This is a genomic window from Paenibacillus macerans, assembly GCF_900454495.1.
Lineage (GTDB): Bacteria > Bacillota > Bacilli > Paenibacillales > Paenibacillaceae > Fontibacillus > Fontibacillus macerans.
Genome location: NZ_UGSI01000002.1, coordinates 1022183 through 1252868, shown reverse-complemented (window position 1 = coordinate 1252868; position 230686 = coordinate 1022183). Strand labels below are relative to the sequence as shown.

200 protein-coding genes, 29 tRNA genes, 6 rRNA genes, 6 pseudogenes and 1 riboswitch (2 of these 242 cut by a window edge) are annotated in these 230686 nt (G+C 52.9%); of the genes and pseudogenes, 59 read left to right on the top strand and 182 right to left on the bottom strand.

Annotation, left to right across the window (positions count from 1 at the left end):
- The 10 genes from zwf to DYE26_RS28745 all read right to left on the bottom strand — a co-directional run.
- Positions 1 to 319: the 5' end (the start) of a glucose-6-phosphate dehydrogenase gene (gene zwf, locus DYE26_RS28790; protein WP_036619795.1), read on the bottom strand. 1238 nt of this gene lie to the left of the window's left edge; the window shows 319 of its 1557 coding nt (coding positions 1-319); its start codon is at positions 317 to 319; its stop codon lies beyond the left edge, outside the window.
- Between the two features lie 253 nt (positions 320 to 572).
- Positions 573 to 1379: a spermidine synthase gene (locus DYE26_RS28785; protein WP_082207677.1), complete on the bottom strand. Its 807-nt coding sequence runs from the start codon at positions 1377 to 1379 to the stop codon at positions 573 to 575.
- A gap of 102 nt (positions 1380 to 1481) precedes the next feature.
- Positions 1482 to 2516, bottom strand: a complete 1035-nt coding sequence (locus DYE26_RS28780) for a hypothetical protein (protein WP_036619794.1) — start codon at positions 2514 to 2516, stop codon at positions 1482 to 1484.
- Positions 2517 to 3225: 709 nt separating this feature from the next.
- Complete coding sequence (locus DYE26_RS28775) at positions 3226 to 3882, bottom strand: response regulator transcription factor (RefSeq protein WP_036619793.1); 657 nt, start codon at positions 3880 to 3882, stop codon at positions 3226 to 3228.
- Positions 3866 to 4939, bottom strand: a complete 1074-nt coding sequence (locus DYE26_RS28770) for a sensor histidine kinase (RefSeq protein WP_036619792.1) — start codon at positions 4937 to 4939, stop codon at positions 3866 to 3868. The genes DYE26_RS28775 and DYE26_RS28770 overlap by 17 nt, the downstream gene beginning before the upstream one ends.
- Before the next feature lie 19 nt (positions 4940 to 4958).
- Positions 4959 to 5609 (bottom strand): cell wall-active antibiotics response protein LiaF, encoded by a 651-nt coding sequence (gene liaF, locus DYE26_RS28765; RefSeq protein ID WP_036619790.1) that lies wholly within the window; start codon positions 5607 to 5609, stop codon positions 4959 to 4961.
- Positions 5610 to 5720: 111 nt separating this feature from the next.
- A complete protein-coding gene (locus DYE26_RS28760) occupies positions 5721 to 6422 on the bottom strand; it encodes a PspA/IM30 family protein (protein ID WP_036619788.1) in 702 nt (233 codons plus the stop codon).
- A gap of 3 nt (positions 6423 to 6425) precedes the next feature.
- Complete coding sequence (locus tag DYE26_RS28755; RefSeq protein ID WP_036619786.1) at positions 6426 to 6920, bottom strand: PspC domain-containing protein; 495 nt, start codon at positions 6918 to 6920, stop codon at positions 6426 to 6428.
- A gap of 4 nt (positions 6921 to 6924) precedes the next feature.
- A complete protein-coding gene (locus DYE26_RS28750) occupies positions 6925 to 7599 on the bottom strand; it encodes a PspA/IM30 family protein (RefSeq protein WP_036619785.1) in 675 nt (224 codons plus the stop codon).
- 64 nt (positions 7600 to 7663) lie between these two features.
- Positions 7664 to 7981 carry a hypothetical protein gene (locus DYE26_RS28745; RefSeq protein WP_036619784.1) on the bottom strand — a complete coding sequence of 106 codons (318 nt, stop codon included), beginning with the start codon at positions 7979 to 7981 and terminating at the stop codon, positions 7664 to 7666.
- A gap of 353 nt (positions 7982 to 8334) precedes the next feature.
- On the opposite strand from DYE26_RS28745, the gene DYE26_RS28740 reads away from it, so the two are divergent.
- From DYE26_RS28740 to DYE26_RS28725, 4 genes are all read left to right on the top strand, one after another.
- Positions 8335 to 9618 (top strand): ArsB/NhaD family transporter, encoded by a 1284-nt coding sequence (locus DYE26_RS28740; protein ID WP_036619783.1) that lies wholly within the window; start codon positions 8335 to 8337, stop codon positions 9616 to 9618.
- An 81-nt stretch (positions 9619 to 9699) separates the two neighbouring features.
- The gene (locus tag DYE26_RS28735; RefSeq protein ID WP_036619781.1) at positions 9700 to 10059 is read left to right on the top strand and encodes a hypothetical protein; all 360 of its coding nucleotides are present in this window, start codon (positions 9700 to 9702) and stop codon (positions 10057 to 10059) included.
- A gap of 114 nt (positions 10060 to 10173) precedes the next feature.
- Positions 10174 to 10668: a cation:proton antiporter regulatory subunit gene (locus DYE26_RS28730; RefSeq protein WP_036619779.1), complete on the top strand. Its 495-nt coding sequence runs from the start codon at positions 10174 to 10176 to the stop codon at positions 10666 to 10668.
- A 90-nt stretch (positions 10669 to 10758) separates the two neighbouring features.
- Positions 10759 to 11595 (top strand): YitT family protein, encoded by an 837-nt coding sequence (locus DYE26_RS28725; RefSeq protein ID WP_051985263.1) that lies wholly within the window; start codon positions 10759 to 10761, stop codon positions 11593 to 11595.
- Positions 11596 to 11656: 61 nt separating this feature from the next.
- On the opposite strand, the gene DYE26_RS28720 is transcribed toward DYE26_RS28725, so the two are convergent.
- Complete coding sequence (locus tag DYE26_RS28720) at positions 11657 to 12550, bottom strand: LysR substrate-binding domain-containing protein (RefSeq protein WP_036619777.1); 894 nt, start codon at positions 12548 to 12550, stop codon at positions 11657 to 11659.
- A 201-nt stretch (positions 12551 to 12751) separates the two neighbouring features.
- On the opposite strand from DYE26_RS28720, the gene DYE26_RS28715 reads away from it, so the two are divergent.
- Genes DYE26_RS28715 through DYE26_RS28700 form a run of 4 tightly spaced genes read left to right on the top strand, consistent with a single transcriptional unit; the run spans position 12752 to position 17523 of the window.
- A complete protein-coding gene (locus DYE26_RS28715) occupies positions 12752 to 13897 on the top strand; it encodes an extracellular solute-binding protein (RefSeq protein ID WP_036619776.1) in 1146 nt (381 codons plus the stop codon).
- 7 nt (positions 13898 to 13904) lie between these two features.
- Positions 13905 to 15587, top strand: coding sequence for an ABC transporter permease (locus DYE26_RS28710; protein WP_036619775.1), 1683 nt, complete (start codon positions 13905 to 13907; stop codon positions 15585 to 15587).
- A complete protein-coding gene (locus tag DYE26_RS28705) occupies positions 15584 to 16864 on the top strand; it encodes an ABC transporter ATP-binding protein (protein WP_051985262.1) in 1281 nt (426 codons plus the stop codon). The genes DYE26_RS28710 and DYE26_RS28705 overlap by 4 nt, the downstream gene beginning before the upstream one ends.
- Entirely contained in the window at positions 16861 to 17523 is a 663-nt protein-coding gene (locus DYE26_RS28700) for a metallophosphoesterase (RefSeq protein WP_036619773.1), read from the top strand. Before DYE26_RS28705 ends, DYE26_RS28700 begins: the two co-directional genes overlap by 4 nt.
- Positions 17524 to 17736: 213 nt before the next feature.
- Here DYE26_RS28700 and DYE26_RS28695 read toward each other — a convergent pair whose 3' ends face one another.
- The 7 genes from DYE26_RS28695 to DYE26_RS28665 all read right to left on the bottom strand — a co-directional run bounded on the left by DYE26_RS28695 (position 17737) and on the right by DYE26_RS28665 (position 30642).
- A complete protein-coding gene (locus DYE26_RS28695; RefSeq protein WP_082207676.1) occupies positions 17737 to 19821 on the bottom strand; it encodes a glutaminase family protein in 2085 nt (694 codons plus the stop codon).
- Between the two features lie 62 nt (positions 19822 to 19883).
- Complete coding sequence (locus DYE26_RS28690) at positions 19884 to 22358, bottom strand: hypothetical protein (protein WP_240534097.1); 2475 nt, start codon at positions 22356 to 22358, stop codon at positions 19884 to 19886.
- Between the two features lie 35 nt (positions 22359 to 22393).
- A complete protein-coding gene (locus tag DYE26_RS28685; RefSeq protein ID WP_036619771.1) occupies positions 22394 to 25612 on the bottom strand; it encodes an alpha-mannosidase in 3219 nt (1072 codons plus the stop codon).
- An 87-nt stretch (positions 25613 to 25699) separates the two neighbouring features.
- Complete coding sequence (locus tag DYE26_RS28680; protein ID WP_036619770.1) at positions 25700 to 27172, bottom strand: extracellular solute-binding protein; 1473 nt, start codon at positions 27170 to 27172, stop codon at positions 25700 to 25702.
- Positions 27173 to 27244: 72 nt separating this feature from the next.
- The gene (locus DYE26_RS28675; protein ID WP_036619768.1) at positions 27245 to 28168 is read right to left on the bottom strand and encodes a carbohydrate ABC transporter permease; all 924 of its coding nucleotides are present in this window, start codon (positions 28166 to 28168) and stop codon (positions 27245 to 27247) included.
- Positions 28140 to 29141 (bottom strand): carbohydrate ABC transporter permease, encoded by a 1002-nt coding sequence (locus DYE26_RS28670; protein ID WP_051985261.1) that lies wholly within the window; start codon positions 29139 to 29141, stop codon positions 28140 to 28142. The genes DYE26_RS28675 and DYE26_RS28670 overlap by 29 nt, the downstream gene beginning before the upstream one ends.
- A gap of 202 nt (positions 29142 to 29343) precedes the next feature.
- Positions 29344 to 30642: a GntR family transcriptional regulator gene (locus DYE26_RS28665; RefSeq protein ID WP_036619765.1), complete on the bottom strand. Its 1299-nt coding sequence runs from the start codon at positions 30640 to 30642 to the stop codon at positions 29344 to 29346.
- Positions 30643 to 30817: 175 nt separating this feature from the next.
- On the opposite strand from DYE26_RS28665, the gene DYE26_RS28660 reads away from it, so the two are divergent.
- The 9 genes from DYE26_RS28660 to DYE26_RS28620 all read left to right on the top strand — a co-directional run bounded on the left by DYE26_RS28660 (position 30818) and on the right by DYE26_RS28620 (position 41157).
- Positions 30818 to 31411 (top strand): glycerol-3-phosphate responsive antiterminator, encoded by a 594-nt coding sequence (locus DYE26_RS28660; protein WP_036619763.1) that lies wholly within the window; start codon positions 30818 to 30820, stop codon positions 31409 to 31411.
- A 145-nt stretch (positions 31412 to 31556) separates the two neighbouring features.
- Complete coding sequence (locus DYE26_RS28655) at positions 31557 to 32942, top strand: alkaline phosphatase family protein (protein WP_036619760.1); 1386 nt, start codon at positions 31557 to 31559, stop codon at positions 32940 to 32942.
- Entirely contained in the window at positions 32908 to 33837 is a 930-nt protein-coding gene (locus tag DYE26_RS28650; RefSeq protein WP_051985260.1) for a carbohydrate ABC transporter permease, read from the top strand. The genes DYE26_RS28655 and DYE26_RS28650 overlap by 35 nt, the downstream gene beginning before the upstream one ends.
- A 33-nt stretch (positions 33838 to 33870) precedes the next feature.
- Complete coding sequence (locus tag DYE26_RS28645; RefSeq protein ID WP_036619759.1) at positions 33871 to 34698, top strand: carbohydrate ABC transporter permease; 828 nt, start codon at positions 33871 to 33873, stop codon at positions 34696 to 34698.
- Between the two features lie 35 nt (positions 34699 to 34733).
- Positions 34734 to 36035 (top strand): ABC transporter substrate-binding protein, encoded by a 1302-nt coding sequence (locus tag DYE26_RS28640; protein WP_115311348.1) that lies wholly within the window; start codon positions 34734 to 34736, stop codon positions 36033 to 36035.
- A gap of 18 nt (positions 36036 to 36053) precedes the next feature.
- Entirely contained in the window at positions 36054 to 36890 is an 837-nt protein-coding gene (locus DYE26_RS28635) for an HAD-IIA family hydrolase (RefSeq protein WP_036619758.1), read from the top strand.
- A gap of 225 nt (positions 36891 to 37115) precedes the next feature.
- Positions 37116 to 39221, top strand: coding sequence for a GxGYxYP domain-containing protein (locus tag DYE26_RS28630; RefSeq protein WP_051985259.1), 2106 nt, complete (start codon positions 37116 to 37118; stop codon positions 39219 to 39221).
- A 164-nt stretch (positions 39222 to 39385) separates the two neighbouring features.
- Positions 39386 to 40246 carry an AraC family ligand binding domain-containing protein gene (locus tag DYE26_RS28625; protein WP_051985258.1) on the top strand — a complete coding sequence of 287 codons (861 nt, stop codon included), beginning with the start codon at positions 39386 to 39388 and terminating at the stop codon, positions 40244 to 40246.
- A gap of 14 nt (positions 40247 to 40260) precedes the next feature.
- The gene (locus DYE26_RS28620; RefSeq protein ID WP_371861020.1) at positions 40261 to 41157 is read left to right on the top strand and encodes a DMT family transporter; all 897 of its coding nucleotides are present in this window, start codon (positions 40261 to 40263) and stop codon (positions 41155 to 41157) included.
- Between the two features lie 94 nt (positions 41158 to 41251).
- Here DYE26_RS28620 and DYE26_RS28615 read toward each other — a convergent pair whose 3' ends face one another.
- The 24 genes from DYE26_RS28615 to DYE26_RS28500 all read right to left on the bottom strand — a co-directional run bounded on the left by DYE26_RS28615 (position 41252) and on the right by DYE26_RS28500 (position 51049).
- Positions 41252 to 41572, bottom strand: coding sequence for a dihydrofolate reductase family protein (locus DYE26_RS28615; RefSeq protein WP_051985257.1), 321 nt, complete (start codon positions 41570 to 41572; stop codon positions 41252 to 41254).
- 354 nt (positions 41573 to 41926) lie between these two features.
- Complete coding sequence (locus DYE26_RS28610) at positions 41927 to 42253, bottom strand: ArsR/SmtB family transcription factor (protein ID WP_082207673.1); 327 nt, start codon at positions 42251 to 42253, stop codon at positions 41927 to 41929.
- Positions 42254 to 42536: 283 nt separating this feature from the next.
- Positions 42537 to 42616: transfer RNA gene (locus tag DYE26_RS28605), tRNA-Leu, on the bottom strand.
- Between the two features lie 21 nt (positions 42617 to 42637).
- Positions 42638 to 42723, bottom strand: a tRNA-Leu gene (locus DYE26_RS28600).
- Between the two features lie 11 nt (positions 42724 to 42734).
- A tRNA-Cys gene (locus DYE26_RS28595) sits at positions 42735 to 42808 on the bottom strand.
- An 11-nt stretch (positions 42809 to 42819) separates the two neighbouring features.
- Positions 42820 to 42894 (bottom strand) — tRNA-Gly (locus DYE26_RS28590).
- A gap of 7 nt (positions 42895 to 42901) precedes the next feature.
- Positions 42902 to 42976 (bottom strand) — tRNA-Gln (locus DYE26_RS28585).
- A 14-nt stretch (positions 42977 to 42990) separates the two neighbouring features.
- Positions 42991 to 43066, bottom strand: a tRNA-His gene (locus tag DYE26_RS28580).
- Between the two features lie 22 nt (positions 43067 to 43088).
- A tRNA-Trp gene (locus DYE26_RS28575) sits at positions 43089 to 43162 on the bottom strand.
- Between the two features lie 12 nt (positions 43163 to 43174).
- Positions 43175 to 43260, bottom strand: a tRNA-Tyr gene (locus tag DYE26_RS28570).
- 3 nt (positions 43261 to 43263) lie between these two features.
- Positions 43264 to 43339 (bottom strand) — tRNA-Thr (locus tag DYE26_RS28565).
- Between the two features lie 20 nt (positions 43340 to 43359).
- Positions 43360 to 43435: transfer RNA gene (locus DYE26_RS28560), tRNA-Phe, on the bottom strand.
- A gap of 17 nt (positions 43436 to 43452) precedes the next feature.
- Positions 43453 to 43529 (bottom strand) — tRNA-Asp (locus DYE26_RS28555).
- A gap of 73 nt (positions 43530 to 43602) precedes the next feature.
- Positions 43603 to 43676: transfer RNA gene (locus tag DYE26_RS28550), tRNA-Met, on the bottom strand.
- 15 nt (positions 43677 to 43691) lie between these two features.
- Positions 43692 to 43767 (bottom strand) — tRNA-Val (locus DYE26_RS28545).
- Between the two features lie 115 nt (positions 43768 to 43882).
- Positions 43883 to 43954, bottom strand: a tRNA-Glu gene (locus DYE26_RS28540).
- Between the two features lie 74 nt (positions 43955 to 44028).
- Positions 44029 to 44120: transfer RNA gene (locus tag DYE26_RS28535), tRNA-Ser, on the bottom strand.
- A 72-nt stretch (positions 44121 to 44192) separates the two neighbouring features.
- A tRNA-Asn gene (locus DYE26_RS28530) sits at positions 44193 to 44265 on the bottom strand.
- Positions 44266 to 44474: 209 nt separating this feature from the next.
- Positions 44475 to 47533 (bottom strand): 23S ribosomal RNA (locus tag DYE26_RS28525).
- Positions 47534 to 47742: 209 nt separating this feature from the next.
- Positions 47743 to 47818: transfer RNA gene (locus DYE26_RS28520), tRNA-Ala, on the bottom strand.
- Positions 47819 to 47915: 97 nt separating this feature from the next.
- Positions 47916 to 47992 (bottom strand) — tRNA-Ile (locus tag DYE26_RS28515).
- A 37-nt stretch (positions 47993 to 48029) separates the two neighbouring features.
- Positions 48030 to 48146: ribosomal RNA gene (gene rrf, locus DYE26_RS28510) — 5S ribosomal RNA — on the bottom strand.
- 103 nt (positions 48147 to 48249) lie between these two features.
- Positions 48250 to 49811, bottom strand: a 16S ribosomal RNA gene (locus DYE26_RS28505).
- Together the 16S, 23S and 5S rRNA genes with 18 tRNA genes alongside form the textbook arrangement of a ribosomal RNA operon.
- A 359-nt stretch (positions 49812 to 50170) precedes the next feature.
- Positions 50171 to 51049 carry a nucleotidyltransferase-like protein gene (locus tag DYE26_RS28500; RefSeq protein WP_051985256.1) on the bottom strand — a complete coding sequence of 293 codons (879 nt, stop codon included), beginning with the start codon at positions 51047 to 51049 and terminating at the stop codon, positions 50171 to 50173.
- Between the two features lie 162 nt (positions 51050 to 51211).
- On the opposite strand from DYE26_RS28500, the gene DYE26_RS28495 reads away from it, so the two are divergent.
- Entirely contained in the window at positions 51212 to 51592 is a 381-nt protein-coding gene (locus DYE26_RS28495; RefSeq protein WP_036619754.1) for a DUF2614 family zinc ribbon-containing protein, read from the top strand.
- A gap of 57 nt (positions 51593 to 51649) precedes the next feature.
- On the opposite strand, the gene DYE26_RS28490 is transcribed toward DYE26_RS28495, so the two are convergent.
- From DYE26_RS28490 to uptA, 11 genes are all read right to left on the bottom strand, one after another.
- Complete coding sequence (locus tag DYE26_RS28490; RefSeq protein ID WP_036619753.1) at positions 51650 to 53377, bottom strand: glycosyl hydrolase family 18 protein; 1728 nt, start codon at positions 53375 to 53377, stop codon at positions 51650 to 51652.
- A gap of 114 nt (positions 53378 to 53491) precedes the next feature.
- Complete coding sequence (gene perR / locus DYE26_RS28485; protein WP_036619751.1) at positions 53492 to 53920, bottom strand: peroxide-responsive transcriptional repressor PerR; 429 nt, start codon at positions 53918 to 53920, stop codon at positions 53492 to 53494.
- A gap of 144 nt (positions 53921 to 54064) precedes the next feature.
- Complete coding sequence (locus tag DYE26_RS28480; protein ID WP_051985255.1) at positions 54065 to 55888, bottom strand: DUF4097 family beta strand repeat-containing protein; 1824 nt, start codon at positions 55886 to 55888, stop codon at positions 54065 to 54067.
- Between the two features lie 247 nt (positions 55889 to 56135).
- Positions 56136 to 56594 (bottom strand): GNAT family N-acetyltransferase, encoded by a 459-nt coding sequence (locus DYE26_RS28475; protein ID WP_036627535.1) that lies wholly within the window; start codon positions 56592 to 56594, stop codon positions 56136 to 56138.
- Between the two features lie 76 nt (positions 56595 to 56670).
- Positions 56671 to 58110 carry an Asp-tRNA(Asn)/Glu-tRNA(Gln) amidotransferase subunit GatB gene (gatB, locus tag DYE26_RS28470; protein WP_036619748.1) on the bottom strand — a complete coding sequence of 480 codons (1440 nt, stop codon included), beginning with the start codon at positions 58108 to 58110 and terminating at the stop codon, positions 56671 to 56673.
- Between the two features lie 42 nt (positions 58111 to 58152).
- Entirely contained in the window at positions 58153 to 59607 is a 1455-nt protein-coding gene (gene gatA, locus DYE26_RS28465; RefSeq protein WP_036619746.1) for an Asp-tRNA(Asn)/Glu-tRNA(Gln) amidotransferase subunit GatA, read from the bottom strand.
- A gap of 78 nt (positions 59608 to 59685) precedes the next feature.
- Complete coding sequence (gene gatC / locus DYE26_RS28460; protein WP_036619745.1) at positions 59686 to 59973, bottom strand: Asp-tRNA(Asn)/Glu-tRNA(Gln) amidotransferase subunit GatC; 288 nt, start codon at positions 59971 to 59973, stop codon at positions 59686 to 59688.
- A gap of 373 nt (positions 59974 to 60346) precedes the next feature.
- Positions 60347 to 60730 carry a hypothetical protein gene (locus DYE26_RS28455; RefSeq protein ID WP_036619744.1) on the bottom strand — a complete coding sequence of 128 codons (384 nt, stop codon included), beginning with the start codon at positions 60728 to 60730 and terminating at the stop codon, positions 60347 to 60349.
- Positions 60731 to 60812: 82 nt separating this feature from the next.
- Complete coding sequence (locus DYE26_RS28450; RefSeq protein WP_036619743.1) at positions 60813 to 61490, bottom strand: MgtC/SapB family protein; 678 nt, start codon at positions 61488 to 61490, stop codon at positions 60813 to 60815.
- Positions 61491 to 62066: 576 nt separating this feature from the next.
- Positions 62067 to 62693, bottom strand: coding sequence for an MBL fold metallo-hydrolase (locus tag DYE26_RS28445; RefSeq protein WP_036619742.1), 627 nt, complete (start codon positions 62691 to 62693; stop codon positions 62067 to 62069).
- Between the two features lie 80 nt (positions 62694 to 62773).
- Positions 62774 to 63385, bottom strand: a complete 612-nt coding sequence (uptA, locus tag DYE26_RS28440; protein ID WP_036619741.1) for an undecaprenyl phosphate transporter UptA — start codon at positions 63383 to 63385, stop codon at positions 62774 to 62776.
- A 175-nt stretch (positions 63386 to 63560) separates the two neighbouring features.
- On the opposite strand from uptA, the gene DYE26_RS28435 reads away from it, so the two are divergent.
- Positions 63561 to 63875, top strand: a complete 315-nt coding sequence (locus DYE26_RS28435) for a hypothetical protein (protein WP_036619740.1) — start codon at positions 63561 to 63563, stop codon at positions 63873 to 63875.
- Positions 63876 to 63941: 66 nt separating this feature from the next.
- On the opposite strand, the gene DYE26_RS28430 is transcribed toward DYE26_RS28435, so the two are convergent.
- From DYE26_RS28430 to yyaC, 5 genes are all read right to left on the bottom strand, one after another.
- Positions 63942 to 66614 carry an O-antigen ligase family protein gene (locus DYE26_RS28430; RefSeq protein WP_115311346.1) on the bottom strand — a complete coding sequence of 891 codons (2673 nt, stop codon included), beginning with the start codon at positions 66612 to 66614 and terminating at the stop codon, positions 63942 to 63944.
- Positions 66615 to 67313: 699 nt separating this feature from the next.
- The gene (locus DYE26_RS28425; protein ID WP_115311345.1) at positions 67314 to 68501 is read right to left on the bottom strand and encodes a class I SAM-dependent methyltransferase; all 1188 of its coding nucleotides are present in this window, start codon (positions 68499 to 68501) and stop codon (positions 67314 to 67316) included.
- Between the two features lie 82 nt (positions 68502 to 68583).
- Positions 68584 to 69231 carry a DUF6483 family protein gene (locus DYE26_RS28420; protein ID WP_036619736.1) on the bottom strand — a complete coding sequence of 216 codons (648 nt, stop codon included), beginning with the start codon at positions 69229 to 69231 and terminating at the stop codon, positions 68584 to 68586.
- A gap of 52 nt (positions 69232 to 69283) precedes the next feature.
- Positions 69284 to 70081, bottom strand: a complete 798-nt coding sequence (locus DYE26_RS28415; RefSeq protein ID WP_036619734.1) for an alpha/beta fold hydrolase — start codon at positions 70079 to 70081, stop codon at positions 69284 to 69286.
- Positions 70082 to 70106: 25 nt separating this feature from the next.
- Positions 70107 to 70637 carry a spore protease YyaC gene (gene yyaC / locus DYE26_RS28410; protein ID WP_036619732.1) on the bottom strand — a complete coding sequence of 177 codons (531 nt, stop codon included), beginning with the start codon at positions 70635 to 70637 and terminating at the stop codon, positions 70107 to 70109.
- A 157-nt stretch (positions 70638 to 70794) separates the two neighbouring features.
- On the opposite strand from yyaC, the gene DYE26_RS28405 reads away from it, so the two are divergent.
- Positions 70795 to 71022, top strand: a complete 228-nt coding sequence (locus tag DYE26_RS28405) for a DUF1128 family protein (RefSeq protein WP_036619730.1) — start codon at positions 70795 to 70797, stop codon at positions 71020 to 71022.
- 435 nt (positions 71023 to 71457) lie between these two features.
- On the opposite strand, the gene DYE26_RS28400 is transcribed toward DYE26_RS28405, so the two are convergent.
- Positions 71458 to 72465 carry an asparaginase gene (locus tag DYE26_RS28400; protein ID WP_036619727.1) on the bottom strand — a complete coding sequence of 336 codons (1008 nt, stop codon included), beginning with the start codon at positions 72463 to 72465 and terminating at the stop codon, positions 71458 to 71460.
- A gap of 210 nt (positions 72466 to 72675) precedes the next feature.
- Between DYE26_RS28400 and DYE26_RS28395 the strand changes: the two genes are divergently transcribed.
- Positions 72676 to 72891 carry a hypothetical protein gene (locus DYE26_RS28395; protein WP_115311344.1) on the top strand — a complete coding sequence of 72 codons (216 nt, stop codon included), beginning with the start codon at positions 72676 to 72678 and terminating at the stop codon, positions 72889 to 72891.
- A 76-nt stretch (positions 72892 to 72967) separates the two neighbouring features.
- Here DYE26_RS28395 and DYE26_RS28390 read toward each other — a convergent pair whose 3' ends face one another.
- The 7 genes from DYE26_RS28390 to DYE26_RS28360 all read right to left on the bottom strand — a co-directional run bounded on the left by DYE26_RS28390 (position 72968) and on the right by DYE26_RS28360 (position 79327).
- Complete coding sequence (locus tag DYE26_RS28390) at positions 72968 to 73741, bottom strand: sigma-70 family RNA polymerase sigma factor (RefSeq protein ID WP_036619724.1); 774 nt, start codon at positions 73739 to 73741, stop codon at positions 72968 to 72970.
- Complete coding sequence (rsbW, locus tag DYE26_RS28385) at positions 73738 to 74190, bottom strand: anti-sigma B factor RsbW (RefSeq protein ID WP_036619722.1); 453 nt, start codon at positions 74188 to 74190, stop codon at positions 73738 to 73740. The genes DYE26_RS28390 and rsbW overlap by 4 nt, the downstream gene beginning before the upstream one ends.
- 215 nt (positions 74191 to 74405) lie before the next feature.
- Positions 74406 to 74729 (bottom strand): STAS domain-containing protein, encoded by a 324-nt coding sequence (locus DYE26_RS28380; RefSeq protein ID WP_036619720.1) that lies wholly within the window; start codon positions 74727 to 74729, stop codon positions 74406 to 74408.
- 84 nt (positions 74730 to 74813) lie between these two features.
- Positions 74814 to 75968, bottom strand: a complete 1155-nt coding sequence (locus DYE26_RS28375) for a SpoIIE family protein phosphatase (protein WP_036619719.1) — start codon at positions 75966 to 75968, stop codon at positions 74814 to 74816.
- A gap of 110 nt (positions 75969 to 76078) precedes the next feature.
- Positions 76079 to 76669, bottom strand: a complete 591-nt coding sequence (locus DYE26_RS28370; protein ID WP_051985254.1) for a DUF948 domain-containing protein — start codon at positions 76667 to 76669, stop codon at positions 76079 to 76081.
- Positions 76670 to 76846: 177 nt separating this feature from the next.
- A complete protein-coding gene (locus DYE26_RS28365; RefSeq protein WP_036619717.1) occupies positions 76847 to 77635 on the bottom strand; it encodes a C40 family peptidase in 789 nt (262 codons plus the stop codon).
- 819 nt (positions 77636 to 78454) lie between these two features.
- Positions 78455 to 79327, bottom strand: a complete 873-nt coding sequence (locus DYE26_RS28360) for a cation diffusion facilitator family transporter (protein ID WP_172531742.1) — start codon at positions 79325 to 79327, stop codon at positions 78455 to 78457.
- A gap of 204 nt (positions 79328 to 79531) precedes the next feature.
- On the opposite strand from DYE26_RS28360, the gene DYE26_RS28355 reads away from it, so the two are divergent.
- Positions 79532 to 79720 carry a hypothetical protein gene (locus tag DYE26_RS28355; protein ID WP_036619715.1) on the top strand — a complete coding sequence of 63 codons (189 nt, stop codon included), beginning with the start codon at positions 79532 to 79534 and terminating at the stop codon, positions 79718 to 79720.
- Between the two features lie 802 nt (positions 79721 to 80522).
- On the opposite strand, the gene DYE26_RS28350 is transcribed toward DYE26_RS28355, so the two are convergent.
- From DYE26_RS28350 to DYE26_RS28340, 3 genes are all read right to left on the bottom strand, one after another.
- Positions 80523 to 82154 carry an ABC-F family ATP-binding cassette domain-containing protein gene (locus tag DYE26_RS28350; RefSeq protein ID WP_036619714.1) on the bottom strand — a complete coding sequence of 544 codons (1632 nt, stop codon included), beginning with the start codon at positions 82152 to 82154 and terminating at the stop codon, positions 80523 to 80525.
- Positions 82155 to 82334: 180 nt separating this feature from the next.
- Complete coding sequence (locus tag DYE26_RS28345) at positions 82335 to 84410, bottom strand: amylo-alpha-1,6-glucosidase (RefSeq protein WP_036619712.1); 2076 nt, start codon at positions 84408 to 84410, stop codon at positions 82335 to 82337.
- A gap of 59 nt (positions 84411 to 84469) precedes the next feature.
- Positions 84470 to 85180: a helix-turn-helix domain-containing protein gene (locus DYE26_RS28340; protein ID WP_082208013.1), complete on the bottom strand. Its 711-nt coding sequence runs from the start codon at positions 85178 to 85180 to the stop codon at positions 84470 to 84472.
- Between the two features lie 119 nt (positions 85181 to 85299).
- Between DYE26_RS28340 and DYE26_RS28335 the strand changes: the two genes are divergently transcribed.
- On the top strand, positions 85300 to 87597 hold the full coding sequence (locus DYE26_RS28335) for a glycoside hydrolase family 65 protein (RefSeq protein WP_036619710.1): 2298 nt from the start codon (positions 85300 to 85302) through the stop codon (positions 87595 to 87597).
- Positions 87598 to 87749: 152 nt separating this feature from the next.
- Positions 87750 to 88427 carry a beta-phosphoglucomutase gene (gene pgmB / locus DYE26_RS28330; protein WP_036619709.1) on the top strand — a complete coding sequence of 226 codons (678 nt, stop codon included), beginning with the start codon at positions 87750 to 87752 and terminating at the stop codon, positions 88425 to 88427.
- Positions 88428 to 89179: 752 nt separating this feature from the next.
- Here the strand turns inward: pgmB and DYE26_RS28325 are convergent.
- Complete coding sequence (locus tag DYE26_RS28325; RefSeq protein ID WP_036619708.1) at positions 89180 to 90256, bottom strand: MBL fold metallo-hydrolase; 1077 nt, start codon at positions 90254 to 90256, stop codon at positions 89180 to 89182.
- 446 nt (positions 90257 to 90702) lie between these two features.
- On the opposite strand from DYE26_RS28325, the gene DYE26_RS28320 reads away from it, so the two are divergent.
- On the top strand, positions 90703 to 91851 hold the full coding sequence (locus tag DYE26_RS28320) for a virulence factor (RefSeq protein WP_036619707.1): 1149 nt from the start codon (positions 90703 to 90705) through the stop codon (positions 91849 to 91851).
- Between the two features lie 127 nt (positions 91852 to 91978).
- Positions 91979 to 92179: riboswitch (Lysine riboswitch) on the top strand.
- A gap of 143 nt (positions 92180 to 92322) precedes the next feature.
- A complete protein-coding gene (locus tag DYE26_RS28315) occupies positions 92323 to 93786 on the top strand; it encodes an amino acid permease (protein ID WP_036619706.1) in 1464 nt (487 codons plus the stop codon).
- Positions 93787 to 93855: 69 nt separating this feature from the next.
- Here DYE26_RS28315 and DYE26_RS28310 read toward each other — a convergent pair whose 3' ends face one another.
- On the bottom strand, positions 93856 to 94980 hold the full coding sequence (locus DYE26_RS28310; protein ID WP_051985252.1) for a transglutaminase domain-containing protein: 1125 nt from the start codon (positions 94978 to 94980) through the stop codon (positions 93856 to 93858).
- A gap of 293 nt (positions 94981 to 95273) precedes the next feature.
- Between DYE26_RS28310 and DYE26_RS28305 the strand changes: the two genes are divergently transcribed.
- A complete protein-coding gene (locus tag DYE26_RS28305; RefSeq protein WP_036619705.1) occupies positions 95274 to 95471 on the top strand; it encodes a hypothetical protein in 198 nt (65 codons plus the stop codon).
- A gap of 88 nt (positions 95472 to 95559) precedes the next feature.
- Here DYE26_RS28305 and DYE26_RS28300 read toward each other — a convergent pair whose 3' ends face one another.
- The 3 genes from DYE26_RS28300 to DYE26_RS28290 form a co-directional block, all read right to left on the bottom strand.
- The gene (locus DYE26_RS28300) at positions 95560 to 95796 is read right to left on the bottom strand and encodes a glutaredoxin family protein (RefSeq protein WP_036619702.1); all 237 of its coding nucleotides are present in this window, start codon (positions 95794 to 95796) and stop codon (positions 95560 to 95562) included.
- Between the two features lie 48 nt (positions 95797 to 95844).
- On the bottom strand, positions 95845 to 96795 hold the full coding sequence (trxB, locus tag DYE26_RS28295) for a thioredoxin-disulfide reductase (RefSeq protein ID WP_036619700.1): 951 nt from the start codon (positions 96793 to 96795) through the stop codon (positions 95845 to 95847).
- A gap of 426 nt (positions 96796 to 97221) precedes the next feature.
- Positions 97222 to 99159 (bottom strand): heavy metal translocating P-type ATPase, encoded by a 1938-nt coding sequence (locus DYE26_RS28290; protein WP_036627530.1) that lies wholly within the window; start codon positions 99157 to 99159, stop codon positions 97222 to 97224.
- Positions 99160 to 99490: 331 nt separating this feature from the next.
- On the opposite strand from DYE26_RS28290, the gene DYE26_RS28285 reads away from it, so the two are divergent.
- Genes DYE26_RS28285 through DYE26_RS28275 form a run of 3 tightly spaced genes read left to right on the top strand, consistent with a single transcriptional unit; the run spans position 99491 to position 101431 of the window.
- Positions 99491 to 99823 (top strand): PadR family transcriptional regulator, encoded by a 333-nt coding sequence (locus DYE26_RS28285; protein ID WP_036619698.1) that lies wholly within the window; start codon positions 99491 to 99493, stop codon positions 99821 to 99823.
- Positions 99810 to 100364 carry an HAAS signaling domain-containing protein gene (locus DYE26_RS28280; protein ID WP_063836298.1) on the top strand — a complete coding sequence of 185 codons (555 nt, stop codon included), beginning with the start codon at positions 99810 to 99812 and terminating at the stop codon, positions 100362 to 100364. Before DYE26_RS28285 ends, DYE26_RS28280 begins: the two co-directional genes overlap by 14 nt.
- On the top strand, positions 100361 to 101431 hold the full coding sequence (locus tag DYE26_RS28275; protein ID WP_036619696.1) for a DUF4097 family beta strand repeat-containing protein: 1071 nt from the start codon (positions 100361 to 100363) through the stop codon (positions 101429 to 101431). Before DYE26_RS28280 ends, DYE26_RS28275 begins: the two co-directional genes overlap by 4 nt.
- A gap of 330 nt (positions 101432 to 101761) precedes the next feature.
- Here DYE26_RS28275 and DYE26_RS28270 read toward each other — a convergent pair whose 3' ends face one another.
- The 11 genes from DYE26_RS28270 to DYE26_RS28215 all read right to left on the bottom strand — a co-directional run bounded on the left by DYE26_RS28270 (position 101762) and on the right by DYE26_RS28215 (position 112725).
- Entirely contained in the window at positions 101762 to 103159 is a 1398-nt protein-coding gene (locus DYE26_RS28270) for a WD40 repeat domain-containing protein (protein ID WP_036619694.1), read from the bottom strand.
- A 678-nt stretch (positions 103160 to 103837) separates the two neighbouring features.
- Complete coding sequence (locus DYE26_RS28265) at positions 103838 to 105130, bottom strand: homocysteine synthase (RefSeq protein ID WP_036619692.1); 1293 nt, start codon at positions 105128 to 105130, stop codon at positions 103838 to 103840.
- 124 nt (positions 105131 to 105254) lie between these two features.
- Positions 105255 to 106103 (bottom strand): ATP-binding cassette domain-containing protein, encoded by an 849-nt coding sequence (locus DYE26_RS28260; protein ID WP_036619691.1) that lies wholly within the window; start codon positions 106101 to 106103, stop codon positions 105255 to 105257.
- A complete protein-coding gene (locus DYE26_RS28255; protein ID WP_036619690.1) occupies positions 106090 to 106953 on the bottom strand; it encodes a membrane protein in 864 nt (287 codons plus the stop codon). Before DYE26_RS28255 ends, DYE26_RS28260 begins: the two co-directional genes overlap by 14 nt.
- Complete coding sequence (locus tag DYE26_RS28250; RefSeq protein WP_082207670.1) at positions 106937 to 107557, bottom strand: RNA polymerase sigma factor; 621 nt, start codon at positions 107555 to 107557, stop codon at positions 106937 to 106939. Before DYE26_RS28250 ends, DYE26_RS28255 begins: the two co-directional genes overlap by 17 nt.
- Position 107558: 1 nt before the next feature.
- Positions 107559 to 109760 carry an ABC transporter permease/M1 family aminopeptidase gene (locus DYE26_RS28245; RefSeq protein WP_036619689.1) on the bottom strand — a complete coding sequence of 734 codons (2202 nt, stop codon included), beginning with the start codon at positions 109758 to 109760 and terminating at the stop codon, positions 107559 to 107561.
- On the bottom strand, positions 109757 to 110644 hold the full coding sequence (locus tag DYE26_RS28240; protein ID WP_036619688.1) for an ABC transporter ATP-binding protein: 888 nt from the start codon (positions 110642 to 110644) through the stop codon (positions 109757 to 109759). Before DYE26_RS28240 ends, DYE26_RS28245 begins: the two co-directional genes overlap by 4 nt.
- A 279-nt stretch (positions 110645 to 110923) precedes the next feature.
- On the bottom strand, positions 110924 to 111574 hold the full coding sequence (deoC, locus tag DYE26_RS28230; RefSeq protein ID WP_036619686.1) for a deoxyribose-phosphate aldolase: 651 nt from the start codon (positions 111572 to 111574) through the stop codon (positions 110924 to 110926).
- A 49-nt stretch (positions 111575 to 111623) separates the two neighbouring features.
- Entirely contained in the window at positions 111624 to 112205 is a 582-nt protein-coding gene (gene def, locus DYE26_RS28225; RefSeq protein WP_036619685.1) for a peptide deformylase, read from the bottom strand.
- Positions 112198 to 112389: a helix-turn-helix transcriptional regulator gene (locus DYE26_RS28220; RefSeq protein WP_036619684.1), complete on the bottom strand. Its 192-nt coding sequence runs from the start codon at positions 112387 to 112389 to the stop codon at positions 112198 to 112200. The genes def and DYE26_RS28220 overlap by 8 nt, the downstream gene beginning before the upstream one ends.
- A gap of 69 nt (positions 112390 to 112458) precedes the next feature.
- The gene (locus DYE26_RS28215) at positions 112459 to 112725 is read right to left on the bottom strand and encodes a YqkE family protein (RefSeq protein ID WP_036619683.1); all 267 of its coding nucleotides are present in this window, start codon (positions 112723 to 112725) and stop codon (positions 112459 to 112461) included.
- Between the two features lie 816 nt (positions 112726 to 113541).
- Between DYE26_RS28215 and DYE26_RS33210 the strand changes: the two genes are divergently transcribed.
- Positions 113542 to 113724, top strand: a complete 183-nt coding sequence (locus DYE26_RS33210) for a hypothetical protein (RefSeq protein ID WP_127463452.1) — start codon at positions 113542 to 113544, stop codon at positions 113722 to 113724.
- A 26-nt stretch (positions 113725 to 113750) separates the two neighbouring features.
- Here the strand turns inward: DYE26_RS33210 and DYE26_RS28210 are convergent, their stop codons facing one another.
- The gene (locus DYE26_RS28210; protein ID WP_036619682.1) at positions 113751 to 114329 is read right to left on the bottom strand and encodes a TetR/AcrR family transcriptional regulator; all 579 of its coding nucleotides are present in this window, start codon (positions 114327 to 114329) and stop codon (positions 113751 to 113753) included.
- Between the two features lie 4 nt (positions 114330 to 114333).
- A complete protein-coding gene (locus DYE26_RS28205) occupies positions 114334 to 115071 on the bottom strand; it encodes an MBL fold metallo-hydrolase (protein WP_051985250.1) in 738 nt (245 codons plus the stop codon).
- A 180-nt stretch (positions 115072 to 115251) separates the two neighbouring features.
- On the opposite strand from DYE26_RS28205, the gene DYE26_RS28200 reads away from it, so the two are divergent.
- Positions 115252 to 115884 carry a LysE family transporter gene (locus DYE26_RS28200; protein WP_036619681.1) on the top strand — a complete coding sequence of 211 codons (633 nt, stop codon included), beginning with the start codon at positions 115252 to 115254 and terminating at the stop codon, positions 115882 to 115884.
- A gap of 37 nt (positions 115885 to 115921) precedes the next feature.
- Here the strand turns inward: DYE26_RS28200 and DYE26_RS28195 are convergent, their stop codons facing one another.
- Complete coding sequence (locus DYE26_RS28195; RefSeq protein ID WP_036619680.1) at positions 115922 to 116638, bottom strand: hypothetical protein; 717 nt, start codon at positions 116636 to 116638, stop codon at positions 115922 to 115924.
- Between the two features lie 107 nt (positions 116639 to 116745).
- On the opposite strand from DYE26_RS28195, the gene DYE26_RS28190 reads away from it, so the two are divergent.
- A complete protein-coding gene (locus DYE26_RS28190; protein ID WP_036619679.1) occupies positions 116746 to 117021 on the top strand; it encodes a hypothetical protein in 276 nt (91 codons plus the stop codon).
- A 284-nt stretch (positions 117022 to 117305) separates the two neighbouring features.
- On the opposite strand, the gene DYE26_RS28185 is transcribed toward DYE26_RS28190, so the two are convergent.
- On the bottom strand, positions 117306 to 118691 hold the full coding sequence (locus tag DYE26_RS28185) for an amino acid permease (protein WP_036619678.1): 1386 nt from the start codon (positions 118689 to 118691) through the stop codon (positions 117306 to 117308).
- A gap of 150 nt (positions 118692 to 118841) precedes the next feature.
- Here DYE26_RS28185 and DYE26_RS28180 point away from each other — a divergent pair, with 150 nt between their 5' ends.
- On the top strand, positions 118842 to 119168 hold the full coding sequence (locus tag DYE26_RS28180; protein ID WP_036619677.1) for a hypothetical protein: 327 nt from the start codon (positions 118842 to 118844) through the stop codon (positions 119166 to 119168).
- A 367-nt stretch (positions 119169 to 119535) separates the two neighbouring features.
- Here the strand turns inward: DYE26_RS28180 and DYE26_RS28170 are convergent, their stop codons facing one another.
- Positions 119536 to 120993: a SulP family inorganic anion transporter gene (locus DYE26_RS28170; protein WP_036619676.1), complete on the bottom strand. Its 1458-nt coding sequence runs from the start codon at positions 120991 to 120993 to the stop codon at positions 119536 to 119538.
- A gap of 301 nt (positions 120994 to 121294) precedes the next feature.
- On the opposite strand from DYE26_RS28170, the gene DYE26_RS28165 reads away from it, so the two are divergent.
- The gene (locus tag DYE26_RS28165) at positions 121295 to 122551 is read left to right on the top strand and encodes an MFS transporter (protein WP_036619675.1); all 1257 of its coding nucleotides are present in this window, start codon (positions 121295 to 121297) and stop codon (positions 122549 to 122551) included.
- A 123-nt stretch (positions 122552 to 122674) separates the two neighbouring features.
- Here the strand turns inward: DYE26_RS28165 and DYE26_RS28160 are convergent, their stop codons facing one another.
- Entirely contained in the window at positions 122675 to 123607 is a 933-nt protein-coding gene (locus DYE26_RS28160; protein WP_036619674.1) for a manganese-dependent inorganic pyrophosphatase, read from the bottom strand.
- Between the two features lie 337 nt (positions 123608 to 123944).
- On the opposite strand from DYE26_RS28160, the gene DYE26_RS28155 reads away from it, so the two are divergent.
- Entirely contained in the window at positions 123945 to 124631 is a 687-nt protein-coding gene (locus DYE26_RS28155) for a response regulator transcription factor (protein ID WP_036627522.1), read from the top strand.
- A 33-nt stretch (positions 124632 to 124664) separates the two neighbouring features.
- Positions 124665 to 126224: a HAMP domain-containing sensor histidine kinase gene (locus tag DYE26_RS28150; RefSeq protein ID WP_036627520.1), complete on the top strand. Its 1560-nt coding sequence runs from the start codon at positions 124665 to 124667 to the stop codon at positions 126222 to 126224.
- A gap of 708 nt (positions 126225 to 126932) precedes the next feature.
- Here DYE26_RS28150 and DYE26_RS28145 read toward each other — a convergent pair.
- Both DYE26_RS28145 and hflX read right to left on the bottom strand, forming a co-directional pair.
- Positions 126933 to 127403 (bottom strand): GNAT family N-acetyltransferase, encoded by a 471-nt coding sequence (locus DYE26_RS28145; RefSeq protein ID WP_036619673.1) that lies wholly within the window; start codon positions 127401 to 127403, stop codon positions 126933 to 126935.
- Between the two features lie 48 nt (positions 127404 to 127451).
- Positions 127452 to 128729 (bottom strand): GTPase HflX, encoded by a 1278-nt coding sequence (gene hflX / locus DYE26_RS28140; RefSeq protein ID WP_036619672.1) that lies wholly within the window; start codon positions 128727 to 128729, stop codon positions 127452 to 127454.
- Between the two features lie 481 nt (positions 128730 to 129210).
- Here hflX and DYE26_RS28135 point away from each other — a divergent pair, with 481 nt between their 5' ends.
- Positions 129211 to 129672 (top strand): DUF2500 domain-containing protein, encoded by a 462-nt coding sequence (locus DYE26_RS28135; protein ID WP_051985249.1) that lies wholly within the window; start codon positions 129211 to 129213, stop codon positions 129670 to 129672.
- A gap of 595 nt (positions 129673 to 130267) precedes the next feature.
- Here the strand turns inward: DYE26_RS28135 and DYE26_RS28130 are convergent.
- Positions 130268 to 131170 carry an SDR family oxidoreductase gene (locus DYE26_RS28130; protein WP_240534096.1) on the bottom strand — a complete coding sequence of 301 codons (903 nt, stop codon included), beginning with the start codon at positions 131168 to 131170 and terminating at the stop codon, positions 130268 to 130270.
- Positions 131171 to 131423: 253 nt separating this feature from the next.
- On the opposite strand from DYE26_RS28130, the gene DYE26_RS28125 reads away from it, so the two are divergent.
- On the top strand, positions 131424 to 132392 hold the full coding sequence (locus DYE26_RS28125; protein WP_036619670.1) for a helix-turn-helix transcriptional regulator: 969 nt from the start codon (positions 131424 to 131426) through the stop codon (positions 132390 to 132392).
- Positions 132393 to 132420: 28 nt separating this feature from the next.
- Here DYE26_RS28125 and DYE26_RS28120 read toward each other — a convergent pair whose 3' ends face one another.
- From DYE26_RS28120 to DYE26_RS28100, 5 genes are all read right to left on the bottom strand, one after another.
- Positions 132421 to 133299 (bottom strand): MBL fold metallo-hydrolase, encoded by an 879-nt coding sequence (locus DYE26_RS28120; RefSeq protein WP_036619668.1) that lies wholly within the window; start codon positions 133297 to 133299, stop codon positions 132421 to 132423.
- A gap of 18 nt (positions 133300 to 133317) precedes the next feature.
- A complete protein-coding gene (locus tag DYE26_RS28115; RefSeq protein ID WP_036619665.1) occupies positions 133318 to 135078 on the bottom strand; it encodes a glycoside hydrolase family 2 protein in 1761 nt (586 codons plus the stop codon).
- A gap of 39 nt (positions 135079 to 135117) precedes the next feature.
- The gene (locus DYE26_RS28110; RefSeq protein ID WP_036619663.1) at positions 135118 to 135924 is read right to left on the bottom strand and encodes a carbohydrate ABC transporter permease; all 807 of its coding nucleotides are present in this window, start codon (positions 135922 to 135924) and stop codon (positions 135118 to 135120) included.
- Position 135925: 1 nt separating this feature from the next.
- Positions 135926 to 136813, bottom strand: coding sequence for a carbohydrate ABC transporter permease (locus DYE26_RS28105; RefSeq protein WP_036627517.1), 888 nt, complete (start codon positions 136811 to 136813; stop codon positions 135926 to 135928).
- Positions 136814 to 136892: 79 nt separating this feature from the next.
- Positions 136893 to 138233, bottom strand: a complete 1341-nt coding sequence (locus tag DYE26_RS28100; RefSeq protein WP_036619661.1) for an ABC transporter substrate-binding protein — start codon at positions 138231 to 138233, stop codon at positions 136893 to 136895.
- 261 nt (positions 138234 to 138494) lie between these two features.
- On the opposite strand from DYE26_RS28100, the gene DYE26_RS33670 reads away from it, so the two are divergent.
- Complete coding sequence (locus DYE26_RS33670) at positions 138495 to 138671, top strand: hypothetical protein (RefSeq protein WP_164815268.1); 177 nt, start codon at positions 138495 to 138497, stop codon at positions 138669 to 138671.
- A gap of 393 nt (positions 138672 to 139064) precedes the next feature.
- Here the strand turns inward: DYE26_RS33670 and DYE26_RS28095 are convergent, their stop codons facing one another.
- The 7 genes from DYE26_RS28095 to DYE26_RS28065 form a co-directional block, all read right to left on the bottom strand.
- Positions 139065 to 140003 carry an ArsR/SmtB family transcription factor gene (locus DYE26_RS28095; RefSeq protein ID WP_036619658.1) on the bottom strand — a complete coding sequence of 313 codons (939 nt, stop codon included), beginning with the start codon at positions 140001 to 140003 and terminating at the stop codon, positions 139065 to 139067.
- A gap of 436 nt (positions 140004 to 140439) precedes the next feature.
- Positions 140440 to 141405, bottom strand: a complete 966-nt coding sequence (locus DYE26_RS28090) for a glycoside hydrolase family 43 protein (protein WP_036619655.1) — start codon at positions 141403 to 141405, stop codon at positions 140440 to 140442.
- Positions 141406 to 141602: 197 nt separating this feature from the next.
- Positions 141603 to 143381 carry a glycoside hydrolase family 2 protein gene (locus DYE26_RS28085; RefSeq protein ID WP_036619653.1) on the bottom strand — a complete coding sequence of 593 codons (1779 nt, stop codon included), beginning with the start codon at positions 143379 to 143381 and terminating at the stop codon, positions 141603 to 141605.
- Positions 143378 to 145153 (bottom strand): glycoside hydrolase family 2 protein, encoded by a 1776-nt coding sequence (locus tag DYE26_RS28080; protein ID WP_036619651.1) that lies wholly within the window; start codon positions 145151 to 145153, stop codon positions 143378 to 143380. Before DYE26_RS28080 ends, DYE26_RS28085 begins: the two co-directional genes overlap by 4 nt.
- A gap of 21 nt (positions 145154 to 145174) precedes the next feature.
- Positions 145175 to 146596 (bottom strand): ABC transporter substrate-binding protein, encoded by a 1422-nt coding sequence (locus DYE26_RS28075; protein WP_036619649.1) that lies wholly within the window; start codon positions 146594 to 146596, stop codon positions 145175 to 145177.
- Between the two features lie 40 nt (positions 146597 to 146636).
- Positions 146637 to 147470 carry a carbohydrate ABC transporter permease gene (locus tag DYE26_RS28070; RefSeq protein WP_036619647.1) on the bottom strand — a complete coding sequence of 278 codons (834 nt, stop codon included), beginning with the start codon at positions 147468 to 147470 and terminating at the stop codon, positions 146637 to 146639.
- A gap of 14 nt (positions 147471 to 147484) precedes the next feature.
- Entirely contained in the window at positions 147485 to 148393 is a 909-nt protein-coding gene (locus DYE26_RS28065) for a carbohydrate ABC transporter permease (RefSeq protein ID WP_036619645.1), read from the bottom strand.
- Positions 148394 to 148743: 350 nt separating this feature from the next.
- Between DYE26_RS28065 and DYE26_RS28060 the strand changes: the two genes are divergently transcribed.
- On the top strand, positions 148744 to 149814 hold the full coding sequence (locus tag DYE26_RS28060) for a GntR family transcriptional regulator (protein WP_036619643.1): 1071 nt from the start codon (positions 148744 to 148746) through the stop codon (positions 149812 to 149814).
- Positions 149815 to 149877: 63 nt separating this feature from the next.
- On the opposite strand, the gene DYE26_RS28055 is transcribed toward DYE26_RS28060, so the two are convergent.
- Together DYE26_RS28055 and DYE26_RS28050 are read right to left on the bottom strand one after the other, a co-directional pair.
- Positions 149878 to 150471 (bottom strand): TVP38/TMEM64 family protein, encoded by a 594-nt coding sequence (locus DYE26_RS28055; RefSeq protein ID WP_036627516.1) that lies wholly within the window; start codon positions 150469 to 150471, stop codon positions 149878 to 149880.
- A gap of 681 nt (positions 150472 to 151152) precedes the next feature.
- Complete coding sequence (locus DYE26_RS28050) at positions 151153 to 152067, bottom strand: transposase (protein WP_115311342.1); 915 nt, start codon at positions 152065 to 152067, stop codon at positions 151153 to 151155.
- A 420-nt stretch (positions 152068 to 152487) separates the two neighbouring features.
- On the opposite strand from DYE26_RS28050, the pseudogene DYE26_RS34995 reads away from it, so the two are divergent.
- A pseudogene (locus DYE26_RS34995) lies at positions 152488 to 152693 on the top strand (IS4 family transposase); the annotation flags it as partial.
- 34 nt (positions 152694 to 152727) lie between these two features.
- Here the strand turns inward: DYE26_RS34995 and DYE26_RS28040 are convergent.
- The 3 genes from DYE26_RS28040 to DYE26_RS28030 form a co-directional block, all read right to left on the bottom strand.
- Positions 152728 to 154041, bottom strand: a complete 1314-nt coding sequence (locus DYE26_RS28040) for an MFS transporter (RefSeq protein ID WP_051985248.1) — start codon at positions 154039 to 154041, stop codon at positions 152728 to 152730.
- A gap of 148 nt (positions 154042 to 154189) precedes the next feature.
- Positions 154190 to 154411: a hypothetical protein gene (locus DYE26_RS28035; protein ID WP_082207667.1), complete on the bottom strand. Its 222-nt coding sequence runs from the start codon at positions 154409 to 154411 to the stop codon at positions 154190 to 154192.
- Entirely contained in the window at positions 154408 to 155349 is a 942-nt protein-coding gene (locus DYE26_RS28030) for a winged helix-turn-helix domain-containing protein (RefSeq protein ID WP_082207666.1), read from the bottom strand. Before DYE26_RS28030 ends, DYE26_RS28035 begins: the two co-directional genes overlap by 4 nt.
- 422 nt (positions 155350 to 155771) lie before the next feature.
- Between DYE26_RS28030 and DYE26_RS28025 the strand changes: the two genes are divergently transcribed.
- The gene (locus DYE26_RS28025; protein ID WP_115311341.1) at positions 155772 to 156968 is read left to right on the top strand and encodes an IS4 family transposase; all 1197 of its coding nucleotides are present in this window, start codon (positions 155772 to 155774) and stop codon (positions 156966 to 156968) included.
- Positions 156969 to 157348: 380 nt separating this feature from the next.
- Here the strand turns inward: DYE26_RS28025 and DYE26_RS33665 are convergent, their stop codons facing one another.
- The gene (locus DYE26_RS33665) at positions 157349 to 157522 is read right to left on the bottom strand and encodes a hypothetical protein (RefSeq protein WP_164815316.1); all 174 of its coding nucleotides are present in this window, start codon (positions 157520 to 157522) and stop codon (positions 157349 to 157351) included.
- 440 nt (positions 157523 to 157962) lie between these two features.
- On the opposite strand from DYE26_RS33665, the gene DYE26_RS33765 reads away from it, so the two are divergent.
- Positions 157963 to 158181: a hypothetical protein gene (locus DYE26_RS33765; protein WP_174719618.1), complete on the top strand. Its 219-nt coding sequence runs from the start codon at positions 157963 to 157965 to the stop codon at positions 158179 to 158181.
- Positions 158182 to 158464: 283 nt separating this feature from the next.
- Here the strand turns inward: DYE26_RS33765 and DYE26_RS28015 are convergent.
- The 4 genes and pseudogenes from DYE26_RS28015 to DYE26_RS28005 all read right to left on the bottom strand — a co-directional run.
- Positions 158465 to 159091 (bottom strand): annotated as a pseudogene (locus DYE26_RS28015) (DUF1861 family protein); the annotation flags it as partial.
- Positions 159092 to 159096: 5 nt separating this feature from the next.
- Positions 159097 to 159864 carry a glycoside hydrolase family 130 protein gene (locus DYE26_RS33955; protein WP_164815315.1) on the bottom strand — a complete coding sequence of 256 codons (768 nt, stop codon included), beginning with the start codon at positions 159862 to 159864 and terminating at the stop codon, positions 159097 to 159099.
- Positions 159861 to 160841, bottom strand: a complete 981-nt coding sequence (locus tag DYE26_RS33660) for a carbohydrate ABC transporter permease (RefSeq protein WP_082207663.1) — start codon at positions 160839 to 160841, stop codon at positions 159861 to 159863. Before DYE26_RS33660 ends, DYE26_RS33955 begins: the two co-directional genes overlap by 4 nt.
- An 18-nt stretch (positions 160842 to 160859) precedes the next feature.
- A complete protein-coding gene (locus DYE26_RS28005) occupies positions 160860 to 161555 on the bottom strand; it encodes a carbohydrate ABC transporter permease (RefSeq protein ID WP_240534094.1) in 696 nt (231 codons plus the stop codon).
- Positions 161556 to 161674: 119 nt separating this feature from the next.
- On the opposite strand from DYE26_RS28005, the pseudogene DYE26_RS28000 reads away from it, so the two are divergent.
- A pseudogene (locus DYE26_RS28000) lies at positions 161675 to 161905 on the top strand (substrate-binding domain-containing protein); the annotation flags it as partial.
- A gap of 182 nt (positions 161906 to 162087) precedes the next feature.
- On the top strand, positions 162088 to 164121 hold the full coding sequence (locus DYE26_RS27995; RefSeq protein ID WP_051985247.1) for a hypothetical protein: 2034 nt from the start codon (positions 162088 to 162090) through the stop codon (positions 164119 to 164121).
- A gap of 415 nt (positions 164122 to 164536) precedes the next feature.
- On the opposite strand, the gene DYE26_RS27990 is transcribed toward DYE26_RS27995, so the two are convergent.
- A complete protein-coding gene (locus DYE26_RS27990; protein WP_036619630.1) occupies positions 164537 to 165280 on the bottom strand; it encodes an NADPH-dependent oxidoreductase in 744 nt (247 codons plus the stop codon).
- A 124-nt stretch (positions 165281 to 165404) separates the two neighbouring features.
- Here DYE26_RS27990 and DYE26_RS27985 point away from each other — a divergent pair, with 124 nt between their 5' ends.
- Positions 165405 to 165893, top strand: a complete 489-nt coding sequence (locus DYE26_RS27985) for a MarR family transcriptional regulator (protein WP_082207661.1) — start codon at positions 165405 to 165407, stop codon at positions 165891 to 165893.
- A gap of 68 nt (positions 165894 to 165961) precedes the next feature.
- On the opposite strand, the gene DYE26_RS27980 is transcribed toward DYE26_RS27985, so the two are convergent.
- The gene (locus DYE26_RS27980; RefSeq protein ID WP_036619624.1) at positions 165962 to 166642 is read right to left on the bottom strand and encodes a DUF554 domain-containing protein; all 681 of its coding nucleotides are present in this window, start codon (positions 166640 to 166642) and stop codon (positions 165962 to 165964) included.
- Positions 166643 to 167211: 569 nt separating this feature from the next.
- On the opposite strand from DYE26_RS27980, the gene DYE26_RS27975 reads away from it, so the two are divergent.
- Positions 167212 to 168114: a transposase gene (locus DYE26_RS27975; protein ID WP_115311340.1), complete on the top strand. Its 903-nt coding sequence runs from the start codon at positions 167212 to 167214 to the stop codon at positions 168112 to 168114.
- 549 nt (positions 168115 to 168663) lie between these two features.
- On the opposite strand, the gene DYE26_RS27970 is transcribed toward DYE26_RS27975, so the two are convergent.
- Positions 168664 to 169044 carry a DUF805 domain-containing protein gene (locus tag DYE26_RS27970; RefSeq protein WP_036619622.1) on the bottom strand — a complete coding sequence of 127 codons (381 nt, stop codon included), beginning with the start codon at positions 169042 to 169044 and terminating at the stop codon, positions 168664 to 168666.
- Positions 169045 to 169414: 370 nt separating this feature from the next.
- Here DYE26_RS27970 and DYE26_RS27965 point away from each other — a divergent pair, with 370 nt between their 5' ends.
- Positions 169415 to 170311 carry a LysR family transcriptional regulator gene (locus DYE26_RS27965; protein ID WP_036627501.1) on the top strand — a complete coding sequence of 299 codons (897 nt, stop codon included), beginning with the start codon at positions 169415 to 169417 and terminating at the stop codon, positions 170309 to 170311.
- 130 nt (positions 170312 to 170441) lie between these two features.
- On the opposite strand, the gene DYE26_RS27960 is transcribed toward DYE26_RS27965, so the two are convergent.
- Positions 170442 to 170963: a TetR/AcrR family transcriptional regulator gene (locus DYE26_RS27960; protein WP_036619620.1), complete on the bottom strand. Its 522-nt coding sequence runs from the start codon at positions 170961 to 170963 to the stop codon at positions 170442 to 170444.
- Positions 170964 to 171082: 119 nt separating this feature from the next.
- On the opposite strand from DYE26_RS27960, the gene DYE26_RS27955 reads away from it, so the two are divergent.
- The 5 genes from DYE26_RS27955 to DYE26_RS27935 all read left to right on the top strand — a co-directional run bounded on the left by DYE26_RS27955 (position 171083) and on the right by DYE26_RS27935 (position 175708).
- On the top strand, positions 171083 to 171535 hold the full coding sequence (locus DYE26_RS27955) for a MarR family winged helix-turn-helix transcriptional regulator (protein WP_082207660.1): 453 nt from the start codon (positions 171083 to 171085) through the stop codon (positions 171533 to 171535).
- A 61-nt stretch (positions 171536 to 171596) separates the two neighbouring features.
- On the top strand, positions 171597 to 172694 hold the full coding sequence (locus DYE26_RS27950) for a saccharopine dehydrogenase family protein (RefSeq protein WP_051985245.1): 1098 nt from the start codon (positions 171597 to 171599) through the stop codon (positions 172692 to 172694).
- On the top strand, positions 172691 to 174073 hold the full coding sequence (locus DYE26_RS27945) for an MFS transporter (RefSeq protein WP_036619618.1): 1383 nt from the start codon (positions 172691 to 172693) through the stop codon (positions 174071 to 174073). The genes DYE26_RS27950 and DYE26_RS27945 overlap by 4 nt, the downstream gene beginning before the upstream one ends.
- Positions 174074 to 174163: 90 nt before the next feature.
- Complete coding sequence (locus tag DYE26_RS27940) at positions 174164 to 174493, top strand: ArsR/SmtB family transcription factor (RefSeq protein WP_036619616.1); 330 nt, start codon at positions 174164 to 174166, stop codon at positions 174491 to 174493.
- A gap of 105 nt (positions 174494 to 174598) precedes the next feature.
- Positions 174599 to 175708, top strand: coding sequence for an NADH:flavin oxidoreductase (locus DYE26_RS27935; protein ID WP_036619614.1), 1110 nt, complete (start codon positions 174599 to 174601; stop codon positions 175706 to 175708).
- Between the two features lie 171 nt (positions 175709 to 175879).
- Here DYE26_RS27935 and DYE26_RS27930 read toward each other — a convergent pair whose 3' ends face one another.
- From DYE26_RS27930 to DYE26_RS27915, 4 genes and pseudogenes are all read right to left on the bottom strand, one after another.
- Positions 175880 to 176326, bottom strand: a complete 447-nt coding sequence (locus DYE26_RS27930) for an acetyltransferase (protein WP_036619612.1) — start codon at positions 176324 to 176326, stop codon at positions 175880 to 175882.
- 687 nt (positions 176327 to 177013) lie between these two features.
- Positions 177014 to 177448, bottom strand: coding sequence for an SRPBCC family protein (locus DYE26_RS27925; RefSeq protein WP_036619609.1), 435 nt, complete (start codon positions 177446 to 177448; stop codon positions 177014 to 177016).
- A 236-nt stretch (positions 177449 to 177684) separates the two neighbouring features.
- Positions 177685 to 177858, bottom strand: a pseudogene (locus tag DYE26_RS27920) (MFS transporter); the annotation flags it as partial.
- A 161-nt stretch (positions 177859 to 178019) separates the two neighbouring features.
- Positions 178020 to 178433, bottom strand: coding sequence for a MerR family transcriptional regulator (locus DYE26_RS27915; protein WP_036619606.1), 414 nt, complete (start codon positions 178431 to 178433; stop codon positions 178020 to 178022).
- 157 nt (positions 178434 to 178590) lie between these two features.
- Between DYE26_RS27915 and DYE26_RS27910 the strand changes: the two genes are divergently transcribed.
- Both DYE26_RS27910 and DYE26_RS27905 read left to right on the top strand, forming a co-directional pair.
- The gene (locus tag DYE26_RS27910; protein WP_036619604.1) at positions 178591 to 179631 is read left to right on the top strand and encodes an NAD(P)-dependent alcohol dehydrogenase; all 1041 of its coding nucleotides are present in this window, start codon (positions 178591 to 178593) and stop codon (positions 179629 to 179631) included.
- A gap of 234 nt (positions 179632 to 179865) precedes the next feature.
- Positions 179866 to 182457 (top strand): glycosyl hydrolase, encoded by a 2592-nt coding sequence (locus DYE26_RS27905; protein WP_036619602.1) that lies wholly within the window; start codon positions 179866 to 179868, stop codon positions 182455 to 182457.
- Positions 182458 to 182503: 46 nt separating this feature from the next.
- Here the strand turns inward: DYE26_RS27905 and DYE26_RS34990 are convergent.
- The 9 genes and pseudogenes from DYE26_RS34990 to DYE26_RS27860 form a co-directional block, all read right to left on the bottom strand.
- Positions 182504 to 182632 (bottom strand): annotated as a pseudogene (locus tag DYE26_RS34990) (PTS glucose transporter subunit IIA); the annotation flags it as partial.
- A 417-nt stretch (positions 182633 to 183049) separates the two neighbouring features.
- Entirely contained in the window at positions 183050 to 184864 is a 1815-nt protein-coding gene (locus DYE26_RS27890) for an ABC transporter ATP-binding protein (protein ID WP_115311338.1), read from the bottom strand.
- A gap of 16 nt (positions 184865 to 184880) precedes the next feature.
- Positions 184881 to 186041 carry an ABC transporter permease subunit gene (locus tag DYE26_RS27885; RefSeq protein WP_036619599.1) on the bottom strand — a complete coding sequence of 387 codons (1161 nt, stop codon included), beginning with the start codon at positions 186039 to 186041 and terminating at the stop codon, positions 184881 to 184883.
- Positions 186042 to 186043: 2 nt separating this feature from the next.
- Positions 186044 to 187222 carry an ABC transporter permease subunit gene (locus DYE26_RS27880; protein WP_036619597.1) on the bottom strand — a complete coding sequence of 393 codons (1179 nt, stop codon included), beginning with the start codon at positions 187220 to 187222 and terminating at the stop codon, positions 186044 to 186046.
- Positions 187219 to 188103, bottom strand: a complete 885-nt coding sequence (locus tag DYE26_RS27875; RefSeq protein WP_036619595.1) for an ABC transporter ATP-binding protein — start codon at positions 188101 to 188103, stop codon at positions 187219 to 187221. The genes DYE26_RS27880 and DYE26_RS27875 overlap by 4 nt, the downstream gene beginning before the upstream one ends.
- A gap of 18 nt (positions 188104 to 188121) precedes the next feature.
- Positions 188122 to 188565 (bottom strand): hypothetical protein, encoded by a 444-nt coding sequence (locus DYE26_RS27870; protein WP_036619593.1) that lies wholly within the window; start codon positions 188563 to 188565, stop codon positions 188122 to 188124.
- Complete coding sequence (locus DYE26_RS27865; protein WP_036619592.1) at positions 188562 to 189398, bottom strand: insulinase family protein; 837 nt, start codon at positions 189396 to 189398, stop codon at positions 188562 to 188564. The genes DYE26_RS27870 and DYE26_RS27865 overlap by 4 nt, the downstream gene beginning before the upstream one ends.
- 74 nt (positions 189399 to 189472) lie before the next feature.
- Complete coding sequence (locus DYE26_RS33205) at positions 189473 to 189688, bottom strand: hypothetical protein (protein ID WP_127463451.1); 216 nt, start codon at positions 189686 to 189688, stop codon at positions 189473 to 189475.
- 87 nt (positions 189689 to 189775) lie between these two features.
- Complete coding sequence (locus tag DYE26_RS27860) at positions 189776 to 191356, bottom strand: radical SAM/SPASM domain-containing protein (protein ID WP_036619591.1); 1581 nt, start codon at positions 191354 to 191356, stop codon at positions 189776 to 189778.
- A gap of 287 nt (positions 191357 to 191643) precedes the next feature.
- Here DYE26_RS27860 and DYE26_RS27855 point away from each other — a divergent pair, with 287 nt between their 5' ends.
- Entirely contained in the window at positions 191644 to 192366 is a 723-nt protein-coding gene (locus tag DYE26_RS27855; RefSeq protein WP_036619589.1) for a LytR/AlgR family response regulator transcription factor, read from the top strand.
- A 296-nt stretch (positions 192367 to 192662) separates the two neighbouring features.
- On the opposite strand, the gene DYE26_RS27850 is transcribed toward DYE26_RS27855, so the two are convergent.
- The 30 genes and pseudogenes from DYE26_RS27850 to DYE26_RS27705 form a co-directional block, all read right to left on the bottom strand.
- Positions 192663 to 193079, bottom strand: a complete 417-nt coding sequence (locus DYE26_RS27850) for a nucleoside 2-deoxyribosyltransferase (protein WP_036619587.1) — start codon at positions 193077 to 193079, stop codon at positions 192663 to 192665.
- Positions 193080 to 193163: 84 nt separating this feature from the next.
- A pseudogene (locus DYE26_RS27845) lies at positions 193164 to 193989 on the bottom strand (purine-nucleoside phosphorylase).
- A 41-nt stretch (positions 193990 to 194030) separates the two neighbouring features.
- Positions 194031 to 194447, bottom strand: a complete 417-nt coding sequence (locus DYE26_RS27840) for a hypothetical protein (RefSeq protein ID WP_051985244.1) — start codon at positions 194445 to 194447, stop codon at positions 194031 to 194033.
- A 140-nt stretch (positions 194448 to 194587) separates the two neighbouring features.
- The gene (locus DYE26_RS34985; RefSeq protein WP_164815264.1) at positions 194588 to 194710 is read right to left on the bottom strand and encodes an S-layer homology domain-containing protein; all 123 of its coding nucleotides are present in this window, start codon (positions 194708 to 194710) and stop codon (positions 194588 to 194590) included.
- Positions 194692 to 195069, bottom strand: coding sequence for a carbohydrate ABC transporter permease (locus DYE26_RS27830; RefSeq protein ID WP_240534211.1), 378 nt, complete (start codon positions 195067 to 195069; stop codon positions 194692 to 194694). Before DYE26_RS27830 ends, DYE26_RS34985 begins: the two co-directional genes overlap by 19 nt.
- Positions 195070 to 195119: 50 nt before the next feature.
- Positions 195120 to 195392 carry an ABC transporter permease family protein gene (locus tag DYE26_RS27825; protein WP_172531735.1) on the bottom strand — a complete coding sequence of 91 codons (273 nt, stop codon included), beginning with the start codon at positions 195390 to 195392 and terminating at the stop codon, positions 195120 to 195122.
- Between the two features lie 3 nt (positions 195393 to 195395).
- Positions 195396 to 196331, bottom strand: coding sequence for a carbohydrate ABC transporter permease (locus tag DYE26_RS27820; RefSeq protein ID WP_036619585.1), 936 nt, complete (start codon positions 196329 to 196331; stop codon positions 195396 to 195398).
- A 531-nt stretch (positions 196332 to 196862) separates the two neighbouring features.
- Positions 196863 to 198695: a glutamine--fructose-6-phosphate transaminase (isomerizing) gene (gene glmS / locus DYE26_RS27815; RefSeq protein ID WP_036619583.1), complete on the bottom strand. Its 1833-nt coding sequence runs from the start codon at positions 198693 to 198695 to the stop codon at positions 196863 to 196865.
- Positions 198696 to 199429: 734 nt separating this feature from the next.
- Entirely contained in the window at positions 199430 to 200770 is a 1341-nt protein-coding gene (glmM, locus tag DYE26_RS27810; RefSeq protein ID WP_036619582.1) for a phosphoglucosamine mutase, read from the bottom strand.
- 108 nt (positions 200771 to 200878) lie between these two features.
- Positions 200879 to 202309 carry a CdaR family protein gene (locus tag DYE26_RS27805; RefSeq protein ID WP_036619581.1) on the bottom strand — a complete coding sequence of 477 codons (1431 nt, stop codon included), beginning with the start codon at positions 202307 to 202309 and terminating at the stop codon, positions 200879 to 200881.
- Positions 202302 to 203132 carry a diadenylate cyclase CdaA gene (cdaA, locus tag DYE26_RS27800; RefSeq protein ID WP_155621536.1) on the bottom strand — a complete coding sequence of 277 codons (831 nt, stop codon included), beginning with the start codon at positions 203130 to 203132 and terminating at the stop codon, positions 202302 to 202304. The genes DYE26_RS27805 and cdaA overlap by 8 nt, the downstream gene beginning before the upstream one ends.
- 256 nt (positions 203133 to 203388) lie before the next feature.
- Positions 203389 to 204006, bottom strand: a complete 618-nt coding sequence (locus DYE26_RS27795) for a zf-HC2 domain-containing protein (protein ID WP_036619579.1) — start codon at positions 204004 to 204006, stop codon at positions 203389 to 203391.
- A gap of 141 nt (positions 204007 to 204147) precedes the next feature.
- Entirely contained in the window at positions 204148 to 204741 is a 594-nt protein-coding gene (sigW, locus tag DYE26_RS27790) for an RNA polymerase sigma factor SigW (RefSeq protein ID WP_036619577.1), read from the bottom strand.
- Between the two features lie 142 nt (positions 204742 to 204883).
- Positions 204884 to 207679 carry a phosphoenolpyruvate carboxylase gene (gene ppc / locus DYE26_RS27785; RefSeq protein ID WP_036619575.1) on the bottom strand — a complete coding sequence of 932 codons (2796 nt, stop codon included), beginning with the start codon at positions 207677 to 207679 and terminating at the stop codon, positions 204884 to 204886.
- Between the two features lie 506 nt (positions 207680 to 208185).
- Positions 208186 to 208259, bottom strand: a tRNA-Gly gene (locus tag DYE26_RS27780).
- A 19-nt stretch (positions 208260 to 208278) separates the two neighbouring features.
- Positions 208279 to 208355, bottom strand: a tRNA-Pro gene (locus DYE26_RS27775).
- Positions 208356 to 208400: 45 nt separating this feature from the next.
- A tRNA-Arg gene (locus DYE26_RS27770) sits at positions 208401 to 208477 on the bottom strand.
- A 6-nt stretch (positions 208478 to 208483) separates the two neighbouring features.
- Positions 208484 to 208558 (bottom strand) — tRNA-Gly (locus DYE26_RS27765).
- A 6-nt stretch (positions 208559 to 208564) separates the two neighbouring features.
- A tRNA-Leu gene (locus tag DYE26_RS27760) sits at positions 208565 to 208648 on the bottom strand.
- Between the two features lie 34 nt (positions 208649 to 208682).
- Positions 208683 to 208758 (bottom strand) — tRNA-Lys (locus tag DYE26_RS27755).
- A gap of 10 nt (positions 208759 to 208768) precedes the next feature.
- Positions 208769 to 208843, bottom strand: a tRNA-Gln gene (locus DYE26_RS27750).
- A 7-nt stretch (positions 208844 to 208850) separates the two neighbouring features.
- Positions 208851 to 208926, bottom strand: a tRNA-Val gene (locus DYE26_RS27745).
- A 129-nt stretch (positions 208927 to 209055) separates the two neighbouring features.
- Positions 209056 to 209127, bottom strand: a tRNA-Glu gene (locus tag DYE26_RS27740).
- A gap of 10 nt (positions 209128 to 209137) precedes the next feature.
- Positions 209138 to 209210, bottom strand: a tRNA-Thr gene (locus DYE26_RS27735).
- A gap of 3 nt (positions 209211 to 209213) precedes the next feature.
- Positions 209214 to 209289: transfer RNA gene (locus DYE26_RS27730), tRNA-Asn, on the bottom strand.
- A 5-nt stretch (positions 209290 to 209294) separates the two neighbouring features.
- Positions 209295 to 209411: ribosomal RNA gene (rrf, locus tag DYE26_RS27725) — 5S ribosomal RNA — on the bottom strand.
- 196 nt (positions 209412 to 209607) lie between these two features.
- A 23S ribosomal RNA gene (locus tag DYE26_RS27720) occupies positions 209608 to 212536 on the bottom strand.
- 305 nt (positions 212537 to 212841) lie between these two features.
- A 16S ribosomal RNA gene (locus tag DYE26_RS27715) occupies positions 212842 to 214395 on the bottom strand.
- Positions 214396 to 214719: 324 nt separating this feature from the next.
- Positions 214720 to 214950, bottom strand: coding sequence for a hypothetical protein (locus DYE26_RS27710; protein WP_036619573.1), 231 nt, complete (start codon positions 214948 to 214950; stop codon positions 214720 to 214722).
- Positions 214951 to 215104: 154 nt separating this feature from the next.
- Positions 215105 to 215722 carry a stage II sporulation protein M gene (locus DYE26_RS27705; RefSeq protein ID WP_036619571.1) on the bottom strand — a complete coding sequence of 206 codons (618 nt, stop codon included), beginning with the start codon at positions 215720 to 215722 and terminating at the stop codon, positions 215105 to 215107.
- 118 nt (positions 215723 to 215840) lie between these two features.
- Here DYE26_RS27705 and pdaB point away from each other — a divergent pair, with 118 nt between their 5' ends.
- Positions 215841 to 216650, top strand: a complete 810-nt coding sequence (pdaB, locus tag DYE26_RS27700; RefSeq protein WP_036619569.1) for a polysaccharide deacetylase family sporulation protein PdaB — start codon at positions 215841 to 215843, stop codon at positions 216648 to 216650.
- Positions 216651 to 216724: 74 nt separating this feature from the next.
- Here pdaB and DYE26_RS27695 read toward each other — a convergent pair whose 3' ends face one another.
- Positions 216725 to 217309 (bottom strand): KinB-signaling pathway activation protein, encoded by a 585-nt coding sequence (locus tag DYE26_RS27695; protein ID WP_036619568.1) that lies wholly within the window; start codon positions 217307 to 217309, stop codon positions 216725 to 216727.
- A 140-nt stretch (positions 217310 to 217449) separates the two neighbouring features.
- Between DYE26_RS27695 and gerD the strand changes: the two genes are divergently transcribed.
- Positions 217450 to 218247: a spore germination lipoprotein GerD gene (gerD, locus tag DYE26_RS27690; RefSeq protein ID WP_036619566.1), complete on the top strand. Its 798-nt coding sequence runs from the start codon at positions 217450 to 217452 to the stop codon at positions 218245 to 218247.
- 35 nt (positions 218248 to 218282) lie between these two features.
- Here gerD and DYE26_RS27685 read toward each other — a convergent pair whose 3' ends face one another.
- From DYE26_RS27685 to secY, 18 genes are all read right to left on the bottom strand, one after another.
- Positions 218283 to 219395, bottom strand: coding sequence for an Mrp/NBP35 family ATP-binding protein (locus DYE26_RS27685; RefSeq protein ID WP_036619564.1), 1113 nt, complete (start codon positions 219393 to 219395; stop codon positions 218283 to 218285).
- Positions 219396 to 219454: 59 nt separating this feature from the next.
- On the bottom strand, positions 219455 to 220225 hold the full coding sequence (cwlD, locus tag DYE26_RS27680; protein WP_036619562.1) for an N-acetylmuramoyl-L-alanine amidase CwlD: 771 nt from the start codon (positions 220223 to 220225) through the stop codon (positions 219455 to 219457).
- Positions 220226 to 220295: 70 nt separating this feature from the next.
- A complete protein-coding gene (sat, locus tag DYE26_RS27675; RefSeq protein WP_036619561.1) occupies positions 220296 to 221465 on the bottom strand; it encodes a sulfate adenylyltransferase in 1170 nt (389 codons plus the stop codon).
- Between the two features lie 49 nt (positions 221466 to 221514).
- Positions 221515 to 222207, bottom strand: coding sequence for a phosphoadenylyl-sulfate reductase (locus DYE26_RS27670; RefSeq protein WP_036619559.1), 693 nt, complete (start codon positions 222205 to 222207; stop codon positions 221515 to 221517).
- A 270-nt stretch (positions 222208 to 222477) separates the two neighbouring features.
- Positions 222478 to 222870 carry a 30S ribosomal protein S9 gene (gene rpsI, locus DYE26_RS27665; protein WP_036619558.1) on the bottom strand — a complete coding sequence of 131 codons (393 nt, stop codon included), beginning with the start codon at positions 222868 to 222870 and terminating at the stop codon, positions 222478 to 222480.
- A gap of 20 nt (positions 222871 to 222890) precedes the next feature.
- The gene (rplM, locus tag DYE26_RS27660; RefSeq protein ID WP_036619556.1) at positions 222891 to 223328 is read right to left on the bottom strand and encodes a 50S ribosomal protein L13; all 438 of its coding nucleotides are present in this window, start codon (positions 223326 to 223328) and stop codon (positions 222891 to 222893) included.
- A 260-nt stretch (positions 223329 to 223588) separates the two neighbouring features.
- Positions 223589 to 223924 carry a TFIIB-type zinc ribbon-containing protein gene (locus tag DYE26_RS27655; protein WP_036619554.1) on the bottom strand — a complete coding sequence of 112 codons (336 nt, stop codon included), beginning with the start codon at positions 223922 to 223924 and terminating at the stop codon, positions 223589 to 223591.
- 71 nt (positions 223925 to 223995) lie between these two features.
- A complete protein-coding gene (gene truA / locus DYE26_RS27650; RefSeq protein WP_036619553.1) occupies positions 223996 to 224781 on the bottom strand; it encodes a tRNA pseudouridine(38-40) synthase TruA in 786 nt (261 codons plus the stop codon).
- Between the two features lie 320 nt (positions 224782 to 225101).
- Positions 225102 to 225467, bottom strand: a complete 366-nt coding sequence (gene rplQ / locus DYE26_RS27640) for a 50S ribosomal protein L17 (protein WP_036619550.1) — start codon at positions 225465 to 225467, stop codon at positions 225102 to 225104.
- A 35-nt stretch (positions 225468 to 225502) separates the two neighbouring features.
- Positions 225503 to 226447, bottom strand: a complete 945-nt coding sequence (locus tag DYE26_RS27635) for a DNA-directed RNA polymerase subunit alpha (protein ID WP_036619549.1) — start codon at positions 226445 to 226447, stop codon at positions 225503 to 225505.
- Positions 226448 to 226576: 129 nt separating this feature from the next.
- On the bottom strand, positions 226577 to 226972 hold the full coding sequence (rpsK, locus tag DYE26_RS27630) for a 30S ribosomal protein S11 (RefSeq protein ID WP_036619547.1): 396 nt from the start codon (positions 226970 to 226972) through the stop codon (positions 226577 to 226579).
- Between the two features lie 19 nt (positions 226973 to 226991).
- On the bottom strand, positions 226992 to 227360 hold the full coding sequence (gene rpsM / locus DYE26_RS27625) for a 30S ribosomal protein S13 (RefSeq protein ID WP_016310723.1): 369 nt from the start codon (positions 227358 to 227360) through the stop codon (positions 226992 to 226994).
- 21 nt (positions 227361 to 227381) lie between these two features.
- Positions 227382 to 227495, bottom strand: coding sequence for a 50S ribosomal protein L36 (rpmJ, locus tag DYE26_RS27620; RefSeq protein ID WP_003333770.1), 114 nt, complete (start codon positions 227493 to 227495; stop codon positions 227382 to 227384).
- A gap of 189 nt (positions 227496 to 227684) precedes the next feature.
- Positions 227685 to 227900 carry a translation initiation factor IF-1 gene (gene infA / locus DYE26_RS27615; protein ID WP_018753971.1) on the bottom strand — a complete coding sequence of 72 codons (216 nt, stop codon included), beginning with the start codon at positions 227898 to 227900 and terminating at the stop codon, positions 227685 to 227687.
- Between the two features lie 2 nt (positions 227901 to 227902).
- On the bottom strand, positions 227903 to 228217 hold the full coding sequence (locus DYE26_RS27610; protein WP_036619545.1) for a KOW domain-containing RNA-binding protein: 315 nt from the start codon (positions 228215 to 228217) through the stop codon (positions 227903 to 227905).
- A gap of 3 nt (positions 228218 to 228220) precedes the next feature.
- A complete protein-coding gene (gene map, locus DYE26_RS27605; RefSeq protein WP_036619543.1) occupies positions 228221 to 228973 on the bottom strand; it encodes a type I methionyl aminopeptidase in 753 nt (250 codons plus the stop codon).
- Positions 228974 to 228978: 5 nt separating this feature from the next.
- Entirely contained in the window at positions 228979 to 229623 is a 645-nt protein-coding gene (locus DYE26_RS27600; protein WP_036619541.1) for an adenylate kinase, read from the bottom strand.
- Positions 229624 to 229717: 94 nt separating this feature from the next.
- On the bottom strand, positions 229718 to 230686 hold the 3' portion of the coding sequence (gene secY / locus DYE26_RS27595) for a preprotein translocase subunit SecY (RefSeq protein WP_036619539.1). It continues 330 nt past the right edge of the window; 969 of the gene's 1299 nt are visible here — the last part of the coding sequence; its start codon lies beyond the right edge, outside the window; it ends in the stop codon at positions 229718 to 229720.

Genomic DNA, 230686 nt, shown 5'->3' with positions numbered 1-230686 from the left:
CGTGGTAGCCGTCCACGTTGTTGATGTCCAGCGATTTATACGCAAAATGATCGGCAAACCGCGCCCACTGCTCGGTGTCTTCGATCTTGTAACGGCAGAACTCCTGGATCGAAGCGTGCAGGTCTTCGCGGAACTCCTCCGGTGAACGCGGACGCCGGGCGACGCCGATCACGGCAAAATCCTCGGCGAGCCGGCCTTCGCGATACAGCGAATAAATCGCCGGGAACAGCTTGCGGCGCGCCAAGTCGCCGGTTGCCCCGAAAATAAAAAATACCGCCCCAGGTGCCTGAGGTGATTGTTGATGTTGATTTTCAGCCATGGCTCCTCATTCTTTCTATGTAATATAGTGTATGTTTATTCAATTCCCAATCAAGGATATCTCTTTACAAGGCATCACGAGATGTGATGCTATTTTAGCACATTCGGCAAAATGTTGCCATCACCTTAATCTCAAAAAGCTTCAAAAGTTGTTAAGTTTTCAGAAAACTTCATCTAATTTTTATCTAATTTTCATTTATCCATTGTAACTGCCCTATAACATATCCGATACCGTAACCGATTATGATAACCGATTACCAGCTTCGATCCTCAATGATATAACCTTCTTGAAGCTCGATCTCATCAAACCCGGCCAGATAGCGGCGGTCATAACCTATCGGCTGGCAGCTGGCCGCAATGACCATGTTCCGCTTAGCATGAGTATGCTCCGCCGGCAGAGAAAAAACTCGGACATAAGCAAAATATTCCCGCAGCGTCGCCGCGATCGCCGCCGTCAGTTCATCGCGTTTCCCTCTGCCAAACACGTTAAGCAGAACGATTCCCTCGGGGCGAAGCTTCTCCGCCAACAGCCTGAAAAACGGCGAGGAAATAAGATGCCGCGGCGTCCCTTTTTCCGTAAAAGCGTCAATAATCATTCCGTCAAAACCGGCGGCCTGCTGCTCCTCCAAAATCCGCCGCCCGTCACCGATCCGCACGGAACTCCCGGCATATCCAAAATGGCTGCGGCTTATGGCGACAACGCGCTCATCGATCTCCGCGACGAGCAGCTGCTTGCCCGCTGCCTCCAAATGCGCCGCCAATGTCCCCGCACCGAGGCCGATCATAAACACTTTGTCGCAATCCGGCACATTATGCTCCAGCAAATGAAGCATCGCCCGCGGATATTCTAGTATGATCCGTTCCGGCCGATTTATATCCATCGCCCCCTGCACAGCCCCGTCGCCAAACTGCAGCACCCGAAAGCGCCCCCGCTCACCATACAGCTCCGCCGTTTCATAAACTGAAATATCGCCCGGAATGTCGGCCGGGAAATGACTAGATTCACTTTCCCGCTGAACCAGTTTCGAGTTGTCTGTATGCTTGCCGCTTAGTTCTTTCATGATCCTTTGCCCCTCTATATTTGAAAAAGAACCCGCCTTAACAACGGATTCCAGCCATCTAAGTTGTTTTATACTCAATCACCAATGCGGGCCTATCCGCCGTTAATACTCCACCGTCAACAACGGCGACCCGACCGCAATCTCGTCCATGCCCGTGTCCGCATTGCGGTGGACGGCCAACTGCAGCGCAACCTGGCGTTTGCCGCTTTGCGCCGTAATCGGAAACCCCGGCACAGCGTAAGATTGGCTTGCCGTCAGCTCGTCTTCAAAGCCTTCCACGCGTTCCAGCTTCTGGCCCAACTCATCCTCGATCTGCTGTTCCAATCCCGCAAGTACCGCGGAAACGGTCCGCCCCGCCGGTGCAGGTGCAGGTTCGCTTGGCGCATCCTGCGGCGAATCGCTCGTTACGCCCGGCGGGGAATTGCCCGATACGCCCGGTGGGGAATTGCCCATTGCGCCCGACGGCAAATCGTCCATTACCTCCGGCGGAGACTCGCTTGCCGCACCCAGCTTCGATTCGCTCGATTCGTTCTCTGCCTGCTCCCTCTCTGCCGGTTCGCTTTCCGTCCTTGTACTCGCACCCGCCCTTGCCAGGCCGATGCCCTGAACGGCCGCGTTCCAAGCGATTTGCACGCCTTCATCGGCCAGGGATTCGCCGGCAAGCTGCTGAACGTCCAGCATACGCTCCGCGCTCCCCGCCGTGCCGCCGGCGCCTTCAAGCCGCAGCACGACGTAATACTGCCCCTCGCTCTGCGCCGTAACATCCAGCGTCAGGCGAACGCCTTCGCTGGAACCGTTCGCTTTGTATACGCTATGACCCTGAACATTTTCCGTCTGAGGTTCGGAAAGGCCCAGCCGAGTGGCCAGCGCGCCGGCCGCTTCCTCCTCCGCAAGCTGCGTCTTCCACTTTCCCTGCCACTTGACCGTAACCAGGTAAGGGTCCGGCGTCAACGCCGTCCCGATCGCAAGCAGCTTCTCCAATTGCCCGCCTGCGGCTTCCAGCGAATCGCCGGCAGACACCGGATCACCTACTCCGGCCAAATCGGATTGTTCGTTTTTAAACCGCTGTAATCCAAGCAGCAGCAGCGCGCAAACGATAACGACCAGGCTATAGCTCCACAACTTGCGGTTCTGCATCATTTTCGCCTCCCTAGCCATCGAATGGCACACACATTTCTAGTAATATACAGATTCGCCAGCCCTCAGCCGTTTATCCTGCCATACCCTGTCCTCTTTTTTCTAGCGGACCCAGATGACGCTATTTGCTTAATTCCCCACTATCGTTGCATTAAATCTGACAAGATACATTTTCTAGCCACACCATTATTCTAACGGTTGCCACAAGCGTTATTTGTGCCAAAAACGTTGATTTCAAATTGTAACGGTTGCCATAACGCTTATTTCACTGAAATCCGTCTTAGTTTGCTTAGATTCAGGCAAATAACGACGCTTACAACCGTTAGAAATTAGAAAAGGTCTTTTTTCGGAAAATAGCCGCTGCTGCAACCGTTAAATTTCCAGGTAGCTTTTTTGGGAAATCTTTAGCAAAAGTTAATGCAACGCTAGTGTTATTTCCCGACTATTTCCCGCTCTAAAGGACTCCACAGCCGTTTTATTAGACAATAAGGTCCCCTGGTTCCGTTAGCCGGGCATTGCACCGTGTTGCAGCATTATATGGTACAACACCCGTGGATACAACACCCGTGGTACAGCATTGCATATTGCATTATTTCAGTATTACAGTACAGTATTACGAACTGTAATAGCACGGCGTATTGCAGCATTGTGTTCCCCCATCGGCCAGATCGATCCCCGGCAAACCGCAAAAACGGCCCGGCGAAGTCCATCACTCCGCCAAGCCGTTTTTGTATGCGTAAATGGCCGCTTGGGTGCGGTCCTCGACCCCCAGCTTCGCCAATATGTTCGTCACGTGGAATTTCACCGTTTTGACGCCGATGATCAGCTCGTCGGCGATATCCTGGTTGGATTTGCCCTGGGCCAGCAGACGCAGCACGTCCATCTCCCGCTCGGTCAGTTCCTCGTGGGCCGGCGCCTCCACCTTGGGCTGGCGGAACCGGTTCATCATTTTCGAGGCCACTTGCGATTCGAGCACGGATTGGCCGCGGGCCGCGGCGCGGATCGCTTCGGCGATTTCGGACGCGCGCGACGTTTTAAGCAGATAGCTGAACGCTCCCGCCTCGATCACCGGATACATCTTCTCGTCGTCAAGGTAGCTGGTCAGCACGATCACCTTGCATTCCGGGTGCATTTTCAGCAGTTCCCGGGTCGCCTCGATGCCGTCCATCCCTTCCATGACCAAATCCATCAGCACGACGTCAGGCTTGTACTCCTGCGCCAGCCGGATGCCTTCTTCCCCGCTGCTCGCCTCTCCGACGACCTCAATCCCTTCTTCGGTTCCCAGCACCGCCGCCAGGCCGATTCTCACCATCTCGTGATCGTCGACCAGCAGCACTTTGATTTCCTGTTCATTGTCCAGCTCCATCGCTGTCCGTCCCCCCGCTTTCTTCATGGATTAAAGGTATCGTGATCTCAATCCGCGTTCCTTTGCCGGGCGCGGTGATGAACTGAATCGAGCCGCCGACCTCGTGCACGCGCTCCTGCATCGTCGACAAACCGTACGAAGCCTGCTTTTTGCCGTCCATTTGGAAACCGACCCCGTTGTCCCGCAAAGTCACCTTAACCGCCTCGCCCCGCCGGTGAATCCGAATCTCCATCTTATCCGCTTTGGCATGGCGGAGCGTATTGGACATGGCCTCCTGGATGATCCGGAACAAGTGGTTTTCGATCCCTTTCCCCAGGTTCAGATCTTCGTCCATTTCCAGAGTCAGGTCCATCGGCACCTTTGTTTTCAGCTCCCGCACAAGGTCGCGCAAACCTTGGGACAACTCCTTGCCCTCCAAATAAACCGGGCGCAAATGCAGCAGCAGCGCGCGCATCTCGGATTGGGCCACGGAGGCCATCTCCTCGATCAGTTCCACCTGGCGCTGCGCCTTGTCGAAATCCTTCTCCAGCGTCCGGCTCACGGCCGTGGCGGTCATCGATATGGCGAACAGCTGCTGGGACACCGCGTCATGCAGCTCCCGCGCCAGCCGCTGCCGCTCCTCGACAATCGCCGACACCCGCGCCTGCTCGGCGAGCTGGGCGTTATGCGTCGACAACCGCTGCAGGGAAGACACCTGCTCTTCCCAACGTTTGCCGATACGCTCCAGCTGTTCCCCCAGCCTGCCTATTTCATCCTCGCCCAGCCGGGGAACCATGCCGACCTGGCTGCCCTTTTCCCATTGCAGCAGCGCGTCGCGCAGCTCATCGATCTTCCGCTTCGGCCGGTACCCCTGAAAGAAGCCATAGGCGGCACCGATCACGACCAGCAGCGAGAACAGCGTGAGGCCCGCCCGGATTCCCGTCGGCCAGGACGCTTGCGGCCTGAAATATCCGTATGTATACAGCACGTAAAAAGTGGCTGCCACAATAATAACGGACAGGAGAATTCCTCCGCGCATGCCGCGGGACACCATATTGCTCGGTTTTCTTTTTCTCATGCGGGGCGATCCTCCTGTCTCAAGTTAACCGTATATCAACGTCTCCTACAAGGTAGGAAATCATAATTTTCACTTTTTGTTCGCGGGCGTCGTAATTCGGCGACTTCCAGTACAGCCGATTCAACATCCCCGTCTCTTTGTCCGGACCAAAGTCGATTTGTCCGAACAGGACAAACGCTTCGATTTCGACGCCGTAATCTTCCGGCACCACCAGGTCCACGTCGCCGACGATCCCCTGGAACATCAAAATATTGCTTTGTCCCTCCACGATGGCGAGCGACAAGTCGATATCCAGCTCCCCGAGCACATGCCACATGCTGGTGTTCCGCAAACTCCAAGGATCGCGGTCCCAATGAACGCTGGACGTAATGTTTTGCTTTTGCACGTAATTGCCCTGGGGCTGGGTTTTGCGGATTTTGGCATAATAGAAGCCGAGCGAAATCATCAGAATCGCCAGAACCAGCATAAAATTGTCCAGCAGGATGATGCCGCCGCCGATCGCCAGGAATATATACCCCGTCTTCACTCGTTCACCACGGCGCACTGAATAAATCCCAAAGACCAAAAAGAAGAGGGCGGCGATGGTAAAAAAGCTCAGCCACTTTCCAAATATCAGCAGAACCCCAAGTCCAATAAGTCCGATGGCCAAGAACCTTTTCCGCTTTTCCATGCCGCACCTCCTTCGCAGGTTCAGAGAATCGGAAAAGCCATAACGGCATGAATCCGTGCCGTATGGCTTTACCATGACTTAGCATACCACAAGTCCCAAACGACGTGTAGCTTATTCCTTATTTTCCTCCGGTTTTGCGAGGCCATTCAATTTGGCTTTCAGCGCATCAAGCTGGGCATCGACCTTCAGCTGTTTTTCGGCATCGGCCGGGTTGATGTACGTAGAAGGCGTTGTTCCCCGGTAGGCGACGCCGGCTACTTCGGCCTCCGCTTCCATCTGCATGATCTTCTCCTCCATACGGTGGAAGCCAAGCGAGGCATTGCCGCTTTCGATCGAATGCAGGGTGCTGATTTGCGACATCTGCTTTCTGGCCTTGGCCATTTGCGCGCGGCTGACCAGCTCGTTGCGTTTGTTGCGCAGCTTGTAGAATTCATCCTTCATATCGTGCAATTGCTGTTTCAGTTCAGCGGCATGCGCTTCAGCCCCCGCGTGCAGCTCGGCGAATTCGGTCTGCTTTTGATCGTAATGGATTTTCTCCTCCAGCATTTTGCGGGCCACTTCCTCTTGGCCGTTGCGGAGGGCCAGTTCAGCCTGCGCTTCGCGCTGGGCGGAAATGCGCGCGGCCTCATCCAAACGCTGTTTCATTCTGCGCTCGTTGGCCATCTGCTTCGCCACCGTCACCTCGGCGTCGCGGATTTCCGCCTCCATATCGCGCAAGTATTGGTTGAGCATCACAATCGGATCTTCTACCTTATCGAGCAAATCGTTAACCGACGCTTTCGTGATATCTTTAATTCTTTTAAATACTCCCATGTTTTACACTTCTCCCTTCTCGTAGTTGGAGAGCTTTTTGCGCAGCTCTTCCAGTTCTTTTTGCATCGCTTTCTTCTCGATATCTTCCATCATCGAATCCAGGTTAGACGCCCCGCCGGCCGAAAAGCCCGCCCCCGGCGCTCCCGAACCGTACTGCGGCGGCCGGTTGCCGTAGGGGCCTCCGTTTCCTCCGCCATAGGGAGGACGGTCATGGAAACGCGGATCTCTAAAATCATCGGGACGTCTGGGGCCGTAAGACGGTCCGAACCCTCCGCCCGGCCATCCGCCGTTATAATACGGATCGTACGGTGCATAAGGCTCTTTGGAAACAACCAGCGCCGCGATAAAATAGATGAATACCGTCGTTCCGCCCGTAATCGGAATACTGATCAGCATCAGCAGACGAAGCACCCAGGAACTGACGCCCAAATACTCGCCGAGCCCGCCGAGCAAACCGCTGATCCAACGGTCTCTTCTGGAACGGTACAATTTGTTCATAGCCTTACTCTCCTTTTGGCTTATTCAGCTTCTGCTTCAATCGGGAGAGCTCCTGTTCCAGAGTCGACTGAATCATGGACCCGGCCTGGTTGGCAAAATCCTCGCCGGCTTTGCGCAGCTCGCGAAGGCTGCGGGCCTCCCATTCCATATCGGAAACCCGGTCCTCCAAACGGTTGAACATTTTCGGCACATCCGCCGCGCCGTACCCGCTCATCCGCTGGTTCATCCGCTGCTGCAAACGGAGCGTCTCCATTCTGGCAAAATAATACTGGCGTTTGCTGTAAACAACCTGATATTCGGTTTTCAGCTCATGAAGTTGGCTTTCCAGCTCCTGCAGCGACTCCAGGCTTTGCGTATACAAATCGGAATACTGTTCGATCTTCTCCTCATACAGCAGTTTCTCCTGAAGCGCCAGCTTGGCCAGGTGCTCCTCCCCTGCTTTAAGGGCGAGCAGCGCCTGTTCCTCGCGCTTGTCACGCATCACCTTCGCCTGATCCACCTGCTGCTTGAGCTGTTTGGCGTGTCCGGAGTATTGATAATGCAGCTTCTCCGCCTCGGCGATTTCCTGGCGGGTTTCAATCAGAAACTGGTCGATCAACCGCACCGGATCTTGAGATTGCTCCAATCTTTCGTTTAATGTGGCTACCGTGATATCCCGTACCCGACGAAATACACTCATGCTTGCCTTCCCTCCTAACCTTTCGGTTCATCCGTTTTTCAAGTGACAATGCTTATTCCCTGTATCAGTAACCCCTTCTTCCCCGCAAGGAGGAAATGCCGTATACGATTAATCCGATGCCGAGCACCGGGACGATCAACCAAGCCAGCTTGGAGATCAGGGAAATGACGCCGATGATCAGTACGATCCATCCGAAAAACGCGTTCCCTTGGCGGATGCCGTAAATCCCAAGCCCTACCATCAGCGCCGCGATCACAAGCCCGAAAAGGCTGCCCAGAACGGGAGTCAGGAATCCGAAAATTTGCGGAAGCTTCCCAAGCAAGATCAGAACCCCCAGGGCAATCAGTAAAAGTGCGAAACCGTTCGGTCGATTTGTTCTCATTTGATTATCACCGCCTCTCATTTGATCAACCTTATGTCTCTATTCTAGGAGGAACCGGGGTTTTTCAAAACGGACCGGGGACGGTTTTTCATCCTGGACCTAAGTCGAGGTAGGCTTCGGCCTATAGGGCAGAAAGCGGCCCGGCAAACGGCGGCGGTTTTGTCTTTACAATTCAAAAGGCAGATAATATAATGGAAAAGCACAACTATACAAAAGAAAATGACAGTTATCGGAGGAGCCTGCCACGTTGCGGCTCTTTTTGCCTTTTTTCGGACCTGTAAGGCATAATTCGGCCCCTGCATGGAAATCTAAGGGTATCTCGGATCATGGCAAACTGTCTGGGAGGGGTTTTTATGGAGCAACAAGCCATCTGGGCGATCGGCATCTTTTTGCTGACGTACGCACTCATTATTTCGGAAAAAATCCATCGGACCTTGCTGGCCATGGCCGGTGCGGTCCTGATGATCACGCTCGGCATCGTCGATCAGGAATCGGCGGTTCATCACATCGACTTCAACACGCTGGGACTGCTCATCGGCATGATGATCATCGTGAACACGACTGCGGAAACGGGGCTTTTCAAATATATCGGCATCTGGACGGCCCGCAAGGCCAAAGGGAACCCGGTTACGATCCTGTGGCTGCTCGCTTTGATCACGGCGATCGGCTCCGCGTTTCTCGACAACGTGACGACCATCATTCTGATGGTTCCGGTCGCCTTCAGCATTACCCGCCAGCTGAAGGTCAAGGCGTTTCCTTATGTGTTTTCGCTGGTCATCGCCTCGAATATCGGCGGCACGGCCACCCTGATCGGAGATCCGCCGAACATTATGATTGGCAGCGCCGTGAAAGAGCTGACCTTCACCGCTTTCCTGCAAAACCTGGCACCGATCGCGATTTTGATCATGGCCGTGACGCTGCCGATCTTCATCCTAATGTTCCGCAAAAGTCTGCAAACGGCGCCGGAACATCAACAGAGCATTATGAACATCAGCCTGCACGGCCTGATCACGGATCAAAAGCTGCTCGTCAAATGCCTCGTCGTCTTGGGGTTAACCCTGCTGGGGTTCTTTACGCATCAGACGTTTCATCTGGAATCGGCCACGGTGGCCCTAGCCGGCGCGTTCCTGCTGCTGTTGATCACCGGAGAGCACGTGATGGAACGGGCGTTCCAAACCGTAGAATGGCCGACGATCTTTTTCTTTATCGGACTGTTCGTGCTTGTGGGGGGGCTGATCGATACCGGCACCATCAAACGGCTTGCGGAATGGGCCATAGGTCTGACCGGAGGGGATACGCTGCTGACGTCCATGCTGATTCTCTGGCTTAGCGCTGCCGCTTCCTCGTTCCTCGACAACATTCCGTTTGTCGCCACGATGATTCCGATGATCCAGGATATGGGGAGCATGGGTATCGCCAACCTGGAGCCGCTCTGGTGGAGTTTGGCGCTGGGCGCCTGCCTGGGCGGCAACGGCACGCTGATCGGCGCCAGCGCGAACCTCATCGCGGCCGGCATGTCCGCCAAGGAGGGCGAACCGATTACGTTTATGAAATTTTTGAAATACGGTTTTCCGCTTATGATTTTATCGGTGGCGCTTTCCGCCGCATATGTGCTGATCCGTTACTTCCTGATCTAAAACGGGCTGTTTCCTTTCATTAAATACGCTTTATATGCTATCCTTAAAATAATCCATTTTGCACGAAGAGGAGGGGGCATCATGAAAACGCGGATCGATGGGCTGGGCAAACTTGCGGTTTCCCCGCTGCTTCTGTTCTCGTTGTTGTTGACCTTATTCCTCCCTTCCTTCTCCTGGGCTCCGGTCGTTCCGGAGGCCACGGAAAGGGAGGCGTTTGAAACGGATTACCACAATTCTCACAAAACACCTTTGCGTCTCAACGCTTCCTCGCCTTACGGCAAGCTTTTCATCGACAGAACCGCGCAGAGTTTCTTCAAAGTGCCTGCCGAAGCGGTGCTGGTATTGATCGCCGCCTGGGTTCAATTCCGCCCGTTGTTTTGCCTGTTTTTGAAACGGCTGCTGCTAATGCCCATTAAATTCACAAGTATGTTTACGGCTTGACATTTTTTTCGGTTTTACAAAGTCCTTAAGCCGGTCCAAACGGCCCGCAGCTTCAGGCTTGTTTTGCAATACCCAAAATCAGAAAGCGACCATAAAACTGGAGGCTTGACTCAAATGAATCTCAAAGAAACAATTCTCCCGGGAATCGGTAAAAAATTTGCGATCCAAACCCGTAGCGGTGAAAAACTGACCATTATTATCCATGACGATGGCCGGCGCGAGCTTTATCATTTTGACAATGACGATCCCGATACCAGCATCTCTAAGGTTTCGCTCGACGACGACGAAGCGAGATACGTGTCATCCATCATCGGAGGGGTAACGTACCAGCCGACGGCGCTGGAAAATATCGAAGTGGCCCTGGGCGATCTCATCATTGAATGGTACAAACTCGAACCCCACTATAAAGCGATCGGCAAAACGATCGGCGAACTGCGGATCCGGCAGCGCTCCGGGGCGACCATTATCGCGGTGATCGAGAAAAACCATACGAAACACGTCAACCCCGGCGCCGATTTGCTTCTGACCGCGGAAGCGATGGTTGTCGTTCTCGGCGAACGGCTGCACCAACAGCAAATTAAACAGATTCTATTGAGTGGAAGCAGTTGAATTAAATCATATTGTCAACTGCCTAATAACTTCGGACCGCCACCACCCTAAGACCGTATAAAAATACGCTAGTCGAAAGGAGGGGCTCATTTGAAACAAAAGGGCAGCGTCGGCTCCCCTATGAACATCGTGCGGCATCAGAGCCATGCGGCAATACGCTGTTTGGGCGTGATCGCCGGAGCCTTGCTCGCTTCCATCGGGCTGGAATTATTCCTGATGCCCCATGGCATTGTCGTGGGCGGAATGACCGGATTGTCCGCTTTATTTGCTTTCAAAACGGAAATGAGGTTGGGATTGTTTCTTTTCTTGTTTAACGTCCCTTTTCTGCTGCTTCAACGTAACAGAATCGACTTCACGTTCGGAATTTTCACCGTGTTGGGCCTGCTCGTTTTCTCGCTGGGAACGGTCATACTGCACCCTTACCCGTCCCTGACCGGCGAACAGCTTCCTGCCGCACTGCTCGGCGGGCTGTCGCTCGGCATGGGCATCGGCCTGGCGCTTCGTTTCGGCGGCGCCCTGGATACCGCGGAACAGGCCGCAGAGTTTATGCGCTTTGGAATAATATCGCCGGAATGGATCATTCTGATCTTCAATTGTACGATCCTGATTGCAGCCGGCTTCCATTTTGGTTTCAATCAGGCGATCTATTCCGTGATCGCATATATACTCGCCTTTGAGGCCGTAAAGATACCGGTTCAAGGCTTTAGATTCACCTATACCGTCCTGATCCAAACCCGGAATTACCGGGAAATTCAGGCGGATTTGCAGCGGTATTTAAACCTCAGCGCCGCCTTTCGGACCTTCTCTGCGGACAACGGGGAAGAACACGGCATACTTGAGTGCGAATGCAATCGCCTGGAGCTTTTCCGTTTAAGGGCGATCGTCAGGGACCACGATGCGGACGGTAAAATTACGTTTCGCTTCTGACGCCTTATACGGCTGCAATAGCCCCTCCTCTTTGCAGAGGAGGGGCTATCCTTTTTTTCGATCAATGCTTCGGCAGCTGCTCCAGAAGATATTCGTTAAATTTGCGGACGCTGGGGGACAGCGATTTTTCTTCCCGGTACACAAGGCATATCCGCCGGCTGTTGCTGTACCCCGGCAGATCGCGGCGGATCAGCTCGCCGGACGCGGTTTCCCGCACCACGCTCCGCCGGGGCAGCACGGCGATCCCGATGTTGCATTTCACCGCTTCCTTCATCGTTTCGATCGCTCCGAGCTCCATCACCGCATGGAAACGAAGGCCGATCCCCGCCGCCCAAGCTTCGGTTAGCCGGCGGGAAGTCGATCCCGGTTCGTGCAGCAAAAACGTCTCCAGCCGCAGATCGCGGGCCGTCAGTCCCGTTTGATTGGCGAGCGGGTGCGCCGGCGCAAGCACCAACTGCAGCTCATCGGCGACAAGCGGGACGATTATCATGTCCTGCGGGTCCGTATCCGGCAAGGAGACGATCGCCGCGTCGACTTCGTAATTGCGCAGCATCGCCAGCACGGTGTCGGCTTTTTTGACCGACAGCAGCAGCCTGACGTCCGGGTGAAGCTTCTGAAATCCCGCGAAGTAAGGAGGCAGGAAATAGGTGGCCGGCGTATAACTCGCCCCGAGCCGCAGCTTGCCTCCCCTTCCTTCCCGATGTTCGGCGGCGCGCTCCTCCATCTCTGCGGTCAGGGCCACGATGCGCCGCACATAAGGCAGCAGATCGGCGGCAGCCTCGCTCGGACGCAGCTTGCGGGCCGACTTGCGGGTCAGTTCCAGGCCGAGCTCCTCCTCCAGCTTCCGCAAATGAAAGCTTACCGTCGGCTGCTTTAACCCTAACTTTTCCGCCGCCTCCCGCAGCGTTTTTCCCGAGCCGATCTCCTGCAGCACTTTTAACTGTTGAATGTTCATGTCGCGATTCCCCCTTCTGAACAGAAATATAGATTAAATCTATACTAATATCAATATATATAAACATTATTTAACATAAATTGTACGCTGCGTTAACATGTTGCTGATTGTTGGTTGTTAAATTTGAAGCAGCGAGGAGGCCGAAGGGCAAGTGCGTCAATGGCCCCGACGTGAAATATACGCCTTGAAGGGAGTATGAAGATGAAAAATAAACGAAATCGGGGAATCGGTTTACTGTTGTTGACGCTGCTGTTGTCGCTGGCGTTGACCGCCTGCGGAGGAGCGGGCGGAAACGGAAGCGGCGGCGCGCAAAATACGGCCGGTGGCGCCGGTGCGGAAGCCGCCGGAAATGGATCGGGAGCCGCGCAAGGCGCAGACGGCGGCAACGCCGGTTCCACTGAAGAACCTGTCAAGGACGAAGGAACGCTTACCGTCTACTTGAACGATTTTGACGATATTATCGCCGAAATGTTTGAGAAGAGCACCCGGTACAAGGTGAATCTCGTCACCGGGAACGGGGCGGAAATCATGTCGCGCATCGAGGCGGAGAAAGGCAATCCGCATTGGGACGTCGTTTGGGCGGACATGATGCCGTCGATCAACGGGCTCGGCCAGCAGGGGCAGCTGCTTACGGGCTGGACGCCCGACAACGCCGCCAACTTGACGGAAACCTACCGCGGCTACGTGCCTGAAAACAAAGCTTACTACCCGACGGGCGCCCACGCAGCCGGGGTGATCGTGTACAACAAAAACAGCTTTACGGAAGACCTGGCCCCAAAATCATGGGCGGACTTCGCCAAACCGGAATATAAGGACATCATCGCCACGGCGGACCCGGCGATCGCCGCTCCGGCCTATCCGTTCGTCGCCCGTTTCTTTGAGCAGGAAGGCATGGACGGGGGGAAGGCGTTTTTTGACTCCTGGTTTAACAACGGCCTTCGCGTATATCCGAAAAATCCGCAGGTCGTACAAGCCCTGACTGCGGGCGAAGTGAAAATCGCCGCCCTGCAGGAATCGAACGCCTACAGCATGTTGGCCTCCGGCGAGCCGATCGGCATCGTCTGGCCGGAAGAAGGCGCGCCGGCATCCGTGCGGGTGGCCGCGATTCAGAAGGATACAAAAAACCTGAACGCCGCCAAAGCATTCATCGAGTTTTTGCTCGATCCGAAAACGCAGCAGGAACTGGTCGACCGCGGCGATGAAGCTTATTTCGAGCCGTCCGCCGCAGGGGCCAAACCGAAGGAAGACCGCGATCCAAACGCCAAGCTGGTCGCCACCGACGCCGTCTGGGCCGCGGAGCATGAGGCGGAAATCAAACAATGGTTCGCCGATAAAGCGGTAAAATAACCGGCCTATGCTGCGACAAACGCAAGACCGTCTCGGGTGGTCCGTCAGCCTGATCCTGTTCGTGCTCGTGTTGTATCCCCTGCTGGCCGTGTTCATCCAGGTGCTGCTGCCCGGCGTGTTTTTCGGCAACTGGGAACGGGGGGAGCTCAGCCTGCTGCTGGAAATCTTCCGCCGCCCGTTATGGCAAAAATCATTGGAAAATTCGGTCGTTCTCGCCGGCGGAACGACCGTTCTGGCTACGCTGCTCGGCGGGGGACTGGCGATGGTCCGCTCCAGCCGGCAGTTCCCGACCGCCCGGCTGCTGGACGCCGCGGTCTGGATTTTGCTGATCATGCCCTCCTTCATTTTGGCCCAGGGCTGGGTGATGTTTTCGGCGGGCGGCGGCCTGGCCGCGAAGCTGCTGGGCTGGACCTGGATCACCCCGGCGGTGTTTCAGCCGGCCGGCCTGATCGCGGTTATGACGCTCAGCAAATTTCCGCTCGCTTATTTAAGCGTGCGCTCGGCGATGGAGTGGAAGGTGGAGCAGCTGGCGGAGGCGGCGAGGCTCAGCGGCGCCTCCCCGTGGCGGGTATGGCGCACGATTCAGGCCCCGCTGCTGCTCCCGGCCTTCCTCGCCGGAGCGGCGCTCGTGTTTATGGACACGGTCGGCGATTTCGGGCTTCCGGCTTCGATCGCGGCCGTGTACCGGTTCCCGACGCTGCCTTATTCGATCTACTCGGCGCTGTATACGTCGCCGATCCGTTTTGACATGGCCGGGGTGTTGTCCTTTTACCTCGTGCTGCTGATCGGCGCGGCGATGATGGTGCAGTTTTACGCGCTGCGCCGCTCCAGATTCGACTTCTTGTCGGCCCGCGCCGTGCCTGCGGTGCCGAAACCGGCCGGGCGCCTCAAATGGCCGTTCGCCGCGTTGAATCTGGCCTTTTTGCTGGTTGTCATCGGCATTCCGATCGGTTCCAATGTACTGCTGTCCTTTTTAAAAACGCAGACCGGCGGGCTGCAGCCCGGGAACCTGACTCTGGAGCACTACCGCTCCCTGTTTCACAGCGGCTCCGAACTGCTCGTCGGACTTGAGCGTTCGCTTGCGATCGCGCTGCTTGCCGCCGCGCTTGGCCTGCTGATCGGCTTGATGGCGGCTTACGTGCTGAACTATTCCCAGTTCCGCCTCAAACGCGGCATTGAGGTTTTATCGCTTGTCACGCTCGCCGTGCCCGGCGTCGTACTGGGGATCGGGTACATCTTCGTGTGGAACCAACGCTGGCTGGACAAGATCGGGCTGCTGCTTTACGGCAAACCGTCCATTCTCGTGCTGGCGGCGATCGCCGGGGCGATCCCGGTCATCACGAGAGTGCTGATCGGGGCGATGGCCAAGGTGCCGGGCAGCCTGCTGCATGCCGCTCAGTTGAACGGGGACACCTGGCTGGGCCGGATCCGCCGCGTGCTGGCTCCGCTGATCCACGGTGCGTTGCTGTCCGCCGGACTGGCCGCGTTCGGGTCCGGCGTGTTCGATTTGGCGGTCAACTCGATTTTGTTCCCGCCGAATTTCATCACGTTTCCGGTATCCGTCAACAAAGCTTTTGAAGACATGAAGTTCGGATACGCCTCGGCCGCCACCGTTTTTGGCGGAACCGTTGTCGTCCTGATTATTCTGCTGCTGGAAGTGCTTCTGCGGCGCAAGGAGGTTAAGTCATGACTACTAGAGTGACAACTGCGGGCGCGTCCACAATCGGCATGCCCGCGACGGGCACGTTCTCGGCCGGCATGTCCTCGGCTGGAACGTTCTCAGCCGGAACTTTTTCGACCGAAACTCCCTCGGCCGGCACGTTGCTGGAAATTCGCGGGCTGACGAAACGGTACGGTTCGTTTCAGGCGCTCGGCGGCGTCTCTTTCGATATGAAGGAAGGCGAAATTATCAGTGTGCTGGGCCCCTCCGGGTGCGGAAAGTCGACGCTGCTGCAGCTGATCGCCGGATTGTCCCGCCCCGATGACGGGGAAATCCGCCTGAAGGGCGAAACGATCGCTTCTCCCGGCGGGATGGTCCCGCCCGAGAGACGAAACGTCAACATGGTGTTTCAGGATTACGCCCTCTGGCCGCATATGAACGTGTTCGACAATGTGGCCTACGGGCTGAGGAAGCTGGGGCGCGAGGAAAAGGCCGCGCGGGTCGGCGAGCTGCTGGAACTGCTGCATCTGGGCGGTCTGGAGCGCCGCTTGCCTCCGCAGCTGTCGGGCGGACAACAGCAGCGCGTGGCCATCGCCCGCGCCCTGGCCACCCGTCCAAAGCTGATTTTGCTGGACGAGCCCTTATCCAATCTCGACATGCGCCTGCGCATCGAAATGCGCGCGGAGATGGCCTATTTGTTCCGCAAGCTGGGCATGAGCGTTTTCCATGTCACGCACGACCCGGAGGAAGCTTTTTCGATGGCCGACAGGCTGCTCATTTTGCGCGGCGGCGCTATCGACCAGATCGGAACGCCGCAGGAGTGCTTTACCCGCCCGGCCAGCCCGTGGGTCGCCTCCCTGCTCGGCGCCATCAACCGCCTGCCCGGGCTGCTGGAGCGAAGCGGCGGGTACGCGATCCGCATCGGCGGCGCGGGGAGCGGGAATGACGTTCCCCGCCCGGAAGGTGCAACCCGTATCGAAGGCGCCGCGGGGCCGGAGTGCTCCGGTCTGCCGGACGGCGCCGCAGCCGAGCTGCTGTTCCGGCCGGAGCAATTGCGGCTGATCGAAGGCGGCGTTGCCGCGGAGGGCCGGGAAGGAGAAAACCTTCTGCCCGTAAACGTGGTTCACTGCACCTTCGAAGGGACACGCTGGCGGGTCATGGCCGAAACGGACACAGGACACAAGCTGTACGTGCTAAGCGCGTCGCCGCTTCCGGTGAACACCCGGCACACCGTCATGCTGCCCAAGGCAAACGCGTATATTTATGCTGCGCGTCAAAACGAAGAACGAAAGGTTACGGCAAAATGAACCCACTCACCCATCGATCGCGCTTGCTGGCGATCTCCGACATTCACGGCCACGGGGAGGGACTGAAGCTGCTGCTGGCCGCTTCCGCTTACGATGCCCGGCGGGATCGCCTGATTCTGCTGGGCGATTACATTAACGCGGACCCGGATACCTGGGGAACGCTGGAGCAGATTCAGCAGCTCGACTTGGACGGGGCGACGGCTCTGCTCGGGAATTTGGAAATGAACCTGTTGAAACAGGCCGGCCCAATTCCCGAGGCGCTTGTCCCGCATGCCCGGCTGGATTGGTTAAGCGGGCTGCCTTTTTATATGACCGTAGGCCCTTGGCTGTTCGTGCACGCAGGTATCCGTCCGGGACGCTCCCTGGAACGCCAATCCCCCGAAGACCTTACCGGGATTCGCGAAGACTTTTGGAACGGTGCGCCGGACTGCGGATACACCGTCGTATTCGGCCACACGCCGACCTATAAACTGGGCGCCAAACCCGGCGCGATCTGGCAGGCCGCCGGACGCCTCGGCATCGACACCGGGGCCAAACACGGCGAGCGGCTGACCCTGCTTGACCTCACCGGCGGCACGGCCTATTCCTGCTCAACCGCGCAGACCAGCCTGTACGGCGATCTCCGGATCGAGGCGGTATCCCTGCCGGCGTGCCATTAGGGGGAGGTACGCCACCATTCAAGGCTCATTGGAAAAATTCCAATCGATCGGCGGTAATCGAACGGAATTTTGAGCTCTCATTGGCAAAAAACCAATAGATTTCACTCAAATCGCCCGTTTGGGGCCCCGCCGACCCCAATCTATTGGAAATATCCAATCTAGCAGCTGTATTTACCATTAGATTTCCAATTCTATTGGATATTTCCAATCAGGCTATTGGGTCACTTGAGAAACGGCCGAACCTAAGCCTTTCTCCTGCAGCAGCTTGATAAACATCCCGCCGACCACACTGCGGTGCTGAAAGTTCATCTGCCGGGCCGTCCGGGTGTCATACCAATCCGAAAAGGGCACGCGATCGCGCGTTTCGTTCAGGAAATCCCAAAGCGGCTCGATCAACCGGAGGAAATCGTCCCGGTTCTCCGCCAGCGAGGCGGCCCAAACGAGCCAATCGGCCTTCGTGTAATGCTCGCGGCTATCCAGCGGCACGCCGTACCGGTCCCCCTGCGACACATACCAGGCCGCTTCCCGCCGGACGATCTCCTCGTCAAATAAGCGGGTGCCAAACAAAAAGTCCCAGATCAAATTGTATTTCAGGCTCCACGTGCCCTCTTGGCCAAACGCCAGCACGGTATGGCTGCGAGCTCCGCTGTCTCCATTTTTTCCGCCGCTCCGCTCCTCGGCCAGTTCCGCCCAGCGTACGGCCATCTCTTTGACCGCGGCCTTATAGCGCTCTGCTTCTTCCGGCTGGTCAAGCAGACCGAGCAGCAGCGAATAGCCGGCCACCCCCATGACCGCCTTCGCCGAAAGATTGGCGTTGCGGGCCAAATGCCCGGCAAAATCATCCGTGCAAAGCTGGTTTTCCGGGTCCAGCCCATGTTCCAGCAAATAGTCCGCCCACCCTTTCAACAGCTCCCGATGCTTCCGCACGAACTCCATGTTCCGGTCGGCCAAGCTGACCGCGGCGGCCATGATGAGCATGTTGCCGCATTCCTCGACCGGCATTTGTCCGTCCAGGGCGTTTCCCCCGTACACCTGGCCGTTCGCCAGCGGGTACTGTCCGACGTCATGCGGCGCGAAATCAAACGGCCAAGCTTCACTTGCCGCATATCGGAAAATCGGCCGCATCATTCCCCGCACGAGTTCAGGCCGGTACAGCAAAAACAGCGGGATCGAAGGATAACTTACGTCCACCGTCGCGATGCAGCCGTTGCTGAAACATTCCTTGGACATGAAAAGCAACTCGCCTTCCGGGCCTGTGACCAGTTTGTGCGCGGCGATGGCCTGGCGGTAGGACAAAGCCAGAATGTCGGCGTATTTATCACCGCCGGCGGCAGTCGCGTCCGCCCGGAGCTGCCGGTCGAATGAGCCGCAGCGTTCCATGATTTCGGCATACTCCCGGTACGCCTCCGCCAGCATCGCCGGAGCGGTTTGGCCGTCTTTTTTCCAATAAGCCTCCAGCTTCTGGCCGAAATATTCGATCGCGTAAACATCGTCGTAAGCGAGCACGATCAAATTCGTCTTCTCCGCTTCGGCTACTTCCCCGCAGTCCCACAAGCAGGCCATGACGAACTGACTGTCCCTCACCGGCTGCGGCTGGGGCATTCGCGACAGGTTCTTTCCGATGCCGCCGGGCTCCAGCTCCGCTTCCCCGGTTCTCGCAAATGCCTTGCGGACAGCGGCGGTGTCCATAAAGGTGCGGGTATCGGCTCCTTCTCTCGCCGCCAAATAAAAGTAGCCCCAATCGATCCGCCGGTCGTCTCCTGAAGCGTTCAGGCAGTTCTGCTCGGCATGGCCGGCCTGCAGCAGCGTCAAGCCGTCCGTTTTTTCCTGCCGCCACACGATGCTTTGATCGCTGGTGTTTACGCACCATTCCCCGGTCGCGTCAAAATAGATCCGCACGGAATGCGGCCGGCCGTCCACGGAACATACGCGGAAATGCACGTAGGAAGCGGGCCGCGACAGCAGCTCAAGATCATCCAAAAGCAGCGGGCTCGTAAATTTCACCTCAAGCCGGACTCCCGCCGCCTCAAAACGATAAATGCTGGAGAGCGGAGTCACTTCAAGCCCGGTTTGCGGGATCGCCTCCGGCTCAGTGTAGTAGTTTTCCGCGTTTGGCTCAAGCAGCCCGGCGAAGCGCCAGGGGACGCCGTCGATCCGGATGATTCCGGTAAGCGCGTTTCGTTTGCCGGTCCAGTGCCGCGTAAAATCATCGGTGAGACGGTCCGCCATCGACCATACGCTGAAGTAAGGATCGATCGTCACCAATGGAACGGCCGGCGGGCGTAAAACGTTATTCATAGTCATCTGCCTCCCTGCGTAGAATCCGTTTTTTAGAGGTAGTTCAAAAAGGCCGCTTTTGATCACTCACTTTTATGGATTGTAATGCGTGTTTTCTCTTCGCCGTGCTCATAACGCACCAGGAGCGTTTGGGACGCCGTATCCCAATCGAAGGGAAGCCGGATGCCGGCTTGCGCCGGCGCTTGATCTCCGCCGCCCCCCGCCTGCATGGTCACCGCCGCAGGTTTCACTTTGCAGCGAACGCGGGCCACAGCTTGCAGCGGCCGCGGCCCCCGGACCGTAAACGAAATCGTCCGGCCGTCTTCGGTGTAATCTTCAATCCGCGAGGAAGCGGCGATTACTCCGCAACGCGGCGTTCCTGCTTCGCTGCTTGGCGCGCGTGCTCCGTCAGCCGGGTTTACCGCCTCGTTAGCCGTCGCTCCCTCCCCGCCGTCCGGCACTCTCGCTTTGCCGATCGGCAACCTCGTTTCGCTGATCGGCAACCTCAATTCACCGATCGACACCCCCCTTTCACTGATCGGCGCCCCCGCATATTCCAAATCGTATAGCAGCGCCTGTTTCCCCGGTGGTACGATAACTCGATCCGCGATGCGCAGCCCCGAATCCAGCAAATCCACAAACCGCCCTTTCAGCTCCAGCGGCGAATCGCTCACGGATTCAGTCATTACGGATGCGATCACGTACGGACCGCGGCGGATTTTAAAATAATTCGCCGATTCCCAGCGAACCCTGGACTCGCCGCCATCCAGAGCCGCGAGCGCCTCCCTCACGGCACGCCGCAGCTGTTCCGCCCCTTCGGCGCTTTCCGCAAACCGCTCCGGACGCACGCGCAAATAGGAAACGCAGCCTTCCCCAACCGGCGTCAGCCCTTCCGGCGCATCGGCGGGCAGGCCGAGGCATTCGAACAGATGCTCGCGCGGGGAAGCATATTTCCGCTCGCCGCGGTTCCACCATTCCCGCACCCGATAGTACGGATCGCTGTCGTCGCCGACGTAGACGAGCGCCCCGCCTTCCCGAACCCACTGCGCCAGCGCGCTGTGCAAATCCGGATACTCCGGCTTCATAAACTCGTAGCTTAGCACCAGCAGCCGATACCCGTCCAGATACCCCGGAAACCGCCGGACGTTGTCGAGCTGCACCGGCCTTACCGGCAGTCCGTGCTTGACCAGCGGCAGCGTCAGGCCGTAAAAAGCGGAGAAGTTGAGCAGCTCCACCGCGTCCTCGTCGGTCAGCTCCACTTCGTTGGTCCCGTCGTATTTCATCAGGAATCCGGCCGTTTTCACGCCGATGCGCTTGCGCTGATACATGGCCGAATCCGCCAGCAAAACGCCGGCCAAGACGCCGGGTCCGTCCACCTCTACATCGGCCTGCTCCATGTCGCGCAGCGTATGCATCGCCGTAAGCAGCACCGTGGCATAGTCGCGCGGAATCCCCTCTTTCCCGCTGCCGTCTTCGGAAGGATAACGCCCCTCGAAAACGCGCTTTGGCCAAGGAGCCGCCTCATAGCGCGACACCTCCGGATGAAGCAGCGACGCGGTCAGCGTTTTGATGTAATTTTCACGGTAATCGGCCCAGGTCCGCTTCGGATCGTCCTCAATCGGATCGTGCAAAAACCACATGCGGCGGTCCGTTCCCCGAACAAGCTCCTGCATGATGCCGTACTCCAGAAACGCCGTCTCAAATGTGCGTTCCGCCCGCTTTCCCTCGTACACGTTGGCCGTGCGGGAGGTTCCCGTCCAAATCTGGGCGATATAGCCGTTGATCGAGGGCAGATCCAGCAGCTTCGATTCCGGGCTGACGATGCGCCACTGCGCATAGTTGATCAGGCTGTGCGTCGGCACGAAAAACCGCAGCGGCCGGTTGCAGCGAACGAGCGAATATTCCTTGAGCGCCGAGCAGATCCGGTCCAGACAGCGGGCGTACAAATACGCCTTCAGCTTGGAGGCGCGGTACTGCGCGTCCTCCGACGCATGCGGAGCGATCCACGGCTCGTTGTAAAAGTTTTGCCACTCCCGCTTAAACGCCTCGGAGTAGCCGCCTTCGACCCAAAATTCCGGTTCCTCCAGATGGATTGCGTCCACCCCGGCATCAACGGCCGGGCGAATTCGGCCGGCCAGGAAATCGGCATAGGCGATCGTCGGCACCATGTAAGGGATGTCGGCCGAAGTGCCGTGGATGATCGTTTCGCCGTCCTCGTATTTTTGCGCTTCATCCCAATGGGACCGCCCGTCGACCTTGCCGTTCAAATAATCCTGATAGCCGCCCCACGACACGCCGGTCATCAAATGCACCCGGTAGCCCCGGTCCGCCCATTCGCGAATCCGCCGCGGCGTCGATTCATCGATCCCGTAGACCATGACAAAGTCCGTCTGGAGATCGTAGGAGGGACCGTACGAACTCCCCTCCTGAAACCCGGTGCGCTCCTCCTCACGCCCTCGGGTGTTCGCCAGCCGTTCCTCCTCGCGGCCCCGGGCGTGCACTAGCCGTTCTTCCTCAAGCCCTTGCGTCCGCGGTTCTTCCCGTCCCTGTCTCTGCATTCACCGCTCCTCCTTCGCTCCTCTTTTAACGCCCGTTATAAACGGACGCGGATCGTTTTGATTTCAAAAGGAGTAAATTGCAGGTTAATATGACTTTCCCCCTCCGCCAGCAAGCGGAGCGGATTTTCCAGAAAGTCGGCCTCTTCAATAGCGGAGCACTCGAACCCAAACGCCAGCCCGGCCCGCGCTCCGGCTCCGGCCGTCTCGTACAAGCGGACGATCAAATGGTCGCTGTCTTCCGCTTTTTTGACGGCTTCCACCATCACGTTCGGGTGATCGATTTGCACAAATTGCCGCAGCCGGACCAGTTCGCCATTGATCTTGCCACCGTGCGCGCCGACGATCTTGCCTTCATGCTCGCCAATGATCTTGCCGTCATGCTCGCCAACGATCTTGCCGTCGTGCCCGCCGGCGGTCTTATCGGCGTGCTTGCCGACGGTCTCGCCACCGGTGTTGCCGGCATTTCCAGCGCCGGTCCGGACACCGCTCTCCCCAGCATTCTCCCCGTCCACAACCGTCCCCGGCCCCACCACCGTTAGCGGAACATTCAGTTCATATCCTTTACGGTAGACGCCCGCCTCGATAAAATCGCCCGTATGCGGATAAAGGGCATACGTAAACTTGTGGTGCGCCCGGTCCGCCGCCGGGTCCGGATATCCCGGGCTGCGCAGCAGGTTCAGGTCGATCACGTTTCCGTCCACGCTGTGCCCGTATTTGCTGTCGTTCAGCAGCGCCACGCCGTAATCGGGCTGCGACAGATCGATGTAGTGGTGGGCGCAAATTTCGTCCCGGGCAAACTCAATCCGGTTGTTCCGGGTCGTCGGCCGCTTGATGACGCCGAATTGAATCTCACAGTTCACCTGTTCGCTGGCGACGTTTACCGCAAACGCCACCCGCAGCATTTTCCCTGACTCCCGCCAAGCGCACTCCGTTTCAAATTGCAGCGTATCGCCGCCTTGAAACAGGCTGATTTTCTGCGTTAGCACGGAGTCTCCGAACCGGTATTCCTGCTCGATGACCGCCTTCGGCCCTTGCACGTAAGCCGACGCCTTAACGAGCTCCATCGCCCCTGCGACCGTGTCACGGTAATCGCGCGGGAAATCCCAGGCATCGCCGTCATCATGATACACCGTAAACACGTTGGCCTTGGCGCCATCCGGAAACACCTCCCGCGCGGCCGCCTTATCGTACAGTGAAGCGATGCTGCCGTCTTCATGGAAGCGGACCGCCAGCCGGCCGTTTTCCAGCCGCCGCTCCTCGGCTACGAGCACTTCGCCCCCCGCCCCCGGTTCCGGGCGAACCTCAAGCATTTCCGAACTCGCCTCCCGCAATGGCCGCCAGCCCATCCCCGGCACGCTCACAAAATGCCACCGGCCGCCGTATTCCACCCATTCCCGCCGCTCCCACGGCAGCGAATTAAACAACACCGGCTCATTCGCCAACCCTGCCAAAACGGCAACCCTGCCGTACGTTTCCTCGATCATCGGCCGAACCTCGCCAAACAGCGTCTCATAACGCGCCAAAGACTCGTCGTAAACTCTCGTGATCGAAGACCCCGGCAAAATATCATGGAACTGGTACAGCAGCACTTCCTTCCAAATCGCCTCCAGCCGTCCCGCCGGATACGCCCCGCCGCCCAGCGCCCACAGCAGCGAAGCCGCAAACTCCAGCTCGCGCAGCGCTTTCTCCAGCTTGCGGTTGTACCATTTGTTCCGGGCCTGCGTCGTCAGCGTCCCCTGATGTTTTTCCAGGTACAATTCGCCGCGGTAGGTGTGGAAACGTGCAGCCTCCTGCTCCAGCCGGCGGAAGAACGCGAGCGCAGGCTCCTGAACGACCGGCGGCAGGCCGAGCAGGTTCTTCTCCCGCGCCAGCCGCTCCAGATGCTCCTCGCCCGGGCCGCCGCCCCCGTCGCCGATCCCGAACAGCATCAGCGCGTGCCCGGATACGTTCCGGTCGAGGTAGCTCCGCTCAATTTTCGCCAGCGACCGCGGCGCGGCCGGGCTGTTGTACGTATCCTCCGGCGGAAGATGCGTCAGCACCTTCGTCCCGTCAATTCCCTCCCACATAAAACTGTGATGCGGATGCGTGTTGTACGTGCTCCAAGACAATTTTTGCGTCATCATGTAATCGACACCGGATTTCTTCAGCAGCTGCGGCAGACTTCCCGTATAGCCGAACACGTCGGGCAGCCACAGCACCTTCATCTCCTGGCCGAACTCCTCGCGGAAAAACCGTTTTCCGTACAGGATTTGCCGCACCAGCGCCTCACCCCCGGAAATATTCGTGTCCGGCTCGACCCACATCGCTCCCTGGGCCTCCCAGCGGCCTTCCCGCACGCGCTCCTTCACCCGCTCGTACAGCTGCGGATAATGCTCCTTCATCCACTGGTACAGCTGGGGCTGGCTGGCGCCAAACACATAGTCCGGGTATTTTTCCATATTGCGCAGCGCCGTCGAAAACGTCCGCGCGCCTTTGCGGATCGTTTCCCGGATCGGCCACAGCCAGGCCAGATCGATATGCGCGTGCCCGATCGCGCTGACTGTCAATACGGGATCGCCGCCCCGCATCGCCAGCTCGCCGGATACCCGCTCCTTCGCCAGGCGCACCGTCTCGTCGTTGATTTCGGCCAGCAGGTTCGCCGCATCGTATACGGCTTGAAGCACCCGCGCTTTTCTCGCGCTCGTTTCCGGCAATTGCTCGGCCAGTTCGATCAGCACCTCCAGGTCGTAATACAAACTCCGGGCTTCCTCGTTGCAGACGGCGATGCAAGCTTCCTGCAACGTACCGCTCCGAAACTCTCCGAACAGGTCGTTGCAGCCGCCGTCGCCCCACAAATCGATCGTTTCCCCGCCTTTAGCCGCGGGACTGACGTCCACCACCCGCTTGCCGGGACGCCCCAAGCTGTAGTCGAACCCGGAACTGACGTTCGTTAATCCCTGATAAGGAACTCCCTTCTTATCCACCAAGCATAGCTCTCCGCTAATGTCGATCAGCAGCACCACCTTACTGCCGGCAAGCGTCTTCGGTACCTCCCCGCGAAAATGAAACCAGGCGCAATCCCACAGTTCTCCCCATTTGCCGCCGGTCTTGAGCTCCGTCTGCTTTCCGCTTTTCCGCTCCGCGTAAGGGACCGGCTCCCGCGTGACCCAAGCCGTCACGGCCAAGGTTTCCACAGGACGATATATGTAGCTCTCCAGCTTGGTAAGCCGCTGTTTGGCCTTTTGCGTCATGATCTGATTTGTTTCATACGGCATGCTGCATCACTCTCTCCTTTAAATTTACAAAAGAAGAGGACTGGCCTCTTGCAGTCCTCCTATCCGCCTATCCGCCTAACCGCCGTTTTACTTCGTAACCGCCTCCGCTTTTTTCTGCGCTTCGTCCAAAATCGCCTTGATGTCCCCGTTTGTCATCAGCGATTTGGTGACCGCGTCGCCGAACATTTGCCACACCTTCGAATCTTCCTTCGCGAACGTCGGCAGCCCCTGCACATTGCCGGACATGGCCAGATAATGCTGGTACATCTCCGGATGGGCGGACTTGTAGCCTTCCGATTCGGCGATCGATTTCAGCACCGGCGAGCGGACTCCGGTATCGGCGATCAGCTGTTGAATTCCCCCGCTGTACATCGCGCGGATGTATTCGAACGCCGCCTCTTTGTTTTTCGCGTCTTTAGGCACCGCGTGGAACGCCGCGCCGATCGTAATGTTGCCGGGCTGGCCGTCCGGCGACAGCGGAATTTGCGCCATCCCGTAGTCGATGCCGATCTGCGCGCTTTCGATCGCGCGCCAGGGTCCATCGATCAGGTAGGCGATCTGGCCTTTCTTGAAGGCGTCAAAATAGGTGCCTTCGTTCGTATTGACCATCAGCCCGGCCGGATGGCCCGCATTCAGCCGCTTCAGGAACTGCACCGTTTCTACGTTGGCGTCCGAGTTGAACACCGGCTGGCCCCGATCGTCGGCAAAACCGCCGCCGTTAATGACAAGCAGCGTGCCGTACCGCAAATATCCGCCCGCGTTCGGCCCGGCGTACACCCCGCCCCCGTAAAACTTGCCGCCCCCGGCTTCCGTCACCTTCTGCACATTGGCGGCAAACTCCTCCCAGGTCGCCGGCGCTTGGTTCGGATCGAGGCCGGCCTCCTGCACCAGCTTCTTGTTCCAAAACAAGCTGCTGACGCCCGGTTGGGAAGCGAAGCCGTAAATTTTCCCGTCGTATTCCATCGGCTTCCAAGCCGCCGGGGCGGTTTTTTCGCGAATCTCCTTGGCCATCTCCTCCGGGAACGGCTCCAGCAGGCCCTGCTGGGCAAAGCCCGGCATTTGCGTTTCGCCGACGATGATGTCGGGCATGTTTTTCGCCAGGAACCCGGCCGTTTGTTTCTGGATCAGTGGCTCGCCCCAGCCCCAATCCTCCGTTTTGGCGGTAATGTTCTTGCTCTTGAGCTTATCGATGATGATCGATTGGTAGTAATACGGGAATACGCCGGCTTTTTTCAAAGGTTGGCCGGGAGTATACGAGAAGTCCTCCTCCGCAATGCGCGGATTTTGCGTTTCATCCTTAATGAGGGACTGCTTCTTTTTCTCCAGCAAATCGTTCAGCACCCCAACGCCGATACCGACCGCACCTTCATTGAGTACAGTGATCGTCGTGCCGCCCGCCGTTTCCGACGTGTTTGCGCCACCGCCTTCCGATTGGGCCGTGCCGGGTTCGCCCGTCCCCGCGTTGCCTCCGGCCGTCCCGCTCCCCCCTGACGAACAAGCCGCCAAACCGATGGATAACATAAGCGTAAGCGCGATGGCGCTCATCTTTTTAAGCCGCATTCGTACCCCTCCATTTATTAAGAAATCATGTGTATCGATATACACTCCAAAAAGCAGACAGGCCGCATGTACCTACCCTTTGATCCCCGTGTTGGCCAACCCCTGGACGATGTACTTCTGGAAGAAGGCAAAAATCAGCAGCGCGGGCAGCGTAATGCCAAGGCTCAGCGTGATGATCATCGGGTAGTTGATTACCGCGCCCGGACTGGCCCCGACGGAGGACAATCTCGTAATCGCCGCCGGAAGCGTTTGCAAATGGTCGCTGGTCGTATAGAAAAACGGTGTAATGAAATCGTTCCACGTACCGAGTGCCGTCGTAATAGCGATAAAAGCCATAATAGGAAGCTGCAGCGGGAATAGGATTTGAAAAATCAGGCGGACCGTCCCGGCGCCGTCGACGATCGCCGCTTCATCGATTTCCAACGGAACTTTTTCGAGCGATTGCTTGACCAAAAACGTGCCCATAATGTTGATGGCGGGCCCGCCGATCAAATAAATCCACCACGAGTCCAAAATGCCGGTTCCTCCGGTGAAAATATGGTTGCCCCCGGCAAAAGGAAAGCGGGCAAATTCCAGGTACGTCGGAATGATCGCCAGCGTGCCCGGGATCATCTGCGTCGCCAGCAGGATTAGAAACAGCGTATCCCTTCCTTTAAACCGGAGCCGCGCAAATACATAACCGGCCAAAAAAGAAGTCAGAATCGCCCAAAACGTGTTGTAGGCCGTGCGGATGATTGAGTTTTTCAAATAGGTGGTGACGGCGGCGTCGGTCGATCCGACGATCAGAGCCTTGAAATTTTCCAGCGTCGGCGCTTTTGGAATCGGGAATATGCCCAGCACCGTGGAGGTAAACTCCGTTTTCGTGAAAAATCCGGCGAGCACCATGAAAATCAGCGGATAAAGCAAAATCAGGCCGATGCCGAGCAATAGGATATGGCCTAACAGGTATACGGGCTTCCATTGCTTTTTAAACTTCGCGCTTAACGTTTCCGGCATGGTTTCCCGCCCCCTTTTTAACCGGTTTGATCGGAATCGTCGTCCGTTTGTCCGTACGGGTTGACCAGTTGTAATACAGCACGGTGATGACGATCACGATGACCGCCATAATCAAAGACGAAGCGCCGGCCATGCCCAAATTGAAGTCCCAGAAACCGTCGCGGTAAATGCGGAAAACGAGCACTTCGGTTTGTCCGTACGGCCCCCCGTTCGTAATGAACAGCACCTGTTCGTAGATTTGAATCGCCGCGATCAGATTGGTGATCACGATATAGGTCGCGATCGGCTTCAGGCCGGGGAGTGTGACATATCGCAGCTTCCCCCAGCGTCCCGCCCCGTCGATCTCCGCCGCCTCGTACAGCGACACGTCGACCGATTGGAGCCCGGCGAGCCAGATGAGCGCCGCTCCTCCGACGCCTTTCCAGACGGAATAAACGACGATCCAGAAAATGCCCCAGGACACGGAATACTGCCATACGACCGGTTCCTTGCCCAGCGCTTTCAGCAAATTGTTGATGACCCCGTTATTCGAATCCAAAAAAATGTTGAATACCTGCGTCGTCGCTACAGTCGCCGTAACGGCGGGAATATACCAAATCGAGCGGTAAAAGCCTTTGCCCATGAGCGGCATATTCATCAGCAGCGCGGCCCCAAAACCCGCCGCCAGCGTAATGACCGTGACCAGTCCGCCCAGCCACACCGACCTCCACAAAGCTCCGGTATAAACCGGGTTGTTAAAGAAGCTAATGAAATTATCGAACCCGATGAATTTCGGCGAGGACGCCAGACCAATCCATTCAAAAAAACCGAGCCCAAAGCCGAACAACGTCGGAAAACCGGAGACTATTAGCCAAAACAAAAACATCGGCACAAGGATGACCGCAGCGATCCAAGCATCCTTATGCCTGCCGAATACCTGCCGACGCCCCCGCCGGAAAGAAGGACTTCCCCCCCGTTCTGCCGTTTTTTCCATACCTGCTTCTGACCTCCTTACCCCAATTCCACCTGCACGTATGCGCTTACATCTGACTAGTCGTTTGTGTTATTAAATATATTTTACTATGTCATTTATGTCAAGATATTAGATATATCATTTATCGCTAATTTTCGCGTAAAAAAAGACGCCTGCAATGGTGATTCATGCAGACGCCCGGATTCTTTGCAGGCTGCTTGGATTATCGCTTCTCGTGGATCAACGGGCCGGTGGACTGGCTTTCAATCAGTTTCGGCTGCAAAATGACCTTGGCATAACCCGGCTCTTTATTGTCGGAATTTTCGAAAATTTGCAGCAAAATGTTGGCGGCCGCCTCCCCCATGTCGACTTCGGATTGGGAAATATGCGAAAAGTATCCCCACTCATGCAGGCCCGGCGAAGGATCGTCAAAGGTAAGAATCGACACGTCCTCCGGAACTTGAAGGCCGAGTTCTTTGCAAATCGAATAAATATGCAGCCCCAGCCGTCCGTTCAGCGTAATGTAGGCCGTGGCGATCCGGTTTTTGATAAACCGGTACAGGGGATGCGTTTTGTCGATGCCGCTGTAGTCGACGTTGAAATCGGTCAGAATAAGCGCCGGATTAATCATCGCCTCTTTTTGCTTCAAAGCCTCCATATAGCCGTTAATCCGGTCCTCGACCGTAATTGTCGGCAGCGGCGAATCGGAGCAGATGGCGATATCGCGGTGCCCGAGGCTCCACAAATAATCGACGGCGAGCTGCCCGCCGATCAGGCCGTCGCTGCGCGCCACATTCGTGGCGATCCCCGGCAAATACCGGTCGAGCAGCACAAACGGGAAACCGCTGAGCTTCAACGCCAGGATTTCCTCATTGTACGTCTCCGCGTCACATGGGAAAATGATCAGCCCCGCCGCCCCTTTGCGGAGCAGGTCTTGAATCGCCTCTTTTTCCCGTTCGATCGAGTTGTACGTCAGCACGATGTGCAGGCTGTACCCGCTGTTTTCGATGACGTTGTTGATGCCCTGGATCAGGCGGATGCCAAAATAGTCGACGAGAAGCGGCATGACAAGGCCGATCGTCTTTCTTCCTTCGCCTCCAGGCGGCGCGGTATCCGGGGGATAGGGCATTTTGTCCGCCCCTGTGGCCGCCGCTGCGGTCACCGGGCTCGTATTTGCCGCACCGCCCATACCGCTCGTACCGCTCGTACCGCTCGTACCGCCGACGCTGCCTCCGCCGTTCTCCGTGCGCATCCCCGAACCCGATTCATGGACATGGGAGCCGCCCATCAGCTCCTTAATGTTCTCGCCGACGAAGCTCCCCCTGCCCGGGATGCGATAAATCCATCCGTCCTTGGCCAGCTGCGTCAGCGCGTTGGCGACGGTGATCCGGCTGACGTCAAACTGCTCCATCAGCTCTTTTTCGGAGGGGATTTTTTCGTTTTCCCGCAGTTCGCCTCTCAAAATCTGATTTTTGAAATGCTCTTGAATCTGCATATATAACGGTTTTCGCTCGTTTTGCATGCTTGGATTCTCCTATTTTTTTCTCTTTTTACATTTACGATATATCATTTATGTCATTTAGTCAATTGATACTGGCGAGACGCTCTTTACAATACTTGTACATCTTTTTAATTCAGCGTTTACATTCAGTCGTTACAATGAATACAGGAACGGGAAGGAAAGGAATTCGACTTCTATGTCTTTACTGCACAAGATTGGCAACAACCCTATCATCGCTGCGGTACGCAAGCCGGAGGATATCGAACTGGCGCTGGACAGCCGGGTGGAAAATATTTTCTTCATGGGCGGAACAATAAAGGAAGTCATCCGCGGCGTCCGCCTGACGAAGGAAAGGGACAAGGGTGCCTTTATCCATCTCGATTTGATTAAAGGGCTATCAAGCACCGACAAGGAAAGTGTGGATTTCATTTCGGATTACGTCGGCGCAGACGGAATCATCACACCCAAAAGCCATTTGATCAAGGAAGCAAAACGGGCGGGTCTATACGCGATTCTTCACCTGTTTGTGCTTGATTCTCAGGTTTTGAAGAATGGGCTAAGTTTGGCTCAAAGCATTCAACCGGATGGCATTGATCTCATGCCGGGAGTTATTGCAAAAATCATTCATACTTTCTCCGAGACGCTGACGGATACCCCGATTATCGCAAGCGGTTTGATTCATACAAAAAAAGAAGCGAATGAAAGCTTGTATGCCGGTGCGACATCGCTGGCAACCAGCGATACAGAGCTTTGGAACCTGACGTTTCAAGACCTGCACTACACTGTTTAAGAACGTAACAATTTAATAAATCCAGTTTCGAGTGAAGAATGAGAGAAAGCTCCAAACATTGAACAGGGTTTTGTACCCTTTGTTTATTGTTGGGTGCTTTCTCTTTTCTTATATATAACAACATGCATAAGGAGGAATGAATCTGATGACGCGATTATCCAATTGCAATGAACGTTTTGTACTTGTTATTAGCATTGACGGCATGGCCAATTCCTATTTGCATGATCCGTATGTCCGCATGCCTACTTTACGTCGGATTATTCGTGAAGGCGTATCAGCGGCCGGCATGGAGAGTGTATTTCCGACGGCGACTTGGGCGATTCATGCCAGCATGGTTACCGGGACATATCCTCGAAAGCAAGGCGTGCTCGGAAACTGGGTGATAGACCGCCCGAATCGCCGGGTGGGCGAGCATTTCGCCGACCGCACCTGGAACAAAACGGAGGTACTGCGCAGAGAAACCTGGTATGACGCTGCAAAGCGAATGGGCTGGACTACCGCATCCATCTGTTGGCCGGTTACACGCGGAGCAGAAACGATCGATTTCAATATCCCTGAATTTTTCGAGCAGGAATTGTTCGAGACCTGCTGTACGGCCTCGCTTTGGAAGGAGTTGAAAGCAGCCGGATTGCCGGTGGAGTGTTATGGTGACTGGAGCAAGGATCATGCCCGCGGACCCATGCAGGACTGGCTGACGACTGAAATCGCCAAATACTTGATCGATCGCCACAGCCCAAACTTGATCCAGATGCACTATTTACTGCCGGACAGCATGCAACACGATTACGGCGTTCGTTCCAAAGAAGCTTACTGGTCGCTTGAATATGTAGATGAGCGAATCGGCGAGGTGTTGAAGGCATTAGATGAGAAGGGAATCTTGCACCAAACCGACGTTTTCATCGTATCCGACCATGGATTCGTCAACACTGCCAAGACGTTCTATCCGAACAGGCTGTTCAAACAGAAGGGCTGGCTGAATACCGGGGCGAAGGATAGCCAGGTGATCGCTGTATCCAATGGAGGATCGGGATATGTATATGTGCTGGAGAACGAACCTGCCCGAAAAACCCAACTCATTGACGAGGTTCGCCGCGTTCTTGCAGAAAGCGAGGGAGTTGGCCGGCTGTTTGAACGGGAAGATTTCCCTTCCCTCGGTCTTCCGGCTGAAGGCGAGTTGGATGATCACAGCCCGGACTTTGCCTTCGAGGCCGAGCTGGACTGCTTTGTCCATTTCGACTACAACGGAGACTCCGACCACCGTGGAGATGGAATTGTCGAATACACAACCAAATTTAAAGGGATGCACGGCTATCTGCCGCAGCATGAACAATTGAAAGCCGTGTTTACGGCTGCGGGCCCCTCGATCCGTTCCGGTTTGACTTTGCCGGAAATTCGTATCGTGGACATCGCCCCAACCATTGCCCGGCTTCTCCGTACAGAGCTTGCGGATACGGATGGTTGCGCGTTGGATGATATTTGGAAGGAGGAATTAAAGCTTGGAATCATCGGTGCCGTTTGCCAACAAGCCTAGCAAGGCTTCGGTTCGCGTACGCAGCAAGCTGCTTCAGTCATGGGTGCCTTTCGCTTTTTTGCTGCCGGCGCTTGGCCTCTATGTCGTATTTTTCATCTACCCGTTTATCTTCGCCTTTATTTTGAGCTTTCAAAAGTGGAACCTGATTAGCCCTAACAAGGAATTCGTCGGACTTGACAACTATAGGCGCCTCTTGCACGATGAGGTATTCTGGATTTCACTCAAAAACTCAGCCCTCTATGTATTGTTAACGGTACCTTTTGCCATGGGGATTGGACTTGCGCTTGCATTGGCCGTGGAAAGCTTGTGGAGAGGCAAGCGGCTGTATCGGATGATCTTCTTCCTGCCGGTTGTCTCCTCTATTAGCATCATCAGTATCGTATGGAGCTTGATGTACAATGAGCAAGTCGGCGCCATCAACGTGCTGCTCAGGATGTTCGGCATTCAGGGCCCCAATTGGATGAACGATCCGGCGACGGCGCTTTGGTCTCTTGCGATTGTCGGAATCTGGAAGGGATTCGGCTACAATATGGTGCTCTATATTTCCGGACTCAAGTCCGTAGACCGCACTCTTTACGAAGCGGCTTCCATGGACGGTGCGGGGCGCTGGAAACAGTTCCGCCATGTAACTCTGCCTATGCTGTCGCCGGTTACCTTCTTCATTCTTGTCATGAGCATCATTTCGTCATTCCAAGTCTTCACGACGATCCAAATTATGACACGCGGCGGTCCTAACAATGCAACCAATGTGTTGGTATATCAGATTTATCAAGAAGCCTTCCAATTTTTCAACATCGGGGTGGCCTCGGCTTCTTCCACCATTCTACTTCTGCTTGTCGGTACTCTTACGGTCATTCAGCTTCGCTTGTCGCGAAAAACGGTCCACTACCAGTAAAACGTTTGTTTTTAAATAAAGGAGGATTGTGGAATGAACCATACCTTGCGTTTGGTGGAAGAAGGGTTTAAGCATCTTTTTCTGATTGTCGTTGCACTAATCAGCTTAATTCCGATTATTTGGATGCTGGCCACTTCGTTTAAGGCGCCGGAGGAGGTGTTCAGCGGCCATTTATTCTGGGCGAACCAGTTTAATGTGAACGGCTATCTGCGTGTGCTGCGGGAAATCCCTATCGGACTTTGGGCGTGGAACAGCGCGGTTACCGCCAGCTTGCAGACGCTGGGACAGCTTATCGTAGGCGTAGCGGCCGCTTTTGCCTTCGCCCGATATCGCTTCCCCGGCCGGGATGCCCTGTTTTTCTTCGTGCTTATTACGATGATGATTCCGCATCAGGTTACGATGGTGCCGACTTACATGATCGTCAACGAGTTGGAATGGCTAAACAGCTTTGCAGGCGTGATCGTGCCGCATCTTGCCAGCGGCTATGCCATTTTCCTGCTCCGTCAATCGTTCATGACAGTTCCGTATGAGCTGGGGGAGGCCGCTGTTATTGACGGATGCACTCCGCTTGGAATGATGTGGCACGTGTATTTGCGCCTGTCGGTGACCGTGATCAGTGCACTGGCGGTTATTCTTTTCGTAGGCAACTGGAATGAATACAATTGGCCCTTGCTTGTGCTCACCGACAAAATGATGCAGACACTCCCGATTGCTTTCGTGCAGTTTCGAGAAGAAGAAGCTCTCGAATGGGTGCCGACAATGGCTGTTGCAACCTTGTCCATGCTGCCGATCCTGTTTCTGTATCTTGCAGCGCAGAAAAATTTTATCCAAGGCTTTATGAATAGCGGGTTGAAAGGCTAGTCTCATTTTTTCCAAATCCAGGGAGGAAAATAAAAATGACAACATTGAAAAAGCAATGGATTATTTGTTTGTTCGCAGTGATCATGCTATTGTCCGCCTGCGGCGAAGCGGGAACGGGACAACCCTTAAGCGGTGAACAAGACGATTCCGAAGCGTCCAACGAGGTTGTGGAAATCGAATTTTTGCATATGCATGCCGGCGACATCATCGACAAGATGGTAGAAGAATATCACAAAAGTCAGAATAAGGTTAGGGTCAAACCGGTATTTGTACAGGGTAATTACGAAGGCATCATTGAAAAAATTCAGACGCAAGCAGCGGCCAAGCAGCTTCCCGACGTATTCACGAACGGATTCGTGTATACCCGTTTCGCTTTGGACACACTGCCGGTCGTTCCCGCTTCCTCCTTTGTCGAGAAGGACAAAAACGATTTGTCCGACTTTTTTCCAACGATGCTGAATTTGGGCAAGGGCGATGATGGCAAGCAGTACGCCATGCCTTTTGCCGTGAGCACGCCGATTCTGTTTTACAATGCCGATCATTTCAAAGAGGCCGGACTCGATCCCGAGAATCCGCCAAAAACGTGGCAGGATGTTCGCGATGCCGCGAAGAAGCTGACGGTAAACGGACGATACGGTGTCTACTTCGATTATAATATTACCGGCAACTGGATCTATCAAGCGATGACAGAAACAGCCGGCGGCCAAATGATGTCCAAAGATTTGAAAACCGTCGGGTTCGACTCTGACGCCGGCCGCAAGGCGCTGGAGTATTGGGTTGATTTGGTGAATACGGATAAATCTATGCCGGTCTTGGATACCCAGCAAGCGAATCAAAGCTTTCAATCCGGCAACATTTCCATGTATGTGTCCACGACGGCATATCTCGCAAGCTTTCGCGAGCAATCGCAATTTGACATCCGCACGGCGACCTTCCCTTCACTGGACGGCAAACGCGTTGTTCCTGCGGGTGGAAATAACCTTGTCATCTTGGCGCAAGATCCGAAAAAGCAGGAAGCGGCCTGGGATTTTGTGAAATTCGCGACTTCCCCCAAAGCGACTTCGATGATCGCACAGGGCTTCGGCTACATGGTAACGCGCAATAGCGCACTGGAAGATCAGCAGCTGATGGGCCATTTCCTGCAAGAAAACCCGGCAGCCAAAGTGACCTATGAGCAAATCGAAGATATGGTGCCTTGGTATAATTTCCCGGGATCATCGGGCTCGAAAGTGTACAAAATTGTCCAGGATAACATTCAGGCCGCGCTGCTGCAGCAAAAATCAGTAGACCAGGCCGTCAAAGACGCAGCGACTCAGTCAAATGCTTTGCTGAACTAGAAGCGGAGGAGATTGGTTTTGGAGCAGGGCTTTCTTTTTCACACCAAAGTATGCTTTTTCGATCTGGATGGCTGCGTTTACCATGGCGATCGGCTATCTCAAGGGATTGTCCCGCTGCTCCATCAGCTGCGGCAGAGGGGCATCTCCTATGCGTTCTTGACAAACAATTCCCGTTTGAACGGATTAGAAATTAAGGAGCGACTGGCGGTCATGGGGATGGATGTCCTCCCTGACTCTATCTTCACAGTAACGGATATCGCCGGAACGTACATCAAAGAAAAGTATGGAAATGTCTCTGTGAAAACCATTGGAAGCGCGAGTCTGGCACGCAGTGTTGAACAAGCAGGGCATCGAACGGTGTCCTGGAACGATGCGGGGGCCGATGTTGTGGTCATTGGCCGGGATACCGAGTTCCACTATGGGAAGCTTCAACAAATCGCAGCGGATATTATGCAAGGAGCGTGTCTGATCGCCACGAACGGGGATCTTTACCATCCCGGAGTATCGGGGGAACGAATTCCCGAGACCGGCTCGCTGTTGGCCGCTATTGAGGCTGTAACCGGCGTCACGGTGGAGTGCATCGGTAAACCGGAGCCATATATGTTTCATTACGGAATGAAGCAATGCGGTGTCTCTCCCGAGAACTGCGTTATGGTCGGCGATAATTTGGATACCGATATATTGGGCAGCATCCGGGCAGGTTTGAAATCCGTATGGATAACAAATTGCAGTGTAGATAATCCTTACACCCCCTCTAGTGAACGGATAACGGGAATCCATCCCGATATCGTCGTAAACAGCATGGAGGAGCTTTACCGGATTGTCGCCGCCGAAACGTTAACGGTTAAAGAGTAAGCCGAGCTAACGAAAAGAACATCGGGGAACGTCGCATGAGGTGCCAGTTAAGCCCTGGATCGTCTGTGAACGTTCCCCTTTTATTTGCTTGGCAAATAATATTAGACATATTTAATATATTGTTCAGGTGTTATCGTTTGATTTGCGAACAAGCCGAAGAAGGAGGGAAGGAGCGGCCGGCCGCCAACGATGGCTCCACATTATGAGGATCCGAGGTGAACGAGCTTGATTCGAAAGCTGTCGATGACTTGTATCGTATTGCTATGCACGTTGTCCTTAACCCTAGGCACCACCTCAACGAACGCACAATCCTCAGCGCAGCCGCAAAAAAACACCATCAGCTGGCCCAAATCGCAAGCGCTTCCAACCTTTGCGAAGGCAAAGCGGCTCGATGTCGCTGACGTGTACCAGATCCCCGGCGACATCCGGTTGCTGCTGGCCACTTTGCAAGGGGTCGTTAACCGCACGGAACCGAGGATTTACCTGCTGGAGAACCAGGAAGAAGGCAAGCTGACCTGGCTGAACGATCTTCAGGTCCCCTATACCCTGCACGACGATTACTGGAAGCTTGTTCGGAAATACAAAAACGAAATAACAGGCATGATCATCTACGACCCTAAACTGCCCGACTCGATTAACGTTGCCACAACCTTGGCCGGGATGAAGGACGCCGTCGTCGCCAGCCCCGAGCTAGCGGAGCTGCTTAAGGCGGCCCCTTATAACTTGAAGGTGGCCGACGATCTTCGCGGCAAATTCAAGGACCGTATGGATGCCTATACATGGCAATACGAAAATTTATGGAGCAAAACGACGCACCGCATGCTGATCGGGCTCAGCCCAAACACCTCGATCAGCATCCCGCCGGGGCTGCCCGAATCGTTTGAAGTGATCGCGGAGGAGGCCGAGCAGATCCGCGACGCCAGCAACAAAGGAACGTATGATTTGGATTTATCGGGATTTTTGGGGGATGAATCGGTTTATCTGCGTTTCGATGACGCCTTTCCCCAGGACGGCTGGGGTTCTGCCGTTCACGAGGTTGTCGTTAAAGCGGACGGAGAGATGATCGCGCAGTTCATTCCGGGCACGCCGGAGGAAGAGCCGTTCCTGTTCGACCGGCAGGACTCGCAGGTTTCCGCCGGAGACGGCGGGCACCGTTTTGCCGATAACGGGCGTTATTTCGTCTACCGCTTTACTCCCCCGGAGGGCACGCGCGAGTTGACCGCCTCCGTCGTCATGTGGAACCAGTACAAAGTGTCGGCCGGGAACGTTGATCCGCCGTCCTCCGAGCAGAAGGAGCCTTACGGCTACCTGCGCGACTATGCCGTTGCCAATAAGGCGATGGTGTTCTGGCTCGAAGTGAACGATCCGCAGCAGAGAGCGCTGTTTGAGCGAATTCTGTCCGAGGTCGAGCCGGGCACGCCTTACTTGGGCTGGTTCAGCAACGATGTTGCCGGCGAATTCAGCTCCGTGGAAGTAACGTCGAATTATGGGGTTTACGTGCTGGCCGCCGACTGGTTCAGCAATCTGACCGTTTTTTCCGGCACCAAAGTCCAACCGGTCAAAGCGAAAGCTCCCCGGGCGCCCAAGCTGGAGAACAAAATCTACGTCACCTATACGTTCAGCGAGGGCGACAACTTCCAGTACAACCAGCACAAGATGCGGAATCTGTGGGACGATCCGGCCCGCGGCGAGGTGCCGATCAACTGGACTTCGAGCCCGCTGCTGTATGATGCGGCGCCGGCGATGCTGAACTATTACCGGAAAACAGCGACGGAGAACGACCTGATTATCGCCGGGCCTTCCGGCGCAGGCTACTTTTATCCGGAAGCCTGGCCGGAATCGACCTTCGCCGATTATTTGAAGCGGTCCTACAAGTATCTGCAAAAAACCGGCATGGGCCTGCCTTACGTGCTGAACCGGATTGACGGCGAAAACGTCCCTTTAGGCGAATCCTACGCCCGCGCCTACGAGCGCTATTACAAAGCGCCCGGCCTGTTCCTGAGCTGGGAAGATCGCCACGGCGTCGAGATCTTAAACGATTCGCTGCCGGTGTCGACGATCCAGGGCATCAGCACGGTCCAGGACGGCCTGCGCAGCCTGGAGGAGGCCAAGGCCGGCTGGGACGGCGAATCCCCGCTGTTCGTCTCCCTGGGCCTGCTCGCCTGGAGCATGACGCCGTCGGACGTCGTCCGGATGAGCGAAGCGCTGGGGCCGGAATATGAAGCCGTCCGCGGCGATCATTACTTCTCGCTGATCCGCGAAGCGTATGATCTGCCCGCCAAGCCACGGGTGTTGGAAAGCGAAAGCTTGCAAATGGAAGCAAGCGAATAACATAAACCAACATGGAGATAGCAAGGCCCTTTCTCTTCCTGCTCGTATGGGATGAAGAAAGGGCTTTTCTTAGCGGGGCTGTTGCAGCAATATCATACAAGAATCGTTTCAATTCATGTATTATAATGACAACATCATTCGTAAAGAGAGAAGGTGCAACATAGTTGACACGCAATGTGCGCGAAATCAGGACGGTTGTTTTCGATCCTGATTTAAACGTGGAAGCTTACCGCTTTGTGGGAATAATGCAGAAATTTCCTAACCATTTTCACGATTATTACGTTATCGGCTTTATAGAACAGGGCAAACGTCTGCTCTCGTGCAATCGGAAGGAGTATATCATCAATAGCGGGGATGTCGTTATTTTTAACCTTCGCGAACCCCACGCCTGCGAACAGGTCGACGGAAGATCGCTGGACTACCGTTGCATTAATATTGATCCGGAAGTCATGCGCCAGTACGTGCAGGAAATTACGGGAACGGCCTACTTGCCCCGCTTTTCCCAAACGGTTCTTTATCGCAGCGAACTTGCCGGATACCTGCACGATTTGCACCAACTGTTAATGGAAGGGGAGACGGGTTTTCATAAAGAAGAAATGCTCCTGCTTCTGATCGAGCAACTGCTTCGGGATAACTCGGACGCCACGCCCCGTTTGTCCGCCAATGAACCGAGTGCCGAAATCAGAACGGTATGCGAATATATGGAGTCTCACTTCCCTGAAAACATCACGCTAAATCGGCTCAGTGAACTGACCGGACTAAGCAAATACCATTTGCTGCGATCTTTTACCAAACAAAAAGGGATTTCCCCATACAGCTACCTGGAGACGATTCGCATCAACCAGGCAAAACGGCTGTTGGAGCGGGGAGTATCTCCGATGGAAGCTGCCTTGAAATGCGGTTTTAGCGACCAGAGCCATTTCACTAAATTCTTTAAACGGCTGATCGGTTTGACGCCCAAGCAGTATATGCGTATCTTCGACAACGAAACCGCACCGCAGCAGGCAAAGGATGTTCCGGTATGAGGAGTCAGCGTAAGATGACGTTCGGACATCTCCTGTCGGCAGCAACGATCATCATTTGGGGGACCACCTTTGTCTCCACTAAAATCTTGCTGACCGACTTTCTTCCCATAGAGATTCTTTTTTTCCGCTTTACCCTTGGATTCGTCTTTCTCCTCCTGCTCTACCCGTATCCCGTCAAAAGCAAGTCTTGGAGCGAGGAACTGCTGTTCGTTGCGGCTGGACTTTGCGGCGTAACATTATATTTCCTTCTGGAAAACGTCGCATTGACCTATACGCTGGCCGCCAATGTCGGCGTCATCGTATCGATCGTACCTTTTTTTACGGCGGTATTGGCTCACTTTTTGTTAAAAGACGAACCCTTAACCGGGCCATTTATAGCGGGTTTCGGCATTGCCCTGACGGGGATCGCATTCATCATGTTCAACGGCCGTTTCCTGCTGCAGGTACATCCGATCGGCGACCTTTTGGCTCTGCTCGCTTCGGCGGTCTGGGCGGTGTATTCAGTCATCATGCGGAAAATCAGCGAATTGAAGCACCCCACAATCGGCGCCACGCGTAAAGTTTTTTTCTACGGCCTGCTATTTATGCTGCCCTTGCTGAGACCGTTCGAATTCAAGTTTGGGATGCAGCGTTTTCTGGATCTGTCGATACTTGCCAACTTTCTATTCTTGGGTCTGGGGGCATCCGCTTTGTGCTTCGTCACCTGGAACTTGGCGGTCGGCATTCTTGGGGCGGTGAAAACGAGCGTATACATTTATATCGTTCCCGTGATCACCGTGGCAGCTTCAGCGCTTTTTTTACACGAAGAAATCACCTGGGCCACGATCATCGGAACTTTGCTGGCCTTGGTTGGCTCCTATATTTCGGAGCGGAAACCGGCGCCCAAACTGAATGAATGCAATCGGACTTAATCAGGCATGCCACAAATAATACAGGCTTATCTTTTAGCGATAAGCCTGTGAAGTTTCAATCGAACTTGATATTATTTTTGATAATGCAATCCGATTACAGCGCTTCCAGTTCCCGGGCGAGCGTTTCCTCGTCTGTGACCAGGATTTGCTCCGAGTTTCTCCATACTAAATCCACATCGGAATGAGAGATGACCACTTTGGGAATTTCGTTCATCCGCCGCGCTATCGCCCGTTCCAGATCATTGGACGAATTTTCCGCCTGCTGCCAATACTCGGCCAGTGAGGCGTAACTATTTTTCCCCACCATGATTGTGTCTACCGTATTGTAATACTCCAAATAATCCTCTAAAATCTCTTCGCTCAGCATCATCCACAGGTGTTCATCCGATACCACGCTATCCAGCGACAGCTGCATAGTTAAAATGATCTTCCCGATCTCTTGCGATCAACTCCCCAACTTAAAGTAATATCTGCGGAATACTATATCATCTCTCTCGTTCGAGCGTTTCTCACAAATTGCTGACTTGGGGCGTTCATTGGTGCGGAACGATGAGCCGCAGTAACATGCCGACCTGTGGAATGCGGTAACCTCCGGCTTGCTGGATATTTAAAACCATCAATCCGTTTAAGAACCGACAAATAGCAGGAAATCAGCTCATCAAGCTCGTCCGCCGCAACTTACAGTAACTTTCAGTGTTTGTCAACTTCTAATCTTAAAGGAAAACTGGCCGCAAAGGGAACGCCCCTAATGCCGCCAGTTCTGCTCTTACTAATGTTTATTATTGGGATTCATCAAATCTTGAAGGTAAGCATCCAAGCGATCGAACCTCTCGTTCCATATATGACGATAGGAATCCAGCCATTCGTCCATTTCCTGAAAAGGCTCCGGCCGCAGCTGATAAATCCGGCGATTCGCGTCTGCCTGCATATCCACGATTCCTGCATCAAGAAGCACGCGGAGATGCTTGGATACTTGAGGCTGCCGCAGCTGAAGGCGATCGGTTATTCCCCCGACAGTAAGGGGGCCTTCACGCAGTAATTCAACAATGTGTAAACGGTTAGATTCGGCAAGTGCGCTTAATACCGCTGTGTCCATATGATTCTATTTCCCATACAGCACGTTTCTTTTCTTAAAATAAAAGGTGGTCATTTCTCTAGTTATCACCGACTCGGGCTTCTTTCAAGACCCGAAATCGCACTGTATGGCTACCTCCTAACTCCAATATTTTATTGCATCAGTCGCTTAAAATATACATAAAACAGAATATTCCTGTCAAGGAATGGACGCTCATTGGAGGCTTTAGCTTTATGCTGTGAATGTCTCGATATGCAAAAAGTCCTCAGGATGAATCTCCAGAGGACTTCCAATACGTTATTGATGCCGGTGAGAGGACTCGAACCTCCACGGTTTCCCTCACGATTTTGAGTCGCGCGCGTCTGCCAATTCCGCCACACCGGCAAATATAAAATATATACAAAGTGCGGAAGACCAGACTTGAACTGGTACGGTAGTCACCTACCGCAGGATTTTAAGTCCTGTGCGTCTGCCGATTCCGCCACTCCCGCAAATAAAAATATGGAGGCGCCACCCAGATTCGAACTGGGGATAAAGCTTTTGCAGAGCTGTGCCTTACCACTTGGCTATGGCGCCAAAGATAAAAATGGAGCGGACGACGGGAATCGAACCCGCGACCCTCGCCTTGGCAAGGCGATGCTCTACCGCTGAGCCACGTCCGCTTATAAATGGCTGGGGATATAGGATTCGAACCTATGCATGACGGAGTCAAAGTCCGTTGCCTTACCGCTTGGCTAATCCCCAATAAAGTTGAAATATGGGGCGATCGATGGGGATCGAACCCACGAATGCCGGAGCCACAATCCGGTGCGTTAACCACTTCGCCACGACCGCCATATTATTCAAGTTTCAAAACTGGCAGGGGCAGCAGGAATTGAACCCACACTAACGGTTTTGGAGACCGCTGTTCTACCTTTAAACTATGCCCCTATTAGATAAAACTGGTGGAGGCTGATGGATTCGAACCACCGAACTCGTCAGAGAACAGATTTACAGTCTGCTGCGTTTGGCCACTTCGCTAAGCCTCCACGTGGTGCCGGCGAGAGGACTTGAACCCCCAACCTACTGATTACAAGTCAGTTGCTCTACCAATTGAGCTACACCGGCTTTTAATTTTTGTTTTTTAATGGTGGCTCGGGACGGAATCGAACCGCCGACACGAGGATTTTCAGTCCTCTGCTCTACCGACTGAGCTACCGAGCCTTGCAATTAGTTATAAATGGCGGAGCCGACGGGATTCGAACCCGCGGTCTCCTGCGTGACAGGCAGGCATGTTAGGCCTCTACACCACGGCTCCACACTGATAAATTGCCAACTCCACAAACCGATTCGAGCAAGCCTAAGCTCCTCATTACTAATTATGGAGTTAATTGCGGGGGCAGGATTTGAACCTGCGGCCTTCGGGTTATGAGCCCGACGAGCTACCGGGCTGCTCCACCCCGCGTCGTTATATACAATATGGTGGAGGCTGAGGGGATCGAACCCCCGACCCTCTGCTTGTAAGGCAGATGCTCTCCCAGCTGAGCTAAGCCTCCATGGAAAAGACAAATCTTATTGTACCAGATAACATAGCAACAAATCAAGTACTTCTGTAAATAAACCTCTTCCCAAGGGGTTCTTAACCCCATTTGAAACATATTAAGAAAGCAATGACCCGTAGGGGATTCGAACCCCTGTTACCTCCGTGAAAGGGAGGTGTCTTAACCCCTTGACCAACGGGCCGTATGATTTATGCCGGGCCCCCGAAAAGTAATCGGAAACTCCATCATAGCCATAACTTCACTTTTTGGGTGTTATGGCGGAGAGAGAGGGATTCGAACCCTCGAGACGCTTGTGACGCCTACACGATTTCCAATCGTGCTCCTTCGGCCAACTCGGACACCTCTCCACGTGTTTTTGGGCCCCCAGAAAGTAATCGGTATAAGTTTAGAAGCAAACCCACACTTTCTGGGGACTATGACTCCCCGAACAGGACTCGAACCTGTGACAACTCGATTAACAGTCGAGTGCTCTACCGACTGAGCTATCAGGGAACATTAATTAAGTTTTCAAGGCGTTAATCCTTGAAAACTGGATACGAAACTTGATTTGCGTGTTAGCCCCTATTCAGTTCCCGGGGTCCCCGAAAAGTAATCGGAATTACCTACGAAGCCTCGCGTCACTTTTTGGGGTATATTTTTGGGCCCCGCCAAAGTACTCGGACTCAGCTTCGAAGCTTCACGTCACTTTGGTGGGTAGAGTTTTGGATAAGCCCTCGACCGATTAGTACCTGTCAGCTCCATGCATTGCTGCACTTCCACCTCAGGCCTATCAACCTCGTCGTCTTCAAGGGGTCTTACTAATTGGGAAATCTCATCTTGAGGGGGGCTTCACGCTTAGATGCTTTCAGCGCTTATCCCGTCCGCACTTAGCTACCCAGCTGTGCTCCTGGCGGAACAACTGGTACACCAGCGGTGCGTCCATCCCGGTCCTCTCGTACTAAGGACAGCTCCTCTCAAATTTCCTGCGCCCACGACAGATAGGGACCGAACTGTCTCACGACGTTCTGAACCCAGCTCGCGTACCGCTTTAATGGGCGAACAGCCCAACCCTTGGGACCTACTTCAGCCCCAGGATGCGATGAGCCGACATCGAGGTGCCAAACCTCCCCGTCGATGTGGACTCTTGGGGGAGATAAGCCTGTTATCCCCAGGGTAGCTTTTATCCGTTGAGCGATGGCCCTTCCATGCGGTACCACCGGATCACTAAGCCCGACTTTCGTCCCTGCTCGACTTGTCAGTCTCGCAGTCAAGCTCCCTTTTGCCTTTGCACTCTGCGAATGATTTCCAACCATTCTGAGGGAACCTTGGGGCGCCTCCGTTACTCTTTAGGAGGCGACCGCCCCAGTCAAACTGCCCGCCTGACACGGTCCCCGTACCGGATCACGGTACCGGGTTAGAACTCCGATACGATCAGGGTGGTATCCCAACGGCGCCTCCATGGAAGCTTGCGCTCCCACTTCTTAGGCTCCCACCTATCCTGTACAAATCGTATCAAAGTCCAATATCAAGCTGCAGTAAAGCTCCATGGGGTCTTTCCGTCTTGTCGCGGGTAACCTGCATCTTCACAGGTATTAAAATTTCACCGGATCTCTCGTTGAGACAGCGCCCAAGTCGTTACGCCATTCGTGCGGGTCAGAATTTACCTGACAAGGAATTTCGCTACCTTAGGACCGTTATAGTTACGGCCGCCGTTTACTGGGGCTTCGGTTCACAGCTTCGGATTACTCCTAACCGCTCCCCTTAACCTTCCAGCACCGGGCAGGCGTCAGCCCGTATACTTCGCCTTGCGGCTTCGCACAGACCTGTGTTTTTGCTAAACAGTCGCTTGGGCCTTTTCACTGCGGCCCCCTCGGGCTATAAACCCTACCGGGGCACCCCTTCTCCCGAAGTTACGGGGTCATTTTGCCGAGTTCCTTAACGAGAGTTCTTCCGCGCGCCTTAGAATTCTCTTCTCGCCTACCTGTGTCGGTTTGCGGTACGGGCACCTTCTCCTGGCTAGAGGCTTTTCTCGGCAGTGTGAGATCATGACCTTCGGTACTGTAAATTTTCCCTCCCCATCACAGCCCAGCCTTACGGTGTGCGGATTTGCCTACACACCAGCCTCACTGCTTGGACGGGGCATTCCATCGCCCCGCGTCACTACCCTCCTGCGTCACCCCATCGCTCATAGCGGATTACGGTGGTACAGGAATTTCAACCTGTTGTCCTTCGACTACGCCTTTCGGCCTCGCCTTAGGTCCCGACTTACCCTGAGCGGACGAACCTTCCTCAGGAACCCTTAGGCTTTCGGCGGATCAGATTCTCACTGATCTTTTCGTTACTCATACCGGCATTCTCACTTGTGTACTCTCCAGCGCTCCTTACGGTACACCTTCAACGCATACACAACGCTCCCCTACCCCCGAATCGACTTCACTCCTGCTTCGAAGTCCTGTGTTTAACCCCGAGGTGCATTTGGCCGAAACCTTTGAACAATATTCATCGGTTGCTTTCGGCAAAAATGTACCTGGTTATCACCGCCTCAAAGAAGCAGTGAAGTCGATTCAAGCCATAGCTTCGGTGGTGTGTTTAGCCCCGTTACATTTTCGGCGCAGAGTCACTCGACCAGTGAGCTATTACGCACTCTTTAAATGGTGGCTGCTTCTAAGCCAACATCCTGGTTGTCTGTGCAACTCCACATCCTTTCCCACTTAACACACACTTGGGGACCTTAGCTGATGGTCTGGGCTGTTTCCCTTTTGACAATGGATCTTAGCACTCACTGTCTGACTCCCGGCGAATCAGTCTATGGCATTCGGAGTTTGACTGAGCTTGGTAACCCTTGCGGGCCCCGCACCCAATCAGTGCTCTACCTCCACGACTGTCACACCGAGGCTAGCCCTAAAGCTATTTCGGGGAGAACCAGCTATCTCCGAGTTCGATTGGAATTTCTCCGCTACCCCCACCTCATCCCCGCACTTTTCAACGTACGTGGGTTCGGGCCTCCAGTGCGTGTTACCGCACCTTCACCCTGGACAGGGGTAGATCACACGGTTTCGGGTCTACGCCTGCAAACTAAATTCGCCCTATTCAGACTCGCTTTCGCTGCGGCTCCGCTTTCTCAGCTTAACCTTGCTTGCAAACGTAACTCGCCGGTTCATTCTACAAAAGGCACGCCATCACCCATATAGAGGGCTCTGACTTCTTGTAAGCACACGGTTTCAGGTTCTCTTTCACTCCCCTTCCGGGGTGCTTTTCACCTTTCCCTCACGGTACTGCTTCACTATCGGTCGCTAGGGAGTATTTAGCCTTACCAGATGGTCCTGGCAGATTCATACGGGGTTTCACGTGCCCCGCACTACTCGGGATCCGTCTCGGAGGGCGGAGACTTTCGATTACAGGGCTTTTACCTTCTCTGGCCGGCCTTTCCAGACCTGTTCGTCTAACCTCCGCCTTTGTAACTCCATGTGAGACGTCCCACAACCCCGAAGAGCAAGCTCTTCGGTTTAGGCTAATCCGCGTTCGCTCGCCGCTACTGACGGAATCACTTTTGTTTTCTCTTCCTCAGGGTACTTAGATGTTTCAGTTCCCCTGGTATGCCTCTTCACCACCTATGGATTCAGTGATGAGTGACTAGGTATTACCCTAGCCGGGTTTCCCCATTCGGACATCCCCGGATCGATGCTTGCTTACAGCTCCCCGAGGCAGTTTCGTTGTTCGCCACGTCCTTCTTCGGCTCCTAGCGCCTAGGCATCCTCCGTGTGCTCTTAGTAGCTTAACCATGATTTTTCCCGAAGAAAAAATATCAAACCACTAATATCTTCACTTGTGTTGACACAAGTTCAGCTAAAAGGATTGTTCTAAAACGCAAATTTCGTTTCGTTATCCAGTTTTCAAGGATCAAGTTTCTTCGCCGTTTTACCGGCGGAAGAATATCTTATCATCTCCTGCCTTACCGTTCAACCGGTAAGTGTTGGAAACAATAAAGTATGGTGGAGCCAAGGAGGATCGAACTCCTGACCTCCTGCTTGCAAGGCAGGCGCTCTCCCAGCTGAGCTATGGCCCCATAGATTTATCCCAAAATTAACACCTGCTGTGAAGGCGATTCCGAATGAATTATCGGCGACTTCTACCAAAAAATGCAGCACATGTTATGGGATTTATGGTGGGCCCTAGTGGACTCGAACCACCGACCTCACCCTTATCAGGGGTGCGCTCTAACCAACTGAGCTAAGGGCCCATAACAATATTTATTTATGCACCCAAAAATGGGCTGCGCTTGGCGACGTCCTACTCTCCCAGGACCCTTCGGTCCAAGTACCATCGGCGCTGGAGGGCTTAACGGTCGTGTTCGGGATGGGTACGCGTGGAACCCCTCCGCCATCATCACCAAACGCATGAGAGTTTGAACTCTCAAAACTGACCAACGAGTGAGTAAGTTCGCTAACCTAAGTTAGCTATTTGAATGCTTCCATCGCAGGAAGCGATTCTCCATAGAAAGGAGGTGATCCAGCCGCACCTTCCGATACGGCTACCTTGTTACGACTTCACCCCAATCATCTACCCCACCTTCGGCGGCTGGCCCCTTGCGGTTACCTCACCGACTTCGGGTGTTGTAAACTCTCGTGGTGTGACGGGCGGTGTGTACAAGACCCGGGAACGTATTCACCGCGGCATGCTGATCCGCGATTACTAGCAATTCCGACTTCATGCAGGCGAGTTGCAGCCTGCAATCCGAACTGAGACCGGCTTTTCTAGGATTCGCTCCATCTCACGACTTCGCTTCCCGTTGTACCGGCCATTGTAGTACGTGTGTAGCCCAGGTCATAAGGGGCATGATGATTTGACGTCATCCCCACCTTCCTCCGGTTTGTCACCGGCAGTCACTCTAGAGTGCCCACCATTACATGCTGGCAACTAAAGTCAAGGGTTGCGCTCGTTGCGGGACTTAACCCAACATCTCACGACACGAGCTGACGACAACCATGCACCACCTGTCTCCTCTGTCCCGAAGGAAAGCCATATCTCTACAGCGGTCAGAGGGATGTCAAGACCTGGTAAGGTTCTTCGCGTTGCTTCGAATTAAACCACATACTCCACTGCTTGTGCGGGTCCCCGTCAATTCCTTTGAGTTTCAGCCTTGCGGCCGTACTCCCCAGGCGGAGTGCTTAATGTGTTTACTTCGGCACCAAGGGTATCGAAACCCCTAACACCTAGCACTCATCGTTTACGGCGTGGACTACCAGGGTATCTAATCCTGTTTGCTCCCCACGCTTTCGCGCCTCAGCGTCAGTTACAGCCCAGAGAGTCGCCTTCGCCACTGGTGTTCCTCCACATCTCTACGCATTTCACCGCTACACGTGGAATTCCACTCTCCTCTTCTGCACTCAAGCCATCCAGTTTCCAGTGCGACCCGGAGTTGAGCCCCAGGATTATACACCAGACTTAAACAGCCGCCTGCGCTTTACGCCCAATAATTCCGGACAACGCTTGCCCCCTACGTATTACCGCGGCTGCTGGCACGTAGTTAGCCGGGGCTTTCTTCTCAGGTACCGTCACTCTCCTGGCAGTTACTCCAGAAGACGTTCTTCCCTGGCAACAGAGCTTTACGATCCGAAAACCTTCATCACTCACGCGGCGTTGCTCCGTCAGACTTTCGTCCATTGCGGAAGATTCCCTACTGCTGCCTCCCGTAGGAGTCTGGGCCGTGTCTCAGTCCCAGTGTGGCCGTTCACCCTCTCAGGTCGGCTACGCATCGTCGCCTTGGTGAGCCGTTACCCCACCAACTAGCTAATGCGCCGCAGGCCCATCCGTAAGTGACAGCCCTGAATAAATTCAGAACCGCCTTTCCCAAGCCTCCCATGCGGAAGACTTGATTATCCGGTATTAGCTACCGTTTCCGGTAGTTATCCCGGTCTTACGGGCAGGTTGCCTACGTGTTACTCACCCGTCCGCCGCTAACCGTCAGGAGTGCAAGCACTCCATCAGGTCCGCTCGACTTGCATGTATTAGGCACGCCGCCAGCGTTCGTCCTGAGCCAGGATCAAACTCTCCAATAAAGGTTGTTTGACTTGCTCATTTAGAAAAACTGACGAGAATTTTAATTCTCATTTAATACTCACTCGTTGTTCAGTTTTCAAAGATCAAACCATTCATGATGATATTCAATTCGGCATAACGCCGAGCTCAATCTCATCTTATTTTGTCGCTAATTTCATTTCAGCAGCGACCTTTTTAATATATCACATCAGCCTTTATTAAGTCAAGAAGTTTTTTTAAAGAAATCTTCGGCATAATGCCGATTGACGCTTCAAAACTTCGTTGCCTTTTTAAGGGCGAGATATAATGTATCACAGATTCAAGCCAGGAGTCAACCCCCTAAGTTGCAGGAATTATATAGGAACTTCAAACGGCCTTTTTAAACCCAATACCGCAATTCGCGTTGTTCCCCTTTGCTTTCTTTTTGGGTCTTGGCGGACTCCTTTATCAGCCCCCTATACACCAATCTTCGAAGCACGAGGGGAAGTTCGTCCTTCACATGAACAAGTTCGGGAAGCTGCATCAGTTCCTGAATGCTCCAGGCTTCCTTGCGGCTGCCTAATATGCGCAAGAGCGGCGAACAGCAGCTTTCCATTTTGCTTGTCAAAGAGAACTCGCAAGCTAGCAGAACGAGTTGGATGCGCTGCTCCAGCGTCTCCGAATTATCCGTCAGCTCGTCGAACAATTTGTAAACGACCGAGTTTAAGGACCGCACCTGTTCCCACACCCGGCTCTCCGGCAGTATCCCCTGCTCGATCAGCTCGATCCGGGCATAATGCTTGAGCGCCTGCAGCACGCTGTAATACGCATCCAGCAAGTCCTGGGCCGCGGTGAGCTTCTTGGCTTCGCTGTACATCATAAGGAATTTCGCGAACTCTTTCAATTTGCGCTTTTCCCTAATGCCGTCTTCAAACTGATTGATATATGAACGGAAAGCCGCCAATTCCCCGGCAATGTCCCAAATAATCTCCCCATGCAAAAAGGATTTGACCAGTTCCCGGTTATCTCCGGCAATGACCCAATCTTCAATGTCGCCGCAATCGAGATGCAAAAGCTGATAATGAGCGTCACCGCTTAGGCAATGCTCGACCCGAATCCCTCGCTCCTCCAATCCATGATGCACCACCAGGATCAGAAACTCGAAATCGTGCAGCAGCGTGTCGTGAGAACTTCCGTTGTCCTGGCGGTATCCGATCGCTCCGATCGCCTGACGGCCGGCCTTCTCTTCGTCCATTATCGAAAAAATGGTTGGTTCCACGAATAGCCTCCCACCTTGGCGTATTCCTGCCAATTCGTTATAATATAGTTCTACGCCTAGTTAAAGTTTCCTTCTTGCATTTTTTTGGCTGGCGAAGGTTTTGGACAGGAGCGCGCCGGACACAGATACCGGAGCAGTTTATAAGGAATCGAGGTTTGCCCGATGTTTTTTAAATCAAGTAAAATCAATGAATTCCGGCTTTGGGGTTTGCTGCTGACCATGCTTGGCATGGGTTTGATGGTGCTTGGGACCGCGGGGATCGTATTTTGGGGACAATCCGGCAAAATCGTCGCCGGCATCGGCCTGGTCATCGGGTTAATTTCGATGCTGGGCAGCCTGGCGGTCTATTTTTGGGCCGGCATGCTGTCGACCTCGGCCGTTCAACTGGAATGTCCGGAATGCCATAAATTAACCAAAATGCTCGGGAAAACCGACCGCTGTATGTTCTGCAAAACGATGCTTACCCTTGACCCGGCCAAGGCCAATATCACGGCGGACCAACTTGAGCAGCAAGGAACCGCCACTACGGCCAAAAACGGATAGAATTAAGTGCAAAAAAGCGGATCGCCCCCCCCAAGCGATCCGCTTTTTTGCTATAAACTATTCTATGATTCCACTAAGCACATCCCAGGCCTCATCCGAAGCAAAACTTCGGTTCCAGGCGGCGATGCCCGCCAGATCAAGCGATTTGGCCAGCTCCACGCGCCGGGCCAGAGACGTTGCATCCTCCAGCCATATTCGGTGCAGACCTTCCTTATCGCTGTACTCCACATAATTCTGCCCGGTTTCTTCGGCCAGACGAGGCTTCAGCTTCTTTTCGGCGATAATTTCCTGAGCCCGCTTCATGCCGATCGCTTTCGAGCTGACTTCCGTTTTGCCGTCTTTTTCGGTTTCCGTCCAGATCCGCGTATAGAGCGGAACGCCGAGGATCAGCTTCTCTGGAGGAACACCATCCTCCTGCAAAATCCGGGTCGCGGAGGATTCGGCCCACGGGAGCGAAGCAACCGAGCCGGAAACCGGGCTGGCCGCCCAATGCTCGTCATAAGCCATTAATATCATATAGTCCACGGCTTCCCCAAGCTTCGCGCGGTCCAGAAAAGCAGACCACATCTCGCTGTTCGATTTCGGGGTGACGTCGATCGAGACGATCAGTCCCTGCTCCTCGGCGAGCGGGCGCAGCTCGCGAACGAATTGGATCAGATTTTCCTTGTCCTCGGTATATACGTTTTCATAGTCGATATTAATTCCGTCCAGATCGTAAATTTGGGCGTAATGAAGCATTTGCAAAATGGTCGTCAGCCGCCGGTCGAAATTCGCCAGCGCTTCCGTCGTCCGGTCCGGATCAAAGCTGTTGCTGAACAGCCCCCACACCTGCATCCCTTGGGCATGAGCCCATTTCACATACGCGATGTCGGCCTTGCTTTGCACATTCCCTTCATTGTCCGCCAGCGAAAACCAGGTCGGGCTCACCACATTCACGCCCGGCAGCTTGCCGATGGAGGCGGGATTGGGTGCGACTTGATATACGGCCTCCCAGGTCATGCTGATCTTCTTGGACATGCGCTTTTGCTTGTCCGCAGAGAGCTCCAGCTTCAGTTCCGGAACCGTCCTCTTCTCCCCGACGAGCACGTTCTTATGGCGTACATATCCCGTATAGCCGTTGTTCATCTGGACATAATACCAATCATCGGCCGACTGCAGGATGCGCAGCTCGGTATCCGGCTTCATATCCGCCAGGATCGGCTGGTGAATGTTCGGCCCCGTGCGCAGCGGCACCGTGGCATCCTTGTCCCGCGATGACGTCTGCACGCTGGCCTGCTGCACGCTCTCCCCCGCTTTGGCCAGCAAGACGGCTCCCGATTCCGGGTCTTCCTGCACTTCGGCTCCGTAAATCTCCGCAAGCAGATGAGCCGGCAGGTACAGAACCCCGTCCTTCTCCTCCGGAGCAAACAGCAGCTCCGTCGGCTTGTTGTTGATTTTGGCGATCTTTTCATTCGCCTTAAGGAAAACCAGCTTCCGCGGCGTGGTCAGAATAACGGATTTCGTCCCCTCTTCATACCTAACATTCGGATCAATGGCCGATTGAATGACAGGGAGCGGCAGCTTCAAACCGTCCCCCTCACCCAAGGCCGAACCGTCCAACAGCTCCCCGCCGAGGAATATCGGTTTCTCCACCTTCCCGTACCATTCCGGGTTGACATGGCTGCGGTTAGGCAGCAATGCCGTAGCCGCCCAATAGATGCCTGCAATCACAATTACAAGTCCAAAGCACCATTTCAGCTTGCCGCCGCGTCTTTTTCTGCGATAAGTGCTTTTCCTGCTCCTCAATGCCCTACCTCCGCATACTAGATTTCCCCGCTGCTTGCTAAAAATAAAAACGTGAAGAATTCCCCAAGGAATCCCGCACGTTATACAAAACCCGCAGGCAAACAACTCGCTATATCAATGTTCCATCCGGCATTCGCTGCAAACACCGTACAGCTCCAGCCGATGGCCGCGGATTTGAAACCCGGTCGCTTCCTCCGCTTTGCGCTCCACATCCTCCAGCGAAGGGTAGCTGAAATCCTTGATTTTGCCGCATCGTTCGCAAATCACATGGTAATGGTCGGATACATCGGCATCAAAGCGGCTCGAATTGTCACCATAGGTCAGCTCGCGGACCATACCTGCTTCCATTAACATTTTCAAATTATTATATACCGTCGCCACGCTCATGTTCGGAAAACGGGGTTCCAAGGAGCGGTAGATTTCATCCGCAGTAGGATGGCTCAGCGATTCCATAAGATAAGTGAGTATGGCGTGACGCTGCGGCGTAATGCGGACACCGTTATTTTTCAGCTGCTCCAAAGCATGCTGTACGCGCGTTGTCAATAGGTCCACCGCCTTTAAATAAGCTCATTCCAGATCAAGCAACTTTCCAAGAATCTGTAATTTTATTGTACGTTTAGGATAAAACTTTTGTCAACGCAGTATAAACCAGGCCTTCCCGAACAAAAGAACTATTTTGCAAAATCTTCAGTTCCGGTTCACGATCAAATTGCTGTTCCCATCGACTTTCACCCGGTATTTGCCGGTGCCGACGGCTCCTTTAATTTCCTTATCCTCTACGGTAAACGGCATTTCGGTAAAAATATCCCCATATCCGCTGGAACCTTCCAAAGTGTAGTCGCCAACCTCCGGAAGATCGAAGCGTATTTCCCCGACCGCGCTGTACACGTCCCAGTCTCCCCCCACCGACGAGGAAGAAATATGCACTTTGCCGTTCAAGGATTCGGCCTGAAGCTCGGACGGCACGCCGTCCACGCGAATATTCCCGTTTTTCGTGTTCGTTTTAATCGCGTCCTGCGCCTCCGTCAGCGTAATATCGCCAACGAGGGTGGACAAGGAAGCTTTTCCGGTAATTCCTCTGCCCTTGACATTCCCTCCTTGGGTGTCAACCTGGGCGTCGCCGAAAATCCGGTACAGTTCAATATCGCCGTTCAGCGTTTTCGCCGAGACATCGCCGATGACGTCCCACAGGCGCAAATCCCCGTTTCCGGTCTGCAGCTTGACCTGCTTCATGGCCTGAACCCCCGTCAGCGTAATGCCGCCGCTGGAGGTGGAAATATCCAAATCCAAAAAGCGGTTTTCCGGCAGCACGACGGTCAGATCCACGCGCGGGTGGCGCCGGCCGCTCTCCCCGTACGCCTTGTCCTGCACGGAGAGCCCCAGCGTGCTCCCTTCATTCGCGGCAACGGACGTCCCGGCGGCGATTTTCCGGGCATCCTCCGTTCCCAGTTGATCCACCCAAACCGTATATTTGACGATGACATTTTCAATGCTCGCCTTTTTCACTTCGATATCCCCGTTGATTCCGTCGATCGCGATTTTGCCGGTATCCAGGTCGATCGGGATTTCAAGCTCCGGCTTCTCGACCCGGTAGCCCTCCTGAGCGCTGTATTCCGTCCCGGCCGCCGTCAAATCGAGGCTTACCCGGTTCCAGAGGTGCATGTATTGATCCTGCTGGGTCACGGCAAACACGGAAAAAGAAATAAACATGGAGAGCAACAGCCCCTGGGCATCCACCCGCAGCAGGCGCTGCGGACGGAGCTTTTTCCGAAAGTTCCAGACCAGGGTCAAAATATGCTCCAGCCCCCAAAACACGAACAGGAGCGGCCACCACTTGCGAAGGAGCAGCATATCGTCCAGGCCGGTAAACTTGTCGAGCAGCAAAAGAACGGCAACCGACAGGAGCAGCGCAGCAGCCGTCAAACGCCCCGAACGCCAATAACGGCGCCGCCCTTCGCGGACCATCATAATCAGCGCCGTCATGATCAAAGCGGCCGCTACGATATACTCCGCGCCGTATTGAATCAAATCCTGCAGCCAAACCGGCTTTTGCCGGAGCAAAAACATCAGGGTGCCTCCGCCAACCAGCAGGATGCTTGCGCGAATCCCCTGGCCCAGCCCCGAGCCCGGGTTCCGGCCCGCTTCCGGCGGCCGCTCCCCGTGCGCTTCCGGCTCTCTTCTCATACGGGCGTTCAGCGCGTCGGTGGATTGAAGCACGTCATAAATGCTGTAAAAATAAGCGGCCGGAATCAGCAATCCCAGCAACACAAGCAGCGGTACGTTAATCGCCATCCGCACGGAAGAAAAGTAAATCAGTGCGGACGCGTCGATAAGCACAAAATAAATAAAAGCGATAGCCCGGAAAAACAGGCGCAAATACAAATGGCCCAAACCCGGAAACAGAGCGGACAGCAAACAGGCGATCGCTTTGCGTTTACGCTGCCGCGGCTTGTAGCCTTTTGTCCGCTCAGGCCCGGCCGGCGGCTGCATCGGCATCATATCCGGCGTCATCTCTCCCTCCCCCTTTCTATGAGCCTGTCATATCCGTACGGGAGTACCCTTATCTTTTAATAATAACCGATATCGCCTCCGCCTGTAACATGGGATGAAATGGGCCCGCCCGAAAAGAACCCGCGGAAAAGGCGGAGAAAAAGAAAAAGCGCCGGGTGCCAGAAGCCGCTTTAGCTCCTGTCACCCGCGCTTTGACGAGGTTCCGGCAATCCCCATGCCACAGGATATTTAATTAGCCGTAACCCATTTATCTTTCCAAACGGAATAGCGTCAGTTCCACGCCGGCGGCGGAGCGGACCGTTTCGCCCGGCACAAAGCCGCAGCGGCGGTATAGAGCGACCGCCGGGGCGTTTTGCGAGCTGGCCGCCACCGTAAACCGCTTCGCTTCCGGATGGTTGTCAAGGACGTACCGCACCAGGGAGGAGCCGATGCCCTGCCGCAAGCGTTCGGGGTGCACCATCAGGCGGGTGATATCCAATGTGCCGGGAGCTTCGCTGCGAACGGCGGCGGCCCCCAGCAGCTCCCCGTCTTCCGACAGCACGCCGTAATAAGCATCCCCGCTGCTCCGGATCGAATCGAACGTATCCGGCAGGGGCGGAGCCTCCGCAAGCCCTACGGCTCTGGTCTCCAGCCTGTAGGCTTGATGCTGCAGGCTCCAGATTTGCTCCACGATATCGGCTTCCTCCAGCGGCAATCTCGCGATCATCGAATTTCCCCCCCAGCCGTGCGGTTCCGGACTCAGCTTGCTTCGCTCGCCGCCGGCCGCCCGCAATCCGGCTTGCTTATCCTTTCAGCGCTTCCACCAGCAGCTTGTTGACAAGCCCCGGGTTCGCTTTCCCTTTGCTTTGCTTCATCACCTGGCCGACCAGGAAGCCGATCGCCTTCTCCTTGCCCGCCTTGTAGTCTTCGACGGAAGCCGGATTGGCCGCGATCACCTCGTCCACGATCGCCTTGATCGCGCCTTCGTCGCTGATTTGCACAAGGCCCTGCTCCTCGACGATCTGCTGCGGCAGCTTGCCGCTTTGCAGCATTTCCTTGAATACGGTTTTGGCGATCTTCGAGCTGATCGTGCCTTTTTCCAGCAGCCCGATCATTTCGCCAAGCCCTTGCCCTGTCAATTTCACATCAGCCAGCTCCAGGCCGTTGGTGTTCAAAAAGCCGAGCAAATCGCCCATGATCCAGTTGGATACCGCTTTGGCGTCCTTCGTATATTCCAGGCTGTTCTCGAACAGATCGGCCAGCGCCTTGGAAGACGTGATGACGCCGGCGTCATATTCCGGCAGCCCGTATTCCGCAGTGTACCGCGCCTTCCGCGCATCGGGCAGCTCGGGAATCGAGGCGCGGATCCGGTCCTTCCAGGCTTGGTCGATATGCAAAGTCACGAGATCCGGGTCCGGGAAGTAACGATAGTCATGCGCCTCCTCTTTGCCGCGCATCGAAAATGTCTTGGCTTGGGACTCGTCCCAACGGCGCGTTTCCTGTACGACTTCTCCGCCCTCGTCCAAGATCTCGGCCTGGCGAAGCTGCTCGTATTCCAGCCCGCGGACCACGCCGCGGAACGAGTTCATGTTTTTGAGTTCGGCCCGGGTGCCGAACTCCTGCTGCCCGTGCGGACGCAAGCTGATGTTGGCGTCGCAGCGCATCGAGCCTTCTTCCATCTTCACGTCGGACACTTCGCAATACAGCATGATCGCCCGCAGCTTCTCCAGATAAGCTCTGGCTTCCTCCGGCGAGGAAATGTCCGGCTCGGACACGATTTCAATCAGCGGCGTACCGACGCGGTTAAAGTCGACCAGCGAGGCGAACCCGCCGTCAACATGCGTCAGCTTGCCGGCATCCTCCTCCAGGTGCAAGCGGGTAATGCCGATCCGTTTCGTCCGCCCGTCCACTTCGATATCGATATATCCGTTCAAGCCGATCGGCTGATCGTATTGCGAAATTTGATAAGCTTTCGGCGAGTCGGGGTAGAAGTAATTTTTGCGGTCGAATTTGCTTACATCGCCGATTTCGCAGTTCAGCGCCATCGCCGCCTTCATCGCGTAGTCGACGGCCTGGCGGTTCAGCACGGGCAGAACGCCGGGATGCCCGAGACATACCGGGCAGGTATGCGTGTTCGGCGGTGCGCCGAACTCGGTGGAACAGCCGCAGAAAATTTTCGTTTTCGTATGCAGCTCCACGTGCACCTCCAGCCCGATCACCGTTTCATAATTGGATATTGACATGGCCTGTCCTCCTGCAAACTTTGAATGAATTCTATGGGGATCTTACAACGCCGGACGCTTCAGATGATGATCCGTATTCGCTTCGAACGCGTGGGCCACGCGCAGGATCGCGCTCTCGTCAAAAGGCTTGCCGATGATCTGAAGGCCAACCGGCATTCCCTCGGCAAAACCGCACGGCACGCTCAGCGCAGGAACGCCGGCCAAGCTGACCGGAATCGTCAAAATGTCGTTCAAATACATCGTCAGCGGGTCGTCGACCTGCGAGCCCAACGGGAAGGCCGTCGTCGGCGCCGTCGGGCCGATAATGACGTCGTATTTCGCAAAGGTCTGGTCGAAGTCCTGTTTGATCAGCGTTCTGACCTTCTGGGCCTTCAAGTAGTAGGCATCGTAGTAACCCGAACTGAGCGCGTAAGTCCCCAGCATGATGCGGCGCTTCACTTCCGCACCAAAGCCCTGGCTGCGCGAGTCGTAATAGAGATCGAGCAGGCTTCCGGCATGGTCCGCGCGCACGCCGTAACGGACGCCGTCAAACCGCGAAAGGTTGGACGACGCTTCGGAGGACGCGAGCAGATAGTAAGCCGCCACGGCGTATTCGGTATGCGGCAGCGAAACTTCTTCCCACACGGCGCCAAGGCTTTCCAGCACGCGCAGAGCTTCCAGCACCGCGGCTTTGACCTGCGGGTCGACGCCTTCCAGGTATTCCTTTGGCACGGCGATTTTCAGCCCGGAAATTTCCCCGGTCAGCGCCGACAGGTAATCCGGAACTTCGACATCCGCCGAAGTGGAGTCCTTGGGGTCGTGTCCGGCGATCGCCTGCAGCACGTAAGCGGCATCCTCGACATTTTTCGTAATCGGACCGATTTGATCCAGCGAGGAGGCAAAAGCCACCAGCCCGTATCTCGATACGCGGCCGTAAGTCGGCTTCAGGCCGACGACGCCGCAGTACGAAGCCGGCTGGCGGATCGAACCGCCGGTATCGGAACCCAGCGCAAAAAACGCTTCCCCGGCCGCCACCGCCGCCGCCGATCCGCCGCTTGAACCGCCGGGAACGCGGCTTAAATCCCACGGATTGCGCACGGGATGGAAGCTAGAGTTCTCGTTCGAGCCGCCCATGGCGAATTCGTCCATGTTCAGTTTCCCGATCGTCACCGCTTCCGCTTGCTTCAGCTTCGTGACCACCGTTGCATCGTAGATCGGATTGTAGTTCTTCAAAAACTGGCTGCCGCATGTTGTTAGCAGCCCTTCCGTCACCATGTTGTCCTTGATGCCGATCGGCAAACCGAACAGCAGTCCCCGTTGCCCCCCGGAAGCCAGCTTATCGTCAAGCCGCGAGGCCTCGGCCCGGGCTCCTTCTTCGTTCAGCGTCAAAAACGCCCCGATCTTCTCGTCGCGTTCCCGAATTTTGGCGAAGGCTTCGCCGACCAAATCGGATACGGACAGCTCCTTGTTGTGCAGTTGATTATGTATCTCCTGCAAACGCAAATCAAACAGCGCCAAGCTTATTTCCTCCTTCAATTTTCACGTTTCAGCTAAATGTCGCCCAAATGAATGCCGGTCCGAATGCAGGACCTATTCCTATTCCAGCACGGCCGGAACTTTAAACTGCCCGTCCTCTTCGTCCGGCGCGTTAAGGAATACTTTCTCCGGCGGCAGGCTCTCTTTGACCACGTCCTCCCGCATGACGTTGCTGAGATGCAGCACATGCGTCGTCGGCTCGATTTGATCGGTGTCCAGCTCGTTTAACTTCTCGGCATATTGTAAAATAGCGTTCAATTGTTCCGTGAACATTTCCCGCTCCTCGTCGGTCAAATGCAAGCGGGCCAGCTTGGCCACATGTTCAACGTCTTTCATCTGGATACTCACTTTGTTGCCCTCCTTTATTCAAGCCAGGAAAACCTGATTGCTCCATTCTACCATGTCCATACAATTGATTTAAATTATATTGTAGAATCCCCCTCAATTCAATCCGTTACATATTCGCGGGCCATCCCGCTCCAACCCCAAAAATAGTTCAATATGCATTATTTAAAAGTCCATTCAATTTTACTATGATATTTGGGTACTGGATGATCATGGCAATCAAGTCGGTGACAACGCGGGCTACATGGTCCCGCTTATCGCTTCGTATTATAAATAAGCAAACACCTCCGCTCCCCATTTAGCTTCAAAAGGGACGGAGGTGTTTTTTCGAATTGGACTGCGTTGGACAGAAAAAGAGCCGGCAAACGCCGGCTCTTTATATCCATGCCCGCAAATTCACCTGCTTGATGAATTCCGCCTGGGACATTACTTCCTTTGTTGATTCGTTCTGCTCGCCTGCATCGTTGCTTTCGCCGTTCATGATTTGCCGGAAAAGCTTCTCGTTGTGCGTAGCCAAAGCGTAATCGATCAGTGCTTCCTGTGTTCTGCGCTCTACTTCCTGCTCAATCAGCCGTTCTTCGGATTCTATATCGCTCTGCGGAACGAAGTAATTCCGCCCCGTCTTAGGAGATCTGATGACATAGTCAAAAGCGTTATCCGGATTGCGGTCATAAGCAATTACGTAGCCATATTCCCCAACAGGAAGATTCTGCTCAAAGGCATCGCCGACGATCACAATTTTCTCTCCCAAATGAAGCATCGTCTACCTCCCTGATTCATTCAATAATAAGTTATTTTATTATCCTACTAAAAAAATGAAAGATAGGCAACCTCACAGCATGTTACTCTACTTTCATCCGTTTAATATCTTCATTCATGGACGACAGCAAGGTTTCCAAATTCGCCCCCGACTTAAATTGCACCGTCAGTTCCAGCTCGATTTCCTCATCCCGGCACTCCGCTTCAAAGCCGAGCACGGAAACATGCAGTTCCTCCAGCCGATCCAGAAAACGGTCGATGATCCCTTCCTCCCGCTTCAGCACAAGGGTAACCGTATCGGTCTTGGGAGAGGTCAGCCAGCTATAGCGGCCGTGCAGGATGATTTGCCCAAGCAGCAGGAGGAGCGTTACAGCGATCCCGATAAAATACATCCCCGCTCCAACCGCCATGCCGATTCCCGCCGTCGCCCAAATGCCCGCCGCCGTGGTTAAACCTTTAACCGTCTGCTTCTGCATAAATATCATGCCGGCGCCAAGAAATCCGACCCCGCTGACGACGCCGGCCGCGATCCGCGACGGGTCCAGGGACAGATTGCTCCAGCCGATCTGATCCTGAAAGCCGTATTTCGAAATGATGATCATCAGCGCCGCTCCAGCCGCTACGACATAGTGGGTCCTAACGCCCGCCTCCTTCATGCGGTTCTTGCGTTCAAACCCGATCAGGACGCCGCATATCCCTGCGATCAGGACGCGCAATAACAGCTCGATATCCACATTAGAGGTCCTCCGGTTTGCAGTCATTTATCCTTATTTTAACAAAATCGAAACGGCAAAAGAAAGCGGCGAACATAATGATTGGCAAAAAAACACAAAAAAGAACGCAAACCGGGACTATTCCACAGCTTGCGTGCTTCGCAAAAGTTACAATGTTTTAATTAAGTACATCCTACCAAAGCTATGTACTTTTGTCCACTATTTTTGCACTTTTTCATGAAATTTGTTGTAATTTCGCCGTTGACGGGGGAAGCCCGCGAAATGCAAAAGTGCAGGCGGTTTTTGTCGAACCTCCTCTAAACCGGCGCTTCAAATGTCAAAATGCAGTTCGTGTCCGGGCAAAAGCTACTTTTTTGTCGTACTATCCGAAATGAGATGCACTTTTGCACTTCAACCGCCTAAAATGAGGATTTGCCGAAAAATAGAATGCACTTTTGCAGCTGATCCCGCCGGGTCGTCCTTCTTAAACCATTCTATTTCCGTTAAATAGGGGTAACGCGGCATCATCTGCTCGGCGACGATCAGGTTGCGGCGCGAACCCCGGTACAGCGAAGGTTTGGCTTCCTTGAAAATACGTCGATAGACGTTTTTCTCACACAATTTTCAGGAAACGTAAGGATTGTTGGCCCGTTCGAAACCGATCGCCGTTTTGGGGCCATGCCCCGGGTAAACCTTAACTTCATCCGGCATCCGGAACAGCTTGCCGCGGATCGAATTGTACAAATCCGCTTCCCGGCCGCCCGGCAAATCGGTCCGCCCGACGCTTAAACGAAACAGCACGTCTCCGGAAAACAGCTCGTCCCCGCACAAAAAACTAACGCTGCCCGGCGAATGTCCCGGCGTATGATAGACGGTAAATTCGCGCCCGATCAGCCGGAGCTTCTGCCCCTCGGCCAGATCGTATTCGGCCGGATCGGTCGAAATCGGCGGCGACACCTCCGGCCACATGAGCGAGCCGTTCAGCTTCGGCGTGGTCAGCCATTCGCTCTCGAGCGGGTGGACGTATACCGGGCATTTTTTCAGCTTGCGGATTTCGTCGACCCCGCCGATATGGTCAAAATGCGCGTGCGTCAGCAAAATCGCTTCGATCTCCAGCCCTTCGACGGCGCGCAGCAGCGGGCCCGGGTTCATGCCCGGGTCGATCACGATCGCCCGCTTCTCATCGTCGCCCCGGACCAGGTAAGCGTTCGTTTGCAGCGGCCCCAACGTAAATGTTTCTATTTTCAGCATACCTTCCGCCTTCTTCCTTTGTTCTCGGTTAGTTCTCGGTTAGTTCTCGGTACCTTTGCGCCTCTAACGCGCCCGCAGCGTTATTTCGCCGCTTTTTTCCTGTTGCTGAACATTTTAACGACCACGTACACGATCAGCAAGGCCAAAGCGCAAAGCAAAATCGGCATGATGTAAGGACCGGCCTTCTCATCGACATGCTGCCATTGTTCGCCGAGCAGCATCCCCAAATACACGAACAGGATCGACCAGGGAATCACCGCCAGCGTGGTCAGCAGCAAAAACTTGCCGACAGGCATTTTGGCCATCCCGGCCGGAATCGAAATCGCATGCCGCGCCACCGGGATAAACCGGGCGGTAAAAATGACGCCTGACCCGTATTTCAAAAACCAGGCTTCGGACACGTCGATATGTTTTTTCTTAATCAAAATGTACTTCCCGTACTTTTCCAAAATCGGTCTGCCGCCGTAACGGCCGATCCAGTAAATGAACAACTGGGCGATAACGCCGCCGACAACGCCGAAAAACACCGCCCCCACGAAATTAATGCTGCCCATATGCACCAAATATCCGCCGTAAGCCAGCACGATTTCGCTGGGAATGATCTCGATCATCAAACCGAGCATAATGCCGAAGTACCCCAATTGCTGAACCCAATCCAATAGTGTGCTGATTAGATTTGATATCCACTCCACCGTTTCGTCCTCTTTCCTCGTCGCTTCTTGTTTTCTTGTCCGCCCTGCAAAAATATCCCTATGATCAAAGTCTATTCTATCATAGCGGGGGACATGCATTCTACTTCGGCTTAGGAGCAAAGCGAACTTAGGCGGGAGCGGGTGCATATGTTGGTGAAAAAGGAGGTCTCGCAATATGGCAGGCAACTTCTCCGCAAAACATCAGGAGTCCCTCCCCAGTCCGCGCAAAATCCGCCGGAGCTGCAACAATGAGCTGTACCGCGCCATAAAAAGGCTTGGCGTATATATTCCCGAAAACCTGATTCGGGAGGGCGAAACGCTGTATTACAAAAAAGTGATCGGCAACCTGCTTTGGATCCACGAAAACCACAGCAACCGGAAAGTGCTCGCCGACTGGTGGGATCGGGAGGTCAGCGGGGAATTGGCGGAACTGTGGCGGATCGACCGGGAAAAGCTGGCCGCGGCGTTCCGGGCGGCCTTTGGAGGTTAAGCGAACGCGCTGCGCGGCGGGCAAACTTGCGGTAAGAGACGCCGCCGGGCAACCGTTCAGCTCGGGCTAATTCAGCCGCGCCTGGGAGGAAGCGGCGGAATCGGCCATGTGCCGCAGCGCTTCGCCCAGAATGACGGCTTCGGCGGTCAGGCGAAATCGCCGGTCGTTTCGCTGCACGGACGTTCTGACCGAGTCGGCCAGTTCAGCGTAGCGGGCGTAGGTCCGCGCTCCCGCCGCGGCGGCCGCCTTGGCTTGCTCCGGCCGCCCCTGCTCCGACAGGCGCCGGGCCAGCTGCTCCAAGCCGCGCAAAGCGGCGGTTTGGAGATGCGGATCGAACCGGTCCAGTTCAAGCGCCCGGTTCATGGCGGGGACGGCGCCAAGGTCTCCCTGGCGGGCCAAAGCGCCGCCCAGCGCCAGCCATAAAGCGGGATCGGCCGCATCGTAAGCGAGCCCGGCGCGCAGAATGGCCGCCGCCTCGGGCGGAGCGGACAAGCCGGCCAGCGCCAGCCGCGCCGGTGTCCGGTACGGCCAGCAGGCCAACGACCGTTTGAGCAGTGCGGCCTGACGGTTCCGGGCAGCATTCGCATCATCCGCAGCATCCGCAGAAGAAACGACAATGGAGACGGATGTGCCGGAAAGGCCGGAATTTCCTTGCGTTTTTGCCGCAGCTTGTGATTGTGTCGACGCAGAGGGTGAGTTCCGGCCCGCCGCTTCCTCCAAGGACAAAGCTGAGCGGTACAGCCGAAGGCTCTCCGCCTGCAGAAAGCCGGCCGTACTTGCCGCAAGCAGCAGTACGCAGAGCACAAAGCCGGAAACGGCGCGCATAAGCCGCGGCAATTTCTCCGCTGTGCGCGCGTTCGGCGTCACATCCGGCTCGCGCTTTTTATTTCGGACCTTAGCGTGCCCTCCCAAAGTCCGGATCTGCCCCAAAACCTCAGTCTGCGGATTGGGCTCGCGCTCCTTCCCGGGCTCCGTTTGGGCTGCGCCTCCCGCTTTCGCCATGCCGATCATCGCGATGATGAGCAGCCAAACGATGCCGTAGCTCATATCAAAATCGACGGCGCTATGCAGCAGCAGCGCCGCAAAGGGCGGAAGCAAGGGGCTTCTCGCCCGGAACAGGCGGACTGCGGCCGCGCCAAGCCAGAGCACCATGACGGCGAGGCCCAGCAAGCCAAGATCGAGGGCGATGTCCAGGTAGCCGCTGTGCGCTTCATTGCCGACGTAAGGATGGCTTTGCACGCTGCGGAACGCCTGGCGCCAGGCATCGCCGCCCTGGCCGAGCCACGGCGACTGCCGCAGCAGCAACGCGGCGTCGCCGTACATCGCGGCGCGGGCGAACCACGTTTCCGGGCGGAACAGCCGCCCCGGGAAACCGGCGGCCGCCAGCGCCGCTAGCGGCGCCGCGAGCAGCAGCGCGGCTCCGCCGCAGGCGGCGGCGCGGCGCAGGGCTCCGCTGCGGGGCAGGGCGGCGGAGCGGCGCGGGCACGGCGCAGGCCGCAGAGGCGGCGCCTGCGGGGCGCGAGCGCCGGGGCGGCCGCGCGCGGCGCAAAGCAGCGCGCGCCCGAGCGGCGCGGTCCGCCGCGGGCTAAAGCGGCCGGCAGGGCTGCCGCTTCGCGTGGCGCCGCTGCTGCGGTGGCCGCGCGGGCGCCGCCAGAGGCGCGAGCCCGAGCCGGCCGCACCCGAGCCGCGTGCAGCGGCGTCCGGGCCGCCGGGCCCGCTGCGGCGCGGCTCTGCGGCGGCGCGGAGCCCTGCGACGCCTACATTGGCGGCGCCCACGCGGGCGGAGCTGCTGCTGCGCACCTCGCGCCAGCGGGCGGCCAGCCCCGCCAGCAGCAGCTCCGCCGCCAGCACCGCGGCCAGCGCCAGCAGCCCCGGCAGCGGCGCCGGGGCCAGCTGCGCGGCGGCAAGCTGGCGGGCGAGCACGGCTCCGGCAGCAACGATAACGCCGCTGTGGAGCACGTAGCGCCGCCGTGCGGGCCCGCGCAGCAAGGCACAACCCGCCGCCCAGCCGATAAGCAGGGCCGCGAAAGCCCCGCGCGACTCGCTGAGCAGCAGGCAGAGCGCGTAAAGCAGCGCCCATGCGGCCGCCCGGTATCCGCGCCAACGGCGCTCCCGGCTGAAATCCACCGCGCTCCAGCCGGCCAGCCTGACCAGGCGCTCCAGCAAAAACGCGGCCATGACCGCGCCGTAGGCGTTCGGATATTGCAGCAAGCCGCCAAGTCTCGCCCCCGCCGCGGCGATCTCCCGGTCGGCGGTCCGCAAAACAGCTCCCGGCAGCGGCAGCAAGCCGTATACGGCCGCAAGCCCCGTTACGGCCAGCAGCCCCCCGACCGCCAGCCAGCCTGTTTCCAACAAGCGCCTGCCGCCCTTCTCTCCCGCCGCCAAGTAAACAGCAACGCCAACAACGCCGTAAAAAGCCCAGCCCAAAACGGCCTCAAATGTTGCTTGAACCGACAAGGCTTTGGCGGCAAGCAAGGTTAATCCGTACAGCGCAGCCAGAACAAACGGACCCGCAAGCAGCCAGCCGTCCAAAGGGCTTTCGCGAAGCAAGCGCCGCCGCTCTGATTTTCTCCATCTTAAAACCCACCCCCCGGCCATCGCGGCCGAAACCGCCAGCCATCCCGAAACGAGCAGCAGGGCGGGTTCCGTATCCATAAAAAACAACCCGTTCAGCCCGCAAAGCGCCAGGCCCGTCCCGCAAACCGCGGCTGCCGGCACAGATGACCCGAATCCACTCATTCCTGCCCTCCCCTTCTAACATTTTCCAACAGCATGTTTCCGCACGGCATCCTTCGCCCACACCTACAGTCATTGTCCATTCCGTCCATGCGTATTCTTAATTTCATTGATTTGGTAATGTTAGATACTTGTTGCATAATGAGGCTGCTAAATGCGGGTTTCATGGTTGAATAGAGTAATGTGCTTCTGCTCATGATGCGGAATGGAATTGGAATGAAAGCAACACGGTTTGCCATATTGTGGGGGGAGTAAAGCGATTTTGCCCGTAAATCGAGAGGGAGCCTAGGGAGTAGCGATGTTTACGAGCGAATACGAGCCCGAGCGAATATAAGCACGAGCAAATATGAAAGAATAGTCAATGAAATGCAAAAGTGCAGGCCATTTAATGAAAAAGGCTCCGGCAATAGAGGTTCAGATGCAAAAGTGCAGTTCATTTCCGCTATACAACCATTTTTTACCACATCCATCTAAAACAACTGCATATTTGCATTTCAATGGCCTTGAACGGGCCAGATACGGAAAATAAGAGGCACTTTTGCAGTTGGCAGCTAAAGCTTGGAGCCATAGCCGAGCCGAGACCGCTAAAATCTCCGCAACCCGCAAGGTGATGATTTAAAAGAAAAAAGGAGCCATGAAGCAGCTCCCCTATTAGCCCTACCTAATATTTATCCATACTATCAACAACTTACCCGGCCAGAATTAGCGCTCCCTTTGAACCTCCACCCCCGGCAGCAGATCCTGGCACGCCCGCTCCAGATAAGGAGAGGCGCTCAAAAAATCGCGGAAAGCGGCATACTCTTGCCACAGCTTGTCCGTATTCCCGCCCGGCGATTTGACGGCCCGGATCAGGATGTTTTTCGGCGTATGCTCCATGTCGATAAATTCCAGCAGCTGCGTCTTGTAGCCCATGACGTCGAGCAGCTTGGCGCGGATCGCGTCCGTGGCAAGCGCCGAAAAACGCTCCTTCAGGATGCCGTGTCCAAGCAGCGGTTCCAACACGGGGCTGTCCACTTGGTTATACAGCTCGTGCTGGCAGCAGGGGACCGACAAAATGACCGCAGCGTTCCAGCGGACCGCTTTCTCCAGCGCCGCGTCGGTAGCCGTATCGCACGCATGCAGCGTGACGACCATATCCACTTCGCTTAATTCATCGTAATCGGCAATATCGCCGACGAGGAACCGCAAATCGTCATAGTTCAGCTTGCGGGCGAGCGCCCCGCAATGCTCGATGACGTCCGCCTTCAGGTCGAGCCCGACGATTTTCAGTTTCCGCTGCTGCTGCACCGCCAAATAATGATACAACGCAAACGTCAGGTACGATTTACCGCAGCCGAAATCGATGATCGTCAGCGGGCGGCCTTGCGGCAGATGGGGGAGCACGTCCTGCACCATTTCGAGGAAACGGTTGATCTGCCTGAACTTGTCGTATTTTTTGGCCAGCACTTTGCCTTCAGCGTTCATGATGCCCAGCTCGACCAGAAATGGCACCGGCGTTCCCTCTTCAAGCACGTATTGTTTGCGGCGGTTATGCGTCAGCGTACCCAATGGCTTGCGGGAAGGGGCCTTTTTCAGAATGTTCACTTTGAATTTCTTGCTGATGAGCACCTGATAGTCGGCCTCCGCCGTACAAAGCAATCCTTGCCGGAACGTTTCCCCAAACAATTTCATCAGCTCGTCCGCAAACGATTCGGCCGGAATATTCCGGTGGGTCACTTTATTCGGATAGTGATAAGCAAACTGATAATGCAGACGCCCCTTCAATTCCACGGGCTTGATCTGCACTTTGCTGTATTCGGTTTCGCCCGGTTTGCGGCGCCCGCTGATCGTCGCCGTAATCAGGCTGCCCTGCCCGGCCAGTTGGCCCGCGAGATTCTGCAGTGATTCCATATTTGATGCCAGCTGCCTTTCTGACTTAGTTATTCTTATTTATTTCCGGAATAGCGGCCGTCCGCTTCAAACGCGGGCCCCGCTAAAAACGGCTTTCCAATTCCGCAAGCCCTTCCCGGACCTCGTCCGGCGGCAGCCCGCCCGCCTCCAGGCGTTCCGGCGGAAGCTGCAGCAGCCGTTGATAGAAAGCGATTCCTTCGTCTTTGGAAAGTTCGCCATCCTCCAACAGCCGGAACAAGACGTTTTCGGCCTGGTCGAAACGGCCCTCCTGTTCTTCGTAACGGAAGACCAGAACGCCGGTTTCGGCGGGGAGACGGTACTCTTTTAACAGCGGCCTTAGCTCGGCGATTTTATTCTCCCAGTCCCATAATGAACGATCCGCGCCGCTAAGCGCGGACGTCAAATACAGATGCAGCGATTTCATCCAGCGCGAAATCCCTTCGTCCCGCTCCCCGGAGGAGATGAGCAAATCGCCTTCTTCCTTAAGCAGCCGGGCAAGACTCTGCAGCTTATCGGCTTCAATCTCTCCGCCGGTCCGGAACATTTGCACGATATCCTTGGCCGCCAAGGTTCCTAGCAGCTGTGAATTCAGGCGAAACTGCCTTTTGTACAGTTCGTCCAGCTCGGTCCGGGCCTCCACCGTCTTTTTCTCCTGTTTAAGCGCAAATACTTTTCCCAAAATCTCCGTCATATCCTCGATCATGCGAACCAGGTAATCTCTCCGCAGCATGTCTCTCCATTCCTTTCCGGCGGCCTTAAGGCAGCGCAGCGCGGTCTTCCGCTTATTTCCCGCCGTAAACTTGCCGCAGGAAATCGGCGATGACCGTGTGAAGCTGCTCCGGCGCCTCATACATACTCATATGGCCGGCCCCCGGGATGACCGCTTTGGTTACGTGCGGGCCTTCCGCCGTAAATAACCGCGCCGGCGGAACGACCGTATCGTTTTCGCCGGCCACCAGCAGCAGCGGGAGCGATGTATCGGCCATCACGTCCCGGCGGTCGGGGCGTTCCCGCATCGCCAGGGCGGCTCCGGCCGCGCCCTGCGGCGGCGTACGGTAGCCGATCTCCTTCGCCCGATTCACGTCGGACGGAGACTTGGCCGCCGTTTCCGCGGCAAACAGGCCCGGAACGAGCCCGTCCGCAAACGCGGTCATCCCTTCGGCGCGGATGAGCGACACCGCCTGCAGCCGTTTCTCCTTGGCTTCCTCGCTGTCCGGGAATCCCGTGGAATGAATCAGCCCGAATCCATCGAGCCGCGAAGCGTAACGCTCCGCGAGAGACAGCGTTACGTACCCGCCCATGGAATGCCCGAGCAGCGTATACTTCGGAATGCCGAGCGCCTCCATGAGTCCGGCGACGTCATCGGCCATCTGATCGATGGAATAAGCCCCCAGCGGGGCATCCGTGAAGCCGTGTCCCCTCAGATCCGGGGCAATCACTTGATATTGTAAGGCAAGCAGCGGCTGAACCTTCTCCCAGTATGCGGAACTGCCGCAAAATCCGTGCAGCAGCACTACCGTTTCGCCTTGTCCCTGCCGCTCATAGGCGATCGTAAATCCGTTAACCGTTATCTTGTCCATGACGCTACCTTCTTTCTTCTTGGTTTTATTTTCCAAAAGACACAGCCGCCGCGGCTGCGATTTCATCGGCCATTTGCAACACTTTGTACAGCGAGGTCATCTGCAGCGTCCAGTAGGGCTTGGGCCCCTTCACATTGACGACGGCGGCTACGCTGTAATGCCCGGCCGCAGGCAAGCTGCTTCCCACCGATTGCGCCGGCTGCAGCGGCTGTTCCGAAACGAGGTAATAACCTACCGATCCCGGAGCCCCCAGACAGGCGTCGATGGCCACGACGATATTTTCCGGCGGTATGGCGGCCATGCGTGCCTGCAGATTCCCCGCGTCGCAAGGCTCCCGGAGCGTGCCGACGACTTCCTTTATTCCCCGCTCCGCCAGCTTCGTGCCGACGAGCGGGCCCAACGCGTCACCCGTAGACCGGTCTGTGCCGATGCACAGAAATGTGATCGTTTTCCCTTGATGCCTGGTATAAATTTTTTGAAAAAAAGAGTCCAGTTCGCCGCCGCCTAGCTTGGTTGGCTCCAAACCGGCCTGCGGCCATCCCTTCCAAACCTCCACGTTCCCCTGCTCGCCCCCTCCCGTATATATGTACCCTGATTGTAACGCATTGCGCCGGATCACCGCAAAGGTTCATGAATTTTACCCCGGCATGATACAATAGCTCATAGAGGTCGTGTATCATACGAACTACGAAAGTTATGGAAGGATGAAGAAGATGGATTTGTCCATAAAAAGCCAGGCTAATGTTGAATTTATGATTGAGGCGATCAAAACGAAGCTGAAAATGGCCTCGGGAGCGGCCATGTCGGCTTCGGCGTTCAGCGTGGAGCAATACGACGACATCCGCGACGTCTACGATATCGTGATGAGCAAGGAGCGCCTCAGCATTTCCGAGGTCGAAGCGCTCGCCCAGGAGTTGGGCCGGCTCCGCAGCAAGGCCTAGCGGAAGGTTCCCAGCAATAGCGCGAACAATAACGTGAACGTTGGTGACAGCAGGCCGGACCACATGGACGCCCCAAGGCTAAGGGACCCAAACGACCCTATTTGCCCGAAAAAACACAGTTTTCACTTCCAGCAACGGACAGGGGAGCCCCTATTTGCGCAAAAAAACCGAAAACGGACACATTCACGCCGAATAAGGCCCGTGGTGTCCGTTACATTTTGAAAACGGTGGATTTTACCGAAATAGCGACGCTGGAGTCCGTTAGGGCTGCAGGCTGGCCGGCCGTTGGCTACATCGGCTTGACGGCTAAAGGCACCTGTACAAGTTAGTTCGTCAGTCCGTTCGTTTGTCCGTTCGTCCGGTTTGTTCGTTCGGCGTGTTTGTTCGTTTATTCGTTCGGCCGTTCTGCCGGCTCTCCCGCCTGGTAGGCGGGTGTCAAACCGGATTCCCCAACGAAAAGGCCGTCTCCGCATGACCGACCTCCCAGCCTTCATCATTTTTGATCGCAGACGGAAAGGCGCTCCGCAGCTTGCGGAGCGTTTCTTCGTTGCCGTAACCGAGCTGTTCCAGAATGGCCGTAACGATCAGGCCCCATTCCTCCTCCGAACCGTCCAATACCTTAAACGCAACGCCAAGCCGCTCTTTGCGCAAAGCGAAGGCATACACGCCTTTAAAGCCGCCTTTGGCGACGATATTCGGATCCGCCAGCAAAATTGAATCGATCCGCCCCGAACCGGCCACCAGCTGAGGATGCCGGTTCATGGCGGAGGCGATGAACGCGGCGGCCTTCGCCGTTTTTGGATCGTCAATCAATTCCGGGCGGGCCAGCTTAACGTAGGCGGCCGCCAACGCGGACAGCGGCAGCGCGAAAACGGGAAAACCGCAGCCGTCCGTGCCGAGCGAGATGTCGTCCTGCGCGCAGCCGGCGAGCTCCGCCAGCGTTGCCAGAATCTCTTTCTGCACCGGATGCTCCGGCCGATTGTAGCCGTCCAGGGGATAGCCTTTCAGCTTGCAGTAGGCCAACACGCCCAAATGCTTGCCCGCGCAGTTATGGTATAACCGTCTCCGATTCCCGCCTTGGCGCAGCACCCGTTCCCTGGCGTGTTCATCCAGCGGCAGGCTTGGCGCGCATACCAAAGCTTCTTCCTTAAGCCCGGTTTTGTCCAGCAGCCGCTCCAGCGTTCCGACATGCGCCGCTTCGGCCCGGTGGGACGCGGCCATGATCGCGGCCTCCGCATCGCCGAGGCCAAACGCCTCTACGATGCCCGCCCGTATTCCCGGAATCGCCTGAATCGGTTTGGCCGCCGACCGGGTGAATATAAGCTGATGAGGATTCCCAGCCCGTTTCACCACCTCGCCCCGGCCATTCACGATGCATATATGTCCAAAGTGGGTGCATTCCAAAAGGCCCCCTCGGTATTCGTTCACCAGTACTGTTTCCATACGGCTCGTTCTCCCCTTATAATCCGGATTCCATCACTACAGTATAGTATAGTGTTACCATAAAGGCTATAGATCCTTCTAAATATAAGTTGCCTGACGAATGTGCGGTTAAGGGCGTCCTTGTGACATGTATATAGTACATGTGATTTGTGAAATCGGCGCAAACTACTTGTCATGACCCCATACTCAGTCAGAGGAGGCAAATCGGCCATGAAACCTGAAGACAAGCAGGAGCAATACGTCAGCAAGCAAATTAAGGACGCCGCTTCCGGTGAATTTCCCGGCCACAAGGATATTTCCGAGGCCGAAAACGGCTCGATGGTCAACGATATGGAGGATTTGATCCAGCTCGGCGAGGACATGAAGCAGCTGGAAAAAGGCCGTGAAGATGCGAATGACGGATTTAAGCCCGATCCCCTGCAGTAGTGGAATAAAAAAGCCAAAAACGCCGCCTTCCTACCGGAAGGCAGCGCGGATTCTCGTAGGTTAGTATGTCAGGTTGTTAATGCGCGTTCATTTGGTCCATAATTTGTTTGAGCTTCTCCGTCGCCCGTTTCTGGATGCGGGAAACGCTCATCTGGGACATGCCCAGCTTGCGGGCGATCGTTCTTTGCGACTGCCCCTCCTGAAAAGCAAGCAGCAGCACCTGCTGTTCCTGCATTTTCAAAAACGAAAGCGCCTGCTGCAAATCCATCCTTTTCTCCAATGCTTCATAGTCATTCGTTTCCGAGCTAAGCAGTTCTCCCAGCGTTGCTGCGCTTTCCTCCTGGGAAAGCGGCGAATCCAGAGACACATAATGATAGCATTCGCGTCCGGCAAGCACTTCGACCGTTTCCTCCACCGACAGCTCCAAATATTCGGCGATATCTTTGACGTTGGGCGAACGTTCGAGCTTTACGGTCAACTCGTCGATGGCCTGCTGCACAAGCGCGCCTTTTTCCTTGATTCTGCGCGGCACCTGGATATACCAGGACTTGTCCCGCAAATAATTTTTCATGTGCCCAATCATGCTTTTCATCGCATAAGGCTCAAACGGAATGCCGAGGCTGGTGTCATACTGCTGAAGCAGCCGGATCAGAGCCATTTCTCCCACCTGATACAGGTCTTCATACAAATCGGGCCGGTTCCGGGCAATTTTGCTGGCGGCCGTTTTGACCATGGGATCGTATTTCCGGATCAATTCCGTCGCGACTTCATTGTCCTTCGTTTCTTGATAAACTCTGATCAGACAAACCGCTGCTTGCCACGACTCATGGGGAGTCTGCTTTTCGGTCATACTTTCTCCTCGCTCTTTTGGAGCCGGCGCAGCATCGTCACCTTCGTTCCGTGTCCGACTTCGTTTTCCACAACGACATCATCCATCAGCGCTTGCATCAAATAGAAGCCCAATCCGCCAACCGTCACCTCGCTCAGTTTTTTATCGTGCAAACTGGCGCGCTTTTCCGGCTTGTCCCACGGTTCAAAGCTCTCCCCTTCATCTCTGACCGTAATCGACAAAGCATCGGCCAAAACTTCGAACGTGACTTCCATCATACCCGCCCTCTGCTTGTAGGCGTAAAGCACGGAATTGTTACAGGCTTCGGATACGGCTACTTTCATGTCTTCAATTTCTTCGTACGAAAAACCCATTTTCGAGGCTACACCATACAAATTTAACCTGACAATATCCACGTACTCCGCGGTTGCCGGCAAATTGATGACGATTCTTTCTATTCCCTCTATCATGATACTCGATCCTTTCCTTAATAGGTAGTTCAAAAAGTCCGCTTTTGATCAAGAAGCAGATCATGAAGTGATTCGACGTCGAATCTTGAATTCAGCAGGGCCTTCCGGTGCTCACGTACCTAAAACGTACGTTCCGCTCCTCACTCCCTAGCTTCATTCAGCCTTCTCGGTGCTGAAAACCCGACTTTTTGAACTCTCACTTAATGGGAATTCTCCTATTCCGCAAAAAATTTGGCAATCCCGGTCAATTCAAACAGCTTGTGAATATGATCGGGGATTTCTCTGACGAAAAATCGGCCGGGCATCCCTTGTCTTGCCTTCAAAATGGACAGCAGAATCCCAATCCCGGTACTGTCGATATATTTTAGCTCCTTCAAATTAATGATCAGGTCCTCATCTTCGTTTCCTACCAAAGGTTCCAGCACTTTACGCAGGTCGGGAGCCACGGACAAATCCAGCTCTCCGCGCAAAACCACGGTGCGCACCCCGTTTTCAAATTGCGGCGTTGCGGAAAACTTTTCACTTTTTCTCGTATTCATCGCTACTCTCTCCTGAAATAAGTTTCTTACTACAAGATAACCCAGCATGTCCGAAGCTGAAACAAAAAAAGCCGCTCTCCTGTGTCATTTCAAATAGATCCAAACGAGGCATTTATCGTCTTCCCGCTCGCGCGGCAGACCTTCGTCAAAAAACATCCGGTTCATCTCCTCCCGGTTGAAGCGGTGGCCGCTGCCCTTCAGCGAATGTTCGAGCCATGCCTGGCGCTCCTCCAAAGTGCCCCTTTGCGCGTCGGTCAGACCGTCCGTATAAAGCGCGATATGCCCGCCTTCCTCGTAATAGAGCGTTTGAGGATACACCTCCATTTCGTCAAACAACCCGACCGGCGGACCGATCCGGTCCATCTTGACGAGCGATCCGTCATGCTTGTAGAACAGCGCCGGCGGATGCCCCGCGTTCACGTAGTCGATTTTTTTCCGCCGCGTGTCCACGACAAGATAAATCGCCGTAAAATAATATTGAATCAGCTTGCTTACGATATGTAATTGATTAAATTGCCGGTTTAATTCCTGAATGACTTTTTCCGGCTCGACAAAATTATGAACGGTGTCTTTCATGACCGAGGAGATAAACATGCAGAACAACGACGAGGAAATGCCATGCCCCATCATGTCGAGCAAAATAACGCCGTACCTGCCTTCGCCAAGCGAATACCAGGCATACAAATCCCCGGCCAATTCATTGGAAGGTTTATAGATGGCATCGATTTCAACATGCTGATCGTGGATCGGGGTGCTGAGCACCGCATTCTGTACGAGCGCCGCCAGCTTCAGTTCCTCCTGGATCCGCTGGTCCCGGTTCCTGTGCCAGTCTTTTTCCAGCTTCAGCCGCAGCGCCGTACGGATTCGGGCCATCAGCTCCACTTTGTTAATGGGTTTGGTGACGAAATCATTCGCCCCCGCATCCAGCGCTTCCGCCAGCTTGTTCGAATCGCCGATGGCCGTTACCATGATGATCGGTATCTCTTTCAAATGCTCGGACCGCTGCAGCAGCCGGCAGGCCTCAAGCCCGTCCATATCGGGCATCATCATATCCAGCAAAATCAAATCGATATCGGACGGCCCGCACTCCTCGATCCGCTCCAGACTTCGCACTCCCAAACGTTCAAACATCTCCTTCGTAGAGGAAACGGACACGGTGTTGCGGTATTTCTCTTTTTTCAGAATTTCCCGAATGATAATGATGTTGGTCGGGTTGTCGTCGACGATTAAAATTCTCATATATATCTCCCTTAAAATAAAGCGAACTATAGTGCGCACTACTCGTTTACATTACCCGCTTGGCTGCGGGGTGAAACCGAAAAAAACTTCCGGAAGCCGTTTCCGCCAGGTTAACTCCGGTATTTCCGCCATATCTCGGCGGCAAGATCCGCCCATTTGACCCAGCCTGCTTCGGAGCCGTCATCCGTTCCCTTTTCGCTCATGGACGGATCGGCCTGGCCTAATGCCCGATCGTTTGCTGAACCGGTTGCCGGACTGGCCGCTGAAGCATCCCCCGCTCTCCGCTGCTCCGGTTCCGCCGCTTTGGCGCTGGAAGCCGCGGCCGCCGAAGCTTTGGCCGTTTTGGAACGGCTCCGAAGGAGGCCGGCCAGCGCCGCGGACACCTGTTTGGCCGTCAGCGCCGTTTCACCCCATGCTTCGCCGGCCAGGTGAACCGCTTCCAGGACCGGTTCCAGCAGCTTCAGCTGGCGCTGCGCATCGGCGGCGAGATCATTCGCCTGATGCACAAGGCGTTTGACGTCCGAACTTAGATCGGCAACCGTGTTTTGCATAACGTTTAGCGTTTCTGCCGCCTGCCGCATCGAGCGTTCCGCCGCCCTCAAGACTCTCGCCAAAAAAACCGCAACCACCGCAAATACCGCCGCAATGCACGCCACACTGATTTCCCAAATCATATCCGTTTCCCTCGCTTTCGTTCCCATGATCGAAATCCCCCCGCGGGTCCGGGCCATCATGCCATGCCATAATTCAATCTATGTGCCGCCGGCGATTCTCATGTGAAGGCAGGCTCGTATGGTGCCGAAAAACGAATCGGCCCTTTCCGAGAAAGGGCCGAGAAAACAATATATATGAATTCGGGGAGGCGGCCTAAAGCCGGCTTATTTCAGGACGCTTCCGCCAAACATAAAGCGGTGCACCCACGCCCCGTCAAGCTGGTCTACCTTCACCCCGCCCGATTTGGTCGAATAGGTGTGAAGCAATTGTCCATTGCCGAGATACATCGCCACATGCGTTATCCGCTGGCTCTGCTTGTCGATGCCCGCGTAGTCCGAAGCCTTCGAACCTCTATAGCTTATAAAGAAAACGAGATCGCCCCGCTTCAGGCTGCCGATGTCATAAACGGCCGTGCCGTTGTCCTTGATCCAGGCCCCCTGTTTGCGCGAATCGGACGGCAGAGTAATGCCAAGCGCCTCTTTATAGGCTTGTCTGACGAAATCGGAGCAGTCAAACGTCGTCGTCGTATTCCGGTTCGAACCGAACTCGTAAGGGGTGCCGAGATACTTCATCCCCGTTTGAATCACCTGCTCGATTTGCCGGCTTACGCTCCCCGAAGTCTCAGGCTTTGGCGCCGGAGCGGAAGAGCCGGAAGAAACCGTAATGTATTTCGGGTTTGCGCTGACATAACCGACCGTTCCGCCTTGCGTTTTCACCTTATAGAAGTACTTGGTGCTTCGGTCCAAAACGGTGACCTGGGAGCCTTTTTTCACCAGGCCGATCACCTTTCCGGAAAGAGAAGGTTTGGTGCGCAGATTCACCCCGCTGTTGATATGTCCTTTGGCGACCGATCCAGCGGTTGCCGCCGCGGATGCGGACGCTTGATCCGGTAACGCTGTATAGGAAGATAGTAAAATGGCGCTCAATAAAGCAATGGTGACGCTTCGTTTCATAGGTTTTGTGCCTCCTTGTGTAATTCTTGCTGTCTCTAGTTTTCGTTCAATTCTCCTTTCTTTTGGACTTGTCCCCATTATATCCCTTGTCGAAAGATGTCTAAATCGGTCGATTCTCGCATTATAGGAAAGCGTATTCAAAGACATATTTCCCAAATGATCCTTCAAGAAAAGAGGAACATGTCCTATTTATTCCGCGTTCCAGCCAACGGATGTGAAGCCGCCAACAATCTCGCAGATCGTTGGGGGCGTTGACTTGCGGAGGGTTTTATTGTGAAATTGAAGATACATCATGGGTAAATTTGGATCAATTCCCAAAAGACCTATGCTTTAGGACGTTTGTTGGGAGTCCACGGAAGCGGGTTCATCCCTATTTGCTAAAAATCCGGAACGCTTGAGAACCGCGATCTGCGAATACCAAGGAAGTGCATCCCCCCACGACATGCAAAAGGGCATGCGGTTTTTGCCGGAACTTCCCGAAAACGGTTCGCCAAATGCAAAAGCCGAAAGGGCAGCTCATTTCCGGTCAAGACCCCCTTTTAATCGAAACGCCCCCAACTCAGATGCACTTTTACATTTCAATCGCTCTAGAATAGAAATCCAGTAAAAAAGAAATGCACTTTTGCATTTGATCCAGCAAGCTGATAAGAAGTTCTATCGGCGCGCTGCCTCCAAAAAAAACAGCCGGTACAGGTTCTCGCATGGTGATTGCCATACAAAAACTGTCCCGGCTGTTCTTCTAAATTGACGGCCATCCCTTGATGAGGCGACCGCTTGTCCGCATGAACAAGAATATCTATTTACGGCGGCTCAAGCCGCTTAGGCCGTTCCCTTCGGCTCCACATGCACATGGACATGCATCACGTTTTGGATCCGCCGCATCCGCTCCTCCACGCGGTCGCTGATTTCATGGCTTTCAATCACCGTCAGATGAGGTTCCACCTCAATGACGACGTCCACGAGCACATGGTTGCCGTGCACGCGGGCTTTTAAGTCTTTAATCCCTTCTACTCCGGGGATTCGCGAGATAGAACTGCGCAAATCGCGCAATTCTTTTTCGTCAAAACCGTCCGTCAAATTGTGAGTGGAATCGCGAAAAATATCCCAGGCCGTTTTGCAAATCAATATACCGACGGCGATAGCCGCAACGGTGTCCAGCCAAGGCAGCCCGAATTGGGCCCCGAAAATGCCGACGGCCGCCCCTACGCTGACCAGAGCGTCGGACAAATTGTCCTTGGCCGCCGCCATCAGCGCCTGATTGTTGATCTGCCTGGCCAACCGGCGGTTGAACCAATAGACGCCGCCCATCGCGGCGGCGCAGACCAGGGAGATCAGCGCCGAGCGCACATCCGGCTCTGTTTGTTCGCCGGCCGCCAGGGCGCGGACCGCGTCGACGATCACCTGAATGCCGACCATGGCCATAATAAAAGAAGCGACCAGCGCGGCGATCGTTTCGGCCCGGAAATGGCCGTAAGCGTGATCGGAATCCGGCGGTTTTTGCGAAATTTTAAGCCCGATCAGCACGGCCACCGACGCCACGATGTCCGTCAAGTTATTAAACCCGTCGGCAAGCAGCGCGCTTGAGGCAAAATAAAAACCGCTGATTAGTTTAAAGGCGGACAGCACCAAATAAGCGGCAATGCTGACCCAAGCCCCGCGTTCCCCTTTTCGAATATCTTCATATATATCCACCAAGTCCCGCACCTCCAGACCTCTCCCGAACCAGTCAGGAATTAAAACGTTTAATCATCGTAACAAATACCCCCCGTGTGAGTCCAGAGAAACAGTGTTGGCCGAGGCAAAAGCGCTCCAGCCTCCATTATTCCCGTTGTACACGCTTTTAAAAACGTATAGAATAGGGACAGCCCCTTTCCTAATTTCGAGGAGATGATCACCATGACCGAAAATAATGAACCGCGCAAAATCGATTTGGCCGAAGCGATGCGGCAAAAGCTGGCCCAGAAAAAACAGCAGCAGCAAGCCGCAGGCAAGCCGGGAATGAAGGATGGCTTTCAAACCAAAACGCTGAAAAGCCAAAACAACAAAAAACCCAACAACCAGCGCCGCCGTACGGGCGGCTCGTAGGGTGGTCCTCCGTACGGCAGCTCTTGCGGCGGCTCGCGTAGGGCGGTCCGTACGGCGGCTCGTAGGGCGACCCTTCCGGCAGGTCGTAGAACGCCGTAGGGCGGACCGTCCGGCGGGTTCGCAGGGTGGTTGGTAAGGCGGCGCTTAGGGCAATTCGCCCGGCAAAAAGTTGCCGCAGCGCATAAAGGCACGGGAAGCCCGTGCCTTTATGCATGCCGTTTCCTGGCGCGGGCTGCCATGCCAGGTTGCGGTTGCCCGCGGATGTCCGCCGGGCGCCGCGCTGGAATGCCGATGCCACGATTCCGGCTATCCGGGTGCCAGCCTCCCAGCCCAGCGGGCGCGGGCTGCCGGCCTTAGTTAGGCCGGGTTTGGCCCGCTAACCCGCGCAAAATTTTGCCGCCCGCCTCAACCCCACTGAGATAGCGGACATTTTTGCCGCTATTTTTCAAATCCTCGGCCAATCCCCGGCAATAGAGGACATTTTGGTCCTTATTTCTCCTTTACCTCCAAAAAAACTGCCTTTTACCAGGTACGCCCCAAAAATAACGTCATAAAATGCCTTTATTTTGCCCAGCACCCATCATTCAGCCGAAATAAGTACCTTTTTTGCCGCTATCTCTCTGCACGCTTCGCCCAGCCAATAAACCAGTAACCAGTAACCAGCAATCAGCAATCAGCAATCAACAACTAGCAACCAACAACCAGCAGCCAATCCCGCCCTTTCTGCTATCCTGGGCAAAAAAGCCGCATAGGCGTCCGGCGGACCCCCATGCGGCTTGAATGACTCAACTAGTTCTCCGGTTTAAGCATTAACCTCTTCCGGATACATCGATTTGCGCAGGTTTTGGATTTCTTCGCTTTCCAGATATTCATCGTACGTCATGACGCGGTCGATGATGCCGTTTGGCGTAATTTCGATGATGCGGTTGGCGATCGTCTGGATAAACTGGTGGTCATGCGACGTAAACAAAATCGTCCCGTCGAAATCGATCAGCCCGTTGTTGAGCGCGGTGATCGACTCCAGGTCGAGGTGGTTGGTCGGCTCGTCGAACAGCAGCACGTTGGCGCCGTTCAGCATCATTTTCGCCAGCATGCAGCGGACCTTTTCGCCCCCGGACAGTACGCTCGCCTTCTTCAGCGCTTCTTCGCCCGAGAACAGCATCCGGCCCAGGAAGCCGCGCAGGAACGTTTCGTCCTGATCTTTCGAATATTGGCGCAGCCATTCCACCAGATTGAGCTCCACCCCGTCGAAATAATCCGAGTTGTCTTTCGGGAAATACGCCTGCGAAGTCGTTACGCCCCAGCTATACTCCCCGCCGTCCGCTTCCAGTTCGCCCATGAGGATCTGGAACAGCGTCGTTTTCGGCAGGCCGTTCGGACCTACAAAAGCGATCTTGTCGCCTTTGTTCACGACGAAGCTGACGTTATCCAGCGCTTTTTCGCCTTCCACCGTTTTCGTCAGCCCGTCGACCGTCAGCAGCTGCTTGCCCGCTTCCCGCTCCGCTTTAAAGTGCAGGAACGGATATTTCCGGTTGGACGGACGGATGTCCTCCAGCGTGATTTTGTCCAGCTGCTTCTTCCGCGAAGTCGCCTGCTTCGATTTCGAAGCGTTGGCGGAGAAGCGCTGAATAAACGCCTGCAGCTCTTTGATTTTCTCTTCCTTCTTCTTGTTGGCGTCCCGCTGCATCTGCAGCGCCAACTGGCTCGATTCGTACCAGAAATCGTAGTTGCCGACGTACAGCTGGATTTTGCCGAAATCGATATCCGCGATATGCGTGCACACCTTGTTCAGGAAGTGGCGGTCGTGGGATACGACGATAACGGTGCCTTCATAGTCCATCAGGAAGTTTTCCAGCCACTGGATCGATTCGAGGTCCAGGTGGTTCGTCGGTTCGTCGAGCAGCAGATTGTTCGGCCGGCCGAACAAAGCTTGGGCCAGCAATACGCGAACCTTCTCGTTGCCGCTCAGCTCGGCCATTTTCTTATCGTGCAGCTCGCGCGGAATGCCGAGGCCGATCAGCAGCGCGGCGGCGTCCGGCTCGGCGTCCCAGCCGTTCAGCTCGGCGAACTCGCCTTCCAATTCACCGGCCCGCAAACCGTCTTCCTCGGTGAAATCCGGTTTGGCGTAAAGGGCGTCCTTCTCTTTCATGATCGAATAGAGTCGCGTATGGCCCATAATAACCGTCTCCAGCACCGGATACTCGTCATACTCGAAATGGTTCTGCTTGAGCACGGCAAGTCTTTCCCCCGGCGTCATAAACACTTCGCCCTGGTTCGGTTCGATCTCCCCGGACAAAATTTTCAGGAACGTCGATTTCCCCGCCCCGTTCGCGCCGATGAGTCCATAGCAGTTGCCTGGCGTAAATTTTATATTTACATCTTCGAAAAGTGCCCGTTTTCCGTAGCGGAGCGTTACACCGTTAGTACTAATCATGTTAGGCATTACCATCCTTTATTGTTAATCACTACTGGCTTTAGATTATATCATAGATTCGTACATAAATTGAACCTTGGCCGCGATTTACCCGGGATTGGCAACAATTTCGCGCAAAAAACAACCCTATTCCCTCCTTTTCGGGAACAGGGTTGTCCGCATTTTGATAGACTTCAAGCATCATAATCCGGCGACGGCAAATCCGGTCGTGTTTTCCGCAATTTCGGTCCGGAACGTAACGCCGTCTTCGTTCCGCGATACGTTCACGGACAGATGTCCGTTTCCAATGGAGATGCGCCGCACCCGCAACGTGTTCATACCATCCGGCAGGAACGGCGACAGCCGGATCTCCTTCCGCAGCGCGTCCGGGTACAAACCGAGCATCACCTGCAGGAATGCAAGCGAAGTTCCGGCAGCCCAGGCCTGCGGGGAACAGGTCGTCGGGTACGGAACCGGATACCCCAGCTCGGAATCGTGGCCGCAGAACAGCTCGGGGAACCGTTGATATTCGAAGTACCGGGAAGCCTTCAATAAACCTTCGATCACCTGCTGCGCCTGGGCTTTGAAGCCCATTTTGCCTAGGCCGAGCAAAATCATCGCATTGTCGTGCGGCCAGACGCTGCCGTTATGATAGCTCATCGGATAGTAGCCGGCCGCATCCGTACTCATCGTACGGATACCGTAGCCGTTATACATATCCCGGCGCAGCAGCCGCTCCGCCTGGGCCTTGGCCCGGGAGCCGTCCGGCAAACCGCTCATAAACAAATGCCCCGGGTTCGAAGTCACGCTGCGCACCTGCCGCAGCTCTTTATCAAGAGCGATCGCGTAGCTTTGCTCGTCATCCATCCAGAAGGCCGACTCGAACCGCTCCTTTAACGCCTCGGCTTCCTCGGCCAGCCTGCGGGCCGCCTCCGGCTCGCCCATCAGCTCGAACAAGGGAGCGAGCGACCGCTTCGCCTGGTAGACGTAGCCCTGCACCTCCGCTAAAGCGATCGGCGATGCCGCGTACGTTCCGTTCTCGTGGATGACGGAGTTGGCCGAATCCTTCCACCCTTGGTTCGGGAAGCCTTTTTCCGCCTCCTGCTTGTACGCCATAAAACCGGAGCCCGCTTGCAGCGACGCGTCGATATATTCCAGGGCGCGCAGGATGTTCGGTCTGAGCTCCTTGACTAGCGAAAGGTCGCCCGTCCAGCGGTAATATTCGCCGATCAGGACCAGGAACAGCGGCGTGGAGTCGATCGTCCCGTAATAAGGCGAAAACGGCGATTGCTTCGTCGTGACCAGTTCCCCAAAGCGGATCTCGTGCATGATTTTGCCGGGCTGCTCGTCGCGCCAAGGATCGCTTTTCTCCCCTTGGTAAGCCGCCAGCGTGCGCAGCGTCCCGGATGCATGGCGCGGGTTCGCCGGGAGCATAAACAGCGAAGTGATCAGGCTGTCCCGGCCAAACGGAACGGCAAACCACGGCAGTCCGGCCACGGTCGTTTCGCCGAAGCCGATATCGGCCGTCAGCATGCGCAAATCCTGCAAGCCCCGCTGGTACAGGCCGTTAAATACCGGGAAATCCGATTCCACGCGGGCGTTGTCTTCATACCACCGCTCGTAAGATTGCTCCAGCTTCCGCAGCCCTTCCTCAAAGCCGAGCAACTTGCCCTCAGGATGCCGCTTGGACACCGGCGCAATAAAAAACGTGATTTCGCGTTCCTCTTTCGGCTTAAGGGATAGGGGAAACGATACCGTCCCATCCCGATGAACCGCTCCGCCCTGCGCGTCCCAGGTAATCCGGGCTTGTCTCCGTTCCCGGTCGGCGCCGACGTAACCAAGCATGATTTCCCCATCGCCGATGACCGGCTCCTCCATAAAGCCGACTTCCCCGCCACGGTATTTCCGCACCAGGAACATGTCCTGGAAATCAGCGCCAAAGGCGACGGACAGACCGAACCGGCTGTCATGCACAAAATAATTCGTAATCGCAATACGAACATATAAAATGCCGTCATAGATAAAGCAGTCGCGTTTAACCTCAATAGCCCCTTCATCCTTAACGTCCTTCATCAGCCGGAAGTTGGCCACATAGCTTTTGTCCCCGGCGGACGACAGCACCGCCGGCTTTTCTCCGTCAATGCGCAGCTCCATACGGCTCAAAAAGCGCGTATCCTGCGAATACAAGCCGTGCCCCTGTTCATTGCCGGGGGCGATGTCGCCGCTTAAATCCGTCAGCAGAAACAGATCTCCTTCTTTAATGACGCGATATTCCATAACCATCCCCCATCATCACATTAGGTTTATTTTGAAAGTATAACCATGGGCTTTGCCTTTCACCCCTGCTCGGATAACCCGGCCCCGGCCCGGCTTGTCCTGAACTGCCTGGGAGTGACTCCCGTAAATTTTTTGAACAGCTGCGTATAATAACTTTGGCTGCAAAATTTGAATGTAAAGGCGATTTCCGAGATCGGGCGGTTCGTATAGAGCAGCATATGCTTCGACTCCTCGATCTTCCGGCTGTTGACGTAATGGGTCAGGGACATGCCGGTCTCGCGCCCGAAGCGGTCCGACAAATAGCTGGGGTGTACGTTTAAATGGGCCGCGATTTGGGGCAGCGCTAGATCCTCAAAGATATTTTGCCGGATATAGTAAATCGCCAGGTTGACCAGGTGGGAATAAGGCAGTTCTTCCTGTTCCCGGCGAACCACCGACACGAATTGCACCAGCATCTCGTATTCAAACTGAACGGCACGGTCTACGTCCCCGATTTTTTCAATGTCCAAAATGATTTTGTCGCTAAGGTGGAAGGCGATTTCCGGATCGACGCCGCCTTTGATGATCGCGCGGGTGAACAGCGTGCACGAAGCGATCAGCGCATTTTTTTTCGAACGGAGCGGATAAGCGGCCAGCACGGCGCCCTCCAGTTCGTTGATTTTGGCCAGCGCTTGCTTTGCGCCCTGTTCGTTGCCCGTCCGGATCGCTTCCAGCAGCTCTTCCTCATAATCGACGGGGGGATGCACGAAATTTTCCCGCAGGTACCGCATTCGCTTCATAATCCTCCCTCCACCTAAAAATATTGATAAAAATCCAAAATATTTAGTATAACATTACCTTTTTAGATTCTAAAATTCAACCATAACACTTCCTGAGAGGAGCATAACCCATGACCTGGAAAATCGCCAATTCCGCCTTAACACAGTCCGAACTGCTCAATTTGGAAAGCGTTTTTGCGCTGGGCAACGGATATTTGGGCGTGCGGGGCAATTTTGAGGAAACGTACGGCCCGGAAATGGCCAGCATTCGCGGCACTTATTTAAACGCTTTTCACGATGTGATCGAAATTCCTTACGGCGAAAAACTGTTTGCCTTTCCGGACACGCAGCAAAAGCTGGTGAACAACATCGACGCGCAAACGGTGCTGCTTTATTTCGACGGCGACGCTGCTCCGTTCCGGCTCGATCATGGAACGATTACCGGATACGAACGGACCCTGCACATGGACAAAGGGTATTCGGAGCGGATCGTACAATGGAAATCCCCGCAGGGAAAAGAGGTCAAATTGACGTTCCGGCGGCTGGTGTCTTTCACGCGCCGCGAATTGTTTGCGATTGATATTTCTATCGAGCCCGTCAACTTCACCGGCAACTTGAAAATCGTGTCCATCGTAAACGGCAAGGTCGAAAATTACACCAACCCGAACGATCCCCGGGTCGGCGCCGGCCATGCCAAGCGGATGACGATCGCGGATGCCGGAGTTCAAGGCCAATATGGTTACGTCGTCGATGAAACGATGGTGTCCAAAATGAAAGCCGCCTGCGTTACGCGCCATCTGCTGGACGGCGAAGCCTCCGTCACGCTTGAAGCCGGCAGCGGCGAGAACAGCGGCGAAGTGACGTACACGGCCGTTTTGTCCCTGACCGGGCCGGTGCATTTTACGAAATACAACGTATATACCGACAATTTGCGCCACGGCGACGGCTTCCTGGGGCGGGCGCTGGAGCTGCACGAGCCGCTGTCGGGTCTGTCCTTTGAAGACCTGCTGGCCGAGCAGGCGGAATATATGAGCAGCTACTGGAAATCGGCCGACTGCATGATTCAAAACGACGACAAGCTGCAGGAAGGCATCCGTTTCAACCTGTACCAGCTGCTGCAATCGGCCGGCCGCGACGAACACAGCAACATTTCCGCCAAAGGCCTGAGCGGGGAAGGTTACGAAGGACACTACTTCTGGGATACGGAAATCTACATGTTCCCGGTGTTTTTGCTGACCCGGCCGGACATCGCCCGCCAGCTCTTGCTCTACCGCTACTCCAAGCTGGACGACGCCAGAGCGAGAGCGCGCCAAATGGGGCATAAGCAGGGAGCCTTGTTCCCTTGGCGCACCATTGCGGGAACGGAGTGCTCCTCCTTTTTCCCGTCGGGCACGGCGCAGTACCATATCAGCGCGGATATCGCCTACAGCTACATTCAATATTATCTCGCCGCGCAGGATAAAGATTTTCTGCTGAACTATGGAGCCGAGATGCTGATCGAAACCGCCCGCTTGTGGGCCGGCATCGGCCATTATTATCAGGGCGCTTTTCATATTGATGAGGTGACCGGGCCGGACGAGTACACATGCTGCGTCAACAACAACTATTACACGAACGTCATGGCCAAGCACAATTTAAAATGGGCCGCCAAAAGCTGCGCCATTTTGCAGGACTACGATCCTGCCGCCTACCGCGGGCTTTGCGAACGCCTTGGGGTAACGGAGACGGAAATCGCCGCTTGGGACAAAGCCGCCGCCGCGATGCTGCTGCCGTACGACGCCAGCCTAGGCATTAACCCACAGGACGACACGTTTCTGCGCAAAGCCGTGTGGGATTTCGAAAACACGCCAAAGGAAAACTATCCGCTGCTGCTGCACTACCACCCGCTGACGATATACCGTTATCAGGTGTGCAAGCAAGCGGATACCGTGCTCGCGCACTTTTTGCTGGAGGATGAGCAGGATTATGAAACGATCCGCCGTTCTTACGATTACTATGAAAAAATTACGACCCATGATTCGTCCTTGTCCTCCTGCATTTTCAGCATCATGGCCTCCAAAATCGGCAATATGGAAAAAGCGTACGAGTACTTTATCGAAACCGCGCGGCTCGATCTCGACAATACGCACGGCAATACGAAGGACGGTCTGCACCTGGCCAACATGGGCGGAACGTGGATGTCCATCGTGTACGGCTTTGCCGGCATGCGCCTCAAGGAATCCGGCCTTTCGCTGGCCCCGGCCATTCCGCAGGACTGGGAGCAATATGCCTTTCGCCTGACGTTCCGCAGCCGCCTGATCGACGTGCGCATCGGCCAAAAGAGCGTCGTTCTGGAACTAGCCGAAGGCGAAGCGATCGGACTTAAGCTGTACGAAGAAGACGTGACGCTGCAGCCGGGCGCCGCGCTTACCCGGGAGTTGCAGGGCTAACTGCTGAAAGCAGATTGCATAAAGATAAATAATTTAATGCATAGAGATTGAATTGCCCCTTCAACACAAGGGATCAAGTCAGAATCATCAATGAGGAATCAAAACCGAAGGAGTTTTATGCGGTTGGATCAAGCAGAAGGAGTTTTGTGCAAATGGATCAAGTTTTGAAGGCGGTCATTTTTGATCTGGACGGCGTCATTACGGATACCGCGGAATACCACTATCAAGCCTGGAAGGCAATCGCGGAGGAATTGAACATCCCGTTTACGCGCGAGTTTAACGAAAATCTCAAAGGCGTGTCCCGGATCGATTCCCTAAAGCTTCTGCTGGGGCAAGCGAATCCGCCTGCGGACTACAGTGAAGCGGAAATGAACGAGCTGGCCGACCGCAAAAACAAGCTGTACGTCGAACTGATCGGCAGCATTACGCCCGCCGACCTGCTGCCGGGAATCGACCGGTTTTTGAGCGAATTGCGGGAAGCCGGAATCAAGACGGGGATTGCTTCGGCTAGCAAAAACGCGCCGGCGGTGCTGCGCAGCCTCGGTGCCTCAGGCCGCTTCGACACTGTCGTAGACGTGACCAAGCTGAAAAACAACAAGCCGGATCCGGAAATTTTCCTGACCGCGGCCGCTTCCTTGGGCGTGGAGCCCGGCGCCTGCATCGGCATCGAGGACGCCGTCTCCGGCATCGACGCGATCAAGGCGGCCGGCATGTTCGCGGTAGCGATCGGCAGCGGCTCGCAGTTCCCGAAAGCGGACGTCGTGCTGCCCGGCACTGCCGGGCTGAATTACCGCGAGCTCGCGCAGCGGTTCGCCGAGGCGCGGCGTTAAGCGGCGAAGGCCGGGACGCCGTGGTAAGAAGCGGATGCGGGGACACGCGGTAACTCGCGAAAGTGCGAGGACAAGGTGCCGCTGCTACCCCGGAGAACCTTGGTAGTGCGTGGGCAAGGCGCCACCGCTACTCGCCGAACCCTTGGTAGTGCAGGGCAAAGCGCCGCTGTTACTCGCCGAACCTTGGTAGTGCGGGGGCAAAGACCGTTGCTATTCGCCGAACCTTGGTAGTGCGGGGGGAGCGGCGAAAACTGCGACGGGGGCAGCGGGAGAGCAACAGCGGAACCAGAGAGTTAATCCGGAGGGGCAAACCGGAGGGGCAAACCGGAGGGCCAGTCCGGGGAGCCAGTCCGGGGAGCCAGTCCGGGGAGCCGCCCGGGGAGCCAACTATGGAGAGCCGTGCTGCGGGAAGCCGAGCTACAGATGGTTGGCCTGCGGGGGCCACTCGGAGATAACGGCAATTTTGGTCGCTATTTTGCATATTTTGCCCCTCATCAGAGAAATAGCGACACTTTTGGTACCTATTTTTCACCAATCTTGGAAAAGTACCCTTCTAAGCTCTCACTTTCCAAAAATAACGGCAAAAAAATCCCTTATTTGTGCCGAACCCCTTACCCAGGGAAAATAACGTCATTTTGTGCCGCTATTTCCGCACGCCGCCCATGCCCCAGGATAAATAGAAACCCGCCGCAGGCCCTTCGCCTTGGTCGGTGGGTTTTATTTTAGACCACAAAAACGTGAACTTCTTTCCCTCACGACTCCCGCTCCGGCAACCGGAACGTTTCCCCGTGGTGCAGAATCCGTACCGTCTCGGCAGGTATGCCGCGGCGTTTGCGGTCCGCTTCCAGGCGGTCGAGCGCTTCCCGCGCCGTATCGTCGGCCAAGCGAAACGTGCCGTAATGCATCGGGATCATCAGCTTGCCTTTGACGTCGACGAAAGCCTGCAGCGCCTCTTCCGGCGTGGTGTGCTGGCTCGTCATAAACCATTCAGGCTCGTACGCCCCGATCGGCAGCAGCGCCACGTCGATATTGAACCGCTCGCCGATTTCCCGGAAACCGCGGAAATACCCGCTGTCCCCGGCAAAATAAATAACCTGCGGTTTTTGGCCTCCTTGTTCCAGCCGGCCTTGTTCGTGCCCGCCTAGTTCGCGGCCGTCCCGTTCATGCCTGCCCTGTTCGTGGCCGCCCTGTCCGTACCCGCCTTGTTCGCGGCCGTCCCGTTCATGCCCGCCCTGTCCGGGCACCGCCGGCTCCAGGACGAAGCCGCCCCAATGCGACGTGTTCGTATCGAACGGGGTGCGCCGGGTCCAATGCTGGGTCGGCACAAACGTGATTTTCGCGTCTCCTACCCGCAGGTCTTCCCACCAGCTCAGCTCACGCGTCCGCCGAAAGCCTTTGCGGATCATTTTGGCCCCCAGGCCGGCCGGCACGAGCAGCTGCGTATCGCTCCCGTACAAACGCCGAATGGAGGCGACATGCATATGATCGTAGTGGGAGTGCGAAATGAGAATGACGTCGACGTCCGGGACGTCTTCGATCGGGATTCCGGGCGCGGTCAGCCGCCGCGTCAATCCCATGCGCCAAGCCCACACCGGATCGGTCACGATATTAAGTCCAAGATACTGAATGAGAAAAGTGGAATGACCGATCCAGGTTACCGTCGTGTCCCGCCGGTTTTGCCGCAAATAATCGAGGTCCGGCGGCGAATGGGGAATAACGTAAGAATAGTCCTTCTTTTTGCTGCGGCGCTCTTCCCGCCATTGCTTGAACTGCTTCAACGTTTTGTCGGTGGTTACATTATCGAGATTGTTGTAGCGCGTTCTCGGCATGGATCCAGGTGCTCCTCTCCGATTTCTTTCTTTCCATTCTAAAACAATCCCGGAGGCAATCCAAATACGCCAAGTCCGGTTGCTGCAATAATATATGTCATGTACTAAGATTATTGTGTTCTTAGGCTACCTTTTTATTCCTTTGCCTATATAAGTTGAACTATTGATTGTACGGATCAGGCCAGCCGTGTGAAATGTTCTTACGATTGCTATTGTTCGCAGATTTCTATTGATTTTATAGATTCCAACAAGGAAGAAATGCGCTCACAAAGGCGACCACTACCGTTTCTTCAGAATCATTTCCCACTCTTGCCTCACTTTCGTATTTCTTTAGTTCAACTTATATAGATGGATAGCCAAGGCGATGGTCTATAGCGGCGGACGAAAAGCTTGGGCAAACGGAAAGGTTGAGGTACAATATATGGGAAAGGAGATGTGAAACTTTTATGAAAATTGTATTTATCGAACCGACTCCCAGTCCCAATACGATGAAGCTGCATTTGGACGAAAGCCTGGAGCCGGGGATTCGAAAAACATATACCCCAGACAATGAACGCTCCGCCCCTGCCTGGATCCGCAATCTGCTCGGCATCCCCGGGGTGAAAAGCGTGTTCCATACCCTCGATTTCGTCGCTTTGGACCGGAAAGGCAGCGCTGACTGGGCCGCCATCTTGTCCGAGGTGCAAAAACAATTCGGCCAGGAAGGCGTCGAATCCGCCTGGAGCCCGGAGAGCGACGAGGCGGCCGCGTACGGGGAAGCACAGGTATTCGTGCAGTTTTTCCGCGGCATCCCGATGCAAATCCGGGTCAAGGCGGGAAGCAAGGAAGAGCGTATCTCCTTGTCCGAGCGGTTCGTAAACGCGGTTACGGAGGTGGCCAGCGCCACGCTGATCAAGGAGCGCAAGCTGACCGACTACGGCGTGCGCTACGGGGAGCTCGCGGAGATCGCCCGCGAGGTCGAGCAGGAGCTGGAAGCGGCGTACCCGCCCGAGCGGCTTACGGGGATCGTCGCCCAGGCGATCGCCCACGGCCGCAGCGAGACCGAGTTCGTCGAGCAGCGGCGCGAGCTGAGCCTGGATGAGATCCGCGAGCGGTTCGCGGACAGCGACTGGCGCATCCGCTACGCCGCGCTCGAGGCGCTGCAGCAGCCGGGCCCCGAAGCTCTGCCGCTGCTGGCCCAAGCGCTGCGCGACCCGCAGATGCAGCTCCGCCGGCTCGCCGTCGTCTACCTCGGCGACGTGCGGACGCCGGAGGCAATGGAGTTGCTGTATGAAGCGCTGCGCGACTCCTCCGCCGCCGTGCGGCGCACCGCCGGCGACACGCTGTCCGACATCGGCGATCCCGCGGCCACGGGGCCGATGATCGCGGCGCTGCGGGACAGCAGCAAGCTGGTCCGCTGGCGGGCCGCCCGCTTCCTGTACGAGGTCGGAACCGACGACGCGCTGGAAGCGCTGCGGGCGGCGGCGGACGATCCCGAGTTCGAAGTCGGCCTGCAGGCGAGAATGGCCGTGGAACGGATCGAATCCGGCGAACAAGCCGCCGGTACCGTCTGGCAGCAAATGGCGAACCGGGACCGCGGCGAAGCCCGAAATTAAAAAATTCACCGAAAATTCGCTTCGGCGAGGCAGGTTGTCATTATTTTGGCATTGCCCGCCCGTCCAACCTTGTTTTATACTATTAAAATGTGTTCAAGTGCAAAGTGAATAAATAACCTCATCATTACGGTGAGGTAGAGGTCGCGATTGCGATGAGTACACCGGAGGAGGCGCTTAGAAGCCGCCAGAGAATCCGGATGGAAAGGCGCCGTCGCCGAAGCTTATTAGCCGGCTTCTAAGGCTGTAGGCTGGGGCTGTTGCCGAAAGGGACAGAACTGTCACGATGGTTCCCGTCACCCGGGGAACTTCGTGTTGAGCTATCTTCATGGTATGGTGGGATACACGGTATATACAGGCCGCGGAATCCTTTCCGCGGCCCTTTTTTGCTCGCTCCAAGCCTCGGCCTGTACCTGAATGCATCTTCGGCCCCGCGCCGAGGGAATATTAGGATACCGAAGGAGTGTTTTTCTCATGAGCAATAAAAAAACAGGGACGGACGGGCGGCTGAACCCGGGCTTAAAAGCCCGCCACATGACGATGATCGCGCTTGGCGGCTCGATCGGAACCGGCTTGTTCCTGGCCTCGGGCGGCGCGATCGCATCCGCCGGACCGGGCGGAGCGCTGCTCGCCTACGCGGCTGTCGGCATTATGGTCTATTTTCTGATGACCAGCTTGGGGGAGCTGGCGACGTATCTGCCGGACTCCGGCTCTTTTGAAACCTACGCCTCCCGTTTCGTCGATCCTTCGCTGGGCTTCGCGATGGGCTGGAATTTCTGGTACAACTGGGCGATTACGATCGCGGCCGAACTGTCGGCCGCCACGCTCATTATCAAATACTGGTTCCCGAACAGTCCTTCGCTCCTGTGGAGCGTGCTGTTCCTCGCCTTGATCCTCGGGCTCAACATTTTGTCGGTCAAAGGCTACGGGGAGTCGGAATACTGGTTTGCGACGATCAAAATCGCCGTCGTCATCATCTTCCTGGTCGTCGGCGTCCTGATGATCTTCGGAATCATGGGCGGCGAAGCGGTCGGATTTTCCAACTTTACGATCGGCGACGGGCCGTTCCACGGCGGATTTTTCGCCTTCCTCGGCGTCTTTATGGCCGCCGGCTTCTCCTTCCAAGGCACGGAGATGGTCGGCGTGGCCGCCGGGGAAAGCAACAACCCGCGCGAGCATGTACCGCGGGCGATCCGGCAGGTCTTTTGGCGGATTCTGCTTTTTTACATTTTAGCTATTCTCGTCATCGGTTTGCTGATCCCTTATACGAATCCGAATTTGCTCAAAAGCGGTCTGGAAAGCATCGGCGTCAGCCCCTTCACCCTGGTGTTCGAAAAAGCCGGGCTCGCCTTTGCGGCTTCGGTCATGAACGCGGTCATTTTGTCTTCCGTGCTGTCGGCCGGCAACTCCGGGATGTACGCCTCTTCGCGGGTGCTTTATTCCCTGGCCCTGCGCGGCAAGGCGCCGAAATTCCTCGGCAAATTGAACCGGCGCGGCATCCCGGTGAACGCCCTGCTTCTCACGACGCTCGTCGGCATGCTGGCTTTCCTGGCTTCGCTGTTCGGCGACGGCGTCGTCTACAACTGGCTGCTGAACGCTTCAGGCATGTGCGGATTCATCACCTGGCTTGGCATCGCCATTAGCCATTACCGTTTCCGCCGGGCCTACATGGCCCAAGGCCGCGACTTGAACGATCTGCCGTATAAAGCGCGCTGGTTCCCGTTTGGCCCGATATTCGCCTTCATCCTTTGCTTTATCGTCATTCTCGGGCAAAACCTGTCCGCCTTCTCGGGCGAAACCATTGATTGGTACGGCGTCATTGTTTCCTACATCAGCGTTCCGTTGTTCCTTCTCGTGTGGCTCGGGTACAAATGGACCAAAAAGTCCAAGCTGATCCCGCTGGACAAATGCGATCTCGAAGTACCGGATCAACGTTAACGCCTCACCAAAAAACCGGCTTCATGGAAGAATTTTTTCTCCCGTGAAGCCGGTTTTGCATATTACACACTATTTCTCCCAAACGATTTCAACCTTCAAATCATTCGTGCCTTCAAGTTGTTCCTCGTTATACTTGATGTTTTGAAGATTTAAGGTATAGAGCTCTCTGAGATGGCGGAGCAAGCTCTGCTCTGAACCGCTGTATCTGATGGTGACCGAAGACCGATTGTCGTTCAGGGCTTCGACGACTTTGCTGCGGATTCCTTCTCTGCTCGTCACAACCGCGCCGTCATCAAACAAATCGTATTCCAGCGTTTTATATAGTTCCTTGTAATATCCGGTGTTCCCTCCGCCTGCGGCAATCAGCGAACCTAACACGTCCCGGTAAGCGGTCGCGGCGGCCGGATAACTAAGCGTCCAGCTATGGTCTTTCCGAATCTGATCGTCCGTCAGCAAAAAATACGTATATCGCACACGGTCGCCCTCGTCCGGCACCGGATCGTCCCATGTCGTGTCGAGATGATACCATTTGCCGTCCAGCAGCACCAGATTCCAGGCATGCGCGGTATTGTTCACTTTGCCCTCGATAATTAGATTGTCTATCCCCGCGTCCCGGAGCATCCGATAGGTCATTAGCGCATAACCCTGGCAGACGGCTTCGCGGGTCGTCAACCCTTCGTAGGCCGTAAATTTCTGCAGATCCTGGTCATATTTCAAATACCGCACCACATAGTCATGAACCGCTTTGATTTTTTGGTGATCGTTCATGTCCGGTTGAATGATTTCCGCCACGATGCTCTTTATTTTCGCGAAAACATAGTTGGATTGCTCCAACGTCTCCCGGTATTGAAATTTGACCGAAACCGTCGCGAATTCCGACGTTCCTTCCCATTCGTAGGAATAACGATTCACCACGTATTTCGTATAGGGATCCTGATCCAGCGCTTGGCTCATAGCCGTGCTCATCAGGCTTTCCAGCTTTGCCGTACTCCCTTTATACAACAGTTTGATTTGTGTCTTGCGGGCTTCAAGCCCCGCCGCCAATTGGTCTTGTATTTCCTTGGCCGACGTTACGCTGGATATCGCAGGCGCGGCGTAAGCTATTGTGGTTTTCCATTCACCCGAAGCCGTGCCGAACAACAATGTACCGGCAATTCCCGCTGCAGCAAATTTTCTCATGGATGTCCATTCCACAACCAACAGCTCCTTCCCTCTATCCGGCTTGTTGTCGGTGCATCAAGCCTTGATAGCTTGTTCCAGCATCTTCTTGAGGCTTATTGTACCATAGCTCCCGTTAAAAAAGCTTACTAGTTTTGTCGAACCGTCTGCCCTTTGGCCGTTGCGCGAAAAGACGCAATTTCTCCCCAATTTTGCCGCTTTCGCGCATTACAATTTTAAAAAAATAGAAGTATAATAAAAAACATAGAATTTGTGATATATATCATTGCCGAAAAATATAAATTGTTTACATGGAGATGCGTTTGCTCATGACCATCGTGGATACTTCCGATATTTCCGTTGAAATGTTTGTTGCCGTCATGTTCTTCTTGCTGCTGATCGCCCCCTTGGTGAGCCTGGGAGTTATGCGGTTGTTCCAGGGGCGGAAAAAAGCCGGATTTACCCTCCTCGGCTGCGGGGTGGCAGGGTATCTGATCTTTCAGCTTCTCGCCGGATGGTTGAGCTGATTTGGGCGGAACAAAAAAGAGCATCGTCCTTGACGGCCGTGCAGGCTGCAAGGGCGGTGCTCTTTCGGGTTCCGGCTGGCGGCTGGCCTTACGCCAATTCCGCCAACGCTTTATCGAACTGGGTTTTGTTCATGCCCAAGATGCGGTGCTCGCCGATGACCGTTACCGGAACGGCGCGCATGCCCATGTCCCAAACTTGCTGTGCGTATTCGTCGTTTTGCTCGATGTTGCGCTCTTCATAAGCGACGCCTTTGTCGCTCAGAAAGCTTTTCACTTGTTTGCAATGCGGGCAATTGGTGCTGGTGTATACAATTACGCTTGCCATGATGATTTCTCCCTTCCTATCCGGAACTAATTTGTTTTTCCGGTGATTTTATTTTGCGGCCGCGGCGGCCGTTTCATGCTCAAGGTTTTCGATGTATTTCTCACAGTCGATCGCGGCCATGCAGCCGCTGCCCGCGGCGGTGATCGCCTGGCGATAGCGGTTATCCTGCACGTCGCCGCAAGCGAATACGCCCGGTACGTTCGTTTCCGACGTGCCCGGTTTGACCACGATATAGCCGTTCGCGTCCGTATCGATCTGCCCGCCGAGGAACGCCGTGTTCGGCTGGTGGCCGATCGCGACGAACACCCCGCTCGCGCTGATGATCTCTTCTTCACCGGTCGCGTTGTTCCGCACTTTCAGGCCGGTTACGCCGTTTTCGCCGGCGATGACTTCCAGCGGCGTGCGGTTCAGCGCCATTTCGATCTTCTCGTTGGCGCGGGCGCGATCCTGCATGATCTTCGAAGCGCGCAGCTCATCGCGGCGATGGACGAGCGTCACCTTCGTCGCGAAGCGGGTCAGGAAGCCGGCTTCCTCAAGTGCGGAGTCGCCGCCGCCAACGACGACGATTTCCTTGCCGCGGAAGAAAAATCCGTCGCAGGTGGCGCAGGTGCTTACGCCGCGTCCAACGTTATCCTGCTCGCCGGGGATTCCCAAATATTTGGCCGTCGCGCCGGTCGACAAAACGAGCGTTTCGGTAACGAGTTCGCCGATCCCTTCCACTTGCAGCTTAAACGGACGTTTGCTCAAATCAACGCTGTTGACCCAGCCGGTGCGGAATTCCGCGCCGAAACGCTCGGCCTGTTTGCGCATGTTGTCCATCAATTCCGGACCCATGATTCCTTCCGGGAACCCCGGGAAGTTTTCCACTTCCGTCGTCGTCGTCAGTTGTCCGCCCGGCTGCGGTCCCTCGATGATCAGCGGGTTCAAGTTGGCGCGGGCCAGATAAATGGCCGCCGTAAGTCCGGCCGGACCGGTACCGATAATAATCGATTTATACATAATGGCATCCTCCTAAAAGTGTGATCGATAGAAAGTAAGCACTCTATTTCAGGCAATCTGCTATATAAGTTGAACAATATTATACGGATCAGGGCAGCCGTGTGAAATGTTCTTACGATCGCTGCCCGCCCCAGATTTCTATGATTACGTAGATTCATACAAGGTAGAAATCCGCTCACAAAGGCGACCACTGCCGTTTCTTCAGAATCATTTCACACTCTTGCCTTACTCTCGTTTTTCTTTAGTTCAACTTATATAGTAAGGCTTCGACACACTGTTTTTTTTTATATCAAGATGGAAAATCTATGATCTACTTCAATTATGTTAAAACGACTGCATGGTGTCAACAAGCGTACCGGAACGGTTCTGTGAAGTTTAAATGAAGGAATGATGAAGAGGCGTCCGCTTTTTTTGCGCAGCCCCGAATTACCTGAGCAGCCGCAGCCCGTTCAAAATGACGAGCAGCGTGCTGCCCTCATGCCCCACAACACCAAGCGGCAGAGGGATGCCGCGCAAAAAATTGCTCGCGATCAGCAGCAGGATGACCGCGCCGGCAAAAACAAGATTTTGCTTGACGATTCTCCGGGCCCGGCGGGCGAGCGAGATCGCCTCGGCAACCCGCTCCAGACTGTCGTTCATCAGCACAACGTCCGCAACCTCCAGCGCCGCGGCGCTTCCGCCTCCGCCCATGGCCACCCCGACCGTCGCCGCCGCCAACGCCGGCGCGTCATTGACACCGTCGCCGACCATGACGACGCTGCCGTAACGGCTGCGCAGCGCCTTCACATGCTCCACCTTGTCCTGGGGCAGCAGGTCCCCGTACACAAGATCGATCCCCGCTTCCCTGGCGACCGCGCGGGCGGTGCCGCCGCGATCGCCGGTCAGCATCGCGGCGGCGATCCCCAGCCGGTGCAGGCGGTCGACCGCCGCCTTGGCCTGAGGGCGAATCCGGTCCCGCAGCGAGATCAGCCCGGCGTATTCCCCGCTGGCCTGAATCGCGGAAACCGTATGCCCTTCCGCGATCCAGGCCCGCATCCGTTCGGCGAACTCGGGCGGCAAATTCGGATCATCTTCATCCGCCTTGCCGACCCTCCACACCTCGCCGCCGATCTTGGCCTCAATGCCCCAGCCGGGCAGCGCCTGCAATTCATCCGCACTCCGGATGGTCAGGCCTTCTTCTTCGGCTTTGCGCACGATCGCCTCGGCCAGCGGATGCTCGGACAAACTCTCCGCCGCCGCGCAAGCGGCCAGCACCCGCAGCCGGTCATATCCCTCGGCCACGTACAGCTCGGTAACCTCCGGAATCCCCTCCGTCAACGTGCCGGTCTTGTCGAAGGCGACGACGCGCGCGCCGCCGAGCAGGTCCATATAAGCGGCGCCTTTGAACAGCACGCCGTTTCGCGCGCTTTTGGACATTGCCGACAGCATCGCCGGCATCACGGAGGATACGAGCGCGCAGGGCGAAGCCACGACGAGAAACACCATCGCTTTATAGAAAGCCGCCGGCCAGCTCCATCCGAAAGTCAGCGGGGCGAGCAGAACAAGCGCCGCAGTGACCAGGAGCACCGCCTTGGCATAAATGCCTTCAAGCCGCTTAATAAAGCGCTCCGTCTTCGGCACCTCCCGCTCGGCTTGCTCCACCAGGGCGATGATTTTGGCAAACAGCGTACCGTCCGCCGGACTGGTCACCTCCACATACAGCGCTCCTTCGCCGTTGATCGTTCCGGCGTATACGCCGTCGCCGGCGCGTTTGTCCACCGGCATCGACTCGCCCGTAATCGCGGATTGGTTGACGGAAGAGCCCCCGCTGCTCACGATGCCGTCCGCCGGGATCACCTCGCCGGGTTTTACCAGGACCAAATCCCCGACCAGCAGCGTTTCGGCCGCGACCTCCTTCATTCCGTCCGCATCGATCCGCAGGGCCGTTTCCGGTTTCATCGCGGCCAGCGCCGAGATGTCCCTGCGGCTTTGCTCGCCGGCAAACGACTCCAGCGCACCGCTTAACGCGAAAATGAAGATAAGCATCGCGCCTTCGTTCCAATACCCGATCGATGCCGCTCCAAGCGCGGCGGCGATCATCAGCAGGTTAACGTCCAAATCCCTATCCTTAAATAAAGTAGCCAGCCCCTCCCGCGCTTTCACGAACCCGCCGACAATATAAGCGGTTATATAAAGAACGACCGACAACATAGGCAGCCAGGCGTGCAGCCCCCAAGCGGTACACATCAGCGCTCCACTGGCCAGAGCCAGCAGCATTTCCCGGTGCCGCAGCAGCCGAAGCGCCGGGAAACGGCGCTGCTTCCCCGGATCGGGCAGGCCCGCCGATGGCTTGGCGGCAGGCAAGGTTTGGTGAGTGGCACTCATAAAAATATCCCCTTTCATGATCGGATAACGTCCTCAATTGAGAATGAATACTATTGTTAACCCCCTAAAAATGGCACATGCTGCCCCGGGATCTCCCGGAGCAGCATGCAATTGAGAACGATAATCATTTTTGTATTGGTACAATAATGTTGGTTTTGAGAAACTTTGCTTTTATTTTAAACTAAATTCTTCGGTATGTAAATGCTATATTGCATTATTCAGTACAGGGTATTATACTGAACTCATCTAGTCGATAATATCCAGTACTGAACAAAATCTATTTGTTGGATCATCCGATCCGCATCCTGTCGTAACTACCGAGGTGTTGCCAATGAATGTACAGTTCAAAAAAGGAGCGCTGGAGCTCTGCGTGCTCGTTCTGATTTCCCAAAAGGACTATTACGGCTATGAGCTTGCGCAGAAAATCAGCGAAAAAATCGAACTGGCGGAAGGAACGCTGTACCCCATCCTGCGCAGGTTGACCAAAGACAACTACCTGACCTGTTATTTGTCCGATTCTTCGGAAGGGCCGCCGCGCAAATACTACTCGATCACCGCGCCGGGACAGGAGCAGCTTGCCGAGCTTATCGCGCAATGGATGCCATTTGCCAAGGCGGTTGATGACTTTATCGCAGAAGGGACGAGTAGCCATGGGGAGAACTGAATTTATGCGCACCCTGGAAGGGTTGCTGATCGGCATACCTCCGGAGGAGCGCAAAGAAATTTTGTACGATTACGAGGAGCATTTCGAGGCAGGCGCAGCCGCCGGGAAAAGCGAGGAAGAAATCATTAAAAAGCTGGGGACGCCTTCACTGCTGGCCAAGGAACTGCTGCTCGATTACAGTATTTCGGTGGCCGAGCGCAAGAAAAGCTTAGCCAATGTGATGCGCGCGGTGCTGCGGGCCGCTGGAATGAGCTTTATCAATATGCTCGCCGTCGCCTTGCCCGTAGCGATCCTGCTGCTCCTAGCCGCCTCTCTCAGCATCATCGCCGCCGCTATGCTGCTTAGTCCGCTGTTGATCATCATCTCCTTGATCCAGCGCGGATTCGAGTTGTTTCTTTTCAACCTGTTCGCAACCATGACGTTGTTTAGCCTGGGAATCCTGCTTGCCGTGGGCCTCAGACAGCTTGCCGGGCGGCTGTACGGCGTGATCTTACGGTTGGTCAAAAATAAATCCGGATTTCAAGGGAGCGTTTCGCTATGAAAAAAATCGTCTATTTTGCCATAGGCTTGCTGCTCATCGGACTGACCGGAACCATCGTCACCTTTCCCAAAGCGGATACACTTAAGGCGTTTGGCCTTTTTCAGGAAGACAAGGAAACGGCCCCAGAGCAGGACGGAAGCCGGAACGCTCCGGACCGTGACCGGCAGGCAACGCCGAATGACCCGGACGGGATCATCGAGGATTTTCAAACCGATTTGATGGAAGGAACCACCGATATGGTGGGCGGAATTTTGGATAATGTCTCCGAAATCGTCGACGACGCCGTGTCCCGCGATTCCACGGATGATCCCGATAACGCCAAAAGCCGGCGCATCTCCCTCTCCGAAAATCTCGCCGCCCAAGGAATCCGCAACATCGTCATCGATACCGCCGCCTCCGACGTAAAGCTCACTGCCTCCGCTGCATCGGACATTGAAGCCAAACTGACGGGGAAGGTGAGAAGCGGCATTAAAGACAACGAGCTCACCCCTTTGTTAAACAAGGAAGGCGACACGCTGTACATTCAAACGGAACGGGAGAAAAAAGACGGCAAAAGCTTCCGCGCCGATCTGGCGTTAACCGTGACCATTCCGGCGGCGCAGTCTTTTGAAAAGTTGTCCATTAGCACGGTCAGCGGGGACATCGAAACCTCCAATCTGGAGATGAAGCAGGCCATCAAGCTTGAGACCACAAACGGGGAAATCACGTTAGACCGCGCTAAAGCGGCCAAAATAGAACTGAACAGCGTCAACGGCAGCATCGAGGCCTCCGCCCTGAAAGGCGAAATTGCCGCCAGTTCCGTGAATGGAGACCTGGACCTCGGCTTGCAGACGGTCGATCTGGCCGGGGACATCACGGCCGAATCCATCCATGGGGATATCGACATCGTCTTGAAAAAGAATCAGCCGCTATCGCTGGAGTTCACCACGGTAGGCGGGGAAGCTGAGGTGAATGTCCCGGACATGGATTTTAGCCGCCGGACGGATCAGGGGATCGCGGGAAAAGTCGGCAGCGGTAAATATAGCGTCAAGGCAGCCACAACAACGGGCGATTTTACATTGGAATAATGGGGCAAGGAACAAGACGGGGCCGGTCTGTCTCTGCGTCAGGCATAAGATCGCCCCTTCTTGTTAACCGGCACCCCCATTCTAACGGATGCCACAACCGCTATTTGCTGCAACAACACCGATTTCAAACTCTAACGGATGCCATAGCGCTTATTTCGCTAAAAACCAGCTATTGGGGCCCAAATTAAGACAAATAACGGCGCTCGCAACCGTTAGATTTTAGAAAGGGGCTCTTTTCGCAAAATAACGGCTGCTGCAACCGTTAGATTTCCGGCAGGCGTGTTCCCTGTCGGAAACCTGCACTGTTACGGGAAACCTCAAAAGTACGTACTAGGGCTCTTTAGGAAACACGATTTCTTTCCGTTCTGCAACGACCCCGGTTTGCGGCTCTGACGTATGCGGTTCTGCCATTCGCGACCATGACGTGCGCGCCTTTGCCGGGAGCATTTCCGGCAGATCCGCCTCGCTCGCGGGCCGTTTTTCTTTCTTGTGAACATCGTAGTAGAAATAGGCCGGTTCCTTCTCTGCCATCCCATAAGTATTGCTGCCGTCCGGCTCGAACCGGTAGGACTTGACGAGCGCGGTGGAGTCATCAAGCCAGCCGGCGATATCGAGCGCGCGGTCGTCCCCCGCATCCGCCTTAATCGATCCCAAAGCGCCCCCGTCTCTGCCGTAGAAATCAATGCGCTGGGGGGCAATGCTTAAATAGTCGATATCGATGTCTTTAATCCGGCTATGCTCTCCCGGAGAAGACTCCATCCAAGCGATCGAACCGGACGGGTTCCACTTGATTTTTTCGGACGGAACATACTTGTCCTCAGACAGCTTGATTTTCCCGAGCGCAGCGCTTTTTATATCATAGAAAGTCACCTTTCCGCTCTCATCGTCATGAGCAAACCGTTCAAAATCAGGCGACAGGAACAAGGACGGAGCCCCGGTCGTCGAGTGCGGAATCACCCGGAACAACCGGTCCGGAGCATCATCTTTCCCGCCCTGCAAATCAAACACTCTCACCAAACCCAAGTAGCTCTGCAAAAATACTTTCATCCGCTCGCCGTCCCAATGGTATTGGTAAATATAGTCATACTCTTCCGGCAACGGCCAAAAATCTTCCCTGATCCGTGCAATTTTCCCCGTCCGCACATTATACTCGGAAAGATGATACTTTCCGCCTTGCCCTATGATTTCCGGCTCCAAAAACAGCACCCGCTCCTCATCCGCTTTGACGAGCAGTTGCCCGATAAACGTATTATACCAGCGGTTGTTCGTGTCCGTGATCCCCTCGCTCCAGACGGTCTTCACCTGGTCTTCGCCCGTTTTATGGGACAGCAGAACTTTGATCACATCATCGTCCCCATAAAATACATTGGCCATCACCAACGTTTGTCCCTCCAGCTCAACCACCGCCTCGTAGTCGATGCTGTAATCCGCCAGGCCGGCCGGAACTGCGACAAGTTCTCCCTTCGCATTCCGGCTTGCGCTAAATTCACCTTTTGCCAGCTTGACGCTCTGCGCCGGCATCTTTTCCTGTGCTCCACCTTGCTCAGCTACTTTTACGCGTGTTGCCTCTCCCTGACTAGCCGGCAACGACGCATTCCCTGACTCCTGCTGGGACGCGTCCCGCGCAGCGTTTTCTCCCCCGTTAACCGGACGGTTTGCCGGCGAGCAGCTCACCAGCAGCAGTCCGGCGGCAGCCGCAGCCGGGAGCAGCCATTTTATCTTTTTCAAAAAATCAACCTCCTCAAAAACGTATATAAACAACCCTAAGGATTCGTTATCTCTGCGCTGTCTAAATCTTAAACGCGGCCGCTCTGCCAATAGTTTCATCTTCATCCTAACCTGTGCAGCCTTTCAGCATGATGGTGCTTGCACCTGGGGCTCCAGGCGAGCAGAACGCCGCCGAACCTCAAAACGGGAGTCCGCCGATAAGTCGGCGGTACTTTTTTGTGTTGTACCGAACCGCAACATCCTGCTGGAGCCAGGCTGCTTGAGAAAATCCGGCGAAAAAATAAGAACAAAAAATGTCTTTATTTCGGCGATATCCATCCATTTGAGAGAAATAGAGTCAATCTAGGTCGCTATTTTCCCTCGGCTTGAGGAAATACCCGCGTTCCGGACTGTTCGTAGGAAAATAAGTACATGAAATGCTGCTAATGGTGATAAACATGTTAGGTTCCGGATAATAAGTACATAAAGTGCCGCTATTTTGCAGGGGAACGCTTTTGTAGGGAAACGCTTTTGCAGGGGGGCGCTTTTGAAGCGAGGCGCTATCTTTATCTTGACCTGGCCGTTCCATTTAGCTGGCCCCAGCCACCACTTCTATGATCACAAAAAACCGCTGTCCGGCCGGATGATGTGATCCCGACACCGAAACAGCGGCTTTTCGCTTAATGATAATACGTTGAATTATGCCTGGCTGGCGGCGATCGCCTGCTCCAGGTCGTACAGGATGTCGTCGATCGACTCGGTGCCGACGGACAGGCGGACCAGTTCCGGATTGACGCCGGCCGCCAATTGCTCCTCTTCCGTCAGCTGCTGGTGCGTCGTGCTCGTCGGATGGATAATGAGCGACTTCGAATCCCCGACATTGGCCAGGTGCGAGAACAGCTTCACGTTTTCGATCAGCTTGCGCCCGGCTTCTACGCCGCCCTTAATGCCGAAGGTAAGGATCGCGCCCTGCCCTTTCGGCAAATATTTTTGCGCCAGCTTGTAGGATTCGTGGCTCGGCAGCCCGGCGTAGCTGACCCACTCCACTTTGTCGTGGGCTTCCAAGTACTGCGCCACCTTCAGCGCGTTTTGGCTGTGGCGTTCGATGCGCAGATGCAGCGTCTCCAGCCCCTGCAGCAGCAGCCAGGCGTTAAACGGCGACAGCGGAGCGCCGAGGTCGCGCTGCAATTGGACGCGCGCCTTGATGATGTACGCCAGCGGTCCGACGGCGTCCGTATAGACAACGCCATGGTAGCTCGGATCCGGCTCCGTCAGGCCGGGGAACTTCCCGCTCGCCGACCAGTCGAATTTGCCGCTGTCGACGATGATCCCGCCGATGGACGTGCCGTGCCCGCCGATGAACTTCGTGGCCGAATGCACGACGATGTCCGCGCCGAAATCGATCGGGCGCAGCAGGTACGGGCTCGGGAACGTATTGTCGACGATCAGCGGAATTCCGTGCTCATGGGCGATCGCGGCCACCGCCTCGATATCGAGCACGTCGCCCTTCGGGTTGCCGAGCGTTTCGGCATAAAGCGCTTTCGTCTTGTCCGTGATGGCCGCGCGGAAGTTGTCGGGATTTGCGGAATCGACGAATTTGACCTTGATGCCAAGCTTCGGCAGCGTCGTTGAAAACAAATTGTAGGTGCCGCCGTACAGCGTGGACGATGACACGATCTCATCCCCGGCCCCGGCGATATTCAAAATGGAGAACGTGATCGCCGCCTGGCCGGATGCCGTTGCCAGTGCGCCGACGCCTCCCTCGAGCGCCGCCAGCCGTTTCTCGAACACATCGGTCGTCGGGTTCATAATGCGGGTGTAGATGTTGCCGAATTCCTTCAGGCCGAACAAATTGGCGGCGTGCTCGGTGTCGCGGAAGCCGTAGGAAGTCGTTTGGTACAACGGGACCGCCCGGGAATACGTAGTCGGATCGATTTCCTGCCCGGCATGGATCGCCAGGGTTTCGGGGGCGTATTGACGCTCTTCAGACATGGATAATTCCTCCTTCAAATCGCTCGAAAGTGATGGGATGACGATGTTTTTTCATATTCTCTCACATCTCAAGCCGTTTGAAAATAGGAAGTCCGATAATTTTTATGTGAATTATATATTTTATTTACTTCCCCTTGAATTTCCGTACGAAATAGGCATCTTCCAGCAGCGGTTCCCCTTCGGCGAGCCCGGGAAACGGGGGAGATTTCGCCGCCATTTTAACGTATACCCCCTCCCGGACCTCCCGAATCTCGATCAGGCGCTCGGGCGGCAGCTCGCCTAACCGTTCACGGGGAATGACTCCTTCCCAAATCGGGCAAGGCAAGTCTTCCGTCCATAGCGATTTCCTGTCGTAAAAATGAACTTCCCCCCGATCGAGCCAAAGCACGTAATCGGCCATGGCCGCCCATTCGTTCATCTCATGCACCGCCGCAATGACGGTCCGCCCTTCGGCGTACCGGTTCAAATAGTTGATCGCCAGCTTGCGCTCCGCGGAATCCATCGCGTTTAACGGCTCATCAAGAAACAGGAAATTCGGGGCCCCCAAGAGGGATTGGGCAAGGGCAATCCGCCGCTGAACACCGAGCGACAACCGTTTGATCTTGGTGTTCCGGCAGAATTCCAGATTAAAATCGCCCAGCAGTTCCTTCGCCCGATCCGGGCCGGTTAAGCCCTTAAGTTCGGACAAATAAGCCAGCAGCTTGTACGGCGTCATTTCTTCGTACAATTCGATTTCCGCGGGTACATAACCGATTTGACTGCGCACCAGCGGCAAATCGTCAAGCACGGAGCGCTGCCAGTACAGGATCCTCCCCCTGCGCGGCATCCTGACGGTCGCCAGCAGCTCAAGCAGCGTCGTTTTGCCCGCCCCGTTGGCGCCGACCAGCAGCGTTAGGCCCGGATACAGCCGCAAGGCATCGATATGCAGGGAGAAGCCGTCCAACGGCTCATCGATATTTTCAACGGTAATCATGCGTATTCTCCGTCCTCACTCCACCTATTTTCAGACTTCGGCTGCGGTAATACGAGCGGAACAGCAGCAGCGCCCCGATGAGCAGCAGCAGCGCGTCGAGCGCCGTCCGCGTACCGGCGGCCCATCCTCCCGCCTGGGCCTGGATTTCCAGCATAAACCAAAGCACGTAAACCGCAAAAGCGAAAAACAGCGCCAGTTTCATGCCGTAACGGAACAATGCGTACATCGCTGTCCCGCCGGTCAGCAGCGAAATGCCCAGCCATTGCAGCAAAAACGGCACAAAGGGCATCCCTGCCTCGCCCGCCGCCTCCACGCGAATGCCCACAACGACGGAACTGATCAGCGCCCAGCCGATCACAAGAGCGATCACCATAAGCATCCGGCTGTAGACGACTAGAGCGGGAGGATAAGGCGTAATGCTCTCGACCGCACGCATGCCCGGGTCCCAGGAGCGGTAGCTGTACAGCATAGAAGCGATTAGCATCAAGGGCGTAATCATCGGGAATAAACTTGGCATACGATCGCCCAGTAAATAATTGGAGAACGGGCGGTTTGGATCAACCAGCAAAATCAGCATCAAAAATACGGCCGCGCCGGCCAAAACGAGCGCTTTGCGGTTGAGACGGAATTGGCTAAGCAGCAATCTGCGCAGCGAAGGCGCTTCGACGTGCGGGTTGAAGTCGAGCGTTTTTGCGGCGTTTTGCGCCTGAAGCTCGGCAAATTCCGGCTGCAGGGCCGCGATCAGCGCCGCCGTTTCCGACGGTGCCGGAGCATTCTGCATAGCCTGCCGCAGCGGTTCGCGCAGCTCCTGCTCCAAGCGTTTCAGTTCTTTATCAATGGAGTGTTCCATGAATCGGCACCTCGCTTTCCGTAAATGTATCCATTCGCTCGCCGGACCCGGCGGAGGAAGCGCCCTTTGGCCCGCATAGTGCGCGTTTCAGCTTCCGCAATGCGCTGTAAAGGTTCGATTTCACCGAACTCAGCGGCATTTCCAGCATTTCGGCAATTTCTTGCAGCTTCAGTTCGTGGAAAAAGCGCATGCGCACAACCTCCTGCTGCACCTGCGGCAGCAGGGCCAAAGATTCGGCAAGCTGCTGCGCCGTCTCTTGCCGTTCGATCAATTCCTCCGCCTGCGGCGAAGGGTCCACATCGTCCGGCAGTTCGTCCGCACCGCCATGCTCTGAACGGTAGGAGGCGCTCCGCCAGTAATCCCGGCACAAATTCAGCGCCACCGTATACAGCCAGGGGCGGAGATGTTCCATCCCGCCGTGCCTTTTCAGGTGGCGGATCAGCCGGATAAAGGTCTCCTGGACGATGTCCTCCGCCTTGCTTCGGTCCTTGAGCCGGTTGGTTACGTAACTGAGCAGCGGTCCGTGGTACCTCGTGACCAACAGCTCGAACGCTTCCCGGTCCCCCGCCGCCATCCGCTCTACCAGCAGCTGGTCCGAAATCATGTCATCCCTCCCCCTTCATCCGCATCGCCTTCTTCCATTCCCGCAGCCATTCCCTATAAGTAATACTGCCCTTGTCCGCGTTGAATTGCGTGTCCGGGATTTCCAACCCCCGGCTGTAGAAATAGTTCAGCATTTCCTTGACCTGTTTGGATTTGTCTTCATCCAGGGCGGTTTCCACCTCCCGTACCATCCGCAGTCCCACGTTATTCTGAAAAAGATCGGACAGGATTTTGCTCTGGGGTCCTTTCTCCATATCCTCTTCCGTATAATCCGTCTGTTCACGGCAATACACATACCATATCAAGGCGCGAATCTGCGGACGCACATCCGTGTACGAATCCGTAATTTCGAATTTGCCGTCATCCGTTCCCAGGAGCATCCGATACATCAAAGTTTCGGCATCCGTTCCGGAATCTTCTTCCCGGTCCCTGCTCAACCAGTTCATCAGCAGGGTCCGTTCTTCCAAGTTCGTAAGGTTATTGGGAATGTACATGGGCAGCACCAATACTTGTTCCAGCTTGGACCGAAAATCGGGGAGCCAGGAAGTAAAATATCGGTACATCTCGTTACACTCTGCGAACATCTTCTCCACTCTGCGAACGGCATAAGGAGTCGTGACCAGCCGCACCGGCAGCCCGGGATGCTCCAGCTCGACAAATTCTCCGCCGACTAGGCGAACGCCGGTCAAAACGTCGCTTTCAAACGTTTGCCCGTCCCGGCGGCGCACGGATTCCGTCAGGTTGGAAAACAGCGGAGTTTCAAAACCGGAAACGTTCAGGCGGACATGAATCGGCGAAAATCCGTGTTCCCCGGATTCTTTCATCAGCCTGAATTCTTCCGCCAGCCGCAGCGTAGATGCCTCGCCCTTCTTCAGGTACACCGGACGGTCGCCGGGCAGCGGATACCAGGCCATGTACCACGGCAAATCAACGTTTTTTCCCCGGACAAAAGCGTTGTAAGCTTCCTGGGCCTGATTCCGGGGCATATAGTCCATCACCGCCCCGCTGTATTTCATCTCCACTCGAAGAAGTTCCCCGGTTGCGGGTTCCGCAGGCTTAACGGTCAACCGCTCCCCTTGCTGCACAAACGCTGCGGCAGCCCCGGCCACCCGGACGTCCTCAACGCGGAAAGTCCGGTTTAAGGTAAAGGTTAGCTCCGGGCTTCCATGCAGCCGTTTCGCGGGGATTTGCAGCCGGACATTGAAATGAAGACGGTCGTCCGGAGTTCTTTTTAGGTCAATGTCATAACCGGTAATTGCAAAAAACCCGGCGCTCCGGGAAGCGGAGGAAGCTTGGGCGATCAGAAATTCGTTAACCGTGGGGATGCTCGGGTCGAGCTGCTTCGCCTCGTACTCGGCATACCGTTCCCGCCAGATCGATCCGTAGGGAATGAACGCGCCCGCCGCCAGCAGCAGCGCAACACCGGCCGCAATCCAGGAATACGCCCGGCGCCCCGCCGGCCGCAGCCGGTCGAGGATCACCGTTCCGGACGTTAACAGCAGCAGCGCGAAAGCCAGCACAAAGCGGCGGGAGGCGGCCTGCTCATCGGCGATCAAACGCATGCCCCATGTATCGATTCCCAAATCGCCGTTCATCGCCAATTGACTGAGATGAAAGGCGCGCAGCACGTACCAGTGATTCCGGTCCAGCAGGAATATATCCATAAAAAAGGTGCCGAACATCCAGGCGCAAAACGCAATCAGGTAACAGGCCCGATTCGGAATGCAAATCGCCAGCAGCATCGCCAGCGCCAGTGTGACGATATAAGACACTTCGTAGCTGGCGGCGAAATAGCCCGTAAATTCCAGCGTCACCCCGGAAGCAGCGCCGACTTGCGCGGACGCCCAGGCGTAAACCGCCCCAGCCAGTAAAGTAAATAGCGAAAAATAGAGCAAGCCGGCGGCATACTTCGCGGAAATTTTGGCCGCATACGGCACCGGCAATGCCGCACTCCATTCATAGGAAGGGCGCCGGATATCCCGGCGGACCGTGAGCACGCCGAGCAGCATGACGAGGCCTAACGTCATCGTGTGAAAAAGCGCCATATACGTATAGGCTTCCTGGTAAAAATCAGCCTCCCGCACCGCGACCCGCCCGACGAACCAGACCAGCAGCAAAACGAACAGCGCCGGCATGGCCAAAAACCACGGATTGCGAAAAATCATTCGCAGTTCAAACATCAACAATCGCCGCCATCTGCTCATCGTCCCGCCGCTCCTTCCGGGAGACCCGTCCTTAGCAGCGCCAAATAACCGTCTTCCAGCGTCGGCTGAACCGGCGTTACGTCATCGGCAGCCGGAGGCGCCTCGCCGACGATGCGGCACCGCAGCCCGTCCGCCGCCGGCCGGGCCCAAACGACGGACAGCGGATCAAGCCGGGCGAAGTCCCGTTCGGACAAGCGTGCCTCCCATACTTTGCCGCGCCCGCGCTCCTGCAGGTCGTCGAGCTCGCCGGACAAGCGCACCCGGCCTTTGTTCAGGACGGCGATTTGCCGGCAGTTGCTTTCAATGTCGGCGACGATGTGGGTCGACAGCAGCACGATCCTTCCGACGCTGAACCGGGCCAGCAGATTGCGGAAGCGGACGCGCTCTTCCGGGTCGAGCCCGGCCGTCGGTTCGTCGGCGATCAGCACCCGCGGCGAACCGAGCAGCGCCTGGGCGATGCCGAGGCGGCGCCTCATGCCGCCGGAGTAGGTCCGCACTCTTTTTCCGGCTTGATTCTGCAGGTTCACCTGTTCCAGCAAAGCAGCGATTTCCGCCTTCCTCCGTTTTTTGTCCTTGATCCCTTTCATGACTCCGGCAAAATCGAGAAATTCCGCCCCGGTCAGCCCGGGATAAGCCTGAAACTGCTGCGGCAAATATCCGATCATGCGGCGAATCTCCTCCGCCCGGGTCAGCGGAACGCCAAACAAGGCCGCTCCGCCGGAAGTGGGGGCCGTCAGCGCGGCCAATATCCGCAGCAGCGACGATTTCCCGGCTCCGTTCGGCCCGAGCAGGCCGACCATGCCTTCCTGCAGCGTCAGCGTGACGTCGTCAAGCGCCCAGCCGCCTCGCATATATTTTTTGGATAAATGATCAATCTGAATCATAAGCTTCCTCTTTCTGCCAGAGCTAGGTTGGATCGCTCCGCGCGGGCGACCTTCTGTTCCTGTAACGGATGCCGCCGCAAAAAAGTTTAACCTTGGAGGGCAAAGTTAAAAATTTCCTGACCCCGGCGCAAAAAAGGGTGCCGATTCCCGCGTTCGCTTTGGAATGGCACCCTGTTTTCCATGATATGTTTTATTCGGGATACGCGGGTTTGTCCCGCGCGCTTTCGCCGCCGGGCAGCCCGGCTTAATCGCCGCTGGCGCCTATGGACAGCTGCATGCTTAATAGTCGCTTGCGCCGCTTTGACCCTGGGCGATCGCCACGCCCGCGCTCGTTCCGAGGCGCGTGGCACCGGCCCGAATCATCGCCTCCGCGTCAGCCAGCGTGCGGACGCCGCCGGAAGCTTTCACGCCCACGTCCGGTCCGACCGTTTGGCGCATGAGCGCCACCGCCTCCACCGTGGCTCCGCCCGTCGAAAATCCGGTGGACGTCTTGACGAAGTCGGCCCCGGCCGAAACGGAAAGCCGGCAGGCGCGCACGATTTCCTCATCCGTCAGCAGGCACGTTTCGATAATGACTTTCACCAGCGCCTTGCCTTTCGCGGCCTCCACGACGCCGGCGATATCGCGGGCGACCAGCTCGTCGTTCCCGTCTTTTAAAGCGCCGATATTGATGACCATATCGACCTCGCCGGCCCCCTGCCGGATCGCATGGGCCGCTTCGAACGCCTTAACTTCAGGCGCCGACGCGCCGAGCGGAAAGCCGATGACCGTGCATACCTTTACCGGCGAGCCTTGTAGCGCCTCCGCGGCCGTTTCCACCCATACCGGATTGACGCAAACCGAAGCGAATCCGTATTGCTTCGCCTCCTCGGCCAGTTTGAGAATGGCCGCTTGTCCCGCTTCCGCCTTCAGCAGGGTGTGGTCGATCATGGCGGCAATTGATTTTGTTGACAAATGAACTCCTCCGTTCTCGATTCCTTTAGTATAAGCTGGAGATCTGCACGCCGCTCGGCAGCTTGAACGGGTGCTCTTTGTTGATATGATCGTAAAACATGATGCCGTTCAGATGGTCGATTTCATGCTGCATCACGATCGCGTCGTAGCCTTTGAACCGCAGTTTGACCTCATTTCCCTGCTCGTCGTACGCCTTGACCTGCACCTTCTCGTAGCGCGGCACAAAGCCCTGCACCGGGCGGTCCACCGACAGGCAGCCTTCGCTTTCCGGCAGATAAATCATCGCGGTCGAATGGCTGATGATTTTCGGATTGTACATGGCGATTTCGCGGGGATGTCCCTGGTCGTCGGTCAGCAGGGCGGCAAACATCCGCTTGTTCAGACCGATTTGATTGGCCGACAGGCCCACGCCCGCGCGCAGGTTGTATTTTTTGGCCGTCTCGGGATCCTGGCTGTTTTTGAGGAAGCGCAGCATCGCCGCCATTTCCTCGCGGTCCTCCTCGGTGGGAGGAACGCTGACCGGCTCGGTCACAACGCGCAAAATGGGCGCCCCTTCGCGAACGATGTCATCCATCATTATGATGTAATCGCTGTTGAATTTACTCATAAATAAACAAATCATCCACCTTCGTCTGTAAAATTTGCGCAAGCTTGAACGCAAGCTCCAGCGTCGGATCGTACCGGTCGTTTTCCACGCTGTTGATCGTCTGCCTGGCGACGCCGCAGGCGGCGGCCAGCTGCTGTTGGGTTAACCCCAGCCGCTTGCGGAACTGCTTGATTTTATTGTTCAAGGGCATCCCCCAAATGTCAAAAGTTTTGGACTAATCAAGCGTAACATGGGCCAAACCCGGTTGTCAAAGTCAGGATTTAAACTTGTGCCAGTCCATATCGCTCGTGTTCAGCAGGTGCTCGAAGTCGTTGTCCAGCCGCTTTTGCTCGGCCCGGCGGGCCTCCTCGGCCTGGATGCGGGCCTGCTCCTTGCGCGCTTCCTCTTCTTTCTTCAGCTCTTCAGCCTGGGCTTTCAGCTTGGCGATCGTATCCCCGCCCAGCAGGTCTTTCAGCGTCGCCGGTTTATCCGCGGAGGACGCCGCGGCCTGAGCGGGCCGTTGTCCTTTTTTCTTTCCCATCACGTTTCACCTCGTTTTCTTTAAAGCCTCGCCGGTAGACAGCTCCAAAACAGCGTTAGCTGTTAATCCGGTTTAGCGTCACTTCGCTAGCAACGGACATGGATGCTCCTATTCCCCAAAAAAGGCGGGTTTCACTTTCTAACGGACCGAGATGCGCTTATTTCCCCGAAAACGGCTGGAAACTTGCGCTGAAATGCCAAACAAGGTCAACTGTGTCCGTTACATCGCAAGACATCACTAGCGGTGCATTTAAATCTGGCAAGATACATTTGCTGAGCACACCAATTTTCTAACGGTTGCCACAAGCGCTATTTGTTCCAAGCCCGTTGATTTCAAATTGTAACGGTTGCCATGGAGCTTATTTCGCTGAAAACCGGTAATTTTTGCTTGGATCAGGCAAATAACGGCGCTGGCAACCGTTAAAATTTAGAAAAGGTCTTTTTTCGGCAAATAGCCGCTGCTGCAACCGTTAGATGATTTCGGATAGCTTTTACGGGAAAGCTTGAGCAAAAGTTAATGCATCGCCAGCGGCATGACATTCCGATCCCGCCGAAATAACGGCGCTGTGGTCCGTTAAAATGCGACGCCCCTCTTCTGCCGGGTTGAAAAATAAACCGTTCGGTTCCCTTCAACTCCAGCTTAAACGCACGTTATCCCCGGGGCGATCCACTGGTTTATGCCTAAATTATCACCGTCCTCCGGAAGGTTGTCAATGGAAGGAATGGCGGAAGAACGGTGATAAGATAGCGGAATATAGCGCAAGTACAGCGGAAAGACGCGGAGGTTCGTAGAGAGGCGGAGGCGGAAGGGCGAACATTGGAAAAGCGATGGAGGGTGCAAAAGGCGGAAGGACGTACCGTGGAAGAGCGGTGGAGGGCGGAGCAGGCGCAAGGGCGCATTGGTAGAGCGGTGGAAGGCGGAGGATCGCCGAAGCGTCGTCGGAGGATCGCCGGAGGAGCCGGCGTCAGGGAGGGGCCGGCCAACTCCGCCGATCATTAAAGGGGCGGCCGATATGACCGCATCCGTCAGTTTCTTTCGCCCCCCAAACGCTCCAGCCCCCCAAGCAGCAAATCGAGATTGAAATGCAGGCTGTCCCGCACCTCCAGCGGAAGTCCAAAGCTTCCCTGCCGATCTAGCGAAGCGAAGCCGTGAATGAGGCTGCGGAGGCCGCGCACGGTGTGGAGCGCCTGCTCCTCGGTCAGCGGAAAGCCGCCGAGATAACGCAGCGTCAGCGCGACGATGCGGCCGGAGGCTTCCTGCAGCTCGCGTCCCTCCTGGCTCGGGGCCATTTGCACGGCTTCGTACAGCCCGGGATGCTCGTGCGCGAAATCGAGGTAGGCGTCGGCAAAGCGGCGGACAGCATGTTCGCCGCTCAGGCCGCCAACCTCGGCCACGATGTGTTCGTACAGCCGCTCCAGCGCATATTTGGCCAGCATGGCGCGAATCTCGTCCAGCCCGCTGACGTGATTGTATAAAGAAGGCGGCCGGATCCCCAGCTTCCGGGCGACCGATGAGATGCTGACGGCAGCGGCTCCCTCGGCGTTGGCCACCTCTACCGCCGCCATCAAAACGGCGGTACTGTCAAGGCCGATTCTTGGCGACATGCCGCTACACCTCCCGCGGCCGGCGATCCGCACCGCCCGCAAGCGCCCGCTCTGCGGCGCGGATGGCCCGCTCCAGCGCGGCGCCCGGCCGCTCGAGCACATCGCCGTGCCCGGCCGCCAGCAAGGACGGCTGCAGGGCGGCCAGCTTGCGCGCGCTGTTAAGCGCCGCCGGCTTATTCCAGGTGGCCAGCGCCGGGAACGGGAACAGCGGGCGGACGGTGCCGCTGACCGCGATGCCGGCGCGCGTCTGAAAGGCGTCGCCCACGATCAGCGCGCCGCTGCGCGTGTCCAGCAGCGAATACGAGCCCGGCGTGTGCCCCGGCGAGGCTACGGCGAGCAGCGAGCCGATGCGCTCTCCGTCCGTGAACAGGACGTCGGCGCGCGTGTTCAGCCGCTTGGGGACGCCGCCGCGGATCGGCGTTTGCGGTTCGCCTGCGTCGAGCGTCACGTCGCCGCTCATCAGCCGGGCGTCCCGGGCGGAGACATGCACCGGAACATCCGGGTGCATCGCCTTCAGCGCGTCCAGCGCCCCCACATGATCGTCGTGAACATGCGTCAGGACGATGCGGGCAAGCGGCTTGCCGGTCGATTGCACCGCCCGCAAAATCCCGGCGGCGCTGTAGGGCAAAGCGGCGTCGATCAGCGTAACGCCATCCTCCTCCTCGACCAAATAGCAATTTACCGGAAAAAGCCGTGGAAGAAACGACAGTTGCGTTAACTTTCCATACTTGCGGATTCTCATTATTAATTCCCTCTTCCCCAAACTGGTTTACGAAAATGAATTCTCCAAAACTAAGACCTTTAGTTTTAATTTAAACTAATACCATTAGTTTCGCAACTGTTTTTTTTTAGTCGTACAAGCCGCATTTTCCGAATAGGATGTACAAGCACGATAAAATCGCAGTCTGGAGGGAAGGGTTGAATGAACAGTTTCATCAGCTACGTGCTGCTGGGGTTATCCCTGTCCGCGCCGATCGGCCCGGTCAATGCGGCCCAACTCGACAAAGGGATACGCGGCGGTTTTTTCCATGCCTGGTTTGTAGGGATCGGGGCGCTTGCCGCCGATATTTTATACATGCTGCTCGTATACTTCGGCGTTGTTCATTTTTTGAACACCCCGTTTATGAAAACGTTCCTGTGGCTGTTCGGCTTTTTCATCCTCACTTATACCGGCATCGACAGCTTAAAACAGGCGGGAAACATCCATTTGAACGAAATGCGGGGCGGCGAACCGCTGATGAAATCGTTGCTGTTCGGATTCATGATGTCCGTCAGCAATCCGCTGTCCATTTTGTTCTGGCTCGGCATTTACGGCTCGGTGCTGGCCCAGGCGGCATCCGCCGCCGGAACGCAGGAACTGATCGTCAACAGCTGCGCGATCATTTCCGGACTGATCGTTTGGGATTTGGCGATGGCCGGGTTCGCCAGCGTATTCCGCAGATTTCTGACCGACCGGATTCTCGTCGTCATCTCCATATTGTCCGGCCTGTCCCTGATTGGCTTCGGGATATACTTCGGTTACGAAGCCGCGCTCCTGCTGGTATTAAATCGATAAAAAAAAGCCAGCAATAGCTGGCCTGACGTAAGTAATATCAATATTTTATTTTCTTTATCAGCGTACCATTAGGTTCATATGCCTCTCCTTTATAGGTTTTCCATTCAGTGATAAGGCTATATGTCACCCAATGGTGGGTTTTATATAATTGAAAACGTATTTTTTCTCCATCTTTGATTTTGGTTGTACTCTTCCATTCAAGAGTGTTCTCATGGCCTATTTCAAAGCCTAATTTAGCTTCTAACGCATCTTTTTTTACAATACCAAAAGTCCCATCCCATTTATTATAATCTTTAGTGGTTTCGGAAATTTCAAAATCATCTGGCCCATATACATAAAACTCTTTGTACAAATCCTTTTGTTTGTCATAGTGTCCATTTCCATGGTCCCAAGTTGCTATTCTTGGGTAATCTGCTTGCGGTTTAATGATATTTCCGGTGTTAGGATTTACACTACTAATATCATTGGGAATATATTCATACTCAATACTAACTGGGATTTCATCCTCCCCTTCCTCTTTGGCTATTTTTTCCAATTCATTTCTGTCAGTGATAGTTATTTTAGCGCTTTCATTCAAGCTGGCTTGCTTCAATAGTTCTTCGGGAACTCTTTCTGCATTAGCATCGGTGTTTAAATCAGTAATCGACTGTCCTGTTGAATTAACGATTTCTCTTGGCTCCGCATAAGAAGTCATTGGTAAGAAAGCCAGGCAAACAGACAACGACAACATTGACAACAGAAATCTTTTTTTCAATTTGCTTCCTCCTTTTATTTATATTACATTATTAGTATATAATGGAATCAGATTATTGAATGTGATATTTTCAATATAATGGAATAAATAACTATGGAGGAATATAAATGAAAAAAATCAAAAAATATTTACTTACATTTTATTTAATATCACTTGTCATAATTGGTGTGTTAAAGGTTCCTGCAACAAGAAAATGGGGGCCAAATGGTACAATAGACTCGATGGAATATGTACCTATTTGGAAAGTACAAGATACTTCTACAATTGATGGATACGTTCCATTCTATCAAATAGACATTACCAGAGTCTTTTTAGAGGTTATTATTTTAACTCTTATTGTCTATGTTCTGTACTTGCTATTTTCTTTAAACAAAGAACAATGAAAAATTGAACATCTGTTGTAATGAAAATTTTTAAAATACAAGAAAAGGGCGAGACAAAATATAATTCCCGGTTTAGGCTACTTGTATAACCATATTTTTTCGCCCTCTATAACAGGATAGATGTATACTTTACAAGCCACGGATTTCATTTAATAAAGAACTATATAAATTGACAGAGTTTTAAAGCTTGTGATGTAGTAGTACTACAAGGTCAGTTCAGTATTTTAAGGCGCTATATAAAGTGCTGAACTTAAGAGGAACGGCCTTTTTGATCAGCACTTTAATTATGTCGTGCGCTTCGGGCGCAGCACCAGCGGTTTGCCTTGCCGCCGTCTTGCGATTTTCCGGCGCTTCCAAACGGCAAACTGCATAATTAGCGTGACCATGCCGATGACGGCAATAAAAATCAAGCTGCCCCAAAAACCGGAGCGGCTTGTACCGTGGAATAGTGTACCGAGCACCGCAAGCACGATAAGCGTCATGCCCGTCCAGCGTTTGATCCGGCCAAACGCGCTGAACTTCAGCAGCCTGCCCGCCGTGACCAAGATGAAAAACCAGTTGTAAAGCAGCAGCAATCCGGCAGAGGTGGTAATGTACTCGTAAATGCGCCCGGGCATCACGAACGACATCACAACGGAAGCGGCCAGCCCGGCGGCGGTCAGGCCGATCGCGTACAAAGGCCGTTTACCCCAGGCTTTACGGGCGAACAACAGGGGCGCATCCTTGTCTTTGGCCAGGGTGACCAGCATCGTCGTTACGGCATACAAGGAGGCCACCATCGTGGAGAATCCGGCGACGATCAGCACACCGTTAAAAACATGCGGGATAAACGGAAGATTGTAATTCGCCAAAGCCGTAATGAACGGGCTGCGTTTCGGATCGATGGCCTTATACGAAATGAAGGTCAGCGCGAGCCCGATCGACAGCAAATACACGATCGCCAGCAGCACCAGCATCACCGTGCCCGCCTTCGGCGCATCCTTCGGGTTCCGTAGGCGCACCGCCAGCATGCCCATCACTTCAATACCGCCAAAGGCATAAAACGCGAAAATAAACCCTGACCACAAACCGCGGTAGCCGGTAGGGAAAAAGGTGTCCGCCGTATGCGGAAACGCCGGGGCTTTGCCGCCTCCCGGTATCCATCCCATGAGCGCCGCCCCGGCCACAATCAGGAACATCAAAATCGCGGCGATTTTGATGACGGACAGCACATTTTCCATCGAATCGAATACCCGGTTGCCCAAAAAGATAACGGCTAATCCAAGCACGGCATAAATAATCGCAAAAATCCACATCGGCATGCCGGGAAACCAAAACCGCGAAAACAGGGATAAAGCGGTCAATTGGCTGCCCATGATAAGCAGTTCGGAGCACCAGTACATCCAACCGCTGGAAAAACCGGCCCAACGGCCAAACGCCCGTTTCGCATAGGAACGGAAGGACCCCTTCTCCGGGCGGTCCGCCGTCATGCGGGCCAGGACCTCGAACACCGTATAAGTGCCGATGGCCGCAAGGATAAAAGCAATCAGAATCGACGGTCCGGCCATGCGAATGCCGATTCCCGAACCCAGAAAATACCCCGTCCCGATCGTGGACGCCACCCCAAGCAGGGACAGCTGCCACCATCGGAGGGTCCCCTTTTCTTCCTCTTCGCCCCTCGCTTCTGCCATTTCAGTTCCCTCATTTCCGTAAAATGTATGATCAGGTCTTTAGCCACTTCTTTATATTGCAGCCGAATCCCGGGAAATATGTAAGCAGCGTTTTACCGCAAAATGGCCTGTGATATAATAAGTCACATCTCAAAGAAAAGAGGCTTGGCCATGGCTTTTGGCGTGACACGCGAAGAACTGAACGAATGGAAACGAAACGTCGCCCGCGGCGACATCGCCTATTTGACCCATTATTGGCTGGACCCGCGTTTTCCCGGCGCCAAAACGGTGACGAAGGTCGGCTGCTCGGACTTGGGGCGCCTGGCCTCCTGGTGCCGCGAGCACGGGCTTGACCCGAAATATATCCATAACCGCTCGCCGTTTCCCCATTTCGACCTGATCGGCCCCAAGCAGCGTGAAATTTTGCGCAAAGAAGGGCTTTGGTCGCAATTGGAGCGGTTTAAATTGAACGGACCGCCAGAACAAAAATCCACTTAAAAGCAAGGGGCGCGTAAAAGGAACTATATACCACTCCCACTCCCGCCACGTTACGATATAAGGAAAATGGTGTACTCCTGCGAAATGCAAAAGTGCATGCGGTTTTTGTCGAAACTCCTCAATATGGGCAGTTCAAATGCAAATGTGCAGTTCATTTCCGCTCAAAAGTTACTTTTTTATCGTATAGCCTTAAATGAGATGTACTTTTGCATTTCAATAGCCCTGAAAGGGGCTGAAGACGGAAAATAAGCTGCACTTTTGCAGCTCATCCCACCAGACCGCCTATAATCTTGAAAAAAGCTGCCCGCAAAGCCAACAGACTTTGGGACAGCTTTTTTGTTCAGCTTCCGGCGGGAGCGGATCAAGATCAACCATGCCCGGCCGGCGTAGACAAACCGATGCGTTCGACGAGCCGGGTGCTTTCTTCGTTGAGCCCGACAATCGTAACGTTTTTGCCTTGCAGCCGGTACTTGTGCAGCAATTTGGAAATCGCGTTAACCGCCGACTGGTCCCAGACATGCGATTTCGCGAAATCGACGGTCACATGCTCCGGATCGCCTTCGGGATCGAATTCATTTAAAAAATGGGACACCGTGCCAAAAAACATCTGCCCGGTTACGGTATACGTTTTAACTCCCTGTTCCAGGCTTACGGAGATGCGGATGCTCGCCATCTTCCAGGCGAACACGAGCGCGCTCAGCAGCACGCCGATCCCTACGCCGATGGACAAATTATCGGTAGCGACCACGGCCACAACCGTGATCGCCATAATCAGCGCGTCGGACAGCGGAATTTTGGGCAGCGATTTGAGGGAGCTCCAATCGAACGTCCCGATGGATACCATAAACATGACGCCGACGAGCGCCGCCATCGGGATTTGCTTGACGACGTCCCCAAGCACGATGACGAGAAACAGCAGGCCGATGCCGGACACCAGCGTGGACAGCCGCGTCCGTCCGCCGGATTTCATATTGACCATCGACTGTCCGATCATCGCGCAGCCGGCCATGCCGCCGAAAAATCCGGTCACGATGTTGGCCAGGCCCTGGCCTTTCATTTCCCGGTTTTTACTGCTGGATGTATTTGTGATGTCATCGATCAGCGTCGCCGTCATCAGCGACTCCAACAGGCCGACAAAGGCCAGCGACAGCGACACCGGGAAAATGGTTTTCAGCATCTCCCAGGAAACCGCGACATCGGGAATATGGAAAACGGGCAAGGACGCCGTCATTTCCCCCATGTCGCCTACGGTTTTGACATCAAGGCGCAGCGAGATCGCGAGCACCGATACGGCAATGATCGCCACAAGGGCGGACGGAACCGCCTTGGTGATCAGCGGAAAAAGGTAAATGATCGCCAGCGTCAACGCCACCAGCGCGTACATCATCCACCCTTGGCCGGAAAAATGCGTCAGCTGCGCCATAAAGATCAAAATCGCCAGCGCGTTCACAAAGCCGGTCATGACCGAATGCGGCAAAAAGCTGATGAATTTTCCCAGTCTCAGCATGCCCATGATGATCTGCAGGATCCCGGCCAAAATCGTGGCGGCGAATAAATATTCGATGCCATGGTCGCGGACGAGACCGCCCATCAGCAGCGCCATCGCGCCGGTAGCCGCCGAGATCATGCCCGGGCGCCCGCCGGCGAAAGCGATCACGACCGCGATTGTGAACGAGGCGTAAAGCCCGACCATCGGGCTGACGCCGGCCAAAATGGAAAAGGCGATCGCTTCGGGAATCAAGGCGAAAGCAACCGTCAATCCGGACAGAATATCGCTTTGCGTATTCGAAAACCAGGCCCGCTTAATATGAAGTTGTTTTAGCAAAATAAAAATACCTCCTATAATAATTGATGGATTTAAAGGTCCGGTGCAACGCCAACGCTCCCGATTATATAAAAGAAACGCCGCCCCGCTCAAATACATCTCACCCGAGAAAATCGCTTAATCGGCAAGTATGCTCCCGAATACTCCGGTATCCGCGAAAATGCTTAAAAATTGAAATATACCACTTTAGGAATGTCCGATTATAATCGTTTTTTCTCTTTCCTAAACAACCAAAAACACTTATTATATGAAAGTTGGGTAAGCTTCACTAATAAAACGAGACCATATTGAGGTGGTAATAATGACTAATCAAGCGCATGCTTCCCCCGCTCCCAGTTTGTTTCGCAACAAATTTTACCAGACGATTCTGATCTCCAACATTTTTTTGCAGATTGGGATCTGGGTCCGCAATTTCGCCATTTTGATGTTCGTTTCGGAAAAAACGCATAACGACCCGCTGGCCATCTCGCTGATTTCGGTGGTGGAGTTTGCGCCGATTTTTGTGTTTTCCTTTATCGGTGGCGCCTTTGCCGACCGTTGGAAACCGAAAAAAACGATGATCTGGTGCGACTTTCTTTCTGCGGTGTCGGTGTTTGTCGTATTGATCACGCTATTGTACGAATCATGGGAAACCGTTTATTTCGCCACCTTCATTTCGGCGATTTTGTCGCAGTTCTCTCAGCCGTCGGTGATGAAGCTGTTCAAGCAGCACGTCCATCCCGATCAGGTGCAGCAAGGCATGGCCCTGTTCCAGTCGCTGATCGCCATCTTTATGGTGCTGGGGCCGTCGCTCGGCATCTTTGCTTATCATCAATTTGGCATTCATCTTTCGATCGGCGTGATGGGCGTGGCCTTTCTGCTGTCAGCGGTTGTTCTGTTCCGCATCCCGGCCGATGAAACGCCGGAAGAAAAATCGCCCCGGCAATCGAATATCCGCCAGGAACTGGCGGCCGGCTTCCGCTACGTCTGGGGCAGCCCGGTGCTCAAAGTGCTCGGCGCGACCTTTGCGATCGCCGGTTTTTCCGTCGGTACGATTCAGACATTGGGGTTGTTTTTAGTCACGGAAAACCTGGGGAAAAGCGAGGAGTTCCTGCAATTTCTGCTGATGGTGAACGGGATCGCCATGCTGATCGGCGGAGCGGTCGTCATGACGCTGGCCAAACGCATCCCGCCGCAGATCCTGCTGGCGTTCGGAATAACGATCAGCGCGTTGTGTATCGCCGGCATGGGCTTCTCGACAAGCGTTCCGCTCACCTTGACGCTGCAATTTATTAACGGCCTGACGATGCCCTGCATCCAAATCGGCATTAACACGCTCATTCTGCAATGGACGGAGCAGGAATACGTCGGGCGCGTCAACGGCGTGCTTAGCCCGATGTTCATGGGCATGATGGTCATCATGATGTCGTTGTCCGGCGTGCTCAAAAAGTTTTTCCCGCTGGTCGGCATCTATGCGGTCTCCGGCATCATCATGCTGGCCGGGGCGGCGATTCTGATCCCGATCTTCAAATATAAAAAGCCGGCTCCGGCCCCTACTCCGGCGGCCGAGCAGCCGTAGGCGCGAAAAACGCCTGCCCTTAGACGGCGCACGGTATTTACAACAAAAAAGTCTTGAAGCAAACGGGCCACACCCGCCGCTTCAAGACTTTTTTCATTCCGTAATATCAGTTCGAACTTGCGATTAACGCTTGTTGAAAATGTCGGTCAGCACCGGCACGATTTGCGACTTGCGGGATACGACGCCTTTCAGCACCGCCTTGTTGCCGGCCAGCTTGACGCTGTACGCCTGCTCAACCGCGTCGGCCGCTTTTCCGAGCGCCAGGCCCACGGAATCGTTGTTCAGAATGTCGGTGACGACGAACAAAAACAAGTCCAATCCTTTACGTTCGATGATGCCGTTTAACGCGGCTTCGATTTCGCTTTGCCGCGACAGGACGTCGTTTACGTCCACCGCGTTCACCTGAGCGATTTCCACCTTAGACCCGCCCATGTCGAACTCCTTGGCGTCAAGCGTAATCAACTGTTCGATCGTCTTGTCGCTCAGATCGGCCCCGGCTTTCAGCATATCGAGTCCGTATTCCTCCGCGTTGACGCCGGCGATGCCGGCCAGTTCGCGGGCTGCGGCCACATCCTGCTCGGTGCAGGTCGGCGATTTGAACAGCAGCGAGTCGGAAATGATCGCGGACAACATCAGCCCGGCGATATTGGCCGGAACTTCGATGCCGTTTTCCTTGTACATTTTGCCCAGAATCGTTGCCGTACAGCCTACCGGCTCAGCGCGATAGTAGAGCGGGCCGCTCGTTTCAAAATTGGCGATCCGGTGATGGTCGATAACTTCGACCACGCGAACCTGATCGATGTCGGACACGCTTTGCTGACGTTCGTTGTGGTCGACCAAAATGACCTCCTTCGCCTCCCCGGCCACCGCTTCCACCAGCCGGGGCGCGGCAAAGCCGAACCGCTCCAGCGCAAACGCCGTTTCCCCGTTCACTTCCCCAAGCCGCACCGGCTCCACGTTCCAGCCCAGCTTCGATTTCAAATCGGCATAGGCGATCGCCGAGCAGATCGTATCCGTGTCCGGATTTTTATGTCCGAAAATCAACACTTTTTCCATCTCGTTACTCCCCTTTTCAAAGACTTAATGACAAAAGTATAGCTTATAAATTGAGTGGCAATCAAGAGCGGCAAGGACGAACCGGCGGAATGCAAATAATTTACATCGCGGCGCAAACCGGGTACGATCAGGATGAAAGAAGGCGATTAAGGTTCGCTAAATACCCTGATCCGCTATGTACGGCGGCGCGTTCCGCCTGCCTGGGCAGTTTACCTGCCCGCTCAGTTTAAGTCGGCGTTAAGGCGGCTTTCAGCAAACGTTCAGCGTTATCGGCCATAATAGAGATCATCCGAAGACGACAGGCTGCGGCTTTATATTATTAGGAGGCATTTTTATGATGAATAACGTGAAAGGCGCAAAAATATTGCTGGTGGACGACGAGCCGCATATCGTGCAGTTTCTGGAGCTGGGTCTGGCGAATGAAGGCTTTGAGGTCCGGACCGCGGCGGACGGGATGAGCGCCGTCAGCGTGGCGGCGGAATTTCAACCGCATGTCGTTGTGCTGGACGTCATGATGCCGGGTATGGACGGCTGGGAAGTGTGCCGGCTGGTGCGCAAAAACGGAGACAACGTCGCGATCATTATGCTGACGGCCAAGGACGAAGTGGACGACCGGGTGAAGGGGCTGACGATCGGCGCCGACGATTACGTCGTCAAGCCGTTCAGCTTCGAGGAGCTGCTGGCCCGCATCGGGGCGCGCCTGCGCAACCAGTTTCCGGCGCTGTTCGGCGAAGTCGTTATCGGACCATTCCGCCTGGACGACCGGAGAAAAGAAATTATATACCGGGAGCAGCCGCTGGAGCTGTCCCCGACCGAATACGAGCTGCTCAAATACCTGATCCTCAACCACGGGATCGTGCTTAGCAAAACCACGATATTGGATAAAGTATGGGGGTACGATTTCGGCGGCGAGGAAAATATCGTGGAAGTCTATATCCGCTCGCTTCGGGAAAAATTGCACGACAAAGAGCACCGGCTGATCCGCACGCTTCGCGGCGCGGGCTATCGCGTCGATTTGCCCTGAAGCCCTTCTTAATAAGGAAAGGAACTTGCGATGATGAATAGCCCCAAACCCAACAAAAGCAATTTTGGGCAAAGATGGCGAAGCTTGTTTTTGCCGGGTTCGCTGCGGTTTCAACTGCTGTCGCGTTCCCTGTTCATTTTGGCCGCTTTGCTCGTTTTGATCGGAGCGTTCCAATACGTAATTATGAAGGATTTTATATATAAAAATCAGGCCGAGAAAATGGCTTCACAGATGAGAGGTCCGTTAAGAGAAGTGTTCGACCGGAGCGGGCAAACTCCCGAGCATTGGGAAGGCGAAGGGCAAAGACCTGCGCCTGCAGGCCCCGGGGCCGGGGCCGGGTCCGGAAACAAAAACGTTCCGGAGCCGCGTCCGCTCCTGTTTTTGCCCGATTCCTCGCTGGCCATCATCAACTCCGATTATAAATTTATCGATTTGGCCTCCGAAACGGGCATTACCGCCCCCCGCCTGACCGATAGCGAATACGGAAAGCTGTTTAACCGGAACTGGGGCAAATCGCGTCCTGGCGAATACCGTGTCATGAAGGACGGGGAAGGCAACGAGCAGCTTGTCGTATTCCGCGAAGTGGTGTTTCCCGGGGACAACGGGGAGCAGGCCTGGCTTGTGCAAATGGGGATTTACACCGCTCCGATGCTGAAGGTGGTGTTTCGGCAGCTGCTGACGTTCGCCGGGCTTTCCCTGCTCGCGTTAGCCGGGGGATTGGCGTTGTATTTCCCGGTGTTGCGGCGCACGCTTAATCCTTTGAACCAGATGGTCAAAACGGTGGAGGATACGAATGCCGGCAATCTCGGCAACCGTTTTCCGGCGGCTTCGGGGCAATCGGAAATCGACCGGCTCGGCGTTTCGTTTAACGGGATGATGGAGCGGCTGGAGAACGCCTTTGAGGCGGAGCGGGAGGCGAAGGAGCAGATGCGCCGCTTCGTCGCCGACGCCTCCCATGAGCTGCGCACCCCGCTGACCTCGATTCACGGGTTCCTCGAAGTGTTGCTGCGCGGGGCCGCCGACCAGCCGGAGCAGCTTCACGCGGCGCTGAACAGCATGCTTGGCGAATCGGGGCGGATGAAGAAGCTGGTGGAGGACCTGCTGACGCTGGCCAAATTGGACCGCACTCCGGTCGTGCAGCGGACGCAGGTTCTGCTGGACGAATTGATAAGGGAAATGGAACCGCACCTCCGGATGCTGGCCGAAGACCGGGAGGTCCGGTTTGCGCTGCATCCGGGGCTGGCCGCGATGTGCGACAACGATAAAATCAAACAGGTCGTGCTGAACCTGTTTCATAACGCCGTTCAGCATACCGACCGGCAAACCGGCCGGATTGCGGTAACCTTGACTCACGAGCCCGGACGGGCACTGCTTCAGGTCAAGGATAACGGGCCGGGGATCGCCAAAGAGCATCTGCCTCACGTCTTCGAGCGGTTTTACCGCAGCGACGCCTCGCGGACGCGCAAACAAGGCGGCGCCGGACTGGGGCTGGCGATCTCCCAGTCGATCGTCGAAGCGCACGGCGGGCAAATCTCCGCAGCCAGCGAACTTGGGGCGGGAGCGACGTTTACCGTTGTGCTGCCGGCGCTGTAGAGGACAGTTTTATGGAAGATAGTATGATGTACGATGGTCCCAAACGAATAAGAGAAGCCTGGCCTCCGTCCAGGCTCACTTCCGCGTTAGCATAAAAAAAGAAACGGTTAGCAGGCTACGGGCTACGGAGTTATGCACGTAGCTCACTATCGCGAAATGCAAAAGGGCAGGCGAATTTCGTCGAAATCCCTCGAAACGGGTGGTTCAAATGCAAAACTGCAGTTCATTTCCGGTCAGAAGTTACTTTTTTATTATATAGCCCTGAATGAGATGTATTTTGCATTTCAATCGCTATAGAGTGGAAATTTAGAGAAAATGAAATGCATTTTTGCATTTGATCGAGCCAATGAAGTTAATCGCTCATATCCGGTTTACGTGTATACGCGCCAACAACATCCATCGATGGTCTTTAGGCCATAATTGCAAAACTTACACCTAGGTTCAATTTAAGATACGGATTTAAAGGTTTTAATTGCATTTCCTGCAACTACCATCCAACCATTTTCTTCAGCTCTTCAGATTAAACAGATCTAATTGCATGTTTTACACTAAAACAAGTGTTTGGTTATATATCCGGATAAGCAACTGTTCATTTTACAACTATTCAATGGTCTACCTACTGGTCTGAGCAGCAATCACTCTCAAAAAAAGCAGAAGCCCCATCCAAACGACAATGGATGAGGCTCTTTTTGCTTCCCGCTACGCTAACTAGCGAAGCATTCCTTTATAAATCCCCGGCTCCGAGCCTTCGATCACGACCGCGCCCGCCGCTTTGGCGTAAAAGTCCTTGGGCCCCGCCCCGCCGATCGCCGCATATCCGTAGCCGTCGAGACGCATCAAATCGAGGGTGTGCAGCAGCAGCATTTTGCCGATGCCTCTGCCGCGCTCCTGTTCATCGACCCCGGTGGGGCCGAAGAATCCTTTGGCCGTCGTGTCGTAACAGGCAAAGCCGAGCAGTTTGCCGTTATCGATGGCGATGATGCAGGTGATCGGCGCCCGGGCAAAAGCCACTTCGCATTCGCTGACCCAAAACGGGCTGAAATGCTCGCCGACCCATTTGGCGACGACGTGCTTTTCCGGGGCGATCGCCCGCCGGATCGTCACCCCCGTGCGCGCTTCATATTGCTCCACCGGTTCAAAAGGCGGCAAATCGTACAACTTGACCAGCATATCCGACATCGCTTAAGTCTCCTTTGGAAAGTTCGTGATTTGAGGGCTATTATTAAGTTATTTCAACGCCTCGATCACGTATTCCTTGTATTTTCCGTAATCGCTAAGCTTGCATTCCAGGGACAGTTTCGTGCCCTCCGGCTCATAGCTCGTTTCCAAGACGTTGGCGTGCTCGTTAAAGTAAGAAACCAATGCCCCCTGATCGTAAGGGATCATCATTTGACATTGCACATAGTCTTTGAAAATCCGGCTGCGGATCTCGGAGACCAGCTCCTGGAGGCCGATCCGGGGTTTTGCGGCCATATAGACGATATCTCCGCGAACCTCCGGAATAGCCTGATCGGTCAGATCGGATTTATTGTAGGCATAAACCGTGGGAATGTCCGTTATGCCGATCTCCTTCAGCGTCCGGTTTGTGATTTCGATCAGCCGTTCGTACTCCGGGTTGGAATAATCGACGACGTGGATGAGCAGGTCGGCTTCCGCCACCTCCTCCAGCGTCGAGCGGAACGCTTTGATCAGATGGTGCGGCAGCTTGCTGACAAACCCGACCGTATCGGTCAGCAAAAAAGCTTTGTTATCCTGAAGCGGAATGCTGCGGACCGACGTTTCCAGCGTGGCGAACAGCATATCCTTCTCCAGCACGAGCTTTTCCGGGGACGGGTTGTACAGCTCCATCAGCGCGTTCATGATCGTCGATTTGCCCGCATTGGTGTAGCCGACCAGCGAGACGACGGGCAGTTCGTTTTTTTTGCGCTGCTTGCGCTGCGTTTGCCGATGCGCCACAAGCAGCTCCAGTTCCTTGCTGAGCGCCGTAATTTTCTCCTCGATCCGCCGGCGGTCAAGCTCGAGGCGCGTTTCCCCGGCGCCGCGGTTTTTCGTGCCGACGCCGCCGCTCTGGCGGCCCAGCGACTCCCGCAGCCCGACGAGGCGCGGCAGCATGTATTTGAGCTGCGCGACCTCCACCTGCAGCTGCGCTTCCCGGGTTTTGGCCCGCTGCGCAAAAATATCGAGGATCAGCACAGTCCGGTCGATCACTTTGCAATCCAGGTCCGCCTCCAGATTGCGGATTTGCGAAGGGGACAACTCATCGTTGAAAATTACGAGATTGCCTTCGTGCGCCTCAAGCAGCGCCCTGACCTCGGTTAATTTCCCCGTTCCGATATAATGCGAGGTATTGATTTTGAGCAGATTTTGCGCAAGCGTCCCAACGACTTCGATGTCGCAGGCTTCCGCCAAATTCGCCAGTTCCTCCATAGAGTATTCGAAATCTTCCTGATGGTTTAAGTTCACGCCAACCAAGATGGCTTTTTGTTCGAGCTGTTGTTGTTCCATATAGTTGCTTCCTCCCTTGAGAAAAAAATAAACACAGGCGCCACACCTGTGTTTACAAGCAAACGGACCTATGGCAAAAAGCGCCCCGGCAGCGAAAAACGCCAGCCGAAAGCGGCAGGTCACAAGGCATATTCTATTCTAAAGTTCCTGCAGGTTCCCTTTATCATAGCACACCTATCCCGTTTGCCCCGCACAGGCGCGGAGCCTTTGGCACTATTCAATTAGCCGCGCAAAGTGGTAAAACGGAATTTAATGTACAACACGGGGAACCCTCCGTTCTTCTTAAGATGGTTCCAGTTTATCACAATTCGTATTCGTTCACAATCGTTGCGAAAAGCATGGTAAGATGAAACATATCTCCCCGTTTTGCGTAAATAAGGAAGAACATCGGCGAGATTAGGCAGGTTGATATCATATAGCAGAACACAAGGGGACATAGGGAACATAAGGAAACCACAAAGAGACTTAAGGAGGGCTTATCATGAGCGGTTTTCATCCGCTGTTTGGCGGTGCAGGCTTTGGAGGGGATTTTGGAGGTGGCTTTGGAGGCGGTTTTGATTTTATGTTTACGCTGGTCCCGATTTTTATAGGCATTATCTTCGTTATCGTGATTGTAGGGCTCATCGGAAGCGGCGTCAAATATGTCCAAAACGCCCGCTCCCCCCGCGAAACCCGGTATGCCCGCATCGTGTCCAAACGGATGGACGTCCGGCACAGCTCATCAAGCCACCACGGCGATAATCATATGCATTCTTCCTCGTCCCGGACGTATTATTACATTACGCTGGAATTCGATAACGGCCAACGCGTGGAGTACCTTGACGTGAAAAACCTGTACGGCCTTGTTGCCGAAGGCGATGCCGGATACGCGGCCGTTCAGGGCGATTGGATCGTGGCGTTCGAACGCGATATGGCGCAAAACCGCAGCGGCGGGACATTTTAAGGGGCGGACCTTAATGCGCCGGTGAAAATAAATGGGGCAGACCGCAAATGGATTCTGAAAATATGAGGCGCGCCGCTTTACCTCCCATTGGAAAAATCCAACAGATTGACACGCATCGGCCGCCTTTCTAACGGTTGCCACAGCCGCTATTTACTCCAATATCGCCGTTTTCAAATTCTAATGGTTGCCATAGCGCTTATTTAGCTAAAACCTGGCTATTTGGGCTCAGATTTGAGCAGATAACAGCGCTCACAACCGTTAAAATTTAGAAAGGGCCTTTTTTGGCAAAATAGCGACTAATACAACCGTTGGATTTCTGGCGTAATCTCAAATGGAATAGCGGGCAAGGCATACCTGAGATTTTGTGTAGGCGTTAATGCAACGCTAGTAGGCGCTCATTGGAAAAATCCAATCAAACCGCTCGCTGCATCTGCCTGTCATTCAATTTTAGTTCTATTGGATATTTCCAATCAGAACAGCCGTCAGGCCACCCGGAGAGGGAACCTGTCGCCGGCGGATAAACTGAAAAGCGCCAGCGGCAGCGGTGGGAACGCTGCGCTCGCGCTTTTTGCGTTAGCTCGTCATCCTCCCCGCCTCAGTTGACCGGCAGACCCTGCCGCCGCGCGTAGTTGCCCCAATGCGGCTTACGGCCGTCGATGTCGGCGAATCCGTACTCGTCGGATAAATCCCAACTGGTTAGCGACTTACCGGCTTTGGCGGCAACCTGCGGGTCCGCAGCCAATGCAGCCACCGCCTGGCCTACGAAATACGGCGTTTCCGATTCGGCGTAATGCGGCTCCTTCTGAATAGCGTCCCGCCAGTTGCTCTCGGCAACGCCGAAATAATCCAGCATCTGTTCGGACCGCAAAAACCCGGGGGTAACCGCCAGCGCCGTCACGTTATAAGGCCGCAGTTCCTCGGCCATGGCGGCGGCCAGGTGGATCGGCGATATTTTCGCCAGACTGTAATACAGATTGCCGCGATAATTGTAGGTGGAACCGTCGGTAATCTCGATGACAAGCCCTTCCCTCCGCTTCACCATCAACGGAACGCCGTAATAACTCGTTATCAAATGCGCTTTGACCGCCCGCTCCTGCATCAGCAGGCCGTCGGCCAGCGGCTGCTCCCAAAACGGGGTGTTCCAATGGGTCAGATTTTCTCCGCCCCAAATATCGTTGACGAGAATGTCGAGACGCCCCTCCTGCTGCTCCTCCACCCGCGCAAACAAAGCCTGCACCTGTTCCTCGGAGGTATGGTCCGTGCGTACGGCAATGCCTTTGCCGCCGCGGGCCGTAACCATTTCGGCCGTGTCATCGATCGTCTCGCTGCGGCCGATATCCGACGCCTGTCCGCGAACGCTGCGCCCGGTGCAGTAGACGGTCGCTCCGGCGGCGCCCAGCATGACGGCGATGCCCCGCCCCGCTCCCCGCGTAGCCCCGGCGACGACCGCCACTTTCCCCTGCAGCGGTTTTTCTCTTTGCATGTCCTTTAAGTCCATCGTGTCAACATCCTCCCTGACCATTTTGTGTTGTTTATTCTATAGCAGTGTAACAGGGCATATACGACATCCGTTGTCTTATATTCATGGTAAAATTAAATAAAGTGTTCAATAAGGTTGGCTTTCAGCACTGAAGCGTATGCTTACGAAGAGCGTTTTTTCAAACCGCTTGAGGTCGGATGAAGCCAGGGGCGTAAGGAGCAGAGCGGACGTTTTGAACAACCTCTAAAACGTTGTAAGGGAGGAGCGCTACTTGAGAGCGGATCGGTTGCTGGCCATTTTGCTGCTGCTGCAAAATCGGGGGAAAATGAGCTCCCGCCACTTGGCGAAGGAGCTTGAGGTATCGGAGCGGACGATCGGACGGGATATGGAAGCGTTAAGCGCGGCCGGCATTCCGGTTTATGCGGAAAGAGGCGCTCAGGGCGGGTGGGCGCTGGCGGAAAGCTACCGGACGAACCTGACCGGCATGCGGCCGGAGGAAATCGTTTCGCTGCTGCTGACCAGCCATAACGAGCTGCTCGGCGATTTGGGAATCCAGGGTCATTTCCAAACGGCTTACCAAAAGCTGCTGGCCGCTTCCCCCGCCCCGATCCGGCAGGACGCCGAACTGATCCGCCAGCGCATCCATATCGACGGCGCCGGCTGGCACGCTTCGGGTGAAGCCTTCCCCTGGCTGGCCACCGTACAGGAAGCCGTATGGGCGCAAAGGAAGCTGCGCATCCGCTACCGGAAAGACGATGCGGCCGTGGAGCGCACGCTGCTCCCTCTGGGCCTTATCGCCAAACGCAGCGTCTGGTACCTGGCGGCGGCGCAGGAGGACAGCGGCGAGATGCGGACGTACCGTATCTCGCGTCTGGAAGACGCGCAGCTGCTCGCTGAAACCTTCGCGCGGCCGGCCGGTTTTAATTTGGCGGAATATTGGGAACGGTCCACCGCCGACTTCAAATCCCGGCTGCCCCGTTATCCGGCGCTGGTGAACGTCAAAGAACCCCGGCTGAACCGGCTGCGCAGGGAGCGTTACGCCAAAGTGCTCCATGCCGAAAAGCCGGACGAACAGGGGTTTGTCAAAGCGGATATCGAATTTCAGACGCTGGAATCGGCGTGCGAGATCGTGCTCGCCTGCGGCCCGGAGGCCAGGGTGCTGGAGCCGCCGGAGCTGCGCGAGCGGGTGCGGCGCGAAGCGGAAGCGATCTCCCGCCTGTACTCCGAAGCAGGCGATTAACGCTCGGAACGGGCCGCCCGTTACAAGTTCACCGCAAAAACGCCCGCGGCGACACGTACACGAACCGCTCTCCCCGGGCCATGACATGGCATTTTTGCTCCGGGAAACGTTCGTACAAATCGTCCACGAAATGGCCGGGCTTCTCCGCGTTGACGGCAAACAAGTCGTAATGCAGCGGGATGACAGTGTCGGCGTCGATAGCGGCCGCCAGCTCCGCGGCTTCCCGGTAGTTCATGTTGCCGACGATGCCGCGCTGCCCGCGGAAATAATCGCGGCCGTTGATCGGCAGCAGGGCGACGTCCGGCCGGACCGCCCGCAGCCGCTCGATCAATTCGGGGTACACCAGCGTGTCCCCGGCATGGTACAGCGTGACGCCGTTCAGTTCGATCACGTAACCGACGTAACGGGGTTTTCCTTCCTCATCCCGTTCCAACTGTTCGTGAGCGGCGGGAATGACCGTAAGGCGGAGTTTGGAGAACAGCTCCAACTGGCGGCGGTCATCGGCCTCCCAAATTTGCGGGGCCGCAATCCCCATCTCCTGCAAAGCCGGCTTGCAGCAGGCCGGGGCCACGATCGGCGCCGCCGGGTTCTGCCGGTGAAAATAGGGCAAGGTCCCCCCATCCATATGGTCGTCATGCTCATGCGTGATCAGGCATAAATCGGCCCCCAGAATATCTCCCGGTTCGATCGGGGCCGGAAAAGTCCGTCTCCAGTCTCCGGAATCAAGGTCGCCCGAGACGTATGGATCCACATAAAGCGTAATTCCGTCTCCTTTAATAATCACGCTCTCCTGCCCCAGAAACCATAGCGCAAGCGTTCCGTAAGGAACCTCGGTGCGGATGACTTCATTGATCAGGGCGGCGCCTTGGCGGGTCAGGCCGGCGTCTTTGCGGATTGAATCGGTCATTTTGCTCTCCTCTGGCTTTTAGGTTCCCGCAACAATCGAACGGATGGTTTCCAGCGGAATTTTCGGCTTCCGGTCATAGGTCAACAGGCCGTTGATTTCCTGTTCCACATCGGTAAATTGGGTGTAACAAAAGCCCTGCACCACCGGCGATTGCAAAACGGGTTCAATTACATTCTGCAAACGCGCCGCAAAATCCTGCTCATTTTCGGCCCCGGAATAACCCCATCCGTCCCAATCGCCGGCTTTGAAGGAAATGCCGCCAAACTCCGTCAGCAGGATCGGCTGCCCTTCGTCCGGGAACCCGGGTACGAGAATCCAGCGGTTGCCCGGCTTGGCGGCCAAAGCGGTTGCCCGCGCGGCATACCGTTCCGCCAGCACCTCCCGCCGCCATTCATAATCGTGAATGGTGAGCAAGTCGGTGGCGACCAGCTCCCATCCGTCATTGGAGATGACGGGGCGTGTCCGGTCCAGCGATTTCGTTAAATGATACAGAGACAAAGCGTGCTGCTGTTGCTGCCGGTCCACCAAAATGTTGGTGACGCCCCAGCTCTCGTTCAGCGGCACCCAAACCACGATGCACGGGTGATTGAAATCCCGCTCCACGGCCTGAATCCACTCCCGGGTAATACGGCCCGCGTAAGTTTCGGAAAAACGGAAAGCATTGGCCATTTCCCCCCATAACAGAAGGCCAAGCCGGTCGGCCCAATATAAATACCGGGGATCCTCGATCTTTTGATGCTTCCTTGCTCCATTAAAGCCCATCGCCTTGGTGAGTTCCACATCTCTGCGCAAGTCGTCGTCGCTGGGGGCGGTCAGCAGCCCTTCCGGAAAATAACCTTGATCCAGCACCATTTTCATATAATAAGGCCGATTGTTGAGCAGCAGCTTGCCGTCTTCAATGGAGATTTTCCGCATGCCGAAATAGCTTTTTACCGAATCCACCGTTTCCCCGTCCACCAGCAGCGTCAGCTCCAAATCGTAAAGGTTCGGGTGTTCCGGTGTCCACCACCGCCCCAGGCCGTGATCGTTAAAATCCTCCAGATGGATGGAGCGGCGCCCCGTAACATGGATCAAGGCGAAGCAATCTTCGGATACAAACTCGCCCTTGAAGGATATAACGGCCTTAACGCTAACCTGTACGCCAGGCCGGCAGCCCGCCAGAAACACCTCCAGATCGAGATCGTTTTTGTCGATGTCCGGAATCATCCGAATGCGCTCCACATACGTTTCGGGCACCGGCTCAAGCCATACGCTCTGCCAAATCCCGGTCGTGCGCGTGTAGAAGATCCCCGCCGACTGATCCTCCCAATACTGCTTGCCGCGCGGCAACGAGACGTCGCGGCTGTAGTCGGTCGCCTTCACGACGACGGTATTGCCGCCCTTGACGAGAACGTCCGTGATGTCGGCATGAAACGGCGTGTGTCCGCCTTCATGAACCGCCGCCAGCTTGCCGTTAACCCATACTTTGGCCTCGTAATCGACGGCGCCGAAATGCAGCAGCACTCTGCCCGCGTAGTATTCATCGGGAACGGTGAATGATTTGCGATACCAAACTCGGTCATGAACCGACGTGTCTCCGATCCCGCTCAGCCGGCTTTGAAAACAGAACGGAACCGTGATTTTTTGGTTGAACCGCCCTTTTCCCTGCTCATACCAGGCTTCCCGCTCCCCTATCCCGTCATCGTCAAAGGCGAATTCCCATTCTCCGTTCAGGCTCGCCCACTTCTCGCGGACGAACTGGGGCCGCGGATATTCACCGCGCATAAGTTGGTTTGTCATAGTCTTCTCTCCTTCTCTATCTATCGTAAGTTGAAGTAGTTACCCTTTGATCCCCGAGAGGCTGACGCCCTTGATGATCTGCCGTTCGAAAATCAGGAACAGCACCATGATCGGCAGGGAGGCCACCGTGTTGATGACCATCGGCTTGACATAATCTTCGGTATATTGATTCATTAACGTCGGGATTCCCATCGGCAAAGTAAACAGGTTGTCATCGGTGACGGACAGGAACGGCCACAGGAAGTTGTTCCAGGAGCCGATAAACGTTAGAATCGCGATCGACACCAACGCGGGACGGGTAAGCGGAAGCATGATGTTGATGAAAATCCGCCAGATGCCGCCGCCGTCCATCTGCACGCTTTCCAGCAGGTCGTTCGGAATGCCGTCGAAAAAGCTTTTTAGCACGATGATCGCAAACGGGGAGGCCAAAACGGGAAAAATCAGCCCCATATAAGTGTTGAGAATCTCCATGTCCTTGGCGACCTGATACAATGGAATCAAAGTCGCTTCGCCGGGAATCAGCAGCCCCGCCAAAATGAAGAAAAACATAAACGTCCGGTACCGGAACGGAATTTTGGACATGGCGAACCCGGACATCGCGGCGATGATCAGCGTAAGCACGGTGACGCAGACGGCGATGAAAAAGCTGTTCCAGGACCAGGCCAACAGTTTGGTGCCGGTAATGACTTCGTTGTAAACCGCCAGCGAATAAGGCGGGGTAAACCAGTCGACGACGGAGATGATTTTCATGCCTTCCTTTTTGACCGAAACGACCAGCATCCAAATTAACGGAAAAGCGAACAGCAGCGCCATCAACAGGGAAAAAATCCGGTAAAACCACTTCATGCTATTTCGCCTCCTTCCGGTTGTTCACCCAATACTGCAGCCCGGACAGCACCAGCAAAATGACAAACAGCATGTAGGACATGGCCGAGGCGTAACCGAGGTCGTTTTTGCGGAAACCCGTTTGCCAAATGTACTGGATGACGGGACGGGTTTGGTCCAAAGGACCGCCGCCGGTCATGACGTAGATCTGCATAAACACCTTAAATGAAGCGATAATTTGCAGCATGGTGATCGTTTTGGTGATCGGGCTCAGCAGCGGGAGGGTGATTTTCCAAAAAACCTGGGAATCGGTGGCCCCGTCCAGGCGCGCCGCTTCGTAAACCTCATCCGGGATATCCTGCATCGCCGACAAATATAAAATGAAGTTAAAACCGACCGTCCACCAGAGCGTGAGCAGCGAAACAGCGATCCAGGCCAGCCCCGTTTCCGACAGCCAGAAAATTTCCGCGCCTTCCGGAAGCAGCCTAAGCAGGTGAAGCAATGAGTTCACCAGTCCCGTATAAGGTTGGAACAGAAACAAGCCCAGATAGGAAGCGACCGCCACGGACAAAATGCTGGGGATAAAAAACACGCTGCGGTAAAACCGCTGCAGCCTGGAGTTCCGGTTGGCGATCAGCGCCAGTACGATGGCCAGGGCGAGCATCGCCGGGGTCGTGGTGATGACGAAAATGGCCGAGTGTCCGATCGCCGCCCAAAATTCGTGGTCCTGAAACATCCGCTCGTAATTGCCCAAGCCGAGGTATTTCATCTTTTTGATCAGCGTCCATTTATAGAAGCTCATTTCCACGCCCTTGATCATCGGCCAGATCGTAAACAGGAAATAAACGACCAAGAAGGGGAGCAGGAACAGGAATGCCTGCACGTCCGCTCTCAGTTTGTTCATCTTCATCGTTTCAAGCCTCCCCATTGGCCGGCCGGCTTTGACCTTGCGGTTTGCCTCAAAGACGGCCGGCGTCATGAACTAACCGCTATTCGTTTAATACCTTTTGGACTTCCTCGGTCATTTTGGCGATGCCGTCCGCCGGCGTCATTTTGTTGGCCCATACTTCATTCAAATATTTGAACATGGCCAAATCGCGGATTTGCCAGTTTTTCGTGGACGGTTTGCTGAACTTCACGGTCGAAGCCACGGATACGTAATCGCTCCGGTAAGGAAGATCCTTAAACTCCTGTTTTTCAAACACGGACGGTTTGGATGGGATATGGCCGGCTTTCGCCCATACCTGGCCGCCGTTGTCGGCCAGCCAGTTGGCGAACGTGATCGCCGCTTTCCGCTTGGACGGGTCTTCATCTTTGGTCACCGGAAGAATCACGGTATGGGAATCGCCCCAGGTCGCTTCCTGATCGAAGATTTTCGGGATCGGCATCGCGCCGAATTCCAGCCCTTCCGTGGACTCCCAAGTACCTGTGGCCCAAACTCCGGTCATCATAATGGCAGCCGTACCGCTTTGGAAATTTTTGTAGAAGTCCGGGTCGTTCAGTTTAATGACTTTATATTTATGGAAAAGATCCTGGACATATTGGGCCGCCTGAACCGCTTTGTCCGTATCTACCTGGGCGGTGGTCAAGTCGTCGGAAACGACGTCATTGCCCCCGAGCTGGGAGTACAGCGCCCACCACAAACGGAACGGATCGTCATTTGTGTTAGACAAGGCAAACGGAGTCACTTTTGCCGGCAGTTTTTCTTTCAGCGTGTTCAGGAAAGCGACGAAACCGTCGGCCGATTGCTCCATGACCGGTTTGCCGTCTTCGCCAAGCAGCCCCGCGTCTTTCAGCAGCTTCTTGTTGTAGTACATAATAAACGGGTGCGTATCGATCGGCACCGCATAGTGCGCGCCATCCACTACGGAAGCGTCAAGGATGTTTTGGTTAAAGGAAGACCAGTCCACGCCGGCTTCGGCGGCCACATCGTCAAGCTCGGTGACGACCCCCTGGTCGATCAGATCGGGCAGCCGGGAAATGTGGGAGATGCCGACATCCGGTCCGTTGCCGTTGCCAACCGCGGTAATCAGCTTGGTGTAATACTCTCCCCATTCCAGCTTTGTATTTTTCACTTGAATGTCGGGATGTTCCTTGTTGAAGGCATCGATCATCGCCTGCATATTGTCGCCGTCTCCGCCGGAGAAAAGCGTCCAGAACGATAACTGGATCTTCTCGCCGCCGCCATTTGAAGCGCTTTCATCATTTTGCCCGTTCGTCCCTTCGTTACCGGATGGCGCCGCAGCGTTATTTCCACCGCCACCGCACGCGCTTAACGCAAAAGAGATTGACAGCAACAAAACGAGCAGCATTGCAAAGCTTTTTTTCATGTTGGCCTCCCCTTTTCACTTTGGTGAAATAAGGAACAGAATTTATGATTTATTACATAAATTCCGAACCTTTGTACCTAAATATAAAGATGCGAGGGCGTTTTGTCAACGGTTTCATATTGATTTTTTGTAATATTTTTGTTTATTACAACAATTTTGTAATATATAATGCAAGCTGCTGCGGCTGATTATAATAAACGGACTAGCTAGAAGAAGAAGTGCCGGAGGAATTGACTCCTGCGGCAACCCTGCAGGGATGTTGTGAAGAAGCATGCGCAGGTAAGCAAGAAGCATGCGCAGGTAAGCAAGAAGCATGCGCAGGTAAGCAAGAAGCATGCGCAGGTAAGCGTCAGCAGCGGTCAGCTGCGGTGGTTCGGGACTTTAGGCGGGGCAGGAATGAGGCGGGAAGCTCTCTGCTACCGCCTCTGCCGGAAATAGAGGTAATTTGGGGCGCTATCTTTACGATTTTGCTCCTCCTGCGGAAAATAGCGGAACTTTTTGTCCCTATTTGAAGTCGAAGCCTGGAAAAAGCGCTTTTTGCCCCTAGCTTTCAAAATATAGCGGTAAAAAAATCCCCTATTCCTCATCTACCCCTTTTTTGGTGGAAATAAGAACCTTTTTTACCGCTATTTCCACGGTGGCCCCCACCAAAACGTATGCAGGGGCCCCTTTCCCCAATGACATACCGACAGCTAGCTTCACCCATAAGAAAAAGCCGCCAACTCCGGGAAACCGGAATTAACGGCTCGGCTTTCTTTTTTCACTCATTTTCATTCAATGTATACATAACGCACATGAGCAGATCCAGTTCATGGTTTCGTTTCCGATCGTTTATTCGACCGGATCGAGCGTATACGCAACCTGCATGATCATATCCTGTTCATAATCCCCGAACTGCTTGCCGAACAGATTGACCCCGCCTTTATGGACAGCGTCCGGCTTCACGCCGATCCGCACCCGCAGGCTCGGACGCTGGTCAAGGCCCAGATCGCTTAGCGTCACATCGGACACTTTCTGCATATCCAACGTGGTCCGCTCGTGGTCAACCCGCCATGTCTTCAGCAGGCCGTATTGCGTCGACCAATCTTCCCACCACGGCGGATTCAGCGCCCCGCGCCGATCGCCGAAATCGCCGGGACTCGTCCACATGCCGATCTCCACGCCGTTGATCCACACGGAAATATCCGAAGGCCAATCATTGTCGTAATTCGGCGCTTCCGAGCACATTTCCATGGACAGTTCGAGCGACTGGATTCGTGCGTTTTGCGGAATCTCCAGCGGAAACTGATACTCCACATAACCTTTGCGGAACCACAAAATCTGCGCCGCCACATGCTTGGGATGATAAAAGCTCGCCGGCTCGTCTTCCCGCACCAGCATCCCTTCGCTTGATGCCATGCCGCAGGTCGGATGCACCTCGCAATCGCTGTAATGGCCGATCGGCATCTCGACCTCGTAATATTTCATCCCGTCCTTCGAGGTCCGGATGCTTGAGTTCAGCGAGATCTGAATATCGTCATAATTCCGGCTGCATACCTTCATCGCTCCGCGTACCGCCGGAAGCAGTTCCGTATTGATCAGCCCGGCGGCTTCCAGCACCTTCACGTTGTTCGCCACCGTCGACACCGGAAGCTGAAGGGCCTCGGCAAGTTCAATAATATTCATGCTTCGCGTGTTGAGCAAACGAAGCATGTCGACCCGAGAGCGCGTCGAGAGAGCGTGAGCGACCTGAACCAGCTTATCTGGTTCATGTATACCGACTTCCAGCATATGAACCTCCGTAACCGTATTCCCAAAAATTGTTCTATCTTTATTGACTTTACTATAAAAAGCCGCAATAAATCAACGTTATTCATTTCACGATCAGCAGACTCATTTTACCGGCCGTATATCGAAGAAATCAAGCTCAACGTACCTGGTATCCCCCGTAAACCGGATTTGGTTCGCGCCGTTCTGCAGCCTGATTTTGGCGGTGGACAGCCCCCCATTTTCCCAGCCTTTACGGGTGACATACAAGCTGACGGGAGTCCCTGAATACCAGCAAAATCGGCACGGTCGAAACTAATATTATGTTTTAATACAATAATTTTGTATATTTTGATAGATTGTAATCCGGCATTTGCGGCATGTCAACGCCATTATTTTCCACAAACCTGATTTTTGGGAGTCTTTCTAGTTGCAAAATATTTGTTCCGAAGATATTTTTTTATTCTCCCGATGGGCGAGGTATAGGGGTATCGACCCCTTGCGGAACGCCGAAGTCCGGCATGCCGTCTTTCTTCCAGCCGAATTTTTGCAGGCGCGTGCTGCGGGGAGATCCCGATGAGCGCGGCTGCTCCGCCTCGGAATAGGAGTAGGCGTGGTAAGCGATCCAATCCTCGGAGCCGTCCGGAGACACGGTGAAGCTGTTATGTCCCGGCGCATAGACCCCTGACTCCGGATTTTTAACAAAAACCGGGCCTTCATGTTTGATCCAGGCCTTCGCGTCCAGAAGATCCGCGGACTCCGCAATCCTCGTCATTCCCAGGCAGTAATCATCCGACCAGGTGGCGCTCGCCGAAAACACGAGGAAAATCCAGCCGCCCCGCCGCAAAAACACCGGGCCTTCGTTGATCGCCATCCCTCCCTGCTTCTCCCAGCCTAGCGTCGGTGCCGTAATCAGCACATTCGGCCCGGTCAGGGTCCAGGGATTGGCCATGCGGGCGGCATAAACGGCCGATCCGTAATCGGGAAAATATCCGTATCCGGAATAGAAGAAATATAGTTCTCCCCGATGTGCAATGACCGTCCCGTCGAGTCCCGGAAATTCCGTATTGACGGCGCCTTTAAAACGCCACTCGCCGTTCAGCGGATCATCCCCCGACAGTTCAAGCACGCACACTCTTCTCGTGTCGTCCCCGCCGCCATCGTTCGCCGTATAGTAGATATACCAGCGATTCTCGATATAATGGAGCTCCGGCGCCCATAAATTGCGGGAATACGGGCCGGACGCAGCGGGAACCCAGATCGTCTTCGGCTGAACCTCGGCCAGTCCGGTCAGGGTCGCGCTGCGCCAAAGCGCGATGCGGTCTCCCAGCGTCACCGACATATAATAACTCCCGTCGCGATGCCGGATAATCCAGGGATCGGCCCCATTCGCCAAAATCGGATTACGGAACGAATGTTGAGTCATGTTTGGCCTCCTTTATAAATTGAGTCTGGCAAATAAATAAAATATTTGTTTTAATACAAATATTTTATTTATTTTACAACAATAATGCTTTCCATAATAATTGTCAACGCTTTCACAAAAAAGAAATATTTTCTTATCGAACCAAAACAAAATGAGCCCTCCCGGATACCGGTGGGCCCATCGTTAGCAATCTTCGATTAAAAGTCAGCATATCCTTCGTTAATTCTACGGATGACTTCCACCGGAACCTTGGGCTCCCGATTCCATGTCAATAAGCCGCAGATTTCGGTTTCCGTGTCGGTTAATTGCGTATAACAGTAGCCTTGGACAAGCCCCGAAACCACGAAAGGCCGAATCACGTCCACCAGTTGCGACACAAACTGCTCGCCGTTCTCCGCTTTGGGCTCAACGACAGGAGAACTCGGCTCGACATGGTAGTTTACCCCGCCGAATTCCGTGCAAAGCACCGGCTCGCCTTGATAGGAGAAACCCGGGTTGTAGATAAACTTTCTTCCTTCCAGGCCGGGCATATCGGCGATGATATTTTCGATGCTCGAGTAGCGCCGGTTCAGAATTTCAGGGTCTTTGCAGTAATCATGCACCGTGCATAAATCCGATTTGCAATGCTCCCAGCCATCATTGGATATGACCAGTCTGGTTGAGTCGACCGATTTGGTGATATGGTAAAGGGATTGCGCGTGATGCTGCTGCTTCTCGTTATAATAAATATCCGCAACTCCCCAGCTTTCGTTCAGCGGAACCCAAACGACGATGGAAGGGTGGTTGTAGTCACGATCGATGACCTCCTTCCATTCTTCGATCATGCGGTAGGCATATTGTTCGTTATATACGTAGGCGGCCGCCATCTCTCCCCAAACCAACACGCCAAGCTTGTCGCACCAATATAAATATCGCGGGTCCGCTACCATCATATGCTTGCGCATTCCGTTGAATCCCATCTCTTTGCACAATTCGACATCGCGGCGAAGCGCTTCCTCCGTTGGGGCCGTCAGCAAGCTTTGCGGAAAATAACCTTGATCCAGCACGAGCTTCATACGGTATGGGCGGTTATTCAGGCACAGTTTCCCATCGTCGGCGGATATTTTGCGCATCCCGAAGTAACTGCCAATTTGATCGACGGTCACTCCATCGACTTTAAGTTCAAAGCTGACGTCGTACAAGTTGGGGGTTTCCGGCGACCACCAGCGTCCCAGGCCGTGATCGTTAAAATCCCGCAAATTCACGCGCCAAGCCTCCGTGCCCGCCAGGATTCTTCTGCTTTCCTCCGCGACGACATCCCCGGCGAATTCGATACGCGTATCCAGCTCTATCCGATGCCGGTCATCCCAGCCGTCGATAAACGCCTGAATTTCGATTTCATTCGTATCCAAATGCGGTGTGAACCGCACCTTTTCCATATAAATTTCGTCAACGAATTCAAGCCACACGGACTGCCAGATACCGGTCATGTTCGTAAACCACATGACTTCCCCCTTAGCCTTCCAGTATTGCTTGCCCCGGGGAATCGTCAAATCCCGTAGATAATCCCGGGCCATTACGGTAATCCGGTTGTCCTTCCCGGCGATCAGATCGCTAATCTCGAGCGAAAAAGAGGCAAACCCGCCGCGGTGTTTCCCGGCCGGCAAGCCGTTCACCCACACGCTGCATTCGTAATCCACCGCTCCGAAATGCAGGATTACCCGTTTGCCCGCAAATTCATCGGGGACCGCAAAGGTTTTTTCGTACCACACGCATTCGTGCACCTGCTTGTCTTCGATCCCGCTCAGTTCGCTCTGATAACAAAAAGGCACCGTGATTTCCAGCGGAAAATTCGCCTTTCCTTGATACCATTTTTCCTTAACCCCGACGTTCCGGTCATCAAACGCAAAAGACCATATCCCGTTCAGACTGCGCCAACTATTTCTGACGAATTGCGGACGCGGATATTCCGCTCTTGGTATTGCCGTTGTTGTCATAGGTCCTCCTCCGGTTCAAATTTGCCCTCGTTAAATCGCCGTATCGTTTCCAGAGGAATTTTCGATTCGCGGTCAAAGGTCAGCAGCCCGTTGATTTCTTGCTCGACATCGGTTAATTGCGTATAACAGTAACCTTGAATCAGCGGTGAATCATGCATCGCTTTGATCACCGCCCGCACGCGCACCTCGAAGTCCGCGGCGTCGATCGCCCCCGAGTAGCCCCAGCCGCTCTGGTCTCCGGACTGGAAGGAAATCCCTCCAAACTCCGTCATTAAAACCGGTTGGCCCTCATACCGATACCCTTTCACATACATATCCCGATTTTGCGGCGCATCCAGCGCTGTTTCGATCCGGCTGTATTTTTGGGTTAGTTCGCCGTAATCCCACCGGTAGTCGTGGATCGTGCACAAGTCCGATTGCGCGTGCTCCCAGCCGTCGTTGGAAATGACCAATCTTGTCGGATCCAGCGATCTTGTAAAATGATACATTGCGATGGCGTGCTGCCGTTGCTGCTCGTCCACCTTCACGTTCGGGATGCCCCAGCTTTCATTCAGCGGAACCCAGGTGATGATCGAAGGGCTGTTGAAGTCGCGATCCACCGCTTCGGCCCATTCCGCCGTAAATTTCTTCACATAGCTTTCGCTGAAAGCATAGGCATTCGCGGCCTCCCCCCAAACGACGAGTCCCAGTTTATCGCACCAGTACAGAAAACGCGGATCTTCAATTTTTTGATGTTTTCTGACACCGTTGAACCCCATTTGTTTGGTCAGCTCCACATCCCGTCTTAAATCCTCATCCGCCGGGGCTGTCAAGATGCCGCCAGGAAAATAGCCTTGATCCAGGATAGCCTTCATGTAAAACGGGCGGTTGTTCAGGCACAGTTTGCCGCTGTCCACGGACACTTTGCGCATCCCAAAGTAGCTGCGGACCGTATCCAGCAAAGCCCCTCCGGCATACAAACGGTATTCCACATCGTACAGATGCGGATGCTCCGGGCTCCACCAGCGCCCCATCCCGTGATCGTTAAAATCATGCAGCTCGATCCGGCGCTTTTGCCGGGATGCCGTCATTTTACACTCATCGACCGCGAGCGTTTCCCCTTCAAAAGAGATTTGGGTCCGGATCGTAATCTCCGTATCTTCCGTCCAGCCTTCCACTACATATTGAATGCCGATTTCATTCCGGTCAATATCAGGATAATAGTAAACCCGGCGCAAATGAATCGGTTCTACCGCCTCGATCCACACGGGCTGCCAGATTCCCGTTGTCGAAGTATAAAAGATCAGTTCGGATTTTTCTCTCCAATATTGCTTGCCTCGCGGCAAGGTAACATCCCTGCTGAAGTCTTGCGCACGCAGCGTAATTACGTTCGGGCCGTTCTCCTTCAGCGCATCCGTAATGTCTGCGGCGAACGGGGTATGTCCACCCTCATGTGCAGCGACCATATGGCCGTTCACCCAAACCCGGGAAGCGTAATCAACCGCTCCAAAGTGCAGGATAATCCGCTTGCCCTTCATCTCCTCGGGAATGTCGACCGTCCTTTTGTACCAGACCGTATCGTGAAACTCCGAAACCCCGATTCCGCTCAATTTGCTTTGGTAACAAAAAGGCACGCGGATTTTTTGCTCCAGAATCTTGTCCTTGAACCATTGTTCGGCAACCCCGACCTGTTTGTCGTCGAATTGAAATTGCCACTCGCCGTTCAAGTTTAACCACAAACTCCGTTCAAACTGTGGACGCGGATACTCCCCGCGCGTATGCATACCGCTCATGCTGTCCGCAACTCCCCTCAACTATTGACTTAAACCGGCAAATTTAATTTCTTTTTCGAACTCTTGCTGCATCTCGTCAAGCGCCGCTTGCGGAGTAAGGAAGTCCCTCAGCACGGCCTGAACCGCATTTTCCATAATATCGTTCAGTTTTGACGATACGAACGGCACGTCCGGATCCACCAAAATTTTCGCCGCGGACAAGGAGTCGAGCAGTGCCGGATACATCGGATTGGAAGCCATCACTTCCGGACGTTCGTAATTGGAAGTACGTGTCGGGTCCATGGTATAATCGATTTTCAGCAATTCCCCGTCCTTCGAAGTGACATACTCCAAAAATTTATAAGTAGCTTCGGGATATTTCGTCGTACTCGTCATCGCGATCGCCCAACCGCCCATCGTAGGCGATCCGCCCGGAGTAACTCCAAAGCCGACCTTGCCCTTCACCTTCGATTGATCGCCTTCAATGGTGCTATAAAGCCCCGGCCATTGTTCCATCATGGCAACTTCACCGCTGGCGAACAGCGCATTCGCCTCGTCCCAGCCCAATTGCAGCCACTCGGAAGGGGCGTATTTCCGCAATTCCACCATCGTTTCCATCGCTTTCAGCCCCGCTTCATTGTTAAATGCCGGCTTGAAATTTTCATCCACGTCTTTCCCGCCGAAAGCCGCCAAACGATTTTGCCAAATCAACCGGCTGTTGGTTTTGGAAGCCATAGAACTGTACCCGTATTTGGTCGGAGACTCCGGATTGAACTTCTGCGTGAAAAATTCGGCCGTCGTCAAGAAATCTTCAACCGTGGTCGGCACCGCCAATTCTTTGCCCGTTTTCGCTTTATACTGCTCTTTGATTTTCGGATCCTCAAACAGATCCTTGCGGTAGAAAAACAACTGCGAATCCGGTTTGTACGGGAAAGCAACCAGCTTTCCTTTATACTTGCCATAACTTTGCAATAAGCTTGGAATAAAATCATCCAAGTCCAGATTCGGGCTTGCAATGGAATCAACGTACGGCTGCAAGTCCTGGATAAGTCCTCCCTCCGCATAGCCGTGCACATTGGCCACCGGCATCAACACCGCGTCAAAGTGATGTCCCGTGTTCAAATCCAATTGAATTTTCTCGACATCGGTGCCTGCCGGAAAGCTTTGTACCTCCACCGACGCTCCCGAAGCCTGCTCAAAGTATTTCGCGGCATTTTTCAGCGCGTCCGCAAAGTCCCCCGTTCTTGTCGCCACTACGATTTTTTGCCCCGCATATTGTCCGCCAAGCGTTCCTCCCCCGTTCAGATCGTTCAATTTAATGCCGAGCACGTCCGGGGCTTGTACCGTAATTTCCTTAAATTCGCCTTCCGGAGCCGAAGGTTCGGCCTTTTTGGAACCGCATGCGCTGAGGATCAGCGTCGTTGCCAGCAGGCATGTCATCGTTAACTGCAATTTTCTTCCCATATCTGAAACCCCCTGATCAAAATTTTGTTGTTATGGTTGTTTAACCTTTGACCGCTCCGGCAGTAATCCCGGCTTGCACATACTTTTGCGTCGTCAACGCCAGAATGAGCGCCGGAATGAAGGCGATGGTGCCGGCGGCGGCCAAAGTGCCGAATGGCGTATCCTTCTGCAGTTGAATCATGCCGCTGATACCGAGCGGAAGCGTTTTGTTCTGGTCCGTAAACACAAGCACGAGAGAAAGGCTGAACTCGTTATACGCAGCCAGAAACACGAGTATAGAAGCCACAACGATCCCCGGCACGATCAGGGGCAGGGCGATCCTCCAGTAAATGCCGAACTCGCTGCTGCCGTCGATTTTGGCCGCCTCGAACATCTCTGCCGGCAACTCGTCGAAGAATCCCATAAACAGCCAGATAGCCAACGGAAGAGAGGCGGTAATGTAAACGATAATAAGCCCGAAAAGCGTATCAAGAATGCCTAGCTTTTGGAAAATAATATAGTAGGGAATGATGAATACCAGCCCCGGAACCATACGCATCACAATGATGGCATACTGCCAGAAAGCTTTCCCGCTGAACTTGAAACGCGAAAAGCCGTATCCGGCAAAAGTAGCCGCAAGGCAAGTGCACAACGTAGTAACAACGGCAACGATCAGGCTGTTGAGAAAATATGTTCCGATCTGATGCTCCGTAAACACCTCTACATAATTCTGCAAAACCCACTTGGAGGGAAAAAATTCCGGAGGTACTTTCATAATCTGGCCGACAGACTTGAATGAAGTCGTTACCGCCCAATAAATCGGAAACAAAAACAGGACGATAAAAAGAAGAAGCAGCAAATAAAGCGCGCTTTTTTCGGCATAATATTTTTTCATGTTCTCCCCCCTTCCTATTGCCGATCGTTACGAAGCACTTTCAGGAACACAAGCGTGACGACGACGATAATCGCGAAGAAAATGATCGCTCCCGCGGAACCGGCCCCAACGTTCATATAACGAAAGGCCGTCTTGTAGATCATCGTTCCCATCGTTTCGGTCGTATCCCCGGGGCCGCCATCCGTCAAAATCATGATCGAATCGAATATTTTTAAAGCATCCATCACGCGCAGCGAAACGACGAGCGCTATAAAATTACGAATCAGCGGCAACGTAATCTTGAAGAATGTGTTTACCCGGTTTGCCCCGTCGATATACGCGCTTTCATAAATATCTTTTGGCACCGTTTGCAAAGCGGCGATCAGGATGAGCATGCAAAAAGGCGTTGAACCCCACACATCGATCATGATGACGGCGATCTTTGCCGGCAGCGTCTCCCCCGTCCAGGCCACCGCTTTCAGTCCGAGGGATTCGATAATATAATTGATAGGCCCGTAAATGGCGCCAAACATAATTTTCCACATCGTTGTTGAAACGACGGGAGCCAGCATCATCGGAAGAATAAACAAGCTTTTGAATATCCGCGTCTGTCTGCTGATTTTCTCGTTATTTAAAATAAGCGCCAGGACCATCCCCAACGTTACGTTCAAGGATACCGTAAAGAAAGTGAAGACCAGCGTCCATACGATGGACTTCATAAACGGACCGTTGCTGAACATATACCGGTAGTTTTCCAACCCGGCAAACTTGATCATCGTGCTTGGCAGAGACAGGTTGTAGTTCAACAAGCTGATATAAACGGAGTAAAACAAAGGCACGATAGCCAATAAAGTGATAAGTATTACGGCAGGCCCAATAAAGATATAGGGCAGCATTCTCTCTGAAAACTTTTTAGCTTGCCCTGTGTCCGCTTTCACAATCATTTCCCTCCCTCCTTTCTGGATGCGCTTTCAATGGCTTGAAATTTTCACTTGTAGTTTTCCTGCACTGCAGCTTCAGTACTCCGCCACCTCCCGGCTATAAACATTGGCAAGATATACTATGACGCGGTTCCATCTGCAAAATCTATATTAGTATATACCATCCAAATAATATATACTAAATATAGTATAAAGTTATAGGCGTAGATAACCATCCCCGTTCCCCACTTCGTTTAAATAAACATTACATAATATATTTAACTGGTGTTTCCAATTTCTGTAGACACTTTTTTACACAAAATATATAATCAACTTAGTATATTATAATTCTATTTAGGTGTGGGAGCGAATCTATGAAAGAACTGCCGCTTTATAAACAAATCCAGGAGAGCATCAAAGAACAGATTAGGCTTGGCGTGCTCCGCCCGGGAGATCGGGTCGGATCGGAGAAGGAATTGTCGAGCTTATACCGCGTTAGTCAAATCACGACCAAAAACGCGCTCATTGGCCTCGCCGAGGAAGGGTGGGTCGAAAGAATCCAGGGAAAAGGGACCTTCGTCTCCCGCCAGTCCGCGGAATTGCGGCCTGTTTCGAACTCTCCGGTGATGATCGGCGTCGTTTTCCCAAGCATGAAAACCCGAATAGATCAACAGCTGCTCAACTATATTGAGAAATACGCCAGCGAGGACGGATTCCAAATTATGCTGCGGATCACGCGGGAGTCCGCCGAAGGGGAAACCTTGGCGATTCGTCAATTATTGGATTTTGGGGTTAAAGGATTGATCATTTTTCCGACCGAAGCGGAGAACTATAACGAGACCATTATTCAGCTGGCGTTCGACAAGTTTCCGGTCGTATTGGTAGACCGGTTTTTTAAAAATATTCGCATGGCCAGCGTAACCTCGGATAATATGCAAGGAACCTTTGAAGCTATCGAGTATTTGCTGTCCAAGGGACACCGGCATATCGCCTATATTTCTCCGGAAATTACGAATTCGGTCACGGAAGACCGGGCCGCCGGTTATGAAAAAGCCTATTTGAAACACCAGTTCCCTATCGATAAAACGTTATGGTGCATGCTTGAATTGCAATCGCTTCAGCAAAATCAGGCGAAACGGGAAATCACCGATTTTTTAAAGGACAGGGAGCAAATTACCGCCGTTTTTACCGTCAATGTTCAATTAGCCCATTACGTGTACGATTATTTGAGCGAGCAGCATTTACTGGACCGGATCGAGCTCATGACTTTTGACAACCCCGAATTGCCCGGTGTGTCCTACGTTGCGCAAAATATTGAGGAGGTCAGCCGAAAAACCGTTGAATTGCTCAAAGGCCAACTGCACGGGCAGGATGCCCCGCAGCAGCATCTCGAACCGGTTACGCTCTGTTTGAAAGAAAGTCCGCAGAAGTTGGGGGTTCTTTGATTTGGGGGGATTTCACGCAGGTCTTCATAACGCCAAACCAACTCCAGTCTTGTTATCCCATGTTTACTCGGCGGGCTCGGCTGCGGCTGCCGTGAAGTAGCTCTGCAGCTTCCGGTTCAACCACAAGGAGGCCGCAATAAACGCCGCGACGCCAAGGAGCTTGGCCGGCTGCGCGGCAAAGTCGGACAGATGCGTGCCGATATAGGACACGCAGAAGACCATGACGGCCTTCCCCAAAGCTACCGCTGTGCCAAAGGAAACGGCCGACATCCGCGTTAGCCCCGCGGCCATGTTAATCACGACGAACGGGCCTACCGGCAGCATGCTGAGCAGAAATACGAAGCTGAATCCGTTTCTGCGCGCCCATATCATCGCTTTCCGCACCTTGGGCTTGGCCGCCCAGCGGCGCATGAAGGGAGTCTCGGCCGCTTTTCGGATCAGCAGAAAGGTCAGCAAACTCCCGCTCACGAGCCCAATCCAGGAGTATAAGAAGCCCAGCCACATCCCGTAAATCGCGGCATTGGCCCCCACGATCACAATCGTCGGCAGCGGCGGAACGAACGATTTCAGGAAGGTCAGCAGAATGCCGGGCAGCGGCCCTAGAGAGCGGAAGCGCTCCAGGAAGAGCTCTATATTTTGTTCCGTAAAATAATCCATCATGCTAAGTTCTGCGCCTGACAATAAACTTCACCTCTCCTATCCGAGTGCCCCCATTATACTATATCCGGGCCCGAATTCCCGGCCTGAATAATCAACAATATGATGGATATTATTAGAAAAACATCGCCGCTGGCGAGGTCCTTTGCCCCTGCAAACCCATACCTTGGATGCACGGGAGGGAATGGGTAGGGTTTCCACCCCATACCCACTCCCTCTTCGGTTCGACTACGAAAACCCTTCCCCTGCTCCTCCCCTCTCCTGCGTATCGTCCTCTACCCCGCCGGAAATTTAATAACTCAACTTTCGCAGAGCAAAAATCAGCTTGAGTCCCTAAATTGAAGGTTTTCGTCGCAAACCGATCGTGGCAAGAGAACGCGGAAGGGCGTTGAAAGCTTGAGGATAGGGAAGTGGGGGGTGAGGGGCGGCAGATCTAACACTCCCTGTCCGGAGGCTTTGCACGATTATCCCGTTTAATCAGGTAGCAGAGAGCAAGACAAGTTCGGGAGAAAAAAATATTTGGTGGAGAAACAGATAGGTTCGAGATAATTTAGACGGGCTTAGGAGAAGGAATGAGGTTTAGGGGAGGTGAAACAGACCGGACAAGCGATCAAGACAGGAGATCAAGAAACCATTAAGTTGATTTGCATCAAACTCCCCCCCACCGTTCCAGCGTCCCGATCAAGCCGCAGCCGCAAGGGGCTGATTCGGTTGGCGCGCGATCAGCCGGCGGTAAGGGATCGCCTGAATCGCCACACACATCTGCAGCAACTTCTGCCGCATCGTTTCTTCCGCTCCGGGCCGTCCTCCTTGCAGGCGCAGCCGACGGCGTACGGTGTACTCGTTCAGATACGCTTGCAGATGCTTCAGTCCCAAGGCTCCATACGTACTCTTCAGCGATTCCCACGCCTCTCTCACCACTTTCCGCAAGGGCGCATACAGCCGAAAGGCCTGAGGGAACAACTGTACCGCCGATGTATGGACATCCACATGCCCGCCAATAAACGCGGCGAGTTCGTGACGGTTTGCCCTTTTTTCGCCTCCCCGCTTATGCGGCACCAGGCGGATTTTGACCTGTTCCGGCTCGCCCGACTCCGTGACCGTGCAGCCGGCTACGACCGCCGAGGCGTACGGATGCGAAAGCTGACACCGGGACGGATTACGACCATACTGATCGCTATTCACCTTCACGTCTCCGGAGAGCAGCTCCCGGGCATCGAACTCCCCCACGGCATGACGTATTTTGTGCAGCATCGACCAGGCGGTCTTGTAGGTGACCCGGATCATCTGGCGCAGCCGCAGCGCCGAGATACCGCCCTCAAGCAGGAATAAATCCAGGGCCTCGAACCACTTGAGCAAGGGGAGATGCGTTCCTTCAAAAATCGTGCCGACCAAAGGCGATGTTTGATGCTTGCATTTTCCGCACTCGAACAAAGGGATATGCCGGGAAGTCAGACGGCTGCACCCGGTGTGAGCGCAGCGCGGGCAGACGAAGCCGCTTGGCCACTTCATCGCGATTAGCGCCTCCATGCAGTCCTGCTCGCTGTTAAAACGGCTGCTGAATGGCTGATGTTCCGTTCCCGGATTGATCTCCATGTTTACTCGCCCCCGAATCAAGAATATACGAACATAAGTTCCATTTATTTCATTATAACAAACATACGTTCCCTTATCAAGCCGAAAATCTAACCTGAACCGCCTCATTTTTTCCTCATCTTTTTTTGTTTTTTTGTTCTCTCCTTTTTTGGGACCCTTGCTCTAGCCCCCCCTGCTCACTGCTCCATGAACGAAAGGGATAATCGTGCAAAGGCAGGCAGGAGGCAGGAGCATCGAGACACGAACCCTTTAGACAGTCCCTTTAAACAGCCCCATCACCTGGCGTCGATTTGTGACACGGCTCGAAACGGCTACGGTGCAAAAGGTAGATACACTGACCCCGCCGGATCGTGACGCCTCTGCATCGTTGACGCTTCCATGCTTCCATGTTTGAGCGGAATCGCAGCAAAGCGGTTGAGTAGCTTGTTTTATTGGCTGTGCGACGAAGCCCGGCACACTCGATTGGCTGATTGACTTACAACAGTTGCTCGACTTGATCAACGAAGCAGCCCAAAAAACCGGGAAGACACTGTCCGCCTCTGATTCAGCGTCAACTCCGCCAATGGATTGCTGCTTTACCCAGCTACATCAAGGCTTGTCTGCCGATGTTTTGCCGCGAAAGTTGAGTTATAAATTCTAGTATCAAATAATGCCTGGCGGTCACGCCCCGCCCGGATAAGAACGCTCGGCCGCAGGCGGTAGGTGGGTTTCTTCACTCTCCGGCGGCGAAACGGGCCATAAGGCCGCGCGAAACAGCACGCCCGCCGTCCCGATCGAGGCAAGCAGCAGGCCGATCAGCAGAAACGCGGTGCCTGCCGAAACCAGCCGGATCAAGACGCCCCCGGCCAGCGGAGCGGTCAGCATGATCGCGCTGGAGATCGTATTTTGAATGCCGAATACGCGGCCGATCGCCTGCTCTGGCGATTCCTTCTGCAGGACATAATTTTGCGTCACCATATACGCGCCGTTGCCGATACCGATCAGCAGGCCGAATCCGAGCAGCCATGCCGGTCCCATTCCGGGAGGACAGAGGCCCAGTAGGGCGATCCCCCCGCCGATCAGGGCGCAGCCGCCACCGAGTCCCCAGCCTGAGGAAATCCGGCGGAACCGGTTAAGCAGCAGGAGGACCAGCACGGCTCCGGCTCCGATCGCGGATACGAGCCAGCCGATCAGCGATTCGTTGCCGGGCGCGATCCCGCGCAACAGCGCGGCAAACTGATAATCGACCATCATCAAAACGATCAGCGCAACGAGTCCAAACAGCATCGTATTTCTAAGCAGTTTCGTTTGCGCGAGAAGCAGCCAGCCTTCCCGCCATTCGTCAAGGAGTCCGCGCAGCATATGCGGACGCCGGGCGCCGGAAACGTGGATGCGTTCCGCGTTGCCATTCGGCAGCCGGCCAAGAGGATACAGCAGCGCTGCGGACAGGAGCCTCGCGCCAATATTGATCGCGATGCACGCCTTGGGGCCAAACGCCGCCAGGGCCACGGCTCCCAGCAGCGGCCCGGCCACCTTGGAGCCTTGCCCGACCAACCCGTTCAGCGCGGTAGCCTGGAGCAGTTGGCCGGGCAGCACAATCTGGCGTGTCAGTGCCTGCTGGGCCGGTACGTGGAAGACGCCCGCCGCCGCACGAAAGGCAAGCAGCGGCAGCAGCCAATACAGGTTCGGCGCAGCCAGTATGGCCGCGGTCAGGAGCGCGGTCACCAGATCGCACAGAAGCATAAGCTTCGCTTTGTGCAGCCGGTCGGCCAGCGCTCCGGCAAAAGAGCCCAGCAGGACTCCCGGCAGCGCCATGGTGACCGGAATCAGCGCCAGCAAAAGCGGATCAACTCCCCAACGGTAAGCGACGATCACCTGGATCGCCAGGGCGTCAAACCAATCGCCAAAGGTGGCCAGGGCATAGGCGGCAAACATGTGCCGGAAGCTGCGGTTCGACCGCAGGGATGGACAGGATTCGTTATTTTGATTTTGCACCGGGCATTCCTCCGTTTCACGTTCAGCTTACAGCCACATCGTAACGGAACAATGTCAGAGGAAAATCAGACGGAATCCGACTTACTTCGGAGGAAGGTCCGGTTGAATTGAAGATTCGGCGTCGAATCCGCTTCATTAAACCGCTTCGTCATGGAAAGATGGCTTTTTGAATACCCTCTTTTAGATCGGTCCGATAGCGGGACAAGCCGAACTCTTTATCCAAGGCATCGTAAAAGGCACGGTATTTTTGTTCAAGCCGTGGAGCATCCGGCAGACGTTCCTGCAGGAACAACACGATTTGGCAAACCGCTCCCAGCAGCATCGGCACATGCATGGACGCTTGCAGCACTTCCAGTCCTTCGTCGATCAAATCGGCTCCGGCCTGCCGCTGCCTTGGGTGAGCAGGTGCAGACCTTTGACAATATGGTAACGTCCGATCTCCCGGAGATACGGCGAACCTTGCAAAAGCCGCTCGATCCGGCCGGAGGCGCGTTCCGCTTCAGAGCTCTGGCCGGCAACGACCTGAACGTACATTTCCATAATCGCAACAGGGATGACAAAGCCGGATAGTCCGTCAGATTCCACCGTTTGCCGCGCCTTTTCGAATCGGTTTATCGCCTCCCCGGGCCGTCCGGCATCGGCATATACGTCCAGGATGTTTAAAATCTCCATTTCCCGGTGCTGCCGGTCCGGAAGAATGCGCAGCGCCAGCACTCTCTCGCATAATTGCAGAAAAGAAAGAACCTCCTCCCGCCGCAGCGCCATTCCCCGATACATGAGCAGCATCCAATACAATTTTTCCCGGAAGGGGATTCCGTTCTCTTCCAGAAACCAGGGGATATCGCCTTGAATGAAATGAACGTAAAGCGTATAAAATTCATCCACTTCAAACCCCAGCACTTCCTGCCGGTCGGCCAAAGCAAGCAGCGATCTGCCCTGCCCCAGCAAGTGGTATTTTTTGAACAGTTCCCTCATCGCCTCTTGCACTTCCGGATCTTGCACCGAGGGATTGCCGACCGCTCTTCTGTCGCGGACCGTAAGGCTGTACCCGTATCCCCGCACCGTATTGATGGCGATATGCGGCCAGTGGCGGAGCTTCCTCCGCAGGCGGTAAATATGGTCGTCCACCGTCCGCTCAACCGGATATTCCAGCAGCCATACCCGGTCGAGCAGCTGCTCCCGCGTGAACGCCTGGTGGCGGTGATCGTACAGAAATTGCAGAAGCGCGAACTCCTTCGCCAGCAAGCCGATGGAATCCGAACCGCATGTTACCGTATAGCTGGCGGGGTCAAAGATCAATGAGGACATCCGTGCAATTCATCCTTTCGCGGTGTTAAGTAAACGTTGTTTTTCATTTTACTTCTTTTTCCGGCATTGAAAAAGCCGCTGACCCGGTCAGCGGCTGTCATACTGCGGTTCTTGCAATCAGGCGAGCCTGGCGCATAGCGGTATTTTATGTCGTTATTTCCGTCATTCCACACCATTTCACCGGAATAACGACACTTTTTGGCTTTATTTTTGCAGGGCCTGCTTATTTAGCTGTTTTTATCCAGCCGGAGGAAAATAAGTACTTTTTATTCCACTAGCGTTGCATAAAACCTAACGCGAATAATCAAATATTAGTTAAATATGGGTAATTATGATCATTTTTCATGGAAAAAGCATAAAAAATCTCCTATTGTAAAGAGGTAGGTACGTTGTCCATAACTCTCTACAAAAGGAGACCAACCATGGATAACGTTAAAGCTAAAACGGTCATTCGTCAACTGATTTCCTTACTGCCCATCGATGTGCATCAACGTTTACTCTTCGACCATTACACCAAGAAACTTACCACGATGAAAGCGATCATGCTCTTCATCAATGCTCAGTTGAAACAATGGTCATCTTACGGTGAAATGGAAATTGCACTTCGTGCTGAGCCGAAACTTCAGCAGCTTCTACAGTTGGAGAGTATCAGCGGCTCGCAATTATCCCGAAAACTCGATCAGATCCCAACGGAGCTGTTGGAGTGGATGTTTCAGCATCTGGCATCACAAACACAGCAACGTGCTTGCCACCAGGGCCAGAGCGGGAAATTGCACATCATTGATTCTTCCAGCATTCGACTGCCGCTTCAACTTGGAAGTTGGGCCAAGATGTCAAATAAGAGTAGCGGCGTCAAGATGCATCTGCGCCTCGTTGTTACAGCTCCCGACAAGCTATTTCCTGATGCCATGATCCCCAGTTCGCTCAATGTAGGGGATCGTGCGGGGGCCGTTGAACTGGTCGTCCCCTCGGATGCGATTTATGTGATGGATCGCGGTTATGATGATTATGCCCGGATGGATCAATGGGTCCAGGACAACATCCAGTTTGTGATCCGTATGCGAGATCGCGCGCTTGCCACCGTCATTGAGGAGTATCCTGTTCCGGAAGGCTCGAACATCACGCGGGACGCCAAGGTTTGCGTGGGCAGTTCCTTCCGATCCATGGAACATTCCGTTCGTTTGGTGGAGTTTTATGACGAGCAGGAACGGACTTATCGTATTTTTACATCGGTATGGGATAAGACCGCTGAAGAAATCGCGCAGATCTATAAAAATCGCTGGCTCATCGAGTTGTATTTTAAATGGCTGAAGCAACATTTGCGATTGAAGAAGCTGCACAGTCATAAACCACAGGCTATTTGGAACCAGTTATTCTTGGCTTTAATTACTGCCTTGCTCGTGGAGCACATCCGGCACAGCACCCAAACGGCAAAAACAAACTGGCAAGTGCTCCGGATTCTCCGCGAGTATTTGTACCGTTCATGGCGATCCTTTCGAACCGAACTGGATCGGAAACCCAGTCGAAGTAGTCCGGGGAGACGTCCGGGGTCAGGTCCCAAAGCGTTATCGGTGCGCACAATGGTTGGGATAATTAAGCCAAGCAAGTTCAAGGAATAATATCCATTATATACATTTAATGGGACATCGCGACCTACGCATTAGGTAACCTTGACTTTTTGGTCTTAAGCTTAAAAAATGACTGTAAAAAAATCCATTTATAGTTTCAATAATCCAAATGTGGGTTTTGCTGAAAATTGATGTTAGTGTTCTTGCAACGCTAGTGCATAAAGTGCCGCTATTTTGAAGGGCGACGGCAGCATCGTTCCATTTATAGCTGGCTGTCAAGCGCCGAGTTAAGGTTGAGGCCTGAGAAATAGGCAGCGTCAAAAAAATAGAGATATAAAGTAAGTTATGGGTACAAAAAGAGCCGCGCTGCGGTACAGGAACAAAGTCCTGCCACGGCCACGGCTCGGCTCTAGCTTAAACGGGGCTTACATTTATAGACCTTCGGCGTTTTTTACGGCGTGTTCCCAGCTGGGAAAATAAAACAAAGCGTTGCGCATCAACTCCGGATCATGCTGCTTGACCTGCTTTTTGCTTAGCGAACTGCCTTCCGTCTGCAATTGCTTGATTCTGCGGACAACCTCATCGGCTCCAAGAGTAGCATCCATTAGCTTTGCTCCTTCCGTATAGAGTTGCTCTCTATTATTGCTTATATTTTCCTGAATATACCTAAAACCAAGAAATGTTGCCGATCCTTCAAACGCCGGGCCAGGGGCTGTATGGTACGATTTAAATGCGAAAAAGTCAGGTTTTCAGGACCGAAGCTATGCTTCCGATGTGCGTTTTTTCAAAACGCTTTAGGTCTGATGAAGCTAGGGACGAAAGGAGCGGAGCTGAACGTTTTCGTAGAAAACGGCTTCGGAAGCATAAGCTTGGTTAGGCTACGTGAGCAACTGAAATGTTTCCGTAGGAAACATGCTTCGGAAGCAAGCGCTTGGCCCGGCTGAATCAAGATTCGACGCCCGATCCGCTTCATGAACGGCTTCCTTATGGAAAGATGACTTTTTGAACAACCTCTTTTAAGCAGATCGTTCTTAAGGGGGACCCTATGAAAGCCCGTGATGATAAGCAAAAACCTATCATTAAAGAGCAGCCTGCCACCTACGGCGATTATGCCCGGCTGCCCGACGACGGCAAGCGCTACGAATTGGCGGACGGCGGCAAATGGCCGGTTCCCGAGGGCGCCAATAAAATCGCGTACGCCAGCGCAGCACCTGTCTTTGACCGCCAAATAGCCACCCGATCCCATCAAAATCGAAGTGAATAGAAAAAAGAGAAGCAGCACGATTCCCGCGAGGAGCGAGCCTCCGTCCAAACGGCAGGAAACCGCATCCCGAACGAGATAGATGCCGGCGCAAAACAGCAGGCCAAGCAGCAGCGTGCCGAACAATTTGCCGCTCAGCCGGAACATCGCCAGCAAGCACCTCCTTTCCCAAGGTGACGTAAACGGAAACTCTCCTATTTTACTAAAAAACCTCCGCGCGGATCAAAAACCGCACAGAGGTTGCGCCAGGCTTACGGCTGGTTTGCTTCATTTTCATATCCCGTCAGCCGCCCCGTTCCTCATCCCGGAATTGCTCCAGCAGCGGGGCGTCCAGCACCGCCTCGACCGTCAGCTCGCTCAGCGCATTCACGCGGGCTAACCCGATTTTCCCTCTTCCCCCCTTCTCCCCTTGCGGGCGCGTAAACACACCGATCGTCCCGTCGCACAGCTCGACCAAGCGCAGGTCCTTCATTTGGTCCGGCCCCCGGAAAAACTGCTCCAGGTTAGCGAGGCTCGGGCCTTTATAAAACACCGTGCGCCAGCTAACCTTGCCCTCCTCGGACGGATGCGGGAAGGTTTCAACCCCGCCGAACACCAGCTCGCCGGAGATTCTCGTCAAGAACGGATCCTGCAGGGCGAATACCGGAGCGCCGTCCCGCGGCGTCCACCGCTCCTCGCGGCGCACGAAGAAATGGATTTCCGATACTTCGCTGTCCCGGTTTTCCACCCGCCCGGCAATGACCAGTTCCCCTTCATCCTCGAAAGGAGCCGAAATATTATAAACGTCGCGCCCCTCAACGCCGTCAAACAGCAGCTTTTCGGCTTGAGCAGGCTGAGGTTTGTTTTCCTTCGTTCTGTAAGCTTCCACCAATTCGGCGCATGACTTCACGTTGCCGTTTCCGAACAAAACCATTCCCGTTATCCCTTCCATTCGGTTTGTTGTAATGCACTCATAAGCTGCGGGAGATCAACCGCTGCGCAGGCCACGGAATCGTCGGACGCCCCGTAGTACATAAGCACCTGATTCTCCTTGACAATCGCGCCGCAGGCAAAAATGACGCTATGAAAAAATCCGCTGGTCTCGTAGTCCGCTTCCGGCACGATAAACGGCTCCTCCATGCGGGCGAGCACCCGGTCCGGCCGATGCAGATCCAGCAGCGCGGCGCCCATGCAGTAACGATGCCTTTCGTCCGCCCCGTGGTAGAGAATCAGCCAACCGGCCTCCGTTTTGATCGGAACGCAGCCGGCGCCGATCCGTGCGCCGTCCCACTTGCCTTTCCGGAGTCCCGTCAGGAACCTGTGATTGCCCCAATGCCGCAAATCCGGCGATTCGGCCAGCCAAATTTCCGGCTCCCCGATGCCATCCGGAACCGGGCGGTGCGGCATGTAATACTTGCCGTCAATAGCCTCAGGAAATATCGCAACATCCTTGTTCGTCGGCGCCAGAATCAACCCTTCTCTGGTAAACGACGCAAAATCTTCCGTCGTCATCCCCCCGACCGCGACGCCTCGCTCCGAGACGGCGCTGTACGCGATGTGATAACGATCCCCGACGCGGGTAACCCGCGGATCCTCGATCCCCCAGCGTTCCAGCGGGCCCTCGGGCAAAACGGTCGGCTTCCCGTCGACCGTAAACCGCACGCCGTCCCGGCTCCGCGCCACGCGCAGGTGGGAAATCGAAGTCAAGTATATGTAGCGCCTTTGCGGTCGCGAATCACCCGGGGATCGGAAAAATCCAAACCGGAATCTTCCTTGTCCACGGCCACGATGTTCATGATCGGCTCCTCCCCATCATCGCCGCTCCGCTCCGCGTTCAGCACCGGAACAAGCACGCGCCCGGGATCGGTCTGCCGGGGCCGCTCGGCCACCCGGAGCAGCAAAATCACCTCGTCCCCGTACTGCGGCGCCTCGTTGACGCCGCCCATAAAGAAGTACATGCCCACGTTCAGCGTATACATCTTCATATCGGACAGGTAGATCAACGGGCCCAAAAAATCGTTCCAATATCCGCGGAAAGCGAAGATCGCCACCGCCAGCAAAGCCGGTTTCACCTGCGGCAGCATGATGTGCAGGAACGTCTGGAGGAAATTCGCGCCGTCCATTTCGGCGGCATCGTCCAATTCCCGCGGCAGGGTCATGAAAAACTGGCGGAGCAGAAAAATGTAAAACGGTCCCCAGGCCGTCCACGCGCGCAGCACCAGCGGGTCGAACTGGCCCGTCAGGCCAAGCTTCTGCCAGATCAGGAACGTCGGAATGAGCGTGACGTGAAAAGGCAGCATCATCGTGGCGAGCAGGACGAGAAAGATGAATTCGCTGCCGGGAAACCGGAAGCGCGCAAACCCGTAAGCGACAACCGTCGAGCTGATGAGCTCGGCAACGAACCCATGCGCTACGATAAAAACCGTGTTGAACAGGTAGCGGTTAAAAGGCATCGCCATCCAGGCCTCTTGGAAATTGTGCCACTGCGGCGGATCGGGAATCCACTGCGGCGGCCAGACGAAAATGTCCCCTTCGGCCTGCAGGGCCGTCGAAACCATCCAAAAAAACGGAACGAGGATGACGGCGGCCAAAAACGTGACGACCACGTAGATCACAGCTTTGTTCAGCCATCTCAGCGGTTTGCCGGAAATCCCCCCGGCGGGGACAGCTGATACCTTGGCCATAAAAGCACACCTCCTCTTTTAGCGCCTTACATCCGATTCGTAATGAACCCAGGCCGGGCTGGAGCGGAACACGAGCAGCGTCAGCGCCAGGATGATGATGAACAGCACCCAGGCGACCGCCGACGCTTCGCCCATGTGCAGCTGCGTGAATCCGCGCTCGTACACGAGCTGGTTCATAAATTTGCCGGCTGCCGTGGTCGGACGGACGAACATGGCGATCGTAAAAATCTGCAGCGCTCCGATCATCCCCATGATCACCTGCAGCAAAATAACCGGGGAGATCTGCGGAATCGTAATGTTCTTGAATTTGGCGAATCTTCCGGCCCCATCGATTTCCGCGGCTTCGTACAGGGAGCTTGGAACACCCTGAAGCCCAGCCAGAAACACAACGGTATTCGTACCGAAAATGCCCCATAAGCTCATAATGATGAACGCCCCCAGCACATAATGCGGATCGCCAAACCAGTTCGGCTTGTCGATGCCAAACACCGAGAACAACGGCGACAATACGAAATTGATAATCCCCGACTCGCTGTTGAACAACCATCGCCACAGCAGCGCTACGGCCACTTCCGGCATCACCGCCGGGAGGAAATAGATCGTACGGTACGCGCCGAGCCCCTTAATCTTGTTGTTCAGAAGCATGGCGACCAGCAGGTCTCCGATCACCCCGATCGGCAGGGAAAGCGCGGCGTACAGCAGCGTAATCCGCACCGACGGCCAAAACTCGATGTCGCTCGTAAACAGTTTGATGTAATTGTCGGCCCCCGCCCATTTGTTGCCGCCGAATATGGTGGACTCGGTGAAGCTTAAGTTTTTACGTATGCTCTTCGCTCCGGAACGCCGGGCATCAAATTCCCGATGACATTTCCATCTGCGGGTTCGACAACACCCACTTCTCGCAAATGTCGTTGCCGAAAATCACAACGATGGACATCGATCTGCCCCTGTTCGCCCACAAAGCTTTCTCCCAACTGCTCTGGCGGATCGATCATCCGGAAGAAGTGTACCAGGAAATCCTGCTCCCCACCCATTTGATCGAACGCGAATCGACGGGGGCGTGAAGCGGTAGGAGGAGATGGATGCAGGGAGAAGATTGAATATCGAAAAAAGGAACGCCGGGAGCGTTCTTTTTTGTGGACAAAATCATCTTTTTTACCGTTTTTAGAAATTTTAAGGTTTCAATCGTCGATTTATGGTTAAATATTTATAAAATTCCATATTTTTATAGAAAGGTGTGATCATCATGGCATTCGTATCCTGCTCTGAAGAGGCTCATCGTATCAGCGGATTATGGGAATTGGACCACGCGGAGGACTTGTTCAAGGACAAGCTGCTGAACCGGACCCCGGCGGCCGCCGAGGCCGTTCAGGAAACGCTGCGGCTCGATGTGGACGGCCCTTATCCGCTAATGGCGGCCAGCGGTGCCTGGAAACAGCCTGAATTGTACATTCATTGGACCGCCAAGTTGGCCGCGCTTGGCCCGTCAGCCTGGGAGGGGCATATCATTTTCAAGGATGGGAATACTTCGCAGTTCCCGTATACGTTCGTCAACATCGCCCTGGAGGAAGCGCCCTCCAACCTTCTAAAAGTGATTTTCTCCGACGGCAGTTCCTTTACGCATACTTCTTATTACCGCTGGACTTCTCCTTATTTCCATCCCGTTCAGTTTGAATTTGACAGCGAAGACGGGATAACTCCCGTTCTCGCGATCGACACGCACGCGCATCCCAACCATCCCGCCACCCTGCCGAGTGAACAACTCTCGATTGAAAATGTGTTCCGCCGCGCCGGCTTTGACGTAAGCCTATCCGCAGGCGCAAGCTCGATTCCGATTTCCGAAGCCGGGCTGGATGTGCGCTGGAGCGACGCGGAGATGCATGACGCCATGCAAAGGCATTGGTCGCAGTTTGCCAATGAGCCGAAATGGGCCTTATGGGTATTCTTCTCTTCCCTGTATGAGGAAGGGGCTTCCGTGGGCGGAATTATGTTCGACAGTATCGGCCCGCAGCACCGCCAGGGAACGGCGATTTTCAATCGCTCGTTCATCAGCGTTCCCCCGGAAGGTGAAAGCCGGCCGGAGGCGTGGACGGAACGCATGAAATTTTGGACCGCCTGCCATGAGATGGGACACGGGTTCAATCTTGCCCACTCCTGGCAAAAAGCGCTTGGCGAGCCGTGGATTCCTTTACGGAACGAAGCGGAAGCGCGCAGCTTCATGAACTACCCTTACAGCGTTCGGGGCGGGGAAACCGCCTTTTTCGCCAACTTCGAATACCGTTTCTCCGATAACGAGCTGCTGTTCATGCGCCACGCCCCGGAGCGTTTCGTGCAAATGGGCAACGCCGAATGGTTCGACCACCACGGCTTCGAGCAGCACCGCCTGCTGGCCAAACCGTCCTTCGAGCTGCTGCTCCGGGCCAATCGCGAAACCTTGCGCTTTGAATTCATGGAGCCCGTTGTGCTTGAACTTAAATTGACCAATTGGACTTCCGAACCGCAAATCATCGACCGGCGGATATTAAGCGACCCGGACCACATGACCATTATCGTGAAAAAACTAGGGAAAACCGCGCGCAAAGTATCGCCTTTCGTCCATTATTTTCGGAAGCGGGAGCATGAAGTGCTGGCCGCGGGACAAGCGGTGTACAACTCGTTATTTATCGCTGTGGGAAAAAACGGCTGGGAGGTGGCCGAACCGGGGGATTATACGGTGCAGGTGGCGCTGCATTTCAAACATGAGGATGTCGTGTCCAATCCGCTAACGATTCGCGTAGAGCCGCCCATGGACCGGATGGAGGAATTTTTGGCGCAGGATTTCTTCACGGAAGCGACGGCCAAAACCCTTTATTTTGACGGGACAAAATATGCGGAGAGCACTAACGGCGTGCTGGAGGCGATCGCGGAACGGCTGCCCCATCGCAAAGCGGCCGTACATGCGCAAGTCGCGCTGGCCATGCCGATGACCAAGCCTTACAAGCTGCTGGGCCAGGACGGGCGGATTCACATCATCCCTCCCGCGGTCGAAGAAGCCCGCAAAACGCTGGCCCCCAGCCTGCTGGAGAACGGCCATCTAGCCGCGGCCACGCTCGGGCATATCGATTACCGGCATTATATGGACCGCCTCTCCGAATCGGTTGCCACCCGGGCCGGCAATCCCGAGGCCGCCGCCGACATCCAAAGCAAGCTGCTGCAAACGTTGACGGATCGCCAGGTGCGGCAAGACGTGCTGGCCAGTATCAAGGAAAAGGAGGAAGATTACCGGAGCATGCGCGCTTAGAGAGTTTCTAGCTCTTAAAAAACGGCAAACATTAGCCTGTTGATAAGCTCAAGGTGGAAGCATAAGGACAAAAAATGTCGCTAATTTGACAGGATCACCCATTTGGAGAGAAATAAAGGAAATTTATGTCGCTAAATTCTTGAATCACAGGGCGATGGCCGACTTTTGCCCCGCTCCTTGGAAAATAAGGACATATAATTCCACTAATGGGGATGAACATGTTCAATTCCGGAAAATAAGGCCATAAATCTCCGCTATTTTTATTAGGCGGTCCCTGCAACCTCTTGCGTTACCGCGACGCCGAAAGGACAGCCGCCGCCAAACGGGCAAAAGAAAATCACGGGCACAATCCGCCTGTGATTTTCTTTTTTCAGGCGCCGGTTACTGCGGGAATATCATTAAAACCGATTTCGGATTATTGCAGATCGAATCCCTTGCTCCTCACGTATTCCGTATACCCGCCCAGCGGGATATCCTGATTCAGCATGGCGATGAATTTCCCGGACCAGTTCGCCTTCTGCTTGTTGTTCGTTCGCCCGCCGTAATACTCCTCCATTTCCCGGTCATACCTTTCGACCCGTGCTTTAAGATCGCGATCATACCGGTTTTCAAAAAACACGGCGGACCGCGGCAACCGCGGCTTTCGGTCGGGGGATTCGTCGGGAACGCCTACCGCAAAACCGACCAAAGGAATGACGAAGTCCGGCAGCCCAAGCCATTCGTCCAGTTCGGGCAGAGCCTCGTTAATCCCGCCGATGATCACGGCTCCGAGCCCCATCGATTCGGCCGCCAAATTGGCGTTTTGCAGGGCAAGCGCGGCACTCAGCACGGCGGTTTGGTAAAAATACGAGAAGCTCAGGTTGCGGGCCGCTTTTTCCTGTTGGTCCGGGCCGGCGGCCAGCACGATGCGGTGAAGATCGGCGCAAAAAACAAAAAAGTACCCGCATTCCTCAATCGCCGGATTTTTCGAACGCACCGCGATCTTCTTCCGCAGCTCTGAATCCGTGACGCCGATGATCGAAAACGGCTGCATATGCGCCGAAGTGGGCGCCATTTGCGCCGCGTCGACAATGGTTTCGACTTGTTCGCCGGTCAACGGGATATTTTTAAACTTGCGGATGGAGCGGTGCCGGCGGATCACTTGAATGACCTCGTTCATAAAAATTCTCTCCTCTTCAATATATGGTTTCCACGGAAACCATATTAGCAAGAAAACCAGGTGCTGTCAAATGGTTTCAACGGAAACTATGTTATAATGGGGAGAAAAAAGGTAGGCTCGCTTTATGCCAGAGATGAATGATGATTTGCTTCGGCTCAAAAACCGCATCGAAAAATCAATGTACCGGATCCTCATCAGCAAAACGGACGAGGACAATGATCGGCTTTGGCTCGCGGAGCGCATCGCCGACGATCGGCTGAAAAGACTGCTGCCCCGCCTTTCCGTCTCAAGCCTGCACATTTTGGACGTTATCAGTGCCCATGACAACATCAAAGGGGTTGATATCGCGCGCGAGATGGGCGTAACGAAAGGCGCCGTCTCCAAAATCACCCGCAAATTGCTAGAGCAGGACCTGATTCGGAAAACCCAGCTGCCGACCAACCTGAAAGAAATTTATTTCTCCGTGACTCCGCTTGGCGCCGAATTGGCCGAGCTGCACCGGCTCTTTCACCGGGAGCAAGATCAAAAGGAGATGGAATTGTTGGCAAGTTTCAATCCAGCGTCGCTGGAAATCGTGGCCGACTTTTTGGAGAAGCTGGCCAGCCTGGAGTAAAATAAGAGGATAAAGCGGCCTTCTGCGGTTTCCTGCCGGAAACTGCGGAGGGCCTTTTTGTGTGGGTTTTAACCGATCCAGCTTTTGATCAAAAACCAGACAACCGGCACGAGCAGCGAGGGCAGCATATTCAGCGTTTTGCTTTCCTTGATTTTGAGAATGGACAACCCCGAGCTGGCGATCAGGACGCCGCCTACGATCGAAACTTCCGTCAGCAGATCGGCCGTCAGGAAGGGGGCCAAATAATCGGCGCTCATGTAGATGGCGCCCTGCCAGACAAACAACACCGCCGCCGTCAAAATAATCCCGATGCCATAGGAAGAGGCCAATACCATCGAGGTGACCAGGTCGAGGGTGGCGTTCATGAACAAATAAGTGTGGTCGCCGCGGATGGCGCTTTCGATCGGCCCCAGAATCGACAACGTTCCGATGCAGAACAGTAAAATCCCCGTGGACAATCCTTGTCCCAAATTCGAGGTCGAAAAGCGGCCAACCAGTTTTTGAAACCTGCCGTCGATATCAAGCGCGGTGCCGATCAGGCTGCCAACGGCCAAGCTGATGATAAACAATACCGGGAACGCGCTGTTTTTCATGTTGGTAACTACGGCGTTGATGCCAAGCACGGTCGCGGCAAAACCGATGGCCGTAAACAGCGCGGCCTGGTATTTTTCGCTTAAGCCTTTTTTGAAAATGCTGCCGATGAGGCTTCCGGCGATTATCGCCCCAACGTTTACGAGTGTTCCGATCATATAATTTACTGGCTCCTATCCGCAAGTATGTCATAATCCTAGTCCATGATAACGTATTGCGTGCGTTTTATAAACCCGAATTTACTTTCCTCCGGGGGCCTGCGGGCCGCTCAAAAGAACGGGGTTGGCTTTGACACTAGTGTCAAACTTTAAAATAAGGTCGGTCACTAACCAAGGAATAGGTTCGTTTTTGGGCTACTTCGTTGAGGAAGCGTCAACGATGCAGAGGCGTCACGATCCGGCGGGGTCAGCGTATCAATCTTTTGCACCGTGGCCGTTTCGAGCATTGTCACAAATCGACGCCAGGTGAGGAGGGTGTCTAAAGGGACTGTCTAAAGCGCTCATGTCTTGGTGTCCCTGCCTGCTGCCTGCCTTTGCACGATTATCCCTTTTGTTCATGGAGCAGGGAGCAAGGGGTCCAAAAAAAGAGAGAAGAAAAATCAAAAAAGATGAGGAAAAAATGAGGCGGTTCAGGTGAGATTTTCGGCTTGATTAGAGAACGTATGTTTGTTATAATGAAATAAATGGAACTTATGTTCGTGTATTCTTGATTTGGGAGGTAAGCGGATATGGAAGCTAATGCGGGAACGGAATTTCAGCCATTCAGCAGCCGTTTTAACAGCGAGCAGGACTGCATGGAGGCGCTGATCGCGATGAAGTGGCCAAACGGCTTTGTCTGCCCGCGTTGCGCTCACACCCGGTGCAGCTATCTGACCTCCCGGCATATCCCCTTGTTCGAGTGCGGAAAATGCAAGCATCAAACATCGCCTTTGGTCGGCACGATTTTTGAAGGAACGCATCTGCCCTTGCTCAAGTGGTTCGAGGCCCTGGATTTATTCCTGCTGGAGGGCGGCATCTCGGCGATGCGGCTGCGCCAGGTGATCCGGGTCACCTACAAGACCGCCTGGTCGATGCTGCACAAAATACGCCATGCCGTGGGGGAGTTCGATGCCCGGGAACTGCTCTCCGGGGACGTGAAGGTGAACAGCGATCAGTATGGGCGTAATCCGTCCCGGTGTCAGCTTTCGCATCCGTACGCCTCGGCGGTCGTAGCCGGCTGCACGGTCACGGAGTCGGGCGAGCCGGAGCAGGTCAAAATCCGCCTGGTGCCAAATAAGCGGGGAGGCGAAAAGAGGGCAAACCGTCACGATCTAACCGCGTTTATTGGCGGGCATGTGGATGTCCGTACATCGGCGGTACAGTTGTTCCCTCAGGCCTTTCGGCTGTATGCGCCCTTGCGGAGAGTGGTGAGAGAGGCGTGGGAATCGCTGAAGAGTACGTATGGAGCCTTGGGACTGAAGCATCTGCAGGCGTACCTAAACGAATACACCGTACGCCGCCGGCTGCGCCTGCCCGAAGCGGAAGAAACGATGCGGCAGAAGTTGCTGCAAATGTGTGTGGCGATTCCGGCGATCCCTTACCGCCGGCTGATCGCACGCCAACCGAACCAGCCCCTTGGGGCTGCGGCATGATCGAGACGCTGGAAACGATGGGGGGAGTTTGATGCAGATCAACTTAATGGGTCCTTGATCTCCTGACTTGATCTCTGGTCCAATCTGTTTCACCTCCCTTAAACCTGATTTTTTCTCCTAAGCCCGTCTACATTATCTCGTACCTGTCTGCTTCTCCATAAATATGCTCCTCCACAAATATTTTTTTCTCTCGAGCTTGTCTGTTTCTCTGCTTCCTGATTAAACGGGACAATCGTGCAAAGCGTCCGGGCAGCGGGTATAGATCTGCCGCCCCCCCACTTCCCGAGCTTTAAGCTTTCAACGCCCTTCCCGTATTTCTTGCCACAATCGTTTTTTGATTTGACTGGCAAGCAAAGATTATAAGGTTGAGCCAGACACCTCTTCTGTCCGCCTATCTTAATTCTTTGAACACCTCCGGCTCAAGGACTCAAGCTGATTTTTGCTCTGCGAAAGTTGAGTTATAAATTCCACAATGTCGTTGAGACGAAAAAATCACAGGCAAGCATGCCTGTGATTCCTTCATTTAGCGTGGGCAAAAACATTCGTTAATTATTGTGCGAATGTATTATGTACGGGATCGTAAGCTTTAGGATTCGGCCCGTATTTGTTATCGCCCGGCTCGCTGTCAAGGCAATAAAATACGAGTAAAATGATGCCGCCGACGATCGGAATCAGCCCGAGCAAAATCATCCATCCGCTTTTTCCGATATCATGCAGTCTGCGAACCCCAACCGCCAGGGAAGGCAGCAAAATCGCCAGAGCGTAAATGTACCCTAAAATCGTACCTACACTTACATCAATGAGTCCTCCCACAAACCCAAGGATGAACGATACGATCACGTTGAACAGGGCAAACATCCAAAATTCCTTGCGCCTTGCTCTCCCTTGAAATCCGACGTAGTTTTTCAATACCTTCAAATACCATTGCATGTAAAACTCCACCTCTTCTTAAATTGATTGTTAGCTTTTGCCCTCCTGCTTTAGAATATATCGGATTACTTTCAGAAATATTAATAAAATTCTTGTTAAATCAGCAAAAAAGTCCTGGTATTTTCAACCGCACCAGGACCGCCATAGTTCCTTAGCACCAAGGAGTCGAATACCTTCAAACGAAATTCCCGTTCCAAAAAAGCGGCCTTAATGCGGTGTAGTCCGCTTCCCCTTGTTTTTCCCATAGTATGCCCTACCGCACTTATCAAAAATATTTTTTGCTGCTATGATTATATACAGCGAACATAGATAAATAAAATGAATGTTTATGATGATTTGCATTTATTTTTTTCATATTAAAGGAGAGGCCATGAGTCTGCAAAAATACGAGATTTTGCTCAAGGCGGTTGAAACGGGAAGTTTGACAAAGGTAGGGGAGCAGCTGAATTTGACCCAATCTGCGGTCAGTCACGCGATTTCCAGTCTGGAGCAGGAACTGGGGCTCACCTTGCTCATCCGAAACCGTTCGGGGGTCCGCCTGACAAGCAGCGGAGAACGGTTGATTCCCTATTTTCAAGGCATTTTGCAACTGAAGGAAAGGTTGTATCAAGAGATCGCCCTGATCAAGGGATTGGTGGCGGGCACCGTTAAGCTCGGCGTCTTCTCAAGCGTATCGATCCAGTGGCTGCCGGGAATGGTGAAGGCTTTTAACTCGAAGTTCCCCCATATTGAAGTGAAGCTGTACGATGGCCATTATCAAGAAATCGAGCAGTGGCTTGCCACCGGCCAAGTCGATCTAGGTTTTGTCAGTTTGCCCACACTGCAGCCGCTTGATGTAACCGAGCTAAAAAAAGACCGGATGCTCTGCGTTCTCCCTCCCGGTCATGCTCTGGCCGGCCAGTCCAGCATTTGCTTGGACCAAATCATCAACGAGCCTTTTATTATACCGATCTCCGGCTGCGACACGGATGTCCGGCGGATTTTCATGAAGTATAAGGGGCCGCTAAATATCAAATATGAGCTGGAAAATGATCATGTCATTATGTCCATGGTCGAGCAGGGTCTGGGGATCAGCATTCTCCCGGAAATGGTCCTCGCCCAGATGCCTTACAACCTGTGCCTGCGGCCGTTGGAAGGCGAACATTACCGGACGATCGGGCTTGCCGCGATTTCCAGGGACAATCTCTCCCCGGCAGCCGCTAAAATGTTTCAATTCATAACGGAACGGATCCATGCATCATCGGATTTGACCTGCGACAGCGCCTAGGACGTCAATGGAAGATAAGGATTCCGAAAGGTTCCGGAGCAACGGACCGGTGACCGGAAAATCCATCCGCTCATGAACGTACAGCAAAGCCCCCCACTAGATACCAAGATCGGGGATTCGGCCGGGGACGTCAAAATTCCTTTAATTCCGGCATGTCGATCGCGACGGATATATTGCATAACATTCCCCTTGCCAGAAACAGCATCGTCCGCTCCTCCGGATTTTCGCTGCCGATTCCGCGAAACGCCTCCAGAACCATTTGGCGGACTTCGCCGAACCCTTGCCGCATCGCGTTCTTGATGGAATCCTCCGGGATCGTCTGGGCCTGCATCTGCAGCATGATTTCATTTTTATAAGATGCCAAAATATCCTCGTACGCCGCAATCAGCCCGCCTTCCAACTGTTCCGGAGACGCCGTTTCGACGACTTGCCGAAAAGAGCGGATGACCCTGGACCATGAAACTTCAAGCGCGGCCAAAAGCAGGGCTTCCTTGCTCTTAAAAAAACGAAATACGTAAGGCTGGGATATCTGCGCCCGTTCCGCAACCTGCGCGGTCGTCGCCCGAAAATAACCGATTTCGGAAAAAACTTCGATCGCCGCAGAAATAATCTCTTCCTTCCGATTCACCGAGGTTGCGCCGTTTTTTGCCATATTTCTCTCCGCCTTTTTTAGTTGTAATTGATTAATCAATAGTTTATACAAAATTTCTCTTGGAGTAAACAGAATTTCCGGTGCTTGACATCATTTAGTTTAATTACTAAACTAAAATCATGGAAAATCAAGCAGAAACTCACCGTAATCCGGCTGTGATCAAAAATTTAAGACGCTTTATTGTACAGCTCGGGCGGCTGGAAAAACATCCGTTTGTTTTCGGAAAGGCGGGACCTTTAACGCCTGGCGAGATTCATACCATCGATGCGATCGGCCCGGAAGGAGGCGTATTCATGAGCGAGGTGGCCCATCGGCTGGCCATCACCAAGGGGGCCGTGACGCAAATGATCCTCCGTCTGGAGGAGAAAAATCTCGTAAGGCGGACGCCGAATCCGGCCGATTCCCGAAGCACGCTCGTTTCCTTGACGGATGCGGGCCTTGAGGCTTACCGCGCCCACGAGGCGATGCATTTGAACTTTATACGCGATTTGAGCTCGCAGCTCGACGAGCGGGAAATCGAGATCTTCGATAAGTGCCTGGAAAAGCTCTGTCGTCATCTGACGACGGAGTAATTTTTGCACGAATAGTTTAGTAACTAAATTAAAATCCAATTTGAAAATGAGGGGATCAATGATGAAACAGGGTATTGTCGTTGTAGGCGGCTATGGGCAGGTTGGTCAGGTCGTCTGCCATGAACTCGCAAAATTCTTCCCCGGCAACGTATATGCTGCCGGCCGATCATATGAAAAAGCCAAACGCTTTTCGGATGATCAAGGGGGGCGCGTGCTTCCTTTGCAGATGGATATAAACGAAGGGATACCGGAGGACTTTTTTCAAGATGTTTCCTTGGTGGTAATGTGCCTTGATCTGCGGGATACGGGATTTGTCCAGGCCTGCATCGACCACCAGGTCGATTACGTCGATATCACGGCCGACTATTCGGTCATAGCGGGCATCGAAAAGCTCAGCCCCGCCGGATCCACCGTCGTTTTAAGCGTCGGACTCGCCCCCGGCCTGACCAATATGCTGGCCAAACAAGGCAAACAGCGGCTGGATACGGCCCGGCTGGCGGATATTTATGTTTTGCTCGGTTTGGGGGAGGCGCACGGGCGGGCCGCCATTGAATGGACGATAGACAATTTGGCGGCCGATTTTTCCGTGCTGGAGTACGGCAGGAAACGTCAGGTGGCAAGCTTCACCGAAGGTAAAAAAACGCGTTTTCCCGCCCCATTTGGACAACGGACGGCATACCGGTTCAACTTCTCGGATCAGCATGTCATCCCCCGTACGTTGGATATCCCCTCCGTATCCACGCGTCTTTGCTTCGATTCCCCGCTGGTGACGCGCACGGCGGCGGGTTTAAAACGTGCGGGCGGTCTCGGCTGGCTCGAGCGGCCCTCGATCCGAAATAAAGCGGTCGACCTCATGGAATCGTGGCGGTGGGGCTCGGAGAATTTTGCGGCAAAAGTTGACGTTTGGGGTGAAAAGGATGGCCGTCAGACGATTTATCAAGGTTCGGTGTGCGGCGTTAGAGAAGGTTATGTTACGGGAAGGGTCGCGGCGTATGTAGCCGAAAAATTGGCCCGGGAGCGCCAGCCCTTTGGGGTATTTCATAGCGAAAAACTTTTTCAGCCTGCAGAATTATTTATGGAGCTGGAAGACGTTATTACGTTGGAGGAGCGAATCATTGACATCGAAAGTCATGAAGAAAAAGGCGGGATGGCTCGATGAGATCCTATTTTCAGACCGCCAACCGCCACTTTATCATGATGACCGCCATATGCACGGGGGCATTCGTTTCTCATTTTACGGCCGGCGTCATGAACACCTCCCTTCCTTATCTCGCGGAGACATTTCGCTCGGACCTTGGCGCCGTGCAATGGGTTACGATCGGCTATCTGCTAACCGTCGCCGCCCTGCTCCCTGTGATGGGCAGCTTGGGGGACCGGTTCGGCCATCGCTTTATTCATAATCTTGGTTATATTCTGTTTACCGTCAGTTCACTGCTGGCCCCCTTCTCGCCGGACATCCGGCTGTTGCTCGGCGTTCGCATCATGATGGCTGTCGGTGCGTCCATGTTTCAGGCTACCAATATGGCGCTGATTACGATTCATACCCCTGCCGACAGAAGGGGCCGGTCCCTTGGCGCCGTCAGCGCCGCAGTTGCCGCCGGGGCCATGCTGGGACCGATCGCCGGCGGTTTTATAGCGGAGCGGCTGCCTTGGGAATGGCTGTTCCTCATCCATGTCCCTTTGATTTTGGCGGCTAGCTTGCTAGCCATACGCTACATTCCCGCCCGTGGACAGGCGCAAAAATCCGGCAAGCCTGATATCGCGGGTTTGGTTTTGTTTGCTGGAGGAACGGCGGTAGCCGTCGCCGGGGTCTCAAACGTTCACGCTTGGGGTTTTATGTCCGTCAAAAGCCTCCTTGCCTTTTTTGCCGCTGCCGGCTCGTTTGCGTTTTTCGGGCTGTGGGAGCGGCGTTGTCCCAAACCGTTCCTGGCCATGGCGTCGTTCCGAAGCCCGGCTCTGTCTCACGGACTCATCATCAGCTGCGGTACGTTTGCCGTTGCCAATATCGCGTTAGTCGTCATGCCTTTTTATTTGACGCGGGTCGCCGCGCTTTCGCCGCTCTGGTCCGGTTACGTCCTTATCGCCTATCCGGTTTGCATGGCATTGTCCGGGCCTCTTGCCGGTGCTTTGTCCGACCGTTACGGCTCCCTCCCACTGATAGGGAGCGGCTTGTCTTGCATGGGAGCGGCTTATCTGGGCTTGATCTTATTTCCGGAACAGCTTCCGATCGCTGCAATCTTGTTAATTCTGGCCTTCCTCGGATTTGGCATGGGCATGATCGCCTCCCCGGTCAACAACTATATCTTTGCCCATGTGCCGGCCGGATTCATTGGTTCGTTCGGAGGACTAATCGCTTTGACGCGCAATGTCGGACTCGTGCTTGGTGCAGCTATAGGCTTAGGTTTTCTGAACGAATCCGCCGGGGAAACGCTCCGTTCTTATCAAACCGTCTTTACGATCGGCTTGGGAATTTGCCTGGCGTTGGTTTTCGTATTCGTCTCGTTAGGTTATCGGGCGGCAAGGGACGGCCGCGCATGAGACAACGGCTTGCGGCTAACCATTGAATCGTTTTTCACAGGCGAAACTTTTGGTATACTGTAACAAACAACTAGGAATGGGTGCTGCCTCATGAATAATGAAGATCTGATTGCCGTGCTGAAGGCTCTGTCGAACGAGACCCGCCTCAACATCCTTTGCTGGCTGCGGGAACCGGAAAAGCTGGACTGTAAACTGCCGGACGCCATAAAACAAGAGTTTCCCGGCAGCGTTTGCGTGGGGAACATTCAGGAGAAATCCGGACTGACGCAGTCGGTGATCTCCTCGTACCTTGCCTTAATGCAGAAGTCCGGCCTTCTGGAGTCCCGCCGCTATGGCCAATACACGTATTACAGGCTAAATGAAGCGGGGATCGCCGCATTTATGGAAGAGCTCGCCGCCAAACTGCAAACCGGGAGGTAACCCCAGGTTGCCCCGCAGGGTTGCATTTCGATCTATGCATCTATATATTTAGATGTATAGATATTGATTTTTACGACTTTATCCTAAATATAGGAGGAGAGAAATATGACCCAATCCAAAGCAGCAGCCCTGTTCAAGCCTTTTGAAGGAGGACGCCTGAAGCTGGACAATCGTATCGTCATGGCGCCGATGACCCGCTCCTTTTCGCCGGACGGCATTCCCGGACCCAATGTGGCCGGATATTACCGCCGGAGAGCGGAAAACGGCGTCGGCCTGATCATCACCGAAGGAACGCTCATTAACCATCCGGCGGCAGGGGCTGATCATGACGTGCCGCATTTTTACGGAGAAGCGGCGCTGGAAGGGTGGGCGCGCGTCGTCCGCGAAGTGCACGAAGCCGGCGGCAAAATCGCTCCGCAAATCTGGCATACCGGCACCGCCCGCGAGCACGAGAAATTTCCCGATTCGGACGCTGATCCAATCGGCCCGTCGGGCCTGAGCCTGACCGGCGAGCGGGTATCGGAGCCGCTGACGGTCAGCGAGATCAAAGAGCTTGTTCAGGCCTATGCCCAAGCCGCGGCCGACGCGAAACGCATCGGCTTCGACGCGGTGGAGCTCCATGGCGCGCACGGCTACCTGATCGATCAGTTTTTCTGGGAAGCGACCAACAAACGGACGGATGAATATGGCGGCGACCTGGTGGGCCGCACCCGCTTCGCCGTAGAAGTGATCGAGGCGGTGCGGGCCGCAGTTGGCCCCGATTTCCCGATCATCTTCCGCTTCTCGCAATGGAAGCCGGTCGATTACAGCGCCAAGCTGGCGGCGGCCCCGGAAGAGCTGGAGCGCTTCCTTGCACCGCTGTCCGCCGCGGGCGTCGACATCTTCCACGCCTCCACGCGCCGCTTCTGGGAGCCGGAGTTCGCGGGCTCGGACCTCAATCTTGCGGGCTGGACGCGCAAGCTCACCGGCAAGCCGGCGATCACGGTCGGCTCCGTCGGCTTGAACTCCGAGTTCACCAGCCTGTTCGAGTCCGGCAAAGGCGGCGAAACCGCCAGCATCGACAATTTGATCGAACGCCTGGAACGCGAAGAGTTCGATCTCGTCGCCGTCGGCCGCGCGTTGCTGACCGATCCGGCCTGGGCGGCCAAGATCAGGGACGGCCGTTTGGACGAACTGCAGCCGTTCACCCGCGAGGCGCTGGGCACGCTGAGCTGATTTTCGCCGAGCCGGATTGCAGGATGAGCCGGATTGCAGGAGTCCGCTCAACCTCCAAGACCTTTTCGGACCAGAGCCGAAAAGGTCTTTTTCAGTAACATTCGGTAAACCCCGGTTTGGATCAATTAGGGTCTCTGGGGTCCGTTAGCATTGTGACCCTAATAAAGACACCTAGCGGTTTTTTTCCAGGTGAAGCAGGGGATACGGCCGGCCCGAACCGTCCAATTCGGAGCGGCCGACCCGCACAAATCCAAGCCGTTTATAGAAGGTGCAGGCCCCGTCGTTCTGCTCGTTTACATCGACCTGCAGATTTGGGCCTTTTAGCTTTTCGGCATATTGGATCAAACGTCTGCCCGTTCCCTTTCCATGGTAATTCGGATCGACAAACAGCATCTCGATTTTCGCTCCATCAAGCCCGATAAACCCAATAGGTTCCGAACCTTCTTTTAATTCAACCCAAATCTCAACTTCCTTTAAGGCCCCGTTTTGAACCAGTTGCCGGTAAAATTCAAGATCTTGCCCGGCCAAAAATTTGTGCGTATGTACTACGGCTTGATACCAAATCTCTACTAATTGATCGTGATACTTTTCCTGATAAGGAACAATGAGGTAAGACAATTTTCCATCCCTTCCTTTCTTCATACTATTACCAGTTTAAAAGGGATAATGGACAAAAGAAAGACCGGGGGCTTTATATAAAAATCCGGCGGTAAGTTCCCGGAGCCTGATGATTACATCGCTCTGATTGGAAAAATCCAATAGAATGGGAGATGAAGCAGAACGTAAGCAGCTAGATTGGATATTTCCAATAGATTAGGCTTAGCAGGCCTAAAATGGGGAATTTGTGCGACATCTATTGGATTTCTCCAATAAGAGGCCCAAATAGCGTTCGATTTCCGGCAAGCTATTGGATTTTTCCAATGTGAGGTGGAGTGGGTTACGGTCAGTTCTGCGGTATGGTGCATGAAACTCTCGCTAACGGTTGTAGTCGCGCCTAATTAGCTGAAAAGACGAGAATTTTATTTCTAACGGTTGCAGGCGAGCTTATATGGTAAAAAGGGCTACGAATTCGCAGAAAAAGGGCTAAATAAGCTCTGCTACATCCGTTAAATTGGAGTTCCCCTCCATTTTGCCAAAATAACGGCAATTGCAACCGTTAGAATGACGGCCTCACTTGAAAGAGCTGTGCCTTTTCCCCTCGAGAAGAAAAGACGCGTCCGGATTGATTGTCCACAGACGACCAAGTCATAAAGTAAAGCGCATACCAACATTGGCATGCGCTTTTAAGGTTGCGACAAGTTTTTTTTATTCCACTTTGGCACCTTCCGCATATTTTTTGAAATTGTCCAAAATCGCCTGCCACCCGGCTTGCTGCATCTCGATAGCGTTAGTCTCCTCGGCTTCAAACACTTCGATGATTTTCGTGTCGTCCCCTTGGCGGATAAAATCGATCTTCACCTTTCTGCCGTCGCCTAGCGTATAAGAAATGCTCTCGTTCATATTCACCTCGTCATATACTCCACCGAAATCAAATCCAAAGCTGCCGTCTTTAGCTTCCATTCTCGAAACGAATTTACCGCCGGCTCTCAGATCATTTTCCGCGTATGGCGTATGCCAGTCATCGGAAGCCTGATTCCACTTCGTAATATGCTTCGGTTCCGTCCAATACTCCCACACGCTTTCGACAGGAGCATGAACGATTGCTTCCACTTTGATCGTTACCGGATTGCCATTACCCATGACATAACCTCCATGTTTAAATATCTTAACCCCCAGTATTCCCACCCGCCATTCACTGCGAAACCTCGTGAAACCTGAGAAACGATTTTACTCACGCCTATTTTAGCATGTACGCGGCAGCCGGATTTCTTACAGATTGCTATTGTTCTCCGTTGATTTACTTATAAATTTTATATCGACTCTAAATCGGTTACCGTTTTTTCGTAATAGACCATCTTATGGAAAATTGCGTGCCGCTTTTCTTCAACAGGCATAGACGGCACAAATAGTAAAGTGGCAATGAATACAATAGCATTTACAATAGCAAAGAAAGCCATCGCCATTTCATACGAAACGGCACTATCCAAATAACTGGCGATCGGTACGCTGGCTACCATACCGGCAGATACTCCTATAAATACCTTCGCAACTCCATAATCCCCCCCTTTGTAATATTTACAGGATTGAGTATAAGGGCTAGAGTTAACTCTATGGCTAGAGGAAACGCGCGTTTGATGGCTACGACGATAAATATTACAAACAAAACCACCTGCAATTCATACGGAGTTATGAATTACTAGGTGGTTTTCTGTTAATTAGCCATAAGACTCCCAATGTTGTTCTTATGAATATCTTCCGTTCCGGCATCCAGCGCGGTCTTGTAATAGAAGCACTTATGTTCGATGACTGCCAGCGTTTTTTTAAGTTCTTCCATCTGCGCTTCTACAGCAGCTTTTCGTTCCAGAAACATGTCATATCTTTGTTGCAAGGTGGCGTCCCCTTCAGAACACCAGTCAATAAAATTTTTAATTTCCTTGATCGGCATCCCCGTGGATTTTAGACATTCTATTATTTTTAAAGCTTCGATATCGGATTCTTTAAACAAACGTGTTCCGCTGGCTGTCCGTTCTACAAAAGGGATAAGTCCTTCTTTGTCGTAGTAACGCAAGGTATATGGCGTTAGATTCAGTTCTTTGGCAACTTCGCTGATCGAATATGTCTTCAACTTGGCTCTTCCTTTCATAAAAAAATATAGACCTCGAGCTAACTCTAATATATAAAACAACTATACCATAAAATCGGCACTTGACCTAGAGTTAACTCTAAGGAGTAAAATCTGTTTTGTAAGGGATTGTAAAAAATAATGATAGGAGGATTTATGAATGATTACCGCTAAAGCACGCGCTGTCGATGGTCCGGACAAACCGTTTCGAGAGGCTGAAATTAAAAGACGTGATCTTGATTCACATGATGTTTTAATTGAGATTAAATATGCAGGAATCTGCCATTCCGACATCCATACGGCTCACGGGGAATGGGGACCTGTAAACTATCCGCTCGTACCCGGACACGAGATTGCGGGAATTGTCACGGCTGTAGGACCTAATGTCACGAAATACAAGGTCGGTGACCGGGTTGGGGTAGGATGTATGGTCGACTCCTGTGGCGAATGTGAGAACTGCCGAAAAGGGGAAGAACAATACTGCCTTAAAGGAAATGTCCCGACCTACGCGGGTGTGGACAAATACGGCGAACCAACTCAAGGCGGCTACTCTACCCATATTGTCGTCACTGAGGACTTCGTTGTCAGAATTCCCGACAGCATTGAGCTTGATGTCGCAGCACCATTACTTTGTGCAGGTATTACGACATATTCTCCGTTAAATCACTGGGGAGCTGGCCCGGGTAAAAAAGTAGCTGTTGTCGGTATGGGCGGTCTTGGTCATATGGCTGTGCAAATTGCCCACGCCATGGGTGCTGAGGTCACCGTGCTGTCACAATCATTGAAGAAAAAGGATGATGGCTTGCAATTAGGCGCAGACAACTACTATGCCACAAGCGATCCGGAAACATTCGAAAAGCTTGCCGGGCACTTTGATTTGATTATAAACACGGTAAGCGCCAGCATCGATTTGGATGCTTATTTCGGACTGCTCACGCTTGACGGAACTTTGGTGAACGTCGGTGCCCCTGGAGAGCCGTTGTCCCTAAATGTCATGTCCCTCATCGGTCACCGCCGTTCATTTGCAGGCTCCATGATTGGAGGCATCCGTGAGACCCAGGAAATGTTGGATTTTTGCGCAAAACACAACATTGTTCCTAAGATCGAGGTGATCTCGGCCGACCAGATTGATGAAGCCTATAAACGAGTGTTAGCTTCGGATGTGAAATATCGGTTCGTGATTGACACTAGCACAATGTGAGTTGTGTAAATAATTTATATAAGTGATTTCATTTTGAAGGTGTCTCAAAAGCGAAGCTTTTGGGGCATCTTCAACTTAACTTATGACTTGAACTTTGTTCAAGATGCAGAAATATTTCAATTTTCATATATTTACATAATTTGGTACATGTGCTATATTTACTGTAAATCGCCGCCATGAGTTGATAGATTTCGCGATTATTTTTCATATTTTACATGGAAAGGAATGATGATAATGAAAAATTTGCTGAAAAAAGTAAGCGCAATCATGCTGGCATTTACTCTGGTATTTACTCTGCTGCCTGGATTGATGACAGCGCCCGTTCATGCAGACAGTCCGAGTCCGCTTTTCACCATTGAAGGCGAAGATGCTCAGCTTACCTCCGATCTTCAAGTGGCGACTGAAATTTACGGACAACCTAAGCCCGGATTCTCGGGGAGCGGGTTTGTCTGGATGCAGAATTCCGGTACAATCACCTTCACAGTGACCGTCCCGGAAACCGGCATGTATGCAATCTCCACCCGGTATATGCAGGAGCTCAGTCCAGATGGCCGGCTTCAATACTTAACGGTTAACGGCGTTACCAAAGGCTCATATATGCTGCCCTACACAACCGAGTGGTCGAATTTTGATTTTGGCTTTCATAAGCTGAAGCAAGGAAGCAACACCATTCAACTGAAGGCCGGTTGGGGGTTCGCTTATTTTGACACCTTCACCGTGGATTACGCCGATCTTGATCCCTTGGATGTGCAGCCCGTTCTTACCGATCCTCTAGCCACGCCGGAAACGCAGACTTTGATGAATTATTTAACGGAGGTTTACGGCAACCATATTATCTCCGGCCAGCAGGAGATCTACGGAGGCGGGAATAACGGCAATTCTGAGCTGGAGTTTGAATGGATCTACAATTTAACCGGAAAGTATCCGGCCATCCGCGGCTTCGATCTTATGAACTATAATCCGCTCTACGGTTGGGAAGACGGCACAACCGAGCGGATGATCGATTGGGTGAATAACCGGGGCGGGATCGCCACAGCTAGCTGGCATATCAATGTGCCCCGAGATTTCAACGCTTATCAGCTCGGAGAGTTTGTGGATTGGAAGAACGCCACCTACAAGCCGACGGAAACCAATTTTAATACAGCCAATGCGGTGGTTCCCGGTACGAAAGAATATCAATACGTGATGATGACGATTGAGGATTTAGCCGAACAGCTGCTGATTCTGCAAGAAAACAATGTGCCGGTTATTTTCCGTCCTTATCATGAGGCGGAAGGCAACGGCGGATTGAATGGGGAAGGCGCGTGGTTCTGGTGGGCTTCGGCAGGCGCGGAGGTGTACAAGCAGCTCTGGGATCAGCTCTATACCGAACTTACGGAGACGTACGGCCTGCACAATTTGATCTGGACCTACAACAGCTACGTGTATAACACTTCTCCCGTATGGTATCCCGGCGACGACAAGGTGGATATTGTCGGCTACGATAAATACAATACGATCTACAACCGCCATGACGGTTTGTCCGGCGTCCTCAATGAAGATGCCATTACTTCGATTTTCTATCAGCTTGTTGACTTAACCGGCGGCACGAAAATGGTGGCCATGACGGAGAACGACACCGTTCCAAGCGTACAGAATCTGACGGAGGAAAAAGCGGGTTGGCTCTACTTCTGCCCCTGGTATGGCGAGCATCTCATGAGTACCGCCTTTAATTATCCGGAAACCCTGAAAACACTTTATCAAAGTGATTATGTAATTACCTTGGATGAACTGCCCGATTTAAAGGCCGGCAATGGAGCCCCCAGCGCATCCATCACACCTGCAAAGGTTGAATTCGACAAATACGCGCCGAGTCGAAGCGACATAGCCATCACCGTGAATTTTAACGGCAATACGTTAACCGCCCTTCGGGCAGGCACCAATGCATTGACCGAGAATCAGGACTATACCTTGAGCGGAAATACGCTGCTGCTGAAAAAAGAATTCCTGGCTGGGCTGCCGGTTGGCGAGCATTCGATCGTCTTTGATTTTAATCAAGGAAAAGATCCCGTATTAAAAGTCAAAATTGTCGATTCAACACCAAGCGCTGCGATTACGCCCGTGAATGCGACATATGATAAAGCGGAGAATCTGGGGCAGGATATTTCCGTATCCCTCACTTTAAATGGACACCAGCTTACTAACATAACGAATGGAAATTATGCTCTTACATCGGGCCAGGATTATACGGAATCAAGCGCTGCCGTCGTTCTGAACCAATCCTATCTTTCCACGCTGCCGCTGGGTCAGCATGCGATAACCTTTCATTTCAGCGGAGGAAATGACGCGGTTCTTACGGTAAATGTAGTGGACAGCAGTGCTCCTGTACCCGCGGGAGACTTGACGATCCAAGCTTTTAACGGCAACACGAGTGCCTCCACCAACGGAATTTCACCAAAATTCAAATTAGTCAACAACGGGGATTCGGCGATTCAGTTAAGCGAGGTAACACTCCGGTATTACTATACGATTGACGGGGAAAAAGCACAAAATTTCTGGTGTGACTGGTCCAGTATCGGAAGTGCCAATGTAACCGGCAAATTCATTAAACTGGCGACTCCGGTTGCCGGAGCCGATTATGCTCTGGAAATCGGCTTTACAAGTTCGGCTGGAACGCTTAACCCCGGCCAGAGCGCAGAAATTCAAGCACGCTTCTCCAAAACCGACTGGTCCAATTACAACCAGGCTGACGATTACTCGTTTAAGGCATCCAGCAATCAGTTCGTAAGCAATGAACAGGTTACCGGGTATATGAACGATCAGCTGGTATGGGGAATTGAGCCGTAAGGAGGTAAAAAAGGGTTGGAGCAGGGATTATCCCTTGTTCCAACCCTCAATCGGCCATTTCATGGCTTATGAGGCAGCCCCCTTTTTTGTAGAATTGCAACCCTTCTCCCATTGCTTTGCTGGAAAACGCTTCATCCTCTACTTCGTTTATAGGCACGTATTTGCCTACAACTGGCGAGGAAACTTCTAGAAAGGAAGTGTTTTCTTTCTTTTAAGCTATAGCCCTTAGAAAATAGGCCCAAGCAACATACTCATCTCCCGGTATAGGTGTGAGCACTAATGCAACGACAATTACGGAAATAGCTAAAAATGTAGGCGGTACGATTCTGCCCAAATCCTATGGCAAGACCGATGTTAGCGACAAGGTAGCCATTATTCCCCTTGCCGACCCTGCCCCGCAAAAAAGGTATCTTGTCTATCTCAAGGATTCTTTGGAGAGTTCGATCATCAGTGCTTTTGTTGACCATTTAATATCCTTTTAGAGGTAGTTCAAAAAGTCCGATTTTGATAAGAAATTCTTTCATCGAGGACAGATCAAGGATGAGCGCCGAAAGAATAAACTCCGTATTTCATTTACACAGCTAGAAACCTATTATACTAATACAGGCGTTGAAATCATCTCGCTCTGTATTTTATACAATCTAGCATATTCACCATCTTCATAAATTAGTTGATCATGACTTCCTTCTTCAATAATTCTTTTATCTTTTAAAACGAATATTTTATCTGCCAATTTTATAGTTGAAAACCTATGTGCAATTAAAAAACAAGTCCGATTTTCTACTATAAATTTGAAATTTTTGAACAAATCCTGTTCTGCTACCGCATCAAGTGAAGCAGTAGGTTCATCTAGTACTAGTATAGGAGCTTTTTTCATCAACGCTCTGGATATAGCTAATTTTTGCCATTGTCCTATGGATAAGTCCACACCGTCTGACCATTCTCTTTGCAAGTTGGTTTTATATTTTTGAGGTAATTTATTTATAAATTTATCCGCCTCTATCTGTTTTGCTGAATTCTCAATCATTCTAAAATTCTCAATATTACCTATATCCCCTAATCCAATATTTTTTTCAACACTAAGAGGATACTTTATAAAGTCTTGAAATACGGCACTTATTTGCTGATAAATGGAGCTTTTTTTATAACATTTCATGTTAACACCATCTATTAATATTTCACCAGATGTAGGCTCATATAAATTAGTTAAGAGCTTCATCAATGTTGTTTTACCTGCTCCATTTAACCCCACTATTGAATATGACTTATTAGCCTCTATTGTAAGATTTAAATCTTCAATAACATAAGTATCTGTATTGTTATATTTAAAATAAACATTTTTAAATTCTATTTTTTCAAAGTTACCATTAAAAACTTTCCCTTCTTCATTCTCGTCTTTGTTGATTTCTAATAACGAAAAAATACTTTCCATATAAAGACTATCTTCATACGCTGAAGATATCATATTCAAAGTACTTGTTAGAGTATATTTCAGGTTTTCTATAGCTGATATATACATTGTTAAAGAGCCAATTGATAATTTTTGTTTAATTGCTATTATAACAACATAAATCATAGTCACATAGGTAATGACGTTTTCAAACGTATCCACCCCCATTCTTTGAATGCTGAATTTTCTTCTGATTTTTTTATCCTCATTGATATTTTCACTGTAAACATCTAAAATCATATTTTTCAGATATTCCCCGACATGAAATAACTTAATTTCTTTAATGTTTTCATTTTTTATACATATAGTCTTTAAATAATTTACCAATCTTAATTTTTCATAACGGGTGTTAAACACCTTAAACCATTTTGAAAGTATCTTAAAACTAATGAAAAATACCGGAATAGTTGATAAAAGACATAATACTAAAGTGGGAACATCAAAAATCACTAATATACTAATTATTCCTATAACACTTGTTGAATTTTTAATAATTTCCATTAGTGTTCGAAGAATACTCATAGAACGGCTGACAGATTGATCATTTGCTTTTAGAATTTTGTTATACATTTCTGAATTATCAAAATCAACTAAATCTAATGTGTTAATTTTATCCATAATTATTTCAAAAATACTTCTATTTAAATAACTAGCATAGATCGACTCTACGTATGAAGAGACATTAGCTAGTAAAGAACTTATTATTTTTACTGTAAAATGTAATAATAACCATAATAAAGCGAATTTTATTGAAGTAGTGTTTAAATTCCCCAATACATAAGCCACTTCATCAATAAATTTTTTCCATATGATTAAAGTTACTGGAAGAATTATACCTGCACTCAGATTTAATCCTACAATCACAAGAAACATTAAGTTAGAAGTTTGCCATAGTAAGCTTATTGTTTTAATAAAGACTTGATTAAATTGCTTAATTTTGCCGATTGCTATTTTCAAAAATGCCCCCTCCCCTTTAAACTTTATATACTCTTACATAAACTTTTCCAAGTACCCAGCTACCTCCGATAATCAGAACGAGACAAGCACTTAAAGCTAAAAATGGATATAAAATAGGCTGACCAAATAAATTATAAGAAATATATTTTGAAAAAAGACTTGCCCCACTTATGAACTGACTAGGAAATAACAGAAACAATTTGTTGAGCCATTCAATATTACTCATCGTAAACTGTGGGATCATAACAAACATAAATCCAGCTGTTAAGCTTGCAACACTATTCTTAATAGCAGCCGATAAAAGAGATAACATAATTACCAAGGAAATAGTCCCTAAAATTGTCGCAAAATAAGAAATAAATAAATATTGAAACGCGGTTAAATTAAAAGGGGTAAATACGAACTTGCTATCTACACTATTTAATGGAACAATCATGTTTTTAAAACTTCCATAGAACAATAGCCTAATTCCAGCATTTAATATATAAAATAAACTTGCAGTTATAATGGCATAAGTAATCACTGCATAAAGCTTCGCATATGCTATCTTTCGATGTCCGTTGACCGTAGATAAAATGATTTTATGGGTATTATTCGTATATTCATTAGAAAAGATAGTTGACGCCACCGCTAAAAGAATGAACTCCAGTAATATCAAGCCCGTTGATGTACAAAAACGAATCGCTGAGTACCAGCCTTGTTTTTCATAATATTTAGGTTGCTCTGCATGTAAAAGCAACCTTAAATTTTGGGAAGTATCTCTATATAAATAACTATCTGTGTTATTCTCCTTCTCTAACTTTGTAATTAATCGTGTAAGATAATTCACACTATTTGGAGATTCTGAAAAGTTAGGCTCTAACCCATTCCATTTTGCAGCATAATAAGTCGCTAATGAATAATTAAGTAAGAACTCCTTTTTTCGATGATCACTTTCATTTTGTGCCTGCATAAATGTTTCTTGTAAACCTTTGTACGCAAGAACAGTATCTTTGCTAATTTCCCCTTCATATTTTCTGGTATAATCAAGAAATGAATCTAAACCATCAACCTTTTTGTTATACTGATAAGCTTCTGCCAAGGCAAATAAACAGGTAATGACTATAAAACTAGCTGTAATAGCAAGGACTTTATTGCTTAGACACAGTTTTTTTAATTCAAACCAGTATAGACGCATTACTAAAAATCCTTTCTTCTATTGAAAAGTCTAATAAATATATAAAATAAGCAAATAAGCAGCACATCTAACACTACCATGATTGGTAGCTTCAATGTTGGTTGCCCTGCAATATTATAGCTTTCATAAGTAGAGAACAGATGGCTTATCATTAGTTGTTTAAAGGGGAAGGCTTCTTTGATCAGCCCAATCCCTCCATCTATGCTCGGGAGAAACAGAGGAATACATGTAAATACACCAGCTATAATGATACTTGTAACATTTGATTTACAAACTGAGGAAATAAATAAAATACATACAACAAGCAAACTGCTAGCCAAAATAGTTACTAAATACGCTGCCAACAACATTTCTAAGGCCGATAAATGATAGGGAGTAAATAAAAATTGCGAGATTGAGTTTAGGGGCATGTTCCACATTCTATAACCTTTATTTATAATTAAAAAGGCTAATATCGAAATGCTATAAATTAGCGTTATATATAAATAAGTAAAGCCTAACGAAGCCAGCACTTTACTTCTTGTAACTTTCTTATAGCCTGATTCTGTAGACAAAATAACGCGTTTTACGCCGGTTACTATCTCATTTGAAAATACAGGTCCTATTGCTAATATTGTTGTAACACTGATAAATATAGCCATGAAAGGAGATAATAAATAAAAAAACAAATCTTCCCAGTCATCTGTTTTATAAAATCCCGGAGCGCCTACATTTTCATATGACATAAGTTTTTTATATGTATCCTTTCCTGTAAAACTATTTTGCTGGCTATTTGCAACTATGTCCTGGTATTCTTTTTTCAAAATATTGAAAGATGTTCCTTCATCGTTATCTAACCACCACTTATGAGTTCTGTAAGCATTACTATAACTAAATTTGAAATATAATTCTCTGCGTATTTCAGGTGTAAGGTCTTTTGAAATTTTATTATTCATAATATAATGATTATCATTAAGTATAGAATCAATTTCTTGCGTTATCTTTACTGCTAATGCTTCATTAATTTCTCCCTTATAGGGCTCAAACAATTTGTAATATGCGTCAAGGTTACCTATAGTTTCACGTCGATCCAAAGTGCTTTGAATCCCAAACCCAGCTAAAAAAATAAATGTAATCAGTGCAAACAAAACTGCCGGTTTATTTTTCATTATTTTTTTAAATTCCATCTTCACCAAGTTCATAATTCCAATCCTTCCTTGGAAGCTTCTTTAAAAAATACCATATAAACATCTTCCAATGTTGGGATGACAGATACAGAATTGTCAGTAGGAGATATATCACTAATAACACGCATTAAAATTTTATTATCCTGATGCTTTACTCCAGAGACTTTTAATTTCTTTTCTAGCTGTGAAAACTCATTTTCTAGAACCTCTAACTCCCATACCCTCCCTCTCATGCTATCTATAATGGATTCTACACTTGCACTATTTATAATTTTCCCTTCTTCAATCATCATCACTTGATTCGCAATTCGGTCTATATCTGACACAATATGCGTAGATAAAATTACGATCTTATCCACTGAAAGTTCAGAAATCATATTTCTAAACCGTATACGCTCCATCGGGTCTAATCCTGCTGTAGGCTCATCCAAGATGAGCAGCTTAGGATCGTTTAGAAGAGCCCCTGCTAGCCCAAGTCTTCGCTTCATTCCCCCAGACAGTTTACCGCATTTTTTAGAAAGTACATTGGAGATATTCACCACCTCAGCCAATTCATCTATTCTGTGTTCTACTATATTTTTATTTAGATTTTTCAACGCAGCTATATATCGCAAAAACTCTCGAGCTGTAAAATGGGCATACAAGCCAACATCTTGTGGCAAATACCCAAGCTGTGATCTGTACTGATAGCTGGATTCTTTGATATCCTTGTGGTTCCACAGAATCTGTCCTCTAGTTGGCACAGAAATATTAGCTATAATATTCATAAGTGTTGATTTACCAGCACCGTTTGGACCAAGAAACCCATAAATTCCTGGTGTCAATTCAAGTGATATGTTATACAAAATCTGTACCTTTCCAAAACATTTATCAATACCTGATAATTTTATATCCATAGTTAGGCCCCTTTTCTTTCATATCTGATTTGTACCATGTATAATCACCGCTTTATAATCTTGATTAAACGTATTCCTTATATATTCGTTTATATCTATTAACGTAATATTTCTTAGAAGTGTTCCTATAGACTTGCAAGAATCAGAAAACCCAATCACCTCATGACCATGTAAAAAGTTGTTTATAAATGAATTAACCACATCATGAATATTATCCTTTTTTTCTTTAGTAATATATTGCATTGTTAAATCAATATCCGTAATATGCCCCTGAAGTTCTTGATCTGTAAAGTTTAGAAACTTGATTTGATTAATCAAAGATGTTACAAAATCTATCGATCTTCTAGAAAACATTACCATATCTGTATTTAATTTTATAGATAAGAAATAAAATTTGGGTGAGATAAATTTATCAGTTACTTCTATAGATTCTAACTTTATATTACAAATTGAATTAATCATTTTTTTAATAGGTTTTCAAACAAAGCTCTAACAAACTGCTCCTTCGAATCCATGCTCCGGTAGATGATGGGAAAATAAATTAAAAATTGTGTGCCAAATTTTTCACGATCATAAAGTTCTATTATTTTATTATTTTGATTTATCACAGAAGCTGGTTCTTTCTTTTTATATTCATTGTTTAAAGCATTATCAGATTTTTCGATATCAACAAATTCATTTATAAAATCTTGTATATTGGTATGAAATTTTGAGTCTACCGCAATAATTACAGCTAGATTATTTGTTGTGTAATTAAGTTCGATAAAAGACGTTAGATCTTGCTCTTTAAATTCGTCAATATATTTTAAATTTCCGATTGGAAGATTGTTTACAAATCCATTTGTAATGAACGATGTTATTTCCCTTTGCTGATCCCATCTTGCACAATGTTCTCGGTATTCTTCCTTAATATCTTTTCTAATTTTTGAAATCAAATAATCTTTAACCATATCTCCAGTAATCATTTTCTTTAATAGAGTAATTGCATCTATTACTCTTATATATTCATTTTCAGTTCTCAAAACCAATACAGTATTACTAAAGTCTGTGTACCCGCTGTAATGAAAGTGATTAGGATTTATTTCAGGATTTTCATTATTAAAAAACATATCGTGTTCTTTATACTCAGGGTAGGACAAACACATATGCTCAACTATGTGAGCAATTCCTTGCTGATCAACATTATCATCATTTGAGCCAGCTTTTATGATTAAGCAGATATAAGCTAATTCATAATTTCCTAAACTAATGTAAAGGTTCATTTTATTATTAAGTTTACTTATAAAGTTTTTCATAAATTATCTCCTCATATGAAAAAGAGAATAACAGGGAATGGCTAGATACTAACATGCCACCCCCTGTAATCCTATTAATTTCCACTTGCATCTGCTCTGTTATATTCTTTATTAGTATTACTACTGCTGCATGAGCAACTACAATCTTGCCAAGGAATCCAAAATGCTGTATTTTCTGCTCCGTTATGATTGCCCGAAGCTACATTGCAAGTACAACTACATTCAAACCAATATGCTACAGAATCTGTATTATCTTGCTGTCTGTTTAAAGGATTAATTACCTTCATCATACTTACGCACCTCCTTTCTTATAATGATTATATTGACCCACCTGCTACACAAATTTATAGTTTCAGGCGAGAAAATAACATATCTCATCAATAAACTTCTATATCATTTAAGTATTCCAATTTATAAGGTGTTTTCTCATAAACTGAATGATAGAATGAGAGTTCTCGTTCTGCAGCATGTCTTTGCACACGACATTTCTGATCCTTTGCATTTTTATCAAAACCATCCTTTGTATAACAGTTCACATAACATTGGCTGCACAAGCGAATAGCCCAACAATCAGAGCATTTCTCTGAAGATAAGTTAGAAAAGTCCTCTATATAATGTTTTCGTAGTTCCTTCAAATTAATACCGTCATATACATTTCCAATAGAGGGTGATAGACCAACTCTTTCACAAACATAGAAATCTCCCTTGGTATCTACATATAAGCGCCTCGAACCTGGTATGCAACATCCATTAAACGGATAAAAATCCTTAGGCTTATCAAAAATAAAACGTTTATGGATTTTTAAGAGGGATTCCTCGGCTGCAGATGCATAGATAGAATTACTTCCATTCCTTATCTTTTCATTTATCTCAGTCTGACCCTTCTGCCATATCCATAAAGGATTTATTGAACCCTGTTTTGTCTTATATTTGGAATCGTTACTGAGTTCCTGAATATGTTGTTCTTTATTAGGCACGCTGTCTTCTGCAGCATATCCAATACTTATATTTGTATCTTTAGGCAACCAAGAAAGATTTTCAAAAAAGTTATTGATACTTTCGATTTTAGTATAATTATAAGGTGGGGCTAATACTGAATTTATCGATATACTATTCTCGGTGCCTGAAAATGCATCAACTAAATGTTTTAAACCTCGTATAGCTTCTGAAAAAGTTCCTTTGCCATTTACATATTTTCTATATGAGTTCTGAACTTCCTCCGGACCATCTAAACTACAAACAATTCTTAAACCAGGAACTTCTGCAAAATACTTTGCAATTCTCTCTGTAATTAAAGTTAAATTAGTGGTAAGAGAAAAGGTTAATTCCTTGCCTATTATTGTTTTCCTTGAATAATCGATACACCACTTTAGTAGTCCAAAATTCATAAGAGGCTCTCCACCATAAAAAGTTATAGCAACCTCTTTTTCAGAATGTTCATTTGCATAATCGATCGCTTTCTTAGCCACAGTTTGGCTCATATCCTCATTATTAAAACTTCGATTATATATATAATCATCATTATATATACAATAGCCACATCTCAAATTACATTTACCAGTAAGCTCCAATATTAGTTGTGATAAATTATTATCAACCATATTTTCTAAATTTTCATAATGATTATAGGTGTATAACTTATTTAGTTTAGGTGCTTGTAACAAATTTTCTTCCATAACTACTTGTATAAATTCCTGAATAGACTTTGAGGAAATTGATACAGATTGATTTATAAATGACTCATAAGTTTCGCTGTTATTCCGATCAAATAGACAGTCCATGATTTTATATATCTCATCATCCAATAAAAGTACCTTCCCAGTTCCAGTATCATAAAAATAATTAGATGACTCAGTACTGAATAATTTCCCCAATCTGTATATATCCCCATGTTCCTTTTTGTCAAATAAATTATTCAACAATTGAGACTCCAACTCTGTAAGATAATAACTATTCACAGAAACCCTCCTATTAGTTCATAGAATATTTCTCCACATAATTGTAATCACATAGAGTGTTAAAAAAGTCACAAATATTTGTATGTATTTTCCAATCTGTACATTTCAAATAATATCACAATAAAACAAATATATATAAAAAAAACCTAAAAGGTAGAAATTTATGCTTGAGTGGTAATTTTATGTGAGGTTTTTGTTTGTAATAGAATTTATATAAGCTTATCATTGTAAATATATAGAGCTAAATATTGTTTTTGTGAATTTTATCAAATTATAGGAGGTATAATATGTTTAATGTTGCTATCTGTTGTAGTCAAAACGAAGACATGCTCAAGATTGACAAATACCTTTTAAAAATTTCAATGATTACCAACTATACCTTTTGTACAGAATATTTTTCATCTGGAGATTTACTTTTTAACCGAATTAATAAAAAAGAGTTGAACCCGTTTCACATACTCATTTTAGAAATTGAGTTGAGAGATATAGATGGAATCGAACTAGCAAAAAAAATTCGTATGTTTATAGGTCACGATATACAAATAGTATTTATGAGCAATAACCCAAAATATATTATGAATATTTTTGATGTACAAGCTTACCATTATTTGATTAAACCTGTATCTTACACCTGCTTCGAAAAAAGAATTATTAGTCTTTGCAAGCATTTTTGTTCAAGGGAAAAATCCTATCTAACTATTAAAATAGCTCAAGATGAAATCATTCTAGTGGTATCTGATATTATTTCATTTGAAATGTCTAAATGCTTTGAAACAAGAAGTCTTATAAAAATTAGAACAATTCATAAAGAGTACTTAATCAATGGAACTCTTTCAGAATATACTAATAAACTAGCTAATCAATTTCTGTTAATCCATCGTTCTATTCTTGTGAATATGGATTATATTGAGAAATTCAGTACAAATAAAGTATTTATGTCTAATGGAGTTGTGTTTCCTTTAAGTCGAACTAGAGCTAAATTAGTAAAAATACTTTTACAAAGTTTATGATCGCAGAATTTAAATAGGTGGATAAATCTCTGAAATAGTTGGGTGTGTGAGCTACAATTGTTTCCTTATATGAAGAAAACAAAAAACCGACTGCAAAAGTGACTAGAATAAACATAGTAACCTCGCTGTCGATTTTTGTATATTATATCGTCCTCTACTCAGCAGTCTCGTATACAGAGCATAATCATATCTCGCTGTATTATAACGGTGTGCTAATATGGGGAATTGAACTATAGGGCAAATTTTTAGAGAGTGTCATTCGCTGACACTCCCTAGTCATGATTTAAAGCTTATTACTACAGCATCTCGCCTGAGTAGAAAGAACTGGGCAGCTTATCAAAGTCATAATCTACAAGCTCTCCCAATGTGATATTGGCATGGGCTCCTTCATGAACCATCAGGTTGCTGTTCTCGCCAACATGAATTAGAATTACGGGTTTATCCGTCGCATAAGCGTAGCCAAATTCCCAGGCTGTTCCCGTGTCCGAATAGTTACCATGATAAATGCCTTCCACAATTTCAGCCCATTTAATATATTTGATATCGGTCATAAAGGTTTCAATCGACCACAGCCGTGAACCGAACTCAGCATTTTCATTATTTTTTCGAAATGGTGAGAAAATGTTCATGCCTTTGTCGGCTAAAATCTTCTCTACCTGTTCTAGAACTGCGATCTCTTTATCATTAAAAAATGGACTGGCGAGATATAAAATATACCCTTTTCATTCTCTTGCTGACCTCCAGTACAATGTATTCTGCATAGGCATACTCAAGACAAGGAGTTCCCTATCCATCGCTTACTCTTCCATTTTTTCTAAAATGCCTTTAATTAATGCAATAAAGTTCACTCGAACCTTATCTGCCACTTCAATTACTTCTTCATGACTCAGAGGTTGATCCAAAATGCCGCAAGCCATATTCGTCAAGCAGGAGATGCCGAGTACTTTCATATTTCCGTGAACGGCTACGATCGCCTCTGGAACTGTCGACATCCCAACTGCATCGGCTCCCATCGTACGAATCATACGGATTTCAGCCGGAGTCTCGTACGTAGGTCCGCTCCACCATGCGTAGACACCCTGTTGTATTTTCATATCAAGTTCATTAGCAACTGCCCCAGCAAGATGACGTAAACCATGATTATAGGCTTGAGACAAATCCAGGAAGCGTGTGCCCAATTCATCGTTATTTGGCCCGATTAACGGATTCGTACCGACCAGATTGATATGATCCGTAATCAACATTAAATCCCCTGGGTTAAAGCTAGTATTCACCGCACCGCAGGCATTCGTAAGCATCAGATTCTCAATGCCTAACGCCTTCATGACACGCACTGGAAAAGTAACTTCCTCTAAAGTAAAGCCTTCGTAATAATGAAAACGCCCCTTCATAGTAGCTACTGTTTCCTCTTCAACTGTCCAATCACCAACTCGTTAGAATGGCCGACGGCAGAAGATTTTGCAAAATGAGGGATTTCAGTATAAGGAATGGTTACAGGATTTTCGATATCGTCAGCCAGTGTTCCCAAGCCAGAGAGCCTAGAATCAAACCAATGGTAGGACGATGATTAATCTTACTCATAATGAAATCTTTTGCTTCCAGAATTTGTTGCGTGTTATGCATGAATCCTTCCTCCTTTGAAATTAATAACCTAAATATTTCTACTAATCTTGAGAAAAATTAAAAAATTTGCTAAGAGGCATTGAGTCAAACTCTTGATATCCTTTGTCTTTGAGAAGACCATTTAAAGCATTTTCATAGTCATTCTCTTCTTTAAAGAGAACAGTTACGTTGCAATGAGCTAATGCTACATGATCCGAAAGATGTTCAACGATGTGGTATAGCATCTTTTTTTCTATTTCATCTAAATCACCCAAAGAATATACGTGTACGGTAATGTGGTTTTCTCTTCTATCCTCTCCTATTCCATTATCGAGCCACGGGAAATCTTCATTTGTACTTGGACGATGCTCATCAACAATAATAATTCTGCATTCCTTAACGTTAATTTTGATATCCCAGGCCTCCAGATCCTTTAACCTTACGATTCTTTGCATTTGACTTAAAAAATCAATATTCATATAACACTCCTTTCTTTCCCGCCGAGCCTAATCGAAAAGAAGAGGTATTGCAGTATAACTGCAAACCTCTTCTAGAGTGGCGGTCAATAATTGAATTTGGTGTAAATAATTATGACTGTTGAATGTCGGTCGCCTAAATATTAATTTCCAGCTTGATAATGAGCCAATCTGAGAAGCAGGGTAACTGCTTCTGCCCGCGTCACTTGATCGTTTGGAGCAAAACGGTTGTTATCTTTGCCTTCGATCAGACCCGCTTCATACATAGCCGCGCATAAGCTACTCCCCATGAAGGAATTTGATCCGAATCAGCGTAAGGCAAGAAAGCATTTGTTTCGGACTTCAAATTCAGTCCTGTAAAACTGAATATGATCTGTGTGCAGATTGCTCCTTTGGACAGGGGCAGCATAATGCGGGTGAAAATACCGATTTTGTTCAAACCGTCAACCTCCGCCGCTTCTTCCAGCTCTCTTGGAACCGTCATAAAAAACTGGCGCATCAGAAAAACGAGGAAACTTTGGAATAAGAAGGGAACAATTAGTCCCTGATAGCTGTTCAGCCATTTCAAATCCACAATCATGGAGAAAATCGGAATGATCATTACCTGGTACGGAACCATCATCATTCCGATCACCAGGAAGAACACCACACCTCTGCCCCGATAGTTCAAGCGGGCTAAAGAGTAAGCGCCATCGTGTTGACAATCAGGTTCCCGACCAGAATGCCCAATGTAACGATGATTGAGTTTTTATACCAGATTAGAACGTCGGAGTTCACAAAAATATCCTGATAGTTTTCAAACGTCCATCTCCCCGGAAGGACCAGATGACCGATATCCGCTTTGGACAAAAGAGAGGTATAGATTGCATAACCAAAAGGCACGATGAAAAAAATCGAGAATGTGCACAGCAGCAAATAACGTAAGACACGGACTTTCCGGCTATCCATCATTTAAATCTCCTCCCGAACAAAGCGTTTTTGCAGCATGGACAGCACAATGATGATGGCGAAAATAATAAATGCCGCCGCGCTCCCGTAACCTGAGCGATTGAAGTTGAATGCCTGACTGTAGAAATAAGTCACGATCGTACTGGTTGCCCCAGCCGGACTGCCAAGCGACCCGTTTCTCGCCAAGGCATAAGGTTGGTCGAACAACTGCATAACATTGATAATGCCCGACATAATCACCGGCTTCTGCATGGGCACCGTAAGTCTCCAGAATTGCTGCCAGCCATTGGCGCCATCCACGCGCCCTGCTTCGTAAATATCATTCGGAATGGTTTGCAGTCCACCCAAATACACCACCATATAGAAACCTACGTAAGTCCAAATCGTTAAAATCATCAGGAAAGGCAACGCATAGGTCACGTTGGCGTACCACGAAACATCGGGAAATCCAAACCAGGTCAACATCTTGGTTGCAATCCTTTCATGCTGCATAAACAAATACATAAATACCGTCGTCACCGCAATCGTCGAAGTAATATACGGCATGTAATACAGTGTTCGGAACATACCTTTCAAATGCATCACCTTGTTAAGATTCACTGCAATCACTAAGGCGATAAACGCCTGCAGTGGAACCGCTACAACAGTTAAAGTCATGGAATGGCCAAATGCCATCCAAAAGTCCGCATCTTTAATAATCTCAGCGTAATTACCAAAACCAACGAATTGAGCCGCATCCGGATTCAAGAAACTGATGTCCTGCAAACTGTAAATAAAGGATTGTACCAATGGATAATAAAACCAGATGCCCATCAAAATCAAGATGGGGGCGACAAACAAATAGCCTACAAACGTCGATGAATTTCCTAATCCGGCCATTTTTGATTTAAATCTCCGATTTGGCCTGTTCAGGGAACGCTGAGTTAAATTCGGCGTCATGATGTTACTCCTTCCGCTTTTACGAACCCCTTGTTCGTATAATGTAGTTTGATTTCGAGTTCCAGCCAGAGGAATCGAAGCTTCTACTTCATCATAGAAAGAGGACATGTTTCGTTAAATAGAGGATATTTACAAGACTCCGAAGATTTTTACATTGTACGTTCTGAAAAATATCATCCTGCTAGGACCCCGTTTTTTTACATGCAAAAAAGCCCTGCTTAACAAGGCTTCCTCAAGAAGATAACATTGTATGTAAAAAGGTCAAACGGAGTTTGGTAACCACTCTGTTTGCTTCTACTCGGCAAAAATAATCTGGTTTAACTTATTTTCTTTTCGAATAGTTTTAATTCTCTTGCCGATTGCATTCATTCCTAGGCCTCCATATTAAACGAAAATTGGGCCGTCCTTGGCTTGTAGGACGGCCCATGATGTTTATTAAGTGGTCCACACTTTTAACATTGGTTCCAGACTTTCTTTACTCCAGACTTTTTTATCATCTGATAACTAACTATACTTTGTCAGTTAACTCCCTTACTCCACCGTCACACTCTTCGCCAGGTTTCTTGGCTTGTCGACATCGTTGCCGCGAGCCAGCGCAGCGTAGTAAGCGAGCAGTTGCAGCGGCACGACGGACAGGGCCGGCGTGAGCAGCGGCAGCGTCTGCGGGATGGCCAGCGCCTGGTCAACCGATTTCAGCAGGCCGGGAACATGCTCCTCGTGCGTGATGGCCATGACGTCAGCGCCGCGGGCTTTGACTTCCTTGATGTTGCTGACGGTTTTCTCCAGTACGGTGTCTTGAGTCGCCAACGCAATCACCGGAACGCCTTCCTCGATCAAAGCGAGCGTGCCGTGCTTGAGTTCGCCGGCGGCATACGCCTCGGAGTGGATGTAGGAAATCTCTTTCAGCTTCAGCGAGCCTTCCTGCACCACCGAGTAATCCAGGCCGCGGCCGATGAAGAACAGATGCTCATGGCCGGCGATTTGCTCGGCATACGCCTTGACCGTGTCCGCTTGAGCCAGCATGCTTTCGACTTGCTCCGGCAGCGACTGCATGGCGGCGATGATATGAGCGACCTCGTCTTCGCTCTGCGTGCCGCGCACCTGAGCCATGTACAGGCCGAGCAGGTAGAACGCGATCAACTGGGACGTGTACGCCTTCGTCGAAGCGACGGCGATTTCAGGTCCAGCCAGCGTCGCGATGACGTCGTCCGCATCGCGGGCGATCGAGCTGCCGACCACGTTGGTGATCGCCAGGACATGCGCGCCGTTCGCCTGCGCTTCGCGCAGTGCGGCCAGCGTATCCGCGGTTTCGCCGGATTGGCTGACGACGATAACAAGCGTGTCCGGCGTAATCAGCGGCGAACGGTAGCGGTATTCCGAAGCGACGTCGTTCATTACCGGAATGCGCACAAGCTGCTCGATCGCCGTCCCGCCGACAAGACCGGCATTGTAAGCCGTACCGCAGGCGATGACATGAACGCTCTTGAGGCTGCGGATTTTATCCTCGCTCAGCTTCAGCCCCGGCAGCACCACTTTGCGGCCGCTTTCGTCGATCCGGCCCAGCATCGTGTCGCGGTAAGCCTTCGGCTGCTCGTGGATCTCCTTCAGCATGAAATGATCAAAGCCGCCTTTTTCCGCGGTTACCGCGTCCCAATCGACACGAATCATTTCCCGAGAAATAAAATTCCCCTCAATCGTCATCAATTCGACAGAATCCTGGGTCAATACCGCCATCTCGCCGTCATTCAAGATATACACGTTGCGCGTATAGTTGAGCAGCGCCGGAATATCGGAGCCGATGAAGTTCTCGCCTTCCCCGATCCCGATAATCAGCGGGCTGGCTTGACGCACGGCGACCAGCTTTTCCGGTTCGTATTCCGTCAGCACCCCAAGCGCATAAGCGCCGCGCATATAGCTGATCGCTTTCTGGACCGCTTTAACGATGTCGCCCTGGTATTCGCGAGCGATCAGGTGCGAAATCACTTCCGTATCCGTCTCGGAGACAAAGACGTAGCCTTGCCCGATCAGCTCTTCCTTCAATTCCAGATAGTTTTCGACAATGCCGTTGTGCACGACGGAAAACTTCTGGGTATGGTCGGTATGCGGATGAGAATTGACGTCAGACGGCTTGCCGTGGGTAGCCCAGCGCGTATGGCCGATCCCCGCCGATCCTTGCAGCGGAGCGTTCTCCAGCTTCGATTCCAGATTAGCCAGGCGGCCCAGCGATTTCGCGATTTTCAGCCCGTCCGAAGTAAATACGGCGATGCCTGCCGAGTCATATCCCCGGTATTCGAGCTTTCTCAGACCCTCGATCAACACCGACTGCGTATCTCTTTTCCCAATGTATCCAACAATACCACACATGATATATAATCCTCCGTTTCATTCTTACAAGATGGTTTTTGGGCGTAAGAAAAGAAGCGGAAGACCCTTCGCGCGGGAATCATCGAGACAGAACTATTCAATTTTCAGAAAATACGTAAAATTCGCGGCTTTCGCCAAAAAATTTTCATGAATGTCCATGTGCTCCGTTCACCGCGGATCTGCCGCGTTTTTCGCTTACGTACACTCATGATTAACTATGAATGTGATTTCCATCTGCCCGCAAGGTTTGTGGGAACGGTCGCCCATTCCTTTTGCCAATGCGGTTACGGTGCGATGCAGCACCGGGAGGCCCCCGCCGAACATTCCGAACACCTCCACCTCGTCAGCTTCTCTTTGCCGAATACGTCCCCATCCGAACCGCCTAAGGCATCACCGGCATGGCTGCCTGTCAGGCCGTCACAGACCCTGGCCAACCCCGCCGAGATATCAACATGCCTCAAACCTCCACTCTCAGACTCGGACACATTCGCGCGAAATGAAGCTCTGGCGCTTAACTGCTTCTGTAAACCTCACTACCCTCGCTTTCTTTCTCCGAATATGCTTAATTATATGCACCTTTACGTCATTTGGCAATGATCATCTTGTCCTGATTGTTTTTTTTCGCCCCTGTTTCCTTTTTCCCAGCAAAAAACCGCCGAAACGGGATCTTCTCCTCGTTCCGGCGGCTCATATTTTTAGAATTATTTCTTTTAGTAGTCCATGAAAAACGTCTATTATACCAGTTGCTTCTCAACCACGCTGACAATCTGCGACACCAGCTTCTCAAGCTCGGTTTTCTCCGGTCCCTCAGCCATGACGCGAATAAGCGATTCCGTTCCGGAAGGGCGAACGAGTACCCGGCCGTTATCGCCAAGCTCTTTCTCCACGGTGGCGACCGCTTCGGCAATCGCCGTGTTTCCGGCAAATTTGCTCTTATCCTGCACGCGAACGTTGACGAGCACCTGCGGATACTGCTTCATCACCTTTTTCAGCTCGCTTAACGGCTTACCGGACTTCAGCATCGTGTCGACCAGTTGAATCGCCGTGAGTATCCCGTCGCCGGTCGTATTGTAGTCCAGGAAAATCACATGCCCGGATTGCTCCCCGCCGAGATTATAGCCGCCGCGGAGCATTTCCGCCATTACGTAACGGTCGCCCACCGCCGTCTGCTGAGTGTTCAACTGCAGCTTCTTCGCGGCTTTATAAAACCCGAAGTTGCTCATGACCGTCGATACGACCGTGCTGTCCTTCAGCTTGCCCGCCTTGTTCATGGCGTCCCCGCAAATGCAGAGGATATAGTCTCCGTCGACCTCTTGCCCATGCTCGTCGATGGCGATCAGGCGGTCCGCGTCTCCGTCAAACGCCAGGCCCAGATGGGCTCCCAGGCGCACGACTTCTTCCTTCAGCCGCTCCGGATGGGTCGATCCGCAGTGATCGTTGATGTTCAGCCCGTTCGGCTCGGCCGCAATAGCGTGCACTTCGGCGCCCAGTTCGCTAAACAGCCTTGGCGCCAGCTCATAAGCCGCACCGTTGGCGCAATCAAGCACTACCTTGAGACCTTGGAACGAAGAAGTAATCGTCATCTTGAGATGGTCCAAATATTTCAGCTTGGATTCGTAGTCTACCGTTACGTTGCCCAATCCGCCGCCGATCGGACGGGGCAGTTCGTCGACAGATTTATCCAGCAGTTCTTCAATCTGCAGCTCCGTTTCGTCCGACAGCTTGAAGCCATCGCTTCCGAAAAACTTGATCCCGTTATCCTCAACCGGATTATGCGACGCGGAAATCATCACGCCTGCATCGGCTTTCAGCAGCCGCGTCAAATAAGCGACCGCCGGTGTTGTTACGACGCCAAGGCGGACGACATCCGCCCCGATCGACAACAGCCCCGCCACAAGCGCGGATTCCAGCATAACGCCGGAAATACGCGTATCCATCCCAATGACAACTTTAGGCTTCGGAGCTTGGCCCGCAAGCACATATCCGCCGCAGCGGCCGATCTGAAACGCCAGTTCCGCCGTCAGCTCTTTATTGGCAATGCCTCTTACACCATCTGTACCAAAATATTTCCCCATAGTTTCACTCCTTCAACAATTTCAAGCACCTCAGCCGTTCTCCCCTGTTGCCCGATCCGGCAAATATGCCGTTTTCCGTCTCTGATTTCAGTAAGCCGGCTTGAAAGCTCACGCTCCGCCGGCAGCCCCATTGTTGGCCGTTCCGGCATCGTCCCCCTGATTGGCCGAAGAATCATTGCCCGCAGGTCTCTCGGCATTGTTTTCGCTCTGCTGATTCCCCGGGTTCCCCCCATTTCCCGAAGTTCCCGGGTCAGTCTGATTTTCCTGCTTCCCCGTATCCTCTTCCGGTTCGGTGGCGGCCGGCATATCTTTCTCCGTCAGCTCTACGTCAATCGTCAAGCCCTTGCTTGCATCCGCCAGCTCCACATAGGCCGGGAGCTTCACGTTTACCGGAACCGTGTGGAGGCCCGCACCTAGATCGGACAAGTCCGCCGCAGCTTGAATATCGGCCGCCGCAAGCTTGGCGAGCACGTCGTCCGCGCCTAATAGCGTGAGCGAAACAAGCCGGTCAGCCGGCCGGATGACTTTTGCATTGTACAGCGAACCCACGTTTTCCAAGGTGATCGGTATGCCTTCCACCTGCTTCTGCTCGGAAGGCTTCACATTTAGTGTCACCGTGACGGAGCTCGGCTCGATTTTCTCAAAACCTTCCGGCGGCGTCAAGTCCACCGAGTATTTGGTCGCATTCGAGCCGTCAAAGCGCCCTAAATCGACGGTGATCGGATAGGAACTTATGCCCGCGAGCGTTTCCTTCGTCCCATATAAGGCGACGCCCTCCACGTCGGGTTCCGCGCCCGCAAGCACGTAACCCGCCGGAAGCTGCCCTGTGTACCGCAGTTCGATCGGCACGGTTTTATACATTTTAGTGATAGGAACGTCGACCTCGACGGAGCTTGGAGATATCTCTGCGCTTTCCATCGCTTTCCCCTGCTTATCATATGCCGTAAGCTTCACGCTTTTGCCTTTGACCGAATCCTTGAGCCCCGTTACGTCCACGGTTCCCTGCACCTTGCTAAGCTCGCCGATTTCGCTGGCCGGCAGCGTGACATCAACGGTGCCGCTTCCGGCTACGATCGGACTGCCCAGAAGCAGCCCGTTCGCAGGCTGCCCTTTCGTCACGATGCTCACGGGAACCGTCTTGGTTTCTTTCGCTTCAACAGTGACCTTCACGATCGAAGGGTCGATCGACACCAGCTGCACGCCGGGAGGAAGCTCATAGGTCAAAGGAAGCGTAAACGTCCCCGGACCCACGTTTTTTAAATTCAATTTCACTTTATAATCGGAAAAACTCGTCGTTAAATCAATGCGTTTTCCTTTAACCTCCATACGTACCTTAGTCGGTTCGAGGTCATACAACACATACTTCTCATCGTTCAATCCGGTAACTTCTATATTCACGTTATCGATGATTTTAGGCTGCGCTAGCGTCGTCGAATCGACGGGCGTTCCGCTGTCCAAATGAACCATCGCCCATAAAATAATGCTGACGACCAGAGCCAAAACCTTAGCAAAGTTGTTGTGGGTCAGCCACTTATCCATTTTTGCCGGCCTCCTTCCTTCTACGGAAAGGTCTGCGCTTTTCGTTGGCGCTTGAATCCGGCCCAAGCTCTTCGTAAAGCTTGGAAATCAACGACTCCTCATTTATATCGCGCACGACTTGGCCGTTGATCGCCAGGGAAATTTGACCGGTCTCTTCGGACACGACGATCGAAACGGCATCGCCGACTTCGCTGATCCCGATCGCCGCACGGTGCCGGGTGCCCAGTTCTTTGCTGATGAACGGGTTTTCCGACAACGGCAAATAGCAGGCCGCGGCCGATATTTTATGACCCTGAATAATGACCGCTCCGTCATGCAGCGGCGTATTCGGGATAAAAATATTGATCAGCAGCTGCGAAGAGATGAGCGATTGCATCGGAATCCCGGATTCGGTATATTCATTGAGCCCCGTATCCCGTTCAAAGACGATCAACGCCCCGATTTTTCTACGTGATAAATAATTAACGGCTTTGATAATCTCGCCGATTTCTTTGCCGAATTGTTCCTCATCGGCCGAACTGCGGCCAAATAGCTTGCCTCTACCGAGTTGCTCCAGCGCGCGTCTTAATTCCGGCTGGAAAATAATGAAGATCGCCAGTACGCCGAACGTAAACATTTGGTTCATGAGCCATTTCAGCGTATATAAATCAAACCACGTGCTTACCGCCCAAATAACCACCAGAACGAGAATCCCCTTGAGCAGTTGAACGGCCCGCGTTCCCCGCACAAGCAAGATCAGTTGGTAAATGATGTAGGTAACGATGAGGATATCGATGACATCCTTGATGGTGTCCTGCCAAGTCATATTCGAAAAATAACTCATGATGCAACCCCCGGGACTGTTCCTGACGGGCATCCTTCGCCCGCTGATAAGGAAACGATTATTTACAGCATTGGATGCTTGTCTCTATAAGTTTCCCCTAACTACTAGGTTATAACGTTCACATGTGAGATGCAAGCGTCCGGGAAAAAATAGGCGCTTTTCGTAATGAATTACATTATTTTCCTGATTGAGCGAAAATAAAAAAAGCGCCGTTTTCCCGAGGGGAGGCGCCAAAAATTTGCATCCAGCCAAACGTTTACCTATAGGCGACTTCCGTGAACGTATTGGTAATCCTATACCAGATCCAATCCAGTGCCCGATCGATTTCTTTGACCTGACCGGAAATATGCGCGGTAGAAGCCTGATAAAACGTACCGTCAATGACGGTTAAATTGCCTTCAACTTCACCATAGATTTCGGCCTTGCCGTTTTCTATCGTCAAGTTCCCGGCGATTTTTGAGTTGTCGGGTACCGTCACCGTGTCGCCATGGATGATCACCTGATCGAGATTAGTCCCTTTGACTACGAGTTGATCATCGGTATCCCAAAAAGAGACGGCGCTGAACAGCATCACCAGCAGAAACATGGCGGCCGCGGTCAAAGCCGGGTGCCGCTTGATCCACTTGATCCAGGCCTGCTGTTTCGGCTGATTCGGGATCTGGCTGATGATCCGGTTGACCAACTCATCGGGCGCCGAAAGGCTCGTGTGCTTGATGGTCGCAAACAGCATCATTTCGGTTTGCTCCAATTCTTTGAACCGCTCCTGGCATACCGGACAGGTTTGCATATGTTGCTTCAACGCTAGGGCTTCGTCGCGGCTCAATTCGCCGTCCAAATAATCATGCATTAATGAGGAGGCTTGCTTGCATTCCATATCAGCCAATCCTTTCAGTATCAATCTATGCGTATGCGGAAAATCCCGGCGGATCCCCGGAACCTATTCGTCCTACCATTACATTACGTAGTGCAAACAATTTCGTTTCATAAAAAAATATCGGCAAAATTAACCGCGGTTTTAAAGCACTTTGTGCTCCAGCTTTTTTCGCAGAAACTCGCGTCCCCGGTGAACCCGCGTCTTGACCGTCGTTACCGGCATGTCCAGCACTTCGCTGATTTCCTGGAGCGACATTTCCTGCAGGTATCTTAAAATAATGACGGACTTATATTTCGCCGGCAAGCCCGCTATGGCTTGATGAATCGTCCGCTGCGTTTCCGAAAGCAGATATTCCGTTTCCGGCGTTTTGTCGTCACCGGGAATCAGCGTATAACCGTCCATACCTTCCTGGTCGTTCATTTCGGCATCGAGATAGTAACTCGGTTTCCGCTTGCGCAACCGGTCGATACAAAGATTCGTCGCAATGCGGTATATCCATGTCGAAAATTTCTGTTTATCATCGTAACGGCTCCAGTTTTTGTGAACCCTTAAAAACGTCTCCTGCACGACATCCTCCGCTTCGTGCCGGTTCGACAACATCCTGTAGCCCAGATGAAACAGTTTATCCTTATATAAATCAACGAGTTCGGCAAAGGCTCCCTGATCCCCTTTCCGGGCCAGCTTCACCAGCCTTGCGTCGAAATGATCTACCACCGTATTTTCCCCCAGATCCATGGACGGGCTTAAATCTATTCCCTGCCTGTACTTCATTCAAATGTTAATGCAACTGCCTGCAAAATGCAATAGAAGCCAATCAAAAAGCCGGCCCTTTTACCAAAGGACCGGCATATGATGAAATGCAGCGTTTAAGTTCGTATCAGCCCGTATTCCGGAGCCCTGCGGCAATGCCGTTAATGGTAAGCAGAACTTCGCGCAGCAGGTGCGCGTCATCCTCGCCTTGCTCGCGAACCGAGCGCAGCTCGGCCAGCAGTTGAACCTGTAGGTAACTCAGCGGATCAACGTAAGGATTCCGCAGGCGGATCGATTCCTGAAGCCCCGGGACATTGTCGAGAATTTCGGAGATGCCGGCGATCTTCAGGACCATCTCCCGCGTCAACCGGAATTCTTCTTCGATCTGACCAAAGACCCGCTCCTTCGCTTCCGAATCGGAACACATATTGGCGTATTCCTGTGCGATTACCAAGTCCGCCTTAATCAAGGCGAACTGCAGCGTATCGATCACGGAGCGGAAAAACGAGAAGTGCTGATACATTTCCTGCAGTATTTTCAGATTTTCTTCTTTGTTCTGATAAAAATTCATCAGTCCGGTGCCGGCGGCATACCAAGCCGGGAATAGATAGCGGCTTTGCGTCCAGGCAAATACCCAAGGAATCGCCCGGAGATCCTCAAACCGGTCGCTGTTTTTGCGTTTGGACGGGCGCGAGCCGATATTCAGTTCGCCGATCTCGACAAGCGGCGTAGATTCCCGGAAAAACTTCAGGAAATTCGGTTCGCGGAACACGAGATCCTGGTATTTGCTCAGCGAAGTCTCCGAGATGCCGGCCATGATTTCTTCCCAGCGCTCTTCCTCGGGGTTGCACTTCTGACGCAGCTTGGCAAGCTTGTTGGCCTCGATCAATGCGGAGGTAGCCTGCTCCAGACTGCGGTAGGCGATGCCTCGCAAAGAATAACGCGACGAGAGCACTTCACCCTGCTCGGTGATCTTGATGCCTCCTCCGATCGTTTCCGGCGGCTGTACCAGAATGCTGCGGTTCAGCGGCATGCCCCCGCGGCCAAGCGCGCCTCCGCGGCCGTGGAAAAACTTCAGCTTAACGCCGTATTGGTTGGCCGTCGCCGTAATTTGCTTCATCGCGACGCGCAGCTCCCAGTTGGCCGTGACCACGCCGCCGTCCTTGTTGCTGTCGGAGTATCCCAGCATAATTTCCTGCAGATCATTCATCGCCGCCACCGATTGCCGATAGATCGGCATGGTGAACAACTGATTCATGATGCCCGGCGCGGCATGCAGATCATCGATCGTCTCAAACAGCGGCACGGATTGCAGTGTGCAGGTTACGCTGCCGTCCGCTTCCTTATGGAACAATCCGACTTCTTTGGCAAAAACCATAACTTCGAGAATATCGCTGGCCGCTTCCGTCATACTGATCAGGTAGCTGGTAATACATTGCTTTCCGTACTCTTGTTGCGCACGGTATATCGCACGGTATACTTCCAGGCATTCATTGGTGCTTTCGCTGTAATCCTGATAAGGCGACGTCAACGGACGAGGATCGTTCAGCAGTTTTTCCAACAGCTTGACCTTCTCCTCTTCCTCCAGTTCGGAATAGTTCGGCACGATATTCATGTTCGCCAAGATTTCCGTCATGGCGTTCTCGTGCTCTTTGCTGTGCTGGCGAACGTCCAGGGTCGCCGTGTGGAAGCCGAACAGCTCCACCTGGCGGATCAGCTTTTTAAGATGCGTATCGGCTACATAGTCCGCATAATGGTGGCGCAGACTGCGGTCGATGATTTTCAAGTCCTCGATAAACTCGCTCACGTTGGCGTAGCGCTCCGGAGTGTCCTTTTTCGCGTCGTCCAGCAGATTGTGCAGTTTCTCCACCATGTAAGTCAGTTTAATGCGATAGGGCTCCTTCTCGTTGTTCCACTGCTGCGTTTTTTGCAGCTTTACCTGAAGCCGGTCGCGTTGAATGGAGGCCATCAGCTCGTCGGTCACGTCGATGATCGTGGTGCAGAAGCTCAGATGCTTGAACAAATCGCTCAAAATGTGCTGATACTCGCGCACGGCCAGCTTCCGCTGCATCCGCAGCGTTTGCCAGGTCACGTCCGCGGTAACGGACGGGTTGCCGTCCCGGTCGCCGCCGATCCACGAACCAAAGCGCAGGTAAGCGGGCACGTGCCAATAATGCTCCGGATAGTATTTGGTCAGGCTGCGTTCCAGTTCCTGATATACTTCGGGAAGCACATGAAACAGCGTCTCATGAAAATAGTACATCCCGTTTCTGACCTCATCGAGCACCGTGGGCTTACGATCGCGCAGCTCATCGGTTTGCCAAAGCGTGATCACTTCATTTAGCAGCTTCTCTCTAAGCTGTTCACGCTCGCGGAACGTAAGGGTAGGATTATCGAGCTGCATGACATCGTCGGCAATCCGTTTGTGAATATCCAAGATCGCCCGCCGCATCGCTTCGGTAGGGTGTGCCGTCATCACAAGCTCCAGGGACATACCCTCCATGATTTCCTTAACTTCGACATAAGTGAAACCCTGTTCCTTCAGGCCTTTAATGGCGGCCTCGATCGTTCCCGATTGAACGGCTTCTCCGGCCGAACGTTCGTAATCCCGCTTGCGGCGAATCCGATGATTCTGCTCGGCAATATTGACGAGCTGAAAGTAAATGGCAAAAGCACGGATAACTTGGTGACGAATTCCGGGTTCAAGAGAATTGATCATTTCCTTAAACTCATCATGCAATTCGGGTAAAAATACAGCCCGCAGCGATTTACTGGCTTCACGAATCTTCTCGACAATATCCAAGAGCTCGTTACCGCCCTGATGTACCAGGACCTCTCCTAGAATATTGCCCAAAAAACGAATGTCGCGCCGGAGCAGGTTGTTTGAGTTGCTTGTGCCTGCGGTAACCGTTAGTTCAGTCATGTTTCTCCCCCATTTCATCCCTATTCCGTCTTTTCTAAAGCTTTCTTAACATAATACAATAATCTCCCCCGAAAATCTTCACCTAATTTGTAAGATTTCGCGGTGAGACGGTTGGATTACAAACTTAACATTGAGTAAATATTCATATTCACTAATAAGATACAGCAGCCTCAAGATTATGTGCACCATTATATTTAAAATAAATCATGTTTAAAATGAAAAATTAATCATTTCATATTTATGCATGATAGGGCTAATACACTCACTACAGCGCAATCCTCTAAAGGAAGAACTTTCCACCCGCAGCCGGGGACCAAGACAGTGCGTTGCGACGTCCCGTTTAAGCAACCATTACTTACCTTAACACGGTAAAACAATAAAATACAAGAATATAAATAAATTTTTTTGTTCAATAAGCTACAGTTATCATGAGGCCAACTTTCAAAATGATTATTCCGATATCTATAACAAAAAACATCATCTTCCGATGATGTTGCTGTTATATATGGAGCGGGTGATGGGAATCGAACCCACGCTACCAGCTTGGAAGGCTGGAGTTCTACCATTGAACTACACCCGCATAACACCCAAAACTTTAATGGTCGGGACGACACGATTCGAACATGCGACCCCCTGGTCCCAAACCAGGTGCTCTACCAAGCTGAGCTACGTCCCGAGATATGTTGGCCAATCTTTATGCCAAACATTTATTTTGTTAAAATGGCGCGCCCTAAGAGATTCGAACTCCTGACCTTTAGATTCGTAGTCTAACGCTCTATCCAGCTGAGCTAAGGGCGCAAATTATGGAGCGGACGACGGGAATCGAACCCGCGACCCTCGCCTTGGCAAGGCGATGCTCTACCGCTGAGCCACGTCCGCATAATCTGGTGCGCGTGGAGGGACTTGAACCCCCACGTCAAAGACGCTAGATCCTAAGTCTAGTGCGTCTGCCAATTCCGCCACACGCGCGTAATCATCATTTCCCTCGTTAACTTGAGGAAACTGGTGAGCCATGAAGGACTCGAACCTTCGACACCCTGATTAAAAGTCAGGTGCTCTACCAACTGAGCTAATGGCTCATACCCAAAATGGCTGGGGATATAGGATTCGAACCTATGCATGACGGAGTCAAAGTCCGTTGCCTTACCGCTTGGCTAATCCCCATTAACAATGGTGGAGGCTGAGGGGATCGAACCCCCGACCCTCTGCTTGTAAGGCAGATGCTCTCCCAGCTGAGCTAAGCCTCCGTATGTATGGTGACCCGTAGGGGATACTCTCGCTTCGCGAGAGACTGCGAAGTATTCCTAACGAAGCTCATGCTCCGTCGAACCCCTATAAGGGTTTCTCACCCTGCTTTGAGGTAATGAAGGAAGCAATGACCCGTAGGGGATTCGAACCCCTGTTACCTCCGTGAAAGGGAGGTGTCTTAACCCCTTGACCAACGGGCCTTATGTAAAAAGCTCTCAACCGGGATCGAACCGGTGACCTCATCCTTACCATGGATGCACTCTACCTACTGAGCTATGAGAGCAAATGGCTCCCCGAACAGGACTCGAACCTGTGACAACTCGATTAACAGTCGAGTGCTCTACCGACTGAGCTATCAGGGAACATTGCTTGGCGGCGTCCTACTCTCCCAGGACCCTTCGGTCCAAGTACCATCGGCGCTGGAGGGCTTAACGGTCGTGTTCGGGATGGGTACGCGTGGAACCCCTCCGCCATCGCCACCAAACGATTCAAGGTTAATCCTTGAAAACTGGATACGAAACTTGATTTGCGTGTTAGCCCCTATTCAGTTCCCGGGGTCCCCGAAAAGTAATCGGAATTACCTACGAAGCCTCGCGTCACTTTTTGGGGTATATTTTTGGGCCCCGCCAAAGTACTCGGACTCAGCTTCGAAGCTTCACGTCACTTTGGTGGGTAGAGTTTTGGATAAGCCCTCGACCGATTAGTACCTGTCAGCTCCATGCATTGCTGCACTTCCACCTCAGGCCTATCAACCTCGTCGTCTTCAAGGGGTCTTACTAATTGGGAAATCTCATCTTGAGGGGGGCTTCACGCTTAGATGCTTTCAGCGCTTATCCCGTCCGCACTTAGCTACCCAGCTGTGCTCCTGGCGGAACAACTGGTACACCAGCGGTGCGTCCATCCCGGTCCTCTCGTACTAAGGACAGCTCCTCTCAAATTTCCTGCGCCCACGACAGATAGGGACCGAACTGTCTCACGACGTTCTGAACCCAGCTCGCGTACCGCTTTAATGGGCGAACAGCCCAACCCTTGGGACCTACTTCAGCCCCAGGATGCGATGAGCCGACATCGAGGTGCCAAACCTCCCCGTCGATGTGGACTCTTGGGGGAGATAAGCCTGTTATCCCCAGGGTAGCTTTTATCCGTTGAGCGATGGCCCTTCCATGCGGTACCACCGGATCACTAAGCCCGACTTTCGTCCCTGCTCGACTTGTCAGTCTCGCAGTCAAGCTCCCTTTTGCCTTTGCACTCTGCGAATGATTTCCAACCATTCTGAGGGAACCTTGGGGCGCCTCCGTTACTCTTTAGGAGGCGACCGCCCCAGTCAAACTGCCCGCCTGACACGGTCCCCGTACCGGATCACGGTACCGGGTTAGAACTCCGATACGATCAGGGTGGTATCCCAACGGCGCCTCCATGGAAGCTTGCGCTCCCACTTCTTAGGCTCCCACCTATCCTGTACAAATCGTATCAAAGTCCAATATCAAGCTGCAGTAAAGCTCCATGGGGTCTTTCCGTCTTGTCGCGGGTAACCTGCATCTTCACAGGTATTAAAATTTCACCGGATCTCTCGTTGAGACAGCGCCCAAGTCGTTACGCCATTCGTGCGGGTCAGAATTTACCTGACAAGGAATTTCGCTACCTTAGGACCGTTATAGTTACGGCCGCCGTTTACTGGGGCTTCGGTTCACAGCTTCGGATTACTCCTAACCGCTCCCCTTAACCTTCCAGCACCGGGCAGGCGTCAGCCCGTATACTTCGCCTTGCGGCTTCGCACAGACCTGTGTTTTTGCTAAACAGTCGCTTGGGCCTTTTCACTGCGGCCCCCTCGGGCTATAAACCCTACCGGGGCACCCCTTCTCCCGAAGTTACGGGGTCATTTTGCCGAGTTCCTTAACGAGAGTTCTTCCGCGCGCCTTAGAATTCTCTTCTCGCCTACCTGTGTCGGTTTGCGGTACGGGCACCTTCTCCTGGCTAGAGGCTTTTCTCGGCAGTGTGAGATCATGACCTTCGGTACTGTAAATTTTCCCTCCCCATCACAGCCCAGCCTTACGGTGTGCGGATTTGCCTACACACCAGCCTCACTGCTTGGACGGGGCATTCCATCGCCCCGCGTCACTACCCTCCTGCGTCACCCCATCGCTCATAGCGGATTACGGTGGTACAGGAATTTAAACCTGTTGTCCTTCGACTACGCCTTTCGGCCTCGCCTTAGGTCCCGACTTACCCTGAGCGGACGAACCTTCCTCAGGAACCCTTAGGCTTTCGGCGGATCAGATTCTCACTGATCTTTTCGTTACTCATACCGGCATTCTCACTTGTATGAAGTCCAGCGCTCCTTCCGGTACACCTTCAACCCTCATACAACGCTCCCCTACCCCTGATGCAAGCATCAAGCCATAGCTTCGGTGGTGTGTTTAGCCCCGTTACATTTTCGGCGCAGAGTCACTCGACCAGTGAGCTATTACGCACTCTTTAAATGGTGGCTGCTTCTAAGCCAACATCCTGGTTGTCTGTGCAACTCCACATCCTTTCCCACTTAACACACACTTGGGGACCTTAGCTGATGGTCTGGGCTGTTTCCCTTTTGACAATGGATCTTAGCACTCACTGTCTGACTCCCGGCGAATCAGTCTATGGCATTCGGAGTTTGACTGAGCTTGGTAACCCTTGCGGGCCCCGCACCCAATCAGTGCTCTACCTCCACGACTGTCACACCGAGGCTAGCCCTAAAGCTATTTCGGGGAGAACCAGCTATCTCCGAGTTCGATTGGAATTTCTCCGCTACCCCCACCTCATCCCCGCACTTTTCAACGTACGTGGGTTCGGGCCTCCAGTGCGTGTTACCGCACCTTCACCCTGGACAGGGGTAGATCACACGGTTTCGGGTCTACGCCTGCAAACTAAATTCGCCCTATTCAGACTCGCTTTCGCTGCGGCTCCGCTTTCTCAGCTTAACCTTGCTTGCAAACGTAACTCGCCGGTTCATTCTACAAAAGGCACGCCATCACCCCTAAAATGGGCTCTGACTTCTTGTAAGCACACGGTTTCAGGTTCTCTTTCACTCCCCTTCCGGGGTGCTTTTCACCTTTCCCTCACGGTACTGCTTCACTATCGGTCGCTAGGGAGTATTTAGCCTTACCAGATGGTCCTGGCAGATTCATACGGGGTTTCACGTGCCCCGCACTACTCGGGATCCGTCTCGGAGGGCGGAGACTTTCGATTACAGGGCTTTTACCTTCTTTGGCCGGCCTTTCCAGACCTGTTCGTCTAACCTCTGCCTTTGTAACTCCATGTGAGACGTCCCACAACCCCGAAGAGCAAGCTCTTCGGTTTAGGCTAATCCGCGTTCGCTCGCCGCTACTGACGGAATCACTATTGTTTTCTCTTCCTCAGGGTACTTAGATGTTTCAGTTCCCCTGGTATGCCTCTTCACCACCTATGGATTCAGTGATGAGTGACTAGGTATTACCCTAGCCGGGTTTCCCCATTCGGACATCCCCGGATCGATGCTTGCTTACAGCTCCCCGAGGCAGTTTCGTTGTTCGCCACGTCCTTCTTCGGCTCCTAGCGCCTAGGCATCCTCCGTGTGCTCTTAGTAGCTTAACCATGATTTTTCCCGAAGGGAAAATATCAAACCACTAATATCTTCACTTGTTTTGACACAAGTTCAGCTAAAAGGATTGTTCTAAAACGCAAATTTCGTTTCGTTATCCAGTTTTCAAGGATCAAGTTTCTTCGCCGTTTTACCGGCGGAAGAATATCTTATCATCTCCCGCCTCACCGTTCAACCGGTAAGTGTTGGAAAGATAAGCTTGAGAGTTGAACTCTCAAAACTGACCAACGAGTGAGTAAGTTCGCTAACCTGAGTTAGCTATTTGAATGCTTCCATCGCAGGAAGCGATTCTCCATAGAAAGGAGGTGATCCAGCCGCACCTTCCGATACGGCTACCTTGTTACGACTTCACCCCAATCATCTACCCCACCTTCGGCGGCTGGCCCCTTGCGGTTACCTCACCGACTTCGGGTGTTGTAAACTCTCGTGGTGTGACGGGCGGTGTGTACAAGACCCGGGAACGTATTCACCGCGGCATGCTGATCCGCGATTACTAGCAATTCCGACTTCATGCAGGCGAGTTGCAGCCTGCAATCCGAACTGAGACCGGCTTTTCTAGGATTCGCTCCATCTCACGACTTCGCTTCCCGTTGTACCGGCCATTGTAGTACGTGTGTAGCCCAGGTCATAAGGGGCATGATGATTTGACGTCATCCCCACCTTCCTCCGGTTTGTCACCGGCAGTCACTCTAGAGTGCCCACCATTACATGCTGGCAACTAAAGTCAAGGGTTGCGCTCGTTGCGGGACTTAACCCAACATCTCACGACACGAGCTGACGACAACCATGCACCACCTGTCTCCTCTGTCCCGAAGGAAAGCCATATCTCTACAGCGGTCAGAGGGATGTCAAGACCTGGTAAGGTTCTTCGCGTTGCTTCGAATTAAACCACATACTCCACTGCTTGTGCGGGTCCCCGTCAATTCCTTTGAGTTTCAGCCTTGCGGCCGTACTCCCCAGGCGGAGTGCTTAATGTGTTTACTTCGGCACCAAGGGTATCGAAACCCCTAACACCTAGCACTCATCGTTTACGGCGTGGACTACCAGGGTATCTAATCCTGTTTGCTCCCCACGCTTTCGCGCCTCAGCGTCAGTTACAGCCCAGAGAGTCGCCTTCGCCACTGGTGTTCCTCCACATCTCTACGCATTTCACCGCTACACGTGGAATTCCACTCTCCTCTTCTGCACTCAAGCCGTCCAGTTTCCAGTGCGACCCGGAGTTGAGCCCCAGGATTATACACCAGACTTAAACAGCCGCCTGCGCGCGCTTTACGCCCAATAATTCCGGACAACGCTTGCCCCCTACGTATTACCGCGGCTGCTGGCACGTAGTTAGCCGGGGCTTTCTTCTCAGGTACCGTCACTCTCCTGGCAGTTACTCCAGAAGACGTTCTTCCCTGGCAACAGAGCTTTACGATCCGAAAACCTTCATCACTCACGCGGCGTTGCTCCGTCAGACTTTCGTCCATTGCGGAAGATTCCCTACTGCTGCCTCCCGTAGGAGTCTGGGCCGTGTCTCAGTCCCAGTGTGGCCGTTCACCCTCTCAGGTCGGCTACGCATCGTCGCCTTGGTGAGCCGTTACCCCACCAACTAGCTAATGCGCCGCAGGCCCATCCGTAAGTGACAGATTACTCCGCCTTTCCCAAGCCTCCCATGCGAGAGACTTGATTATCCGGTATTAGCTACCGTTTCCGGTAGTTATCCCGGTCTTACGGGCAGGTTGCCTACGTGTTACTCACCCGTCCGCCGCTAACCATCAGGAGTGCAAGCACTCCTTCAGGTCCGCTCGACTTGCATGTATTAGGCACGCCGCCAGCGTTCGTCCTGAGCCAGGATCAAACTCTCCAATAAAGGTTGGATGAACGAATCATCCAAGTTTATTCGAAAGAGCGATTAGCTCAATCAGTTACTGACGAGAATTTTAATTCTCATTTATACTCACTCGTTGTTCAGTTTTCAAAGATCAACTTCGCTTTTCGTTCATCGCCGTTGTTTCAGCGGCGACTTTTATAATATATCACAGTGTTCTAGGTTTTTGCAAGAGTTTTTTTGAATTTTTTTATTTCCACTTTAACCCAACCGCTCAAACCTGCATCGCTGCAACATTATCCCTTCAATAACGGACGAATGCTAATTTAACATAATCCGGGCCCAATCGTCAACACCCATTTGCGCTTATTGTTTCACTTGCGGAAAACGGGCCCGGCGGGCATACTTGGAAAGCTCCTTGGAAGGCGCAAAGCGGGCGTACATTCTGAATATCGTTTTATACCGATTGGCGATCGCGTTCCGAATGTCCTGATCAAGCCGATGGTCGCTCATATCGAGCAGCATTTCATCCAGCTCTTTTCGCAGCACATAGTCAAGTTCCTTGCATTCTTTCTCGCTGAATAACATTCCCAGCATGACAGAACAACTCCTCTTTGGTCTTAGATTCAAATGCAGAATTAGGGGATGCATTGTTCACCTGGACTCGCCAGTTGTGCTTTAATGTTATGCACACATTTTGGGAAAATTATGAATGCAAGGAGCAAATTCATAAGCCAAACAGTTAAGTCTATCAAGATCGAACCAAATAAAAAGTCAGCGTACTTTCAATAACGGCCGCGACGACCAAAAGCAGTACAACCCAGCAAGCCCCGCGGAAGAATGTCTTAAAAAACCCCCGCCAATCGACCGTTCTTTCCCCCGGATCTCTAGCGCCCAGCTCGCCCAAACTTTTGATGGCCAAATAACCGAATTGCAAACCAAACCCGGAGGCGATCAGAATCGCCGGAATTTCAATAATGCCGTGAGGAAGCAGTCCGCGTACAATCACATCCAAGACATGTTCCCCCCGGCTGGCGGCCGCCGCCACCACATACCCGAGCGCCACCCCGTTCATCAGCAGAAACACGCTCGGCATTATTCCCAAAAGCCCGCCCAAAACCATGATGGCAACGCTTTTTAAGGCATTGTTCAAGAAAATAAACGTGAAGAAATGCAGCTCAGGCGTCTTCGTTTGCGATAGCTGCCGGCTGTATTCCCCTAATTTCTCCAAGTCCGACAGGATCAACCGCGTAAGCGTATCGGCGTTGGCGGCTCCCAAGGCGACTCCTGCGGCAAAAATCAAAAGGGAAACCAGCATAGCCTTGCGGTAAAGCATCAAATCCGTCACAAATCTTTTAAAGGAAAACATGGCAACCTCCTTAATTTCAGGGACAAGGGCGTCATAATGCAGTGAGAAAAGCATACATTGGTACAAGCGGATCAGTTCTGATCATTTCATTCTGATGACGAGAGGGGCTAAATTGCTAATGAACAATTTCTTCTATGTCCTGAACGGGAAGAAAATCAAACGTTTTTTCTTTGTTTTCGCTGCGGCCCTGTTTGCCGCCGGCGTCATTTACGTGGAACGCGGCCAAGTTACCGTGTTTTCCGAAGAAAGCGCGCCTTCAGCCATTTATAGTGTCTCCACGAACAAAAAAGTCATCGCCCTGACCTTCGATATCAGTTGGGGAGACAAACGTGCCGAACCGATCCTCAAAGTGCTGAAGGATAAAAACGTGCAAAAAGCCACCTTTTTCCTTTCCGCCCCCTGGAGCAAAACCCACCCCGAACTCGTAAAAGCGATTCAGCAGCAGGGGTACGAAATCGGCAGTCACGGGTATAAGCATGTCAACTACAGCGGCCTCACCGATGAAGAGATAGCGCAGCAAATTTCGTCCGCCCACGCCGTTCTTACCAAGGTAACCGGACAACCGCCGAAGCTGCTTAGACTGCCAAACGGCGATTTTGATAAAAGAGTGCTGAAAATCGCGGCCAGCCAAGGTTACCAAGTTATCCAATGGGATACGGACTCCCAGGATTGGATGAACAAAGGCGTCCGCACGATCGCCGATCGCGTCGTAAACAAAGCCCATCCCGGAGACATCGTCCTCCTTCATGCCAGCGATTCGGTCAAGCAAACGCATGAAGCGCTGCCGATCATCATCGACGAGCTGCGAAAAAAAGGCTACGAATTCGTCACGGTCACCGATCTGCTCCAGGAAGCGAACGTGCAGGGCAACGAGGTGCGCGATCAAGCCTGGCTGCAGGAGCAATTGGACTTCGCCGCGGGTTTATGAACCCGGCAAGCGATCAGCGAAGTGAATAAAAAAAGCCCAGTGAATCGCTGGGCCTTTTTATGTATATCCTATCCTTAACGCTCCGACTTTAGAACTTTATGCAAAATCAGGATTTGATATGCGTTGCAGGCGATGAGGGGGGCAACGATCCAGGCCGTCGCCTCGGCGACCCCTATTTTCAGCACGCCGACGGTTTCCACGATCGTAACCGCCACCATGAAAAACAAGGTAGGAATCCATGCCGTTCCGTTCGTGAATTTGGCCTTGAAGTAGGCGGTTACGATGGCCACCGCGAGTATGATGATGCCAAGGACGATGTCGGAAATCCCGCGTTTGTCTCCGCCGACGAATGTCCGGAAAAACAGGAGCTCCAGCAGCGCCAGCGCCGTAAGCACGAGTTGTACATACTGCCACGATCTTCTGGAAAATACGCCGGTCCCCATGTAATTGATCATTAGGTACGCAAAAAATCCCATTTGCGAGTAGACGCTGACCATAATCCCAACGCCTAGCAAAATGCCAATATTCACCAAAACATCGGCTGCGCCGTTATATTTTACCGTGCCGGTCCACTGAATCAGCAAGCCGACGATCAGCGATACGGCCGCGCCCACGCCTATAGAAGTCGAGAACAGATAAAGCCATTTTTTCAGGTTCAAGCCCTTACACCCCCACTATCGAAATATTTTACCAACGATCCCGGCAAAAAACCATTCTTTTCAGCCTTTTCATTGGGATAATTCCGTTTTGTCGCCGCATACTAAAATCAGCAGTAATGATGATAAGGAGGAAGGGAACCATGAAATTGCGGGGTACCCGTTGGTTTTTATGCTTTTTATGTACATTTGCTCTTCCGCTGGCGGCCTGCGGTTCTGAACAAAGCTCCTCCTCTTCTTCCCAGGGTGGAGGGTATAAAGAAACGAAATCGATGGTGATCGATATCCTGAAAACGGATGAAGGCAAAAAAGCGATCTACGAAGCGTTGAGCTCCCCAAGCGGCGGCGCTGGCGGAAGCTCGGGCTCCGATTCCGAATCGGGTTCAGGATCCGGTTCGGGCGGAGGAAGCGGCTCCGGAAGCGGCGGAGGAAGCGGCGGCGGAACCTTAGGCGTGAAAATGCTCCTTCCGTCGCAAACCTCGAATGAAGTGAGGATGGCCGTTAAAGAAACCATTACTTCTCCGGAATATAAAAAGGAAATCGAGAAAATCATGACCGATCCTCAATTTGCCGGGGATTTTGCCAAAGCCATCAGTTCGCAGAACAAAGAGCTCCATATGCAGTTAATCAAAGATCCGACGTACCAAAAATCGATGACCGACATGATGAAATCGCCGGAAGTCATGAAGATGTTTTTGGATTTGACGAAAACCCCGGATTACCGCAAGCAAGCGATGACCATCATGCAGGAATCGATGCAAAGCCCGCTGTTCCGCATGGAAGTGCGGGAACTGCTGAAAACGGTCGTTCAGGAAGAACTGCAGCCGAAGGTTGAAAAAGCGCCGAAAAAACAAGGCGAAGGCCAAGGCGGCGGCCAAGAAGGCGGCGGCGAAGGCGGACAGAGCAACGAAGGCGGCGGCGCTGGCGGAGGTTCGTCTTAAACCCCGCGCGAATACGAAAAAAGACTGGCCGGAGGTCAGTCTTTTTCGCATTTGCCGGCGATCTTTACGGCCAGCTCATCATACAGTTTACCGGTCGGCGTATCCGCTTTATATACCGAAGGCGAGAAGTCGGGCTCCGCCGGATGATTGTCCGGCGCGCCCAGCGGAATTTGCGCGAGCAGCTCGGTATGGAGCGATTCCGCCAACCGGGCGCCGCCGCCTTTGCCGAAGATATATTCCTTTTCCCCGCATTTCGAGCATTCATAATACGCCATGTTCTCGACGACGCCCAGCACCTCGTGTTCGGTTCTTAACGCCATCGCCCCCGCTCTGGCCGCCACGAAGGCCGCCGTGGCATGCGGCGTCGTTACGATGATCTCCCGGCTCTGCGGGATCATTTGGTGCACATCGAGCGCAATATCGCCCGTTCCCGGCGGAAAATCAAGGAGCAGATAATCCAGTTCGCCCCAATGAACATCGTTAAAAAATTGGCGCAGCATCTTGCCGAGCATCGGTCCCCGCCAAATGACGGGATTGTTGTCCTGAATAAAAAAGCCCATCGACATGACTTTTACGCCAAACCGCTCCACCGGAATGATCGCCCCGTCTTCCACGCCGGGCGCCTCCTCAATGCCCATCATATCGGGCACGCTGAACCCGTAAATATCCGCGTCGATCAATCCGACCCGCTTGCCTTGGCGGGCCAGCGCGGCCGCCACATTTACCGTAACGGTCGACTTGCCGACTCCGCCCTTCCCGCTGGCCACGGCAATAAAATGCACGCCGGACGCAGGATCGAGAATCGGCAGGCTCTCCAATCCGGCGCCGTGACCCTTCAGTTCCCTGCCGCCTTCCGCCTGCCCGGATGCGCCGCCGCCGAAGCCGCCGGCTTCTTCCCGCTCCCGCTCCGACGCTTCACGGAATCGAATATGTACGTCAGGCACGCCCGCCTCGGCCAAACGATAGCGGATTTCCCGCTCTACTTGCGCCAGTTCCCCGCTGTCCTTGTCCATGCAAACTACGGTTAAAGCCACCCGGTCCTCTTTGATCATCATATCGCGAATCCATTGCATCTCCACCAGGCTTCGCTTTGTCGTCGGTTCGGCAACGGGACGCAAGGCAGCCTGAAGTTCATCCTTCGTTAACAATGAAAGCACCTCGACTTCATCAGATAATTGGCTGGTTCATCATGATGTTTATTATAGCATTACCTGACGCCGTCTGCCGGGCTTTTGATTTTTTCGCCGGAGTAATAGCGCAGTATCCCTTGATAAATCGAAGCGGCGACTCTACGCTGGTAGGCTTCGCTGCCGAGCAGCGAGGCTTCATCGGGATTGGACAGAAAGCCGACCTCCACGAGCACCGAAGGTACCTGCACCGCCTCCAGCAAATAAACGGTTTTATCCGACGGCTTGGCGACCCGGTCCGTATTTTCCAGGTTGCGTTTCAGCTCTTCCTGAACAAGCGCCGCCAAATTGGCGCTATCCGCATGATTGGGGTAGTAAAACGACTGGGCCCCGCGCCAGCGCGGCGACGGAATGCTGTTCATATGAATGCTCACCAGCAGATCAGCCTGCTTCTCCTCAACAAAACGGACCCTGCGCTTCAAATCCTCCGTTTTGCGTTTGCTGTACCCTTGCGTTCCTTCACTCGCGAGATCCTTATCCACTTCCCGCGTCATGACGACGACCGCCCCGGCCTGCTGCAAATAATCGCGCAAATACAGCGATACGGCCAGATTGATGTCCTTTTCGATCAGCCCCTGCCGGCTGACCGCGCCCCCGTCCGGACCGCCGTGCCCCGCATCAAGCGCAATAATCCGCCCCGCAAGCGGAAGGCTCCAGTATTTCCACACCTTTTGCGCAGGAGCTTGATACATCGCTATGCCGATGAGCAGGGCAATAAGGACTGCACCGATCAGCGCTTTTTTGATATGGTTCAAGGTTATCCATAACGTTACCTTATCTTTTCCGCCCATAAAAAAGCCACCTTTCTCCCTCATGACATTAACCATGATATGGGACAAGGTGGACAAATATGACTGGCCGTTAACTTGTTACTTGCGATATCATGCCTTCAATCAGCACCTGGGCCACCTCGGGGCGGGTAAACTCCGGCGGCGGGCAGATCCCCTCGCGGAGCAGTCCCCGCACTTTAGTGCCGGATAAAGTCAGATGATCCTCTTTCGGATGCGGGCAGGTTTTGCTGGAAGCCATGTTGCCGCATTTCGTGCAAAAGAAGCTGTGCTCGAAAAAGAGCGGCGAAATGCCAAGCTCCTCGGCGGTAAAGTTCGTAAAAATCTCCTGCGCCTCATACGTTCCGTAGTAATCGCCGACCCCGGCATGATCGCGCCCGACGATGAAATGCGTGCAGCCGTAGTTTTTCCGCACCATCGCATGGAAAATCGCTTCACGCGGGCCGGCGTAACGCATCGCCGCAGGGAATACGCCCAAGAACGTGCGGTCTTTAGGGTAATAATTTTCGAGCAGCGTCAAATAGCTCTTCATCCGCACGTCCGCCGGAACATCGTCGGACTTGGTCTCGCCGACCAGGGGGTTCAAAAACAGGCCGTCCACGATCTCCAGCGCGCTCTTTTGGATATATTCATGGGCCCGGTGCACCGGGTTGCGGGTCTGAAAGCCCACGACCGTCTTCCAGCCCTTCTCGGCGAATATACGGCGCGTGTCCGCCGGATCGAAGTAAAACTCCCGGAAGCGGGCCGGCTGCGGCCGATTAAGCACCTGTACCGAACCGCCGACATAATACGGCGAACGTTCAAACAGCTTTCTTACGCCAGGGTGCTCGATATCGTCGGTTTTGAAGACGTTTTCGGCTTCCTCCCCATGGTCGACTTCATAAATGCTTCCAATTTCAAGCAGCCCGTAAATAACGCCGTCCTGTTCTCCGGTCAACGCGACCTTTTCCCCTACGGCCAGCAGCTTCGCCTGCTCCTTGCTGACGGACAGGGTAATCGGGATGCTCCATACGGTACCGTCGGCCAGACGCATCCGCTGTACCACGGAACGGTAATCCGCTTCGTTCATAAACCCGGTTAACGGGGAAAAAGCGCCGACCCCAATCAGGTCCAAATCGGATATCGTCCAGGCATTGATAGGAATCGACTGAAGTTCCCGCGCCAACGCCAATAATTCATTACGCTCCTCGCCGGTTACGAGTTTGTTCACCAGGCTGCCGCCATGCGGTAATATCGCCGTCATTAGATCTCCCCCAATTTCCATTTCGGTTGTAGCTTCCGCAACCCGCGTCTTACTTGTGCAAGCCGCATTCCGTCTTTTCCGTGCCGGACCAACGCCCTGCCCGCGGATCTTCGCCAGGCATAACCGGCCGCGTGCAGTGCTCACAGCCGATGCTCGGGTAATTGCGATCGTGCAGGGGGTTGTAAATGAGCTTGTTCTCGCGGATGTAGTTCCATACGTCGTCCGATGTCCAGGCTGCCAGCGGATTAAATTTGACCAGCCCGAATTTTGCGTCGTATTCGACCTTCTTGGCATTGGCCCGGGTCGGCGCCTGGTCGCGGCGAATTCCCGTAATCCAAGCCTCATAGCCGCCAAGGACGCGGGTCAGCGGCTCCACCTTGCGGAGATTGCAGCAGGCGTTCGGATCGGATTTCCACAATTCATCCCCGTACTTCTCCGCCTGCTCCCCCGGCGTAAGCTTCGGGGATACACGTACAAACTCCAGATTATATTGGGCCGCAATCGCATCGCGCGTCTCATAGGTCTCTTTAAAGTGAAAATCGGTGTCCAAATAAAAAATATCGGTGGATGGACTGATCTTCTGCAGCATGTCTACAATTACGACATCTTCCGCGCCGAAGCTGCAGGCGAAAGTGATGTTTGGAAACGCCTCGACCGCCCAGGCAATAACTTCCTGCGGGGTAGAGTTTTCAAATTCCTCCGCCTTCGTGTGAATCAGCTGTTCTTTTTCCAATAAATTCAATGATTCCGACCTCCCGTTCAGGTTTGTCTAAGAATGGAATAAAACCGACTAATCAGATTAGAATTATATTTTTAAGTATAAAACATAAACATGAGAAGTCAACCCAAAAATTTCATTTTGGAAAAAAGCCCAGCTTTCCAACTTGGAAAGACTAGGCCAGTGTGTAAATTGCTACAATGATATATATGAATTGGGACATCTTTTATGTGTATGTACGAAAAGGCAAAAAGCCCTCCTCCGGGATTCGGAGAAGGGCTATATTTGCAAATATTAACGTTTCGAGAACTGAGGCGCGCGACGAGCGGCTTTGAGACCGTATTTCTTACGTTCTTTCATCCGCGGGTCACGAGTCAGGAAGCCTGCTTTTTTCAGCGCCGGACGGAATTCCGGATCCGCTTTGAGCAGAGCGCGGGAAATCCCGTGACGGATTGCGCCGGCTTGGCCGGAAATACCGCCGCCATGAGCGATAACGATAACGTCGTAGTTGCCGAGCGTTTCCGTCAAAGCCAGAGGTTGTTTTACGATCAGCTTCAGCGTTTCCAGACCGAAATAATCGTTGATATCGCGTTTATTGATGACAATGCGTCCTTCACCCGGTACAAGGCGAACACGAGCTACCGAATGTTTACGACGACCTGTCCCATAGTATTGTACTTGTGCCATGAAACTGTCCTCCCTTTTAATTATCCGCGAAGTTCGTAAACTTCAGGTTTTTGTGCCGCATGTGGATGCTCTGTGCCAGCGTAAGCTTTCAATCTCAGCTTCATTTTCTCGCCTTGGCGAGTTTTCGGCAGCATGCCGTGAACGGCGGACTCGATAACACGTTCAGGTTTCGTTCTCAGCAAATCCTTGGCTGTAGTCACTTTCAAACCGCCCGGATGCAGGGAATGACGATAGTACTTTTTGTTGTCCATTTTTTTGCCGGTCAGGGCGATCTTCTCCGCGTTGATGACGATAACAAAATCACCGCAGTCAACGTGTGGAGTGAATTGTGGTTTATGTTTACCGCGGATGAGAGCGGCAGCTTCGCTTGCCAGACGGCCCAGCGTCTTGCCTTCGGCATCGATGATATGCCATTTGCGCTCTACTTCGCCCGGCTTCGCCATATAAGTGGTACGCATGTAATGATCCTCCTTCAATATCTTCCGAAATGTTTCCATCATGCCGCAAACGATCATGCTCTTCGGGCGCAGGACCTTCCGGCACATTTATCTTCGATCGTTTCGTTCCAAGTTGGTAATGCAATGTCATATGTTAGGTCGGTTCTCTTGAGCGGGGCTGTGGGAGAGCCATCAAGAAAACACAACTTTTATTTTACAGGAAGGGCAAATAATACGCAAGCTTTTTTTAAAAGCTTTACCGCTAAAATACCGCTTTGCGGTTAATCGAACAGATCGCCAAACACGTCAAGCACGGACTTTTTCTTCTTATGCTTATAGTGTTTGTCATAACCGTGTTGCGAGTATCGCGGATCGTATCCCTGTTGCCCCTGTTGGGGGTAGCCGCCGTACCCCTCGTTGGACTTCGGCTTTGGCCGGTCGTAATCCCGCTCGTACCACTCGTTGAAAGCCGGCCGGATTTCCCGCACTTCGCTCATCAGCTTCTCCAACTCGCCGCGGTCCAGCCAAACCCCTTTGCAATCCGGGCAAACATCGATCAAGACGCCATCCTTCTCCACTTCTCTCATGCGCACATCATTACATACCGGACATTTCATGCAAAAAACCTCCTTGGGCTATGCCAATAATCACATTTTTAAATATGTTACGTATGAGTCCGTCCGGGGTTTCACAACCGAAGGGCTGTTTCGTCGTATTCGACGCTCCACAGCATCAAGCCTTTGCTTTCGGCCGTGGGGCCGGCTGCCTCGCGGTTGCGCGCTTCGAGAATGAGCGGAATGTCCTCCGGCTTACGCTTGCCCTCTCCGATCTCCAGCATCGTGCCTACAATGATGCGAACCATGTGCTGCAAAAAGCCGTTGCCGGTAAAATACAAGTGAATAACGCCCTGCCCATCACTGCCGGAAGCATCCGGCGATGTCTCCGTTTCCAGCCGGGCATCATAAATCGTGCGAACATGACTGGGTTGCGTGGAATGGCGCGAGGCGAAGGAGGTGTAATCATGCGTACCGACCAAAAAGGCCAGCCCTAAGCGCATCGCCTCAATATCGAGCCGGCCGTAATGGTGCAGCTGGTAGTTTCGTTGAAACACGTCGGGAAAACGGTTCCCGTTGATCGTATAGCGATATGTTTTGCGTTTGGCCGACCGTCTGGAATGAAAGGATAGCGGCACCTCTCTGGCCGAAGTCACCCGGATATCGGAAGGAAGACGGCTGTTCAGCGCCAGGCACCAGCGTTCCACCGGAATCTTCGCCGCCGTCGGGAAATTAAACGGCTGCTGGCGGGCGTGTACGCCGGCATCCGTGCGTCCGGAGCCGTGGATTTTCACCCGCTCCCCGGTGAGCCCGAAGATCGCCGCTTCCAAATGGTCCTGCACGGTGTTGCCGCCTGGCTGGGTTTGAAAACCGTAATAGTTCGTGCCGTCGTAACTGACGGTCATCAGCAAATTACGCATCGGTTCCTTCCTTCCTGAGTCGCTGAGTGGTCTACATATGTTGAATTAATGGCTGGTCGGATGGAGGCAGACGTGTGAAATGTTCTTACGATCGCTGCTGTTCGCGGATTTCTTTGATTTAGTAAATTCAAACATGGTAGAAATCCGCTCACAAAGGCGAACGCTCCGCTTCTTCAGAATCATTTCAGCCTCTTGCCTATTTTCCTCCCTGTCTCAAGCTCAGCTTATGCAGACTCACAGAAAAAAACTCTCCGAAAGCTTAGCCATATGGCGAGCCGACAGAGAGTTTTACACGCTTTGGTTGGGGAGATCCCCGTGAATTAAGCCCGGTCTACCAGTTCCAGATAAACCATAGGAGCAGAGTCGCCGCGGCGGGGTCCCAATTTCAAGATACGGGTATATCCGCCCGGACGCCCGGAGTAACGAGTCGCCAGTTCAGTGAACAGTTTTTGGATTGCGTCCTGCTCACCGTCGATCGATTCGCGGCGAACGTAAGCCGCCACTTGACGACGGGCGTGCAAATCTCCGCGTTTAGCTTTGGTGATCAGCTTTTCAGCGATCGAACGGACTTCTTTCGCTTTCGCCTCCGTCGTTTGGATGCGCTCGTACAAGAACAGGTCCGTTACCAGGTCACGGAACAAAGCTTTACGTGCGCTGGAATCGCGGCCCAATTTTTGGTATGCCATGAGTTTTCCCTCCTTCGCTAAAACGATTCGTGATCTTATTCTTCAGTGCGTAGTCCCAAACCAAGCTCCTCGAGCTTCTCTTGAACTTCCTCCAAAGACTTGCGGCCAAGGTTGCGCACCTTCATCATATCTTCTTCGGTTTTCGTCGTCAGCTCTTGCACCGTGTTAATGCCGGCACGCTTGAGGCAGTTATAGGAACGAACGGAGAGATCAAGCTCTTCAATCGTCATTTCAAGCACTTTTTCTTTCTTGTCTTCTTCCTTCTCAACCATGATTTCAGCGTCCTTCGCTTCGTCCGTCAATCCGACGAACAGGAAGAGATGCTCGGTCAAAATTTTCGCGCCGAGGCTAACCGCTTCTTCAGGTTTGATACTGCCATCGGTCCACACTTCAAGCGTCAGCTTGTCATAGTTGGTCACTTGGCCAACGCGGGTGTTCTCCACCACATAATTGACGCGAGTAATCGGGGTATAGATCGAATCGACGGGAATGACACCAATCGGTTGATCATCTCGTTTATTCCGATCTGCCTGAACATAACCACGGCCGCGGCCCGCATAAATGCGCATGTGAAGTCTCGAACCCGGTTCCATCGTTGCGATATGCAGATCCGGATTCAAAATTTCCACGTCGCTGTCCGCACGGATATCCCCTGCCGTAATCACGCCTTCGCCTTCCGCATCGATTTCGAGAATTTTCTCTTCATCGGAGTGGATTTTCAGCGAGAGAGCTTTCAGGTTCAGGATGATTTCCGTAACGTCTTCCATGACGCCCGGGATGGTCGAGAATTCATGCAGAACTCCATCGATTTGGACCGAGGTTACCGCAGCACCCGGCAAAGAAGATAGCAAAATCCGGCGAAGCGAGTTGCCCAGTGTGGTGCCATATCCACGCTCAAGTGGTTCTACTACAAATTTCCCATAGGTGCCTTCTTCGTTAACTTCTACGGTCTCAATTTTTGGTTTTTCGATTTCTATCACGAAGTACCCCTCCTTCAAAACGTCGTTCCTTTGAAACTGCCTTGTTTGCTGAAGTCGATCATGTAGTATGCCTAAACAACCATTGTTACCAAGTGGCGCTGTTGTTATACCACATTCAGTACGGCTTCATTAAACGCGGCGGCGTTTTGGAGGACGGCAGCCGTTGTGAGGAATCGGAGTCACGTCTTTAATCATGTTTACTTCAAGACCTGCCGCTTGCAGCGAGCGGATAGCGGCTTCACGGCCGGCGCCAGGACCTTTGACCATAACTTCAACAGTCTTCATGCCATGCTCCATAGCCGCTTTTGCAGCCGATTCCGCGGCCATTTGCGCGGCAAACGGCGTCGACTTACGGGAGCCTTTGAAACCGAGATTACCGGAGCTTGCCCAAGAGATCGCGTTGCCGTGCGGATCCGTAATGGTAACGATCGTATTGTTGAAGGTGGAGCGGATATGTGCCACACCAGATTCGATATTTTTCCGGTCACGACGTTTCGTGCGTACGACTTTTTTTGGTTTAGCCATTGTCTGTTATCCCCCCTTCTTATTTCTTCTTGTTCGCTACCGTACGACGAGGACCCTTGCGAGTACGGGCATTCGTTTTCGTACGTTGTCCGCGAACCGGCAAGCCGCGACGGTGACGCACACCGCGGTAGCAGCCGATTTCGATCAAACGTTTAATATTTAAGGAAATTTCACGACGCAGGTCGCCTTCCACCTTGACCGTTTTGTCGATCGTTTCGCGTAGTTTGCTAACCTCATCTTCCGTCAAATCACGAACACGAGTGTCCGGATTGATGCCTGTTTCTTTCAGGATTTTCTGGGAAGTCGTTTTACCGATTCCGAAAATGTAAGTTAAGGCGATCTCAACGCGTTTATCACGTGGCAAATCCACACCAGCAATACGTGCCATTTTACGCTACACCCCCTTCTATTAACCTTGTTTTTGTTTGTGTTTCGGATTTTCGCAAATCACCATGACATTGCCTTTGCGACGAATGACTTTGCATTTTTCGCAAATCGGCTTTACAGAAGGTCTTACCTTCATGTTGATTACCTCCTAAAAGTTTTACGTTAAGTAAAACTAACTTCGAAAGCACGAGCATGTTTTGCGCAGCAAAACGCTCTTCGTAAGATAAACCAAGTTTTACGGATGTAAAACTTTCTCGTCAGCATTGGTTTGAAACAACTCAACCTGCATATTGTACCACAAAACAGCGGCATATGCCAGAGCCAACTATTTACGGTAAGTGATCCGGCCTTTTGACAAATCATAAGGCGACAGTTGGACAACCACTTTGTCCCCGGTCAAAATACGGATAAAGTGCATCCGCAGCTTCCCGGAAACATGAGCGAGAATTTGATGGCCATTCTCCAGCTCAACCTTGAATGTTGCATTCGGCAGCGGTTCAATGACCGTGCCTTCGACTTCAATGACATCTTCTTTAGCCACAGTCAGTCTCCTTTCTCTTCAGCCTCGGAACTTTCGGATTTCAAATAGACAAGCACGGCGTGACGCAGCTTCGCATTTGTAACCCGGCCGCTCTCCTGCAAACTATGAACAACCTCGCTGCTGACCGTGGGCAGTAGCTCAAGATGCTGGACGTTTTTTCGTTTCGGCTGGTCAAACTTGCGTTTGTCCCCGTCCGCGATCAGGACGAACCTGTCGTCCACGATCTGCACGATCACATTCACCGTCCCGGCATCCCTGCCTTTTAGAACTTTCACCAATTGGCCCGGCTGCGCTTCCGAACGTTGTTTCACATTCATCACCTACGCGTCCAGCTTTGTGAAAATTTCCATACCGTCAGGCGTTACGGCCACCGTATGCTCGAAATGAGCGCACAACGAACCGTCCACCGTAACGACCGTCCAATTGTCATCCAGCGTTTTGACATACCTTTTCCCCATGTTAACCATCGGTTCGATCGCCAGGACCATCCCGGGTTTGAGCCGCGGCCCCCGGTCAGGCATGCCGTAGTTCGGAATTTGCGGTTCTTCGTGCAGCTTGGATCCAATGCCGTGTCCGACATATTCCCGAACGACGGAAAAACCCGCAGCCTCGATATGCTGCTGAATCGCATGCGAAATCGTGAACAAACGGACATCCGGCTTGACGAGCGCCAGGCCCGCGTACAGCGATCCTTCGGTCACTTCAAGCAACCGCTTGGCTTCCGCCGAAATTTCGCCCACCGGATAGGTCCACGCCGAGTCGCCGTGGTAGCCGCGATACTCCGCGCCGATATCCAAACTGATGATATCGCCTTCGTTCAATTTGCGTTTGCCGGGAAATCCGTGTACCAATTCTTCGTTGACCGAAGCGCAAATGCTGTAAGGAAAACCGTTGTAACCCTTGAAAGACGGCACGGCGCCCTGACTGCGAATAAATTTGTCGGCGATCTGATCGAGTTCCCCCGTCGTAATTCCTGGCTCAATCGATTGCGCCATGAGCCTGTGCGTTTCCGCTACGATTCGCCCAGCTTCTCGCATAAAGCCCAGTTCCGTTTCGGATTTACAGATGATCATTACACCTAACCTCGCAGTAAAGATACGATTTCTTTCGAGACCGCATCGATTTCCTGTTCGCCGTCCACTTGGCGCAGCAAACCTTTGTCTTCATAAAACTTCAGAAGCGGTGCCGTTTTGTTGATATATTCGTCCAAGCGGGTGCCTACCTTCTCCTCGGTATCGTCGGAGCGCTGGTACAGCTCGCCGCCGCATTTATCGCAGACACCCTCCTGCTTGGGAGGATTAAAGATCACATGATAAGTGGCGCCGCAGGATTTGCAAATCCGGCGTCCGGTCAGCCGCGCCAGCAGCTTGTTCCGGTCCACTTTCAGGTCGATAACGTGGTCAAGCTTGCGTCCCAGTTCCTTAAGCAGTTCCTCCAGCGATTCCGCTTGCGAAAGGGTTCTTGGAAAGCCGTCCAATAAAAAACCTTTTTCGCAATCGGACTGCTGCAGGCGCTCGCGGACGATGCCCACCGTGACGTCATCAGGCACCAGAAGGCCTTGATCAATATACTCCTTGGCTTTCATCCCTACGGGCGTTCCCTGTTTGATGGCCAAGCGGAACGCATCGCCGGTGGAGATGTGAGGAATACCGAATTCATTGACAATGACTTCGGCCTGTGTTCCTTTTCCCGCTCCGGGAGGTCCCATGAAAAGCAGGTTCATGTCTCTCACTCCCTCCAAAAATCGCACCATGTCAATAAACAGCACGATAGGTCCCAGGCGAGCCCAGCAGCAGCCCGATCCTGGTACCTATCGCCTATTTATTGATAAAGCCTTTATAGTGACGTTTGATCAACTGACCTTCGATCGTCTTCATCGTATCCAGCGCAACGCCGATAACGATCAGGATCGAAGTACCGCCAATAAGAACCGTACGCGGCAGATTAGCCAATGCGCCGAGGCCCATAGGCAGAATGGAGATGGCCGCGAGGAACAGGGAACCGGTCATCGTCAAGCGGGTTAGAACCCGGATGAGATAAGTTTCGGTCGCTTTCCCCGGACGAATTCCCGGAATGTATCCGCCGTTTTTCTTCATATTCTCAGCCATTTGCTGCGGGTTCATCTGTACGAACGTATAGAAGAACGTAAAGCCGATGATCATGACCACATACAGCACGATTCCAAGCGGAGCATTCGTGGACAGGTTGTGGGTGACCCATTGCGCCCAGGCATGCGTCGACCAGAAGCTGGCGATCACGACCGGGAACTGCAGCAAGGAGACCGCAAAAATGACCGGAATAACGCCTGCGGCGTTGATTTTCAGCGGAATATGCGTATTTTGCCCGCCGTACATCTTATTGCCGACAACGCGTTTGGCGTACTGCACCGGAATCTTCCGGACGGCCTGCTGGATGTAAATGACACCGATGACGATCAGTACGCACACGAGGAGAATCGCGATGGATTTCACCACGTTCATGAATGCTTGCCCTTCAACGATAAATTCCGATTGGGCGATCGTTGTGATATGCGTAGGAAACGACGCAACGATTCCGGCAAAGATGATCAACGAGATCCCGTTGCCGATGCCTTTATCGGTAATTTGCTCACCAAGCCACATCAAGAACGAAGTGCCTGCGGTCAACACGATCGCAATAACCAGATAATCCGCAAAGGTCGCGTTAGGCACCATTTGCGTTCCATACAACCGATTGAAGCCAATCGATGTGGCAAACGCCTGAACGATAGCCAATATAACCGTACCGTAGCGGGTTACCTGGGCCAT

Excerpts from the sequence above, each read along its gene's own strand:
- DYE26_RS28785 (WP_082207677.1), bottom strand. The coding sequence starts at position 1,379 with ATGAAAGAACTAAGCGGCAAGCATACAGACAACTCGAAACTGGTTCAG.
- DYE26_RS28780 (WP_036619794.1), bottom strand. The coding sequence starts at position 2,516 with ATGCAGAACCGCAAGTTGTGGAGCTATAGCCTGGTCGTTATCGTTTGC.
- DYE26_RS28775 (WP_036619793.1), bottom strand. The coding sequence starts at position 3,882 with ATGGAGCTGGACAATGAACAGGAAATCAAAGTGCTGCTGGTCGACGAT.
- DYE26_RS28770 (WP_036619792.1), bottom strand. The coding sequence starts at position 4,939 with ATGAGAAAAAGAAAACCGAGCAATATGGTGTCCCGCGGCATGCGCGGA.
- liaF (WP_036619790.1), bottom strand. The coding sequence starts at position 5,609 with ATGGAAAAGCGGAAAAGGTTCTTGGCCATCGGACTTATTGGACTTGGG.
- DYE26_RS28760 (WP_036619788.1), bottom strand. The coding sequence starts at position 6,422 with ATGGGAGTATTTAAAAGAATTAAAGATATCACGAAAGCGTCGGTTAAC.
- DYE26_RS28755 (WP_036619786.1), bottom strand. The coding sequence starts at position 6,920 with ATGAACAAATTGTACCGTTCCAGAAGAGACCGTTGGATCAGCGGTTTG.
- DYE26_RS28750 (WP_036619785.1), bottom strand. The coding sequence starts at position 7,599 with ATGAGTGTATTTCGTCGGGTACGGGATATCACGGTAGCCACATTAAAC.
- DYE26_RS28745 (WP_036619784.1), bottom strand. The coding sequence starts at position 7,981 with ATGAGAACAAATCGACCGAACGGTTTCGCACTTTTACTGATTGCCCTG.
- DYE26_RS28740 (WP_036619783.1), top strand. The coding sequence starts at position 8,335 with ATGGAGCAACAAGCCATCTGGGCGATCGGCATCTTTTTGCTGACGTAC.
- DYE26_RS28735 (WP_036619781.1), top strand. The coding sequence starts at position 9,700 with ATGAAAACGCGGATCGATGGGCTGGGCAAACTTGCGGTTTCCCCGCTG.
- DYE26_RS28730 (WP_036619779.1), top strand. The coding sequence starts at position 10,174 with ATGAATCTCAAAGAAACAATTCTCCCGGGAATCGGTAAAAAATTTGCG.
- DYE26_RS28720 (WP_036619777.1), bottom strand. The coding sequence starts at position 12,550 with ATGAACATTCAACAGTTAAAAGTGCTGCAGGAGATCGGCTCGGGAAAA.
- DYE26_RS28715 (WP_036619776.1), top strand. The coding sequence starts at position 12,752 with ATGAAAAATAAACGAAATCGGGGAATCGGTTTACTGTTGTTGACGCTG.
- DYE26_RS28710 (WP_036619775.1), top strand. The coding sequence starts at position 13,905 with ATGCTGCGACAAACGCAAGACCGTCTCGGGTGGTCCGTCAGCCTGATC.
- DYE26_RS28705 (WP_051985262.1), top strand. The coding sequence starts at position 15,584 with ATGACTACTAGAGTGACAACTGCGGGCGCGTCCACAATCGGCATGCCC.
- DYE26_RS28700 (WP_036619773.1), top strand. The coding sequence starts at position 16,861 with ATGAACCCACTCACCCATCGATCGCGCTTGCTGGCGATCTCCGACATT.
- DYE26_RS28695 (WP_082207676.1), bottom strand. The coding sequence starts at position 19,821 with ATGAATAACGTTTTACGCCCGCCGGCCGTTCCATTGGTGACGATCGAT.
- DYE26_RS28690 (WP_240534097.1), bottom strand. The coding sequence starts at position 22,358 with ATGCAGAGACAGGGACGGGAAGAACCGCGGACGCAAGGGCTTGAGGAA.
- DYE26_RS28685 (WP_036619771.1), bottom strand. The coding sequence starts at position 25,612 with ATGCCGTATGAAACAAATCAGATCATGACGCAAAAGGCCAAACAGCGG.
- DYE26_RS28680 (WP_036619770.1), bottom strand. The coding sequence starts at position 27,172 with ATGCGGCTTAAAAAGATGAGCGCCATCGCGCTTACGCTTATGTTATCC.
- DYE26_RS28675 (WP_036619768.1), bottom strand. The coding sequence starts at position 28,168 with ATGCCGGAAACGTTAAGCGCGAAGTTTAAAAAGCAATGGAAGCCCGTA.
- DYE26_RS28670 (WP_051985261.1), bottom strand. The coding sequence starts at position 29,141 with ATGGAAAAAACGGCAGAACGGGGGGGAAGTCCTTCTTTCCGGCGGGGG.
- DYE26_RS28665 (WP_036619765.1), bottom strand. The coding sequence starts at position 30,642 with ATGCAAAACGAGCGAAAACCGTTATATATGCAGATTCAAGAGCATTTC.
- DYE26_RS28660 (WP_036619763.1), top strand. The coding sequence starts at position 30,818 with ATGTCTTTACTGCACAAGATTGGCAACAACCCTATCATCGCTGCGGTA.
- DYE26_RS28655 (WP_036619760.1), top strand. The coding sequence starts at position 31,557 with ATGACGCGATTATCCAATTGCAATGAACGTTTTGTACTTGTTATTAGC.
- DYE26_RS28645 (WP_036619759.1), top strand. The coding sequence starts at position 33,871 with ATGAACCATACCTTGCGTTTGGTGGAAGAAGGGTTTAAGCATCTTTTT.
- DYE26_RS28640 (WP_115311348.1), top strand. The coding sequence starts at position 34,734 with ATGACAACATTGAAAAAGCAATGGATTATTTGTTTGTTCGCAGTGATC.
- DYE26_RS28620 (WP_371861020.1), top strand. The coding sequence starts at position 40,261 with ATGACGTTCGGACATCTCCTGTCGGCAGCAACGATCATCATTTGGGGG.
- DYE26_RS28615 (WP_051985257.1), bottom strand. The coding sequence starts at position 41,572 with ATGCAGCTGTCGCTGGATAGCGTGGTATCGGATGAACACCTGTGGATG.
- DYE26_RS28610 (WP_082207673.1), bottom strand. The coding sequence starts at position 42,253 with ATGGACACAGCGGTATTAAGCGCACTTGCCGAATCTAACCGTTTACAC.
- DYE26_RS28495 (WP_036619754.1), top strand. The coding sequence starts at position 51,212 with ATGTTTTTTAAATCAAGTAAAATCAATGAATTCCGGCTTTGGGGTTTG.
- DYE26_RS28480 (WP_051985255.1), bottom strand. The coding sequence starts at position 55,888 with ATGACGCCGGATATGATGCCGATGCAGCCGCCGGCCGGGCCTGAGCGG.
- DYE26_RS28475 (WP_036627535.1), bottom strand. The coding sequence starts at position 56,594 with ATGATCGCGAGATTGCCGCTGGAGGAAGCCGATATCGTGGAGCAAATC.
- gatB (WP_036619748.1), bottom strand. The coding sequence starts at position 58,110 with ATGTCAATATCCAATTATGAAACGGTGATCGGGCTGGAGGTGCACGTG.
- DYE26_RS28455 (WP_036619744.1), bottom strand. The coding sequence starts at position 60,730 with ATGCTTCATTTGGGAGAGAAAATTGTGATCGTCGGCGATGCCTTTGAG.
- DYE26_RS28450 (WP_036619743.1), bottom strand. The coding sequence starts at position 61,490 with ATGACTGCAAACCGGAGGACCTCTAATGTGGATATCGAGCTGTTATTG.
- DYE26_RS28445 (WP_036619742.1), bottom strand. The coding sequence starts at position 62,693 with ATGCTGAAAATAGAAACATTTACGTTGGGGCCGCTGCAAACGAACGCT.
- DYE26_RS28435 (WP_036619740.1), top strand. The coding sequence starts at position 63,561 with ATGGCAGGCAACTTCTCCGCAAAACATCAGGAGTCCCTCCCCAGTCCG.
- DYE26_RS28430 (WP_115311346.1), bottom strand. The coding sequence starts at position 66,614 with ATGAGTGGATTCGGGTCATCTGTGCCGGCAGCCGCGGTTTGCGGGACG.
- DYE26_RS28425 (WP_115311345.1), bottom strand. The coding sequence starts at position 68,501 with ATGGAATCACTGCAGAATCTCGCGGGCCAACTGGCCGGGCAGGGCAGC.
- DYE26_RS28420 (WP_036619736.1), bottom strand. The coding sequence starts at position 69,231 with ATGCTGCGGAGAGATTACCTGGTTCGCATGATCGAGGATATGACGGAG.
- DYE26_RS28415 (WP_036619734.1), bottom strand. The coding sequence starts at position 70,081 with ATGGACAAGATAACGGTTAACGGATTTACGATCGCCTATGAGCGGCAG.
- DYE26_RS28405 (WP_036619730.1), top strand. The coding sequence starts at position 70,795 with ATGGATTTGTCCATAAAAAGCCAGGCTAATGTTGAATTTATGATTGAG.
- DYE26_RS28400 (WP_036619727.1), bottom strand. The coding sequence starts at position 72,465 with ATGGAAACAGTACTGGTGAACGAATACCGAGGGGGCCTTTTGGAATGC.
- DYE26_RS28395 (WP_115311344.1), top strand. The coding sequence starts at position 72,676 with ATGAAACCTGAAGACAAGCAGGAGCAATACGTCAGCAAGCAAATTAAG.
- DYE26_RS28390 (WP_036619724.1), bottom strand. The coding sequence starts at position 73,741 with ATGACCGAAAAGCAGACTCCCCATGAGTCGTGGCAAGCAGCGGTTTGT.
- rsbW (WP_036619722.1), bottom strand. The coding sequence starts at position 74,190 with ATGATAGAGGGAATAGAAAGAATCGTCATCAATTTGCCGGCAACCGCG.
- DYE26_RS28380 (WP_036619720.1), bottom strand. The coding sequence starts at position 74,729 with ATGAATACGAGAAAAAGTGAAAAGTTTTCCGCAACGCCGCAATTTGAA.
- DYE26_RS28375 (WP_036619719.1), bottom strand. The coding sequence starts at position 75,968 with ATGAGAATTTTAATCGTCGACGACAACCCGACCAACATCATTATCATT.
- DYE26_RS28370 (WP_051985254.1), bottom strand. The coding sequence starts at position 76,669 with ATGGGAACGAAAGCGAGGGAAACGGATATGATTTGGGAAATCAGTGTG.
- DYE26_RS28365 (WP_036619717.1), bottom strand. The coding sequence starts at position 77,635 with ATGAAACGAAGCGTCACCATTGCTTTATTGAGCGCCATTTTACTATCT.
- DYE26_RS28355 (WP_036619715.1), top strand. The coding sequence starts at position 79,532 with ATGACCGAAAATAATGAACCGCGCAAAATCGATTTGGCCGAAGCGATG.
- DYE26_RS28350 (WP_036619714.1), bottom strand. The coding sequence starts at position 82,154 with ATGATTAGTACTAACGGTGTAACGCTCCGCTACGGAAAACGGGCACTT.
- DYE26_RS28345 (WP_036619712.1), bottom strand. The coding sequence starts at position 84,410 with ATGGAATATCGCGTCATTAAAGAAGGAGATCTGTTTCTGCTGACGGAT.
- DYE26_RS28340 (WP_082208013.1), bottom strand. The coding sequence starts at position 85,180 with ATGCGGTACCTGCGGGAAAATTTCGTGCATCCCCCCGTCGATTATGAG.
- DYE26_RS28335 (WP_036619710.1), top strand. The coding sequence starts at position 85,300 with ATGACCTGGAAAATCGCCAATTCCGCCTTAACACAGTCCGAACTGCTC.
- pgmB (WP_036619709.1), top strand. The coding sequence starts at position 87,750 with ATGGATCAAGTTTTGAAGGCGGTCATTTTTGATCTGGACGGCGTCATT.
- DYE26_RS28325 (WP_036619708.1), bottom strand. The coding sequence starts at position 90,256 with ATGCCGAGAACGCGCTACAACAATCTCGATAATGTAACCACCGACAAA.
- DYE26_RS28320 (WP_036619707.1), top strand. The coding sequence starts at position 90,703 with ATGAAAATTGTATTTATCGAACCGACTCCCAGTCCCAATACGATGAAG.
- DYE26_RS28315 (WP_036619706.1), top strand. The coding sequence starts at position 92,323 with ATGAGCAATAAAAAAACAGGGACGGACGGGCGGCTGAACCCGGGCTTA.
- DYE26_RS28305 (WP_036619705.1), top strand. The coding sequence starts at position 95,274 with ATGACCATCGTGGATACTTCCGATATTTCCGTTGAAATGTTTGTTGCC.
- DYE26_RS28300 (WP_036619702.1), bottom strand. The coding sequence starts at position 95,796 with ATGGCAAGCGTAATTGTATACACCAGCACCAATTGCCCGCATTGCAAA.
- trxB (WP_036619700.1), bottom strand. The coding sequence starts at position 96,795 with ATGTATAAATCGATTATTATCGGTACCGGTCCGGCCGGACTTACGGCG.
- DYE26_RS28290 (WP_036627530.1), bottom strand. The coding sequence starts at position 99,159 with ATGAGTGCCACTCACCAAACCTTGCCTGCCGCCAAGCCATCGGCGGGC.
- DYE26_RS28285 (WP_036619698.1), top strand. The coding sequence starts at position 99,491 with ATGAATGTACAGTTCAAAAAAGGAGCGCTGGAGCTCTGCGTGCTCGTT.
- DYE26_RS28280 (WP_063836298.1), top strand. The coding sequence starts at position 99,810 with ATGGGGAGAACTGAATTTATGCGCACCCTGGAAGGGTTGCTGATCGGC.
- DYE26_RS28275 (WP_036619696.1), top strand. The coding sequence starts at position 100,361 with ATGAAAAAAATCGTCTATTTTGCCATAGGCTTGCTGCTCATCGGACTG.
- DYE26_RS28265 (WP_036619692.1), bottom strand. The coding sequence starts at position 105,130 with ATGTCTGAAGAGCGTCAATACGCCCCCGAAACCCTGGCGATCCATGCC.
- DYE26_RS28260 (WP_036619691.1), bottom strand. The coding sequence starts at position 106,103 with ATGATTACCGTTGAAAATATCGATGAGCCGTTGGACGGCTTCTCCCTG.
- DYE26_RS28255 (WP_036619690.1), bottom strand. The coding sequence starts at position 106,953 with ATGGAACACTCCATTGATAAAGAACTGAAACGCTTGGAGCAGGAGCTG.
- DYE26_RS28250 (WP_082207670.1), bottom strand. The coding sequence starts at position 107,557 with ATGATTTCGGACCAGCTGCTGGTAGAGCGGATGGCGGCGGGGGACCGG.
- DYE26_RS28245 (WP_036619689.1), bottom strand. The coding sequence starts at position 109,760 with ATGAGCAGATGGCGGCGATTGTTGATGTTTGAACTGCGAATGATTTTT.
- DYE26_RS28240 (WP_036619688.1), bottom strand. The coding sequence starts at position 110,644 with ATGATTCAGATTGATCATTTATCCAAAAAATATATGCGAGGCGGCTGG.
- deoC (WP_036619686.1), bottom strand. The coding sequence starts at position 111,574 with ATGATCGACCACACCCTGCTGAAGGCGGAAGCGGGACAAGCGGCCATT.
- def (WP_036619685.1), bottom strand. The coding sequence starts at position 112,205 with ATGAGTAAATTCAACAGCGATTACATCATAATGATGGATGACATCGTT.
- DYE26_RS28215 (WP_036619683.1), bottom strand. The coding sequence starts at position 112,725 with ATGGGAAAGAAAAAAGGACAACGGCCCGCTCAGGCCGCGGCGTCCTCC.
- DYE26_RS28210 (WP_036619682.1), bottom strand. The coding sequence starts at position 114,329 with ATGTCGCCAAGAATCGGCCTTGACAGTACCGCCGTTTTGATGGCGGCG.
- DYE26_RS28205 (WP_051985250.1), bottom strand. The coding sequence starts at position 115,071 with ATGAGAATCCGCAAGTATGGAAAGTTAACGCAACTGTCGTTTCTTCCA.
- DYE26_RS28200 (WP_036619681.1), top strand. The coding sequence starts at position 115,252 with ATGAACAGTTTCATCAGCTACGTGCTGCTGGGGTTATCCCTGTCCGCG.
- DYE26_RS28190 (WP_036619679.1), top strand. The coding sequence starts at position 116,746 with ATGAAAAAAATCAAAAAATATTTACTTACATTTTATTTAATATCACTT.
- DYE26_RS28185 (WP_036619678.1), bottom strand. The coding sequence starts at position 118,691 with ATGGCAGAAGCGAGGGGCGAAGAGGAAGAAAAGGGGACCCTCCGATGG.
- DYE26_RS28180 (WP_036619677.1), top strand. The coding sequence starts at position 118,842 with ATGGCTTTTGGCGTGACACGCGAAGAACTGAACGAATGGAAACGAAAC.
- DYE26_RS28165 (WP_036619675.1), top strand. The coding sequence starts at position 121,295 with ATGACTAATCAAGCGCATGCTTCCCCCGCTCCCAGTTTGTTTCGCAAC.
- DYE26_RS28160 (WP_036619674.1), bottom strand. The coding sequence starts at position 123,607 with ATGGAAAAAGTGTTGATTTTCGGACATAAAAATCCGGACACGGATACG.
- DYE26_RS28155 (WP_036627522.1), top strand. The coding sequence starts at position 123,945 with ATGAATAACGTGAAAGGCGCAAAAATATTGCTGGTGGACGACGAGCCG.
- DYE26_RS28150 (WP_036627520.1), top strand. The coding sequence starts at position 124,665 with ATGAATAGCCCCAAACCCAACAAAAGCAATTTTGGGCAAAGATGGCGA.
- DYE26_RS28145 (WP_036619673.1), bottom strand. The coding sequence starts at position 127,403 with ATGTCGGATATGCTGGTCAAGTTGTACGATTTGCCGCCTTTTGAACCG.
- hflX (WP_036619672.1), bottom strand. The coding sequence starts at position 128,729 with ATGGAACAACAACAGCTCGAACAAAAAGCCATCTTGGTTGGCGTGAAC.
- DYE26_RS28135 (WP_051985249.1), top strand. The coding sequence starts at position 129,211 with ATGAGCGGTTTTCATCCGCTGTTTGGCGGTGCAGGCTTTGGAGGGGAT.
- DYE26_RS28130 (WP_240534096.1), bottom strand. The coding sequence starts at position 131,170 with ATGGACTTAAAGGACATGCAAAGAGAAAAACCGCTGCAGGGGAAAGTG.
- DYE26_RS28120 (WP_036619668.1), bottom strand. The coding sequence starts at position 133,299 with ATGACCGATTCAATCCGCAAAGACGCCGGCCTGACCCGCCAAGGCGCC.
- DYE26_RS28115 (WP_036619665.1), bottom strand. The coding sequence starts at position 135,078 with ATGACAAACCAACTTATGCGCGGTGAATATCCGCGGCCCCAGTTCGTC.
- DYE26_RS28110 (WP_036619663.1), bottom strand. The coding sequence starts at position 135,924 with ATGAAGTGGTTTTACCGGATTTTTTCCCTGTTGATGGCGCTGCTGTTC.
- DYE26_RS28105 (WP_036627517.1), bottom strand. The coding sequence starts at position 136,813 with ATGAAGATGAACAAACTGAGAGCGGACGTGCAGGCATTCCTGTTCCTG.
- DYE26_RS28100 (WP_036619661.1), bottom strand. The coding sequence starts at position 138,233 with ATGAAAAAAAGCTTTGCAATGCTGCTCGTTTTGTTGCTGTCAATCTCT.
- DYE26_RS28095 (WP_036619658.1), bottom strand. The coding sequence starts at position 140,003 with ATGCTGGAAGTCGGTATACATGAACCAGATAAGCTGGTTCAGGTCGCT.
- DYE26_RS28090 (WP_036619655.1), bottom strand. The coding sequence starts at position 141,405 with ATGACTCAACATTCGTTCCGTAATCCGATTTTGGCGAATGGGGCCGAT.
- DYE26_RS28085 (WP_036619653.1), bottom strand. The coding sequence starts at position 143,381 with ATGACAACAACGGCAATACCAAGAGCGGAATATCCGCGTCCGCAATTC.
- DYE26_RS28080 (WP_036619651.1), bottom strand. The coding sequence starts at position 145,153 with ATGAGCGGTATGCATACGCGCGGGGAGTATCCGCGTCCACAGTTTGAA.
- DYE26_RS28075 (WP_036619649.1), bottom strand. The coding sequence starts at position 146,596 with ATGGGAAGAAAATTGCAGTTAACGATGACATGCCTGCTGGCAACGACG.
- DYE26_RS28070 (WP_036619647.1), bottom strand. The coding sequence starts at position 147,470 with ATGAAAAAATATTATGCCGAAAAAAGCGCGCTTTATTTGCTGCTTCTT.
- DYE26_RS28065 (WP_036619645.1), bottom strand. The coding sequence starts at position 148,393 with ATGATTGTGAAAGCGGACACAGGGCAAGCTAAAAAGTTTTCAGAGAGA.
- DYE26_RS28060 (WP_036619643.1), top strand. The coding sequence starts at position 148,744 with ATGAAAGAACTGCCGCTTTATAAACAAATCCAGGAGAGCATCAAAGAA.
- DYE26_RS28055 (WP_036627516.1), bottom strand. The coding sequence starts at position 150,471 with ATGGATTATTTTACGGAACAAAATATAGAGCTCTTCCTGGAGCGCTTC.
- DYE26_RS28050 (WP_115311342.1), bottom strand. The coding sequence starts at position 152,067 with ATGGAGATCAATCCGGGAACGGAACATCAGCCATTCAGCAGCCGTTTT.
- DYE26_RS28030 (WP_082207666.1), bottom strand. The coding sequence starts at position 155,349 with ATGTCCTCATTGATCTTTGACCCCGCCAGCTATACGGTAACATGCGGT.
- DYE26_RS28025 (WP_115311341.1), top strand. The coding sequence starts at position 155,772 with ATGGATAACGTTAAAGCTAAAACGGTCATTCGTCAACTGATTTCCTTA.
- DYE26_RS33665 (WP_164815316.1), bottom strand. The coding sequence starts at position 157,522 with ATGGATGCTACTCTTGGAGCCGATGAGGTTGTCCGCAGAATCAAGCAA.
- DYE26_RS33765 (WP_174719618.1), top strand. The coding sequence starts at position 157,963 with ATGAAAGCCCGTGATGATAAGCAAAAACCTATCATTAAAGAGCAGCCT.
- DYE26_RS33660 (WP_082207663.1), bottom strand. The coding sequence starts at position 160,841 with ATGGCCAAGGTATCAGCTGTCCCCGCCGGGGGGATTTCCGGCAAACCG.
- DYE26_RS27995 (WP_051985247.1), top strand. The coding sequence starts at position 162,088 with ATGGCATTCGTATCCTGCTCTGAAGAGGCTCATCGTATCAGCGGATTA.
- DYE26_RS27990 (WP_036619630.1), bottom strand. The coding sequence starts at position 165,280 with ATGAACGAGGTCATTCAAGTGATCCGCCGGCACCGCTCCATCCGCAAG.
- DYE26_RS27985 (WP_082207661.1), top strand. The coding sequence starts at position 165,405 with ATGCCAGAGATGAATGATGATTTGCTTCGGCTCAAAAACCGCATCGAA.
- DYE26_RS27980 (WP_036619624.1), bottom strand. The coding sequence starts at position 166,642 with ATGATCGGAACACTCGTAAACGTTGGGGCGATAATCGCCGGAAGCCTC.
- DYE26_RS27975 (WP_115311340.1), top strand. The coding sequence starts at position 167,212 with ATGGAAGCTAATGCGGGAACGGAATTTCAGCCATTCAGCAGCCGTTTT.
- DYE26_RS27970 (WP_036619622.1), bottom strand. The coding sequence starts at position 169,044 with ATGCAATGGTATTTGAAGGTATTGAAAAACTACGTCGGATTTCAAGGG.
- DYE26_RS27965 (WP_036627501.1), top strand. The coding sequence starts at position 169,415 with ATGAGTCTGCAAAAATACGAGATTTTGCTCAAGGCGGTTGAAACGGGA.
- DYE26_RS27960 (WP_036619620.1), bottom strand. The coding sequence starts at position 170,963 with ATGGCAAAAAACGGCGCAACCTCGGTGAATCGGAAGGAAGAGATTATT.
- DYE26_RS27955 (WP_082207660.1), top strand. The coding sequence starts at position 171,083 with ATGGAAAATCAAGCAGAAACTCACCGTAATCCGGCTGTGATCAAAAAT.
- DYE26_RS27950 (WP_051985245.1), top strand. The coding sequence starts at position 171,597 with ATGAAACAGGGTATTGTCGTTGTAGGCGGCTATGGGCAGGTTGGTCAG.
- DYE26_RS27945 (WP_036619618.1), top strand. The coding sequence starts at position 172,691 with ATGAGATCCTATTTTCAGACCGCCAACCGCCACTTTATCATGATGACC.
- DYE26_RS27940 (WP_036619616.1), top strand. The coding sequence starts at position 174,164 with ATGAATAATGAAGATCTGATTGCCGTGCTGAAGGCTCTGTCGAACGAG.
- DYE26_RS27935 (WP_036619614.1), top strand. The coding sequence starts at position 174,599 with ATGACCCAATCCAAAGCAGCAGCCCTGTTCAAGCCTTTTGAAGGAGGA.
- DYE26_RS27925 (WP_036619609.1), bottom strand. The coding sequence starts at position 177,448 with ATGGGTAATGGCAATCCGGTAACGATCAAAGTGGAAGCAATCGTTCAT.
- DYE26_RS27910 (WP_036619604.1), top strand. The coding sequence starts at position 178,591 with ATGATTACCGCTAAAGCACGCGCTGTCGATGGTCCGGACAAACCGTTT.
- DYE26_RS27905 (WP_036619602.1), top strand. The coding sequence starts at position 179,866 with ATGAAAAATTTGCTGAAAAAAGTAAGCGCAATCATGCTGGCATTTACT.
- DYE26_RS27885 (WP_036619599.1), bottom strand. The coding sequence starts at position 186,041 with ATGCGTCTATACTGGTTTGAATTAAAAAAACTGTGTCTAAGCAATAAA.
- DYE26_RS27880 (WP_036619597.1), bottom strand. The coding sequence starts at position 187,222 with ATGAACTTGGTGAAGATGGAATTTAAAAAAATAATGAAAAATAAACCG.
- DYE26_RS27875 (WP_036619595.1), bottom strand. The coding sequence starts at position 188,103 with ATGGATATAAAATTATCAGGTATTGATAAATGTTTTGGAAAGGTACAG.
- DYE26_RS27870 (WP_036619593.1), bottom strand. The coding sequence starts at position 188,565 with ATGATTAATTCAATTTGTAATATAAAGTTAGAATCTATAGAAGTAACT.
- DYE26_RS27865 (WP_036619592.1), bottom strand. The coding sequence starts at position 189,398 with ATGAAAAACTTTATAAGTAAACTTAATAATAAAATGAACCTTTACATT.
- DYE26_RS33205 (WP_127463451.1), bottom strand. The coding sequence starts at position 189,688 with ATGATGAAGGTAATTAATCCTTTAAACAGACAGCAAGATAATACAGAT.
- DYE26_RS27855 (WP_036619589.1), top strand. The coding sequence starts at position 191,644 with ATGTTTAATGTTGCTATCTGTTGTAGTCAAAACGAAGACATGCTCAAG.
- DYE26_RS27840 (WP_051985244.1), bottom strand. The coding sequence starts at position 194,447 with ATGAATATTGATTTTTTAAGTCAAATGCAAAGAATCGTAAGGTTAAAG.
- DYE26_RS34985 (WP_164815264.1), bottom strand. The coding sequence starts at position 194,710 with ATGTATGAAGCGGGTCTGATCGAAGGCAAAGATAACAACCGTTTTGCT.
- DYE26_RS27830 (WP_240534211.1), bottom strand. The coding sequence starts at position 195,069 with ATGATGATGGTTCCGTACCAGGTAATGATCATTCCGATTTTCTCCATG.
- DYE26_RS27825 (WP_172531735.1), bottom strand. The coding sequence starts at position 195,392 with ATGGATAGCCGGAAAGTCCGTGTCTTACGTTATTTGCTGCTGTGCACA.
- DYE26_RS27820 (WP_036619585.1), bottom strand. The coding sequence starts at position 196,331 with ATGACGCCGAATTTAACTCAGCGTTCCCTGAACAGGCCAAATCGGAGA.
- glmS (WP_036619583.1), bottom strand. The coding sequence starts at position 198,695 with ATGTGTGGTATTGTTGGATACATTGGGAAAAGAGATACGCAGTCGGTG.
- glmM (WP_036619582.1), bottom strand. The coding sequence starts at position 200,770 with ATGGGGAAATATTTTGGTACAGATGGTGTAAGAGGCATTGCCAATAAA.
- DYE26_RS27805 (WP_036619581.1), bottom strand. The coding sequence starts at position 202,309 with ATGGATAAGTGGCTGACCCACAACAACTTTGCTAAGGTTTTGGCTCTG.
- cdaA (WP_155621536.1), bottom strand. The coding sequence starts at position 203,132 with ATGAGTTATTTTTCGAATATGACTTGGCAGGACACCATCAAGGATGTC.
- DYE26_RS27795 (WP_036619579.1), bottom strand. The coding sequence starts at position 204,006 with ATGGAATGCAAGCAAGCCTCCTCATTAATGCATGATTATTTGGACGGC.
- sigW (WP_036619577.1), bottom strand. The coding sequence starts at position 204,741 with ATGGATCTGGGGGAAAATACGGTGGTAGATCATTTCGACGCAAGGCTG.
- ppc (WP_036619575.1), bottom strand. The coding sequence starts at position 207,679 with ATGACTGAACTAACGGTTACCGCAGGCACAAGCAACTCAAACAACCTG.
- DYE26_RS27710 (WP_036619573.1), bottom strand. The coding sequence starts at position 214,950 with ATGCTGGGAATGTTATTCAGCGAGAAAGAATGCAAGGAACTTGACTAT.
- DYE26_RS27705 (WP_036619571.1), bottom strand. The coding sequence starts at position 215,722 with ATGTTTTCCTTTAAAAGATTTGTGACGGATTTGATGCTTTACCGCAAG.
- pdaB (WP_036619569.1), top strand. The coding sequence starts at position 215,841 with ATGAACAATTTCTTCTATGTCCTGAACGGGAAGAAAATCAAACGTTTT.
- gerD (WP_036619566.1), top strand. The coding sequence starts at position 217,450 with ATGAAATTGCGGGGTACCCGTTGGTTTTTATGCTTTTTATGTACATTT.
- cwlD (WP_036619562.1), bottom strand. The coding sequence starts at position 220,225 with ATGGGCGGAAAAGATAAGGTAACGTTATGGATAACCTTGAACCATATC.
- sat (WP_036619561.1), bottom strand. The coding sequence starts at position 221,465 with ATGACGGCGATATTACCGCATGGCGGCAGCCTGGTGAACAAACTCGTA.
- rpsI (WP_036619558.1), bottom strand. The coding sequence starts at position 222,870 with ATGGCACAAGTACAATACTATGGGACAGGTCGTCGTAAACATTCGGTA.
- rplM (WP_036619556.1), bottom strand. The coding sequence starts at position 223,328 with ATGCGTACCACTTATATGGCGAAGCCGGGCGAAGTAGAGCGCAAATGG.
- DYE26_RS27655 (WP_036619554.1), bottom strand. The coding sequence starts at position 223,924 with ATGAAATGTCCGGTATGTAATGATGTGCGCATGAGAGAAGTGGAGAAG.
- truA (WP_036619553.1), bottom strand. The coding sequence starts at position 224,781 with ATGCGTAATTTGCTGATGACCGTCAGTTACGACGGCACGAACTATTAC.
- rplQ (WP_036619550.1), bottom strand. The coding sequence starts at position 225,467 with ATGGCATACCAAAAATTGGGCCGCGATTCCAGCGCACGTAAAGCTTTG.
- rpsK (WP_036619547.1), bottom strand. The coding sequence starts at position 226,972 with ATGGCTAAACCAAAAAAAGTCGTACGCACGAAACGTCGTGACCGGAAA.
- rpsM (WP_016310723.1), bottom strand. The coding sequence starts at position 227,360 with ATGGCACGTATTGCTGGTGTGGATTTGCCACGTGATAAACGCGTTGAG.
- rpmJ (WP_003333770.1), bottom strand. The coding sequence starts at position 227,495 with ATGAAGGTAAGACCTTCTGTAAAGCCGATTTGCGAAAAATGCAAAGTC.
- DYE26_RS27610 (WP_036619545.1), bottom strand. The coding sequence starts at position 228,217 with ATGAATGTGAAACAACGTTCGGAAGCGCAGCCGGGCCAATTGGTGAAA.
- map (WP_036619543.1), bottom strand. The coding sequence starts at position 228,973 with ATGATCATCTGTAAATCCGAAACGGAACTGGGCTTTATGCGAGAAGCT.
- DYE26_RS27600 (WP_036619541.1), bottom strand. The coding sequence starts at position 229,623 with ATGAACCTGCTTTTCATGGGACCTCCCGGAGCGGGAAAAGGAACACAG.